This window comes from Luteolibacter sp. LG18 (assembly GCF_036322585.1).
GTDB lineage: Bacteria > Verrucomicrobiota > Verrucomicrobiia > Verrucomicrobiales > Akkermansiaceae > Luteolibacter.
In genome coordinates, this window is record NZ_AP024600.1 from 3800559 (window position 1) to 4031244 (window position 230686).

At 64.6% G+C, this 230686-nt stretch carries 160 protein-coding genes and 5 tRNA genes (2 of these 165 only partly in view); 99 read left to right on the forward strand and 66 right to left on the reverse strand.

Annotation, left to right across the window (positions count from 1 at the left end):
• Together llg_RS15220 and llg_RS15225 are read left to right on the forward strand one after the other, a co-directional pair.
• Window positions 1-6211: the 3' portion of a Calx-beta domain-containing protein gene (locus llg_RS15220; RefSeq protein WP_338285537.1), read on the forward strand. Its footprint begins 3434 nt before the window's first position; only the last 6211 of its 9645 coding nucleotides appear in the window; its start codon lies beyond the left edge, outside the window; its stop codon occupies window positions 6209-6211.
• 128 nt (window positions 6212-6339) lie between these two features.
• Window positions 6340-7062, forward strand: a complete 723-nt coding sequence (locus llg_RS15225) for a hypothetical protein (RefSeq protein WP_338285538.1) — start codon at window positions 6340-6342, stop codon at window positions 7060-7062.
• A gap of 104 nt (window positions 7063-7166) precedes the next feature.
• Here the strand turns inward: llg_RS15225 and llg_RS15230 are convergent, their stop codons facing one another.
• Together llg_RS15230 and llg_RS15235 are read right to left on the reverse strand one after the other, a co-directional pair.
• Window positions 7167-8090, reverse strand: coding sequence for a sugar phosphate isomerase/epimerase family protein (locus tag llg_RS15230; protein WP_338285539.1), 924 nt, complete (start codon window positions 8088-8090; stop codon window positions 7167-7169).
• A 138-nt stretch (window positions 8091-8228) separates the two neighbouring features.
• Window positions 8229-8777 (reverse strand): rhodanese-like domain-containing protein, encoded by a 549-nt coding sequence (locus tag llg_RS15235; RefSeq protein ID WP_338285540.1) that lies wholly within the window; start codon window positions 8775-8777, stop codon window positions 8229-8231.
• Between the two features lie 139 nt (window positions 8778-8916).
• On the opposite strand from llg_RS15235, the gene pssA reads away from it, so the two are divergent.
• Window positions 8917-9810, forward strand: a complete 894-nt coding sequence (gene pssA, locus llg_RS15240) for a CDP-diacylglycerol--serine O-phosphatidyltransferase (RefSeq protein ID WP_338285541.1) — start codon at window positions 8917-8919, stop codon at window positions 9808-9810.
• Window positions 9811-9859: 49 nt separating this feature from the next.
• Here pssA and llg_RS15245 read toward each other — a convergent pair whose 3' ends face one another.
• On the reverse strand, window positions 9860-10618 hold the full coding sequence (locus tag llg_RS15245) for a hypothetical protein (protein ID WP_338285542.1): 759 nt from the start codon (window positions 10616-10618) through the stop codon (window positions 9860-9862).
• Window positions 10619-10730: 112 nt separating this feature from the next.
• Window positions 10731-10815: transfer RNA gene (locus llg_RS15250), tRNA-Leu, on the reverse strand.
• A gap of 154 nt (window positions 10816-10969) precedes the next feature.
• On the opposite strand from llg_RS15250, the gene llg_RS15255 reads away from it, so the two are divergent.
• The gene (locus llg_RS15255) at window positions 10970-11182 is read left to right on the forward strand and encodes a hypothetical protein (RefSeq protein WP_338285543.1); all 213 of its coding nucleotides are present in this window, start codon (window positions 10970-10972) and stop codon (window positions 11180-11182) included.
• Window positions 11183-11253: 71 nt separating this feature from the next.
• On the opposite strand, the gene llg_RS15260 is transcribed toward llg_RS15255, so the two are convergent.
• The 3 genes from llg_RS15260 to llg_RS15270 form a co-directional block, all read right to left on the reverse strand.
• Window positions 11254-11329: transfer RNA gene (locus llg_RS15260), tRNA-Ala, on the reverse strand.
• A gap of 66 nt (window positions 11330-11395) precedes the next feature.
• Window positions 11396-11471: transfer RNA gene (locus llg_RS15265), tRNA-Ala, on the reverse strand.
• A 63-nt stretch (window positions 11472-11534) separates the two neighbouring features.
• Window positions 11535-12482, reverse strand: coding sequence for a hypothetical protein (locus llg_RS15270; RefSeq protein WP_338285544.1), 948 nt, complete (start codon window positions 12480-12482; stop codon window positions 11535-11537).
• A gap of 114 nt (window positions 12483-12596) precedes the next feature.
• Here llg_RS15270 and llg_RS15275 point away from each other — a divergent pair, with 114 nt between their 5' ends.
• From llg_RS15275 to llg_RS15285, 3 genes are all read left to right on the forward strand, one after another.
• Window positions 12597-13169, forward strand: a complete 573-nt coding sequence (locus tag llg_RS15275; RefSeq protein ID WP_338285546.1) for a DUF2239 family protein — start codon at window positions 12597-12599, stop codon at window positions 13167-13169.
• A gap of 11 nt (window positions 13170-13180) precedes the next feature.
• Window positions 13181-13891 (forward strand): DUF4145 domain-containing protein, encoded by a 711-nt coding sequence (locus tag llg_RS15280; protein ID WP_338285547.1) that lies wholly within the window; start codon window positions 13181-13183, stop codon window positions 13889-13891.
• Between the two features lie 132 nt (window positions 13892-14023).
• A complete protein-coding gene (locus llg_RS15285) occupies window positions 14024-14371 on the forward strand; it encodes a CopG family transcriptional regulator (RefSeq protein ID WP_338285548.1) in 348 nt (115 codons plus the stop codon).
• Between the two features lie 179 nt (window positions 14372-14550).
• Here the strand turns inward: llg_RS15285 and llg_RS15290 are convergent, their stop codons facing one another.
• Complete coding sequence (locus llg_RS15290; protein WP_338285549.1) at window positions 14551-15651, reverse strand: SAM-dependent methyltransferase; 1101 nt, start codon at window positions 15649-15651, stop codon at window positions 14551-14553.
• An 87-nt stretch (window positions 15652-15738) separates the two neighbouring features.
• On the opposite strand from llg_RS15290, the gene llg_RS15295 reads away from it, so the two are divergent.
• From llg_RS15295 to llg_RS15310, 4 genes are all read left to right on the forward strand, one after another.
• Window positions 15739-18171 (forward strand): transglycosylase domain-containing protein, encoded by a 2433-nt coding sequence (locus tag llg_RS15295; RefSeq protein ID WP_338285550.1) that lies wholly within the window; start codon window positions 15739-15741, stop codon window positions 18169-18171.
• A 205-nt stretch (window positions 18172-18376) separates the two neighbouring features.
• Window positions 18377-19408, forward strand: a complete 1032-nt coding sequence (locus tag llg_RS15300; RefSeq protein ID WP_338285551.1) for a hypothetical protein — start codon at window positions 18377-18379, stop codon at window positions 19406-19408.
• The gene (locus llg_RS15305) at window positions 19405-20805 is read left to right on the forward strand and encodes a TonB-dependent receptor (protein WP_338285552.1); all 1401 of its coding nucleotides are present in this window, start codon (window positions 19405-19407) and stop codon (window positions 20803-20805) included. Before llg_RS15300 ends, llg_RS15305 begins: the two co-directional genes overlap by 4 nt.
• Before the next feature lie 81 nt (window positions 20806-20886).
• Entirely contained in the window at window positions 20887-21801 is a 915-nt protein-coding gene (locus llg_RS15310; protein ID WP_338285553.1) for an alkaline phosphatase family protein, read from the forward strand.
• Between the two features lie 5 nt (window positions 21802-21806).
• Here llg_RS15310 and llg_RS15315 read toward each other — a convergent pair whose 3' ends face one another.
• The 3 genes from llg_RS15315 to llg_RS15325 all read right to left on the reverse strand — a co-directional run bounded on the left by llg_RS15315 (window position 21807) and on the right by llg_RS15325 (window position 27852).
• Window positions 21807-24023 (reverse strand): hypothetical protein, encoded by a 2217-nt coding sequence (locus llg_RS15315; protein WP_338285555.1) that lies wholly within the window; start codon window positions 24021-24023, stop codon window positions 21807-21809.
• 116 nt (window positions 24024-24139) lie between these two features.
• Window positions 24140-25597 carry a DUF1501 domain-containing protein gene (locus llg_RS15320; protein WP_338285556.1) on the reverse strand — a complete coding sequence of 486 codons (1458 nt, stop codon included), beginning with the start codon at window positions 25595-25597 and terminating at the stop codon, window positions 24140-24142.
• 14 nt (window positions 25598-25611) lie between these two features.
• A complete protein-coding gene (locus tag llg_RS15325; protein WP_338285557.1) occupies window positions 25612-27852 on the reverse strand; it encodes a PSD1 and planctomycete cytochrome C domain-containing protein in 2241 nt (746 codons plus the stop codon).
• 71 nt (window positions 27853-27923) lie between these two features.
• Here llg_RS15325 and llg_RS15330 point away from each other — a divergent pair, with 71 nt between their 5' ends.
• Window positions 27924-28727: an AraC family transcriptional regulator gene (locus llg_RS15330; protein WP_338285558.1), complete on the forward strand. Its 804-nt coding sequence runs from the start codon at window positions 27924-27926 to the stop codon at window positions 28725-28727.
• Here the strand turns inward: llg_RS15330 and llg_RS15335 are convergent.
• The 3 genes from llg_RS15335 to llg_RS15345 all read right to left on the reverse strand — a co-directional run bounded on the left by llg_RS15335 (window position 28716) and on the right by llg_RS15345 (window position 34749).
• Window positions 28716-30179 carry a DUF1501 domain-containing protein gene (locus llg_RS15335; RefSeq protein WP_338285559.1) on the reverse strand — a complete coding sequence of 488 codons (1464 nt, stop codon included), beginning with the start codon at window positions 30177-30179 and terminating at the stop codon, window positions 28716-28718. The two genes, llg_RS15330 and llg_RS15335, sit on opposite strands and share 12 nt — an antisense overlap.
• On the reverse strand, window positions 30176-33412 hold the full coding sequence (locus llg_RS15340; RefSeq protein WP_338285560.1) for a DUF1553 domain-containing protein: 3237 nt from the start codon (window positions 33410-33412) through the stop codon (window positions 30176-30178). The genes llg_RS15335 and llg_RS15340 overlap by 4 nt, the downstream gene beginning before the upstream one ends.
• 95 nt (window positions 33413-33507) lie before the next feature.
• Window positions 33508-34749, reverse strand: a complete 1242-nt coding sequence (locus llg_RS15345; RefSeq protein ID WP_338285561.1) for a hypothetical protein — start codon at window positions 34747-34749, stop codon at window positions 33508-33510.
• Window positions 34750-35407: 658 nt separating this feature from the next.
• On the opposite strand from llg_RS15345, the gene llg_RS15350 reads away from it, so the two are divergent.
• Window positions 35408-36310: an AraC family transcriptional regulator gene (locus tag llg_RS15350; RefSeq protein ID WP_338285562.1), complete on the forward strand. Its 903-nt coding sequence runs from the start codon at window positions 35408-35410 to the stop codon at window positions 36308-36310.
• A 65-nt stretch (window positions 36311-36375) separates the two neighbouring features.
• On the opposite strand, the gene llg_RS15355 is transcribed toward llg_RS15350, so the two are convergent.
• Window positions 36376-39963: a PVC-type heme-binding CxxCH protein gene (locus llg_RS15355; RefSeq protein ID WP_338285563.1), complete on the reverse strand. Its 3588-nt coding sequence runs from the start codon at window positions 39961-39963 to the stop codon at window positions 36376-36378.
• Between the two features lie 304 nt (window positions 39964-40267).
• Here llg_RS15355 and llg_RS15360 point away from each other — a divergent pair, with 304 nt between their 5' ends.
• On the forward strand, window positions 40268-41062 hold the full coding sequence (locus llg_RS15360) for a protein-disulfide reductase DsbD domain-containing protein (RefSeq protein ID WP_338285564.1): 795 nt from the start codon (window positions 40268-40270) through the stop codon (window positions 41060-41062).
• 77 nt (window positions 41063-41139) lie between these two features.
• Window positions 41140-41736 carry a redoxin domain-containing protein gene (locus llg_RS15365; RefSeq protein ID WP_338285565.1) on the forward strand — a complete coding sequence of 199 codons (597 nt, stop codon included), beginning with the start codon at window positions 41140-41142 and terminating at the stop codon, window positions 41734-41736.
• A gap of 77 nt (window positions 41737-41813) precedes the next feature.
• Here llg_RS15365 and llg_RS15370 read toward each other — a convergent pair whose 3' ends face one another.
• On the reverse strand, window positions 41814-43031 hold the full coding sequence (locus llg_RS15370; RefSeq protein ID WP_345789203.1) for a cysteine desulfurase: 1218 nt from the start codon (window positions 43029-43031) through the stop codon (window positions 41814-41816).
• A gap of 261 nt (window positions 43032-43292) precedes the next feature.
• Here llg_RS15370 and llg_RS15375 point away from each other — a divergent pair, with 261 nt between their 5' ends.
• The 6 genes from llg_RS15375 to llg_RS15400 all read left to right on the forward strand — a co-directional run bounded on the left by llg_RS15375 (window position 43293) and on the right by llg_RS15400 (window position 50251).
• Complete coding sequence (locus tag llg_RS15375; RefSeq protein WP_338285567.1) at window positions 43293-43535, forward strand: hypothetical protein; 243 nt, start codon at window positions 43293-43295, stop codon at window positions 43533-43535.
• A 63-nt stretch (window positions 43536-43598) separates the two neighbouring features.
• A complete protein-coding gene (gene dnaB / locus llg_RS15380; RefSeq protein ID WP_338285568.1) occupies window positions 43599-45038 on the forward strand; it encodes a replicative DNA helicase in 1440 nt (479 codons plus the stop codon).
• Between the two features lie 77 nt (window positions 45039-45115).
• Entirely contained in the window at window positions 45116-45598 is a 483-nt protein-coding gene (locus llg_RS15385) for a hypothetical protein (RefSeq protein ID WP_338285569.1), read from the forward strand.
• A gap of 56 nt (window positions 45599-45654) precedes the next feature.
• On the forward strand, window positions 45655-46431 hold the full coding sequence (gene lpxA / locus llg_RS15390; protein WP_338285570.1) for an acyl-ACP--UDP-N-acetylglucosamine O-acyltransferase: 777 nt from the start codon (window positions 45655-45657) through the stop codon (window positions 46429-46431).
• A gap of 38 nt (window positions 46432-46469) precedes the next feature.
• Window positions 46470-47090 carry an LON peptidase substrate-binding domain-containing protein gene (locus llg_RS15395; RefSeq protein ID WP_338285571.1) on the forward strand — a complete coding sequence of 207 codons (621 nt, stop codon included), beginning with the start codon at window positions 46470-46472 and terminating at the stop codon, window positions 47088-47090.
• A 98-nt stretch (window positions 47091-47188) separates the two neighbouring features.
• The gene (locus llg_RS15400; protein ID WP_338285572.1) at window positions 47189-50251 is read left to right on the forward strand and encodes an FG-GAP-like repeat-containing protein; all 3063 of its coding nucleotides are present in this window, start codon (window positions 47189-47191) and stop codon (window positions 50249-50251) included.
• A gap of 53 nt (window positions 50252-50304) precedes the next feature.
• Here the strand turns inward: llg_RS15400 and llg_RS15405 are convergent, their stop codons facing one another.
• Window positions 50305-51240 carry a LysR substrate-binding domain-containing protein gene (locus llg_RS15405; protein WP_338285573.1) on the reverse strand — a complete coding sequence of 312 codons (936 nt, stop codon included), beginning with the start codon at window positions 51238-51240 and terminating at the stop codon, window positions 50305-50307.
• A gap of 155 nt (window positions 51241-51395) precedes the next feature.
• Here llg_RS15405 and llg_RS15410 point away from each other — a divergent pair, with 155 nt between their 5' ends.
• The 6 genes from llg_RS15410 to llg_RS15435 all read left to right on the forward strand — a co-directional run bounded on the left by llg_RS15410 (window position 51396) and on the right by llg_RS15435 (window position 64072).
• Entirely contained in the window at window positions 51396-52541 is a 1146-nt protein-coding gene (locus tag llg_RS15410; RefSeq protein WP_338285574.1) for an efflux RND transporter periplasmic adaptor subunit, read from the forward strand.
• Between the two features lie 97 nt (window positions 52542-52638).
• Window positions 52639-55815 carry an efflux RND transporter permease subunit gene (locus llg_RS15415; protein WP_338285575.1) on the forward strand — a complete coding sequence of 1059 codons (3177 nt, stop codon included), beginning with the start codon at window positions 52639-52641 and terminating at the stop codon, window positions 55813-55815.
• Entirely contained in the window at window positions 55808-57160 is a 1353-nt protein-coding gene (locus llg_RS15420) for an efflux transporter outer membrane subunit (protein ID WP_338285576.1), read from the forward strand. Before llg_RS15415 ends, llg_RS15420 begins: the two co-directional genes overlap by 8 nt.
• A 358-nt stretch (window positions 57161-57518) precedes the next feature.
• Window positions 57519-61970, forward strand: coding sequence for a DUF1800 family protein (locus tag llg_RS15425; protein WP_338285577.1), 4452 nt, complete (start codon window positions 57519-57521; stop codon window positions 61968-61970).
• 27 nt (window positions 61971-61997) lie between these two features.
• The gene (locus llg_RS15430; RefSeq protein WP_338285578.1) at window positions 61998-63512 is read left to right on the forward strand and encodes a DUF1501 domain-containing protein; all 1515 of its coding nucleotides are present in this window, start codon (window positions 61998-62000) and stop codon (window positions 63510-63512) included.
• Window positions 63513-63520: 8 nt separating this feature from the next.
• A complete protein-coding gene (locus tag llg_RS15435; RefSeq protein WP_338285579.1) occupies window positions 63521-64072 on the forward strand; it encodes a hypothetical protein in 552 nt (183 codons plus the stop codon).
• Between the two features lie 17 nt (window positions 64073-64089).
• Here llg_RS15435 and llg_RS15440 read toward each other — a convergent pair whose 3' ends face one another.
• The 3 genes from llg_RS15440 to llg_RS15450 all read right to left on the reverse strand — a co-directional run bounded on the left by llg_RS15440 (window position 64090) and on the right by llg_RS15450 (window position 67033).
• Entirely contained in the window at window positions 64090-64968 is an 879-nt protein-coding gene (locus tag llg_RS15440) for a metal ABC transporter substrate-binding protein (protein ID WP_338285580.1), read from the reverse strand.
• A 565-nt stretch (window positions 64969-65533) separates the two neighbouring features.
• Window positions 65534-66196 carry a DR2241 family protein gene (locus llg_RS15445; protein WP_338285581.1) on the reverse strand — a complete coding sequence of 221 codons (663 nt, stop codon included), beginning with the start codon at window positions 66194-66196 and terminating at the stop codon, window positions 65534-65536.
• A gap of 12 nt (window positions 66197-66208) precedes the next feature.
• Window positions 66209-67033 carry a CbiX/SirB N-terminal domain-containing protein gene (locus tag llg_RS15450; RefSeq protein WP_338285582.1) on the reverse strand — a complete coding sequence of 275 codons (825 nt, stop codon included), beginning with the start codon at window positions 67031-67033 and terminating at the stop codon, window positions 66209-66211.
• 155 nt (window positions 67034-67188) lie between these two features.
• Here llg_RS15450 and llg_RS15455 point away from each other — a divergent pair, with 155 nt between their 5' ends.
• The gene (locus llg_RS15455; RefSeq protein ID WP_338285583.1) at window positions 67189-67797 is read left to right on the forward strand and encodes a hypothetical protein; all 609 of its coding nucleotides are present in this window, start codon (window positions 67189-67191) and stop codon (window positions 67795-67797) included.
• A 66-nt stretch (window positions 67798-67863) separates the two neighbouring features.
• A tRNA-Pro gene (locus llg_RS15460) sits at window positions 67864-67940 on the forward strand.
• Here llg_RS15460 and llg_RS15465 read toward each other — a convergent pair.
• The 3 genes from llg_RS15465 to llg_RS15475 all read right to left on the reverse strand — a co-directional run bounded on the left by llg_RS15465 (window position 67914) and on the right by llg_RS15475 (window position 71731).
• Complete coding sequence (locus llg_RS15465; protein WP_338285584.1) at window positions 67914-68423, reverse strand: hypothetical protein; 510 nt, start codon at window positions 68421-68423, stop codon at window positions 67914-67916. The two genes, llg_RS15460 and llg_RS15465, sit on opposite strands and share 27 nt — an antisense overlap.
• 468 nt (window positions 68424-68891) lie before the next feature.
• On the reverse strand, window positions 68892-71117 hold the full coding sequence (locus llg_RS15470; RefSeq protein ID WP_338285585.1) for a serine/threonine-protein kinase: 2226 nt from the start codon (window positions 71115-71117) through the stop codon (window positions 68892-68894).
• Between the two features lie 53 nt (window positions 71118-71170).
• Window positions 71171-71731, reverse strand: coding sequence for an ECF-type sigma factor (locus tag llg_RS15475; RefSeq protein ID WP_338285586.1), 561 nt, complete (start codon window positions 71729-71731; stop codon window positions 71171-71173).
• A gap of 228 nt (window positions 71732-71959) precedes the next feature.
• Between llg_RS15475 and llg_RS15480 the strand changes: the two genes are divergently transcribed.
• From llg_RS15480 to llg_RS15585, 22 genes are all read left to right on the forward strand, one after another.
• Window positions 71960-72868 carry a PEP-CTERM sorting domain-containing protein gene (locus llg_RS15480; RefSeq protein WP_338285588.1) on the forward strand — a complete coding sequence of 303 codons (909 nt, stop codon included), beginning with the start codon at window positions 71960-71962 and terminating at the stop codon, window positions 72866-72868.
• 30 nt (window positions 72869-72898) lie between these two features.
• Window positions 72899-76519, forward strand: coding sequence for an autotransporter-associated beta strand repeat-containing protein (locus llg_RS15485; RefSeq protein ID WP_338285589.1), 3621 nt, complete (start codon window positions 72899-72901; stop codon window positions 76517-76519).
• An 11-nt stretch (window positions 76520-76530) separates the two neighbouring features.
• A complete protein-coding gene (locus llg_RS15490; RefSeq protein WP_338285590.1) occupies window positions 76531-81234 on the forward strand; it encodes a family 78 glycoside hydrolase catalytic domain in 4704 nt (1567 codons plus the stop codon).
• Between the two features lie 56 nt (window positions 81235-81290).
• Window positions 81291-84581, forward strand: a complete 3291-nt coding sequence (locus llg_RS15495) for a family 78 glycoside hydrolase catalytic domain (RefSeq protein ID WP_338285591.1) — start codon at window positions 81291-81293, stop codon at window positions 84579-84581.
• A 155-nt stretch (window positions 84582-84736) separates the two neighbouring features.
• Window positions 84737-85495: an IS5 family transposase gene (locus tag llg_RS15500; RefSeq protein WP_338285592.1), complete on the forward strand. Its 759-nt coding sequence runs from the start codon at window positions 84737-84739 to the stop codon at window positions 85493-85495.
• 1086 nt (window positions 85496-86581) lie between these two features.
• Entirely contained in the window at window positions 86582-88045 is a 1464-nt protein-coding gene (locus llg_RS15505; RefSeq protein ID WP_338285593.1) for a hypothetical protein, read from the forward strand.
• Window positions 88046-88094: 49 nt separating this feature from the next.
• Window positions 88095-90041, forward strand: coding sequence for a peroxidase family protein (locus llg_RS15510; protein ID WP_338285594.1), 1947 nt, complete (start codon window positions 88095-88097; stop codon window positions 90039-90041).
• Window positions 90042-90063: 22 nt separating this feature from the next.
• Window positions 90064-92730: a hypothetical protein gene (locus tag llg_RS15515; protein ID WP_338285595.1), complete on the forward strand. Its 2667-nt coding sequence runs from the start codon at window positions 90064-90066 to the stop codon at window positions 92728-92730.
• 23 nt (window positions 92731-92753) lie between these two features.
• On the forward strand, window positions 92754-94568 hold the full coding sequence (locus llg_RS15520; protein WP_338285596.1) for a phospholipase D-like domain-containing protein: 1815 nt from the start codon (window positions 92754-92756) through the stop codon (window positions 94566-94568).
• 28 nt (window positions 94569-94596) lie between these two features.
• A complete protein-coding gene (locus llg_RS15525; protein WP_338285597.1) occupies window positions 94597-96891 on the forward strand; it encodes a S8/S53 family peptidase in 2295 nt (764 codons plus the stop codon).
• Entirely contained in the window at window positions 96888-97430 is a 543-nt protein-coding gene (locus llg_RS15530) for a hypothetical protein (RefSeq protein WP_338285598.1), read from the forward strand. Before llg_RS15525 ends, llg_RS15530 begins: the two co-directional genes overlap by 4 nt.
• Window positions 97431-97530: 100 nt before the next feature.
• On the forward strand, window positions 97531-98262 hold the full coding sequence (locus llg_RS15535; protein ID WP_338285599.1) for a hypothetical protein: 732 nt from the start codon (window positions 97531-97533) through the stop codon (window positions 98260-98262).
• 612 nt (window positions 98263-98874) lie between these two features.
• A complete protein-coding gene (locus tag llg_RS15540; RefSeq protein WP_338285601.1) occupies window positions 98875-100368 on the forward strand; it encodes an altronate dehydratase family protein in 1494 nt (497 codons plus the stop codon).
• 362 nt (window positions 100369-100730) lie between these two features.
• Window positions 100731-101861, forward strand: coding sequence for a tagaturonate reductase (locus llg_RS15545; protein ID WP_338285603.1), 1131 nt, complete (start codon window positions 100731-100733; stop codon window positions 101859-101861).
• Between the two features lie 148 nt (window positions 101862-102009).
• The gene (locus llg_RS15550; RefSeq protein WP_338285604.1) at window positions 102010-103404 is read left to right on the forward strand and encodes a hypothetical protein; all 1395 of its coding nucleotides are present in this window, start codon (window positions 102010-102012) and stop codon (window positions 103402-103404) included.
• A gap of 30 nt (window positions 103405-103434) precedes the next feature.
• Window positions 103435-103929 carry an AraC family transcriptional regulator gene (locus llg_RS15555; protein ID WP_338285605.1) on the forward strand — a complete coding sequence of 165 codons (495 nt, stop codon included), beginning with the start codon at window positions 103435-103437 and terminating at the stop codon, window positions 103927-103929.
• A 134-nt stretch (window positions 103930-104063) separates the two neighbouring features.
• On the forward strand, window positions 104064-107213 hold the full coding sequence (locus llg_RS15560; RefSeq protein ID WP_338285606.1) for a hypothetical protein: 3150 nt from the start codon (window positions 104064-104066) through the stop codon (window positions 107211-107213).
• Between the two features lie 260 nt (window positions 107214-107473).
• Window positions 107474-109063 (forward strand): glycoside hydrolase family 28 protein, encoded by a 1590-nt coding sequence (locus tag llg_RS15565; RefSeq protein ID WP_338285608.1) that lies wholly within the window; start codon window positions 107474-107476, stop codon window positions 109061-109063.
• Complete coding sequence (locus llg_RS15570) at window positions 109060-110412, forward strand: glycoside hydrolase family 28 protein (protein WP_338285609.1); 1353 nt, start codon at window positions 109060-109062, stop codon at window positions 110410-110412. Before llg_RS15565 ends, llg_RS15570 begins: the two co-directional genes overlap by 4 nt.
• Complete coding sequence (locus llg_RS15575; protein ID WP_338285610.1) at window positions 110409-111803, forward strand: MFS transporter; 1395 nt, start codon at window positions 110409-110411, stop codon at window positions 111801-111803. The genes llg_RS15570 and llg_RS15575 overlap by 4 nt, the downstream gene beginning before the upstream one ends.
• Before the next feature lie 13 nt (window positions 111804-111816).
• Window positions 111817-113463: a glycoside hydrolase 43 family protein gene (locus llg_RS15580; protein WP_338285611.1), complete on the forward strand. Its 1647-nt coding sequence runs from the start codon at window positions 111817-111819 to the stop codon at window positions 113461-113463.
• Between the two features lie 39 nt (window positions 113464-113502).
• On the forward strand, window positions 113503-114354 hold the full coding sequence (locus tag llg_RS15585; protein ID WP_338285612.1) for an alpha/beta hydrolase: 852 nt from the start codon (window positions 113503-113505) through the stop codon (window positions 114352-114354).
• 323 nt (window positions 114355-114677) lie between these two features.
• Here llg_RS15585 and llg_RS15590 read toward each other — a convergent pair whose 3' ends face one another.
• Window positions 114678-115364 (reverse strand): hypothetical protein, encoded by a 687-nt coding sequence (locus tag llg_RS15590; protein WP_338285613.1) that lies wholly within the window; start codon window positions 115362-115364, stop codon window positions 114678-114680.
• 24 nt (window positions 115365-115388) lie between these two features.
• Window positions 115389-119072, reverse strand: coding sequence for a hypothetical protein (locus llg_RS15595; RefSeq protein WP_338285614.1), 3684 nt, complete (start codon window positions 119070-119072; stop codon window positions 115389-115391).
• Window positions 119073-120047: 975 nt separating this feature from the next.
• On the opposite strand from llg_RS15595, the gene eda reads away from it, so the two are divergent.
• The 4 genes from eda to llg_RS15615 all read left to right on the forward strand — a co-directional run bounded on the left by eda (window position 120048) and on the right by llg_RS15615 (window position 125661).
• Complete coding sequence (gene eda / locus llg_RS15600; protein ID WP_338285615.1) at window positions 120048-120677, forward strand: bifunctional 4-hydroxy-2-oxoglutarate aldolase/2-dehydro-3-deoxy-phosphogluconate aldolase; 630 nt, start codon at window positions 120048-120050, stop codon at window positions 120675-120677.
• Window positions 120678-120855: 178 nt separating this feature from the next.
• Complete coding sequence (uxaC, locus tag llg_RS15605) at window positions 120856-122271, forward strand: glucuronate isomerase (protein WP_338285616.1); 1416 nt, start codon at window positions 120856-120858, stop codon at window positions 122269-122271.
• 30 nt (window positions 122272-122301) lie between these two features.
• A complete protein-coding gene (locus tag llg_RS15610) occupies window positions 122302-125265 on the forward strand; it encodes a glycoside hydrolase N-terminal domain-containing protein (protein ID WP_338285617.1) in 2964 nt (987 codons plus the stop codon).
• An 84-nt stretch (window positions 125266-125349) separates the two neighbouring features.
• Window positions 125350-125661: a Dabb family protein gene (locus tag llg_RS15615; RefSeq protein WP_338285618.1), complete on the forward strand. Its 312-nt coding sequence runs from the start codon at window positions 125350-125352 to the stop codon at window positions 125659-125661.
• Window positions 125662-125670: 9 nt separating this feature from the next.
• On the opposite strand, the gene llg_RS15620 is transcribed toward llg_RS15615, so the two are convergent.
• Together llg_RS15620 and llg_RS15625 are read right to left on the reverse strand one after the other, a co-directional pair.
• Entirely contained in the window at window positions 125671-126849 is a 1179-nt protein-coding gene (locus llg_RS15620) for a DNA-binding transcriptional regulator (protein ID WP_338285619.1), read from the reverse strand.
• 509 nt (window positions 126850-127358) lie between these two features.
• Window positions 127359-129026 carry a pectinesterase family protein gene (locus llg_RS15625; RefSeq protein WP_338285621.1) on the reverse strand — a complete coding sequence of 556 codons (1668 nt, stop codon included), beginning with the start codon at window positions 129024-129026 and terminating at the stop codon, window positions 127359-127361.
• Between the two features lie 435 nt (window positions 129027-129461).
• Between llg_RS15625 and llg_RS15630 the strand changes: the two genes are divergently transcribed.
• From llg_RS15630 to llg_RS15650, 5 genes are all read left to right on the forward strand, one after another.
• Window positions 129462-133556 carry a pectinesterase family protein gene (locus llg_RS15630; RefSeq protein WP_338285622.1) on the forward strand — a complete coding sequence of 1365 codons (4095 nt, stop codon included), beginning with the start codon at window positions 129462-129464 and terminating at the stop codon, window positions 133554-133556.
• A 425-nt stretch (window positions 133557-133981) separates the two neighbouring features.
• A complete protein-coding gene (locus tag llg_RS15635) occupies window positions 133982-137254 on the forward strand; it encodes an autotransporter-associated beta strand repeat-containing protein (protein ID WP_338285623.1) in 3273 nt (1090 codons plus the stop codon).
• Window positions 137191-138684 carry a hypothetical protein gene (locus llg_RS15640; protein ID WP_338285624.1) on the forward strand — a complete coding sequence of 498 codons (1494 nt, stop codon included), beginning with the start codon at window positions 137191-137193 and terminating at the stop codon, window positions 138682-138684. The genes llg_RS15635 and llg_RS15640 overlap by 64 nt, the downstream gene beginning before the upstream one ends.
• Before the next feature lie 217 nt (window positions 138685-138901).
• Window positions 138902-139639 (forward strand): PEP-CTERM sorting domain-containing protein, encoded by a 738-nt coding sequence (locus llg_RS15645; protein WP_338285625.1) that lies wholly within the window; start codon window positions 138902-138904, stop codon window positions 139637-139639.
• Window positions 139640-139820: 181 nt separating this feature from the next.
• Window positions 139821-143615 (forward strand): autotransporter-associated beta strand repeat-containing protein, encoded by a 3795-nt coding sequence (locus llg_RS15650; RefSeq protein WP_338285626.1) that lies wholly within the window; start codon window positions 139821-139823, stop codon window positions 143613-143615.
• A gap of 52 nt (window positions 143616-143667) precedes the next feature.
• Here llg_RS15650 and llg_RS15655 read toward each other — a convergent pair whose 3' ends face one another.
• From llg_RS15655 to llg_RS15665, 3 genes are all read right to left on the reverse strand, one after another.
• Window positions 143668-145077, reverse strand: coding sequence for a hypothetical protein (locus tag llg_RS15655; protein ID WP_338285627.1), 1410 nt, complete (start codon window positions 145075-145077; stop codon window positions 143668-143670).
• 63 nt (window positions 145078-145140) lie between these two features.
• On the reverse strand, window positions 145141-145989 hold the full coding sequence (locus tag llg_RS15660; RefSeq protein ID WP_338285628.1) for a hypothetical protein: 849 nt from the start codon (window positions 145987-145989) through the stop codon (window positions 145141-145143).
• Window positions 145990-146073: 84 nt separating this feature from the next.
• Entirely contained in the window at window positions 146074-148479 is a 2406-nt protein-coding gene (locus llg_RS15665; protein ID WP_338285629.1) for a DUF1349 domain-containing protein, read from the reverse strand.
• Window positions 148480-148877: 398 nt separating this feature from the next.
• Between llg_RS15665 and llg_RS15670 the strand changes: the two genes are divergently transcribed.
• The 9 genes from llg_RS15670 to llg_RS15710 all read left to right on the forward strand — a co-directional run bounded on the left by llg_RS15670 (window position 148878) and on the right by llg_RS15710 (window position 159705).
• A complete protein-coding gene (locus llg_RS15670) occupies window positions 148878-149957 on the forward strand; it encodes a substrate-binding domain-containing protein (RefSeq protein ID WP_338285630.1) in 1080 nt (359 codons plus the stop codon).
• Between the two features lie 208 nt (window positions 149958-150165).
• The gene (locus llg_RS15675) at window positions 150166-151014 is read left to right on the forward strand and encodes a PA14 domain-containing protein (RefSeq protein WP_338285631.1); all 849 of its coding nucleotides are present in this window, start codon (window positions 150166-150168) and stop codon (window positions 151012-151014) included.
• Between the two features lie 64 nt (window positions 151015-151078).
• Window positions 151079-153547, forward strand: coding sequence for a sensor histidine kinase (locus llg_RS15680; protein ID WP_338285632.1), 2469 nt, complete (start codon window positions 151079-151081; stop codon window positions 153545-153547).
• A 43-nt stretch (window positions 153548-153590) separates the two neighbouring features.
• Entirely contained in the window at window positions 153591-154250 is a 660-nt protein-coding gene (locus llg_RS15685) for a response regulator transcription factor (RefSeq protein WP_338285633.1), read from the forward strand.
• A gap of 49 nt (window positions 154251-154299) precedes the next feature.
• Window positions 154300-154923, forward strand: coding sequence for a hypothetical protein (locus llg_RS15690; protein WP_338285634.1), 624 nt, complete (start codon window positions 154300-154302; stop codon window positions 154921-154923).
• Between the two features lie 112 nt (window positions 154924-155035).
• Window positions 155036-156259, forward strand: a complete 1224-nt coding sequence (locus llg_RS15695; RefSeq protein ID WP_338285636.1) for a TCR/Tet family MFS transporter — start codon at window positions 155036-155038, stop codon at window positions 156257-156259.
• 58 nt (window positions 156260-156317) lie between these two features.
• Window positions 156318-157538, forward strand: a complete 1221-nt coding sequence (locus llg_RS15700) for a hypothetical protein (protein WP_338285637.1) — start codon at window positions 156318-156320, stop codon at window positions 157536-157538.
• A gap of 138 nt (window positions 157539-157676) precedes the next feature.
• On the forward strand, window positions 157677-158867 hold the full coding sequence (gene fabV, locus llg_RS15705) for an enoyl-ACP reductase FabV (protein WP_338285639.1): 1191 nt from the start codon (window positions 157677-157679) through the stop codon (window positions 158865-158867).
• A 280-nt stretch (window positions 158868-159147) separates the two neighbouring features.
• Complete coding sequence (locus llg_RS15710) at window positions 159148-159705, forward strand: hypothetical protein (RefSeq protein ID WP_338285640.1); 558 nt, start codon at window positions 159148-159150, stop codon at window positions 159703-159705.
• Between the two features lie 111 nt (window positions 159706-159816).
• Here llg_RS15710 and llg_RS15715 read toward each other — a convergent pair whose 3' ends face one another.
• The 11 genes from llg_RS15715 to llg_RS15765 form a co-directional block, all read right to left on the reverse strand.
• Window positions 159817-161079 carry a sigma-70 family RNA polymerase sigma factor gene (locus llg_RS15715; protein WP_338285643.1) on the reverse strand — a complete coding sequence of 421 codons (1263 nt, stop codon included), beginning with the start codon at window positions 161077-161079 and terminating at the stop codon, window positions 159817-159819.
• A gap of 197 nt (window positions 161080-161276) precedes the next feature.
• Window positions 161277-161681: a YciI family protein gene (locus llg_RS15720; protein WP_338285645.1), complete on the reverse strand. Its 405-nt coding sequence runs from the start codon at window positions 161679-161681 to the stop codon at window positions 161277-161279.
• A gap of 28 nt (window positions 161682-161709) precedes the next feature.
• Window positions 161710-162069, reverse strand: coding sequence for a DUF1428 domain-containing protein (locus tag llg_RS15725; protein ID WP_338285646.1), 360 nt, complete (start codon window positions 162067-162069; stop codon window positions 161710-161712).
• A 13-nt stretch (window positions 162070-162082) separates the two neighbouring features.
• Entirely contained in the window at window positions 162083-162991 is a 909-nt protein-coding gene (locus llg_RS15730) for an SRPBCC family protein (RefSeq protein WP_338285647.1), read from the reverse strand.
• Between the two features lie 12 nt (window positions 162992-163003).
• Complete coding sequence (locus llg_RS15735; RefSeq protein ID WP_338285649.1) at window positions 163004-163411, reverse strand: VOC family protein; 408 nt, start codon at window positions 163409-163411, stop codon at window positions 163004-163006.
• Between the two features lie 16 nt (window positions 163412-163427).
• Window positions 163428-163793, reverse strand: a complete 366-nt coding sequence (locus llg_RS15740; protein WP_338285650.1) for a YciI family protein — start codon at window positions 163791-163793, stop codon at window positions 163428-163430.
• Between the two features lie 19 nt (window positions 163794-163812).
• Window positions 163813-164196, reverse strand: a complete 384-nt coding sequence (locus llg_RS15745; protein ID WP_338285651.1) for a hypothetical protein — start codon at window positions 164194-164196, stop codon at window positions 163813-163815.
• A 28-nt stretch (window positions 164197-164224) separates the two neighbouring features.
• Window positions 164225-164755, reverse strand: coding sequence for an SRPBCC family protein (locus llg_RS15750; RefSeq protein ID WP_338285652.1), 531 nt, complete (start codon window positions 164753-164755; stop codon window positions 164225-164227).
• Window positions 164756-164814: 59 nt separating this feature from the next.
• The gene (locus llg_RS15755; RefSeq protein ID WP_338285654.1) at window positions 164815-165069 is read right to left on the reverse strand and encodes a hypothetical protein; all 255 of its coding nucleotides are present in this window, start codon (window positions 165067-165069) and stop codon (window positions 164815-164817) included.
• The gene (locus llg_RS15760; RefSeq protein WP_338285655.1) at window positions 165066-165863 is read right to left on the reverse strand and encodes a thioredoxin family protein; all 798 of its coding nucleotides are present in this window, start codon (window positions 165861-165863) and stop codon (window positions 165066-165068) included. The genes llg_RS15755 and llg_RS15760 overlap by 4 nt, the downstream gene beginning before the upstream one ends.
• Window positions 165864-165889: 26 nt before the next feature.
• Window positions 165890-166414 carry a DUF1579 domain-containing protein gene (locus llg_RS15765; protein WP_338285656.1) on the reverse strand — a complete coding sequence of 175 codons (525 nt, stop codon included), beginning with the start codon at window positions 166412-166414 and terminating at the stop codon, window positions 165890-165892.
• Window positions 166415-166611: 197 nt separating this feature from the next.
• On the opposite strand from llg_RS15765, the gene llg_RS15770 reads away from it, so the two are divergent.
• Window positions 166612-166980 carry a VOC family protein gene (locus llg_RS15770; RefSeq protein WP_338285657.1) on the forward strand — a complete coding sequence of 123 codons (369 nt, stop codon included), beginning with the start codon at window positions 166612-166614 and terminating at the stop codon, window positions 166978-166980.
• A 40-nt stretch (window positions 166981-167020) separates the two neighbouring features.
• On the opposite strand, the gene llg_RS15775 is transcribed toward llg_RS15770, so the two are convergent.
• On the reverse strand, window positions 167021-167788 hold the full coding sequence (locus llg_RS15775) for a ferritin-like domain-containing protein (protein WP_338285659.1): 768 nt from the start codon (window positions 167786-167788) through the stop codon (window positions 167021-167023).
• A 218-nt stretch (window positions 167789-168006) separates the two neighbouring features.
• On the reverse strand, window positions 168007-169593 hold the full coding sequence (locus llg_RS15780; RefSeq protein WP_338285661.1) for a glucan biosynthesis protein: 1587 nt from the start codon (window positions 169591-169593) through the stop codon (window positions 168007-168009).
• Window positions 169594-169740: 147 nt separating this feature from the next.
• On the opposite strand from llg_RS15780, the gene llg_RS15785 reads away from it, so the two are divergent.
• A complete protein-coding gene (locus llg_RS15785) occupies window positions 169741-170082 on the forward strand; it encodes a hypothetical protein (protein ID WP_338285662.1) in 342 nt (113 codons plus the stop codon).
• A gap of 289 nt (window positions 170083-170371) precedes the next feature.
• Here llg_RS15785 and llg_RS15790 read toward each other — a convergent pair whose 3' ends face one another.
• The gene (locus llg_RS15790) at window positions 170372-171706 is read right to left on the reverse strand and encodes an alginate export family protein (protein ID WP_338285663.1); all 1335 of its coding nucleotides are present in this window, start codon (window positions 171704-171706) and stop codon (window positions 170372-170374) included.
• A 364-nt stretch (window positions 171707-172070) separates the two neighbouring features.
• On the opposite strand from llg_RS15790, the gene llg_RS15795 reads away from it, so the two are divergent.
• The 6 genes from llg_RS15795 (at window position 172071) to llg_RS15820 (ending at window position 176940) form a co-directional block, all read left to right on the forward strand.
• Window positions 172071-172919 (forward strand): hypothetical protein, encoded by an 849-nt coding sequence (locus llg_RS15795; RefSeq protein WP_338285665.1) that lies wholly within the window; start codon window positions 172071-172073, stop codon window positions 172917-172919.
• Window positions 172916-173425 (forward strand): HEAT repeat domain-containing protein, encoded by a 510-nt coding sequence (locus tag llg_RS15800; protein ID WP_338285666.1) that lies wholly within the window; start codon window positions 172916-172918, stop codon window positions 173423-173425. Before llg_RS15795 ends, llg_RS15800 begins: the two co-directional genes overlap by 4 nt.
• 77 nt (window positions 173426-173502) lie before the next feature.
• Window positions 173503-174798, forward strand: coding sequence for a histidinol dehydrogenase (hisD, locus tag llg_RS15805; protein ID WP_338285667.1), 1296 nt, complete (start codon window positions 173503-173505; stop codon window positions 174796-174798).
• 5 nt (window positions 174799-174803) lie between these two features.
• Window positions 174804-175427, forward strand: coding sequence for a hypothetical protein (locus llg_RS15810; RefSeq protein ID WP_338285668.1), 624 nt, complete (start codon window positions 174804-174806; stop codon window positions 175425-175427).
• Window positions 175424-176173 (forward strand): TPM domain-containing protein, encoded by a 750-nt coding sequence (locus tag llg_RS15815; protein ID WP_338285670.1) that lies wholly within the window; start codon window positions 175424-175426, stop codon window positions 176171-176173. Before llg_RS15810 ends, llg_RS15815 begins: the two co-directional genes overlap by 4 nt.
• A 5-nt stretch (window positions 176174-176178) precedes the next feature.
• Window positions 176179-176940: a hypothetical protein gene (locus llg_RS15820; protein ID WP_338285671.1), complete on the forward strand. Its 762-nt coding sequence runs from the start codon at window positions 176179-176181 to the stop codon at window positions 176938-176940.
• 212 nt (window positions 176941-177152) lie between these two features.
• On the opposite strand, the gene llg_RS15825 is transcribed toward llg_RS15820, so the two are convergent.
• From llg_RS15825 to llg_RS15835, 3 genes are all read right to left on the reverse strand, one after another.
• Window positions 177153-177647, reverse strand: a complete 495-nt coding sequence (locus llg_RS15825) for a hypothetical protein (protein ID WP_338285672.1) — start codon at window positions 177645-177647, stop codon at window positions 177153-177155.
• Between the two features lie 297 nt (window positions 177648-177944).
• Entirely contained in the window at window positions 177945-181553 is a 3609-nt protein-coding gene (locus llg_RS15830; RefSeq protein WP_338285673.1) for a PVC-type heme-binding CxxCH protein, read from the reverse strand.
• Between the two features lie 123 nt (window positions 181554-181676).
• Window positions 181677-182537 (reverse strand): AraC family transcriptional regulator, encoded by an 861-nt coding sequence (locus tag llg_RS15835; protein WP_338285674.1) that lies wholly within the window; start codon window positions 182535-182537, stop codon window positions 181677-181679.
• Between the two features lie 94 nt (window positions 182538-182631).
• On the opposite strand from llg_RS15835, the gene llg_RS15840 reads away from it, so the two are divergent.
• Together llg_RS15840 and llg_RS15845 are read left to right on the forward strand one after the other, a co-directional pair.
• Window positions 182632-183513, forward strand: a complete 882-nt coding sequence (locus llg_RS15840; protein ID WP_338285675.1) for a phosphoenolpyruvate hydrolase family protein — start codon at window positions 182632-182634, stop codon at window positions 183511-183513.
• 22 nt (window positions 183514-183535) lie between these two features.
• Complete coding sequence (locus llg_RS15845) at window positions 183536-183982, forward strand: cupin domain-containing protein (RefSeq protein WP_338285676.1); 447 nt, start codon at window positions 183536-183538, stop codon at window positions 183980-183982.
• A 185-nt stretch (window positions 183983-184167) separates the two neighbouring features.
• Here the strand turns inward: llg_RS15845 and llg_RS15850 are convergent, their stop codons facing one another.
• Both llg_RS15850 and llg_RS15855 read right to left on the reverse strand, forming a co-directional pair.
• A complete protein-coding gene (locus llg_RS15850; RefSeq protein WP_338285678.1) occupies window positions 184168-185622 on the reverse strand; it encodes an inorganic phosphate transporter in 1455 nt (484 codons plus the stop codon).
• Between the two features lie 10 nt (window positions 185623-185632).
• The gene (locus llg_RS15855) at window positions 185633-186259 is read right to left on the reverse strand and encodes a hypothetical protein (RefSeq protein WP_338285679.1); all 627 of its coding nucleotides are present in this window, start codon (window positions 186257-186259) and stop codon (window positions 185633-185635) included.
• A gap of 178 nt (window positions 186260-186437) precedes the next feature.
• Between llg_RS15855 and pstB the strand changes: the two genes are divergently transcribed.
• Both pstB and phoU read left to right on the forward strand, forming a co-directional pair.
• Complete coding sequence (gene pstB, locus llg_RS15860) at window positions 186438-187319, forward strand: phosphate ABC transporter ATP-binding protein PstB (protein ID WP_338285680.1); 882 nt, start codon at window positions 186438-186440, stop codon at window positions 187317-187319.
• Between the two features lie 14 nt (window positions 187320-187333).
• Window positions 187334-188020, forward strand: coding sequence for a phosphate signaling complex protein PhoU (phoU, locus tag llg_RS15865; protein ID WP_338285682.1), 687 nt, complete (start codon window positions 187334-187336; stop codon window positions 188018-188020).
• A 42-nt stretch (window positions 188021-188062) separates the two neighbouring features.
• Here phoU and llg_RS15870 read toward each other — a convergent pair whose 3' ends face one another.
• The 5 genes from llg_RS15870 to llg_RS15890 form a co-directional block, all read right to left on the reverse strand.
• Entirely contained in the window at window positions 188063-188491 is a 429-nt protein-coding gene (locus llg_RS15870; protein WP_338285684.1) for a hypothetical protein, read from the reverse strand.
• Between the two features lie 9 nt (window positions 188492-188500).
• Window positions 188501-189223, reverse strand: coding sequence for a DJ-1/PfpI family protein (locus llg_RS15875; protein WP_338285685.1), 723 nt, complete (start codon window positions 189221-189223; stop codon window positions 188501-188503).
• A gap of 60 nt (window positions 189224-189283) precedes the next feature.
• Window positions 189284-190819: a tyrosinase family protein gene (locus llg_RS15880; RefSeq protein WP_338285687.1), complete on the reverse strand. Its 1536-nt coding sequence runs from the start codon at window positions 190817-190819 to the stop codon at window positions 189284-189286.
• 90 nt (window positions 190820-190909) lie between these two features.
• Complete coding sequence (locus llg_RS15885) at window positions 190910-193270, reverse strand: redoxin domain-containing protein (RefSeq protein ID WP_338285689.1); 2361 nt, start codon at window positions 193268-193270, stop codon at window positions 190910-190912.
• A 409-nt stretch (window positions 193271-193679) separates the two neighbouring features.
• Window positions 193680-194291, reverse strand: a complete 612-nt coding sequence (locus tag llg_RS15890; RefSeq protein WP_338285691.1) for an HNH endonuclease — start codon at window positions 194289-194291, stop codon at window positions 193680-193682.
• A 162-nt stretch (window positions 194292-194453) separates the two neighbouring features.
• Here llg_RS15890 and llg_RS15895 point away from each other — a divergent pair, with 162 nt between their 5' ends.
• The 13 genes from llg_RS15895 to llg_RS15955 all read left to right on the forward strand — a co-directional run bounded on the left by llg_RS15895 (window position 194454) and on the right by llg_RS15955 (window position 215933).
• Complete coding sequence (locus tag llg_RS15895) at window positions 194454-197891, forward strand: HEAT repeat domain-containing protein (protein WP_338285693.1); 3438 nt, start codon at window positions 194454-194456, stop codon at window positions 197889-197891.
• A gap of 63 nt (window positions 197892-197954) precedes the next feature.
• Window positions 197955-198034, forward strand: a tRNA-Leu gene (locus llg_RS15900).
• A 74-nt stretch (window positions 198035-198108) separates the two neighbouring features.
• Window positions 198109-198927: a UDP-2,3-diacylglucosamine diphosphatase LpxI gene (gene lpxI / locus llg_RS15905; RefSeq protein ID WP_338285694.1), complete on the forward strand. Its 819-nt coding sequence runs from the start codon at window positions 198109-198111 to the stop codon at window positions 198925-198927.
• Between the two features lie 65 nt (window positions 198928-198992).
• Window positions 198993-199337 carry a septum formation initiator family protein gene (locus llg_RS15910; protein ID WP_338285695.1) on the forward strand — a complete coding sequence of 115 codons (345 nt, stop codon included), beginning with the start codon at window positions 198993-198995 and terminating at the stop codon, window positions 199335-199337.
• Window positions 199338-199693: 356 nt separating this feature from the next.
• Window positions 199694-202504 carry a tetratricopeptide repeat protein gene (locus tag llg_RS15915; RefSeq protein WP_338285696.1) on the forward strand — a complete coding sequence of 937 codons (2811 nt, stop codon included), beginning with the start codon at window positions 199694-199696 and terminating at the stop codon, window positions 202502-202504.
• 35 nt (window positions 202505-202539) lie between these two features.
• Complete coding sequence (locus llg_RS15920; RefSeq protein WP_338285697.1) at window positions 202540-203370, forward strand: hypothetical protein; 831 nt, start codon at window positions 202540-202542, stop codon at window positions 203368-203370.
• Window positions 203371-203418: 48 nt separating this feature from the next.
• Window positions 203419-204204: a MotA/TolQ/ExbB proton channel family protein gene (locus llg_RS15925; RefSeq protein WP_338285698.1), complete on the forward strand. Its 786-nt coding sequence runs from the start codon at window positions 203419-203421 to the stop codon at window positions 204202-204204.
• 96 nt (window positions 204205-204300) lie between these two features.
• Window positions 204301-204675 carry a biopolymer transporter ExbD gene (locus tag llg_RS15930; RefSeq protein ID WP_338285700.1) on the forward strand — a complete coding sequence of 125 codons (375 nt, stop codon included), beginning with the start codon at window positions 204301-204303 and terminating at the stop codon, window positions 204673-204675.
• Between the two features lie 6 nt (window positions 204676-204681).
• Window positions 204682-205131, forward strand: a complete 450-nt coding sequence (locus tag llg_RS15935; RefSeq protein ID WP_338285701.1) for a biopolymer transporter ExbD — start codon at window positions 204682-204684, stop codon at window positions 205129-205131.
• 118 nt (window positions 205132-205249) lie between these two features.
• Complete coding sequence (locus llg_RS15940) at window positions 205250-205681, forward strand: biopolymer transporter ExbD (RefSeq protein WP_338285702.1); 432 nt, start codon at window positions 205250-205252, stop codon at window positions 205679-205681.
• A gap of 4 nt (window positions 205682-205685) precedes the next feature.
• Entirely contained in the window at window positions 205686-206195 is a 510-nt protein-coding gene (locus llg_RS15945) for a biopolymer transporter ExbD (protein ID WP_338285703.1), read from the forward strand.
• 40 nt (window positions 206196-206235) lie between these two features.
• On the forward strand, window positions 206236-206784 hold the full coding sequence (hpt, locus tag llg_RS15950) for a hypoxanthine phosphoribosyltransferase (protein ID WP_338285704.1): 549 nt from the start codon (window positions 206236-206238) through the stop codon (window positions 206782-206784).
• Between the two features lie 602 nt (window positions 206785-207386).
• Complete coding sequence (locus llg_RS15955) at window positions 207387-215933, forward strand: Calx-beta domain-containing protein (RefSeq protein WP_338285705.1); 8547 nt, start codon at window positions 207387-207389, stop codon at window positions 215931-215933.
• A gap of 64 nt (window positions 215934-215997) precedes the next feature.
• Here llg_RS15955 and llg_RS15960 read toward each other — a convergent pair whose 3' ends face one another.
• From llg_RS15960 to llg_RS15980, 5 genes are read right to left on the reverse strand one after another with little or no spacing between them, the layout of a single operon-like run.
• Window positions 215998-216285: a hypothetical protein gene (locus llg_RS15960; RefSeq protein ID WP_338285706.1), complete on the reverse strand. Its 288-nt coding sequence runs from the start codon at window positions 216283-216285 to the stop codon at window positions 215998-216000.
• Window positions 216278-217036 carry a hypothetical protein gene (locus llg_RS15965; protein ID WP_338285707.1) on the reverse strand — a complete coding sequence of 253 codons (759 nt, stop codon included), beginning with the start codon at window positions 217034-217036 and terminating at the stop codon, window positions 216278-216280. The genes llg_RS15960 and llg_RS15965 overlap by 8 nt, the downstream gene beginning before the upstream one ends.
• Window positions 217033-217716 carry a hypothetical protein gene (locus llg_RS15970; protein ID WP_338285708.1) on the reverse strand — a complete coding sequence of 228 codons (684 nt, stop codon included), beginning with the start codon at window positions 217714-217716 and terminating at the stop codon, window positions 217033-217035. The genes llg_RS15965 and llg_RS15970 overlap by 4 nt, the downstream gene beginning before the upstream one ends.
• 47 nt (window positions 217717-217763) lie before the next feature.
• Window positions 217764-218534 (reverse strand): hypothetical protein, encoded by a 771-nt coding sequence (locus tag llg_RS15975; protein ID WP_338285709.1) that lies wholly within the window; start codon window positions 218532-218534, stop codon window positions 217764-217766.
• Window positions 218531-218749, reverse strand: a complete 219-nt coding sequence (locus llg_RS15980; RefSeq protein WP_338285710.1) for a hypothetical protein — start codon at window positions 218747-218749, stop codon at window positions 218531-218533. Before llg_RS15980 ends, llg_RS15975 begins: the two co-directional genes overlap by 4 nt.
• Before the next feature lie 89 nt (window positions 218750-218838).
• Here llg_RS15980 and llg_RS15985 point away from each other — a divergent pair, with 89 nt between their 5' ends.
• Window positions 218839-219267, forward strand: a complete 429-nt coding sequence (locus tag llg_RS15985) for a hypothetical protein (protein ID WP_338285711.1) — start codon at window positions 218839-218841, stop codon at window positions 219265-219267.
• Window positions 219268-219357: 90 nt separating this feature from the next.
• On the opposite strand, the gene llg_RS15990 is transcribed toward llg_RS15985, so the two are convergent.
• Both llg_RS15990 and llg_RS15995 read right to left on the reverse strand, forming a co-directional pair.
• A complete protein-coding gene (locus llg_RS15990; RefSeq protein ID WP_338285713.1) occupies window positions 219358-220242 on the reverse strand; it encodes a sugar phosphate isomerase/epimerase in 885 nt (294 codons plus the stop codon).
• Between the two features lie 19 nt (window positions 220243-220261).
• Window positions 220262-221305 (reverse strand): Gfo/Idh/MocA family oxidoreductase, encoded by a 1044-nt coding sequence (locus llg_RS15995; RefSeq protein WP_338285714.1) that lies wholly within the window; start codon window positions 221303-221305, stop codon window positions 220262-220264.
• 280 nt (window positions 221306-221585) lie between these two features.
• Here llg_RS15995 and llg_RS16000 point away from each other — a divergent pair, with 280 nt between their 5' ends.
• The 3 genes from llg_RS16000 (at window position 221586) to llg_RS16010 (ending at window position 225327) form a co-directional block, all read left to right on the forward strand.
• The gene (locus llg_RS16000) at window positions 221586-222881 is read left to right on the forward strand and encodes an MFS transporter (protein WP_338285715.1); all 1296 of its coding nucleotides are present in this window, start codon (window positions 221586-221588) and stop codon (window positions 222879-222881) included.
• A 306-nt stretch (window positions 222882-223187) separates the two neighbouring features.
• Complete coding sequence (locus llg_RS16005; RefSeq protein ID WP_338285716.1) at window positions 223188-223568, forward strand: BlaI/MecI/CopY family transcriptional regulator; 381 nt, start codon at window positions 223188-223190, stop codon at window positions 223566-223568.
• Window positions 223569-223578: 10 nt separating this feature from the next.
• Window positions 223579-225327 (forward strand): M56 family metallopeptidase, encoded by a 1749-nt coding sequence (locus tag llg_RS16010; protein WP_338285717.1) that lies wholly within the window; start codon window positions 223579-223581, stop codon window positions 225325-225327.
• Window positions 225328-225361: 34 nt separating this feature from the next.
• On the opposite strand, the gene llg_RS16015 is transcribed toward llg_RS16010, so the two are convergent.
• Both llg_RS16015 and llg_RS16020 read right to left on the reverse strand, forming a co-directional pair.
• Window positions 225362-225853 (reverse strand): hypothetical protein, encoded by a 492-nt coding sequence (locus llg_RS16015; protein WP_338285719.1) that lies wholly within the window; start codon window positions 225851-225853, stop codon window positions 225362-225364.
• A gap of 16 nt (window positions 225854-225869) precedes the next feature.
• Window positions 225870-226694, reverse strand: coding sequence for an alpha/beta hydrolase (locus llg_RS16020; protein WP_338285720.1), 825 nt, complete (start codon window positions 226692-226694; stop codon window positions 225870-225872).
• Window positions 226695-226943: 249 nt separating this feature from the next.
• On the opposite strand from llg_RS16020, the gene llg_RS16025 reads away from it, so the two are divergent.
• Window positions 226944-227861 carry a methyltransferase gene (locus tag llg_RS16025; RefSeq protein WP_338285721.1) on the forward strand — a complete coding sequence of 306 codons (918 nt, stop codon included), beginning with the start codon at window positions 226944-226946 and terminating at the stop codon, window positions 227859-227861.
• A gap of 11 nt (window positions 227862-227872) precedes the next feature.
• Here llg_RS16025 and llg_RS16030 read toward each other — a convergent pair whose 3' ends face one another.
• From llg_RS16030 to llg_RS16040, 3 genes are all read right to left on the reverse strand, one after another.
• A complete protein-coding gene (locus tag llg_RS16030) occupies window positions 227873-228982 on the reverse strand; it encodes a hypothetical protein (protein ID WP_338285722.1) in 1110 nt (369 codons plus the stop codon).
• 313 nt (window positions 228983-229295) lie between these two features.
• The gene (locus llg_RS16035) at window positions 229296-230423 is read right to left on the reverse strand and encodes a hypothetical protein (RefSeq protein WP_338285723.1); all 1128 of its coding nucleotides are present in this window, start codon (window positions 230421-230423) and stop codon (window positions 229296-229298) included.
• Window positions 230424-230460: 37 nt separating this feature from the next.
• On the reverse strand, window positions 230461-230686 hold the 3' end of the coding sequence (locus llg_RS16040) for an aldose epimerase family protein (RefSeq protein WP_338285724.1). It continues 938 nt past the right edge of the window; 226 of the gene's 1164 nt are visible here — the last part of the coding sequence; its start codon lies off the right edge, out of view; it ends in the stop codon at window positions 230461-230463.

Below are 230686 nucleotides of genomic sequence, written 5' to 3' on the forward strand. Positions count from 1 at the left end.
TTCCGCCTATCAGGGAACGGTTACGATCACGGACAACAACGATCCGGTGCTCGTCACCGTTCGCGCGGGATCGATCGGCACGGAAGGTGGCTCGAACGCGACGCTGATCTTCCACACCATCGGCACGGGAAGCGGCAACGTCACGGTGAACTACACCGTCGGCGGCACCGCCACCGCGGGCAGCGACTACACCGCGCTTTCCGGCAGTGTCAGTGTTCCGGTGAATGGATCGAACGACACCACCGTCACGATCCCGATCACCAACGACACCACCGCCGAGCCGACTGAAACCGTGGTGGCGACGATCACCCCGGGAACCGGCTACAAGGTCTACAACGACCCGTCCGCCACCGCGCTGATCCGCGACAACGACAGCGGCAGCGAACGCGTGATGGTCTCGACCTACAACCAGACCCCGTCCGAATCCGGGCCGACCACGGCGAACTTCTACTTCTCCCGCGCGGTCGGCACCACCGGTGCGCTGACGGTGAACTACACCATGTCCGGCACCGCCACGAACGGCACCGACTACGCCACCATGAGCGGCACCTGCGTGATTGCGGATGGCGATTCAGGCGTGCTCGTCCCGGTCACCCCGGTGGATGACGCGCTGGTGGAGGGAACGGAAACCGTCACCGCGACGGTGGCCGCCGGCACCGGTTACAGCGTGGACTTCCCGGCCTCGGCCACCTTCGAGATCACGGACAACGATGCCGCCACGGTCACCGTGGGCTTCCAACAGACGGCGATTTCCACCAGCGAGCAACCCGGCGCGCTCGGTGAATACCGCGACCTGCCGGTGGTGCTCTCCGCGTCTTCCGCGAACACGATCACGGTCCGGGTCATCGCGAACGGTGGCGATGCCATGGGCGACGACGTCGACTGGGGCTTCGTGGATGCCGCCAATGGCAATGCTCCGATTCCCTACGCCACGCTGACGTTCGCCCCGGGCACAACCTCGAAGAACGTCCGCATCCGCGTGAAGAACGACGGTTATGTGGAAGGTGGCGAGACCGCGGTCCTGCAACTGACGGCGGCCACGAATGCCAGCATCACGGCGAACAAGGGCACGGAGAGCGTTTTGATCTTCGATGATCAGATTCCGGCCCTTGTCACCGAGGAACGCTGGAATACCGGTTCCGTTTACACCAACAACACCTGGAACTCGGTGACGCCGGATTACACCGGCCTGTTGGAATCGTTCACTCCGGCCCAGGATGTCGCGGACAGTTATTCGCGCCGTCTCACCGGTCTGATCACCGCTCCCACCACCGGCACCTACACCTTCTGGGTTGCTTCCGATGATGCCTCCCGTCTCTACCTGAGCACGGACGCCACCGCTGCGAACAAGGTGCAGATTGCCACCGTCAGCGGCTGGACGAATTTCCAGGACTGGGATGCGAACACCTCGCAGAAGTCTGCGAACATCACGCTGACTGCGGGCCAGAGCTACTACATGGAGGTCCAGCACCAGGAAGGTGGAGGGGGCGACCACGTCTCCGTCGCCTGGCAGGGTCCGGGCTTCAGCCGCACGCCGATCGTTTCGCCGATCGCCGATACCGCGCCGCGCACCGTCCGCATGCTCACCGCCTCGACCACGCGTGTGGAGGGCGATGGCTCCGAGCCGATGCTCCAGGTGCTGCTCGATCGCCCGGCCGGCTCCACGCCGATCACGGTGAACTACAGCTCCACCGGCACGGCGACCAATGGCAGCGACTACTCGCTGACAAACGGCACGCTGACCTTCAACAGCGGCGAGCAGATGAAGGCCCTGCCGCTGAGCATTCTCACCGATGCGATCGGTGAAGCGCCGGAAGGCATCGTGGTGTCGCTGTCGAGCCCGTCCGGTGCCTCGCTCACCGCGCCGTCCTCGACGACCATCACCCTGCTCGACGCGAACGCGCCGGTCGTGGGTGCCACCCAGGTGAACGCCACCTCCGCCATGAGTGTGGGCACGGTGCTGGGAACGGCGACCGCCACCCCGGCGTCCGGCCGCAGCATCACCGGTTGGACGATCGTTGCGGGCAATGAAAGCAACCTGTTCGCGATCAACTCCAGCGGCCAGGTGACCCTCCAGGTTCCCGGCTCGCTGCCGAATCCGGGCGTCCGCCATCTCATCGTCCGCGCGATCGACAACGCGGGCTCGACCGGTGACGGTTCGTTCAAGGTGGTGTGCAATCCGCCCGCAGTGGCGGGTGTGAGCGAGAAGCGCTTCGCGGGTGCCACGGCCTACAACACCAACACCTGGACTGGAACGACCAACTACACCGGTTCGCTGACGACGTTCACCACGCCTCAGAACGTGGCGGACAGCTACTCGCGCCAGCTCACGGGCTACATCCAGGTGCCGACCACCGGCGACTACACGTTCTGGATCGCCTCGGACGATGATTCCCGCCTCTACCTGAGCACGGATGAAACCGCGGCGAACAAGGCGCAGATCGCGAACGTCAGCGGCTACACCGGATTCCAGTCGTGGGATTCGCAGTCGTCGCAGAAGTCCGCGACCTTCACGCTCACCGCGGGCAAGGTGTATTACATGGAGGTCCAGCACTACGAGGGCGGTGGCGGTGACCATGCTTCGGTGGCCTGGCAGGGTCCCGGCATCAGCCGTGCGGCCATCCCGACCACGGCGATCTTCCCGCAGTTCCTGGCAGCTCCAGTGGTGCCGAGCGTCAATGTCGGGGCTCCGGCGGATGGCAGCAGCCTGACCTCCGGCACCAGCGTGACCGTTTCGGCGAACGTGGTGGCTGTGGGCTTGCCGGTGACGTCGGTGGAGTTCTACGTGGATGGCTCGCTTGTCGGTTCCGACGGCAGCTCCCCGTATTCCATCAACTGGACGAACAATGCCACCGTGGGCAGCCATAGCTTCACCGCGAAGGCGGTCTACAGCGGCGGCTCGGTGACATCCATCGCCTCCTCGTTCACGGTGCCGAACGCGGCTCCGACCTTCACGGCGAATCCGATCAGCGGCAGCAATGCTACTGAAGATAGCGCCTACTCCGGTTCCATCGCCTCCTACGGTGCCGACATCAACCCGGGCGACACGCTCACCTTCTCGAAGGTGTCCGGTCCGGCCTGGCTGAGCGTTGCTTCCAATGGCGGACTTTCCGGCACGCCGGGTAACAGCGACGTCGGTGCGAACGCCTTCACTGTGAAGGTGACGGATGCCGCCGGTGCGAACGTCAATGCCGCGCTGAACATCACGGTGATCAACGTGAACGATGCCCCGACCTTCACCGCGAACCCGATCACGGGTGCCGGTGCCACGGAAGACAGCGCGTATTCCGGATCGATCGCCAGCTACGGCTCCGACATCGATGCGGGCGACACGCTCACCTTCTCGAAGGTGTCCGGTCCGTCTTGGCTCAGCGTGGCCTCGAATGGCGCGCTCTCCGGCACGCCGCTCAACGGTGACGTGGGTGCGAACGCCTTCACCGTGAAGGTGACCGATGCCGCCGGTGCCAATGTCAACGCGACGCTCAACATCGCGGTGGCCAATGTGAACGATGCTCCGGTCTTCACCGCGAACCCGATCACCGGCGGCAATGCCACCGAGGACAGCGCGTATTCCGGATCGATCGCCAGCTATGGCACCGATGTGGATGCGGGCGACAGCCTCACCTTCTCGAAGGTGAGCGGTCCGGCCTGGTTGTCCGTTGCCTCGAATGGAGCGCTCTCCGGCACGCCCGGAAACTCCGATGTGGGGGCAAACGGCTTCACCGTGAAGGTGACCGATGCCGCGGGTGCCAACGTCAACGCGACGCTCAACATCACGGTGGTGAACGTGAACGATGCCCCGACCTTCGCCTCCGCCCTCACGGCTCCGGATGCGACTTCGGGCATGCCTTACACCGGCAACACGATCGCGGGCAGCGCCAGCGACATCGATGCCGGTGACACGCTCACTTACACCAAGGTGTCCGGTCCAGCGTGGCTCACGGTGGCTTCGAATGGTGCGCTCTCCGGTACTCCGGGGCTCGCCGACGGCGGCAGCGCCAACGTCTTCACGGTGCGCGCCACCGATGGAACGGGGGCCTATGCCGAGACCACGCTGACGATCAACGTGATCATCCCCGACCTCGCCGCCGATCCGGATGGCGATGGCTCGCCGACCGGCTTGGAGTTCACCGTTGGCACAGCGCCGTTCGACAACGCTTCGGTTCCGGGTTCGATCTACACCAACCTCCGCGGCTGGTGGAAACTCGACGAAACCTCCGGCACCAATGCCGATGACGCCACCGGCCGCGTGCAGGATGGCACCCTCGCCGGCAGCCCGGCATCCACCGCCGGCATCGTGGGCAATGCCCTGAACCTCGACGGCACCGATGACGGCATCACGCTCGGCAACGCCCCGTCGCTGTCCGGCACCGGTGACTTCACGGTCGGTGCCTGGGTGAAGATCGCTTCGGGCTCCGGCACGGGCGTGATCATCCAGCAGCGCGATGCGACCGGCTCCGGCTACAACGGGGAGTATGGACTCCAGGTGCTGTCCAACGGCACCGTCGAGTTCTACATCTACAACGGCGGCTACCAGTTCGACATCACCACCCCGACGACCTACGGCCTGGTGAACGACAACCAGTGGCACTACGTCGCCGCCACCCGCAGCGGCACCACCGGCACCGTCTATGTGGATGGCAACCCGCTGGCCACCGCCTCCGGCACGGCCAAGAGCCTGGTGTCCACGCTCACCATGTCGATCGGCTGGGACCAGCGTGACAACAACAAGCGATTCAAGGGCCTGCTCGATGAAGTGCGTCTCTACACCCGTGCGCTCAGCGCCAGCGAGCTCAACGGGATCCATGACGGTCTGATCGCCAACCGCGCGCCGGCCTTCACCGCTGGCTCGTATACCCTCACCAATGCCACCGTGGGTTCCACCTACGCCGGCACCCTGGTGGGCAAGGCGACCGACGCCGACACCGACGTGCTGACCTTCGCCAAGGTCTCCGGCCCGTCGTGGCTCACGGTCGCCTCGAATGGCACGCTGTCCGGCACACCGGCGGCGGGCGACGCGGGCACCGGCAGCTACTCGGTGAGCGTCACCGATCCGGATGGCCAGAGCGCCACCGCCTCGCTGAGTGTCACGGTCTACGGCGCCTTGCCCTCCGGCTGGACCGCCGGGGACATCGGCAGCACCGGTGTCGTGGGTTCCAGCGGCTACACCTCGGGCACCGGCCTCTACACGATCAGTGGAGCAGGCGCGGACATCTGGGGCACGGCCGATGCGTTCCAATACGCCTCCACCTCGATGACGGGTGACGGCGAGATCCGCGCCCGCGTGACCTCGCAGACGAATACCGGTGGCTGGGCGAAGGCCGGTGTCATGATGCGTGACACCACCGCCGCCGGATCGGCCCACGCGATGATGGTGGTGACGCCGTCCAACGGCTTCGCCAACCAGTATCGAGCGACCACGGGTGCAAGCAGCAGCCACATCGCCGGACCGGCGCTCAACGCCTACCCGAACAACTGGGTGCGCGTGACGCGCTGCGGTTCCCTGTTCACCACCTACGTGTCGTCCAACGGCACGACGTGGACGCAGGTCGGCCAGGAAACGGTGACGATGGGCAGCACGATCCGCGTGGGTCTGGCGGTGGACTCCACCTCCACCACCACGGCCAGCACGGCGACCTTCGACAACGTGACGGTCACGCCGTATCCCTCGCCATGGGTGACCGGTGACATCGGCACCACCGGTGTGGCGGGCCGCTCGGAGTTCTTCAACAACGTCCATACCTTGAACGGCGCGGGCGTGGTGGGAGGGACCGCGGACGGACTGCGCTACACCTACCAGGCGCTGACCGCGGATGGCGACATCACGGTGCGCATCCCGAGCTTCGCCAACACCGGCACCAGCTCGCGGATCGGGGTGATGATCCGCGACACGCTGTCGGCGAATTCGGCGCACGTGTTCCTCGGCACGGATGGCTCGGGTGCCTTCACCTGGACCTACCGCACCACGGCGGGCGGCAGCACGACCACCGCGAACAGCGGCACGGCGACGGCTCCGAACGTGTGGGTGCGCCTGACCCGCGTGGGCAATGTCATCACGGCCTACAGCAGCACGAATGGGACGAGCTGGACGACGGTGGGCAGCCAGACGGTGACGATGGCGAGCAACTGCTACATCGGCGTGGCCGTGGGCAGCGGCAACACGACCGGGCTGAACGCCTCGACCTTCGACAATATCACGGTGACTCCGTGACGGCCGGGTTGAGTTGAGTGAATCCAAGCGGGCGGCGGTATCGGTCGGGGAACGACTGGTCCGCCGCCCGCCCCTTTTTCGGGAAATCGATGCTGGCGGAATGCCGCGATCCGCGCTTGGATGGATCGATGCGTCCGCTCCGGTTTGTCCTGTTCGCCGCGCCCCTGCTGCTCCTCGCCGCTTGCGACGGGAAGAAGGGGAATGATGGAATCGATCCGGGCAAGCCATCGCATGCCGCCTCGGCCAGTGTGTCCGGCAGCGGCCGTCCGGACCGCCGTGCGCGCCCTGCCGCGGTGGCGACCGAAGTGGTCACGACCGCCGGCGACGATGCCGCGGCGAAACGGGCGGAAGAGGTGGCTCGTTACGCGGAGAAGGATCCGGCGGCGGGTTTGGCCTGGGCGAAGGGCCTCGAGGATGAGCGCGAACGTCTCGCCGTTTTGGAACAGCTTTCCTGGAACTGTGTCGCCACCGACCTAGCCACCGCGCTCGATGCGGCGGAGGAGTTGCCTCCCGGCGACAAGCGGAAGCAATTGATGTCCCACCTGGTGGCCGAGTGGTCCGTGCAGGATCAGGCCTCCGCCCTGGCGTGGGCGAAGGGCAGGAGCGATCCCGATGAACGGGACGAGGCGATCACCGGCTGGGTCACCGCGACCGGTGAGAAATCCCCGGCCAATGCCGCCACCCTGGCGGCCGACGAGATCCGTCCCGGTGCCGTGCAGAACCGCGCGGTGGTGTCCGTGATCCAGCGCTGGGCGCGGGCCGATTACGAGGAAGCTAGTAGATGGGTGGAGGATTTCCCGGATGGCTCGCTGAAGAACGACGCCCTCCGGGAATTACAGGCGGTGAAGTAGCGTAAGTTTGCAACTTGCGCATGGGCGAGCGGAATCCCGGGGCAGCTTGCGGGTATTTCTCCACGCTCCGCCGCCCACGCTCACAAGTTGAAAACTTGTGATACCTAGGCGAACGCCTTCCTCAGCATTTCAAGGCTCTTCGGGATCGCGGTGAGCGGGTCTTCCTTGCCCTCGAACTCCAGAGACACGTAGCCGGTGTATCCGGCGTCCTTCATGATTTTCGCGATGCGCGGGTAATCGAGTTCGAGCGTGTACCACACGCCTCCGCCGTAATACGTCTTCGCCTGCATGAGCACCGTATCCTTCGCCAGCATGGCGAGGCGGTCGTAGGGATCCTCCAGGAAATTGCCCGTATCGAGCGTGACCTTCAGCCAGGGCGAATTGACAGCATCCACCACGCGCTTCACGCCCTGCGGCGTGCGGCCGAGGCCCCAGTGGTTTTCAAGGCCCATCACCACGCCGCGTTTGCCGGCTTCCCCGGCGAGCTTGCCATAGGCCTCGATCACCCAAGGGTAGGCATCGTCTTCGGTGAAGCCTGGGAGCGGATCATCCGCGCCGCGCTTCTGCATGAGTTCGTCGAAGTCCTTGGTGGTGCCCCAGGTGCCGGAGTTCACCCGCATCGTCGGGATGCCGAGGTTGTAGGCTTGTTCCAAGCAGGCGAGGGTGTGGTCGTGGTTCTTCTGCCGCTTTTCCTTGTCCGGGGACAGGAACCCCTGGTGGGTGGAGTAGCCCATCAGGTCGAGCCCGAGCAGGAACGCGCGGCGCTTGATCTTCATCAGCTCCGCCGGTTCCCACGAAGTGAGCTGCTTCTGGAGGATCTCGAAGCCATCGAAGCCCATCCGCGCCGCGTGCTCGATGCAGACATCGATCGGGCGCAGGTCCTCGCGGTTGAATCCCCAGAACGAGTAGGACGAGATGCCGATCCGGTTCGGGCGAGATGCCGGAGCGGGGGCCGGTGTCTCATCGGCGTGGAGAACGGAAGGCAGGGCGGCGAGGGCCCCGGTGGCGAGGAAATGGCGGCGGTTCATGACAGACGTACAAAAGTGCGGTGTCGATACAGCGCGATCGTGCACCGGCTTTCAAGGAGGGAAGTCTGTTCCCATGCCGATCCACATCCGGAGCCTCCGCCTCCCGGAAGACCTTCCTCGGCTGAAGCCTCAACTCCCTCAATCCATCTCGACGCGGTAGCGCGGCAGCGATTTGTCGACCTCGCGGCTCCAGGCATCGATGCCACCGGTCACGCCGTAGGTCTCTTTCAGCCCGTGGCCGCGGAACCAGGCGACCATGTCGAGGACGTTGCGGCCGCTGTGGTCGAGCAACAGGACGACGGTGGCCGGATCGCTGGCGAAAAGCTGCTGTTGGAGTTCTTGGGTGAAGAATTCGGAGCCGGGCACGGCGACGGCTTCGAATTCCTCGCGGGTGCGGATGTCGACCAGCCGCGGCGGGGCGGGGGAGTCGAGCTTCGCTTTGGCACCGGCGGGGGACACGAGCATTTCCAGGTCGTGGGAGTGGCTGTCCAGCAGATGGGCGATTACTTCGTCCACCGGCAGGTTTTCCGCGCGGAGGCAGAGCTCGGCCAGGGTTTCGTCGTTGGAAAAGGCGCAGCTCGAGCAGCCACCGAGATGGTAGCGGGCGAAGAGGGCGCGGCGCGCTCCGGGGAGAGCGTCCATGATGTCTCCCATCTTCGTGTCGGGGGTGATCGGCGGCTGCGGCATGGACGCAGGCTAATACCCTACCGGCGAAATTGAACCGTGAATGTGAGGAAATCGGCCATATCCCGGTTACCGGGATTTCCCGGCACCGGTCCTGATTTTTCTGTCTCCCCGGGCGGTCCTGTGGGAGAAAGGCCGCACGATGCCCCGCGAGAGAGACCCGGACGAACCGAAGATCTACTTCCTGCCGAACCTGATGACGGCGGGCAATCTGGCGTGCGGGTTTTTCGCCGTGCTGATGATTTTCAAGGGCTTGCTGGAAGTCCAGCGGGCGGCGGGCGACGGGGCGCTGGTGGCGAAGGAGTACTACGAGGTCTCCCGGCAATACTATGAGTATGCCATACTGCTGATCTTCGGCTCGTGCCTGTTCGACCTGCTCGATGGTCGCCTGGCGCGGCTGGGCGGGCAGGATTCCCCCTTTGGCCGTGAGTTCGACTCGCTGGCGGACATCGTGTCCTTCGGCATGGCGCCGGCGATGCTGGTGTCGAAGGCGGTGCTGTTCCCGCTTCCAGCCAATGTCGGCTGGATCCTGGCCTTCGTGTATCTGCTCTGCGGCGCGATGCGCCTCGCGCGGTTCAACTGCCTCGCGCTGCTGCCGAAGAAACCGGGCGACAAGGCCGAGTTCCGCGGGATTCCGATCCCGATGGCCGCGGGCTTCATCGCCTCGCTGACCTTCCTGATCATCGACCTTTACCGCACCGACCGTGAACTGGGTTTCTGGAAATACGGCTTGGCCGGGGCGATGCTGGGCCTCTCCGCCCTGATGATCAGCGACGTGCGCTATCCGAGCTTCAAGAAGGTGGACTTCCGCACGCGGGGCACCCTGTGGGCCATCGTCCTCGCCGCGGTACTGATCGTGGTCACGGTGAAGTTCCGCTACGTGATGCCGGTGGTGCTGTTCAGCATGTACCTGCTGTATGGGCTGATCCGTCCGCTCATTTCGAAGCGCCTGCGCCGCGAGATCGAATCCTCGGTGGATGAGGATATCGACGACGATGACAATCCGGAGGACACGACGCCGCTGAGCCCGAGCTAGCTTTCCGTGGCGGCTTGGGTGACAACGCAGTTGCGGAAAGCGGCCTCGCTCAGAACGTCGAGGCGTTGTTCAGCGCGCCGGTGATGTCGATCCGGCTGGAGCGGTCTTCCACGAAGCGGTAGCCGGTGCCGCCGTTGCCATCCCGGACGAGCTTGTAGAGGCGCGGCTGGATGAAGACGGGCTCCTTCTGGCCCTGCCAGGAGGCTTCCTTGGCGCTGGTGAAGGTAACCTTGTAGTCCTTGCCCGCCACGCTCACCACGAGTCCGTTGTCCTTGCCCTCCGGGGTGCCGGAGGAGATGTGCACCTCGTCTGCCTTGGTGGCTCCGGCGATGAACAGGAAACGGACGCCCGGAGCGCCGGCATATTGCTGGCCCAACTCGGTGCGGTGGGTGGCGTAGTCAGCCTCGTTGAGTATGAATTCCGGATCCGAGAAGCGCGAGGACACGAACTGCTTCAGCGTCACGGAGGTCTGCTTGGCGATATTCGCCTGCACCTCGGCGGGCACTCCACCGGCGGGCACGGCGCCGCTGATGGCGAGGCCGGAGGAGGCGCTGGAGATGAGTTCCGTGCCGCCGGGGCCGGAGACCAGCGAATTGTTCGCGATGTCCGGGGACGGCAGCAGGGTGAGCTTCTTGTCATCGGCTGCCGCGGGATCGACCAGCAGCAGCGTGCCGGGGCTGATGAGCTTGGAATTCAGGTAGCCGTTCTGGAAGCGGGCGTTGTCCAGGCCCACGGTGATCGTGGAGGTGGAGCAGGAAGCGAGCGCCAGGGACAGCAGGGCGAGGGCCGCGGGACCGGAGGATTTCATCGGGACGGGATGGCAAGGGTGGAGCCGGATGACATGTCATCCGCTGTTAGGCTAGCCTCCGCTGTCATCGAAAGGCAAGACGCCAGACAGTCCTCATTCGTCACCGAGGTGATGGTGCCGGGAACAGGACTCGAACCTGCACGCCTTGCGGCTCCTGATCCTAAGTCAGGCGCGTCTACCAATTTCGCCATCCCGGCATCGCGGTGGGCAAGGTATGACAGAATCCCGCCGCGGGTCAACCGGACCGGTGCCCGCCGATGGTTTTGATGGAATCCGGATCCGCGCTGCGCTACCCAGTGGGATCGCGGGAGGCGTGACTCCCGCCCTTCATTTCCCGAACCACCCGAATCCATGAAAGAACTCGAAGACAAGCTCGCGTCCCTCGGTCTCAGCCCCGAGCAATCCCACCAGGCCATCCAGGCGGTGGTGGATTTCATCAAGTCCAAGGTGCCTTCCGAATACCAGGGCATGGTGGACGAGGTGATGGCTGGCAACATGCCGGACCTCGGTGCGCTCGGCGGCCTCATGGGCGGCCTGAAGGGGCTTTTCGGCGGCAAGGAGTAACCTTTGTTTCTCCAGCGCGGGCATCCTACCGGCGGTGCCCGCGGTTTTCCGAAATGAACGGAAGGGAAGGGTGGTGGAGCATAGCGGGTTCGAACCGCTGACCTCCTGCATGCCATGCAGGCGCTCTACCAACTGAGCTAATGCCCCATAAGATATCGGGGCCCTTCTTTCACGGGATCCACCCTGACTTCCAAAACGATCGGAAGGAAAGGATGGTGGAGCATAGCGGGTTCGAACCGCTGACCTCCTGCATGCCATGCAGGCGCTCTACCAACTGAGCTAATGCCCCGTGAGGTGCGGGCGCGTTGTAAGGCTCCCCGACCCGGCTACGCAAGACGTTTTTATGGAAATGTTACTTTTTCGACGCGAGGCGGCGGATCAGCTCCACGAGCTGGCCGCAGATCGGGGTGAGCGGATCTTCATCGGCTTCCTCCGCGGCGCTTGAAGACACACGGACGGCTGGCAGACCCGCCTGGTACAGGGCATTGACGGGCATTTCGTCGTCGTGATCGGACGACAAGGTGCCGAAGGACGAGGGCACGATGGAAAGTACGTGATTCGTCGTATCTGGCGTCGAAATGCTCACGAACTGGCCGGCGGAGAAATTCCGGAGGACGAGGATGGAAGAGGTCGGCCCGGCCTCGCGGACCAAGGTCGTGAGTTTGTCGAGGCAGGCTTTTTCGCGGTCGGAAGCGGCCTTTCGGGAAGCTTCGTCGCCTTTTGGTCGATCAAAGGGAGCACTCCCGGACCGGGTTTCATTGCCGTGGGGCAGGAAGACGAAGTGGACGGTGGCGGGAAAGGACTGGCCTGCGATGGCCTGCGTGGCGGCAATCTGGGCGACCACGGCGGTGGCATCGCGGATCTCGCCGGGGGAGGCGTCGGCCGGGGTATCGTAGGCGCACACCACCCACAGCGCGGGGGCGTTCTCGTCGGTGCCGCGCAGGTCCGCGTGGAGGATCGGCCACTGGGAGGGGCCGGGAATTTGTTTCACGGTGTAGCCGGTGTTCGAGGGGCCGATGTTGCCCTCGATCCACGAGACCGCGCGGGTGAGGCCGATGCCCTCGTTCACGGCGGGGTTCCGGGGGCCGATGACCTTGGCGAGCTTGTTGAGGTCGTCGGCGATGGACTTCGCGGACACGGCCTTGGCGAATTTCACGCTCTGCTTCCGCTCCTGATCCTTCTTCGCTTGGAAATACATCCAGATGCCGGCTCCGGCCGAAATCAACAGCCACGCCGGAACCAGCCACAGCAACACCACCACCCAACGGCTCTTCTTCACCGGTTCCTGAACGTCCTCCATGCGCGTTTCTCGCCCCGGGCCCGCGACCCGGCAAGAGTGGAGGAGTGGGCGAATAATTTACCCGGATAAAAATGCTTGCGATCGGTAAATTATCCGGGTAAAAATCCGTGCAAGATGATTGCGGAGAGTTTCACGGCGTTTTCAGGGACCCGGCGCATCGCCTCGGGGGATTTGCGGACGGTGGCCCTTGCGTTGAAGGGGCTGGACGAGCTGGCGGCACCACTGGTGTTCAACGACCGCACCGCGCGGCGGGTCGAATTGGATCTACGTGGCAGCGCGGAGGAAGTGCTGGAGCGGCTCGGGCCCATTGAACCTGTCCGCACCGGACCGGGTCGACCGAAGCTGGGAGTGGTGGCGCGGGAGGTGACCTTGCTGCCGCGTCATTGGGAATGGTTGGCGGCGCAGCCGGGCGGAGCCTCGGTGGCCCTGCGGAAACTGGTCGAGGTGGCTCGCCGGGCCAGCGCCGGTGCCGATGAACTCCGGGTCGCACGGGAGGCGGCCTACCGTTTCATGCATGAAGTGGCCGGGAACCTGCCGGGATATGAGGAGGCGACCCGGGCCTTGTTTGCCGGGGATCGGGACGCCTTTTCGGCTCACGTCTCGACCTGGCCGGAAGATGTGAGGGACTATGTCGGGAAGCTCGCGGAGGAGGGCTTTTCTCCATCGACGTCACCCATGGCTTCCTGATATGTAGCATCATGCAAAAGATCGCATTGGAGGCGGTGCGCAGGTGGACGGTGTTTGAGGAGTATCATGTGCCGCAGGTGATCCGGCAGCGGTGCTCGCATTGCCCGGAGCGCACCTCCTTCGATTGTTCTTCCTGGGCGAAGGCGGGAGACCACTCCTGTCTCGTTGGCGTGATGGCCTGCAATGCCTGCGGTCATCACGCGAAGGTATTCGTGATGGATCCCCACGACAAGGAGGCGGCTTATGCCGGGGCGGGGGAGATCCATTGCACGATGGTGCTGTCGTCGAAGGATGATCCGAAGGAGTATCCGAACGCGCCGGCGCCAGTCCAGCGGGCCTATCATGACGGTGTGGATTGCCTGAACAGCGGGCTTTATTCCCCGGGCTCGGCCTCGTTCCGGCGCTTGCTGGAAGGGATTTGCCGGATGCCTTCGAAGTCATCGGATTCCGTGCGTCATCTCGCGGCTCAGATCGAGCACCTAGCGGAGCTCGACGAGTTCCGCCAGCCTTTGAAGAACCTGGCTCATTCGTTGCGGTTCGCCGGCAGCCTGGGGCCGCATTTCGATTCGGATGGCGAGCCCACCGGGGAGGCTTGCGGGTTGATCCGCCAGCTCTCGGAGCACCTGCTCGATTACTTCTACCGCATTCCCGCGTTGTCCGCGGCGCTGCTGGAGCTCGGAAAGAAAGAGGCGGAGGAAGTGCGGACTCCGATCCGAGCGTGAGAGAGGTGGATTCCTCTATCTGCCGTGATCGTTGGTGTTTGTTCTAATGAACAGTATTTTGCTTGCCCGGAAGGAGGGGAATGGATACTTCCTCTCTTCACAAACTACACGGTTCTAAAGTATCCATCGGCCATGTCAGGGTTCTCACGGGTCTCTCTCTACATTTCGAATGATGAAAAACGCATCCTGGATGCGACGGCGTCGCGGCTGGGGATTTCGCGTTCCGAGGTGATCCGGCATCTGGCGCTGTATCACGGTCTGTGCGGGGGAGACTTTCCGCTCACTGCTCGCATCTTGGCCCTGCCGGTGAAGGATCGGGAGCGGGTCATCCAGGAGATCCGCGAGCGCGCCGAATCCGGGGACCCCGCCAAGCCGCAGTCTTTCCGCCAGTGGGTGAAGGAGACGGTCGGCAACGACGATTCCGAATCGATCGAAAAGGGCGCGGAATCGCTGCTGCGGAAGCTGCTGAATGGGGCGTGAGGGCCGGATGGGAAGAGTGGTAATCGAGGAGTGGCGGATTTCGATCCGCCATGCTGGGGAGGAGTTGCATCGCCTCGCGGCTACCGGACGCTGGAAGGCTCCGTGTGTGAGGAAGCGAAGAGGGACTTTAGGGACATGGCTCCTCGAAAGGAGCCACTCCTTGAGGCGGGAGCCCCGCGTTACTCTCCAAGGGCCAGTCTGGCGGCGGCGCGGGCACGGGCCGCTTCGTCGGCCACCTCGTTCACCGAAAGCTCCAGCACATGGAACCGCGCGCCGAGGTGGGCGGGGTGGACAAGGGTCTGGAATTGGCGGATCGCTGCCGGGTCCGGGTGTTGCTCAAGATGGCGGAGCCAGGTGCCCGCCTGCCGGGTCAGCCAGCTTCCCTGGTCACGGAAATCGGTCGGGACGATCCCAAGGGAAAGGGCGGCCTCGGCCACGGCGGTGAAGTCGACATGGGCGGTGATGTCGCGCTCGCCGGGCGAATCCAGCGGATCATCACCGGCGCGATGCCGGGTGAAGGTCCGCAGCGTGCCGGCGGTGCGCTCCGGAAGCAGATATTCCGGGCGGGCGAATCCGTAGTCGATCCACAGCATCAGGCCGCGTTCCAAGGTGGGAGCAAGGGAGGCGAGCAGGTCCCGGTAGCCGGTGCGGGTTTCGGTACGATACCCAGAGGGTAGCGGCACCGACGGCTGAGGAGATGGTCCGTCCCAGCGGATGTTGAAATTCCATTGGAAATGACCGTTTGATGCATCAATCCGGCCCTCCCACCAAAAGGCTTCCCGCCATTCCAAGACGTGGCAGGGCAGGGCATCGAGGAGTTCGTTTCCGAAAATGATGCCGGGCAGGGGGGCGAGCTCCGCGGGAGAGGCGACGGATTGAAAGCGGTCTCCGTAATCGGAAAGGCGCTCGGTCTGTGCAGCGGCGAGCGACGGCAGTTGCTCCAGAATGGCGTAGGTCAGTCCCGCGAAGGCGGTCGGGGAGGAGGCGGCGAGGGTTTCGAGGATGTCCCGTGCCAGCGTGCCATCATGAGCCCCCATTTCCAGGATCCGCCAGCGGGCGGGTTCCCCGGCTCCGGTCCACCAATCGGCGAAACGCCGGGCAAGGAGCTGGCCGAAGGCCGGGCCGACGCTCACGCTGGTGAAGAAATCCCCCTTTCGCCCCACTTGGCGGGTTCCGCGGGCGTAGTAGCCGCGGGTGGGGTCGTAGAGGGCGGCGGCCATGAAGCGGTCGAACGGCATCGGGCCGTGGCGGGCAATCTCCGCCGCGAGGTCATCCGCCAAAGTGGGGGTTGCCGAGCTTCCGGGGGCCGGGTATGGATTGGGGACGGTCACTGGCGACAGGCCCCGTTCTCACTTTCCGGAACCCGCATGGCAACACGAGACACGAATATCCGCAAGACCGGGCGCAAACGCCGTTTCTACAAGAAGAAGCGGTTTTGGTTCGGTCTGCTGCTGTTCGGGCTCTTGCTTGCCGTCGGCGGGGCCGCGGTGTTTTGGGAGTATTCCCGTCCTTACCGCGAGCACGCCGAGACGTACGATCTTTCGAAGATCAACTACATCGAGGTGCCGAGCGTGATTCTGGACCGGAATGACAAGGAGATCGGGCGCATCTTCGTCCAGAACCGCAGTGTCATCCCGTATGCGAAGATCCCGCCGAAGCTGATCAACACGCTGATCGCCGGGGAGGACTCCCGCTATTGGACCCACGATGGGGTCGACTACATCGGCATCTGCCGCGCCGCGTTTTTCAATAAAGTGACCGGCCGCGAGAGCCAGGGGGCCAGCACCCTGACCCAGCAGCTTGCGCGCAATGCCTATGATCTCAAGGACGAGGCGCTCCGGAACAAGCAGACGAAATACGAGCGCAAGCTGATCGAGGTCTTCCTCGCCCGGCGCATCAACAAGGTCTACAAGAAGGAAGAGGTGCTCGAGTTTTACCTCAACCGCATCTACTTCGGCAGCGGCTTCCACGGCATCCGCTCGGCCTCGCTCGGGTATTTCGGCAAGGAGCCCGAGGATCTCACCACGGAGGAATGCGCCTCGATCGTGGGCCTGATCAAGAACCCCACCGGCCTGTCCCCGCTGAACAACCTGGCGGAGAACACCCGTTCCCGGAACAACGTCCTGGAGCGGATGAAGGTGGAAGGCTTCATCGACGCCAACGAGCTGGCGCGCCTGAAACTCCAGCCGGTGAAGCTTAATCCGAAGCCTCTGCAGCGCGGCACCTCCCACCTCTACGAGCGGGTGGCGGACGAGATCCGCGAGGAGCTGGGGGACGATGCCCTGGCGGCGGGCGGCTACCGTATCCACACCACCATTCTCTCGGAAGCCCAGAACGCGGCCCAGGAAGCGCTGGGCAAGACGCTGGCTGCGGCCGAGGCGCGGCCGGGGTATGCGAATCCAAAGTACGTGGACTACCGTAAATCCTCCGGAAAGCCCGCGGAGTATCTCCAGGGGGCGGTGTTGATGATTGATCACCGCACCGGCGGGGTGCTCGCCCACGTGGGGGGGCGCGATTACGCGCAGGTGCCGTTCGACTTCATCGAAATGGGCCGCCGGCCGCTGGGTACGGCATTCTTCCCGTTCATCTACGCCGCCGGATTGTCGGGCGGACTGACTCCGGCGACCACCGTGGCGGACGAGGCGATGGACAATCGCTCGGTGATGGTGGGCGGTCGCGAGGGCATCCTCGGCGAGTGGGGCATGGAGATTGCCTCCCCCACCTACGAGGGTATGATCCCGGCCCGCCGCGCGTTGGAGCAGTCGAAGATCGCGGCGACGGTGCGGTTCGGCCAGCAGGCCGGCCTCCAGCGGGTGATCGACACCGCCGCGGCCATGGGCTTGCCCGCCAAGGGTGTGGAGGCCCTGCCGCGCCTGTGCGTGGGATGGGACAGCTTTTCGATGAAGGAAGCGCTCCGCGCGATCGCCACCTTTGGCCGTGGTGGCGTGCCGGGGCCGGCGTCCGTGCACTACGTGGAGAGCGTGGAATCGCTGAAGGGAGAGACCGTTTACCGCCGCTCCTCCGGGACGAAGGAAAGCGCCCCGGCGATTGACTCGGCCACGGCCTTCCAGGTGCACTCGATGCTCGCCGGATCGCTCGCCCGCGGCAGTTCGAAGGGCGCGCTCGACGGCCTGATCGAGCGTCCGTTCCTCGGTGGCGGCAAGGGCGGCACGACCGCGGATTTCCAGGACACCTGGTTCCTCGGCTACAACAGCCGGATCTCCTGCGGGGTGTGGACGGGCTTCCTTCAGAACAACGGTCGGCCGATCTATGACGGTGCCTTCAGCCGCGATCTCGCGATGCCGGTGTGGCAGGCGGTGATGAACGCGGCCGCTCCCTCCTTCGGCGGGGAAGAACTCAAGGCTCCGTCCAATGTGGTGGAGGTGCCGGTGTGCCGTGTCTCCGGCCAGCGCGCCACCGACTTCTGCTATGAAATGGCGGAGGATCCGGCCACGAAGCAGGTGCGCTCCCGCAGCGCCACCTTCTACGAGTATTTCCGAAAGGGTACCGAGAACCTGCCGTTCTGCCACGTGCATTCCGGCGCCGATGGAGCCACCTCCGGCGGCGGACTGGCGCTGAACAGCGTGCAGGCCATGGACGTGATCCCGATCCGGCCGAAGGCTCCCTCGCTGCTGGGGGATGATCCCTACCACTCCGAGCAGCCGGACACCACGCCGGTGAGTGGGGACGGGGCGTTCTTCCGCCGCCGCACCAACGTGCTCGACAGCCTGGATCTCAAGGACAACGAGGAGAAGATCAAACTCCAGCGCCCCGGCAAGCTGCCGATCCAGGGAGATTGAACGCAAATGACCTTGTGACACCGTGTATTTGGCGGTGCCGGGGCTTGCGTGGGCGGGACGCGGCGGCCATCGTTCGCGCGTGGCGGAGATTCCGGAAAGCAGCACGCGGCGGTGGAGCGGATATGTATGTCCGGACTGCCGGTTTGTGTTCCGGGTGCCTCGCGGCCACGATGGTATTGGCTTGGTGTGTCCATCCTGCCGGAGGATGTTGAAGCTTCCGGTGGCGGGTGAGGTGCTGCCTCCGCTGGTGGCGGAAACGCCGGTGATTCAGCCCTCGCCGGAGGGAGATGCTGTTCCCGTGGAAGGTGCTCCTCGCCACCACGGGCGACGCCGTCATCGTGGAGGGCATGATTCATCCCGGCCCTCTTGGGAAAAGGAACAGGGCCGTCGTTCGGCTGGCTCCGACAGACTGCTGGTCGGCGGCATCGTTGCTCTCCTGCTGGTTGTGAGCGCGGGATCCTTGTTGTTCCTGCGGACGAAACCCCAGGCAGCTCCTGTCGCTTATCTACCATCGGTGGTGCCTGGCACGGAGGCCACCCCACCGGAGGTGAAAAAAACGCCCGTGCCCCCCCAGGACCTTCCCCGGCGGGATGACCCGAAGAGCGTGCTGGAGGTCGTCGAGCCGATGGCGAAGTCATTTCTGACTGCCGTGCGGGTGGAGGACATCCTTCCGCTCATTGATCACCGTTCGGTGAGCGAGCCTCGCCTGAAACAGCGGTGGCCCTCCGGAAGGGTTGTGCCGCAGGGACTGTCGTCGTTCGCGGAGGACGGCAATGTCAACCTGACAGACAGCCAGGCGGTGATCCTCGCGGTGACCTCGGACTTCAAACCGAGGCCCATGTATTTCGTGAGGGTGGCCGGGAGCTGGAAGATCGATTGGGAAGCCTGGACGGGATGGTCCGAGATGCCATGGGGCGATTTCACGGCCCGCAAGCCGGTGGAGTCGGCCCGCTTCCGGGTGATGGCCACGGAGAGCAACTACTATAACTTTGGTTTCACCGACGAGAAGAAGTGGCGGGTGATCCGCCTGGAGTCTCCCGACGAACAATATCACCTCTACGGCTACCTCGAGCGTGGTTCCGAACTGGACCACGCCCTCGACTTCACCGACAAGCCGCGCGGCCTCCAATTGATCCTCGATCTGAGTTTCCCGCCCGGAGCGGCGGCGGACCAGGTCCTGGTCCGGAAGGTCGTCTCCACCGGCTGGGTGGACCCGGACACCAAGGGCAAACCATGAACGAATCCAACTCCGTCTCCACCTACGACAAGGTCCTCGCGCTGAACCTCGATCCCACGATCTATGGCACCTTCGCCGAGATCGGCGCGGGCCAGGAAACCGCCAACCGCTTCTTCAGCGCGTCCGGTGCCGCGGGCATGGTGGCGAAGTCGATCTCAGCGTATGACATGACGATGAGCGACGCGATCTACGGGCGCACGGACCGCTACGTGTCGCGCCAGCGTCTGACGGCGATGCTCGAACATGAATACGCCATCCTCACCGAGCGCCTCGGTCCGAAGCGCGGGGAGGAAACGACGTTCTTCTCATTTTGCAACACGGTGCGCGCCCGCGGCTGGCAGGATACCGCCGAGTGCCACGGCTGGATGGGCATCCGCTTCCAGCGCAAGCCCGGCGATCCGCCGTCCGACATCATCCTGCACATCCGCCTGCTGGATGCCGCGGCCACCGAGCAGCGCGAGGCGCTGGGTATCGTGGGCGTGAACCTGATCCACGCCACCTTCCGCGAGCGCGGTCACCTCCGGCATTTCGTCGAGTCGCTGGTGGACGATCTCGCGCCGGGGCGAGTGGAGGTGGACATGCTTTCTTTCAGCGGTCACGGCTACGGCTACTTCGACAACCGCCTGTGCGCGCTCCAGCTCGTGGAAAGCGGCCTGACGGAGGCGACCCTGTTCCTGCCGGATGGCGAGGTGGTGCAGCCCGCGGAGACCCTCTACAAGCGCCCGGTGCTGCTGCTGCGCGGCAGCTTCGATCCGGTGATGAATCTGCACCTGGAGATGATCGAGCAAGCGCGCGGCGTCTTTCACAAGGTCGTCGATCCCGCGGACCGCGGCAACGAGCTGGAGATCTGCGAGATCTCGATGTCCAACCTGCTGCGCGGTGCCGCCCTCGATCCGGTGGATTTCATCGACCGCGCGGACGCGCTCCAGGCGCTCGGCAAGACGGTGCTGGTGTCGAAGTTCGCGGAGTTTCACCGTCTTGCGGCGTTCCTGAACCGCTGCACCAACAAGCCGCTCGGCATCGTGCTGAGCATCGGCCTGCTCAACGAGCTGTTCAAGGCGAAGTGGTCGGAGAACCTCGCGGGTGGTCTGCTCGAATCGTTCGGCCGCCTCTTCAAGTCCGGCCTTTCGCTGTATGTCTTCCCATGGAGCAACCTGCGGAATGGCGAGCTGGTCACCGCGGAGACGTTCATCGCGCCGGAGGGCGAGAAGCATCTCTACCGTCACTTCCTGGAGAACGGCATGATCCGCAGCGTGCCCTGCAAGGATGAGAAGCTGCTCCAATACACCGGCCGGGATATCCAGCAGATGATCGAGACGGGCGATGAGACCTGGATCGATTACGTGCCGGAGGAGGCCCGCGCCATTGCCGCACGGCGCGGAAACATCTCCCGCTGACCGGTTTCCGGCGCGGGGCGTATGAATCGCTTGGCGGGATTCGTATCGGGTGCTTGTTTAGGGCTTTCCGTTATCGACTTTATGAAACTCCGCGCCTTCCTGTCCGCCTGTGTGGCCCTCACGGCCCTGCCTCTTTTCACCCCGCTGGCGAATGCCCAGGACGCGCAGCGCCGCGCGGAGCACGTTTTCATCATCAGCTTCGACCAGGCCTCGCCGGACGGGATCGAGCGCGCGGAGATGCCGTTGTTCAAGGAGATGGCGGGCCAGGGCGCCCACACCTGGGAGGCCTACACCATCGTGCCGAGCCTGACCCTGCCGTCCCACACCTCCATGTTGACGGGCGTGGGCATCCAGAAGCACCAGATCCTGTGGAATGACTACCAGCCCGCGAAGGGGGTGGTGAAAGTGCCGACCATTTTCAGCCTAGCGAAGGAGAAGGGGATGAAGACCGCGATGTTCGTGGCGAAGGAGAAGTTCCATCACCTCGAGCTGCCCGGCAGCGTGGACAAGTTCGTGTGCCCGCAGGACGTCACGGCGGCGGGCGTGTCGCAGGCCTTCGCGGAGAACGTGGGCGTCCTGAAGCCGGACCTGTGCTTCATCCACTTCGGTGATCCCGATGTGAAGGGGCATGAATTCGGCATCCATTCCCCGGAGAAAATGAAGGCCTTCGCCGACACCGACGTGGCCTTGAAGACCGTGCGCGATGCGATCAAGGCGGCGGGCCTGGAGGACAGCAGCGTGATCATCCTCACCGCGGACCACGGCTGCCATGACATCAAGGACAAGAACGGCATTACCCGCGGCACGCATGGCGACGCCACTCCGGACGATGTGACCATTCCATGGATCGCGTGGGGCAAGGGCGTGAAACCGAAGTTCACGATCACCGCGCCGGTGGTGCAGTACGACACCGCGGCCACCGCACTGTGGCTGCTGGGTGTGCCGGTGCCGGAAGGCTTCTGGGGTCGCCCGGTGACGAGCGCTTTCCAGCCGTGAGCCGTCTATTGATCCGCGAATGGATCGGAGGACGGGGCTGGGGAACTCTTCTCCCTGTCCAGAATCTGTAACAACGAGGCGCGCTGTTCGTTCGAGATGTCGGCCTTTTCGGCGGCGGCGCGGGCGGCGGACGGATCGGTGCTGTTCCAATTCTGGATCACATTGCTGATCGAGGCTTCTCGTTGCCGGTCATCGGCGATGCTTTCGGCCCATTGGTAGGCGGTGGCGGGATCGCGCTGGAGTTTCGTGCCCACCATGGCCCCCACGGCGTTGTCCCGCGTTTTGCCATCGGGCATGCTGTTGATCCATTTCGAGGCACCGTCGGGATCGCTGTTGCACCAGGAGTAGACCAGGGATTGAACGGTGTTGTCGCGGGTCGAGCCTTCCGGCAGTGCCGTCGCCCACTGCGCGGCGGCGTCCGGGTCCTGTTCGAACCATTGGGACGCGATTTGGCTGGCAGTGCTGGACAGGCGACCATCGGTATCCTTCTGCGCCGGGTTGGAGAGCAGGGGCATGAGAGCCTCCGCGGCGGCCGGGCTATCCGAACGGGCCATGGCGGGAAGTACGCTGAGCATCGTTTTTGAACGCTCCTCCGCCGGCAGCGACTGCACCCATGCGAGTGCGGCGGTCGGATCGGAGGCTCCCCAGCCCTGTGCGAGTGAGGTGAGGCCGGCGTCGCGAACGGGGCCGGCCGGCAGCTTGGAGAGCTCGCTGCGTGCGGCCTCGGGATCGTTCTTGGCCATCTGGCCCAGCACCCGGCCGATGGCCTTGCCCTGCTCGGCGGGGTTGGTCAGGCCCTTGGCGGCTTTCATCGCGGCCTCGGGATCGATGGGCGCGAGATGTTCGAGGATATTCTCGAAGGTATAGGAGCCCGAGGAGCCCTGCTTGCTTGTGGGGAGGGATTGATAGATCTCCAGGGCCCGGGCGGGATCGTTGTAGCTCAGATTCGAAAGCATTTGGGTCTGCATCCGCTGCCGCTCCCCCTCCGGGAACGATTGGAGGATGCGTTCGGCTTCCTCGCGGGATGCGTAACCGAGGCGGCTGCCGAGTTGGGTGATCGCCTGGTCCCGCAGGGTACCTTCGGGCAGCTTGCCGATGATGGAATGGAGTTCGGTTGCGGTCCGGCTGGAGGACTCGCTGGAGTAGGGATCGTTGTTATCGGCCCCCATCAGCACCTGGAAGGCGGCGCGCTGGTCGGTGGGGTCGGAGAGGGCGGTGGCCCGGGCGAGCGCCGAATCGAAATCCCGGTCGGCCAGGGTGCCGAAGATCGAGTTGACCCCGGAGCGCCGCGCGGTCGAGGACAAAGAGGAAAGGGACGCGAGCGCGGCATCCGGATCGGAGGCGGCGATACCGGCGGCGACCGCGACGAGGGCCTTGGTGCGCTGCGCGCCCTCGGGCAGTGAATTCGCCCACGCGGTGGCGGCGGCCCGGTCTTTCGCTCCCCAGACCTTTCCCAGCGTGGAAAGGGCGCCGAACTGCTGGCCCGCGGGGAGCTTCGCCAGCCGTGCAGCGGCCGCCGCCGGATCATCGACCGCCCATTCACCGACATATCCGGCGACGGACCATCTTTGGCCCGCGGTGGGGTCTTCCGCCATCATCGCGATCCAGGCATCCGGTTGGGAAACCGCGAGCGCGGACATCAGTTGGGAACGCGCGGCGGACTTGAGGCTCGAATCCTGGATCGCCTCCAGCTTTTGCCGGGCGAGGGCCGGATCCGTCTGCGCGATGCTGGCGAGCACGCCGCCGATGGCGGCGCTGCGGAAGGAGCTTTGTTTCGCAGACAGCACGAAACGCAGGGCTGCCTCTGGATCGATGGCGGCCCATCGCGAGCACGCGGTGCCGATTTCAAGACTGTAGCCGTAGCCAGGTGTGGAGGCCTGGGCATCGGCGAGATCCGCGACGAGTTGCGAGAGTTCGTTGGCGTTCATCTTCGACAAGGCGGCTTCCGCCATCGCCTTGCCGTTCTCATAGTTGCCGCCGCTGTGCTTGAAGAAATCGCGGAGCTGGAGCGCGGTGGTGATGGCCTCGCCGCCCGCTCCCGGCAGCACGATTTTCTGGAGACGTGTGCTGGTGGTCGAGCGGGAGGCGGAACGGGTGGCGCGCTTCTCCGGCTCCGTTTTGCCGGAGTGGAGGTCCGGCGTGCTGGCGCGTCCGGCCCAGAACGCGAGCGCCAATGCGGTGCACAGAATTCCGATCCGACCACCCGAGCTCAACTTATTCATCGCTCTCACGCTGACAGGTCGCGTGGAGAGGAAAAGAATTGTTGTGTCAAAGTTGTGTCAAAGCGGGGCGCCCGCCCATCGGTATCCGTCGTCCACTCCGGCGGAGCCCGCGCGCCTCAGGCGAGGATGTCGCGCACCACCTTGCAGGGCTCGACGCCGGTGAGCTTCATGTCCAGCCCCTGGAACCGGCTGGTGAGCCGTGTGTGGTCGATCCCCAGGCAATGGAGCATCGTCGCATGGAGGTCGTGGGCGGTCACGGGGTTGGCTTGCACGTTGTAGGAGAAGTCGTCGGTCTCCCCGTAGGTGATGCCCGGCTTGATACCGCCGCCCGCCAGCCACATGGTGAAACAGCGCGGGTGATGATCGCGTCCGTATTGGGTGGGGGTGAGCTTTCCCTGGCAATAGACGGTGCGACCGAACTCGCCGCCCCACACCACGAGCGTGTCCTCGAGCAATCCCCGCTGCTTCAAATCCTGGAGCAATCCCGCCTGGGCCTGGTCGACATCCTGGCATTGCAGCGGGAGGTCCCGCACCACGCTGCCGTGGTGGTCCCAGCCGCGGTGGTAGAGCTGGATGAAGCGCACGCCGCGTTCGGCCATCCGGCGGGCCATGAGGCAATTGTAGGCGTAGGTGCCGGGCTTCCTGACGTCCGGGCCGTAGAGGGCGAGGGTGGATTCGCGTTCGCCGCGGAGATCGCTCAGCTCCGGCACGCTGGCCTGCATGCGGTAGGCCATTTCGTATTGGGCGATGCGGGCCAGCACCTGGCTGTCGCCGTTCCTCTCCGCTTCGCGGCGGTTCATCTCGGAGAGCATGTCGAGCATCTTCCTGCGGTCCGAACGCTGCATCCCCTTGGGATCGTTCAGATAAAGCACCGGATCCGCCGAGGCTCGGAACTGCACGCCCTGGTGCTCGCCGGGCAGGAAGCCGGCGCCCCACAGGTGGGAGAACAGCGCCTGCATCTGGCCCTTTCCCTGGCTGATCATCACCACGAAGGCGGGCAGGTTCTGGTTCGCGCTGCCGAGGCCGTAGGAAAGCCACGCGCCGATCGACGGGCGGCCGGGAATCTGGTGCCCGGTCTGCATGAAGGTGACGCCCGGGCCGTGGTTGATTTGCTCGGTGGTCATCGACTTCACCACGCACATCTCGCCCGCCATCCGGCCGGTGTGCCGGAGGAGCTCGGACACCCATAGCCCGTCCTGGTGGTTCGGATACTTCTCGAACTTGAAGATCGAGGGCGCGATGGGCAGGCGGGATTGCCCGGAGGTCATGCCGGTGAGGCGCTGGCCGCCACGTATGGAATCGGGCAGTTCCTTGTCGAAGAAATCCTTCAGTCCCGGCTTGTGGTCGAAGGTGTCGAGCTGCGACGGCGCGCCTTCCTGATAGAGATAGATGACGCGTTTGGCCTTCGGCGCGAAGTTCGGAAACAGAGGTGCCGCCGCGGTCGCCCCGCGCTCGTCCGCGGCGAACAGTTGGGAAAGGGCGGTGCTGCCGAGGAAGGCGAGCCCGCCGGCCGTCATGCCCTTGAGGATCTGGCGGCGGTTGATGTTGAGGAGGTGGTCGTCGTGCGGGTTCATGGCATGGGGTGCGGTCAATCCCGCACGAGGGTTTGGTCGAGGTTGAGGATGGTCGAAGCCACTAGCATCCAGGCCGCGAGCTCCGGCTGGTCGAGGGACGCATCGGCAGGCGTGGCTCCCTGGCCCAGCAACTCCGCGGCATCGGCGGGAGCTCCGCGGTAGCGGGCCAAAAGAGTATCGAATCCCCGCGCGAGGATTTCCTGGTCCTCGGGGGAGATGGGCCGCGAAGTCACCCGTCGGTGGAGAAAATCGATTCGTCCGCGGGTGTCGCCCGGCTGCTTGAGTGCGAGCGCCGCGAGATGCTTCGCGCACTCCAGCATCTGCTCGTCATTGAGGGTGGCGAGGGCTTGCAGCGGCGTGTTCGTGGGGAGGCGCTTCACCGAACAGGACATGCGGTCGGGCGCGTCGAAGACGCTCATGAAAGGCGGCGGCGCGGTGCGTTTCCAAAAGGTGTAGAGGCTGCGGCGATACAGGTCCTTTCCCCGGCTCCGGTGATAGGCCTTGGTGTTGCTGCCTTCGTTGGACCGTTCCTCCCACAGGCCGTCGGGTTGGTAGGGGAACACCGGCGGGCCACCCATTTCATCCGTCATCAGGCCGGAGACGAACAAGGCCTGGTCCCGGATTTCCTCGGCGGTCAGCCGCCGCCGCGGGAAACTGGCAAGCAGGCGGTTCTCCGGGTCCCGGGCCGTTGCTTCCGGGCTGGTGGCCGAAGATTGGCGATAGGTGGCGCTGGTCACGATCAAGCGGATGACGTGCCGGAGACTCCAGGGCGGCGCACCATTGCTCCCGTCCCTCAGTTCCACGGCCAGCCAGTCGAGGAGCTCGGGGTGGACCGGGTATTCTCCCTGGAACCCGAAGTCGTCCACCGTCTTGACGATGCCGGTGCCGAAGAGCTGCTGCCAGAGCCGGTTGGCGGTCACGCGCGCGAGCAGCGGATCGCCAGGTGACACGAGCCAGCGCGCGAACCCGAGGCGGTTCGCGGGCTCACCCGGGAGCGCATTTCCCAGCACCAGAGGTGGACGCCGCGATACGGGGCGCGAGGTGTCCGGCTGGTCATATTGGCCCCGGCCGAGCACGTAGGTGGCCACCGGAGCCGCGGCTTCCTGCATCACCATGACCTTGGCCTTCGCCCCGTCCGGTGCGAGTGGCGACGCGATCTCGATGAGCGGTGGATAGGCGGCTGACTTGTCGTTCTCGACGTGTTTCTCGGTGATGGAATTGAAATAAGCCTCCAGGCTGTAGAAGTCCTCCTGCGTGAGCGGATCGAACTTGTGATCGTGGCAGCGGCAGCAGTTGAAGGTGAGGCCGAGGAAAGCGGTGCCGACGGTTTGGACGCGGTCCGCCGCATACTCGTTGAGATACTCCGCCGCCAGCGAGCCGCCCTCCGCCGTGATCGGATGATTCCGGCAGAACGCGGTGGCCAGCACCTGATCAGGCGTCGCACCGGGAAGGAGATCGCCTGCCACCTGTTCGGTTACGAAACGATCGAAGGGCATGTCCTCGTTGAACGCGCGGATCAGCCAGTCCCGCCACGGCCATCCGGTGCGCAGGATGTCGTGGAGGTAGCCGTTCGTGTCGCCGTAGCGCGAGAGATCCAGCCAGAACGACGTCATCCGTTCGCCATACCGCGGTGATGCCAGCAGGCGATCCACTACCCGCTCGTAAGCACCGGGCCGGTTATCGGCCAGGAAGTCATCGAGTTCCTGCTCCGTGGGCGGCAGCCCGGTGAGATCGAAGGTGACGCGCCGGATCAAGGTCTCCTTATCCGCTTCCGCCGATCGCCGGAGACCCGCCGCGGCCAGTTTCGTGGAGAGGAACGCGTCCACGGGATTCCCGGCTTCGGGAACCATCGGACGCTCCGGCGGAACGAAGGCCCAGTGCTTTTCATAACGGGCTCCGGCCCCGATCCATTTCCGGATGAGATCCTTTTCATCCTTGGTGAGTTCCTTGTGGGATTCGGGCGGAGGCATGACTTCGTCGCGGTCCGTGGAGACGATGCGCCGCCATGCCTCGCTCTCCGCGGAAGAGCCGGGCTTGATGCCGGCGAGCCCGCTGTCGGTCCGTGCGGCGGAGCCCTCCGCGGTGTCGAGGCGGAAGTCCGCCTTGCGGTGCTTCGCGTCGAAGCCGTGGCAGAAGAAGCACTTTTCCGAAAGGATCGGGCGGATGTCCCGGTTGTATGCCGGAGCCTGTTCCTCGCCTGCCGCCGTTCCATGCAGGACTCCTCCTGCCAACACGATCGCAACCCGGAAACTCATATCCGTGCATCGTGGCCGATGGGGCTTCTGATGTCTTGGAAGCGGCCCGCGAATGATTGTAAAAAAGCAGCATGAATCCTTTCGTCTCCCAGCAGGACTTTCTCGCGGCGCTGGCGCCCGGTGAACTACTGCGTCTCTACGATCTGATGCCGGACGTGTCGTTTTTCATGAAGGACACGGAAGGCCGGTTCGTGGCCCTCAACCGGTTGGGCTGCCAGTTCTGCGGCGTGCGATCAGAACAAGATGCATTCGGTTGCACCGACCGGGATTTCTTTCCCAGCCGCCGTGCCGAGGAATACATGGCGGATGACCGGGCGGTGATCGCCACGGGACATCCGATCGTCAACCGGATGGAACCGGCCCCCGAGATGGAAGGATCGCCTCATCTGGTGGTCACCCACAAGGTTCCCGTGCGGAACCGGGACGGGGCGGTCATTGGCGTGGCGGGCTTTTCCCGGAGAGTCGAGGAGATCCGCTGTGCCAGCAGCGTGATCCGGAAGCTGGCCGAGGTGGTGGACCGCCTCCACGAGCGGTTCGCGGAAACGGTCAGCACCGCGGAGCTGGCGAAGCAAGCCGGCCTTTCAGAGAGCCAGTTCGAACGGATTTTCAAGAAGGCCCTCGGCACCAGCCCGCGGCAGTATCTCCAGCGCATCCGGATCGAGCACGCTTCGCGGCTCCTGCTGGAGACCGAGGAAACGATCGCCTCGATCGCGCAACGGTGCGGCTATTACGATCACTCCCACTTTTGCAAAACCTTCGCCGCCCAGCTCGGGAGCGCTCCTTCCGAATACCGCAAGGAGCGCCAGACTTCGCCGGTGAGCGGTGGCTTGCCGGAATCCGCCGGGGATGCCCCGGCGGCCGGTTCACGCGAATAGATCTTTCACCACCTTCGCCGGTTCGGTGCCGGTGAGCTTCTGGTCGAGGCCTTGGAATTTGTAGGTCAGGCGCTCGTGGTCGAGGCCCAGCGCGTGGAGAATGGTGGCGTGGAGGTCGCGGATGTGCACCGGATCCTTGGTGATGTTGTAGGACATCTCGTCGGTGTCGCCGTAGACCTGGCCGCCCTTGATGCCGCCGCCAGCCATCCAGATGCTGAAGCAGCGCGGGTGGTGGTCCCGGCCGTAGTCGGTCTCCGTCAGGTTTCCCTGGCAGTAGATGGTGCGGCCGAACTCGCCGCCGAAGATCACCAGCGTGTCCTCCAGCATGCCGCGCTGCTTGAGATCCTGGATCAGGCCGTAGCAGCCCTGGTCCACGTCCTTGCACTGGGAGGCCAGGTCGCGCGGCAGATTGCCGTGCTGGTCCCAGCCGCGGTGGAAGATCTGCACGAAGCGCACGCCGCGCTCCATCAGACGGCGGGCCATGAGAGCCGAGTTCGCGAAGGTGCCACGCTTTTTGCTGTCCTCGCCGTAGAGCGCGTGGACCTTCTCGGATTCGCCGGAGAAGTCGGTGAGCTCCGGCACGGAGGCCTGCATGCGGAAGGCCATCTCGTATTGCTGGATGCGGGTCTGCGTTTCCGGATCGCCGACGGCCTCGTAGGATTTCCGGTTCAGGTCGTTGAGTCCGTCCAGCATCTGGCGGCGCACGTCGCGGGAAACGCCGGGCGTGTCCTCGAGGAACAGCACTGGATCCCCCAGCGAACGCAGCGCCACCCCGGCGTATTTCCCGGGGAGGTAGCCGGAACCCCACAAGCGCGAGGAAATGGCCTGCACGTTCGAGTAGGGCGAGGAATGGGTGGCGTGGAGGACGACGAAGGACGGCAGGTCCTGGTTCATCGAGCCGAGGCCGTAGGACATCCACGAGCCCATCGAGGCCTTGCCGGATTGCATCGAGCCGGTACACACGAGCTGGTTGGCCGGCTCGTGGTTGATGGCGTCGGTGTGCATCGATTTGATGATGCAGAGGTCGTCCACCATCTTGCCGGTCCACGGCAGCAACTCGCTCACCCAGGTCCCGGACTGGCCGTGCTGGTTGAACTTGAACATGGTGGGCGCGAGTGGGAATGCCTTCTGGCCGGAGGTCATGCCGGTGAGGCGCTGGCCCTGCGACTTCAGCCAGTCGTTGAGGTCCTCCTTGAAGCGCTTCCGCAGCTCCGGCTTGTAGTCGAAGGTGTCGAGCTGGGACGGCGCGCCGATCAGCGAGATGTAGATCACGCGCTTCGCCTTCGGGGCGATCTGCGGCAGGCCGGCGAGGAAACCGGCGGCATCGGCCACGCCACCCGAGGCGGTGCGGCCCATCAGCGCGGCGAGCGCCGCCACGCCGAGACCGGTGCCGGACTTCCGGAAAAACTGACGGCGTGTCAGCGCGCCGTTGTAGGTTTCGATCGGGTTCATCGGGTCACGGTTTCGTCGAGGTTCAGGATCTGGCTCGAAACGACCGTCCAGGCCGCGAGCTCGGGGGCATCAAGTTGAGTGGGCGCGGCGGTCGCGCCGGTAGCGAGGAGCTTTTTCGCTTCCTCCGGCTTGGCCTTGTAGGTGGCCAGCAGACGGTCAAGCGAGCGTTTGACGATCTGGCGTTCGTCATCCTTCAGTGTCCGGTCGAGCAGGCGGCCGGTGATGAAATCGAGGCGGGTGTCGAACGACGGCCCGGTTTCGATGGCGTGGGCGGCGAGCATCTTGGCAGCCTCCACGAACTGTGGATCGTTCAGCATCACCAGCGCCTGGAGCGGCGTGTTGGTGCGCTCGCGGCGGACGCAGAACACCTCGCGGCTCGGGGCGTTGAAGAGCTCCATGGACGGCGGGGCCGCGCTGCGTTTCCAGAAGGTGTAGAGGGAGCGCCGGTAGAGGGCGGTTCCGCTGTCCTGGCGGTAGTTCCGCGTGTTCGATTCCTTCATCGCCACCGCTTCCCAGATGCCTTCCGGCTGGTAGGGCTTCACGGATGGGCCGCCCACCTTGTCCGCGAGCAGGTCGGACGCGGAAAGGGCGAGGTCCCGAAGTTGCTCGGCCTCGAGCCGCACGCGCGGGCCGCGGGAGAGCAGGCGGTTGAGCGGATCCTTTTCCAGCTTCTCCGGAGTGATGGCGCCGGACTGGCGGTAGGTGGCGGAGGTGACGAAGAGCTTCACCATGTGGCGGTAGTTCCACTTCGACGCCACGAACTCGGTGGCCAGCCAATCGAGGAGCTGCGGGTGGCTCGGGCGGGCGCCCATGATGCCGAAGTCCTCGGTGGTCTCCACGATGCCGGTGCCGAAGAAATAGTACCACGCGCGGTTCATGGTCACGCGGGCGGGCAGGGGATTGGCGGGATCGACCAACCACCGGGCGAGGCCGAGGCGGTTGTGGGGCGCATCCGCGGGCATCGGCGGCAGGGCGGCGGGCACATTGGCGTCCACCTTCTCACCCTTGTCCGAATACACGCCGCGGGCGAGCACGTGGGCAAAGGGCATGACGTTTTTCTTCTCCTCCATCACCAGGCTGGCGGACCCGCGGGCACGCAGTGTGGCCTGCTCGGTCTTGAGCGTGTCGAGCGTGGTCCGCAGTTCGCGCGAGCGGACGTCGACATTGTTGATGAAGTGGCGGAAGAGCTGGTCGTTCTGCACCTTCGTGCGCTGGGTGGCGGGGATGGTGGCCAGACTTCGCAGCATGCTGTTGTCCGCGATGTCCTTGATCTCCTCCGGGCCGAGCAGGCGGCGGTAGAAGCGGAAGTCCTGGAGGGCGACCTTGCCATTGAGCTTCGAGTCGTTGTTGGCCCGGGAACCAAGGCGCAGCGGAACTTCGGTCTCGATCGTGCCTCCGACGGAACTCGGGCTCAGCGAGCCATTCTGCTTCTTCCCGTCCACGTAGATCGTGCAGGTCTGGTGGCTGGGGCGGCTGCCGTCATAGGTCATCATGACATGATGCCACACTCCGGGGGAGAGGGGATCGTTCGCTGTGAGCTTGTTCGCCGCCTTGTCCCACGAGTCGATCACATGGGTGGCGGGCTTCCCGCTCTGGAGGTAGATGTCCCAGCCGCGGAAGGACTGGGCGGGATTCATCCGCGCCACGATCGCGCCGGTGGGCGTGCCCTCGATGCGGACGAAACCGCCGTAGGTCACACGGTCACCGCGCGAGAACGAGCCGAGGTCGCCGAGTTCGACGGGCTTGTCGCTGACCACCACGGCTTTGCCGAGCGGGCCATCGATGCGGGCGGGCTGGTCAAGCCACACGCGTTCCTTGCCCTCCACGGAGCCCTTGATGGCGCCCTCGCTCTCATTGAGCGGAAGGTGCAGGACCAGGGTGGAATCGATGTCCTTCGAAGCGGTGATGACCGGATTGGAAACCCACTTCTGGAAATCGGGCTGGGCGGTCTTGTCCCGCTCCGCGATGTCCTTGTTGGTGCCGTCGATGGCGGAAGCCAGTTCGTCCCAGCGCGTGCGGTCATTCATCAGCGGCACGAACACGTTCGGCGGATGCTCGGCGTTGTTGCCGTCCAGCGCGGACATGGTGGTGTTCCGGAAGAACGCGGACAACGCGTAGAACTCCTTCGTCGAGACCGGGTCGAACTTGTGGTCGTGGCAGGCCGCGCAGCCGGTGGTCAGGCCGAGCCACACGGCGGAGGTGGTTTCAGTACGATCCTTGGCGTAGATCGCGTCGTATTCCTCCGCGATCGCTCCGCCCTCGCCGGTGGTGGCCAGGCAACGGTTGAAGCCGGTGGCCACCTTCTGGTCGAGCGTCGCCTCCGGCAGCAGGTCGCCGGCGATCTGCTCGGTGGTGAACTGGTCCCACGGCATGTTCGCCTGGAAGGCGCGGATCACCCAATCGCGGTACGGCCAGATGGCGCGGTAGTTGTCGATGTGGATGCCGTGGGTGTCGGCATAGCGCGCGGCGTCCAGCCACTGGCGGGTGAAATGCTCCGCGCTGGAGGACGTGGCCAGCAGCTTGTCGGCGGCCTCGTCCACCGCCTTGACCGGATCTTCCGCGGAACGCTTCACGAACGCATCCGTGTCCGCCACCGAGGGCGGCAGGCCGGTGAGATCGAACACGAGACGGCGGTAAAAGCGGCGTGGCTCCTCCGGCGGACTCGGCTTGAGGCCGTTGTCGGAAAGTTTTTGCGCGATGAAGCGGTCGATCGGGTTCGTGGCGAAACCCTCGCCGGCCTGCGGCGGTTCCGGGTGCTTCACCGGGGCGAACGACCAGTGGGGCTCGTACTTCGCGCCCTGCTTCACCCACTCCTCGATCATGGCGATGTCATGCGGCTTGAGCTCCTTGTGGCTCTCCCGCGGCGGCATGATTTCCTTCTCGTCGTGGGTCTTGAGCAGCTTCACCAGCAGCGAGGCGTCCGGATCGCCCTTCACGATCACCGGCTGGCCGTTCTCGCGTTTCACGAAGGCATCGGCCTCGCGATCAAGTCGCAGCGGCGCGTCCTTCGGCTTGCGGGTGCCGGAGTCCGGCCCGTGGCAGTGGTAGCAGTTCTCCGAGAGGATCGGCTGGATGTGCTCGTTGAAGGTGATCTCCTTCGGCAGGGCGGCTTCTGCCGCGGCGGGCGCTTCAGGCCGGGGCGCGGTGGACGCTTCCGGAGGCGCGGCCTTGCGGTCGCACGAAACCAGCGCAACGGAGATCGCGAGAAGGCTGGCGAACGGCAGCGCGTGCATTCTCAGACATCGGGATCTGAATCGGGTGAAGTCGGGCATAATCGGACAAAAACAAGCAATGATGGGGAGTAATACGAATAGGGTAGGCGGAGCTTTCAAATTCCGCCAATGGCGGTGCCGCCCTTCACTTCGAACACCGGACCTTGGAGCGCGGCGGCAGGCCACTGGTCCTTGAAGAAATTCTGCTCTTCGGCGGAGAAGTCGGAGGTGCGGAAGATCGGCAGATTGGGCAGGCCGCTGGCTCCCTTCGTAAGGTCCTGGTCCTTGGCCTGGAGCAGGACTCCGGCGGCGAAAATGCCACCCTCGTCCCCGATCAGGATGTCCACGGTGACCGTCTGTCCGGCGCGGATCTGGAACCAATCGCCGGCGAAGACGGCGGCTCCCGGTTTGCCCTTCAGGTTCGCACTGCCGAGGCTTTCCCGCTTCTCGCCGGTATAGCCGTGGTCGGAGGCGTCGAGCCGGACATTCCCGTTCACACCGACGACCAGGCAGTTGTCGCCCCAGCCGACGAAGCGGAACATGCCGCTCTGGCTCGGCGTGACATTCGCGGTGTAATGGGCGATCCACAGGCCCGGCGCGGTGTCCGGGGCTTTGAAGGCCTTTCCAGCTTCGGTGTCCGGCACCCCGGGGAAAAACGCGGCGCGGGTGCTCAGGCGGACGGGCGAGGTGTAGTGGGGAATGGTCCTTGGTTCGCGCCACGAGCGCCCTTTCGTGAACTCCTTCACGATCTTCGCGGCGGTGGCGGCATCCAGCGCTTTCACCCCGGTCGGCTTGCCGTCCTTGTCGCGCTTGAAATCATAAAACGTCCCGGTGAGCCCGGCTTTCTTCGGATCCGGCAGCATGCCGAAGGGATTGAATTTTCCGGCTCCTCCGCCGAGGCCCGGTCCCATGCCGTTGCCAAATCCCGTGCCTTGCCCGTCGCCGCGGCCCCCACCGGAGCCACTGCCGCCGAGACCGCCCGAAAGCCCACCGGAGGTGAGGGTGCCCACCGAGGACATGGAGGATGCCGCATCCGGCTCCGGAAGCGTGAAGGTGCTCGCCGTGCCCTTCGCCGCCAGTCGCGGGGCATTCGGCATCGCGATCGTGGCGCGTTGCTTCCGGTTGCTGACGTCCTTCACGCCCGGCGACCCACCACCACCGCCGCTCGGCATGAAGTCCACGTCCTGCTTCTTCTCCGGGATGATCTGGAAGATCCACACCACGCCGATGAGCAGCAGGATGGCGTGGACGATGATCGAGATCGAGAGCGAGCCGCCGCCCATCTTTTTCCATATGGAGGGGGTGGCGGATCGCTGGGAAACCGGCTCTTGCGGAGGTTGGGAAAGGGGCTGGGTCATGACGGGACAAAAGAGAATGAGCCCCTATAATCTGCGGGATTTTGCCCGACCCATCAAACCGCTTGAGTCCTTGGATTGCGCCGATCCGGCGACCATGTGATCGCCCGCATTTCCGATGGCCATGGGAGTCGACGCTACCGGAACGAGTCGCCGCAATTCGCAGGGACACCGAAGGGGGTAACCACGGAGCATGAGAAAGGTCGGAAGCATAGATGCTTGGAAACGGGAGATCCGTGGTTCGGACCGATTTTGCAAACGGGGTGAAGCGAACGGTATTCCTCTCCCTCCGCTCTCCATGAAGGCGTTCCCGGTCACAAACCAACGACTTTATAGGTACGCTCCAAAATCCGATTTATCCCATACTCGCTGCACAAATTAGCGATACTCGCTTCACGTCCCGGACTGAGCCCGCCGAACGCTGGATTCATTCGAGGGCGACCGGCAACGGCGAGGGTATCGTCAACATCGCAATGCCGAGCACGCCCGGCTCTTATGCCTTTCAATCTCCCTTGGGGGCCATGAAGGCAATTTTTCATTACCTTTCGATCATACCGGTATCGTTCCGGATGATTGCCTCGGTCCGGTGGTGGCGCTACCATCATTCTCTCCCATTCTTTGTGAAAAGATGCCGTTCCCTCGCCGGTATGGCGCAATCCTCATGAGCCTACACGAACCATTCCACCATGTGCTGCCGGTCCGCGAGGACCTGTTCAACGGTGGTCTCTACGTCACCCACGTCGGCTGGGAAAAGGTGCTGCCGGGCGAGCCGTATCCGAAACAGCGGCATCATCCGGAGTTCTATTGGCACTCCTGGGAGGAGGGCCGCGTGCTGCCGGAATTCTGTCTCGCCCACGTGATCGAAGGCCGTGGCGAATCGCAGACTCGGCAGGGACAGCGGAGGCTCGAAGCCGGGAGCACCTTCTTCATCTGCCCCGGCGAATGGCATCGGCATCGCCCGGATCCGGAGATCGGATGGTCGCTGGTGTGGATCCATTTCAATGGCGGGGTGCCGTGCCGCTGGGTCGCCGATGGTGCCTTCGGTGCGAACCACAACTTTCCCGTCATCGAGAATCCGCGATTGTTCCGTGAAGAGTTCGAGCGGCTGCTGCTCAAGGCCCACGCCGAGCCCACCCGGAACTCGATCCATCTCTCGTGGATGGCCGTCGGCCTGTTGTCCCACTTTTGCGAATCGAAACCGGAAGATCCGAAGGAACCCGAGACCACCACCGGTGACGCGCTGGTGGATGCCGCGGTCCAGCACATCTGGAATTTCAGCCACGGCATGCTCGATGTGCCGGGCGTCGTCGCCGCGGTGGGAGCGGGACGCCGCACGCTGGAGCGGCGCTTCCTCGCGGCGAAAGGCCACAGCTTGCTGGAAGAAATCCAGCACTGCCGCTTCACCCGCGCCGCGTGGCTACTGGTGGAAACGGACCTGCCGGTGAAGGTGATCGTGGGCCGCGCCGGCTTCGGCAGCCACGAGCAGATGCGCCTGGTGTTCCGGAAGCGCACCGGTGTTTCTCCCGAGGCCTACCGGGAGGCCGAGGGCAGCGCGCGGGCATGAAAAAGGCGGCCCGGACTTTCGTCCGGACCGCCTCATCTCATCGGGCTAGCAAAATCGGCTCGCGCTTACTTGCGGAGTTCCCCGGCCGTCCACATCGTCGTGCGCTTGTTGGCGGCACGGGCCTTGGTGACGGTGGCGACATCAACGGCGGCGGCGTCGTTGTCCCAGCTCTGGCGGACGTAGGTCAGCACATCGGAGATCTGCTGGTCGTTCAGGTTCGAGAGCGGGGCCATGATGTTGTTGAACTTGTGCTCGCCGACCTGGATCGGTCCCTGGAGACCGTTCAGGACGATGTTGATCGGGATGCCCGGATCGCCGGTCAGCCAATCGGAGCCATCGAGCGGCGGGAAGGTTTCCGGCACACCCTTGCCGTCCGGACCGTGGCAGGCGATGCAGATCATGCTGAACACCTCGGCGCCACGCTTGTGGACCTCGGCATCCGGCTTGAACTTCTTCACCTTCGCGACCTCGGCGACCGGAGCGGTGCCGATGGCGGCCACCAGGGCCTTGCCGGTTTCATCGCCGCGGCGGTTGAGCGCGTCCACCGCGGCCTGCTTCTGGGCGGGAGTGCCCTTCGCGGCTAGGAAGGTGGCGACCGGGGTCACCCAGCCGGTGAGATCATCCTTGGTGCCGGCGGAACCGGTTTCCACCAGGGAGACGTCATCCCAGTAGGCGGTGCCGGTGGAGCCACCGTAGCCGCCGAAGAGGCAGTGGATGAGGATCTGGCTCTGGTCGCCGGTGTCGAACTCGGACTGGACCTGGGTCCAGTCCTTGGTGCCGGTTACCGCCTGGGTGGAGGCATCCATGCCGTGGACGTTCATCATCGCGCCGCGGCCGCCCTTGTTCTCCAGGTTCTGGGTCTTGATCCAGCCGGAGAGGCGGTAGTGGGTGTTCGGCTTCACGTTGACCTCGATGCCGGCACCCACGTCGGCGCGGGCGCTGCTTTCAATCTTCAGGCAGGTGCCACCGCTGCGGCCACCATCGCTGACGGTCATCTTCACCGAATCCGGACGGTCGGTGACGTAGGAGCGGAGCGTCCAGCCGGTCGGCTGGTCACCGGCCTTCTGGGAGAAGTCGGCGTTCGAGATCAGGTTTGGAGCTGGAGCGGCTTCCTGCTTCTTCTCGCCGACCGGGAGTTCCGTGGCGGCAGCCACCAGCACACCGGAGGCCTGCAAGCGGGCACCGATCTGCCAGGCATCGCGCAGCACCGAGTCCTTGGAGAACTGATCCTGCTGGGCCTTCAGCGTGGCGAGGATCGCCTTGCCGGTTTTCTCGGACTGGGCGGAATTGCCGAGCGCGACGAGCGTTTCGGCAAGCTCGCGGCCATCCGAGGCCTTCACGAGGCCGTCCTGGATCACCACGTCGGCGACGGTGCTGTCACCGGCCGGAGCGGCTTGGAGGGCGGCACGGCGCAGGCCGCGGTCTTTCGAGGAGAGGGCGGTCTTGATCAGCTCGGCATCGACCAAGCCGAGGCCGGCGAGGGAGTTGAACGCCTGGACGGCACCGGGTTGGCCGGAGGACACGAATTCCTTCAACGAGGCAGCCATCGAGGTGAGCTTGTTCTCCACGATCAGGCGCTGAGATTGGAGACGCCAGAACAGGTTCGGGTGCTTCAGGCCGGCGGCGAGGGAGGCCGGGTTCTTGATGTCCAGCTTCGGATTCGCCTCGTTGGCGGAGCCCTTCGGGTAGACGCGGTAGATGCGGCCGGCGTGGCGGTCGCGGATCGGGGATTCGTAGGCGTTGCCGCGGCCGGTCTTCGCTTCCAGACCCGCGGACTTCACGCTCGGGGTCGGGTTGTGCTGGATGATGAGGTTGTACCAGTCGCACACCCACACGGCACCGTCCGGACCTTCCTCGGCGCAGACCGGGGAGGACCAGGCATCGGCGCTGGAGAACAGGTTGTTCGGAAGCTGCTTCGAGATGAACTTCGCGCCGTTGCGGGTCACATCGAACTCACCCACCAGCTTGCCGGTCGGCTCGCACACGAAGGCGATGCGGTCCTTGTAGGATTCCGGCATGCGGGTGGAGGTCACGAAACCGTGGCCGGCACCGGCGGTGTAACGGTCGAACTGGTCCACCTGGCGGATGTCCAGCGAGCTTGGGAAGAACATCGGGTTGTTGTCGCCCGCCGGGGTCTTCGACTGCGGCAGGTTCACGGCGGCGTACTGGGCCTTCGAGAAGGTGTAGAACCAGGAGGGGTTGCCGTTGGCGGTGGAACCGAGCACGTCGAAGTCCGAGGTGAAACCAAGACCCCAGGTGTTATTGGTGGTGCTCTGGAGCACTTCCAGCTTGGAGGCATCCGGCTTGAAGCGGAAGACCACTTGGTTGAACGAGTGGTGCTCGCCGCCCACGGTGCCGTCGAAGCCCGCGTAGCCGATGGTGGCGTAGATCCAGTTGTCCGAGCCGTAGCGGAGGTTCGAGACACCGGCGTGGGTGTCATGGACCTTGAAGCCGGAGAAGAGCACCTTGCGGACATCGGCCTTGCCGTCGCCGTTGGTGTCCTGGAGGAACAGCATCTCCGTGCCGTTGGTGCAGATCACACCGCCGTTCGCGCAGACCAGTGAGGTCGGCAGGGAGAGCTTGTCGGCGAAGACGGTGAACTTGTCCGCCTTGCCGTCGCCGTTGGTGTCCTCGCAGATCTTGATGCTGTCGTGGCCGAGGTCATTGGTCTGGATGTTGTTCGGGTAGTCCACGGTCTGGACGACGTAGGCGCGGCCCTTTTCATCCCAGGCGACATTGATTGGATTGACGATGTCCGGTTCGCTGGCGAAGAGCGAGATCTCGAAACCCTGCGGCACCTGGGCGAGCTTGATGGACTCGGCCGGCGGCAGCGGTTTCTGCGCGCGGGTGATCATCTGGTGGTTGCGGTAGCCGGGAAGCTGCACTTCCTCGGTCTCCAGGGCCGGCAGTTTCAGAGCGAGCACCTTGGCGCGCACCGAATCACCCACCGCCCACATGATGCCGCGGCGGAGCAGGTCCTCGAACGCGGGCTGGGACCAGCAGCGCATGTCGTGGCCGTAAGCGGTGTAGAACACGCGGCCCTTGCCCTGGTTGCGGGTCCAGCTCCACGGCTCTTCCTCGCGCTTCTGGAGCAGGGTGCGGTCGTTGGTGAGCTTGTCGTGGACGTAGGTTTCATCCCAGGTCTCGAAGCCCTCGAAGCCTCGCATCACCGGATGGTTCGCGTCGACGATGGTGGTCTTGAAGACCCCGGTGCCGTGGGACTTGAAGTGGCCGCCCACCAGGCCGAGGTAGGCGTCCGAGTTTTCGAAACAGGCGGAAGCGCAGTGGATCGGCAGGAAGCCGTGGCCGGCCTCGACGTATTCGACGAGCGAGGTGATGGCCTTCTGCTGATCGCCGGTGACCTTCGGCCAGTTGCCGTAGAGCAGCACTGCGTCGTAGCGGTTCAGCTCGGACGGATTCAGGTCGGCGAGGCTTTCGCTGTAGCTGAGGTTGATGCCGGAAACCCCGAGGTGCTTCTTGGCTTCACGATAGCGCTCGATCGGATCGTGGTGGGGACCATTGGCGGTGGGTGCTCCGAAGAAGAGCACCTCCAGACGGCGGGCGTTTTCCTGGGGCATGACAACACCGGCGGGGGCCGCGGAGGCCATGCGGGCGATCAGCAGGAATGAGGTGAATATGAAAGCAGCTTTCATGAATGGAATGGGGCAACGCCATGTGGCGCGATGGTTCTTTCATGCTGTACGAGGAACGCCAAAACAGCTTGTAGGAATCCGTTAATGGTGTGTATTTTTACGCCATTAGGTGAATTGAGGTGGCTGCCTGGGTTCACGGCTAATCCCTAGGATAGCCTTGGTTGAACGGATGTTCTAGCCCATTCTTGGAATGTCGTTTTTCGCCAAGGCGGGCAGGCAAAACTACCTCGTCCGGACTAGTGCCGGGGTCGTTTTTCAAGGGCGGACTTGCCCTTCCCGGGATTCGCGCAAGAGTGCGGTCCTGATGAAATTCCTTTATACCCTCGCATCCTTGGCGGTGGTGTCCGGTGCCTCCGCCGCCACCCATTCCGGGCATGCCTCGGCGGAGCTGGTCGCCGCGTCTTCTTCTTATCAGGGCGCGAAGCCGGTGGAGGCTGCGATCCGGCTGGTGGTCGATCCGGAGTGGCACACCTATTGGACGAATCCCGGCGAGGGCGGGATGAAACTCGGGATCGAGTGGAACCTTCCGGAAGGCTGGAAAGCGGGGGAGGTGGGGTGGCCCGTGCCCGGCCGCTTCATGACCGGGGAGCTGCCGGGTTTCGGCTACTTCGGCGAGATCATCCTGCCGGTGACGCTCACCCCTCCGGCGGACGCGAAAGGGGAGGTGAAGATCGGCCTGAAAGTCGATTGGCTGACCTGCAATGACTCGGCCTGCATCCCCGGGGATGCAGCGCTGGATCTCTCGCTCACCGCCGCCGATCCGGCTCCGACTCCTTCTGCGGCGCTGATCGCAAAGGCGAAGGAAAAGGTGCCGCGCCCGGTGGAGGGACTGGTGCTCGACGTGAAAGAGGACGGCAAGAATCTGGTGCTGACGCTTACGGCTCCCGCGGCCAGTGATCCGGCGGCGTTCCAAGCATTCCCCGCAACGCCCCAGGTGGTCGATGCGGCGGCGAAGATCCAGTTTGCCAAGACCGGGGACGGCTGGACCGCCACGGTGGCGAAGAGCGAGTATCTCAGCGGCGCTCCCAAAGCCCTGGAGCTGGTGTTGGACGGCGGCAAGCTGCCTCACCCGGCGAGGGTGGTGTGGGAGAAGAAATGAAATCTTCCGCGAAAGTCATTGGACAAAACCGACGTCCTTTCCACGTTACGGACGGATATTCCCATCCACCAACCTCAATGAAAACGCTCATTACCTCCGCCATCGCGGGCATCGTTGCCCTCGCCGCCGCCCATGCCGCCGACGTCGGCAAGCCCGCTCCGGACTTCTCCGCGAAGGACGCCAAGGGTGCCACCGTTTCCCTCGCCGACCTCAAGGGCAAGGTCGTCGTGCTCGAGTGGAACAACTTCGGCTGCCCCTTCGTGAAGAAGCACTACGGCAGCGGCAACATGCAGAAGCTCCAGGAAACCTACACCGGCAAGGGCGTGGTCTGGCTCACCGTGAACTCCTCCGCCACCGGCAAGGAAGGCTCCCTCGACGCCGCCGCGGCGCTGAGCAAGACCTCCGAGGAAAAGTGGAAGGGCTCCCACTACCTCATCGATGGCGATGGCAAGGTCGGCAAGGCCTACGGTGCCAAGACCACCCCGCACATGTTCGTGATCGGCAAGGACGGCACGCTGGTCTACAACGGCGCGATCGACTCCAAGCCCACCCCGAAGCCGGACGACATCGCGTCCTCCGAGAACTATGTGGCCGCCGCCGCGGATGCCGCGCTCGCCGGCAAGCCCGTCACCACTTCCAAGACCGAGCCCTACGGCTGCGGCGTGAAGTACTAATCGGATCGTAGATCATCCGGATTTTCCCAAGGGACGGCGCGAGCCGTCCCTTTTTGTAGCTGGCAGCGCCGCTAGGGCTACCCCAGCATCAGCGCCGCTTTCTTCACCGCGGAGACGAGTGCGGCCACGTCCTCCTCCGTGTTGTAGAGCGCGAACGAGGCGCGGGTGGTGCCGGTGATACCGAAGCGTGCCATCAGCGGCTGGCAGCAATGGTGGCCGGTGCGGACGGCCACGCCCATCTGGTCCAGCAGGGTGCCGAGATCGTAGTGGTGCACGCCCTTGATGGCGAAGGAGAGCGCGCCCGCGCGGTCGTCCGGGCCGTAGAAGCGGATGCCCTCGATATCCGAAAGGGCAGCGGCAGCGGCGCGGATGAGCTTCGTTTCGTGAGCCCGGATTGCATCGAGGCCGATGCCATTCACATAGTCCAGCGCGGCCGCGAGCGTGATGCCTCCCTCGATGTTCGGGGTGCCGGCCTCGAACTTGAACGGCAGGTCGTTGTAGGTGGTTTTCTCGAAGGTGACCTCCTTGATCATTTCGCCACCGCCGCGGAAGGGCGGGATCGCTTCCAGCACGGAGCGCCGTCCCCACAGCACGCCGGTGCCGGTGGGCGCGTAAACCTTGTGGCCGGAGAAGGCGAGGAAGTCGCTGCCGAGCGCCTGCACATCCATCTTCAGATGCGGTGCGGCCTGGGCGGCATCGATCAGCACCAGCGCGCCCGCGGCTTTCGCCTTGGCGGTCATCTCGACCACCGGATTGACGGTGCCGAAGGCGTTCGAGATCCAGTTGAAAGCCACGAGCTTCGGCTGTTCTTCCAGCAGCTTCGCGTAGGCGTCCTGGTCGAGCGAGCCGTCGTCGTGGCAGGGAATCACCCGCAGCGTCGCGCCGGTCTGCTCGCACAGCATCTGCCACGGCACGATGTTGGAATGGTGCTCCAGGGTGGAAATCAGCACCTTGTCGCCGGGGCCGATCAGTCCGGAGCGGGAGAGAGAGACGGAGACCAGATTGATGCCATCGGTGCAGCCGGAGGTGAAGATCACCTCGTCCGGGGATTCGGCGTTGAGGTGGGCGGCGACGGTATTCCGGGCGGCCTCGAAGCCCTCGGTGGCCAGGCGGGCCAGGAAATGAGCCCCGCGGTGGATGTTCGAATTGGTCTCCTCGTAGTAGCGCCGGGAGGCCTCCAGCACGGCCAGCGGTTTCTGGGTGGTGGCCGCGTTGTCCAGATACACGAGCGGGCGACCGTTCACGGTTTGGCTCAGAATCGGGAAATCACGGCGAAGGGAGGCGGCATCCAGCATGGCGTGCGGGGACCATGGCATGGGAGATTCCACCCGCCAAGGCTTAGGGGCGGATTTGAAAGGTATGGCGGTTTGGCCACCTGTTCACTTGGCGCTCCACCGAACCGGTCCCTAAAATCCGTCCGTTCATCCGTGAACCCGGGCACGGCGTTCCCGGATGAACGGACGGATTTTAGGTCGGTGGCCGGGGGAGGTGGGTTGGAGGAATTCCGCCCGGAGATTGTAGCGGACTCCTTCGATGGGACGCGCTATCCCTTTCCCATGGAGGGCGGGAAGAAAATCTGGTTTCCGGCGAAGCGCTACGGTTGGGGATGGGGGCCGCCGGTGTGCTGGCAGGGCTGGCTCGTGCTCGGCCTTTGGACCGCAATGGTGGCGGTCGGCGCGATCTGGCTGCGGGAAAACCTTTCTGCCTACTTTCTTTTCATGGCGATTGAAATAATCGCTTTAATCGCCATTTGCTGGTGGAAAGGCGAGACTCCGAAGTGGCGCTGGGGTGGAAAATAGATTCATAGGAGGGGTCGCTGATTGACCCGGGGGGAGGGCATCGGGCATGCTCCCGCCCCGCTGATGCCGCCCGAGATTCTGAGTTCCCCGTCCGCCGCTCCCTCCCTCCAACAGTCCTCGACCGCGGTGGAAGACGTGATGCGGTCGCTGCCTCATGCGCTGGGGCCGGAGAAGAGCATCCTCAGCTCCATGCTTCAGGACGGGCAGGAGTACATCGGCGCGGCGATCGAGGAAAAGCTCACCAAGGACCACTTCTACCTTCCGGCGCACGCCACCCTCTACGGGTTCCTCGTGGATCTCTACGAGGCCGGACAGGAGGTCGAACTCGTCTCGCTGGTCCAGAAGCTGCACGACAAGGCGCTGATCGACCACGTCGGCGGCCCGTCCTCGATCTACGATCTTTTCACCTACGCGCCGTCCGCGGGGCATTTCCGCCACCACCTCCAACTGGTGAAGGACAAGCACGTCCTGCGCGCCATCATCCAGACCGCGAACTCCGCCATCGCCCGCGCCCACGAATCCCCGGACGAGGTGAACGAGCTGCTGGATTCCGTGGAGGCCAGCGTGCTGGGCATCCGCGAGGGCTCGGAAACGAACAAGGCTCCGAGCACCAAGCAATCGGTGACGGAGGTCATCGAGCAGTTCGAGGCGCTCCTTTCCGGCGACCGCGGCGCGCAGGGCATTCCGACCGGCTACGAGATGCTGGACAAGATGTGCAGCGGCCTGAAACCCGGTGAAATGTTCGTCGTCGCGGCCCGTCCCTCGATGGGTAAGACCTCGTTCATGATGAACATCGTGGAGCACATCTGCATCGACCAGGGGAAGCCCGCGATGGTGTTCTCCTGCGAAATGAGCACGTTCCAGATCGTGCAGCGTCTGCTGTTCTCGCGTGCCCGTTTCGCCATGAGCCAGCTCAACCGCGGCTACACCCCGAGCAAGGGCGACCTGCAGCGGATCCAGCGCGCGGCCTTGGAAATTTCCGCCGCGAAGCTGTTCGTGGACGATACCGCCGGCATCACGATCAACGAGATGCGCGCCAAGGCCCGCCGCAAGAAGCGCGACGAGGACATCCAGCTCATCGCGATCGACTACCTCCAGCTCATGAAGTCCCGCACCAAGCAGGCGGAAAACTCCCGTGAGCGTGAAATCGCGGAAATCTCCGCCGGCATCAAGGGCCTGGCCAAGGAACTCGGCATCCCAATCGTCATCCTCGCCCAGCTCAACCGTGGTCCGGAAGGCCGAACCGGCAAGAACGTCGGTGTGCCCCGCATGTCCGACCTCCGTGAATCCGGCTCCATCGAGCAGGACGCCGACATGGTGGGCCTGCTCTACCGAACCGCCTACTACGCCGAGGACGCCGAGGCAAAGGCTGCCGAGGAAGGCCGTGCCGAGCTGGTGCTGGCGAAGAACCGTAACGGTGAAACCGGCCACATTCCGCTCACCTTCATCGCGGACCTGATGCGCTTCGAAACCGGTCGCCCGGCGGATGAGCCGCAGTCCTGACGTCGTTCTTGAGACAAAAAGGGGCTGTCATCCGGCACGCCATCCGCTAGAAGGGCCCTGTGTTTCAAACGCGATCCATGGTTCTGGCGGCGGTCTGCCTGATGCAGGCGAGCTGCGCCACGCACTACTACAACGTCCGGGAAGAGCGGGAGGCTCCGGTGCTGGCGAAGCGTCTGGAAAGCCCGATCAACCGCGCCCCCGCCGATCCAGCCGGTCGTGTGCTGGTCCATTCGGGCATCGCCACCTTCCGCGGCTACAGCCGCCCACCGGCGAAGGCTCATGATCTCGGGGAAACCACGCCCGCGAAACGTCCGCGGCTCGCGCTCTACACCGCCGGCCTGTGGCCCGCCAAGACACCTGCGAGCCGCACCCTGCGCCTGGTGGAGAAAACGCCCGCGCGGGACAAGGTCACCGACTATCAACTCCAGTATGTGAAGCGCGTTTCCATCTGGGAACGCTTCCGGTTCCTGCACGATGACGAGCGCGTGCTCGGCCGAGCCCTCGCCTGGTCCTACGCCAAGGACCGCCGTGCCCACACCCCGGCCCGGGATCGCGAGTAGGCAAGTTTCCGCACTTCTGCGTTTCCAGTGGCGGAGCCGGACTCCAACATCCGGGCGTGCCGCAGATCCATCCCTCCGCCCTCGTTTCCCCGGAAGCCGTGATTGCCGATGACGTGGTCGTCGGTCCCTTCACCGTCATCGAGGCCGGGGTGAAACTGGCCGCCGGTGTCCAGATCGCCGGCCATGTCTGCATCTCCGGGGACACCGAGATTGGCGAGGGCAGCGCCATCGGCTGGGGCTCCGTGGTCGGGGCCGATCCGCAGGACCTTTCATTCGATCCCGCCACGCCCTCCGGGGTCCGCATCGGCCCGCGCAACACGCTGCGCGAATACGTGACGATCCACCGCGGTTCGAAGCCCGGCGCCTACACCATCATCGGCACCGGGAATTTCCTGATGACCGGCGTGCACCTCGCCCATGACGTCCAGATGGGGGACAACAATGTGCTCGCGAACAATGTCCTGCTCGCCGGGCACATCCGCATGGGAAACCGCGTGTTTCTCGGCGGCGGGGCGGGCCTCCACCAGTTCATCCGCGTCGGGGATTTCGCGATGGTGCAGGGGAACTCCGCCATCAGCCAGGACGTGCCGCCCTATTGTGTCGGATATGGTTCGAACCAGATCGCCGGCCTGAACGTGGTGGGACTCCGCCGCGCGGGCTTCGATGCGGAAACCCGCGCTGAGATCAAGGCCGCCGCCAAGTTGCTGCTGCTCTCCCGTCTTCCGATTTCCGAGGCGCTGGCGGAAGCGGGACAGCGCGAGTGGAGCCCGGCCGCGAGGCTGTTGATCGATGCGGTGGCCTCGCCTTCGAAAAAAGGCGTGATTGTCCGCTGATCCGGTGGAAGGTGCCGCTGTTAGCCAGACGCTTCTTCATGTCAGCCCTCCATCTTCCCGAGACCTGCGGCGTGATCCTGCTGCCGGATTGCACCCTGTTCCCGCACGGCGGCCTGCCGCTCCGCATCTTCGAACCGCGCTACCGGAAGATGCTGGAGGACGCCATCGAAGGGTCCGCTTTTTTCGCCGTCGCCCGCCTCACCGGCGAGGAAACACGGAATCCCGCCGAATGCACCGACAAGATCGGCACCATCGGTCTGGTCCGTGCCTCCCACGAACTCGAGGACGGAACCTCGCAGCTCCTGCTCCACGGCGTGATCCGCGTGAAGTTCACGCACTGGCACCTGGACAAGCCCTATCCCTATGCGACGATCGAACCGCAGATCACCTTCTTCGAGCCCGAGTCCCAGGCCGAGGCGGCGGTCAAGACCCTGCGGGGCGCGGTGGAGGACGCCATCCGCGAGCTGCCGGACGATGTGAAGCAGCAGGTGATGACCCTGCTTTACCGCGCCGATGAGCCGCCGCTGCTCACCGACATCGTGGCCCAGCAGTTCATCCACGATCCGGAACTGCGCCAACGTATCTTGGAAACGGATTCCGCCGGCAAGCGCATCGGGATGATTTGCGAATACCTCCGGAAGGCGACGGCGCGGGAGTAAGTGCCGTTTTCCGGAGGACATATGTGAAAATTTGGTGAAATCGGTGAAGCGGGAGGGAATTTTCTGGAGGTGGGGATTTCCGATCTCTAACTCGCTCCATGCTTGACCGCACCGCTCTTGTTGTAGCCGCGCTCACTCTCCCCGCAGCAGCCGTCACAGCCCCCTGGAACTCGCTTTCAGGTTCGGCCGTTCGTCCGTTCTGGGATTACGCGACGTTCGCCGGCACCCCTCTGTTCACCCTCGATACCTCCGCGGGACGGTCCACCGTGGTCCAGTCCGGAAGCTCCTGGTACACCATCGCGTGGGATGCCTCGACGTCCAGTTTCCAGCAGACCCACGTGGCCCCGCCGGTGGCGGCTTCCAAGTCGATCACAAAGATCCTGGCCGCCCAAATGTCGGGAGATGCCACCCCCGAAATCGTGGTGATCTATCAGGACGGGGATGTCCTGATTTATGACGCCGTGAGCTATGAGCTCGTGAAATCCTTCGATACTTCCTCGTCGCTCGTGCGTGCGGCGACTGCCGCGGACTTGGATGGCGATGGTTTCGCGGAGATCATGGTCGGCACCTTGTCCGCCCTCTATGTTCATGATCGCAATGGAGCCTTCCTTTGGTCCGTTCCTGCGACCGGTAGCTTTACGGCGGTCGAGGTGGGCCAGCTCGATTCCGATCCAGCGAAGGAGATTGTTCTGGGCAACGGCAAGGTGATCGACAGCGCCACCCGCACCGTCCAGTGGACCCGGCCTGCGGAATGGCCTTCTTGGGGGCTTCTGGCGCTGCGGGACGTGAATGGAGATGGCCGGGACGAAATCTACGCGTCGGCCGGCACAACCGGAGGTGCCGGTTTTTCTATTGTGGACGTGCAGGAAAACAAACTGGTTCTCAATCAGCCGCGAACCTCCCAGATCAACAACCTCGTGGTGGCCGATATCGACTCCACTCCGGGATATGAACTGCTGATCTCGGATGCACGGGGGGTGACGGGTTACACCTTGGACGGCAATACCGCCACCTTCTCCTTTGGGCTGGATATGTCCGACTTCGGCGGTGGTGCCGGTATCTCCGCGGGCACCGATCTCAATGGTGACGGGGTGAAGGATCTCCTGCTCAGCCCGTACGACACGACCGCTGACATTCCGTTTCTTTTCGTTCGTTCGGACACCCTTGCTTCCCAATACCTCGCGAACGTGCGGCTCGCAGGACCTTATTTGACTCCAGTAACGGGTGATATCACCGGCGACGGGGTTCCGGAACTGGTGGGTGCTTCGGCGGATCGGTCGACCAACCGCGTGTTGGTGTTCGATACCCAGACCCTCGGAGTGCTCGGCATCTCGGACAACCTTTATCCCGGAGGCACCGTGTCGGGATTGTCCGACCTGAAACTCCGCGATGTGGATGGAGATGGCACCAAAGAAATCCTCATCGCCGGGGACAACGACGGCAGTGCCGATGTCACGGTGTTGCGTTACCAGCCTGCGACCCACACCTTCGCGACCGTCTGGTCGAACCCGGACAAGCCGGAGGGCTCGCGTTTCACCAAGGTCGAGATCCTGGATCTCAATGGCGATGGCAAATTGGAGATCATCGCCGCGAATATCGGTGGAGACGGTTGCCACCTCAACGTGATCGACTACGCGACCGGCGCCCTGCAATGGCGTTCTCCTGTGCTCGGAACGGACACGAGAGGTTTCACCTGCATGGAGATCGGTGACATCGATGGCGACGGTAACCTGGAGGCCGTGTTGAGCGGTTCGGGCAATGGCATCGTGGTGGTCGATCTCATTGGGCACGCGGTTGAATACTCCACCGCCGGTGGTTTTACCGCTGTCACACTTCGGACCGATGGTTTCACAGCGGGCAAGATCGACGGCAGCGTTCTGCGTTACACCGCGACTGGCGCGGGCACCTATACCTTGGATTCCACGGTGGCGATGTCGGACCAGAAGGTTTCCGGGCTGATGGCCGGGCCGGGGCAGGGGCTGTGGATTTCCTCCGGCAGCCGGATGCAGTACTGGCCGGATTCCTCGGCACCGGTGTGGTCGACCGAGATCCGCCTCACCGAGTCGGACGGTGCGCCCGCGTTCCTATGGACCCTTGGCGGCTATGAGCTCTTCGGCGGCTACGATTACGGCTTCTCGGCCTTCGAAACCGCTCCGGCGGAACTCGGCGTCCTGCCGTCCGTGAGCCTCGGGGTGGGAGGGACGTCGGTTTCGGAAGGTTCCGCGGCGGCGGCTTCCTTCGCGGTTTATCGCACCGGTCCGACCTCTTCGCCGCTCGACGTTCACTTCACCCTCGCGGGTTCGGCGTCCTCCGGTGATGTGGCCATCACGGGAGCGACCGATGCGGGTGACGGCACTTGGGTTGCCACCATCCCCGCGGGTTCCGCCAGCACTGCGGGCACGATCGCAGCCATCGACGACACCGAGGCGGAAGGGCCTGAGCAGCTCGTCGTGGCGCTCGCCTCCGGCAGTGGCTACAAGGTCGACCTGCCAGGCGTTTCCACCCTGGGAGTGGTGGACAACGAGACCGCGCTTTCGATCTCGCTGCTCAATGGCCTCTCCCAGTGCCCGGAAACCGCCACCGCTGGAGCCTACGGCTTCGTGATCACCCGCAGCGGTGACCTCTCGAAATCGCTGCGCGTGAACCTGGTGGCCTCAGGTTCCGCCACCGCCGCCAAGGACTACCGCAAGCTCGCCACCACGGCCACCATCGCCGCAGGGCAGGCATCCGTGACCGTGCCGTTCGTTCCCATGGCGGACAAGATCGTCGAGGGAACCGAGACGGTCATCCTCACGGTGGCTCCGGGCACGGGCTACGGTGCCATTTCGGGCCGCTCCGCCGCCACGATCAACCTGCTGGATGTCAGCTCGGTGGTTAGCCTGGCGGCGCACGCGCCGTCGGTTTCCGGAATCGATGTTCCCGTGGTCCGCTCCGGTGGTATCGAGCAGCCGCTGACCCTGACGATCGTCGAGGAAAAGGTGCCGGTGTCCGGTCGTCCGTCGTCCTCGCGGAAGCGGATCACGTTCCCGGCGCATTCCTCCTCCGCGATCTACCACGTCAAACCGGGCAAGATCGCCTTCGGTGATACCGTCTCGTTGCTCCCGGATGCCTCGTTCGTGATCGGGGGCGCGGCCTCCGCGACCTTCACGGTGCACCCGTAACGGAAAGTTTCCAGTAGGGACGCGGTGGCATTCCATCGCGTCCCTTTTTCGTGTCACGCCGCGCCTTCCATTCCGGGAGAGGGGGCCTTGAACGGCACCGGCAGGCGGTCCTTCAGGCGGCGGATGAACTCGTGGACCAGCGGCGAGGCATCCTCGCTCTTCCACACCGCCCACATGCTGAAATCGAGATCCGCCTTCGAGGTCACCAGTGGTTTCAGGACGATGCCGTGGATGCGGTTGAGATCGAGGATCCGCGGCATCAGTGCCATGCCGTGGTCCGCGGCGACCATCGTCAGCAGCGAGTCAAAGCCTTGGATGTAGCGCGTCGGGCCGTGGGTCACGCCCTCCGCCGCAAAGAAGGTCCGCACATCCTTGCAGTGTTTCGACTCCGATTCGCGGCCGAGGCACAGCAGCGTCTCGCGGGAAATGTCGCCGAGCGTGAGCGATTTCCGCTCGGCCAGGGGGTGCCCGTGGTAGAGTGCCACCGCGAACTTCGTCTGGAGAATGCGCAGGCTCTTCATCCCGCGGGGCAGGGTGGCCTTCTTGCCGTAGGCGAAGCCGATGTGGATCTGGCCCTTCGCCAGTGCTTCGAGTTGCTCCGGCGGTGTCATTTCGACGAAACCGACGTCCACGTCCGGGAACTCGTCGCCGAAGGATTTCAGTGCTTCCGGCATGAATCCGGCCGCGATTGGACCGACGCTCGCGATCAGCAGATGACCGCGGCGGCCTTCCTGCACCTCGCGCGCCAAGACCTTGGCGCGTTCCACATGCGCGAGGATGGCCCGTGCATCCACGAGATACGTATTTCCCGCATCGGTGAGTGTCACACGGACGGTGTTGCGATCCAGCAAAGTCACGCCAAGTTCCTCCTCGAGGTCCTTGACCTGCTTGCTCAAGGCGGGGCGCGTCACATTCAAGCGCTCCGCTGCACGCCGGAAGTTCAGTTCCTCCGCCACGGTGACGAAATAACGCAGGTGCCTCAGTTCCATCCGCGGCACTGGTAACCTGAAGTTTCCACCATGGAAACAACAAAGTCATTCCGAACGAGCGTTTGAGAGGTTACATAGTCTCCTGTCCGCGAGGTGTCTTCATGCCTCCGGAACGTTTCCGACCTACCCTGCTTATGAGACCGTCCTTTTATCTGATGTTGCCCCTCATCGCTGCCGGTCTCGGTAGCTGTGAGAAAAAAGTGGCCCCGCCCATGCAGATGCCACCCGCCGCGGTCTCGTTCGTCCCCGTCGCCTCGGAGAAGGTCGAGCTCACCCGTGACCTCCCCGGCCGTGTCGATGCCGTCCGCGTCGCCGAGGTCCGCGCCCGTGTCGCGGGCATCATGCTCCAGCGCACCTTCGATGAAGGCGCGAACGTGAAGGCCGGCCAGACCCTCTTCAAGATCGATCCCGCCCCGCTTGAAGCCGCGAAGGCCAGCGCCACCGCGTCCCTCGCCAAGGCGAATGCCAACCTCAAGCAGGCCCAGACGACCGCCAACCGCTACGCCGAACTGGTGAACGTGAAGGCCATCAGCCGCCAGGATTACGACGTCGCCCAGGCGGCGGTGCAGACGGCGCAGGCGGAGGTTCAGACCGCCGATGCCGCGATCAAGACCGCCGACCTCAACCTCGGCTACGCCACCGTGACCGCGCCGATCGATGGCCGCATTGGCAAGGCGCTCGTCACCGAGGGCGCGCTCGTCGGCCAGACCGATGCCACCAAGATGGCGGTGATCCAGCAGCTCGATCCGATCTACGTCGACTTCACCCAGTCCAGCACCGACCTGCTCGCGCTCCGCCGCGCGCTGAAGGAAGGCAAGCTCGACAAGGACGGAGCCTCGCCGGTGAAACTGTTGCTCGAAGACGGCACCGAGTATCCGCAGGCTGGCAAGCTGCTGTTCTCGGAAGTGTCCGTGGACGAAACCACCGGGATGGTCAGCCTCCGCGCCCAGTTCCCGAACCCCGAGCACACATTGCTGCCGGGCATGTTCGCCCGAGTCCGCCTGACCCAGGCCTTGAAGGACAATTCGATCACCGTGCCGCAGCAGGCCGTGACCCGCGGCCAGGGCGGTGCAGGCAGCGTGCTCGTCATCGATGACTCGAACCACGTCCAGGTCCGCATGATTCGCACCGATGCAGCGGTGGGCAACAAGTGGGTGGTCACCGAAGGTCTCAAGGCCGGCGAGCGGGTGGTCATGGAAGGCCACCTCAAGGCCCGCCCCGGAGCCGAGGTCAAGCCGGAGCCGTTCGTTCCCAAGACGGCCTCCAGCGACAACGGCAAGAAGGCCTCGGACAAGGGCTGAGCGCAGCCCCCAGTTCCGGTCTAACGGTACCGCGTCTTCCGAGCCGCGTTTAGGACTTCTTTATTCATTTGGATTCAGTCATTAGTCATTACTTTTTATGGCCCGTTTCTTCATCGACCGCCCCGTGTTCGCCTGGGTGGTCTCACTCCTGATCTGCCTCCTCGGGGTGCTCGCGATCACCGGCCTGCCGGTGGCCCAGTATCCGAACGTGGCGCCACCCGCCATCTCCGTGAAGGCGGTCTATTCCGGTGCTTCCTCGGAGACCCTCACCGACACGGTGACCTCGGTGATCGAGCAGCAGCTCAACGGCATCGACAACCTCCTCTACATGTCCTCCACGGCGGACGCCTCGGGGGTGACGATCATCACGCTCTACTTCAAGCCCGGCACCAACGCGGACACCGCGCAGGTGCAGGTGCAGAACAAGGTGCAGCTCGCCACGCCCAGCCTGCCGCAGGTGGTGCAGCAGACGGGGATCACGGTGGCGAAGGCGACCCGCAACTTCATGATGTTCTTCACGCTCTCGTCCGAGGACGGCAGCATGGATGAAATCGCGCTGGGCAATTACCTCGCCGCCAACGTGCTCGACCCGATCCGGCGCGTGGAAGGGGTGGGGGAGGTAAGCCAGTTCGGCACCCAGTATGCGATGCGCGTCTGGTTGAACCCGGACAAGCTGATGAGCTACAATCTCACGCCTGCCGATATTTCCGCGGCCATTCAGGCCCAGAACACGCAGGTGCCCATCGGCCAGATCGGCATGCTGCCGTCCGTCGACCAGCAGCAGCTCAACATCATCATGCAGGGCCGCGCCACGCTGCGCGACGTGCAGGAGTTCAACGGCATCGCCCTGCGCGTGAACACGGATGGCTCCCGCGTCTATCTCCGCGATGTCGCCCGGGTGGAACTCGCCGGTGAGGATTACTCCAGCCGCGCCCGCGTGAACGGCCGCCCGTCGTCCGCCGCCGCCATCAAGCTGGCCCCCGCCGCGAACGCGCTGAATACCGCCGAGGCCATCCGCTCGAAGCTCGACGAGCTTTCGAAGTTCTTCCCCGCCGGCGTGCGCGTGGACTACCCGCTGGATACCTCCGCCTTCGTGAAGATCTCCGTCGAGGAGGTGGTGAAGACCCTCATCGAGGCCATCATCCTGGTGTTCCTGGTGATGTATCTGTTCCTGCAGAACCTCCGTGCCACCCTGATTCCGACGATCGTGGTGCCGGTGGCGTTGTTGGGAACGTTCGGCTGCATGGCGGCCTTCGGCTTCTCGATCAACGTGCTCACCATGTTCGGCATGGTGCTGGCGATCGGCATCCTCGTGGACGACGCCATCGTGGTGGTGGAGAACGTGGAACGCATCATGTCCGAGGAGGGGCTGTCGCCGAAGGAAGCCACGCGGAAGGCGATGGGCCAGATCACCAGCGCACTCATCGGCATCACGCTGGTGCTCACCGCGGTGTTCATCCCGATGGCCTTCTTCGGGGGATCGGTGGGCACCATTTATCGCCAGTTCTCGATGTCGCTGGTGGCGTCGATGATCTTCTCGGTGTTCCTCGCCCTCTCGCTGACCCCGGCCCTCTGCGCCACCCTGCTCAAGCCGGTGGAAGCCGGTCACCATCATGAGAAGCGCGGCTTCTTCGGCTGGTTCAACCGGACCTTCAATGCCTTCACCAGCCACTACGCCGGTTGGGTGCGGAGCCTCGTGAAGCGCACCGTCTTCGGCATGCTGGCGCTCCTCGTCATCCTGGTCGGAGTGGGCTTCCTCTACGTGAAGCTGCCCTCCGCGTTCCTTCCGGACGAGGACCAGGGCTACTTCCTCACCAACGTGAACCTGCCCGTGGGCGCGGCGGACACCCGCACCCGCGACGTGATCCTCCAGATGGAGGACTACCTCGGCAAGCAGCCCGAGATCGAGAGCTACATCACCGTGGCCGGTTTCAGCTTCAACGGCCGCGGCCAGAACTCGGCGCTCGCCTTCGTCCGCCTCAAGCCGTGGGAGGAGCGCAAGGGCGCCGACCACAAGGTCCAGGCCGTGATCAAGCGCGCCATGATGGGCTTCGGCGGGATCAAGGACGCCATGGTGTTCCCGCTCAATCCGCCCGCCATCGCCGAGCTCGGCACCTCGACCGGTTTCGACTTCTGGTTGAAGGACGAGGCCAACGTGGGCCACGAGAAGATGATGGCTGCGCGCGACCAGCTCATGGCCGAGGCCTCGAAGAGCCACGTGCTCGCCGGTGTCCGCGTGCAGGGCCTGGAAGACGCGGCCGTGCTCAAGGTGGAGCTCGACCAGGACAAGGCGGTCGCCCTCGGCGTTTCGCTGGCGGACATCAACACCACGATGCAGACCTCCTTCGGTTCCTTCTACGTGAACAACTTCGTGAACGGCCCGCGCATCCAGCGCGTGATCGTGCAGCTCGACGCGCAGTTCCGCATGAGCCCGGACGACCTGAAGAACGTGCACGTCCGCAACAAGAACGGCCAGATGGTGCCGCTCGGAGCCTTCCTCACCACCACCTGGAGCTTCGGTTCGCCCCAGCTCCAGCGCTACAACGGCGTGCCCGCGGTGAACATCGCGGGGGCCGCCGCTCCGGGCCGCAGTTCGGGTGAAGCGATGGTGGAGATGGAACGTCTCGCCAAGGACCTGCCCGCGGGCATCGGCTACGAATGGAGCGGCCAGTCCTATGAGGAACGCCTCTCCGGTTCGCAGGCACCGATGCTCTACGGCCTGTCCCTGCTCGTCGTGTTCCTCTGCCTCGCGGCTCTCTACGAGAGCTGGTCGATCCCGTTCGCGGTGATCATGGTGGTGCCGCTGGGCATCATCGGGGCGCTGCTCGCGGTGACCATGCGGGATTTCCCGAACGACGTGTTCTTCAAGGTGGGCCTGCTCACCACCGTGGGTCTGGCGACGAAGAACGCCATCCTCATCATCGAGTATGCCGTCGAGCTGCGGAATGGAGGCAAGCGCCTGGTCGATGCCATCGTCGAGGCCGTCCACCTCCGTCTCCGCCCGATCCTGATGACGTCCATGGCCTTCATCCTCGGGGTGATGCCGCTCGCCATCAGCACCGGCGCGGGCTCCGCCAGCCAGAACGCCATCGGCACCGGCGTGGCGGGCGGGATGTTCGCCGCCACCGTCCTCGCCATTTTCCTCGTGCCGGTCTTCTATGTATTCGTCAGCCGTCTGGTTGGCGGAAAGAATGCCGACGCCGCGTCTGTTTCCGATTCACCCGCCGCACCCGCTTCTGAAACTCCCGAGAAAGGAGACACACAACATGCATAAGACACTCGCACCCCTGGTCATCGCCCCGCTCCTGTTCAGCGGCTGCTCGTTGATCCCCGACTACCAGCGCCCCGGCGCTCCGGTCGCGGACCATTGGCCGAACGGTGCCGGCTCGTCCAAGGACGGCATCGACTCCCGCGGCTTCTTCGGCGATCCGCGACTCCGCAAGCTCATCGCCGTCTCGCTGGAAAACAACCGCGATGTCCGCATCGCCGCGCTCAACGTCGAGCAGATCCGCGCCCAGTACCGCATCTCCCGCTCCGAGTTGTTCCCGACCGTCGGCGTCGGCGGTGAGGCCACCAGCGGCCGCTCCAATGGCACCACCACCCATCTCTACGGGGCTTCCGTGGGCGTGACCTCTTACGAGCTCGATCTCTTCGGCCGCGTCCGCAGCCTGAACCAGGCCGCGCTCCAGCAGTATCTCGCGTCGGATGAAGCCCGCCGCGGTGTCCAGCTCGCGCTGGCTTCCGAGGTGGCCACCCAGTACCTCACCGAGCGCGCCTTGCTCGAGCAGATCGCCCTTTCCGAGCGCACGCTCGGTGCGGTCAGCAAGACCTACGACCTCATCAACCAGCGCTTCACCGCCGGGGATGCCTCGGACCTCGATGTCCAGTCGGTCAATACCCAGGTGCAGACGGCCAAGGTTAACCTGGCGACCTACCGCCAGCAGCTCGCCCAGACCCAGAACGCGCTCCAGTTGCTCTCCGGCAATTCGCTTCCGACGAACCTGCCTGGCGGTCGCGGTCTTGGCTCCGGCATCGTCCATGACGTTTCGCCGGGCATGCCTTCACAGTTGCTCACGCGCCGCCCGGACATCCGCGAGGCCGAGCACAACCTGATCGCGGCCAATGCCAATATCGGGGCCGCCCGCGCCGCGTTCTTTCCGTCGATCACCCTGACGGCGAGCGGGGGCACGGCCAGCAGCTCGTTCTCGAACCTGTTCAAGGGCGGCACCGGCACGTGGCTGTTCTCGCCGCAGATCAACCTGCCGATCTTCACCGGCGGTCGCAACCAGGCGAACCTCGATGCCGCGGTGGTCCGCAAGAACATCCAGGTGGCGACTTATGAGAAAGCGATTCAGACCGCCTTCCGCGAAGTGGCCGACGGCCTCGCCGCGCGCAGCGGTCTGGCCAACCGGATCGCGGCCACCGAAGCCCTCGTGGCCGCGCAGGAGAAGCGTTTCTCGCTCGCCGATGCCCGCTACCAGCGCGGCGTCGACAGCTACTTCGAGGTGCTCAGCGCCCAGCAGGATCTCTACGCCGCGCAGCAGAACCTAATCCAGCTCCGCCTCTCCCGCGAGGCAAACTTGGTCTCGCTCTACAAGGCGCTCGGCGGCGGATGGTAACTGGGAGTAGGGACATTCGTCCCGTTCTTCCAATGACGATAGCTCAAAAGGCCGGTGGCATCCCCACCGGCTTTTTCGCGTCATGGGCTTTCCGTTTCCGCGTCTGTTAGTCTTTCCATTATTTTGTTGCCTAAAGTACTAAAGTTGGTAAAGATTCGCCTCGGCTAGGGCAGGTGCGGTGTAAGCCGGATCCCCCAGCCGCGACTGAGACCTCTGAAGAGGATCGTCGATTTCGCCCACCGTGCAGTCCCCACGGCGGCGGTTCCGGCCCATTCCGGCCGATCAAGCAACCGAACCGAGAAATCCTCCGCGCCCCAGGCCACGTGGTTCCTGGCGTTGGAAATCCCTTGTCTCCAACATGAATCATCCTTTGACCGGACGGCGTGGCGTCGTCCTCGTGTCCCTGTTGTCCGTCGGCCTCACGGCCAGTGCGGTTGCCGCCCCGAAATACCAGTCCGGGTCTTTGACCCTCTCCCAGCCGAACACCGGCACGTGGAAATCCGTGACTTTCACCACGGCCTTTTCCGCAGCCCCAGTGGTGGTGCTCGGCACGCCGACGAACGCGGATGCCGCGGGTTTCGCCGCCCGCGTCCGCAATGTCACCGCGACCGGTTTCGAATACCAGATCGATGAATGGGACTATCTCGATGGAGTCCACGGTCAGGAGACCCTGAACTATTTGGCAATCGAGCCGGGCACCCACACGATTGATGGCAAGACCTGGCAGGCGGGACGCACCACCGGTGTGACCCGCACCGCGCAGACGGTGACGTTGGCCAGTGGCTTCAGCGCGTCGCCCGTGGTGCTGGCCCAGGTGGAGTCCACCGCGAATGCCAAGGCGGTGACCAGCCGCGTGCAAGCGGTGACCACTTCGAACTTCCAGCTCAAGGCGATCACCCAGGAGTCCGACACCGCGGCGCTTTCGAGCGAATCGGTTGGCTGGATCGCCATCGCGGCTTCCACTGGCACGTTGGATGGCGCGGCGTTCCAAGCGGCCAAGACCGGCGCGAATGTTACGGATGCGTGGAAGGCGATCACCTTTGGCAGCACGGTGCGTCAGCCGCTGATCTTCGCCCAGGCGCAGACGGCGAACGGGGCCGATCCCTTCGTGATTCGCCAGCGGAACCTCAGCGGCACGGGCGTCGAGATCTTCCTACAGGAAGAACAGTCCGCTGGAACCGAAACCACCCACGGCAACGCGGAGGACGTCGGCTATCTGGTGCTCGGCGAAACGCAGGGCGAGCTGCGTTCGAAGTTGGAACTCGGCGAGGTCGTCCAGGACCAGGCTTCGGCGGGCACCTGGCAGACGGTGACCTTCACCGGTGGGCCTTACACGAATCCGGTGGTCGTCTTCGGCCCATCGACGCAGAACGACAGCGAGCCGGTGGGCATCCGGGTGCGGAACGTGACCGCCACCGGATTCGAGTGGCAGTTCGATGAATGGGATTACCAGGACGGTGTCCACGCCCAGGAGCAGGCCCATTACCTCGTCGCGGAGGAGGGGAGCTATGTCATCGGCGGATTGCTCTGGCAGTTCGGTCGTGCGGCAGCCGTGAACCAGGCGGCGTCCGCGCTGACCTTTCCGCAGGCATTCGCCGCGGCGCCGGTGGTGCTTACCCAGACCGCCACGCGGAATGGCGCCAGCGCGGTGAAGTCCCGCGTCAGCGGAGTCTCCGCCACGGGTTTCTCCGTGCGATTGGAGGAAGAGGCCGCGCAGGACCAGACCCACGTCAATGAGGCGGTGCACTACCTCGCCGTGCAGCAGGGCAATGGCCGTCTGGTGACGCCGCCCTTCCTCTCGGTGAACTCACTGCTCACTCCAGCGGAGGTCACGGAGTTTTTCAAGACGGAGGCCTTCACCCGCAAGGTCGCGGAGCCGTTCCTCTTCGCCGACGCCCAGACGCGCAATGACACCGATCCGGTGACACTGCGCTTCCAGGGCCTCAATGCGGCGGGTGCGGACCTGCGCTTGCAGGAGGAAACCTCGGTCGATGTGAACATCGCGCACACCGCGGAGAAGATCGGCATCCTTTCGATCGCCGGGGCTTTGGACACGGATGAGGACGGGTTGCCCGATGCCTGGGAAACCGCCAACGGCCTGAATCCGAACAATCCGGCCGATGCAACGCTTGATCCCGATGGCGATGGCCTGAACAACCTCGCCGAGCACACTTACGGCACCAATCCGAACGCGGCCAATGGCACGGGCACTTTCACGGTGGTCACCTTGGCTCCGGATGCGTTCGAGAAGGATGGGGGACGTGCCTCGTTCCAGATCACCCGCAGCGGCGGCGTGGCTCCGGCGACGGTGGCCTATGCCCTGAGCGGCACGGCGTCGGCCGGCGAATACGTGGTGAAGGACGATCGCGGGACCACGCTCAGTGGCACCGTGTCCTTTGCCGCAGGTGAAACCTCGCGCACGGTGTTCATCGTGCCGGTGCTCGATGCGCTGGACGAGTATCCGGAGACCGTCTTGCTTACGATCTCCAATGGCTCCGGCTACACCGTCGGCTTGCCGAAGGTGGCGACCGTGAAGATCAAGGACGCGACCGATATTCCGCAGAACGAGCAGCTCTTCGTGGCTTACCTGACCCGCCAGGGCACGGCCCAGACCTATGGCTCGGGTGTCGCGACGCTGTTCCTGAACGGATCGAAGACCGCAGCCCGGGTGAACCTCAGCTTCAGCGGCCTGACCTCGAACCAGGTGAACGCTTACCTCCGCTACGGGGTGACCTCGGGCGTGGGACCGGAGTTGCGCCCGACCCTGCCGATCGGCCAAGTGACGAATGAAACCTGGACCATCAATCCCGTCGGCGCGTTGGCGGGGCAGGACCTCATCGACGGGCTCTTCCAGAACTCCGGGAAATGGGTTTACGTGAACATCGGCACCGGCACCTATCCCGCCGGGGAAATCGCGGGCACCTTCACGCGGCAGACCGGCTCCAGCACCTTCACGCCGCCCGCCGATCCCTCGGCACCCGCCACGCTCACCGGCGAGGCGTTGACCCGCGATGTGTCGCGGTTCCTGACCCAGGCGACCTTCGGCCCGACCAAGGCCGAGATCGATGCCCTCGTGACCTCGATCCAGACCACCTACGGTGGCGATCGTATCGCGGCCTACGGCGCGTGGATTGACACCCAGTTCGGCTACGATCAGACGAAGCTGCTCGATTACACCGAAGCCGCGGACGCCCACGAGTGGAACCTGCGCGGTGCCTCGCCCTCGAACTTCACCAACAACGACGAGCCGGCTTATCACAACCGCCGCCGGGGCTGGTGGCTGATTTCGACCAAGGCCCGTGACCAGCTCCGCCAGCGGACCGCCTTTGCCCTTAGCGAACTGCTCGTGGTGTCGGAAGACCTCGCGCTGCTGCGGAACAAGCACTACGGCCTGGCGAACTACTACGACCAGCTCGGAGCCCGCGCCGATGGGAACTACCGCACGCTGCTCGAAGATGTGAGCAAGAGCCCGGTGATGGGGAAATACCTCAGCCACCTGCAGAACCAGAAGGAGGTGACCGATGGCAGCGGCAACGTGCTGATCAGCCCGGATGAGAACTACGCCCGCGAGATCCTCCAGTTGTTCTCGATCGGCCTCGTCCAGCTCCATCCGGATGGCTCGCTGAAGCTCGGCGGCGATGGCTTGCCCATCCCGACCTACAACAACGACGACATCACCAACCTCGCCCGCGTCTTCACCGGCTGGAGCTTCAGCAAGAAGAACGGGGCGGCGGGAACGGGTTACGCCGTGCAGGACAACACGAACTTCTTCCAGGGGAACGGCCCTGCCTACTACCAGGCGTCGTGGACCAATCCGCTGAAGAATTTCGCGGCCTACCACGACACCGGTGCGAAGACCGTGCTCGGCAGCAACATCGCGAGCGGGTTGGCCGGTCAGGCGGATCTGGATGCGGCGCTGGACATCATCTTCGCCCATCCGAATGTCGCCCCCTTCATCAGCAAGCAACTGATCCAGCGCCTGGTCACGTCGAACCCGAGCCGCGGTTACGTCTACCGCGTCGCCCAGAAGTTCGAGAACAACGGCTCCGGCACCCGCGGCAACCTGAAGGCGGTGGTCAAAGCGATTCTCCTCGATCCCGAGGCCCGCGATCTCCAACTCGTGCAGCAGGTCGGCTATGGCAAGCAGAAGGAACCCATCGTCCGCTACGTGCAGCTCCTGCGCGCGTTCGATGGCAAGTCGTCGCTGCCACTGTCGGCGCTGAGTTCCTTCGGTTACCCGGCGGGCCAGCTCGACAACTTCCCGTCCGGCACCACGCTGTATCGCTATCCGAACACGGACGACGCGCTCGGCCAGACCCCGCAGGACGCGCCCACGGTCTTCAACTGGTTCCTGCCCGGCTTCAATCCCGGCGGCCAGCTCGCCGCGGCCGGACTGGTGGCTCCCGAACTCCAGCTCAGCACGGAGACGGCGGTGATCAGCACCACCAACTACGCCAACACCGTCATCCAGAACAACGATGGCCAGAGCGTGAATCGGTTGGTCGGCTCGACCGATCCACTGGAGGAGAACGTGGCGCTCGACCGCACCGTCCACGAGCAGCTCTACGACGCGCGCATCACCGCGGGCGATACCGTGGCGCAGGCGTCCACCGCCGTGCTCGACCAGCTCGATCTGCTGCTCACGGCCGGGAACTTCAAGGCGGACTTCGCCACCGCTGCCACACCGAACCCACGCAGCATCGTGATCGATAGCGCGGCCTCGCTCGATGCCGCCACCACCACCCCGGCGCGGGTGAAGCACCTGCTCTACCTGCTCGCCACCTCTCCGGAATACGTGAACCAGAAGTAATCCCCCACCCCTCATCCATTCCTTACCATGAAATCCCAGGACAAAGATTCGCTCCAGAACCGTCGCTCGTTCCTGCGTCAGACGGCCTGCGCTTCGCTCGGATTGACGGGCGTGATCAACACGCTGGCCCATCTCCGGTTGGTGAACTCCGCGCTCGCCCAGGGGCTTCCCGGTGGTGACTACAAGGCGTTGGTCGTGCTTTTCCTCTTCGGCGGAAACGATTCGAACAACCTGCTCATCCCGCGCCAGAGCCACGGTTCCTACAACCAGTATAAGACCGCCCGCGGCGTGTTGAAGATCCTCGATGCGAACGACCCGGCCTACGTCGCGGGCGATCCAGCCTCGATTCCCTTGACCGGGGCGGGTTCGGATTACGGCGTGCATCCCGCCGCCGGTGGCATCGCGGATCTTTTCAACAGCGGCGAGCTCGCCTTCGTCGCGAACGTCGGCACGCTCGTCTATCCGACGACGCGGGCGGACTACAACGCGGGCACGGTGCCGCTGCCGCCGCAGCTCTTCTCCCATTCCGACCAACAGGTCCAGTGGCAGAGCTCGGTGCCGGACCAGCCGTTCAGCCGCGGCTGGGGTGGGCGTATCGCGGACCTCCTCGCATCGCAAGGTCATGCCCAGGGGCAGGTCTCGCTTTCCGTGAGCCTGTCGGGGATCAACAGCCTGCAAGTCGCCGACCAGGAGGTGCAGTATGCGGTCACGCCCGCGGGAGCGATTCCGCTGGCGGGCTACAGCGCCTCCGGAGCGCCCTATGGCAACGCATTGAACGGCGACGGTTCTTACAAGACCAACGTCGCCGGCAAGCGTCTCAAGGCCTTCGATGACATCACCAACTACACCTACCAGCACCTGCTCGACGACGATCACGCGAAGGTGGTGAAGCGGGCGCGGGCGAATGAGGGGCTGATCGGCGCGGCACTCACCGCCGCGGCGGCCACCGGGGTCGATTTCGACAATTACTTCGTCAATGCCCAGTCGAGTCTCGGCGACCAGTTGAAATCGATCGCCAAGCTCATCGCGGGCCGCGCCAGCCTGGGCAACAGCCGCCAGATCTTCTTCGCGAGCATCGGCGGCTTCGATACCCATCAGGACCAGCTCGATGCGCAGAACAACCTGCTCGGGGAATTGGGGAACAGCCTGAAGGCCTTCAGCGACACCCTGAAGGCCCTCGGGGTGAACGACAACGTGACGACCATCACGCACTCGGACTTCACCCGCACGCTCACGCCGAATGGCCAGGATGCCGCCACCGCGGGATCCGACCACGGCTGGGGCGGTCACCAGATCGTGCTGGGAGGCGCGGTGAACGGGGGCCAGATCTACGGTTCCTTCCCGTCGCTCGCCCTAGGCGCGGGATTGGATGCCGGGTCGAGCAACCGCGGGCGCTGGATTCCCACGACCTCCGTCGACCAATTCGCCGCCGTCTCCGCGAAGTGGCTCGGCGTTTCGCCCACCTACCTTGCGGACATCTTCCCGAATCTCTCGCGCTTCGACGATCCCTTCGGCGGCAGCGCGAACCTCGGGTTCCTCTAATTGGAGCGATGCAAACGCGAACGATCATTCTGTCAGGCATCGTCCTGACGTTGATCGCGGTCTCGATCGAATGGAGGAAGGTCCTCGGGCCTTCCTCCATTCCCGGTGGGACGACCGCGACGGTGCCCCCGTTGGAGCCGGGCAAGCGCACCCGGCAACTTCCACCTGCGGTGGCCCGGAAGGAGCCCGCGGAGATCGTGTTGCTGCCGGAGGCCGTGGAAATCGCGGCGCGGCTGAACACTTCGGAAACGACTCCAGCGGATGACTTGGAAACGGTTGAACTGTTGGTCTCGATTTTCCGCAGATCCAATGGCGGTGCGAATCCCGCGGGTGGCGAGAACGACGAAATCGTCCGCCAGCTCACCGGTCACAACGACAAGGGCTTTGCTGTTCTGCCACTCAAGCATCCGGCGATCTCACCCGGAGGCCGGTTGCTCGATCGCTGGGGCCGACCCTACTACTTCCATCCCATCTCCCGGGATGTCCTCGGCCTCCGTTCCGGCGGTCCGGACGGCAGGCTGTTTACCGCGGACGATGTCATTCTCGAACCCGCCACGTGATCCCATGATTGGACGGATCACTTCCCGGTCAGCCCCTCGACAATCGCCGTCACGTTGTGCCGGACCATCGACTCGTAGGTGGGGGAATTGGTGCCGTCCGCGATCAGGGGCTTGCCGAGGCGGATGCCGGTGTCCCGGGTGAGAACGGACAAGAGCTTCGGGTTGGTCTCCACTTCCGGGAACAAGGCGGCCACCCGGTGTTCCTTCAGCTCGCTCACCAACTTTGCCAGAGACGCCGGGCTCGGGTCCTGTTCCTGGTTCAGCCCTTGGACGGAAAACGGGGTGAAGCCATAGTCCGCGCAGAAGTAATTGAAGGCGGAATGGGTGGTCGCCAGTTGGCGGCGATCCCGCGGCACGGTCGCCACTTGGAGCCGCACCCATTGTTCAAGGGAATCAAGTTTTCCCCGGTAAGCCGCCGCATTTGCCCGATAGGTGGCTGCTCCCTGGGGATCGGCGGCCGCTAGGGCCTCCGCCACGACCGTCGTGGCCCGCCGGAAGCGGTCGATCGAATGCCACCAGTGGGGATCGGTTTCGTGATGGGAATGATCGTGACCGGGCTCATCACAGCTCCCGTGGAGGGCGGGCAGGGAGGAGCCTACCTCGATCAAATGGCTGCCGGCGGGAACGATCGTTTCAAGTGAGTGCAGGTAGGCCTCCAAGCCCATTCCTGCGACCAGATAGAGTTTCGCACCGGTGGCCTTCCGCAGGTCTTCGGGGGTGGGCTCGAAATGGTGCGGATCCCCGGAGGTGCTGATTAGATCCACCACCTCCACTCGGTCTCCGCCGACTTGCCGGACCAGATCCGAAAGCAGGGGATGAAAGGTGGCAACCTTGGTTCCCGCCATCGCCACACCGGTCCAGACGAGACTGAGCAGAACAAGCAAAAGGCGGGACATGGTCAGGGGCGGGAAGTCTGCGAGGGGTCGGAATTTTTGCAAGTATTTTGCGATTTCAGGCAAGCCCTTCGTCTTCAAGGAGAGGCCAGAAGGCTTGAAGCATCTGAATGAAATAAGAAGCGCGAATAACCCTGTGGATAATGCTCAAACGATCGTTTCTCGGAATGGAGCAGAGCTGTCTATCCGGTATTGAAACAGATGCTCTAAAATAAGGATCTCTTACGAGGCGATAAGGATATGGTTGCAAGAGATTGATTGAATCTTTTGTTTGGATGCGGTGTAATGGTCGGTTTTTTGTCCGTGCAATTGTTTCGTAGACAGAGAGTTGTGTTTCATGGGGTCGCCCTGAGATGGCTCGGGTGGATGGCGATTCGGAACCAGTTCCAGACTGGTCAAGACCGAGTTAGGCCCGTGACGGAATCGTCACTGAAACAAACGTTCGCAGGTCGAGGGAGCCTTGAAACGACGGGAAAGCCGTTGTGAATAACTTGTGGAAAGCCTGTTTTCAGACGCGATTCCCAACGACCGTTATGGCCGAAATAATGCCCTTTGGAACTTCAGCGCTTCAGCCTTTTGCCTGTCCGGCTTCCGCCTTCGAAACCTTCCGGCACTCCGCGACGAAGTGATTGCAGGCTTCGCGGCAGAGCAGGGGAAACGTCTCGCTTCGATCCAGATCGCCAGGGACGCCGTCGTAGCGGCTGGCGTCGCTGTCTTCCAGTGGAGTGCGGGCGTCCAACTGCCACAGGATGCGCTTGGCGCATTGGTGGGCGGGGCCGCAGACTTCCCGGATCAGCTGTTGGGCACCGGCATCGCTGATGTTGCGGGCGAAGCGGTACATGCCGGTCTGGCGGTTCAGTTTGTCCCGCAGGTTTTCGATCTCCAAGGTGCCTGCCTTTTCCGCCGCGAGTAGTCCGAGGGCGGCGGGGTAAAACAGATCGAGGGCCCGGCGGAGTTCTTCCAAGGAGGGAAGGATCAGCAGCCAGCCTCGGCGGAGATTCGTCTGTCCTTTGGTGAAGCGATATTCGCCGTCTTCGGCATAGGTGGAAAGATCGCGCGCCGCGTCGGCATCCCGATGGATCTCAAGGCCCCCATGGCCGGGTTGATTGGCCAGTTCCTGATCCTCGGCGTGGAAGAGGGAGAAGTTTGAATCAAGCGCTTGAATCTCGATCTGGCCGATGCGGTGAACGCCCGCGGCGAGGGATTCGGAGAGAAACTGGAGGATCGACATGGGAAGGGAAGATCAGGCGGTCGCGGGAGTGCGGCGGGCGTCAAAGTCCGCCACTTGGTCGAGGATGACGTCGGCCAGATGGCGCTCGGTGCCGATGGCGGAGGAGTAGTAGAGCGTCTTGCCTCGGAGGTGATGGGGGTTGTGGCGGAAGATTTCCCGTTGGGAAGCCGCCAGACCCACCTCGGGCTCGATGCCGAGGAGCACCGGGATGTCCTGATAGGAATGGGCTCCGTCCGCGATGAAGAAGGGGACGACCACGACGTTCTCCGTGGGGGCCAGTTCATCCCAGCGGGCGATGAACGGCTGCTCCTCCATGTAAGCATCCGACACCCGGGCGTAGCCGGCGCCGGAGGCGGCGATGAGGTCGACCTGATCGCGGATCGCCTTGGTGGAGTTCTGGTTCAATCCCGTGCCGTGGCCGGTGATGATGAGGGTGGTGGCGGCCGGGTCCACTCCCGGCGCGACTTCTTGTGCGCGCTTCAGCAGAAGGGTGGTCATGGAGGCATGCACGCCCACTGGTAGGCAGTAGTGGATGGTTTTTCCGCGGATCACCGTGGTCGGACCTGTGAGACCGAATTCCCGGGGGATGACGTCCTGGGTGAAGTAGCCCTCACTGATGAAGTCCGGCACCACGTAGATCTCCTCGCAATCCGTGAGGTACCAGGCCTCCCGGAACGAAGGTTCCTCCTTCCAGAAGCAGCAGTGGACCTCCTTGAAGAGGCCGCGACGGCGGACCTCGTCGGCGTGGTCGAAGTAGGGGGTGGAGGAATCCGGGTTTTCCGTCGAGCCATGGCCCACGATGAAGAGGGCGCTGTCGGGCTTCGGGGTGAAAGGCATGGCGGAGTGAAGCGCGAAATCCGGCCCCGGGGAAACCGGAATTGGAAATTTGCGTTTTTCTCCGCGCGGAAACGGGATAGCGGCAGGGCGTGTCCCGTGTGTTCGATGTCCTAGGCTGCTGGTGTGATCCGATCGAAAGGTCCGGTCCGGACAACATGGCGGTGGATGAGTGGCTGTTGGAAACCGCCACGGTGCCGGTGCTGCGGGTCTATCGCTGGCAACCGGGATGGGGCAGCATCGGGTATTTTGGCAATCTGGCCGATGCGGGTAGGAGCCATCCGGAGCTGAAGTGGGTCCGCCGCTGGACCGGTGGAGGCACCGTCGATCATCGCGATGACTGGACCTACACCCTGGTGATTCCCTCGGACCTGCCATTGGCCCGGGCTCGGGGAGCGGAGAGCTATCATGTGCTGCACGCGGCCCTTGCTGCAATTCTTCCGCTCGAGGGGATTGACGCGCGCCTCAGCGATGGAACGGAAGAGACCGGGGCCGCGTCATGCTTTGAGAACCCGGTCTGCCATGATCTGGTCGATCCAACCGGACGGAAGCTCGCGGGGGCCGGGCAGCGCCGGTCCCGCCAAGGGCTGCTTCACCAGGGTTCGATCGCTGGCGGGTTGGAATGGAGTCACGCAATGAGCCGGGCGAGCCGTCTGGCGGAGGAGTTGGCAGGAGAAGTGCGGCCATGGATCGAGCGGCCGGAGGAGGGGGATATTGCCCGCCGTGCCAGCCGTTACGCCGACGCCAAATGGACCGAGCGCCGATGATTCGATTTTCTGAACCGTAATTCCTTGCTTCCGGTGAAGGATTGGGAAACGTTCGCGCCCGCGTCGCGGGACGTAGCTCAGCCTGGTAGAGCGCCTGCTTTGGGAGCAGGATGTCGTCAGTTCGAATCTGGCCGTCCCGACCACTTTCCTTCCAGCAAGTTGCTGGAGTTTAGGGGTCTACACCAAAGATTGGGGAGGGGCGTGTTGTGGAGGTTGGTAGGAGGGATGGAGAAGCGGTTTTCCTGTTCCCTGGCCTCGGCGAGTTCCTCGAGCCCTTGGATCGCCCATTCGTGGATCGTGAGGGGGCCTTCTTCGGCCCCGATGGCGGCGCGGTTCCAGCGTTCGAACTGTTCCTTGGTGGGAGTGAGAACGAGCGGCTGGCGGATGTCGGTGATGGAGGGCTCGTCGCGCCAGTTGTCCATGAGTTCCTGGAGCTGCCCGACGGTGATTTCGCCGTCCTTCGCGACGGTGTCGTCGTCGGGAGCCTCCTCCTGGGTGCGCTGTTTAACGGGTTTGGCGAACTCGTGGCTGTCGAAAGCCTCCTGCCAGCCGCCGCTGAGGAGGGAGCGGTAGAACGACGAAGCCCGGCGGGCGGCCTCGGTCTTGTTGGGTGGCCGGAGTGCCACTCGCTCGCGGCGGCCACTGGATTGGATCCGGGGCTGTAGTCGGAGTCCTGCCACTTTCCCCGTTACGGGGACGGGTGCGGAGCTCGCACGGTCCAGCCAATAGTGTTGGTCGGTCTTGCCCGGACGACCGTGACGGGGGCCTTTTTCCGGGTGGCAGGGGGCGTTACGGGGCGGAGTTGGTCCTCACTTTGTCCCCACTTTTCGGGCCCGCCTTTTATCGGTTCCGGCGCGTTTCGGATGTTCGACGGGATGCGATGTGGCGTGAAATCCTGGCGGAGTTTCCGGCGGTTGTGCGCTTCTTCCCATGAAGGGCGTCTCCCCGGAGGTTTCCGTGGGGTTGACGCATCGTGTGCCGGGATCGTCCGGTGCTCCGGCGGTCGGAGACCGCGCGGGATTTCCTGGGTAACGATGCAATAGCTGGGCCGGTATCCGTTTCGTGGAGGAAACGGGTGCCGGCCGAGGCAGCGTTCAGCGGTCCTTCATGGCGTCCGCTTCCTTGAGCAGGATGCGGGCGATCATCCAGTCGAACCACCAACCCTCCTTCGGACCACCCATGCTGAACGGTTTGGTGAAGAATGAGGTGATCGCAGGCCGTGCCTCCGCCAGTTGCGCGCGTGCTTCCTCATCCTGCCCGCTTCGGCCGGCTGCCATCGCGAGCATGACATGAGCGGTTGCGGTGCACGCCGGATTGCGATTCGGGTGCGATAGGCAACGCCGGGCCCAATTCCGAGCCTGCTGGAAGTCATCCATGCGGTATTTGGCCAGCGAGAGGCTGAGCATTTGCCAGGACTCCATGGCTTCTCCGGGGGCGTTTGGTTTGTCCCAGGGGAGGACGCGCTCCAACAACTTTACCATGGGGTCGAGCCTGGCCAATAACTCGGACGGTGGCGGTTTCATGAAGCAGCACCTCACCACCTCGCTGGCGATCGTGGCGCTGACCGTCGAGGCGAATCGTTCCGACGCCATCACGCGGAGCCGTTCGTAGAGAGCCGGATCTCCGGAGTAACAAGTCGCGGCCGCTGCGGCCATAGTTCGCAACGAGATCCACTCCATGTCAGCTTGGTCGGCCTTGGTCATGGCTTGCGCCATGGCGGCGTAGCGCTGGGCGGCGTCTTCCCACCGGCCCTCCCAGAGGAGCCAATCGCCCGCTGCCCGGAACGCTTCCGCGGATTCGAGCGAGACGGGCACATCGTCCAGCGGAACCGCGGCCAAGAGCTGGTCTGCCTGCTGGACTCCGCCGTGGCTGATGAGAACCGCGGCGTGGGCGACGGCTTCCCTCGTCTGGGCTTTCTCGCGGAGCCCCACCTCGTTGGCGCGCGCGATTTCCGCGGCGTACCGGAGGCGGACCTGTTCCTCGCGGGCGCGGGCCTCGCGGATGAACAGCCAGGTCGAGGTGCCGAGGCCGGCGCAGAGGGCCAGGGCGACGAGCCCGCCCGCGGCGAAGACGAGGCGGTTCCGTCGGACGAGTTTCCCCAGCCGGTAGCGACGCCCGCCCGCGGCGACGGCCTCGACGGGTTCGTGCGCGAGGTGGCGGGACACATCGGCGGCGAGTCCGTTGGCGGTGACGTAGCGGTCCTGCCGGTCGGGTTTCATCGCCTTCATCACGATCGCGTCGAGGTCGCCGCGCAGCAGCCGGGGAAGGCGTGGCATTTCGGTGTGCCTCGCGGTGGCGATGGCTTCCTGTTCGGCGGGCGGGCACGCTTGGAGGCGTTCGGAGGGCGGCGGGACCGGCAGGGTTCGGAGCCTCTCGCGGATCTGCTCCGGGGTGGCGTGGCGGAAGGTTTCCGGATCGCGCGGCGGCTTGCCGGCCAGCAGTTCATGGAGGAGCGCGCCGAGGCTGTAGATGTCACTGCGGGAGTCGATGTCGAGGCCGTGGCCATCGACCTGCTCCGGGCTCATGTAGGCGGGCGTGCCGATGAGGAGGGGAGAGGCGGCGTGGGAGAAGAGGGTGGGATCGGCCTCGGTGGCCTTGGCGATGCCGAAGTCGATGACCTTGGGCACCGCGACGCCATCGTGCAGTGTGACCATGACGTTGGAGGGCTTGATGTCGCAGTGGATGATGCCCTTGAGATGTGCGTGCTGGATGGCGAGGCAAACGGGGATGAAGAGTCTCAGCCGCGCGGGGAGATCGAGCCGGTGCTGGTCGCAGAAGTCGGTGATGCGCTGGCCCTCCACCAGCTCCATGACGAAGAACGGCCTGCCCGAGGCGGTGGAACCCGCGTCGAGCACGCGGGCGATGTTCGGGTGATCCATCACGGCCAGGGTCTGGCGTTCCAGCTCGAAGCGCTCGATGATCTGGGCGGTGCCCATGCCCACGCGGATGATCTTCAAGGCCACGCGGCGGCGCACGGGCTCGAGCTGCTCCGCGAGGTAAACGGCACCGCAGCCGCCTTCCCCGAGACGCTCCACCAGCCGGTAGCGTCCGATGCGGGTGCCCAGGCCTTCATCGGGTTCCGCGGCGGTGGGCGCGGGATCGGCGGCGGGTGGTTGAAGCGGGGTGTCGTGCCGGGTGTTGAAGAATTTCTCCGCGTCGTCGCGCAGCGAGATGAGTTCCTCCAGGCGGGCGCGCAGCGCGGGATTGCCGCGGCAGGTTTGGTCGAGGAATTCATCCCGGGCCCGGGCATCGTCGATGCCGGTCAGCGCGTCGAAAAGGATCTCCTCGATCCGCGTGGAGTTGTCGCGGGTGCCGTTCATGGTTCCTCCCATGGAGACAAGCGGATTCGGCCGTCAGGCTGCGCCACGGGTGATCAGAGTTCGTCGCGGATGATCCGGAACAGCCGGGCTTTCGCGTGGTTCCAACGGCGGTCGATGGAACGCGGCGAGGTGCCGAGGGCTTCCGCCACTTCCTGGTTCGTGAGGCCGCCGAAGTACTTCATCGTGATGATCTGCGCGGTTTCGGGGTCTTCGGTTTCAAGGCGGCCGAGCACCTCGTTGACGAGGAGGATACGGTCGTCCGGCGAGGCATCGGCGACCTCGATGTCACCGATGTCGACGCGTTCCTCGCGGCCGCCGCGCTTGAGACTGGATTTCGCACGCGCGCGATCGACGAGGATGCGGCGCATCACCTGGGCGGCACAGCGGAAGAAGTGCGAGCGGTCGTTCCAGCGGCGGTCGTCGTTGCCGGAGAGGCGGATCCACGCCTCGTGGACGAGGGCGGTGGCCTGGAGCGTTTGGCCGGGGCCTTCGCGGATCATGTCGATGGAGGCGAGGCGGCGCAGCTCGTCGTAGACCAGCGGCAGCAGGTCCTCGGAAGGCAGGTGTCCTTCGGTGCTGGCGGACTGGAGGATTCGGGTGATGTCGCCGTCCATGGAGGTGTCGGTTGTTCCACTATGCCGCTTGGCGCGAGAGTGGCGCAAGGCCCGTCTCAGCGAAATGCGACGCGGTTTTCAAGCGGTTCCGGGTGTTTCGATTTTTTTGGCGAGGTCCGCGGAGGAATCGCGCTGGTGGTGAATGGAGGGCTGTTCCGGACGCGGTCCGGGTGGTGCCTCCGATGACCTTCCCGCCCCCGAATCCGTTTCCAACCCCACCGGTGCCCCATGGATCTCACCAAAGCCACCCTGCTGTCCGCCACGCTCGCCAGCCTGCTGCAACCGGCCTCCGCCGCGCTCGTCTTCATGGACGATTTCTCGACCACCGGACAGAGCGATGACGTGAACTTCCAATACACCGCCGGTCGCCAGACCGGTGATGTGGGCAACCTCCAGTATCGCCAGGGCAACGGCGCCTTGGCCGGCACGATCACGGGCACGATCGCCAATGAAGCGGCGAACGGGTTCAAGACCCAGATCGGCAACGCGGGTGGCCCGGGCACGCTGTGGGTGGTCGGTGGCAATCCGGCGCAGGCCGTGGGCAGCGTTTCGCCCGAGCACAATTTCACCGAGTCCGGCGGCGTGGGTGGCTACCTGTCGATCTCGTTCACGCTCGATCCGGTGACCGGGTCCGCGGGCACGTCCGGCGATTGGGGCGCGATCACGCTCGGGGCCGGGGACAATGCCAGCTTCGGCGCATCCGGTTCCGGCGCGAGAGGGCAGGGGATCATTTCGTCCGCGGCCCACTTCGGTATCCTGTTCCGGGACAACGGGCAGTTCCAGGCCTTCGATGGCAGCGCCCAGGTGGGAGGCGCGGTGTATGACGCGACGCCCGCGACGCCGACGAGCCACACCATCGAGCTGCGCATCACGGGCGTGGGCGATGGGAACCCGTGGGACGGCAGCGGCGATGCCTTGATCGATGTCTACGCGGACGGCGGCGCGAGCCCGTTCTACAGCTTCACCAAGACCGGCGGCTACACCAGCAACTACCTCACCCTGCAAGGCTTCGGCGGAGGCAGCGGCAACACCATCAGCCAGTTCGACAACCTGCGGGTGGAAACCGTGCCGGAGCCGTCCGCCGGTCTGCTGGCCGGTGTGGTCCTCGCCGGGGCGCTGGTCCGCCGCCGCCGGTAAACGGTCGTGAATCCTGCCCCCAAACGCACCATGAAATCCAAGAGACCTTTCCTCCTCGCCGCGCTCTCTCCCTGCCTCGTCGTGACCGCGCGCGCGGCCACGGAGACCTGGGTGGGAGGCACCGCCACCTGGAGCACTCCGGCCAACTGGTCCGGCACACACCAGCCGCCGATCACCGCGGACGCCCTCGTGTTCGGCGCGGCGGGAGCCGGTGGCACGACGTTGAACAACGATCTCACTTCGACCTCGTTCACGGTCGCGGGCATCACCTTCAGCTCGGGTGCAGCGGCCTACACCATCGGTGGAAATGCCTTCACCCTCAGCGGCGGCCTGACGAACAGCAGCACCTCGGCGCAGGTTCTCAACACCGCGCTGACCCTGAGTGGCAACCAGGCCGTCAGCGTGGGATCGGCCACGGGCAGCGTGACCTTCGGCGGCGCCATCTCGGGAACGGGCGTGACCTTGACCACCAATGGCGGCGCGGTGGTGGCGTCGGGCACGGTGTTCAAGAGCCCGGTGTCGCTGGCCTCGCTGGTGGCGCAGGGGAATGCCGCGGCCGGACAGGCCTATGCGAGCAACCAGACGACCAGCTTCGACAGCGGTGCCAGCCTGACGACGACCGGCAACGTGGTGGTTGGTCGTTCCAACCTCGTGTTCAAGGGCAATGCCACGGCGACGGTGGCGGGAACGATCACCAACGTCGGCGCGACGAGCCGCGACTGGGCGCGGGTGGTGATCCAGGACACCGCCAATCTCACGGCGGCGGGACTCGATCTCTTCGGCCCTGTGAACTCGGCCACCGGCCAGTTCAACCTGAACGGCGGGACGCTGCGGGTCGGCAGCATCGCCGCGTGTGACTCCACCGATGCGACCTACGCGGTGCGCAATGTTTTCAACGGCACGCAGGTCGTCGCCACGCAGGACAACACCGCCTTCCTCACCATCACCAAGAGCCAGTTCTTTGCGGGGTCCAACAAGGCCTACGTCGGGAACGGCGGGGCGTTGTTCGATTCGAACGGTCACAACATCGCCAGCGCCACCGCGCTGCAGAACGACACCGGCGCGACCGGGCCGCTGGTGAAGTCGGGCGCGGGCACGCTCACGCTCTCCGGCGCCTGCACCTACACCGGCACCACCACGGTCAATGGCGGCACGCTCAAGATCACCGGCAGCCTGGCGGCGGGCAGCGCGGTGACTGTCAATGGCGGCGCGGCCCTGGGCGGCACGGGCACCGTGAACGGAATCGTGAGCCTGGCAGCGGGCGGCACTCCGGAAACCCAGGGAGCCATCGGGCTGGCCGATGGCAGCGTGGGCACCCTTACGCTCGCCCATGCCAGCGGCCTCGCACTCGGCGGCACGGCGGGCAATGCGGCGCGGCTCACGTTCGACACCAGCTCGCTCGCATCTGACAAGATCAGCCTGGGGAGCAATCCCCTGACGGTGAGCGCGGGTGGGGCTTCCATTTATGTGTCGCCCGTCAACGTCACGGCGGGACAGACCTTCGATCTCGTCACCTTCGGCAGCGCGTCCGGCGCGGGTTTCGCCACGGGGAGTGGCACCACGGTGGGCGCACTCACGCTGGCGAATCCCAATGTGAGCTTCGGCGTGACCGGTTACCTGATGGTGTCGTCCACGGCGATCCAACTGGTGACCGATGGCACTCCCGCTCCGGCGTTCGCGTTCTGGTCTGGGGTGAAGGGCTCGTCATGGACGAGCACGAGCGATGTGCAGGGTAATTTCACGTACGACTACGGTGGCGTCAGCTTCGTGGCATCGTATCCTTCCTCCGGCACGGATGTGATCTTCGCCGCGAACGGCAATGGCGCTCCGGCCAACCTGAGCAACACGCTCGGCCAGGACTTCACGGTCAAGAGCTTGTCCTTCTTCTCCGGCACCGGCCCGGTGACGATCGCGGGGAGCAACACGCTATCGATCGGAGCCGGCGGCATTCATCTCGATGATGGCAGCGGCGGGGCCACCTTGGCGATGGCCAGCCTGGTGCCGACGGCGGCGCAGACGTGGTCGAACTCCAGCACCAGCGGCCTGACGGTGGGCGCCGTGATCGGTGGCACCAATGGCATCGTGTTCGACAGTGTCGGCACGGGGCCGATCATCCTCAGTGGCGCGAACACCTGCACGGGCGGCCTGACCGTGAACGCGGGCACGCTGCAACTCAGCGGCGCCGGCACGCTTGGGGCCACCGGTGGCATGGTGACCACCAATGGCGGCACGCTCGATTTGAACGGAACCTCGCAAGCGGTGGGCGTGCTGACCGGCAGCGGCGGCACCATCGTGAACAACAGCTCCGGCACCACCGCCACCCTCACGATCGGCAGCGGCAATGCGACCGGCAACACCTACGCGGGCGTGATCGCGGACCACAGCGCGGGATCCGGCATCGTCGCGCTGACCAAGACCGGCACCGGCATCGCGATCCTCGCTGGAGCGAACACCTACACCGGCAAGACCATGGTGAACGGCGGCACGTTGCGGATCGGCGCGAACGAGAGCATTCCCGATGCCTCGGTGGTGGAGATCGATGGCGGCGGCAAACTCGACGTCCAGGGATCGACCGAGACCATCGGTGGACTGTCGAGCACCACCGGGGACACCAATGTGGTCCAGAACAAGGAGACCGGCGGCGCGGGCGCGGGCGTGCTCGCCATCGACACGGCGGGGGCGAGCTACACCTTCACCGGCATCCTGCGGGACAATTTCCTGAGCACCGGCACGCTGGCGCTCGTCAAGAATGGCGCGGGCACCCAGACGGTGAAATGCACCAATGCGCTCGCGGCCGGAACCTCCATCGAGTTCACGGGCGGCCTCACCATCAATGGCGGGACGTTCCTGCTGAGTGACAGCGGCAATGGCAAGGTGATCGGCAGTTTCGCCAGCGCGGTGATTCTCACCGGCGGCACGGCCACGCTGGCATTCGAGAACACGCTGGCGGCGAACAGCAGGACCTTCGGCAAGGTCATCAGTGGTGCCGGTCATGTCGTCGTTACTTCGGCCAACCTCGGTACCGTGGTGCTGGGCCAAGCGAACACCTACTCCGGAAATACCACCGTCCACAAGGGCACGCTCTCCATCGCGGCGAACTCGGCGACGACCTTCGCGGACTCCTCGACGGTGACGATCGACAGCGGCGCGGTGTTGAACCTTCCGAACGCGGCGACCGATGTGGTGGCCGCGCTGGTGGTGAACGGTGTGAGCCTTCCGAGCGGCGTGTATGACGCGTCGACCGCGGCCACGTCCGGTTACCTCACCGGCTCGGGCAAGCTCCAGGTGGGAGCCACGGTCGTTGGTGGCTACTCCGCGTGGGCGACGGCGAATGCAGGCGGCCAGGGCGCGGACCAGGACTACGATCTCGATGGCGTGAAGAACGGCGTCGAGTATTTCCTCGGTGCCACGGGCTCATCGTTCACCGCGAACCCACCGGTGGTGAACGGCACGGTGACCTGGCCGAATGGCGGAAACATTCCGTCGTCCGGCTACGGCACGCAGTTTGTCGTCGAGACTTCCCCGGATCTCTCGGTGTGGACGGCGGTGGCGGACTCCGATCCCCATCTGTCGAACACCGCCAGCGGGGTGAGCTACACGTTGACCGGTCCGGCCAAGCTGTTCGTGCGTTTGCGGGTGACCCCGAACTGATCCCACCCGCCATGCTCCGCACTTTTGCCAGCTCCCTTGTCCGCGGAGGTTCGATCGTCTGGTTGGCGGGGGTGTTGGTGGTGGGAAGGGCGGGGGCCATCGAGGTGGCAAACCTCCGCTGCGAGATGCGAAGCGAGCCGCTGGGCGTGGATGTCGCGGCTCCCCGCCTGAGCTGGGAACCGGCATCCACGGTGCGGGGCGATGTCCAGTCGGCGTATCGCATCCTGGTGGCCTCCTCGGGCGAACTGCTGGCCCAGGATGCCGGTGACCTGTGGGACAGCGGGAAGGTGGCCTCTTCGCAGCAACATCTCGTTCCCTACGCGGGACAACCGCTGGCCTCCAGCCGCCGGGTGTTCTGGAAGGTGAAGGTCTGGGATGCGGGCGGCGCGGCCTCGGCGTGGAGCGCCGGAGCCACGTGGACGATGGGGCAGGTGTCCTCCGGCGATTGGCAGGCGCAGTGGATCATGGGCCTCCAGCGCAAGAGCCTCGGCTATCATGCGCAGACCACCAGCGGCCAGAACGTCACGAAGTGGGTGCAGGTGGACCTCGGTGCGGCGGTGCCGGTTTCCGGTGTCACGCTGCATCCGAAGTGGCACCAGGGCACGCCGGGGTATGGCTTTCCGCTGCGTTTCAAAATCCAGGCTTCGAACGATCCGACCTTCGCCACCGCGACGACGGTCACCGATCAGACGGCGGCCGACTACGCGAATCCCGGCTACTTGCCGGTGGCGTTTGCCGCGTCCGGGGCGGGCTTCCGCTACGTGCGCGTCACCGCCACCAAGCACTACTACAACACGCCGGACAACAACTACGCCTTCGCTCTCGGCCAACTGGAGGTGACGGGTGGCGGCAACAACGTCGCCTTGAATGCCGCGGTGTCATCTCTCGACACCATCGAAGCCTACGGATGGGGCGCGGCGGGACTCACCGATGGCGCGGGGTTCGTCGGCTGCGACTATGGCCGCCGGATGCGGCGGGAGTTCACGGTGAAGCCGGGATTGAAACGGGCCGTGGCCCACGTCTGCGGACTCGGTCAATACGAGTTGTTCGTGAACGGAAGCAAGAACGGCGACGACGTGCTCGCGCCGGGATGGTCCGCCTACACGAAGACCTGCCTTTATGAAACGCGCGATCTCACGGCGCAACTGCGGGAGGGCGCGAACGCCGTCGGGCTGATCCTCGGCAACGGGATGTACAACATCGGCGACGGCTACGGGCGGTACGTGAAGTTCAAGCAGAGCTTCGGCCCGCTGCGCGCGATCGCCCAGCTCCGCCTGGAATACGCGGATGGGTCGACCGAGGTGATCGGCAGCGACACGAATTGGAAGACCGGCCCCGGGGCGATCACCTTCGAGAATGTCTACGCGGGCGAGGACTACGATGCGCGGCTCGAGCCCGCGGGCTGGAGCGAGCCGGGGTTCGCCAGTCCACGCTGGACCGCGGCGGTGGCCACCACCGGACCGGGTGGCACGCTGAAGGGGCTTTCGTGTTCGGCTCCGGCGATCGGGAAAATCGAGACGCTGGTGCCGGTTTCGTCCCGCGTGATTTCATCCACCACCACCGTGTATGACCTGGGGCAGAATGCCTCGGTGATGCCCTCGCTGAAGGTCAGCGGCCCCGCGGGAGCGGCGGTGAGGATCATTCCCACCGAGCTGTTGAATGGCAGCGGGACGGTGGACCGCACGAGCTGTACCCAGGACGGCGTGCGCCCGGCGTGGTGGCAGTACACGCTGAAGGGCGCGGGCACGGAGACCTGGATGCCGCGGTTCTTCTACCACGGCAGCCGATACTTCCAGGTCGAGTTGATCGCGGGGGCGGGCGGCGGGTTGCCGGTGGTGCAGGAATTGAATGGCGTGGTGGTGCATTCCACTTCCCCGGCGATCGGGTCGTTCACCTGCTCCAGCGCGCTGTTCAACCGCATCCACGATCTGGTGCGGTGGTCGCAGCGGAGCAACCTGATGAGCATCACCACCGATTGCCCGCACCGCGAGCGCCAGGGGTGGCTGGAGCAGAACCAACTCAACGGGGCGGGGCTGCGCTACTGCTTCGATTTCGCGCCGCTGTTCGCCAAGATCACCAATGACATCTCGGACAGCCAGTGGTCCTCGAACGGCTTCGTGCCGAACCTGGCTCCCGAGTATTTCAGGACCAGCAACAGCCTCACCGACCCCTACTACAATTCGCCGGAATGGGGGAGCACGTTCATCCTCGGCGCGTGGCAGCAGTACCTTTACAGCGGCGATCGCTCGTTGTTCGAGCGGTTTTATCCCGCGATGAAGGCCTATGTCGGCTATCTCGGCAGCACGGCCAATGGCAACTCGATCATCCCGACGGGGCTGGGCGATTGGTACGACGTGGCGCAGATCACCGCCGGGCCGTTCTCGGGCGTGAGCTCGACCTCGAAACCGCTCACGGCCACGGCGACCTATTACGATGACGCGCGGGTGCTGGCCCAGGTGGCGGCGCTGCTGGGAAACACGGCGGACGCCGGTTATTTCACGCAGTTGGCGGCGACGATCCGGGGCGGCTTCAACACGACCTATTTCAAAGCCGCGAACACCAGCTACGACACCGGCAGCCAGACCGCCAACGCGATGCCGCTCGCGCTCGGGATGGTGGAGGCGGCGAACGTGGCCGGGGTGCGGAATGCCCTGGTCGCCGATGTCCAGTCGCGGAATGGCGCGCTGACCTGCGGCGAGGTTGGCCTCGGCCCCGTGTTCCGGGCCCTCAACGAGGCCGGGCGTGGCGATCTGGTGTATGCCATGAATGCGAAGGCGGACACGCCCGGTTATGCTTACCAACTCGCCCGCGGCGCGACCAGCCTGACGGAACGCTGGGATGCCGCGAACACGACCTTCAGCTCGCAGAACCACTTCATGCTCGGGCAGGTCATGGAATGGTTTTACCACGATGTGGCGGGCATCCAGCCCGATCCCTCCGCGCCGGGGTTCAGGAAGATCGTCATCCAGCCGGTGATCGGCGGCGACCTGACGTGGGCGGATGCCAGTTACCAGTCTGTCAGCGGGATGATCGCCAGCCACTGGACGCGCAGTGGCAATGACCTGACCTTGGACGTGACGATTCCGGTGGGTTCCGCGGCGAGGGTGCATGTGCCGGTGATGGGCGGAAAGTTCTCTGGCATCCGGATCCAGGAAAGCGGCACCACGATCTGGGAGAATGGCAGCCCCGCCGGTAACTCACCCCAAGTGACGTTCGTGGCCAACCAGACGAGCGGCGCGAACTCGACGGTGGCGTGGAACGTCGGCTCGGGAAGCTACCATTTTTCATGGAACGTGCGTCCTGCACCGGCGGGCCTCACCGCCGCGGCGTCGAACCGGAAGGTGGATCTCGCGTGGAATGCGGTGGCTGGTGGTGGCACCTACACGGTCAAGCGCGCGACCGTTTCCGGAGGTCCCTACGTGGCCATCGCCAGCAACCTCGCGGGGACGACCTTCCAGGACCAGAATGTGGTCAATGACACGGGCTACTACTATGTGGTGTCGGTTTCGACGGCGGGCTTTGAAAGCGATGACTCGCTGGAAGCGGTGGCCACCCCGCGGTTCGTGTTCAACGCGGGCTTCGAATCCCCGGCGATCACCACCTTCGCTTACAACCCCGCCGGTGCGTCGTGGACCTTCACGCCCAGCTCCGCCACCGGAGGCTCGGGTATCAGCGCCAATGGCAGCGGCTTCACGGCTGGCAATCCCGCGGCTCCGCAGGGATCGCAGGTGGCGTTCATTCAAAAAGCGGGCAGCGTTTCGCAGACGCTGGCCGGCCTGGTGCCGGGGACCGTTTACACCGTCTCCTTCGCCGCCGCGAACCGGGGCACTTCCAGCTACAATGGACCGCAATCGTGGAAGGTCACCATCGATGGCACGACGGTCGCCGACTATCCCGCGGGCTCGGTCGGGACCAGCTACGCGGATTTCTCCGCCACCTTCACCGCCACCGCGGCCAGCCAGGTGCTGGCATTCACCGGCACCCAGTCCGCCAATGACCGGACGGTGTTCATCGACCGGGTGGCGGTCACGTCCTCCACGCCGGTGGTGGGAAAAGTGGCCGATCAGACGCTGGGGACCGGCGAAACGTCGGCGAGCCTGCCCTTTTCGATCACGGATGACGACACCCCCGCCGCCGCACTGACGGTGGCGGCATCGTCTTCGAATCCATCGGTGGTGGCGGGGGGGAACCTCGCGCTGGGAGGCAGCGGGGTCGATCGGACGGTGACGTTCACCGCCGGTGGGGCCGGGACGGCCACCATCACCCTGTCGGTCAGCGATGGCACACGCACCTCGGTGTCGACGTTCGAGGTGGCAGTGCTGACTCCCGCCCAGGTGTGGCGGTGGCGGAATTTCGGTTCGCCATTGAACACCGGGATCGCGGCGGACGATGCGGATCCCGATCAGGATGGTGTCAGCAACCTTTTCGAGCGGGCCTTCGCGGGGAACCCTTACGTGAGGGAATCGGGTTTGCTGCCCGTTCTCGGTCAATCCGCTGGGCCTGCGGCGATCACCTATCGCAAGGCGAAGGCGGCGGCCGATCTGGTGTTCGCGGTTCAGGAAAGCGCCGATCTGGCGGCGGGCAATTGGATTCCGGCGAAGGGATCGAGCACCGTTCTCAGCGAGGACGGCGCGGTGCAGGTGATCCGCTTCGAGGGGTTTCCGGACGGAGCGATGAGGAGGTTCCTCCGGGTGATGGTGAAATCGTCCGAGTGAAATTCGTGGCGAAGCGAGGAACGGGAATCCGCTGTTATGGATGACACTAGGATTTCATGAGCTGTTTCCCGCGATTCGTTGCCGCGCTTTTTTCGTTTCCGACGTTCCTGTTCGGTGCCTGTTTGTTCGTCGGGGGCGTCTCCGGTGCGTCCGCCTCGCCCTTGTCCGTCGAGCGGATGACGACGAACGGCCGGACCAATCCGCTCGGGATCTCCGGCGAAAACGTTTCCTTCTCCTGGGCGAGCGCCACCGAGGAGCGCGACATGATCCAGCAGGGCTACCGATTGCGGGTGGGCACCACGGAAGGCGGTGCCGAGGTGTGGGACTCGGGGCAGGTGGTGTCGGAGCGGCAGATCGACGTGGTCCTGCCGACCTCGATCCGGATCCAGCCATCAACCCGCTATCACTGGCAGGTGAAAATCCGTGACCAACGCGGAAACGAAAGCGGGTGGAGCGCCCCGGCGTGGTTCGAGACCGGATTGTTGTCGGAGGCGGATTGGGCGGGCGCGGAGTGGATCGGCCAGGGAAAGGCGGGCGATGCGGGCTGGGGCGACTGCACCGTGGTGACCGAGTTCACCCTCCGCCGCGATGCCTTCGGCGTGTTCCTGCATGTCAGCCCCGATGGGCGGAATGGCTACATGTACCAGGTCAATGTGGCCGGGGAGCTGCCGCTGCTGAAGTCGCACAAGAGGGTGAACGGGACCTACGAGGAAATGGCGCGGATCGATCTCTCGCGGCTCGGGTTTACCAAGGCCCGGCTGCTGCAGGGGAAGCACACGCTGGTGTGCGAGGTGAGGGGAGCGGCGATGATCACGACCTTGGATGGCACGAGGATCGACACGCGCGAAGACGGAACCTTCCGCGATGGGGGATTCGGCTACCGGACCTTTGGCGTTGAAAGCGCCACGGTGCACCGGGCGATGGTGATCGATCCCGCGAACCGTCGGCGGCCTCTGGTGGTGGCCTTCGATCAAGGGCGCGCGGGATTCAGCGGTGGCACGGTTTCCGGCGGAGCCTATCACATCTCGGGAAGCACCGAGGCGGTTTACACCGGTGAGGAGGCGTCGTTGCCGATGCTGAGGGGCGGGTTCCGCGCGCGCGGCGAGGTGAAATGCGCGCGGGTCTATGCGTCCGCCCAGGGGCTCTATGAGCTGTCCCTGAATGGCAGGAAAGTGGGGGATCAATTCCTTGCCCCGGGGTGGACCGATTACCAGCGCCGCATCCAATCGCAGACCTACGACATCACCGCGCTGGTGAAACCGGGTGCCAATGTCCTCGGCGCGGTGTTGGCCGATGGCTGGTACCGGGGAAAGGTCGGGCTTGGCTGGAACCAGGTCTATGGCGGGCCGCTGGCGTTGGTGGCGAGGATCAAGCTGACCTATGCGGATGGGTCCGCCGAATGGTTCTCGACCGACGCGGGATGGAGGTGCGGTCGCGGCCCATTCGTGCGTGCGGATCTCCAGGACGGGGAAACCTACGATGCCTCGCGGGAGCAGGCCGGTTGGAATGCCCCCGGGTTCGATGACTCCGCATGGTCGCCGGTCGAGGTGCTGCCCAACGCGTCGCGGAAACTGGTCCCGCAGCCGGACGAGCCCGTGCGCGCGCTGGCGGTGTTGACGGCGAAAAGCCGGACCATGCCCGCGCCGGGACGATACGTGTACGATCTCGGGCAGAACATGGTCGGAGTCGCCCGAATCACGATGAAGGGCCGGAAGGGCCAGACCATCATCCTCCGCCATGCGGAGGAGTTGTATCGGAAGGGGAACCGAAAGGGCGAACTCTACACCGACAATTTCCGCGGCGCGCGGGTGACGGATACCTACACTTTCGCTGGGGATGGCACCGTCACCTATCAGCCGGTTTTCACCCAGCACGGGTTCCGTTACATCGAACTCAGCGGCCTGGATGCCCCGCCCGCGCCGGAGGAGGTGAAAGGGGTCGTGCTGGGATCGGATCTGCCCGACACCGGCGATCTCCAGACGTCCCATCCGATGCTCAACCAGCTCGTGAAAAACATTCGCTGGGGACAGCGCGGCAATTTCTTGTCCATCCCCACCGACACGCCCGCGCGCGACGAACGCCTCGGGTGGACCGGCGACATCAGCGTGTTCGCGCCCACGGCCGCGCGCTTCCAGGACACCCGCGCGTTCCTGTCAAAGTGGATGGCGGATCTGCGGGACGCCCAGAGGTCCGACGGCAACATCCCCGCCGTGGTGCCGCAACCGCGGCGCGAGTTCGATGCCACCGGAGTGGGCTGGTCGGACGCGTTCATCACCGTGCCCCATGCCGTGTGGCGGGCGACTGGCGACACCCGGATCGTGCGGGAGAACTGGGACGCGATGAACCGGTTTTACGGATTCGTGCGGGACAGCGCGATGAGGAACGGGAACCTGCTGGAGGAGGGCCGCAGCTCCTGGTTCTCCGGGGATTGGCTGAACCTGGAAAAGGTGGACCGGCTGGAGGAGCATCGCGTCATCGCCACCGCGTACTTCGCCGAGGACACCCGGATGATGGCGGAGATGGCGGCGGCGATCGGGGACGTGGAGAAGGCCCGTGAATGGGCGGCCGTGGTGCCGCGAATCCGTGCGGCTTTCACCGAGGCCTACCGCGGTCCCGATGGCTCGATCCGGATGGGAACGCAGACCGTCTATGCGATGGCGCTGGGGATGGACATGATCGCCGATCCGCGGCAGCGCGCGGCGACGGCGACCCGCTTCGTTGAAAAGCTGGCGCGCGACGACCACCACCTGAAGACGGGGTTCCTCGGGACACCCTGGCTGCTGCCCGCGCTCGGCGGGATCGATCGCGATGACCTGGCGATGCGGGTGCTGCTCAATGAGGATTATCCGTCGTGGGGATTCGAGGTGCGCATGGGAGCGACGACGATGTGGGAGCGGTGGAATTCGATCCGGGCCGATGGCGACTTCGGACCGGTGGGCATGAACTCCTTCAACCACTACGCCTATGGAGCGGTGGCGGATTGGATGTTCCAGCGGCTGGGCGGACTGCAAATCGTGGAGCCGGGATACAAGAAGTCCCGCATCGCACCGCTGGTCGGTGGTGGCGGTCTAACAAGCGCCCGGGCCGCCATCCGCACGCCCTATGGCCCGCTGGCCTCGGAATGGAAAATTGTGGACGGGGAGTTGACGCTCGCGGCGACCGTGCCTCCGAACACGACCGCGGAGCTGGTGTTTCCGGCCTCGGGCATCGGGGCGGTGAGAGGGGATTCCGGCGAGACCGGGAAATGGACCGGAGGAGCGTCGTTCCAGGACGGGCGGGTCTTGGTGCGGTTGGGATCCGGGAGACACGTGTTTGTCACGCGGGCTCCGGGGCTGAGGCCCGGTTGAAAGTCAGGCTCTGGAGGCTCAAGGGAAGCTTACAGTGGCAAGATGCTAGCTTTGTACCCTATCTCAGGGTCGTTTGTTTTAGAAGCCGTCTGAAAAATTACTGTGGTTGTTGAATTGGGCTGTACTGGGCAGCGTGAGGGTCGGACAACTCTCCGATGCCAGCGTATCCGGGCAGCCTGACCGACGTCGAGTGGGAGATCATCCGCCCGATCCTCCCCGATGCACCAATGGGGCTGCGTGGCAGACCGCGGGAACACTCCCGGCGCGATCTGCTCAACGGCATCTTCTACATCCTGCGCACCGGCGGAGCCTGGCGCTTCATGCCCAATGATCTTCCTCACTGGAAGACCTGCTACCACTATTTCAGGCTGTGGGCTAAGCAGGCCACTGGGAGCGTATCCACGATGCTCTCCGTGACCTCGTTCGCCTCAAGCACGGTAAAGAAAGCCCCGACCGCTGCAATCTTCGATAGTCAGAGTGTTCGCTCAGCTAGCCAATCCGGACTACGTGGCTATGATGCGGGTAAGAGAATTACAGGCCGAAAGAGACGCATCCTGGTAGACACCTTGGGCAATCCGCTGTCGGTGGAAATCACCCCTGCCAACGTGCGGGATCGGGATGGAGCACGATTGCTGCTCAAACCGCTGGCGACACGGTTTGGCTGGTTGATGAAGATCTGGGCCGATGGCGGCTATGCGGGAGCATTGGAAGGAGAGGTCGCCCGGCTGCCCCGTCACCGGCAGATCGATCAGGCGATCGCCGCGCAGCCGACCCGCGCTTCCGCGCACGTTCGAAAAGCCATCATGCTTTTCCGCCGGAACCTCATGAAGGAAGCGATTGCCCCCGTGGCTCCCGTGTCGGATGGGGACTTGTCACCTTGGACCGGTGGTATCTGGGAGACGCTTGCTGGCTGACAGGGGACAAGGAGAAGGCGGTTCGCCGCTGGACTTTGGCGGGCGGGGACGAGGGTGCCCGCGCGAGATTGGTTGGCGTGCTCGGGCTGTCGGGGAAACGCGAGCAGGCACATGTCCAGACGGCGGGAAATTTCTCCGATCAGGTTCCCGATGATCTACCCCCGGATTTACGGAATGTGTGGAAACACTAAGCGGCGGGAGCCAGTATGAATGAATAAACCGGGCAAGGGGGCTTCTGCATCATTTGAGTCCTGGTAGGTTTACTGATAGGCAATCGTATCGTGGCTGGGATAGCCGGTGAGACGTTCGATATGGGCGACGAGGCGCTTTTCAAGTGAACCCCACGCGCCAACCAATGGCATGGCGTGTGCCACCCATTTGGAAAGCGAAGCAGGAATGGCTTCTTGGGAAATGCACGGTCTCTGGCAGTGCCCCCTTTTGGGACGGATTCCGGCTTGCCGTGGCTCTTGTCGACCCTCTTCCCGGTTCGTTCCCGATCTCACCACGCCTTTGGGGACGAGCCAAGGTTCCCTATCGTCCGAACACCTCAACGCCTTGTTGCCCTCGTTCCGCTCGGACCATGCAGTCACCTCCTCCCCCGGCGGAGAATTTTAGAGGGCTTCTACAGCAGCCGGTCATTCACCTTGGAGCGCTGTCCCGGTCAACCGCGGGGAGCCCATGGTGCCTTTGGCGGCTCCCGGCTGGAACTCAGCAAGAGATGAGACATATTGTCTGCGATGTCGTTTCCATCCCGAGGCTCCTCGGCCGCGGTTCGTCCGCGCCACCGCACGACGGTCTTCGGGGCGATGTCATGGAGTGGGGTGATGTTAGGATATCTTGATTGTGTTGGGTCGCGAGGCGTGTCCGTGTGAGGTGTTGGTTTCATGATTTCCAATGGATTGAGTGATTTGTTTGTGTGTGAGTCGTCCTTGTGGGGTTGAATGATAAATATAATTCTTGAAGAGTCTTGGTATGATGTGGCATGGATTTTGGTCTATTGTTGGAGTCGTGGTATTCGTTTTGCTGGGAATGACGATGGGCCAGCGATTTCACGTCGGATTCAAGAACGGAAAGGACGGAAAGATTATGAAGAACGTAACGAAGATGTTCCATCGGGCGGCCGCCGGATTCACGGCGGGACGGGTGTCGCTATCGGTTGCCGTGGCGGCGGTCGTGTGCGGAATCACGGTCTGTCACGCCGATGAGGTGAAGCTCGATGTCAATGACGTATCGTTCCTGTGGCCGGTGGCAAAGACCGCGGCCGAGGTCGACCAGCTCATCTCGATGGATGACCCCGGCGGTGCGGCCGATGGCCCGATCTGGCCGGAGGACTTGTTTCGTGACGTGATCGACAATCAATCCGCGAAGGCAAAGGTCGGCGGGTTTCAGATCGGGTTCGCGAGCGAGCTGCGCAACGCGCACAACTGGAAAGTGGTGGGCATCCGGGTCAATCCGTGCTCGCTGGGCGGGGATGATGCGCATCTCGCCCGGGTGGGCCAGGTTCCCGGGATCCGGTTGATCGTGCAGCCGGTCACGGTGAAGGACGGAGTGGTGACGGTGCATGACTACGCCGCTCACCTCGCGTTCAACTATGTGGTGATCCCCGGAGATCTTGGGAAGCTGGTTCCGTTCGTTCCGGACAACGAGGCCTTCGGCCCGATCGTGGAGGACCTCAAGGAGATCAAGGCCCTGGCGTCGGAGACCGTTCCGACGAATGGCAAGCTGGGGGTCCATCCCGGATTCGCGATCAAAGGCCCGCGGTTCCGGGAGCGCTTGAAGACCTTCCTCCACACGCGGCTGAGCCGGGAGCGGCTCCAGGTCATTTCATTCATGGGGCTTCCGGAGGGGGATCCCGAGCCGTGGATCTTTTTCTCGGTGTTCAGGCTGCCGAAGACGCCGTTCATGCTTCGTCAGATCGGTGGATTTCCACCGGTCCCGTTTGGCGCTCCTCCGGCCGTCGGAGCCCAGATGCTGGTGTTCAAGCCGGGGGTGAAGCCTCACGTCCAGCCCGCGTTCAAGGCGGATGCCGGGCAGGGCACGGGAGTCAGCACGGCGGTTTTGTTCGAGGATGATATCGGGAAGCGTCTGAATGATCCGGCCTTCGTGGGCACCCCCGGCACCGGGCTGGCGGACATGAAGATCAAGGACATTCCCGATTTCGTGGCGAACCCCGCGAGGAGCAACACGATGTCGATGGACTGCGTGAGCTGCCATACCGACACCACCCGTAAGACGGATCTCGACATCGATCCGGAGAACAAGCCCACCGCGTTCACCTTCCGGGCCGCGGAAGGGATCTCCGGAGTGGATGAGAGCGGGGTGCCGAAGCGTGCGGAGATATTCCCGGTCTCCTGGAACGTACGGAATTTCGGATGGTTCCCCGACTTCTTCAAAGGTGGAGCCGTGTCCGCGACTGTCTCCCGGCGTGCTGCCAACGAGGCCGCGGAGTCGGCGGATTTTATCAATCGCCATCCCATTCCAATCAAGCCGGTGTCACCCGCGTCGGGCGGCTCCGGGGGCATTCCCGCGGTGGCTCCGCCGGGCAACTGACAGGGTGCCCCTCCTCCGCTTCGCCTTGCCCCATTCCTTCCCTTACCCCATGCACGATTCCCGCTATTCCAGAAAACACGGTCTGATCGAGCGGCTGTTGGACGGCCTGCTGGTCCGAACCTACCGGGCTGTCAATCGCCGCACCCCGTGGCACAAGCTGCCGTCATGGCTCGGCCTGGGAAATCTGATTGCCTTCCGGGTGGAGCTGCGGAAGCACAATCTCCACGATACCGATGGCGACCTGACCCAACCGAAGCCGGGATGTCCCTTTCATCCGGGGCCTTATCCGACATTGATGCGGACTCCTGGGGGCACCCAGAATGATCTGAACCAGCCGGCGATGGGCTGCCGGTATTCCCGGCTGGGGCGAAACATGATCCCGCTGGATCCCGTGAAGGTGGAATCCGATCTGTACAAGCCGAATCCGCTCAAGATCAGCAAGGAACTCCTCGCCCGCGACTCGGCCCTGCCGGACGGTGGCTTCCAGCCCGCCACCTCGCTGAACCTGTTGGCCGCCGCGTGGATCCAGTTCCAGGTGCACGATTGGTTCAACCACGAGAACGAACCAGCGGGCCAGGAGGGGTCGCTGACGGTGCCGAGGGACGGGGATTGGCCGGATGAAGGTGGCATGAAGATTCGCGCCACGTTGCCGGATCCGACGAATTCCGATCCGCTCAATGCGCGCTATCCGGCCTTCCGCAATGCCGATCCGCAGTGGTGGGATGGTTCCCAGATCTATGGAGAATCGGAGGACGAAACCCTGGGGCTCAGGACCGATCCCAATCCCGGCGGTAAATTGTGTCCGTCCGGAAAACTCTATCTGGACCCCTCCAACCTGCTGCCGTCCGATCCGGTGACCGGCCAGACCGTGAGTGGGTTCACCAACAACTGGTGGCTTGGCTTGGAGATCCTGCACACCCTGTTCGTGAAGGAGCACAATGCGATCTGCTCCGCGCTGGCGGCGGGTGAGCCGCAGCTCAACGACCAGCAGATCTTCGAACGCGCGCGCCTCGTCAACTGCGCGTTGATGGCGAAGATTCACACCATCGAATGGACGCCGGGCATCCTCGCGCATCCCGCGATCAAGCCCGCGCTCGATGCGAACTGGATGGGCCTCGTCGGCCACTGGTTCGGGGAAGAGCTGGCCCGGCGGATCGCGGTGTTCCTGCCGGATGGCGTGATCAAGGACATCTTCACCGGAGTCCCCGGATCGGAACCGGACCACCATGGCGCGCCGTACTGCCTCACCGAGGAGTTCGCGTCGGTCTACCGCCTGCACCCGCTGATCCCGGAGACGGTGACGGTCCGGTTGTGCGTGGATGACCACCAGGTGAAGACCTATCCGATGGAAGCGATCGCCTTCAACCGGGCCCGCGCGCCATTGGGCGAGGGGGCCACCATGACGGATGCGATCTACACTTTCGGTACCAGCCACCCGGGGGCCATCACCATCGGGAACTACCCGTCGTTCCTGCGGAACTTGAAGCTGCCGGCGGTGAAGTCCCTCGTCGCGGGCGCCCCCGACATCGAGGAGGTATTGGATCTCGCCGCGGTTGACATCCTGCGTGACCGCGAGCGTGGCGTGCCCCGCTACAATGAGTTCCGCAAGCAACTCCGGATGCCGGAGGTCACCTCCTGGCTGGAGCTTTCCGGCGGGAGGCAGGAGCTGGCGGACAAGCTGGAGCGGATCTATGGCACGCTCGACCAGGTGGACACCATGGTCGGCATGTTCTGCGAGCCGCTGCCGGAGGGTTTCGGGTTCAGTGACACCGCCTTTCGCATCTTCATCCTGATGGCCTCGCGCCGGTTGAAAAGCGACCGCTTCTTCACCACCGACTATCATGAGGAGGTTTACACCCGCACCGGGATGGAGTGGATCCGCAAGACCGGGATGAAGGAGATCATCTGCCGCCACCACCCGGAGTTGGAGCCTGCATTTGCAAATGTGAAGAACCCCTTCGCGCCATGGACGAAGGCCGCGGGTGGTGCCGCATGACCCGAACCCGGACCTCTCGACCATGAAAATCTTGGAGAGTCTCGTCAGGATGCAGGAGCGGGTGGTCGCCTGGATCGACCGAAATGGCGTGGTGGTGAAATGGATCTTCCTCCTGCGGGTGCCGGTCATGGCCTCGCTGGTGGTGTTCGGGCTGCCCTATGCCGTGTTGATGCAGTCCGGGCCGTCGGCGTTGATCGAGGGGGCCTACGAAGCCCAGGGGGCGATCGGTTTCGGGCTCCTGGTGATGGCGCTCTCGTTCCTGGTCGGGTGTTTTTTCGCGACGACGGAGGTGATCTGCGAGTGCGCGCCGGTGCGTTTCGAAATGGGGCAGGCGGACAAGGGGCCTCCGGGCTGGTTGATCCTGCTGGTCCGGATCCTTTATCTTGCCGGGCCGTGTTGCACGCTGCTGGTGTGCCTGAAGATGGCGTTTTCCGGAGGCTTGAAGGAAGTGGCCTCGACGAAGTGGGTGGGCTATGTCGCGGCGGCGGCGGTCGGGGTGGGGGTGCCGGCGTTCCTTCACCTCTGGAGCTACCGCTGGACCGCGACCGGCGGGAGCAGCCGTCCGGTGAAGTTCCTGCTCAAGGTGTTCGCCGCGATGGGAAAGGGATACCAAGGGCCGGCCAGGGTCGCGCCCCAGAGGAGGTCCATGCCGTCGAATCCGGACTTCCTCGGTCTCATGCACGTGCGCCTGATGGGGTTCGCGTTGCTGAGCATGCTGGCGTTCCTGGGACTGGCCGTCCCCGATTGCGCGAAGTGCCCCGCGGCCTTGTATGTGCTGCTCACGGTGCTGGCCGGATCGTGGATTCTCACCGGCCTTGCGTTTTTCTGGGACCGTTTCCGCATGCCCTTGTTCACCATCACGCTGGTGTGGGTGATGTGGGTTTCCAAGCTGTGGAGGAGTGACTACACGTTTCCCACCCAGTTGGTCCCGAATCAGAAGGAGGTGCCGGAAGCCTTGCCGGACGCGGGCCAGGTGCTGGGATTGCCGTCTCCCATCTTGAAGGCGGGCGATCCTCCCTATCTCGGGCTGAGGCGGGGTCCCGGCACCGCGCCGTCCCATTCACTGGGGCCGGTGGGGGTGGCGGCGGTCGGAGGAGGCATCCATTCCGGGGCGTGGGCGGTGGAGGTGCTGACCCGTATCCAGGAGCTGGACGGCTGCGCCTCGTTTCCGGATCGGATCAGCGCGCTCAGCGGCACATCCGGTGGGTCCTATGGGACGATGTTCTACGCCCATGCGATGTATCCCTACCGGCGGGACCGGGAGCTCGATCGCGAGAAGATCGGAAAGCTGCGGGAGGTGGTGCGTTCCTCCAGCCTGTCCGCCGTGGTCAGGAAACTGACCTACCATGATCTGGCGGGCTACTGGCTGCCGGTTCCCGGAACGGGTGACCGCGGCACCGAGATGGAAAACGCGTGGGTCAGGAACGCCGAACAGGTGTGGGGGCGCTTTGATTCCAACACCAATCCCGGCGGGGGGACCGACCTCGACCGGGAGATCCAAAAGCCTTTTGCCGAACAGAATCTCTGGGACTGGACGGGTGAACTGCGGGCGGGGAAGATGCCTGCGGTCTTCTTCACCTCCGGGACGGAGGAATCCGGGCGTCCGATCGTTTTTGGCACGTCCCGGGTGTTCGACTGGAATTTCAACGCGAAGCAAACGGGGGTGATGGAACGCGCCGCAAGCCCCGCTCCGGCGGGGGGATATGATTTCCACACGGTGAGGGTCGCGACCGGTGCCCGCCTTTCCGCCACCTTTCCGTGGGTCAGTCCGGCGGCCCGGCCGGAAATGACCGATGGTTCCCCGCTGCGCCGCTACGAGCACCAGCTCGATGGTGGCTATTACGACAATTTCGGGCTACTGGCGCTCAACCGCTGGATGGACGAGGGCCTGAACGCGGCGCTGCCGCCGCGGAAGCGCCCGGAGGGCTCCTCCGCCACCGTGCCGAGCGATTGCGAGCTGGCCTGGGTGGAGGATGGTGCCGTGCGCCACGTCCTGTTCATCCAGATCCGGTACCTGACACCGTTCGAGGAACCCGTGTCCTCTCCGAAAGGGTTTGCATCCCAGCTGACCGCGCCGCTCGTCGGTCTCTACCACGCCCGTGTGGCGGGCCAGCGTTTGCGCGCCGACGAGCAGTTCCAGTTGTTCGCCAACTACTGGAAGCTTCGTAACGTGATCGTGGACAATGTCGTCTTCGAATACGGCGCGGGAGCCCCGGCCCACACGCGCAAGATCAGGGAGGCGGGACCGGAGGACTATGTCGGAAAGCTCGTGGATCTGGGCCGTGATGACGGGGGCAAGGCGGTGCCGGAAGGCGATGCGAAGGCCCTGAGGAACCAGGAGGCGAAGCAGGAGGAAAAACAGGACACCAAGGTGGAGGCGAAACAGGAGCCACAGGCGGACATGCGGCAAAAGAAGGAGCCGAAGAAGCCGGAAGCGGGGGTGGAGGAGGATCCCGTTTCATCCCCGCTGTCCTGGCACCTCACCACCGGGAACAAGTTGGATATCACGTCCCAGGGGGACGAGATCCAGGCCCAGCATGATCTCTACCTGGTGCTGGAAAAGGCCATCGGCGACGACCGCCGCTTTTCCCCCGCCGGCCGTGATGCCGCCCTAGCGCGGTTGGTGGTCGACCTGCCGCTCGGGGCCGCCGCGGTCCGCGTCCAGCGTTTCATCTCAGGTCATCCGTGACCGCATTCGAACCGAACAACGACATGAAAACCGGTTTTCAATCCTCCCTGACGAAAGACGGCTTCACCCTCAAGCTGTGGCGCGGGGAAGGGGTGTGCATGCTTGCCATGAGCGTGGAGGAGCCCGAGGACGACTTCGTGGGCTTCGCCATCGAACGGAAGCCTCCCGGGTCCAAGCACTGGACGATCCTGAAAAACCGGATCGCCTTCGATTATCCCAAGGACGACAAGCAGCCGGTCGATGGGTTCCGGAACTACAGCACCTTTGAGGCACCCATCCAGAAATTCCGCTGGATGGATTTTCCCCACCTGGTGAAGCCGGGAGACTACACCTACCGGGTCACGAAGATGCACATGCCGGCGGACGGGCAACTGGTGAACGGCACCTTGATCGAACTGGCGATCGAACTGGATCCGGTGACCCACGCCGGCTTCCTCGACATCGGGTTCACGCGCAATTTCGCTTCGTCGCAGGCGTTCATCGAGAAGATGGGGAATCCAGAAGACATCGACCAGGTGGGGAAACAGGTCATCCCCGGCGATGCGAAGGACGGGCTGGATTTCGAGAAGCTGGCGAATCCCAAAGGGCTGTATTCGTGGATGGCGTTCCAGGCCTACGACCTGCTCTTCGGCTTTCTGGACGAGGCGGTGAAGGACGAGGACGTGACGGTGGACATGCTGGCCTACGATTTCAACGAACCGGACATGCTGGCGAAGCTCAAGCAGCTCGGTGGCCGCCTGCGCGCGGTGATCGACGATTCCACGGAGGACACGGATTCGGGCGAAGACAGCGGTCACGGCAGCAAGGGCAGTGCTGAATCCCGCGCCGCCCGCGAGCTGGAGGAAACCGCTGGCGACGGCAAGGTGAAACGCACTCACTTCACGAACCTCCAGCACCACAAGGTGCTGATCCAGCGGCGCGGCGGCGTTCCCTGCAAGGTGCTCTGCGGCTCCACCAATTTCAGCTTCCGCGGTCTCTACATCCAGTCGAACAACGTGCTCGTGTTCGATGATCCGGACATCGCGGGGCTCTACGGGCGGATGTTCGATTCGGTGTTCGAGGATCCCTCCGGGTTCAAGAAGACGGACCTGGCCAAGCAGTGGCACCTGGTGGCGAAGGAGGGAAAGCCTGTGGTCCGGATCTGTTTCTCCCCGCATGCCCATCACGAATTGTCGCTGGAGCCGGTGAAGGGCGCGATCGAGGGGGCCACCTCGTCGGTGTTCTATGCCGTCGCGTTCCTGAGCCTGATCCGGAAGGGCGGCCTCACCCGGGACGCGTTCGACCGGCTGATGGACCGCCCTGTGTTCAGCTATGGCATCGCGGACAAGGGCGCGAAAACCGGGAAGGGCAAGGGCACCCTGGAGATCCACAAACCGGATGGTTCGGTGGGGTTCGTCGATTTCAAGTATCTGGCGAAGAACGCGCCCGAGCCCTTCCGGAGGGAATGGAGCGGAGGGAAGGGGATCAACGTCCATCACAAGTTCGTGGTCACCGATTTCACCCTTCCGACGGCGAAAGTGATCACCGGCTCCTCGAACCTCGCGCCGTCCGGTGAGAAGAACAACGGCGACCACCTGATCGTGATCGAGGACCAGCGGGTGGCCACCGCCTACGTGATCGAGGCCCTGCGTGTGTTCGACCACCTGCATTTCCGCTCCGTGATGCAGGAGGCGGAGGAAAATGCCCCGAAGGGGGAAAAGAAATCCGCCGCCCGCAACCGCGTCCTCAAGCTCCAGAAACCGAAGGCCATCAGCGGCAAGTCCGCGAATTGGTTCGAAAGCCACTACCAGCCGGACTCCCAAAAGGAGAAGGACCGCCGCTTGTTCTCGGGTACCTGACGGTTTCCATCGCCCGACCCCCATCGATATGAAACGCCCCCGCAAATGGAGCCGGAAGCACACCGGCAGGAATTCCCTCGTAACTCCGGCGCTGCTCTCCCTTGCCCTCGCTGGCACGTCATGCAGCGCCTACAGGATGGCCGATGAGGTCCTTTCGGTCCAACACCGGATGTTCGTTCGCGTGCCGGGGCCGCTGCCGCCCGTGGGCCGGGATTTGCGGGCGGAAAATGGATGGTGCTTCCGGCATGTCATCCAGGTGCCCGCCGTGAAGAAGAAGGACCGCCACGGGGACTACAGCACCCCGGAAGCCCAGTGGTACCTCGCGTATCAGCCGGGGAAGCCGGAGACCTACCAGCGCCACTGGATCACCCCTTGGCGGAACGCCCGCAAGTATGCTCCCGAAATCGCGGAAGCCGTCTTCGAGCGTTTCCGGGTCTGGCCCCAGCTTGTGGAGCCCTCGCCGGTGTTCGTGGATAAGTCCGATTCCACGCAATGGATCGAGGAAAGGCTCACTCCGGATTCCGGGCGCCTTCCGGTCGTCACCGTTGGGAACCACCCGTCCATGAAATGGCCTGCGGGTTCACGCAAGGCGGGCTTCTACGATCCCGTCTGGTATCAGGACGACCAGCACACGCAGCTCATCGCCGCGCGGAAGGAGATGCGGGAGCGCCTGCGCGGCGAGGGCCGGGAGGGCATCACCATCGGCGTGCTGGACACCGGTTTCGACATCCGTCATGCCGCGATGCCGACCCACCTCAGGATGACGCCTGGCTCGGACAGCCTCCGGGTGCTGAGCCCGTATGGAGATGACCCGCGGCACTCCAGCAGCGGCGAGCTTTCCGCCGGGCAAAAGCCGGACTTCGGCCACGGCAGCGGCACCATCGGCATTCTCGCGGGCAGGCGGGTGAGGATGGTGGACGGGGTGGACAAACAGGGTCGCCCGAAGCCGCCCTTCGTCGGAGACCAGACCATCGAGCTCGGTGGAGCGCCGGATGCGACCATCGTGCCCGTGCGGGTCGCCACCACCCCCGCCTCCCTCTCTACCGCGAACCTCGCTTACGCCATCGACTATGCCAGCCGTGTGCAGGGCTGCGATGTGCTCTCCATCAGCCACGGCGGCAGTCCCTCGATGATGTGGACGGACGCGGTCAACGCCGCCTACAGCCGAGGCACCGCGATGTTCGCCGCCACCGGGGATTTCCTTCCGCTGCCGCTGGTGCCCGGTCGTATCAACCGGCTCGGCCTGCTGGTGCCTTCCTCCACGGTGTATCCCGCGGCCTTCCGGCGGGTTATGTCGGTGGGCGGCATCACCGCGGGCGAGAAGACCTACGCGATGAACGACCTGCGGTATCCGCTGGGTTTCCTGATTCCTGGCATCCACGGCAGTTATGGTGCGGATGGGGTGCGGCGTTCGATTCTGACACTGCCGTTCCGGGATGAATCGAAGCAAACCGATCCCGTGCAGGTCGCGCGGAACAATGCCCTGAAGGCCAATCCGATCATGGCCTACACGCCATCGACACCATGGCTGCTGGCGAAGGGCGGCCGGGAGCAGCAGCGAAACATTGTGGATCTCGATGGGGGCGGCACCTCGTCCGCCGCACCCCAGGCCGCCGCGGCCGCCGCCCATTGGCTGGCGTGCAATCGGAGGGCGATCCAAGCGGACGGTGGTTGGAATGACTGGCGTAAGGCCGAGTCCGTCTACCTCGCCATGGCCTTGACCGCCCGCAGGCCGTGGGCGACCGGCGGCCGAAGGGAGGACCAGCTCCCGGATCCGAAAGGATTCCTAGGCTCCGGCATCCTCCGGGCCAGGGACATGCTGGATGTCTCCTACAAGCAGGCGCTCGACCTGGAGGGGAAAACCCTCCGCTCGCCGTACCACGTGAAGGGCCATCCGGTGCTCAATCCGGACATCTACCCCGGCACCGGCGGAGCCCCGCGGGACTTCTTCGATTCCCGTCACAGTTTCTTTGACGCCGTCTTCGCTACGAACCGGAGCAACGCTTCCAGGGAGGCGATCTCAAGACAGGCCGACTTCCGCAATCACCAGAGCGAAGTCCGCACGCTGGACACCCAGCGTCAGGAGGCCCTTCAGATCCTCTATTTCAACATGATGCTCGTGGAGCAGTTCCAATGGGGGCACCAACCGATCGGCGCGGGGAACGAGGATGACATGGCCCGCAACATGAGGACCGCCGGTGTCAGCCAGACGCTCCTGGGGCCAAACGAAAGCGCGCTCGATCGCCGTGCCGGAGTCCTCTCCACCGGTGGCAGTTGGGCCGCCGGGGCGATGACGAAACCGAAAACCTCCCACGCCCGATGAGCCTTCCTTTCCATAAACTGGATGTGATCGGGTGGCTGGGCGCGGGTGCCTGTTTCTCCCTGGCGTCCTGCTGCTTCCGGGCTCCCGATGTCGTGAGGCCGCCGGTGACGAAGAGCGGCGGCGTCTACCGCACCCGCATCGAAGCGAAGGCGAGGTGGAACGACACCGGCATCACTCTCGAGAAAGGCCGGACCTATCACTTTCACGTCGAAGGCACCTGGACGGACTGGATCGTGAAGTGTGATGCCAACGGGGCGGTTTCACCCTTCATCCGTTGGCTCTACCGGCCGCTCCGGCCAGGATTGCGCCTGCCACCACGCAAGGATCCCGACGCCGGATTCTTCATGCCGATCGCCACCCTCGGGCGCGGCAGCGGCGATGAACTGCCCGAGCATGCGATTGTCATCCGGGATGGCATGCGGTGGACGGTGCCCGAGAGCGGCATCCTGCACACCTTTGCCAATGATTGGCCCAGGGCGTATGGAAACAACCACGGAAGTCTCCTTCTGGAAGTCCGGGAGGAACCGCATGCGGAGTGAGGGCGGAGCATCGGAAAGCGACCATTTTGTCATGAGTGCGAAAGAAAAGCCCCCGGCCAAAAAGACGCCTTCACGTCCTCTCCCCGACCTCCCGCCCGGCATGAGCAGGGCGGGATCGGACAACCCCATCCCCGTCGCGCCCTGGCAGGTCGCGGCTCCACCGAAGGCGGTGGCCTCGGAGGATATGCTGCTGGTCTGCCTGCAGGACCCCTTCGAGGGCATCGGCGCATCCTCCTCGAAGATCGTGGACGCCACCGTGCCGGCCTCGGATCACGATCCCCGGCACCTTTGGCGGCTGGAGTCGGTGCTCGAGATGAACCTTCCACGCTTCTTCGAAAGCTGGGCCACCCGCGGCAGTTTCACGCTCGATCTTACCGTGGCCGCCAGCGTGAGGGAATCCGCCGGCCATTGGGGCGGCAACGCCCGGACCACTTCCGCCACGGGCAACTGTCGTGTCATGGTCATGCGGGACGGGGACAACAAGATCCGCTTCTCTCTCGGGTCCGGTGCCCGGCAGGCGACCGAGACATCCATGCCGCGGCCCGATGTCCAGCGTTTCCTCAATGCCGACGTGGCCTTCGAGGCGAACGGCGCGAACGGCCTGACCGCCGCCGCGGTCGCGGTGATCTCAAACAAAAGCTGGTCACGGTTGATCGCTGGTTCCGCGGTCCTTACCAAGGGGTTGGCATTCGACGGTAAGTGGCGCACGAACCTGGAATCCGGCGACGGGGATTCCGCCGCGCAGGGCACCTGGGCGTTCGCTGTCATGTCTTCTGCGGACTATTCCGCCCTCTGTTTGAACCACGGTTGGCCGGAGCACGTGGACGGGTAATGGCACCTCCGTGTCGCCCCGTGGTGAGCTCCACCTGCGTGGGGATGTTCCGGTGGTAGATCCGATGTTTTGGGTGGGGTGGTCCGACGAATCCGCGCTTTTATTTGGAGCGTTGTGATGCCAAGTGGATCTTCTCCTTGAGGCAATGCTTTCTCGGCGACATGGGAAACTCCCAGCTCAGCGCCGATTTTGCGAAGCGAGGTGGACTGCACCCACTTGGCGAGTACAGCATTGCTTGGCCATTCGAGCGTGGATGACTTGGAAAGTTCAACCGATGTTCTGACCTGTGAAACGATTGAGGGTACTAAGATGTTCAGTCCCGGAGAGAGGTGGAGCGGGTTTGGGTGGAAATGAGGCGGGAGTGGAGTGGGATTCCGAAGGGGATCGCGAACCCCCGTTTTGCGATGGTACCTTGGTTTCGGAAACCAGGGATCGTGATTTGGTGGGCGGTGCCCACCGTCCCGAGTGGGAGAATTTTTCAATTTGAAATGCAAAATAGTGCAATGTCCCAAGTCGATTTTTGGGATTAGGTATCGGGTGGCCAGTGTCGACGGATTGATTCTTTTGGGGAGCCGCGGACGATCTGGTTGAAGATCCATTGCCAAGCTGAACATGAAACGTCTGGTCCAGGTCCATCCCGATGACAACGTGGCCGTCGCGCCGGAGGCCATTCCCGCGGGGACGGTGGAGGGCACGCTGGTGCTTGAGGAGATCCCCGCCGGTCACAAGGCCGCGCTGCGCGATCTCGCTACGGGCGAGCGCGTGATCAAGTATGGCTTTCCCATCGGCATCGTGACCGAGCCGGTGAAGGCGGGCGGCCATGTCCATTCGCAGAACCTGAAGACCGGGCTCGGCGAGGACACCGCGCTGGAGTGGCAGCCCGGGGTTTCCGCGCCCTCCGCGAAGGTCGGCGAGGTGCCGGTGTTCATGGGTTACCGCCGTCCCGATGGCCGTGCGGCCACCCGCAACGAGATCTGGATCATCAACACGGTGGCGTGCGTGAACGTGCCGAGCCAGCGCATCGCCGAGGCCGCGGCCCGCGAGCTGGTGGTGCCCGGCGGCGCGATCGATGGCATCCACGCCTTCACCCATCCCTACGGTTGCTCGCAGCTTGGCGACGACCTCGGGTTCACGCGGAAGATTTTATCGGGCCTGGTGCGCCACCCGAACGCCGCGGCGGTGTTGATCCTCGGCCTCGGCTGCGAGAACAACACGCTGAAGAGTTTCCTCGGTGAGGTCGGCACGCTCGATCCCGAGCGAATCCGTTGGTTCAACGCCCAGGAGGTGCTCGATGAGGTCGAGGCCGGTGTCGAGGCGGTGCGCGAGCTGGCGGCGATCGTTTCAAAGGCGAAGCGCGAACCGCTCCCGGCCTCCGAGCTGGTGCTGGCGATGAAGTGCGGCGGCAGCGATGGCTTCAGCGGGATCACCGCGAACCCGCTGGTGGGCCGCATCGCCGACCGGCTCACCGGCTGGGGCGGCACGGCGGTGCTCACCGAGGTGCCGGAGATGTTCGGCGCGGAGGCACCGTTGTTCTCGCGCTGCGACACCGGCGAGACCTTCGACCAGGCGGTGGCGATGGTGAACGAGTTCAAGGACTACTTCCGCCGCCACGATGAGCCGATCTACGAGAACCCGTCGCCCGGCAACAAGGACGGCGGCATCACCACGCTGGAGGAGAAGTCGCTGGGCTGCATCCAGAAGGGCGGTCGCGCGCCGGTGAAGCAGGTGGTCGGCTACGGCGAGCAGGCGCGGCAGGGCCTTGGCGGGTTGTGCCTGGTGCAGGCGCCGGGCAACGACGGGGTCTCGGCCACGGCGCTGTCGGCGTCGGGCGCGCACTGCGTGTTGTTCACCACCGGCCGAGGTACGCCACTCGGCGTACCGGTGCCGACGTTGAAGATCGCGTCGAACCACGCGCTGGCGGAGCGCAAGCCGGGATGGATCGATTTCGACGCCGGCCAGCTCCTCGATCCGGGCGCGGATCCGGATGAAGTCACCGGTGAACTAATGAAGGTGATCCTCGATGTGGCCAGCGGGAGACGCCAGGCGCGGAACGAGGTGAACGGCTTCCGCGAGATCACGATCTGGAAACAGGGTGTGACGTTGTGATGGGTCTCTTCGTACGTAGTTCCTCCTTGCCTCCGGGCCATGCCAGTAAGCGGCTTCGCCGGGATTGGCAGGGCGCTATCGCTTCCGCCGCATTCAGGAGGGTGGGGTGGAGATCGTTGTCATCGTAAAAGCCGCCAGACCTTGAGGGCTTCGTTCCCACGTTCCACATCGCTGCACCAGTTTTGCCGCTTGAAGAAAAAACCGACGTTTACCCCACCCTCCTGAAGGAGGAACTACATACGAAGAACCCGCGAACCACGCTCTTCCCTTTTGCGCTTTCTGCGCCTCTTTGCGGCTAAAAACTCCCTAGCCTCCGCCTCCCTCTGAAGACCCTCCTCGGCTAAAGCCTCAACTCCTTTCGCATGTCACTTCCTGAAACCATCCTTCAATTCGGCGCGGGGAATTTCCTGCGCGCCTTCGCCGACCTGTTCATCGCGGAGGCGAACCGTGGTGATGATCCTCCAGGCAAGATCGTCGTCGTACAGTCCACCGGCATCGAACGCGCCGAGGCGATCAATCGCGCGGGCGGGCGCTACCACGTGGCCGTGCGCGGCGTGCAGGATGGTGAGGTGGTCGATGAAACGGTGGTGGTCGATTCCATCTCACGTGCCCTCCACGCGGGCACGCAGTGGGACGAGGTGCTGGCCTTTGCCTCGACCTTGGAACTGAGGTGGATCCTTTCGAATACCACCGAGGCGGGTTTCACGCTCGACGACGCGGATGCGGTGCGCGGCGACGATGCGCCGGTGTCGTTTCCGGCGAAGCTGCTGGCGGTGCTGCTGGCGCGCTACGAGGCCGGGCAGGCGGGTGTGATCGTGCTGCCGTGCGAGCTGATCGAGAACAACGCCGCACGCTTGCTGGAGCTGGTGAAGCAGCAGGCGGCGCGGTGGTCGGTGGAGGACGCCGCGCTGGCATGGATCACGGACGAGTGCCGCTGGCTGAACAACCTGGTGGACCGCATCGTGCCGGGGACACCGCGGTTGCACTACTTGTTGGCCGAGGATCCGCTTCTGATCGCGGCGGAGCCGTTCGCGTTCTGGGCGATCGAGGACCCGCGCGGTTGCGGGTTCGAGCATCCGGCGATCACCGCCACCGATGACATCTCGTCCTATTACCTGCGGAAGGTGCGCATCCTGAATGGAGCGCACAGCGCGCTGGTGTGCCGTGCCTTGCCGCTGGGCATCGAAACGGTGCGCGAGGCGGTGGAGCACCCCGAGGTCGGACCCTGGCTGGAGAAGCTCCTGTTCACCGAGATCGTGCCGGTGCTGGAAGGCCGCTGCGAGGACCCCGCGGGTTTCGCTCGGGCGACGCTGGACCGTTTCCGCAATCCGTTTTTCGAGCACCGCCTGTCGGCGATCGCTCTCAACCACGACGCGAAGGTGGCGGTGCGGCTGCAGCCGACGCTGGCCGATTACCGCGAACGCTTCGGCCGCGAACCTGAACTCCTTTCCGATGTGCTGTCGGGTGTTGCCGTGGTGGCGGGCGGGTCTTGATACTGGATTTTTGGTAGAAAAATCCGGAGCAGGAAATTCAACATCTTCTGCAGGAAGGCCGGATTTACGGAGGTCGGGGAGGGGGTAGGGTTCGTGACAGTCGACCGTGTGGCGGTCGTCCTCCGCCGGTGCGCGCGAGGTGCCATCCATGGCCAACCGTTCCGAACCCCAGTTCCTCATGACTCCCGATACCGATGCCATTCCCAGCCAGCCGATCGATCGGGAAACACAAACCAACCGGGCGAGTCTTTCGGTGTGGCGGAAGATCGGCGGCGGCTCGTTGTCCATTTCGCTGCTGGTGCACGCGGTGCTGCTGGCGATCGGCGTGGTGTGGATTTTCCAGATCATCCCGGACAAGAAACGCGACGATGTGAATTTCATGCCGAAGGGCGGAGGCGGAGGAAGTCCCGCGGCGAATCAAGTCAGCCAGCAGAAGAAGCGCGCGACCATGACCTCGCCGAATGCCCCGCGGCTCGCGGCGAAGGGTTCCACCAGCAGCTTCACGCTTCCTGATCCGGAACCGGCTTCGGCGATGAGTTCGGTGGGGTCGCTCGGCGCCGGTGGTCTGTCGGGCGGTCTGGGTGGCTCGGGATCGGGCGGGGGGCGCGGCGATGGCAAGGGCCCCGGCTTTGGTTCCGGCATGGGACCGGGCCTCGGCGGCGGGACCGGCACGATGAGCCCTTTCGGCATGATCGCTCCGGGAGCGGCGGGATTGGTCGGCACCTTCTACGATCTCAAGCAGGACCCGAAGCGGAACCCCACCGCGTTGGGCAAGATGACCGAGTGGGGCGAACTCATTCCGGCCACCCGGGACATCATCCATGGCTTTGTCTCGCGGGGTTGGAACGAGCGGTCCTTCGAGTCGAGCTACTACAGATCCCCGCAGAAGCTCTATCAGACCAAGATCTACATGCCGCACATGAGCGCGGACGACGCGCCGAAGGCCTTCCAGTGCGAGAAGGAAGTGAGCGGCTCGCGGTGGGTGGCGATCTACCGCGGCACCGTGCGGCCGCCGCATTCCGGGAAGTTCCGGTTCGTCGGCGCGGGCGACGACGTCGTGGTGGTGCGCTTCAACAACCGCAATGTCTTCGACTACGGCTACGAGTCCGCCACCGCGAACGTGCGGCTGGCCTGGCACATCGACCAGTTGACCGGCAAGGTCGAGGACCGGGAGTTCGAGAAGGCCCGCCGCGATCTCGCGATGCCGAAACCGGTGACGATCTATTCATATGATGCCATGCCCGGTGGCGGGAAAAACGCGCTTGGCGGACTGGGCGTGGGCATCGAGTTCGAGGCGCGGGATTCCACGGACTATCCGATCGAGATCCTGGTCAGCGAGGTGCCGGGCGGATCGTTCTTCGCCTACCTCATGATCGAGGAGATCGGGGTGAAGTATGCCAAGGATGCCACGGGCTCGCCGATTTTGCCGGTGTTCCGGATCGATGCCGGCGCTCCGGCCGCGGGGGCGGGGCCGCCGTATGACGTGACCTCGCCGGCATCCGCGCCGTGGAAGCTGGTCCAGGGGACCCGCCCGGGCATCTGACGGCCACGTCTCCCCACCGCACTTCCCGCGATGAAGCTTTCCGAGGTCGCCCAGGCGCGCGGTCTGTTCCGCGATGGCGACGAGACTTTCCAGGGTAATGCAATAGAACGTGGTGGCCGGGAGTGCCTGCTCCCGGTCACCAGGTCCGGGGAGAACCTGATGGCGGAAGGCGCGGCGTTTCCTGCCTTGCGCGGGGCGCTCGAGTTCCTGCTCGAACACCATCGGCAGCCCCTCGATGTGTCATCGTTGGCAATCCGCTGCGGTGTCCCGGTGCGGTGCCTGCGGAGCCAGTTCAAGCGGGTGCTGGGCATCACCCCGATGGAATGCCTGATCCGCATCCGCGTGGAGCGGGCGATGCGGTTGCTGGTGGAGTCCGACCGGCAGATCCAGGACATCGCCGTGGAGGTCGGCTTCTACGATCACAGCAGCCTGAACCGTCATTTCGTGCGGATGGTCGGGGTCGCTCCCTCCTTGTGCCGGATCCGGAAGCACGCCCGGATTTTCTCCCGCCTGTTGCGGCCCTGACGCGCGGCCCGCGTTCACAAATATCAACCACGTTTGCAGAAACGACCCGTAGAAGTGAACGCCGTTCATTCCTAATGTCGAAAGCATGTGGGGCCTCTCCACTCATTGCCAAAACCCCTCGAATCGAACTCACCATGAAGCCACGAGTCCTGAGCTTTCTTTCCTCCCCCCAACGTCGCGACGGCCGTCGTCTGACCGCGCATCTCACTCTCGCCTTGGGTGGAATCCTCACCTTGCTCGCCGCATCGGAAGTCGCTGCGGCCACCGCCACCTGGAGCGGGATCTCCAGCGCGAACTGGAGCGATGCCGGGAACTGGGACGTCCTGCCGAACGCCACCGGTGACACGCTGGTGTTCGCGGGCAGCAGCAACCTTTCGACCTCGAACGACCTTGTCACCGGCGTGGCCGGGCTGACCTTCGATGCGAGCGCCGGTGCCTTCACGCTGGCGGGCAACGCGCTGAGCGTTTCCTCCGGCGGGAGCATCGTGAACAACTCGAGCGCCGCGCAGTCCATCGGCCTCGCGATCACCAATGCGGGTGTCACCAGCGTGAACGCGGCCAGCGGCGCGATTGGGTTCACCGGTTCGGTTTCGGGAAATTCCCTGGCCGTCAGCGGCGGTTCGGTGGTGACGCTCGGCGGCGCGACGGACAACGTGGGCCTCGGCGCGAACGTCACCAACGGCACGCTGGTGCTGGCCAAGACCAGCAGCGGGACGGTGCATGCGCTGGGCGCGGACCTCACGATCGGAGCGGGCGGCACCCTGCGCCTCGCGGGCACCGGCGGTGACCAGATCTTCTACAACCAGACCGTGAACCTGACGGATGCCAGCGCCGTGTTCGACCTGAACGGTGTGAGCGAGGCGGTCGGCAAATTGCAGGGCGCTGGCGGCACGGTGCTCAACAACGCCGCGAGCACCACCGGCACCCTGACCATTGGCACCGGCACAAACGCCAGCAACCTGAGCAACATCTTGCTCGCGAATGGCGCGGGCACCACCGCCCTCACCACCAACGCGGGCGGAACCTTCACCCTCGGCAGCGCGAACACCTACACCGGCATCACCACCATCGGCGGGGTCGTCACCGCGCCGGTGCTCGCGAGCGGCGGCGTGGCCAGCTCGATCGGGGCCTCCACCAGCGCCGCGGCGAACCTGGTGATCTCCGGCGGCGGCACGCTGAAATACACCGGTGCCTCGGTGACCATCGACCGCAGCGTGACGATTGGCAGCAGCGGCGGCCTCATCGAGGTGACCTCGGGTGCCACGGCGCTGGTCATGGCGGGAGTGACCACCGGCGGCAACACGCTCACCAAATCCGGCGCGGGTTCGCTCGAGTTCACCGCCCTGGTGGGTGGGGCCGGTGGCGCGAAGGTCGCGGTCACCGGTGGCAGCGCGACCTTGTCCGGTTCGACGGACAACTCGTTCCTGGGAGCGAATGTCACCGGCGGCACGCTGGTGCTCAACAAGGCCAGCACCGGCAGCATCCACGCGCTGGGAAGCGATGCCACCATCGCCAGCGGCGGCACGCTGAAGCTTTCGGGATCCGGCAACGACCAGATCTACTTCAACTCGGCGGTGAACATGACCGGCGCGGGCGCGGTGTTCGATCTCAATGGCAAGAACGAGGAAATCGGCAAGCTCCAGGGAGCGGGCGGCACGGTGCTCAACAACGCCACCAGCACCACCTCCGTCCTGACGATCGGTGGCGGCACGAACGCCTGCGACTTCAGTAACATCGTGCTCGCCAATGGCACCGGCACCCTGGCGGTCACGGCGCGCAACGTCTCCGGAGTGAGCTACGTCTTCGGCAGCGCGAACACCTACACCGGTGTCACCACCATCGGCGGCATCTCCACCGTGCCGGTGCTGGCGAACGGCGGGGTGGCGAGTTCGATCGGGGCCTCCGGCAGCGCCGCGGCGAACCTCGTGGTCACCGGAGGCGGCACGCTGAAATACACCGGCGGCTCGGCGACCATCGACCGCAGCATGACCATCGGCAGCAGCGGCGGCATCCTTGAAGTGACCTCCGGCACCACGGCGCTGGTCGTGGGCGGAGCGAGCGTGGGAGGCAACACGCTGACGAAGTCGGGAGCGGGCTCGCTTGAGTTCACCGCCGCCGTCGGCGGCACGGCCGGGGCCAAGCTCACGGTGACCGGCGGCACCGCCACCTTGTCGGGAGCCGCGGATGATTCCTTTCTCGCCGCGGATGTCTCGAATGGAACCCTTGTGCTCAACAAGGCCAGCACCGGCAGCATCCATGCCCTGGGCGGCAGTGTCACCGTGGGCACCGGTGGTTTGCTGAAGCTGGCCGGCACCGGCGGCGACCAGATGTTCTACCAGTCGTCGGTCACCTTGAGCGCCACGGGCGCGACCTTCGACCTCAACGGCCGCTCGGAAGGGCTCAACGGCCTGACCGGCGTGGCGGGCGCGATCGTGACGAACAACGGCACCGGTGCGAGCACGCTGAACCTCGGCAACAACGGTCCGACCACCACCTTCGCGGGCACCATCCAGAACGGGGCCACCGGTTCCATCGCGGTGTCCATCAGTGGCCTCGGCAGCCCGAACATCACCTTCTCCGGCGCGAACACCTACAGCGGCGACACCACCCTCGGCGGATCGTCCGTCACCTTCAACCTGACCTCCACCGGCAGCCTGACGTTCTACCCCGGCGCGAGCAACGTTACCAACTCGCTGAAGGGAACCGGCACGGCCTCGCTGGACGGCACCTTCAACTTCAACCTCACGGGCGCGGCGATCGCGGATGGAAACGCCTGGCAGATCATCGCGCCGGGCCTTCTGTCCACCACCACCATCGGCGCCAACTTCCAGGTGCCGGGATTCACCAAGACCGGTTCGGATTGGATCAAGGTGGATGGCTCGAAGACCTGGACCTTCACGCCCTCCACCGGCGTGCTGTGGGTGGCGGTGACGACCGCCGCGGGGTATGACACGTGGGCCAGCACCCACGGCATCGCGGGCGAACCGGCCACCGGCGACTTCGATCACGACGGGGTCAGCAACCTGATGGAATACGCGCTGGGCACCAGCCCCACCGCCTCCACCACCGCCGGGTCCTTCAGCGGGGGCACGGTGTCCTTCAGCAAGGGCAGCGAGGCGGTGGCCGCTGGCGATGTGACCTGGACGCTCCAGAAGTCCACCGACCTCGGAGCGACCGATCCCTGGACCACCGTGACGCCGACGGTCAACAACTCGACCACGATCTCCTACGCATTGCCCACCGGCCTGCCGAAGGTCTTCGTGCGGTTGATCGTGACCAAATGATCCCCCTTGGCCTCCGCCGAGTGCGGAGGCGGGCCGGACCGCGGGTGCACCCATCTCAATCCAGATTGCAGAAAGTCGCCCTAGGCGCGCTCCGGCGAGTGACCTTATAGTGTTTCCTCATGAAACCTCGGCCCGCCTTCCATCGGTCTCCGGTGGAAGGCGGTGTCTGACCCGGGTTTCGATCCCTTTGAATGATTGCCGTGACCACCGCGTTTTCACCCAACCCAGCCCCAGATCATGCCACCCGGGAGATCTCCCCGGTGGAACCCGGAACATCGAATGCCCGTGGCTGGATCGGCTGGCGGATTTTTTCCAAAGGCCTCCTCGCGCTCGCGGTGGTGGCGGGCAGCGTGACCAGCGGCTTCGCGGACACGGCGCTCTCTTCCGATCCCGAGGCGGCGAAGGCTTGGGCGGAGGTGCCGAAGATCCTGGCGCGGATCGTGCCGCCGGTGTTCCCGAAACGGGACTTTGTCATCACGACCTATGGCGCGGAGGAAGGCGGCAAGGCGGATTGCACCAAGGCCTTCGCGGCCGCGATCGCCGAGTGCCATGGTGCGGGCGGGGGACGGGTGGTGGTGCCGAAGGGACAATTCCTGAGCGGGCCGATCCATCTCCGGAGCAAGGTCGAGCTGCACCTGAGCGAAGGTTCGGAAGTGATCTTCAGCGACCGCTTCGAGGACTACCTGCCGGTGGTGCCGGTGCGCGTGGGCGGCATCGATCTTCTGAACTACTCGCCGCTGGTCTATGCGCGGGATTGCCAGGATGTGGCGGTCACCGGCAAGGGGCGGCTGAATGGCAACGCCGGCAAGTGGTGGGCCTGGAAGGGAAAGGAGGGCTCGGGCCACATCAAGATGTCGGCGGACGGGGTGCCGGTCGAGAAGCGCGTGTTCGGCACGCCCGAGGCCGGGATCCGGCCGAACTTCCTGGTGCTGCTGAATTGCCGGAACGTGTTGCTGGAGGACTTCACCATCGGCAGCGGGCCGAACTGGACGATCCATCCGGTGTATAGCGAGAACATCACCATCCGCCGCGTGACCGTGGACACGGATGGGCCGAACAACGACGGCGTCGATCCTGATTCGTGCCGGGACGTGCTGATCGAGCACTGCGTTTTCGGCACCGGTGACGACTGCGTGGTGCTGAAGTCCGGCTACAACGAGGACGGCTGGCGGGTGGCCAGGCCGACGGAGAACGTGATCATGCGCCATTGCTCCAGCAAGCATGGCCACGGCGGGCTGGTCATCGGCAGCGAGATGTCCGGCGACGTCCGCAATGTGTTCATGCACGATTGCGAGTTCGAGGGCACCGACCGCGCCATCCGCATCAAGTCCCGCTCCGGCCGCGGCGGGGTGGTCGAGAAGATCTACGCCCGCGACATCAAGGTGAAGGATATGAAGGAGGAGTTCATCATCCTCAACATGGACTACTCCGCCGACAAGAACGCGGCGGCGTCCGACAAACTGCCGGTGTTCCGGGACATGTGCTTCGAGCGCATCACCGGCGAGGGCGCTCCCGTCGCCATCCGCTTGAGCGGTGAAGCGGGTTCGCCCCTTCGCAACATCCGCTTCCGGGACCTGCGGTTGTCCGCGACCGAGGGCGTGGTCGGCAAGAACGCCACCGGCCTATTGTTCGAGAACGTCGGAATCACCGCCGCCAAGGGACCGCTTTTCAACCTGACCGACGCCTCCGACATCCACCTGAAGGGCATCGCCACCGAGGGCACGCCCGAGATCTTCCTCGATCTGAAGGGCGCGGGTTCCACGGGGATCCGGATCGAAGCGAGTCCCGCGGCGGTCGGACCGATCAAGCTGGCGGACGAGGTGCAGGGCACTCCGGTCAGCGTCGAATGAAACACCTTTCAATGATGATGCACGCGAATCGCATGAAATGGATGGCCGGCATGGCGGCTGTCGTGGTGCTCGGTGGGACGCCGGGCTTGAGGGCGGAGGGGATCAAGGTCCCGGACGCCGCGGTCATTGGCACGAAGGTGGTGGATGTCACCCGCCATGGGGCGGTGGCGGATGGCCTCACGAACTGCGCGGCCGCGATCCAGAAGGCGATCGACGAGACCGCCGCGGCCGGTGGTGGCCGGGTGGTGGTGCCGAAGGGCCGCTTCCTTTCCGGGCCGCTGGTGTTGAAGAGCGGCATCGAGCTGCATCTCGCGGAAGGCGCGGTGCTGCTGATGGGCAGCGATCCCGCGCTCTTTCCGGTGACGGACAACAACCGCGCGCCGTTCCTCTACGCGGAGAACGGCCATGACATCCGCCTGAGCGGAAAGGGCGTGGTCGATGGCCAGGGTGCGCCGTGGTGGAAGGCCTTCCGGGCGGAAAAGGAAGGCGGCGTGAAGGGCCCGAGGCGGCCGCAGTTGATCGCGATCAAGAACTGCGAGCGGGTGGAGGTGCAGGGCATCACCACGCTCAATCCGCCGAACACCCACTACTCGTTCCGCCAGTGCCGGGAACTTTCGATCCGCGGGATCAAGGCGGTGGCCCCGGATGAATCGCCGAACACCGACGCGCTCAACCTTTCCAGCGTGCGGAACGTCCTCATCGAGGGCAGCGAGATCAGCACCGGCGATGACAACATCGTGCTGCTGTGCGGGGCCGCGCGGCAGAAGGGCGTGCCCGAGGTGGAGAACGTGGCGATCCGCGATTGCAAACTGGGCTGCGGCCACGGCCTGTCCATCGGCAGCTACACCTCCGGCGGCGTCCGCAATGTCACGGTGGAGCGCGTGGCCTTCGAGGGCACCACCTCCGGCATCCGCCTGAAGGCGGACCGCGACCGCGGCGGCGTGGTCGAGGGCATCCGCTACAAGGACATCACGATGACGAAGGTGCGCCATCCGATCTTCATCACCAGCTACTATCCCAAGCCACCGCCCACTCCGGAAACGGCGGCTCCTGCCGGAGCCAAGGGCCTGCTGCCGGTGTGGCGGAACATTTCGCTGGAGAATATCCAGGTCACCGATGCGGCGAACGCGATCACCCTGTGGGGGCTCCCCGAACAGAAGATCGAGAACGTCTCGCTGCGCCACGTGGCGATCTCCGCCAAGGCGGGCGCACTGGTGATCCAGGCGAAGGGCGTGGAGTTCTCCGATGTGAAGATTACTTCACAAGGGCCCCCGCTCCGGACCTTCGACGCGGAGGTCCAGGGGCTTCCCGCGGTTCCGCTCACCTCCGAACCGGTGAAATTCCAATGAGCCGCGACACCACGACCTCCCCGGACCAGGCCAAGCCAGGCAACATGCGCTGGGTCATCTGCGCGCTGTTGTTCTTCTCGGTGGCGGTCAACTACATCGACCGCCTCGTCATCGGCATCCTCAAGAAGCCGTTGAGCGCCGAGCTCGGTTGGAGCGATGCGGACTACGGCCACATCGCCGCGGCGTTCTCCTTCGCCTATGCCTTCGGCTACCTGCTAGGCGGCCGCATGATCGACCGCTTCGGTGTGAAGCGCGGGCTGCCGGTGTTCGTGTTGCTGTGGAGCCTGTCCGCTGGAGCGCACGGCCTGTGCGGGCTGATCGATGTGAAGGAGCAGTTCCGCATGAGCTACCCGTGGTTCTCGGTGACGGAGGGCGGATTCGCGATGGCCACGCTGGTGATCCCGATGACCGCCGCGGGCTTCATGCTCGCCCGCATCGCGCTGGGCCTCACCGAGGGCGGGAACTTTCCCGGCGCGGTCAAGACGGTGGCCGAGTGGTTTCCGGTGAAGGAGCGCGCGCTCGCGACCGGGCTTTTCAACGCGGGCACGAACGTCGGCGCGATCCTGTGCCCGGTGCTGGTGCCGTGGATGTACTCGCACATCGGCTGGGAATCGACCTTCTACGCCACCGGCGGCACCGGCTTCCTCTGGCTGGTCCTGTGGAAATTCTTCTACGACGAGCCGGAGGACCACCGGCGCTTGTCGAAGGCGGAGCTCGCCTACATCCGTGGCGGCCAGCCGGCGGTCACGGCGGCGGCGGCGGCGGTGAAGGTGCCGTGGCTTTCGCTGTGCCGCTACCGCGCGGTGTGGGCCTACGTGCTGGCGAGCATCTTCGCCGGGCCGGCATGGGGTTTCTACCAGTTCTTCCTGCCCGATTTCCTCGACAAGAAGTTCCACCTCAGTCTCCAGGAAACGGGCTGGTGGACCGGGGCCTTCTTCGCGATCGCCGCCGTGGGCGGGGTCGCCGGCGGTTGGCTGGTCGCCCGCTTCCTCGGCCGCGGGTGGTCGCTCAACCGCGCGCGGAAGGTCACCCTGCTGGTGTGCGCGCTGGCGGTGGTGCCGGTCTTCCTCGCGCCCTTCGCGGACAGCACCTGGCTGGCGGTCGTCATCGTCGGCCTGGCGGGGTCCGCGCACCAGGGTTGGTCCGCGAACTTGTTCAGCGTGGTGTCCGACACAATGCCGAAGAGCGCGATCAGCTCGGTCATCGGGCTCGGCGGGTTCCTGGCCTATTTCACCGGCGGTTTCGTCAACGAGTTCACCGGCATCATCATCCAGAAGACCGGCAGCTACCTGTGGGTGTTCGCCTACTTCTCGACGATGTACCTGCTCTCGCTGCTCCTGATCCAATTGCTCGTCCCGAAGATCCCGGACACCGCCTCGCATGGCAGCTAATCGACATTTTCCCATGAACGCACATCGCCACGACTTTCCATGGATTTCCGACCAAGGGGATGGCACCTACCGGAATCCGGTCCTGCACGCGGACTACTCCGATCCGGATGTGATCCGGGTGGGCGAGGACTTCTACCTCACGTCGTCCAGTTTCAACTGTGTGCCGGGGCTGCCGATCCTGCATTCCCGGGACCTGGTGAATTGGACGCTGGTGAACCACGCGCTGCGGGAGCTGCCGCATCCGCGCTACGCCGAGGTGCAGCCCGGGCAGGGCGTGTGGGCGCCCTCGATCCGCCACCACGACGGGCGTTTCTGGATCTTCTTCCCGACTCCCGATGAGGGGATCTACGTCACCACCGCGGTCGACCCGGCGGGCGAATGGAGCAAGCCGCACCTCCTGCTGCGCGGGAAGGGGCTGATCGATCCGTGCCCGCTGTGGGACGATGATGGCAAGGCCTATGTGATCTACGCCTACGCGGGCTCGCGCTCGGGCATCCGCAACAAGCTGCACCTTCGGCCGATGAGTCCCTGTGGAACGAAGATCCTGGGCGAAGGCAAGATCGTCGCGGAAATCCATCCGGGCCTGCCCGCGCTGGAGGGGCCGAAGCTGCACAAGCTCGATGGATGGTACTACATCTCCGCGCCGTCCGGCGGCGTGGCCAGTGGTTGGCAGGTCATCTTCCGGTCGAGGGACATCCAGGGTCCCTACGAGGAGAAGATCGTGCTGAGCCAGCGCGGCAGCGAGGTGAATGGACCGCACCAGGGCGCGCTGGTCGATACGCCGAAGGGCGAGTGGTGGTTCCTGCATTTCCAAGACAAGGGGCTCTATGGCCGCATCGTCCATCTCCAGCCGGTGCGGTGGGTGGATGGTTGGCCGTTGATCGGCGAAGCTCAGGATCGCGACGGGGTCGGCCGTCCCGTGATGCGGCATGCCAAGCCCGACGTCGGCGACGCGGGACTGGTGGCGGTGCCGCAGACGAGCGATGACTTCAAGCGGCGGGCGTTGGGATTGCAATGGCAGTGGCAGGGCAATCCGGAGTCCGACTGGTACTCGCTGGCCGAACGCCCCGATCACCTGACGCTGAAGCCACGCTTCGTGCTGGGGGGTGATTTGCGGTTGGCTCCGAATCTCCTGCTTCAGAAATTCCCGGCGGAGGAGTTCACCGTCGAGACCTGCGTGGATCTCTCTCCGGCCTCGCGTTGCCTGCATGCGGGCCTGCTGGTGGCGGGGGTGGAGTACGCGGCGCTGGATGTGGTGCGCGGCGCGGAGGGCTACGAGGTAAGGCAGATGAATGCCTGTGAGGGCGGGGAGGTGGTCCGGGTGAACGGGCCCACCGTCACCTTGCAGGTGAAGGTTGGCGTGGGTGGCGTTTGCCGTTTCGGCATCGTCCAGGCGGGCGGGGACTTCTATCAGATCGGGCCCGCGTTCCACGCGAAGGCGGGCAAGTGGATCGGCGCGAAGGTGGGGCTCTATTGCATCACCACCGATGTGCTGGATGCATCCGGCTCGGCGGCTTTCCCGTATTTCCGCTTCCTTTCCTCCACCGTGAAGAACGGCCACGAGACTCCGGCGATCCTCGCCACGATGAACGGCAACGGCGCGGGTCGTCCTGCTTCACGCGAGGTCGAAAAATCGAAGCCGGAGTGGATTCCCAGTTGAGACTGACGTGGTTCACCGGGCATGATACGAATGGATTCCGTGATCCGATCCTTGCTGCTCCTCGTCGGTTTCCTGTCGCTGGCCAGTGGCGAGCCCGCGGTTTCCCCGGGTCTCCACGCCGACATCGAGTATCGAAACGTGGACGGTGAGAGCCTGTGCCTCGATGCCTCGGTGCCGCTCGGTGACGGGCCTTTCCCCGCGGCCATCCTGATCCACGGCGGCGGGTGGGGGAGCGGCGACAAGGCGCAGGATTTCGGCGCGCTGGCGAAGCCGCTCAACGAAGCGGGCATCGCCTGGTTCTCGATCAACTATCGCCTCGCGCCGCGGCATCCGTGGCCCGCGGGATTCGAGGACGTGCAGGCCGCCATCCGCTGGGTGAAGGCGAACGCCGCGGCCTACCGGATCGATCCGAGGCGCCTCGCGTTGGTCGGATACTCGGCCGGTGGCCAGCTTGCCACGCTCGCGGCGATCCGGGCGGATGAGTCCCTGCGCGTGCAGGCGGTGGTCGGCCTGGCTCCCGCGGTCGATCTGGTGGCGGATTCCCGGCGACGGGGCGAGGTCAGCGTGGCACTGCGGAATCTGCTTGGGTTGCCTCCGGAGCTGGATGACGCGGCGCTCGCGAAGATCGCGGCGATTTCCCCGGCCGAGGAGGTCAAGGCGGGCATGCCTCCGTTCCTGATCGTCCAGGGCACGGCGGACAAATCCGTGCGCCATGAGGACGCCGTGGCCTTCGTCAAGCGATTGGAGGGCGTGAAGGTGCCGTGTGTCTTCTCGGAGATGAGAGGAGCGCCGCACCGGATCGCGGACTGGGAGAAATTCGCGCCGGATTACCCGGCGACGGTGGCCGGGTGGTTGAAGGCGACCTTGAAGGAAACGCCCGCGGCGAAGTGAGAGGTCGTAGCGCGAAGCTGGGACCCTCTCTACTAGGTTGAATCGACATGCATTTTGCTTTGCATGGAAAGCATCCCGAAGGGGCTCTGGATTTGGAGTGCGGCGAGCCATCGCCGCTTTGGGTGCCGGAGAGAATCGACGGGATTTGCAGCGGAGCGGTGGAAAAGGAGTGCGAACCAGAGGGGGGTGATTCTGGAACGTGGGAGCGGGTTGGCGAATGCAGGTGTTGCCCCCGGCGATATCTCGCCTCCGCTCAAAGCGGCGATGCCTCGCCGCACTCCAAAACAGAGGCACCCGGCCTCCTCTTTGAATGTCGATTCACCCTACCGGTTCACGGTATCGGGGGCCGGTTGCTCGACCTGGTCCTGGTAGGTGCTGATCTTCGGGCGGCCCGAGACCGGATCGACGTAGGCGAAGATCAGGTAGCGGGTGCCCGGCAGGAAACGCAGCGCGCTTTCGTTGGCGGTCCGCCACTTCTCGCCGTTGGCGAACTGGAAGATCACCGGCGACATGTTGAAGTCATCGCGCTCCTTCGGCATCGGGTAACCGCCGGAGGCCGCGGAATGCAGCATCACCTTGTGCTCGCCGATGATGAAACGGATGTCGTTGCCGTAGAAGTTCGCCACGTAGGCACCGCCATCGGGAAAGTTCTTCGGCGAGTCCTCGATGACAAAGATCCGCCACTGCGGCGTATCGGCCTGGCCGGGCATCCGCACGAACACCAGCAGCGCGGACCGGACTCCGGCGGGGATCGCGGCGACGGCCAGCGGCTTGCGGTCGCTGGAAAGGAACGGGATCTTGTCGCCCTTCGCGTAGCAGGTAACCTTCGGGGACAACTGCGTGGTCGGCAGCGGACAGGTGATGTCCGCGCCATTGTCCGCGACGGTGAGGGCGGAGGTGGTGCTTTCGTTCGTCCCGAAGCCGAGGAAGCGGCACTCCACGGTGCGCGCCTCCTGGGAGAAGCCGGCGGAATGGAGGGCGAACAGGACGAGTGGCAGTACGAAGCGCATGGGTTCGAGGGGATGGGTTGAGGATCAGATTTCCGACGCGATCAGCCAGCGGAACGACACCATCGCGAAGGCGCGGCCGAAGGTCTTGTTGACCGGCGATTTCAAGGAGGCGGGCACCGTGTCGGCACGGTCGGTGGGATCGAGGTAATCGGGAACGCGCTGGACCACGGTCTCGCACACGGCGGTGGCGGTGGTCTTGCCCGTGGCATCGCGGGCCTCGCCGTAGCCGCGGATCGTGAAGGTGTCCGAGCGCGGCGTGGCCGCGTTGCCGAGGACATTCAGGACGTCCGCCTGGCTGAGATAACCGGGAGCCCCCTGGTAGCTGCTGCCCGCTCCGGCCGGTGGGTTCGCGTATTTGTAACCCGCCAGCTTGGTCTCGGCGATGTCGTAGCCCGCGCTCGAGGTCGTTGCCAGCGCGTCGTTGATCTTGGTGTTGTCGATCGCCTGCTGGAGCGCGCCGCGCTGGGCCGTTTCATTGGCCCCGAGGCGGCGGTTCACGAACTCCGCCATCGACAGGAACGGGCCGCGGGCGCGCACCTGTTTCACGATCTCGCGGGCCAGCGCGTCGAGCTGGGCATCGCTGTATTCGCGGGCACCGAGCCAGTAGGACTCCATTGGATCGCCGCCGTCTTCCTCGGACAAGGAAGCGGGAAGTCGGAAGCGGCTGATGCGGGACTGGCCCTTCGCGGAATCGACCGGCGGCAATGAGGTGAGCGCGGAGGTCTTCGCGGTCTTGTTGAGGCTGTTGTAGAGCGCCTTGCCATCGTGGATCGAACCGAGCATCGCCTTCCACGCGGTCACGGAGGTGGAGTTGATGTTGAAGGGACCGTTGATCACCTGCCAGCCGGCGATTTTCGCGTAGGCATCGGCGAGCTGGGCGTCCTTGGTGAACTCGGTCCGTGGGCGGCCGTCCGGCGCGCGCAGTTCCAGGCGCGGGTCGGACAGCGGCTTGCCGTTCGCGAATTGTTCGGCGAGGCGCGGCGCGGCGGTGTTGCTGCCGTAGGGACCGGTCTGATCGGCGAGGCCGGAGAAGTAGAAGTGATCGTAGAGCGCGAGGTTGAGCAGGAACGAATGGTCGAGGCGGTCGCCGTTGCCGTCCTTGGTGACGATGCGGGAGGGATCGAGCATCGGGTGCGCCCACGAGTTGCCGATCGGCTGGGCGAAGCGCGGCAGGTAGCCGGAGGAGCCGCCGGGGTTCGCGGCGTTCAGTTGGGCGAGGTTCTGCAGCGGCGCGACGGGAATGTCATAGAGCGCGCCGAACTTGATGCCGGTGTTGCCGGTTTGGCCGGTGATGGCGTTGCCGCGCCCGGTGGCGGGATCGAACTGCAGGAGGTTGTTGGTGCCGGCGTCCAGGCGCTGAAGGCTGATCTCGTGGGACAGGTTCGCGGGATGCTCGCTGACGACCTTGCCGGACGACGCGGCGACGACCTCGTGGCCGAAGGCCCAGGGCTTCGCGGCGAGCTTGCCGTCCTCGCCATCCGGGTTGAAACCGCCCATGGTGGTCTTGGCCTGGGCGCTGATGATCGCGAACGGCTTGGCGTTGCTGATGTCCTTGATCGGAGTCACGGAGTGCGAGTGCATCGCCATCGTGTTGATGGTGCCCTGCTTCGGATAGGTGATGGTGCCGCCCGCGCCGAGGAGGTAGTCCTGCAGGCCGGTGGGCTTCTCGTAGTCCATCTCGATCACGCTGGCGGCCACCTGGCTGGAGGCACCGACCGGCTTGGCGAAAAGGGTGATCGTGAATTTGTTCTGGCTGAGGGTATCCACGCTCAACGGAGCGAACTTCAGCGAGAACTCGTCGGTGGACTTCGCCGCGATGCAGCCACCGCGGTCCATGTTGGTCCCGTTCTCGGTTTCATTGGAGGTGATCCGGTAACTCTTGTAGCTGGGGCAGAACCAATCGAGGTCGAAGCCGATGCCGTCGCCGCGCCAGCCGGGAAGTCCGTCGATGGTCAGCGTGCGGTTGGAACCGCTGCCGCTGTCCCAGTCGGAGAAGGTCCGGCTGGTGTACTCGTCCTTCCAGGTGCGGTTGGGATCGATGTAGGGGGAGAACATCATGACCTCACCCGGCAGGAGGCGGAACGTCGAGGAGCCGGCCGAAGGCGAGGTGGAGGAACCGCCATTGGTCTTCAGGGTCATGCCGAAGCGCTTCGGACGGCTGCCGGTTTCCCCGGCGCTGTAGTACATCGTGTCGAGCGGGGCCGGAGCGGTGGTCTGGGCGACGCCGTTCCGGAACACCTGGAGGGCGAAGGGGACGTTGCCGAACATCACCTTCAACTCGCTGAACTCGAGCGCGACGTTGTAGGGGTTATGAAGCGTCACGACGGGCGTGTAGAGCAGGTGTAGCAGGTAGTCGTAGGAGGAGCCCGCCAGGTTTTTGCCCCAAGGGCCATGAAGCTGTGCGGCGGTTTCCTCATCCTTGGTGCCGGGCTGCTTCGGACGGGTGTCGCTGATCTTCGGGTAATTGTAGATGTCGCGGGTGAGCAGGCTGAAGACGACCTGGACCTTGGCGATCGAGGGCATGAGCACCAGGCCCGCGGGCGCGGCGCGCTGGGTGGTGCCGACATCGCCGGTGGCGGGATCCGAACCGGTCGACGCCAGCCAGCCCTGCGGGGTGGAGGCCTTCACCAGCGGAACGCCACCGGAATCGGAAAAGCGGCTGCTGTCCTTGTAGAGTCCGGCGAGCTGCTGGAGCGATTCCCAGCGCGGATCGGACACGGCGGTGAGGCCCAGACGGGAGGCATACACGCCCTTGCCGGCATAGTTGGCGGGAAGGGTGGTGGCATTGGCCAGCAGGTTGAAGTCTTCCTTGAGACCACCCGCCGCGGTGTCCGTGAACATGCCGACCGACTGCGTGGTGATGTCGTGGGCGAGCGGCTTCAGGGCTGCCCCGGCGCCTTTCGAAACGGTGTCGGCGGCGTAGCCGAAGTTCGACCGCGTGATGCCCTTTTCCATCGTGGCGAACTGGCTGGTGCCGTATTGGAAATTCGAGCGGTCGATGGCGCTCATGGCGCTGATGGAGGCCGTGTTCGGGCGGACTCCCGATCCCAGTTGGGCGATCTGGCTCCCCTTGGCGGTGGCGTTGTCGACGTAGGGGGTGTTGACGCGGGCTTTCACGCCCTCGTCCATCACGGCCCAGGCGAAGGCCCCGTGTTGGGAAGTCACCTCGACCTTGGTGGCGGTGACCAGATCGCGCGGATCGGCGTTCTGGCCGAGCGTGCCCTTGCCCCAGAGGGTTGCCGGGGTTTGGGGCGCGGCGCTGGCGAAGGCCACTTGGTTCTGGGCGATACCGTCGGCGCTCGAAGTGAGCCAGCCGAGGAATTTCTTGTCCCGTTCGTTACGGTCGTATTCGGCGGGAGCAGGCGGCTGGGCGGCCTTGATCTCCCAGGATTTCCAAACGCCGGTGAGCCGGGGATTGGAAATTTTCTCGTCGAGGATGTCGGCGCGCGCGGTGACGCGCTGGTCGGGCCCGGCATTTTTCTGAAGCTCACCCAGGGCGAGTATCAGCGCCATCCGAGCATTGGAGCGTGCGATCGCGGCGGCGGTCCCGCGCTCGGAGGCACGCAGCGTGATGCTGGACATGGACAGCAGGCCGAGCGCGAGGGTGGCCAGCAACACCATGATCGACAAGACCACGACGAGGGCGAATCCTCGTTGCGGATGACGCCGCATGGCGCGTGCCGTGAGACTGGAAAATGGGGCTTTCATGGGAGTGGTGAGTGTTCAATCCGGCGGCCAGCGGATGGGTTTTGGCTGCAATGCCGTTTGTAACTCTAAGGACCATACATTGTGATCGTGGCTCGGGAATTGCGTGATTCTGCAATTCGAATTGAAACGCGTGATTCGCATGAAACGGGATCATGGAGGATGCCACAGGCCGCCCCGGTGCTTCCAGCGCAAACCATTTGGATCTGCGTGGATTGCGGGGCACGGGGCTGCAGCCGGGGTGGATGCGTGGAGAGCCCGCTCCTATGAATGGGATTGGGCTGTTAGGCTGAATCGACATTCAAAGAGGAGGCCGGGTGCCTCTGATTTGGAGTGCGGCGAGGCATCCTGCCCTTTACCCACATCGACGATGCGGAACGTAGCCGCGCTCGGGAGAGCGTGGGCAGGGAGGATTCACCCGCCTCGTTGCACCCGCCGCGCTTCTCAAGGCTCCTTCCTCTGAGCCCGGCAGGGCGACGCTCTGCTAGCCGGGGTGCGCAAGCCCCCGGGGAATCGGCCGCGAAGCATGTCCAAGTCCCGCTAGGGACGACGCTGCCTGCGCTCTTTCAGCGGATCCACCATTCAGATCTTACTGGATGATTCGGCGCTCTTTGAACATCGGGCGCGGGATTCCATCTGGAGGGTCATTCGGCCTGCGTTGCGTCGCCCCTTGCCGGGGCTTGGAACTCCACCACCGCCCGTCACCGGTGGCTTGCGCCACCGGCTAGCAGAGCGTCGCCCTGCCGGGCTTGGAAAATAGGCGTCGATCGGGTGAGAACTGGACCTGCGAGGGAGATCGTGAACCCTCCCCACCCACGCTCTCCCGAGCGCGGCTACGATTCTACGATTCGGAGCCCCCGCCGCGGCGGAGGATTTTCAATCCGGAATGCAAATTCCGATCGTATCCAAGGTGCGGGCCTTGGCCTACACGTGGAAGCTTGCGGGGTGAGGAAACCCGCTTCTCTTTTTCCAACCACCATGATCGACCGCATTCTCGCCAAGCGCATCGTCCCCGTCATCGTGCTCGATGACGCCGCCTCCGCCGAACCACTCGCCGAAGCCCTGCTCGCGGGCGGGCTGGACATCATGGAGATCACGTTCCGCACCGCCGCCGCGGAGGAAAGCATCCGCCGCATCGCGAACCGTTTCCCGGAAATCCTGGTGGGCGCGGGCACGCTGCTCGATGCCGACCAGGTGAAGCGAGCGAAGGACGCGGGCGCCCAGTTCGGTCTCGCGCCGGGCCTCAACCCGAAAACCATCGAGGTGGCCCGCGAAGTGGGGCTCCCGTTTTCGCCGGGCGTGATGACGCCGAGCGACGTCGAGCGCGCGCTTTCCGAAGGCTGCAAGCTTCTCAAATTTTTCCCCGCGGAAACGGCGGGTGGGGTGCCGATGTTGAAAGCCTTGGCCGGTCCGTATGGCCACACCGGCGTGAAGTTCATTCCCACCGGCGGAATCACCTCCGCCAATCTCGCAAGTTACCTGAAGGTGCCGGTGGTGGCCGCGATCGGTGGTTCGTGGTTCGTCGACAAAGCCTTGGTGGCTGCCGGAAACTGGAGCGAGATCACCCGGCTCACCCGGGAGGCGCTTGCCGCCGCGCAGGACGCCTGAGCGAAATCCTTGTCGATGGTGTAGTCGATGAGGCGAAGAACAGCCGCTGTCGTTTTACGGCAGCGGCTGTTTATACGGTCGGCTTGTGCCGGTTTTGGGATAGCGAATGCAGAAAGTGGCATTGAGGGCTGAATCGCGGGTCGGCACGGTGGAGGGAACGCCTGATTCCGCCGCCACCATGTCGAGCCGCCCATTCATCCACGAAGACTTTCTCCTCAACACCGCGGCCGCACGCCGCCTCTACCACGGGTTCGCGAAACCGGAGCCGATCCTGGACTACCATTGCCATCTCTCGCCGAAGGACATCGCGGAGAACCGGCAGTTCAAGAACCTGTTCGAGATCTGGTTGGAAGGGGACCACTACAAGTGGCGGGCGATGCGTTCCAACGGGGTCTCCGAACGTTTCTGCACCGGGGATGCGACGCCGCGGGAAAAGTTCAAGGCCTGGGCCTCCACGGTGCCGCACACGGTGCGGAATCCGCTCTACCACTGGACCCATCTCGAGCTCTCGCGCTACTTAGGCATCACCGAGCTGCTCGATGAGACCACCGCGGACCGCATCTGGGATCAGGCGAATGAGCGGCTCGCTTCGCCGGAATTCTCGACCCAGGGCATCCTGAAGCAATTCCGCGTGACCACGCTCTGCACCACCGATGATCCGGCGGATGACCTGGCGCACCATGAGGCGATCGCGGCGGGTGGATCGGACACACGGGTGTTGCCGACCTTCCGGCCGGATGCCGCGCTGGCAGTGAACCGAGCGGGGCTTTTCAAGGCGTGGATCGGCCGTCTGGAGGAGGCCAGCGGGCTTGCAATCGAGTCGCTGGCGGGACTGCAGGAAGCCCTGCGGAAACGTGGTGAATTTTTCCACGAGCGGGGTTGCCGCCTTTCCGACCATGGGCTGGAGCGCTGTTACGCGGACGCGTGCAGCGAGTCCGAGGTCGAAGCGATCTTCCGCGCGGCTTTGTCCGGGAAGGACGCGTCGCCGGAGGAGCATGCCAAGTATGCCTCGCATGTGATGGCGTTCCTCGGCCGCCTGTATGCGGAGAAGGGCTGGACGATGCAGCTCCACCTCGGCGCGCTGCGGAACAACAACACGCGCCTGATGCGCCAGCTCGGACCGGACACCGGCTTCGACTCCATCGGCGACTTTCCCCAGACCCGGGCGCTGGCCGCTTTCCTCGACCGTCTCGATTCCGAAAACGCGCTGCCGAAGACGATCCTCTACAACCTCAATCCGGCGGACAACTACGCCTTCGCCACGATGCTGGGGAACTTCCAGGACGGCAGCATCGCGGGAAAACTCCAGCTCGGCAGCGGCTGGTGGTTCCTGGACCAGAAGGAGGCGATGGAGTGGCAGTTCAACGCGCTGTCCAACCTCGGGTTGCTGTCGCGGTTCGTGGGCATGGTGACGGATTCGCGTTCGTTCATGAGCTATCCCCGCCACGAGTATTTCCGCCGCACGCTGTGCAACCTGATCGGCCGTGAGGTGGAAAGCGGCGAGGTGCCCGACGACGACGCGCTGCTCGGTCCGCTGGTCCGCAACATCTGCCACGAGAACGCGCGGACGTATTTCGGCTTCGCGGGGAAGTGACCTTGGATTTGGATACCTGACAAAACCCCGATGATCGACATCTGCCGCGCATCCCTTCTGACGCTGGCGCTGCTGGCTTTCCAGCCTTGCCTTTCCCAGACAGCGTCTTCCGGGCATTTCGATGGAACCACGCCGGGCTTCGAAACCCGCACCGGTCCGCTCTTCATCTCCCGGGCCTGCACGGTCGACGTGCGGTTGAAACCCGCCATCGATTGTCCGGAGGGCTCCGTGATCCTCGACGCGACCGGCCCGGGCAGCCAATTGGGCATTCAGCTCCGGATCGGCAAGGGGGGCGTCCTTGAGTTCATCACCACGGCCCCTGACGTGGTGGCCAGCCCCCAAGCCCTTTCCACCGACCGCAGTTCCCATGTGACGGCGGTCTTCGATGCCTCGACCAAAACCGCCGACCTTTACCTCGATGGAGCCAAGGTGGCCGCGATCACCGCTCCGGCCCGGGACCGCTGGATGAATCCAGCCGAGGGTCTCCCGGTTAAAATCGGGACGGATGTCCGTGATGCGCACCCCTTCCACGGCGACATCGAATCGCTGGCCATGTACCGCCGGGCCCTCACTCCGGATGAGGTCGCCGGTCTGCAGGCGAGCAATCAGAGGGCGGGTGGGCTCTCCGGCGAGTGGTCGTTCTCGAAGGTGGAGGGGCGCACCATCCAGCCGACGGCGGGCAATGTCCCGCTGATCGCGTCCATCAAGATCGCCGGAAGCGCCAAAGGCCCGGAGACTCCGCTCCACCTGTGGTACCGGCAGCCGGCCCGTGAGTGGGTGGAGGCCCTGCCCTTTGGCAACGGACGCCTGGGAGGCATGTACTTCGGTGGAGTCGAGCGCGACCGCATCCAGCTCAACGAGGACACCATCTGGTCAGGAGGCCCCTACGATCCGGCCAATCCCAAAGCCCCCGATGCCATCCGCAAGTCGCGGGAGCTGATCTTCGCCGGCAAGCGGGCAGAGGCCGAGGCGCTCCTTGCCGGGAACGCGCTCGGTGTGCCGCCCCGCATGGTGCAATACCAAACGCTGGGCAGCGTGGTTCTGGACTTTGGCACCCGGAGTTCGGAGCCCGTCACGGAATACCGCCGCTCGCTGGATCTCGACACCGCGGTGGCGACGACCACCTTCAAGCGGGGCGGCGTGACCTACACCCGCGAGGTCTTCTCCAGTGCCCCGGACCAGGTCGTGGCGATCCGCCTCAGCGCGGACAAGCCAGGTGCGCTGGACTTCCGGGCATCGTGGGAAACTCCTTTCACGGACGCGACCTCCTCGTTCGAAAACGGTGTCCTCACGCTCAGCGGAAAAGGCAGCGACGAGGCCGACACGCCGGGCGCGATCCGATTCAAGGGCATGCTCAAGGCCAAGACGGACGGTGGTCAGGTGACCGCGGAAGGCAACGCGATCCACGTTTCCCAATCGGACTCTGTCACGCTGGTCGCCAGTTGCGGCACGAACTTCGTCAACTACCAGAACCTCGGGGCCGATCCCGCCGCCCGCGCGATCAAGGATCTCACCGAGGCGTCCGGCAAATCCTACCAGGATCTCCGGGATCGCCATGTGAAGGAGCACCAATCGTGGTTCCGCAGGGTGTCCCTCGATCTCCCCCGGACCCCCGACTCCGATCTCCCCACGGACGAGCGGATCGCGAGGTTCACCGGAGGAAATGATCCGGCGTTGCCCGCGCTCCATTTCCAATACGGCCGCTATCTCCTGATCGCCTGCTCCCGTCCCGGCAGCCAGCCCGCCAACCTGCAGGGCATGTGGAACGATGCCCGCAGCGCGGCGTGGGGCGGCAAGTACACCATCAACATCAACACCGAGATGAACTACTGGCCGGCCGAAACCGCCAACCTCTCGGAATGCGCCCAGCCGCTGTTCGACCTCGTCCGCGACATCTCCCGGACCGGCAGCCGCACCGCCAAGGTGATGTACGGTGCGCGGGGCTGGGTCTGCCATCACAACACCGACCTCTGGCGTGCGACGGCTCCGGTCGATTCCGCCGGTACCGGCATGTGGCCCACGGGGGGCGCATGGCTCACCACCCATCTCTGGGAGCATTACCTTTTCACCGGTGACAGGAAGTTTCTTGAGGAGGTTTACCCCATCTTGAAAGGCTCGGCCGAGTTCTTCCTCGACACCCTGGTCCCGGAACCCACGCACGGATGGCTGGTCACCTGTCCATCCCACTCCCCCGAGCACGAGGGAAGCGTGGCGGGCCCGACCATGGATCTCGGGATCGTCCGCGATGTCTTCAACCAAGTCTCCAAGGCATCCGAAATCCTGGGCAGGGACGAGGCTTTCCGAAGCCAGGTCATGGCGGCCAGTGGAAAACTGGCCCCGTTCCAGATCGGCAGGTTTGGACAACTCCAGGAATGGCTCGAGGACCGGGACCGGGAGAAGGATTTCCACCGCCATGCCTCCCACCTCTATCCGCTGTTTCCCAGCGCTCTCATCACGCCCGAGGACCCGGAACTTTTCGCCGCCGCCATCAAATCGCTCGAAGGCCGCGGCATGCAGACCACGGGCTGGGGAATGGCTTGGAAGGTCAACTTGTGGGCCCGCGCGTTGAATGGCGACAACGCCCACCAGCTTCTCGTGCTTCTCCTCACGCCGCCCAAGGGGGGATCGCAGGGCGGGGGAGCCTATCCGAACCTGTTCGATGCCCATCCGCCGTTCCAGATCGATGGCAACTTCGGGGCGACCTCCGGCATCGCCGAGATGCTGCTCCAGTCCCACCGCGGTTCCATCGATCTTCTTCCCGCCCTGCCCAAGGCTTGGCCCGATGGCAGGGTCAGCGGCCTCCGCGCCCGCGGTGGCTTCGAGATTGATGAGGTCTGGAAGAACGGAGCGCTGGTGTCCGCCACCATCCACTCCATTTCCGGAGCCGCGGCCAAGATTCGCTATCGCGACCGGATCATCGAACCGAAGCTCGCGAAGGGAGCCTCGATCACCCTGACGCCCGCCTCCTGGCAAGGCCAAGGCACCTCGAAGTAAGAACGCGGGATACTGGCGGGTGCGCGCAAGATCGCCTGGCTTTCTTCCGTTTCACTGCGACTCCCACCCACCACCCGCCACCGCATGTTCATCCACAGCGCCATTTTCTGGCTCCGCAAGGACCTCACTCCCTCCGAGATTGCCACGTTCGACGAGGAGATCCGACGCCTTGCCAGCCTTCCTTATCTGGAACGGGGCCATGTGGGAACCCCGGCGGCCACCGAGGTGCGCGCCGTCACCGATCATTCCTTCAGCTACGCGACCTCGCTGCATTTCAAATCCCTCGAGGATCACGATTTCTATCAGAAGGAATGTCCGGATCACGCCCGCTTCGTGGCCACCTGCCGGACATTCTGGGAGCGCGTCGTCATTTACGATCTCGCTCCTTTGGCGTGAGAAGATCGTTCACCGGCCGCGCCGGGCGAGCTTCCGGTATTCCGCGGGGGTGGTGCCGGCGGCCTGGCGGAAGGCGATGAAGAAACTGTTCACGCTGGGGTAGCCGCTGCCGGCGGCGACGGATTCCACTTTCTGGTCGGTTTCACAAAGCAGCCGCTTCGCGTTCTCGATGCGGGTCGAGCGCAGGTGTTCGCCGGGCGTCATGCCGAGGTGGTCGACGAAGGCCTGGTGTAGCCCGCGGCGTGACATGCCCGAGTGCCGCGCCACCTGGTCGATGTCGATGGAGTCGTGGAACTGTCCGGCGATGAAACGCAGGGCCTTGGCCAGGCCTTCGTGGCTCACGGCGGTGATGTCCGTGCTCTGCCGGGAGATGATCCGGGAGGGGGCCACTCTCACCGGGGCGGCGGGCAGTGCTCCGCCACGCATCAGGCGGTCCAGCCAGGCCGAGCCTTGGTAGCCCAGTTCCTCGAAGTTCGGTTCGACGGAGGTGATCGGGCGCTGGGTGGACTGGGGGAGGAGCAGATCGTCCTCGATGCCGATCAGGGCCACATCCCGGGGGATCTGGATCTCGGCGTGCTCGCAGACCTCCAGTACCTCGACCGCGAGGGTGCCATTGGCGGTGAACACGGCCAGCGGCTTCTCCGCCTTGCGGAGCTGGGTGGTGAGCCACGCCCGGCGGCTGCTCCATTCGCCGCGGCCCTGGCGGTAGTGCTTGTGGCGGTGCCACTTCAGCCATTCGCAGCCGTAGCCCTCGGCGGCGAGCGCCTTCACGAAACCGGTGCCGCGTTCCTCGAACGTCCAGTTGTCCGAGTCGCTGTAGAACATGAAATTCCGGAAGCCGCGGCGAAGGAAATGTTCGGCGGCCATGGTGGCACAGGCGAGGTGGTCCTGGGCCACGTGGGCGAAGGGGAGATTGGCGCGGCGGAGGCTGAAATCGACGGTGGGCTTCTTCAGGGACCGCACGAACTCGCAGAGTTCGTCGCTGCCGGCCAGCCAGGCCAGGACGCCATCGCCTTCCCAGCCCCAGGGAATGGTCAGCTCCTTGGTGATGCTCGCGGCGGAGATGTGCCAGTTGTGCTCGGTGGCGTAGGAGGCGATGCCGTTGAGCAGCCGGTGATCGTGCCAGCCCAGGGCAAGGAGCACGTTCTTCTGTTTCGGCTTCCCGTGGTCCGACGCTTTTCCTCGCATGGTCTGGTTTTTCTAGAGGAATCGGGAATGCCTGTAAATGCAGGATTCGGAATGTCGTATTGGGTTTTATGCAAGGATGCGCCGGGTGACGATGCCACCCGGCGCTGTGCATTGGTACCCGGTGAAAGGGGAGGGTGACAGGAAGACGGCCAGACGGGTTATCCGTCCGGCCGTGCAATCGCATCGTACCCTACAAAAGGGATGGCCCCCGCAGGCGCCAGGTTGAATCGGCATTCAATTTGCTTTGGCTGGAAAGCATCCTGAGGCGGCTCTGAATTTGGAGTGCGGCGAGGCATCGCCGCTTTGGGTGCCGGAGAGAATCGACGGGAGTTGCAGCGGGGCTGTGGAAGACGAGCTGGAACCAGAGAGGAGGTGATTCTGGAACGAGGGGGCGGGTTGGCGAATGCAGGTGTGGCCCCCGGCGATGTCTCGCCTCCGCTCAAAGCGGCGATGCCTCGCCGCACTCCAAATCAGAGGCACCCGGCCTCCTCTTTGATTGTTGATTCAGCCTAGCGGAGGCTGCCGCCCGCGCTGTCCTGCGGAGCCCAGGCATCGGTACCAGCCAGGATCTTGGCCACGGTCAGGTTGGCGATCTCGGAATCGGTGAGCTTCTTGACCCAGGCGACCCGGGCGGCGGTGCTGGCCCCCGGGCCGGTGCAGTCGACCTCCGAGTAGCGGGCGGTGGCCTCGTTGGCGGCGTTGCCCCAGTTGTTCCAGCCCTCCGGCTGGATGTGGTCGCCCATCTCGCAGCGGACGTAGATCACGCTGGCATTGGGGCGCCACGGGCGGCCCAGCGCCGCATTGGGCTTTTTCATGGAGCGCGGCGTTTCACCCGGGTTGCCGGAGTTCCACGGAATGTCATCGCCGGTCAGCTTGCAATCGAAGAAGACGAAGCCGTAGGCCTGCTGGGCGGGCGTGCTCGCCGCGGTGACGTAGCCGCCGTTCTTGCTGTGGATCGTGCAGTGGTCGAAGACGGCGGTGGCATCGCCATAGATGAAATCGACGCGGCCCTCGATGGTGCAGTTCTGGTAATACTGGCGGCCCTTGTTCGCCATCAGGGTGTCCTGCCAGCCGAGCATGCGGCAGTTGCGGAAGGTGGCGCGGTCGGCATCCACGCGGAGGGCGAGTGCCTGGCCGTGGTCTCCCGAGGTGTTTTCGAAGGTGATGCGCTCGGCGGTGAAATCGGGGGCCTGGATGACCACGCCGATGCCGGCGAACATCGGGGTGCCACCGGGTTCCGGTTCCTTCACGTTCTTCGCGTAGGTGAGCACGGTGTTCTCCAGCTCCTCGCCGATGAACTGGAGGGAACGCTTGGCCGATGGGATCAGCAGCGGGCCTTCATAGCGGCCGGGCTTGATCAGGATGCGGAAGGGCTTGGAGCCATTGTCCGGCGCGGAGTTCACGGCATCCCGCACCGTGGTGTGGGTGCCGGAGCCATCGGCGGACACCACCGCATCGTAGGTGGACTCCGCCGTCTTCGGCAGGTCGTTCACCGGGGTGGCCCGCAGGAGCGGCGTGAGCGCGGGGACGGTCTTGCGGAGTTCCTCGGCGACGAGGCGGCCGAACAGCACGTGACCCTTTTCATTCAGATGGGTGCCATCGTAGGCGGGGGCACCGTCGGTGCCTGATTTCGTCGGGCTGAACTCCAGGCACTTGTCCGGCCCGAGGGATTCGCACAACGCCAGGCTGCGGGCATGGAGGTCGACCAGTGGTACGCGCTTGTCCCTCGCGATTTTGCGCACCTCGGCGGCGTAGGGTTCCAGGCTCGACTTGATCTTCCCCGGATGCTCGCGATCCCACTGGCGGCGGACGAGGGGAGTGACGAGCACGGGGATCGCCCCGGCGGCCCGCGCTTCATCGACGTAGGCGGCCATGTCGCTGACGAAGGTCGGCATGTCCGTGGAGCGTCCCGGCTTCCCGGGCTCGTTGTTGTGTCCGAACTGGATGAGGTAGTAGTTTCCCTTCAGTTCGAGCGCCTTGGTCCAGCGGCCTTCGTCGCGGAAGCTCTTCGAACTGCGGCCGCCCTGGGCCGTGTTCGCGCACCCGGCCTTGTCGGTGAGGAATTGCTTGAAGCCGAGACCCCAGCCGGCGTTGTCGGTGACGGTGGAGTCCCCGACGAGGACGATCCGGACCGGCTTTGCCACCGGCTCCGGTGCGGCTTGGGAACTGGGAAGCATGCCCAGAATGGATGCGAGGAGAATACAGGGTTTCAGGAGTTTCATAAATGGGGCATGCGGGAATTATCCGGGGATGGCGGATGAAAGGGTTGTCCACTCTAGGATGCTCTCCGCGATCGGTAAACGTCGTCCCGTTGCAATAGATATTGAAAATTGGGTGGGCGTGGGAATGACCCGCACATTTTTCAACGCATCTTGCAGAAGATGCCGATGACGCGGTGGGGAATCTTTCTAACATAAGCTACCAAACCCGGCCTGTTGTTCCACCCGGTCCATTCACGAAAGACCGGGGCATGCCCCGCCGCCCGGACGGCGGGAGTTCCGCGCGCGTCCGATTCCGCCGCCGCGTTTGTGAAAATTTCCCCACGCCGCCCGTGGGCCGCCCCGTCGCGCCCGGGTCCGGCGTTTCTCCAAAACCCAAGCCCAAATCCATCCATGATTCGTTCATTCCTTCACCGCTGTCTTGCAGCGATCGCGGTGCTCGTGCCCACCCTAGGCCAGGCGGCCGTCCTTCAGGCGGTCAATTCCGGAGGCGGCGCGGTCGCCCCGTTTTCGGCGGACGCCTCCTTTTCCGGAGGCGGCACCTACAGCAGCGCGTCCACGATCGCCACCAGCGGCGTGGTGAACCCCGCTCCGCAGTCGGTCTACCAATCGGAGCGAAATGGCAATTTTACTTACACCTTCGGCAGCCTCGCTCCGGGCGTGCTTCACACGGTGCGGCTGCATTTCGCGGAGCTGTACCACTCCGCGGCGGGTAGCCGTCGGTTCCATGTCTCGATCAATGGCGCACAGGTGCTGACGAACTTCGACATCTTCGCCGAGGCCGGCGGCAAGAACATCGCCATCGTCCGGGAGTTCGCCGCGGTGGCGAACGCGTCCGGGCAGATCGTGGTCCAGTTCGCGAACGGCGCGGCTGACCTGGCGAAATCGAGCGGGATCGAGATCCTCGAGGGGGTTCTCTACCAGGTCAATTCCGGTGGCACGGCAGTGGCTCCGTTCACGGCGGATGCATCCTTCTCCGGAGGATCGACCTACAGCACCGCGGCCGCGATCAACACCGGCGGTGTGGCGGGAGCCGCACCGCAGGCGGTTTACCAGACCGAACGTTTCGGCAATTTCACCTACACCCTTGGGAGCCTGGGCGCGGGCACCACCTGTACGGTGCGGTTGCACTTCGCGGAGATCTACCACTCCGCCGTCGGCAGTCGCCGTTTCAACGTCTCGATCAACGGCACACAGGTGCTGGCAAATTTCGACATCTTCGCGGCCGCGGGCGGCAAGAACATTGCCATTGTCCGGGAGTTCGCCGCGGTGGCGAACGCGTCCGGGCAGATCGTCATCCAGTTCGCGAATGGAGCGGCGGACCAGGCGAAATCGAGTGCGTTCGAGGTCCTCTCCACGCCCATCGGCACGGCACCGGTGATCCTTGCGCAACCGCAGTCGGTCATCGCCAATGCGGGCGCTTCCGCCACCCTGGCCGCCACCTTCGGATCGACGTCCTCCGCGCCGACCTACCAGTGGAGCCGTAGCGCGGATGGCCTCACCTTCACCGATGTGGCGGGGGCCACCGGTCCCTCGCTGACGCTGACGGCTTCGGCCGCGAACTCGGGGTTCTACCGCGTGACCGCAACCAATGCTGGCGGCAGCGTGGTCAGCCGTGCGGCGCATTTTGGCATCCCCACCACGCAGGGGGTCACCTTCGCCCCGGCGAACAACGCCACCAACCTCAGTATCGACCAGCCGCTGCGCCTGACGTTTCCCTCGCCGCCGAAGCTGGGGCCCTCCGGCGTGCTCAGGATCCACGATGCGGCGACCGGCGCGGTCGTGGTATCCATCGATCGTTCGCAGTTCATCGGCTACACGCTCTTCGGCGGCACGCTGGTGAATGCCGCGCGGCAGACGGTGCAGGGCAAGCAGATGTATTACCTGCCGATGGCGGTCTATGGCAACGAGGTGTGGGTCAACCTCGGCGTTACCCAGCGGCTGGCCTACGGGAAGAGCTACTATGTGACCATGGACCCCGGCCTGCTGGTCGATTCCTCCAATGCCGCCTATCCCGGCATCACCGACACCACGGCGTGGCGGTTCTCGACCCGGTCGGCGGGTCCGGCGGCGGCCACCGCCACCACTGGACCGGCCGAGATCACCGTGGGGACGGACGGCGCCGGGGACTTCGCCACGCTCCAGGGCGCGGTGGATTGGATTCCGCAGAACAACGCGTTGCAGCGCACCATCCGCGTGAAGCCTGGTGTCTACCGGGAGCCCGTCTACATCGGCCAGAACCGCGGCTTCGTCTCGCTGGCGGGGGATGGGGTGGACCGCCAGGCGGTGCAGCTCATCCAGCACTATGCGGCGGAAGTGTATGGCGATGGCGCGCGCGGAGCGGGCACGCTGAACATCGGCTGCGATGATGTGACGGTGCGGGACATGACCATCGACAACCTCGCCTACATCGCCCAGCCCAACCTGGCCGGGGCCTTCGCTCCGCCCGCGGCGGCCTTCGCCGGGCCCATCAACACGCTGCTCACCACCGGCAAGCGCCTGGTGTTCGACAACGTGCTCATCAAGGGCGGACAGGACACGCTCTACTCCGTCTCCGGCGTCGCCTATTTCAGCCGCTGTGAGATCTGGGGCAGCGTGGACTTCATCTATGGGGACGCACTGGCCGTGTTCGACAACTGCGACATCGTGCAGATCCGGAGCACCGGCGGCCCCATCACCGCGCCGAGCACCCCCTACGCGCAGCCTTATGGCATGGTGTTCCTGAACAGCCGCTTCCCGCGCGCGCTCATCGCCAATGGCTATCCCTACGATGTCGGCGTGAATACGACGAACTTCATGCGGCCATGGCGCCAGGACGGGGCCACCGCGATCGTCAACTGTCAGCTCGGCACGCACCTCACCACGAAGGGGTGGTCGGAATGGGGTGGCCGCGAGGTTACCTGCCGAGCCCGTGAATACGGCAACACGCTGATCGGCGGCGGTGCCGCGCCGACTCCCGCCCAGCGCCAAGCCGCGGGTGCTTACTGGACCAACACCCTGGATCCCGACTACACCGGACCGCCGATGACGGAAACCGCCGCGCTGGTTTCGTCCGGCAGTGGCACCGCCAACCGCCAGGCCGTGATAGTGGACCCCGCCGCCTACACACTCGATGCAATTTTCGGCAACGCCTACTTCAACCTCGGCGGCTGGCTGCCCGAAGCCGCGCCCTCGAAACTATCGGACGGCTACGGTTCGGCGGCCACCGGCGGCCAGGGAGGCACGGCCGTGACGGTCACCACTACGGCCCAGCTGCTGTCCTACGCGACCTCCGCGCTGCCCTACATCATCAATGTCTCCGGCACCATCCAGGTGACCGGCGGCGCGGGCAGCGGTGGCAACCGCGTGGACATCAAATCGAACAAGACGATCCAGGGTGTGGACGGAGCCTCGACGGTGATCGGCACCCTCAACATCTCGACCAACAACGTCATCATCCGCAACCTCAACATCACGAACCCCGGCACCACGGTCGGCAGCGATGGCAAATACACCGATGGCGGCGATGGCATCCAGATCTGGGGTGGGACGAATGTCCACGTTTCCCACTGCACGCTCTACGACTGCGCCGACGGCTGCTGTGACATCACCCAGGGCGCGGACTACATCACCGTGGCCTGGTGCAAGTTCCACTACACCGCGGCGGCGTTGGTGCACCGGTTCCCGATGATCTCGGGGAATACCAGCACCTCCCGCTACCGCATCACGCTCCACCACAACTGGTTCGCGGAGGGTTGCCACGAGCGTATGCCGTCCGGAAGCCACAATACCGTCCACCTCTACAATAATTACTTCTCCTGCGCGGGGAACTACTATGCCTCCGATGTCCGCCTGGACGGGCGGATGGTGGTGCAGAACAACCACTACCAGGGCGTCAACAACCCGTGCACCAGGAATGGCGGCAAGGCCTTCCTGTCCGGGAACCTTTTCGCCTCCTGCACCGGGAATCCCGGTGGCTACGACACCACGGCGGGCACGGTCACGCCGAACGATCCGGTATTCATGCCGCCGTATTTCCACCTGCTCGATGACACCGCCAACATCGCGGCGCTGGTGACGGCGGGCGCGGGAAATCCCCAGGCGGCCGCAGTGATCCCGCCCGCCGATTCCCTCACGGCGTGGCGGTCCGCGAACTTCACTTCGGGACAGATCTCCGCCGGGCTGGCAAACCTCGTGGCCGATCCGGATGGCGATGGCCTGTCCAATCTCGCCGAATACGCGCTGGGCGCGGACCCGGGACAGAAGACACCGCTCCCCGCGGCAGTACGTGATGGCTCCGGCCTCACGCTGACCTTCACCCGTCCGAAGGGGCTGCCAGGCGTGACTTATATCGGTGAGTCGACGGAGGACTTCACGGCCTGGACCACGCTGCCGTTGGAGATTCTCCAGTCCGGTGATCCGGAAACCATCCGGGTGCGAGATCCATTGGCGGGCGGCAATCCCAAGCGGCGCTTCCTGCGGCTCCGTTTCCAGTTCACGGCGCCTTAGTGGATCCGGTCGGTTCTGGGGTTCCATCGCCTTTACCAGAGCTTTTCCGCGCCGCCGGCGTCGGCTGTTGCCAATCAGGGTTTTCGACTCTGGTTGGCGATCGTCGCGAACGCGGCCAATGTGGCCAAGCCGACGTGTGGGTTCCAAAGGACTCACAATCGTTCGCTTCTTGTCGAGGATGGAGGGAAGGCGGAGTTGGTCGGGGGATACGCCAGTTTGTGCGTATTGTGGGTAAAGTGGAAGAGGGGACATAGTGCACGGCAGCCTTCAAGGCGTTCCACTTGATGACGCATCCCCTCATCGCCGGGTTCTGGTTTAGCCCGGCTACCGGCCGCATGCGCGGTACGGGCCGATTCGGTCCAGGTCTTGATGCGTTGTCGTTTTGGAGCCGCTTGGGAGCGCCATCCCGACAACCCACCTCATCCATGAAACCCAGATTCGCCTCCGCTTCCTGCTGTTCCGCTCGTCATCGCGGATGTCCGCGCCTGATTGTTGTTTCCCTTGCTTGTCTCCTTGCTTCCACGTCGGTCCATGCCGCGGACAGCGCGTGGATCCTCAACAACAACGGCAACTGGAGCACCGCTGGCAACTGGCTGGGCAGCACTGTGGCCGATGGCGCGGGCTCCACCGCCACGTTCAACATCGACATCTCCGCGGACCGCACCATCTCGCTCGATTCCGCCCGCACGATTGGCAACCTGTCCTTCCGCGACACCGCCGCGGGCTCGAACTGCTACATTATCGGTGGCAACAGCACGCTGACCCTGGACAACGGGGCGAACAAACCGACGATCAGCATCTACCCGCGCACGGGAGCGATCGTGGCTCGCATCGACCGTCCCATCGCCGGCACCAATGGCTTCCAGGTGCTGGCCCCCGGCGGGGCCGCCTCGATGGGGCTTGGCACCGCGAACACGTTTTCGGGCAAGGTGATCATTGGGGCCGGCGCCTCGCTGCGCACGGACAACGGTAGCTCGCTGGGGGTGAGGGATCCGCTGACGACACTGACCAGCGGCACCGGGGACCCCACCGTGGTGAACTACACCGAGGTAATTTCCGGAGGCACTCTCAACATCAGCAGTCTCAACCATGGCACTGAATACATCAAGGCGGCGGGCACGGGATGGGATGGCAATGGCGCGGTGGTGAATCTCAATGCCACCCAGACCAACTCGCTGCAGCAGATGGAGCTGACCGGTGACGCGACCTTCGGGGGGAGCAGCCGCTGGGACATCCGCCATGCCACCGCGGCCTCCGCGCGCCTGTTCCAGAACGGATACACCCTCACCAAGACCGGCAGCAACCAGATCAGCCTGGTGAATGTCCGCGTGATCGGGGGGGGCAACATCATCGTGAACCAGGGCACGCTGGGAGTGGAGTCCGGCACCATCCTCGATGGGGCAGGGACGGTGACGGTGAACACGGGCGGCAGTTTCAACCTGTACGAGAACACCGGCGTCACCACGCGGGCGGTCCTCATGAACGGTGGATCGATGAACCACACCAGCGGCAACGCGAACGCGACCTACGGTGGAAACATCACCCTCAACGCCGCCACGACCATGAGCCAGTCCGGGGCCACCGGCAGCATGACCCTCGCCGGAGCGATCGACGGCACCGGGGCGCTGCTCAAGACCGGGCCGGGCACGCTTCATCTCAACGGGGCGAACACCTTCACCGGTTCCACCACGGTCTCCACCGGCACCCTCCAGCTCGCGACCTCTTCGCTGGCATCCGCGGACATCGCCATCACCGGCGGCGCGGTGCTCGACAACGCGGCGACCGGCGTGGCGCAGACCATCACGGGCAAGCTGACGGTGGGCCGAAGCGGCGCGGCGGCGACGGACATCACCGGCGCGGTGACCTTCGGCGCGGGGGGCAACCTGGAGATCGGACCTTCTGCACGGAACGGCGGCACCTCCGCCGAATGCACCGCCACGATCGCGAAGGATCTGGAGTTCACCGGCGGCGGCAGCGTGTTTTTCGACCTCGGCTCCACGACCGCCGATCTTTCCGACAAGGTCGTGGTGGGAGAGGATCTGACGCTGAACGGCACCACCGACATCCACGTGTCGGCGCTGGATGGCGCGCTGGGCGAGGGCAGCTATGTCCTGGCCTCCTACGTGGGAACGCTCACCGGTTCCGCGGCCAATCTTTCGTTGTCCGGCTTGCCGCCGTCCACCCGCCAGACGTTCACCCTCAGCACCACCAGCGTGGCCAACGCGGTGACGCTGGATGTGGCCGGAACCGCCGCCAATCTCGTATGGATCGGCGATGGCGCGGCCAACGCCTGGGACCTCAATGCCACGGCGAATTTCAACAACGGCGGTCAACTCGGGAAGTTCCTCAACTTCGACACCGTGGTGTTCGACGACACGGGAATCTCCAGCCCGCCGGTCCAGCTCTCCGGCACGTTGGTTCCTGGCTCGCTCATCGTGAACGCCAGCGCGGACTACACCTTCACCGGCGGCGGGGTGATCAGCGGCATCACCTCTCTGCGGAAGCAGGGCTCGGGCACGCTCACTGTAACGGGGGGGAGCCACGACTTCAGCGGCGGCGCGATCGTCGCCGGCGGCACCTTGTCCGTGGCCTCCCTCGGGAATTCCGGCGCGGTCTCGCCGATCGGATCCTCGGCCACCATCACGCTGCAAGGCGGCGCGATCGCGTTCACCGGCGGCAGCGCGTCTTCCAACAAGACCCTCGACCTGGGCGCCGTGGGCGGTGGCATCGCGGTGCCGGGAGCCGGATCGGTGCTGACCCTTTCCGGCGCCACACCGGTCACCGGCACCGGCACGCTCACCGTGAGCGGCGCGGGCGCGCTGCGTTTCGCGCAGGACAACGCGGCATTCACGCTGGCGACGAAGGTGGCCGGTGGCGGCAACGTGCGGCTGAACCCGCGGGTGGTGGCGGGTGCCACGACTTCCCTGGAGGTCGGGTTGACGGGGGCGAACAGCGGCTTCAGCGGAAACTGGATCCTGGAGGGGCCGGCGTCCGGGAGCTGGCGCTTGTCCTCGGCGAGCGTGACCGCCGCGAATCTGGGTGCGGTTGGGATTGCGGTGGGGGCGGGCGCGCAACTCTTTGCCAGCGGCGTGACGATCACGAACCCGCTGACGCTCACCGGAAAGGGCTACGTGGAAACCGATGGTACCAACAGCGGGGCCCTGCGCCTGGATAACTCAACCTATAGCGGTAGCTCGATCATCATCGCCGGATCCGCGAAGGTCGGCTGCCTGTCCACCGGCAATGGCATCATTTCCGGCGCGGTGCTCCGCGGAGCCACCATCGGCGGAAACGATGACATCCTCACCATCGGTGGCTCAAACGGGAGTTCGACCGGAGTGATCGTTTTCACCGGGACGGTGGAGGACACCACGCTGGACAAGATCATCGTGGGCGGAGGCGGCTCCTCGACCAGCCCGCAGGTGCTTCAGGTTGGAAGCGGGACGGTGTCCGGCAGCCTGGGCAATGTTCCGATCCAGCTCGGCAGCGATGCCCAGCCGGTCCAACTGCGTTTCCACCAGGCGGACGATGCGGTGGCGCCGGCGACGATTACCTCCACCGGCACCAACACCGAAGTGCACGCCAATACCCCGGGGGGGGAACCAATGGCAAGGGGCTCACGCTCATCGGTTCATTGGCTGCCGGGTACCTCGGCGTGGGCACCGGTGCCGCGGCGACTCCCAGCACGTCGAATTTGACCATTGAAAGTGGGGCGAACGTGGCCGTCACCACCTTCTATGTGGGGGATGCGAGCGGGCGCTCAGGCATGGTGATCCAGACGGGAGGTTCCGTCGCCGTGGCCGGCGGTTGCCGCATTGGCCACTACGCCACCGAGAGCAGCGCTTACACGATGACGGGAGGATCGCTCACCCTGACCGGGAATCCGACCGCGAATCCCTCGACCTCCGGCGTGGGGGAACAGGTGGGAGGCATCTACCTCGGCGTCGATGGCACCGGCTCGCTGGTCCAGACCGGAGGCTCGATCTCGACCCGCTTCGTGGTTCTGGACAATCGCGGCGACAGCGCGGGTACCGATACGCTGACCTTGAGCGGCGGAACGCTCACCCTCACCTCGATCTGGGGACTCACCCAGCGCAATGCCTCCACGTTGGTGAACTTCGGAGGTGGCACGATCGTCGCGGGCGCGAACCTGCCAATCGATGCCACACCCGTGCTTGCCGATGGCACCACCACCACCATCAACACCGGTGGATTCACCGTGACGGCACCGAAGGCCTTCAGTGGAACCGGTGGCCTCGCGATCACCGGCGGCGGCACGTTCCAGGTCACCGGGACTTCGACGGCGATCGGCACGGCCACCGTGAGCGGCAGCGGCACCACCTTGACGGGAACCGCGACGATGGCGGGATCCGACGTGACGATCCAGGCCGGGGCCAAGGTGAAGCCGACCTCCACGCTCCAGTTCCTCGGCAACCTGAACGTGAATGCCGGTGCATCGCTGGAAGCGGCCATCACGTCCCCCACCGCCGTGACCAAGGTGGTGTCAGCGGGGCAATTGACCGCGAACGGCACCGTGAAAGTGACCCTCTCCGGGTTCACGCCCACGCTTGGCCAGGTGTTCGACATCGCGGACTTCACCTCCTTCTCCGGGACGCCTTCCTTCGATTTCTCCGGAGCGGTTTTGCCCGGCGGTCTGACGTGGAGCACCACCTCCTTCAGCACCGATGGGAGGATCTCCATCGTGGCGGGCAATGCCTATCAGGCCTTCGAGGCGAGCCATGGCATCTCCGGCGCCGGAGCCACGGTGGACTCGGACGGGGATGGCATCGTCAATGGAATCGAGTTCGTGCTCGGCGGGAATCCGTCCGGCCCGGGATCCGATTCCTCCGCATTGAGTCCCACGTTCACGGTGGACGAATCCTACTTCCGTTTCATGTTCCGGCGTGCCGATGCGTCGGTGTCGTTCAATCCGCATGTGAAATACGGGAGTGACCTGGCGGGATGGACGGACGCGGTGGACGGGCTGCCGGTGGAGAATCCGGTGATCGTGGCGGTGGAGGGAAGCTTCTACGGGCCCGGCGTGGCCCGCGTTTCGGTGCTGATCCCGCGTTCGCTGGCCGCTCCGGGAGGCAAGTTGTTCGGACGCCTCGCGGTGCAGATTCCCTGAAGCCGACAAGGCGCCTGGGTTGCTGGCACCCGGTCCATCGCATGGGCCGGGTGTTCCGCGTTCGGGATGGAAAATCCGGACGGCTTCATGCCGGGACACGCAACTTTGTGCGTATTGTCTCTTTGGAAAGAGTGCTGCGAGGATGGTGGCCCATGGAGTGGAGAGGCGCCTTGTTGGCCGTCGCTTTCCCTCCCAATGGAACCCCCAAACGACCCCAATGAAATCCACCTTGCCCTTCCTCCTCGGCACCTCGCTCCTGGCCTCCCAGGCGCAGGCCGCGGTCATAGTGAACTACATTCCTCCCGGTTCTTCGGGATCGAGTCCCAGCAACGCCCCGATCAACGCGTCGACGGTCGATCCCCTCGTTACGGCGAGCGCGATCGGTGACATCGGGACCGGTAGCGCGCAGCTCCTTTCCGGGTCGGCTGGACCGATCCGCACGACCCTCGGCACGTGGACCTTCGGCACCGATGGCTGGCTGTTCGCGAACGCCTCCAACGACGGCACCAATGGCACGGCTTCATCCACGGCGGACTACTTCAGCTTTTCGCTGGCCACTCCGGGTACCGAGACCTTGACGCTGGCCAACCTGACCTTCGATTACGGCGTGGGCACCAACTCCACTGCCCAGAGCGGGACCTTCTACTATGCCGTTTTCGCGAGCGTGAATGGAGGCGCTTACAGCCAGGTCGGCTCGACCTTCAGCACGGGGAACCTGAATCTCACGCAGAACACGACGAACTCGATCGGCAACCAGTCGGTGAACCTCTCGTCGATCAGCGGCGCGGACAGTGTCGACTTCCGGATATGGGTCGGCAGCACCAATGCCAGTTCCGCCACCGGATCGATTTTCCGGAACATTGTGGTGAACGGCACCGTGGTGCCGGAGCCCTCCGCCGCTCTGCTCGGCTGCCTGGGATCCCTCGCGGTCCTGCTCCGCCGCCGGACCTCCTGATTTCCTAGCCCCACATGCACCCGGCCACCCGGCGCGCGAGAGCGTGTCCGGGTGGCTTTTGTACGGCGTTGGTCGTGATGGAACCTGCCACGCCCGTTTGTGCGTATTGTCCGGAGCGGAGGAGGAGCGATAGGTTCAAAAATCCGGTGATGCTTCTCAGAGTCATCGGAAACCCAAACCCATGAACCTTCCGAAAACCCTCGCTGGCGTGCTCGCCGGCCTGCCTTGGCTCGTGGCCACGGCCGAACCCGTCGTCTCCGTCTATCCCTACGATCACCGGCATGTCTATGAAACCGGAGCCACCGGCTTCACCTGGTATGCGGGGCATTTGTCCGCCGCGGACAATCGCGACGAGGTGTTGCGATGGCTCTTCCAAGATCTGAACATCGACTACATCCGCAACGGCTTCGACGAGGCGGAAGCGGCGAATGACAACGGCAATCCGCTCTCCATCGATTGGAGCAAATTCAATTTTGCCGAGCGCAACACCGGAAACGATTGGGTCTATGCCAAGGCCAAGCCGCTGAACCCGCGCCTCAAGACGATGACCTACGCCCACCAGTTCCCGGACTGGCTGAGGAAGTCCGATGGCACGCCGAATTTTTCCGTTCCGAATTTCTACGCTGAATACGCGGAGTGGTTGTTTGCCCAACTTGTCGAAAAGAAGGCGGCTGGAGTCCCCTGCGACGTGATCGACATGACCAACGAGCCGGACTACCACAAGCTCGGCGAGGACAACATCGCGAAGATCATCAAGGGCGCAGTCCCCTTGTTGCGGGAATGGGTGAACGATCCCGTGCGCAACACCTACGGCGTCACCATGCCGAGGATCATGGCCCCGAGCTGCCTCTCGACCTCGCAGTCGAAGGATTGGATCACGGACTGGGCGGCCAACGATGCGGACGCGTGGGACCAGATCGACATCGTCGCGACCCACCAGTACAGCAATGGCTTCGATCCCACCGCCTATTCGGCGGTGAACGACGTGCGGGGCGGCCGGCCCTTTTTCCAAAGCGAGATGAACTGCGGCCACAGCAGCGTCCTCAACAAGTCCACCCAACTGCCGGAGGACTGGGTGGAGGATGAACTGGAAGCCGCGCTGCTGCTCGGGAGGCTGTATTCGAAATCGGTCAACAATGGCGTCAGCGTGTACGACTACTACATGGGGAACTCGCCGCAGGATTCGCCGACCTCGCTGGTTTACAGCCCCTATGGTGCCACCGCCACCCGCCGGAAGGTGTACTTCTCCTTCAAGCAGCTCTCCTCGATGCAGACGCGCGGCTCGAACGTGGTGAGGACCCAGATCGCCGGTGGCGTGGCCGGCTATGACGCCATCGCCTACCATAGCTGGGGCGAGCAGAAGACCTGGCTGACGGTCACCTGCTCGGAGAACACCAGCCAGGACATCCTGCTGGAGGTGTTTGACCAGACCGGTACCCGCCTTCCGATCCGCAGGGTGAAGACCTACGAGACCAGCGCGACGCGGGACGCGGAGATGGTGACCGATGACGTGCTGGCGACCTCCGTCACCCAGTACCGGGTGGCCTTGCCGAAGCACTGCGTGCGCACGTTCGAGATCTCCTGGACCGGTGCGAACCGGCTGGTGGCGGCGGACGATTGGGAAGATCCCGCCTTTATGGCCGGGGGCACGGGGTGGAGCGGCGGCTGGGGACGGTCCGGCACGCCGCTGCCGATCGCCCGCAGCTACAACAAGAACCTGACGCCGCGGTTCCAAGGGAACGGCAGCGGCGAGGCCAGCATGCGCCGCACCCTGGCGTCCCCGCTAGTGGGTTCCGGCATCCTGCGGTTCAAGCGCGACGTGGACAGCCTGGAGGCCGGGGATTCGGCCGTGGCGGAGGTCTATGACGGCACGTGGCACCAGGTGTGGCAGGCGACGGATTACAGCAACGGCACGGATGCCACCGGTGATCCGGACAAGCTGGATCAGATCAACGTGAGCCTGGCGGGCTTCGCGCCCATCACCCAGATCCGGTTCCGGCTGCTGGGCGATGGCGCGGGCGACTACTTCCACTTGGACGACCTCGAGGTCATTGAAACCTCGGAGATCCCGGACCTCGCGTGGAAGGGCGATGATGCCGCGAACGGCTGGGCGGCCGATGGCACGCTCAACTGGTTGGCGGGCACGACCGCTTCGGCATTCACCAATGGCAAGGCGGTCCTGTTCACAGACTCCGGGAGCAACGCCCCGGCCATCGCCTTGAACGGCACGCTAACGCCCACCTCCGTGAATGTCGATGCCTCGGAGGACTACACCATCGGGGGCAGCGGCTCGATCGGCGGGACCGGTACTCTGGACAAGCGCGGCACCGGAAAGCTCACGCTGACCTCGGCCAACACGTTCACCGGCGGCACCGCCGTGCGGCAGGGCGTGCTCCAGGTCAATGCGGGCGGAGCCCTCGGTAGCGGACCGCTTTCGATCAGTGCGGTCGATCCGCAACTGGGGCTCACCACCCGCGTGCTGCTCAATGGCGGTGTGACGCTGCCGAACCCGGTGATCGTGAACACCGCGGGCCCGGGCACCGGCCAGGGCGTGCTCGGGCTCGTCAGCGGCAGCGCGACGTACTCCGGGGCCGTGACCATCGCGGGTGACACCACCAGCGGTGGCCACATCCGCGGGCCCGGCTCGGGTGGCGTGCTGTCCTTCACCGGTCCGCTCACGCTGGGGGACGCCGCTTCCTCGATCGTGATCCGGGATGGCCTCGTCCGGCTTTCGGGCGGTGGCAGCTACGCGGTGCTGGCCGTGGGCGCGGGCACCACCAGCCTCGGCGCGGTCAACGGGGTGGCCACTGTGGCCACGCTGCGTCTCGGAGGTTCGGGCAACGCCACCTTTGATCTGAACGGGTGGAACCAGACGCTCGCCGGATTGGAGCGGACGTCCAACGTGGCCACCGTCACCAACTCCTCGGCCACGGTGGCCACGCTGACCTTGAACGCCGGGTCCACGACCCAGACCTTCACCGGATCGATCAACGGCAACCTCAAGCTCGCGGTGTCCAGCGGCACCGTGGTGCTGGGCGGCACGAATGGTTTCACCGGCGGCGTGGACGTGAACGGCGGCACGCTGCGGGTGGACGGCCAGCTTTCCAGCAGCGGCGTGAACGCGAAGAGCGGGACCTGGCTGGGCGGCACCGGCACGATCACCGGTGGCACCAGCCTGGCGTCCGGGGCTTCATTGTCGATCGGCCAGACCTCGACCGGCACCCTCCGGTTCGGTGGCGCGCTGACCTTGTCCGGGGCGACCTACAAGGCGGGGATCCGCAGCGGCAACCATGCCTGCGACCTCGCCATCGTGAATGGCGCGGTGACCCTTTCCGGGGGCGCGTCGCTTTCGGTGGCGGATCTGGATTCGACTCCGGCGGCCCTCGCAGCGGGCACGAAGCTCGCGATCCTCGATTACACGAACGGCTCGCTCACGGGCACGTTCAACGGCTTGCCGGCGGGATCGATCCTCACCGTCGGTTCGAACCAGTTCTACCTCGATTATGCGGACACCACCAACGGACTCGGGGCCACGGGACGTTTCGTGACGCTCACCGCGTTTTCCCAAAACGTGGGATATGGCGGCTGGAGCGTGGCCAAGGGGATCAGCGGACAATCCTTCGGCGATGATCCGGATCGCGACGGTTTGGCCAATGGGCTCGAATGGCTCTTGGGTGGATCGCCGTCGTCAGCGGATGCGGGTGGCCGGATCAGCGCCATGGCGTCATCCGCGGATGGATTGACCTTCTCCTTTGATCGTGATGCCTCCGCCGCGGGCCAGGGCGCGTTGATCCTGGAATGGACTTTGGATCTCTCCACCGGCTGGCCGCATGGCGTGGCCATTGGCACCGCCTCGTCCACCACGGCGGAAGGGGTGGTGGTGACGATCTCGGGCAACCATGTCAGTGTGAGGATTCCGGCGAACCAGACCACAGGGGGCAAGGTCTTCGCGAGGCTGCGCGCCACCTCGCCATGAGGTGACCGTCGCGCGAAGCCACGCTTCGCGCGACCGTCCGCCGGGGGTGGTTTTACCAGGTCACCTCGTAGGTCCGCAGGCACTGGGCGGGCAGGTCCGTCTTGTAATCGGCGGACCGCGGCGGGGCCTCGGTGGCCACGCGCTCGGCATTGCGGGAAGCGCTGGTCTCGTAGATGTTCACCGTCTGGATGGGCAGTGCGGAGCCGTTCTTGTCGAGCAGACGCAGGGTCATGCCCTGGCCGCTGTTGTCGGAACTGGTCACGGTGATCCACGCCTTCCGTTCGATACCGGAATGATAGGCGATCACGTCGCAGCCGGGGGAGGCGTCGGTGATCCGGGTGGCGACCACGTTCGAGCCGCGCGTTTGCATCGAGGAGAGCTGTTTGAAGGCGAAGTAGACCTTCCGCCGGGTGGCGGGTTTTCCGTGGGGCGAATGGACCAGCGATGTCGGAGACTCCTGTGGCGAGACGCCCATGTAGTAGTCGTAGACGCTGACCCCGTTGCCCACGGCCACCGAGAACAGGCGGCCCAGCGTGAGGGCGGCTTCCAACTGGTCCTCGACCTTGTCATCGGGGAGCTGGTGGGGATTGTTCAGCACGGTCGAATGGCCGCAGTGCATCTCGCTCTGGAAGAAGGGCCGGTCGCCGCGCAGGGCGTTCACCTCCGCGTAGTTCCGGGCCTCGAATCCGCCGCCGTATTGATGGGTGGAGACGATGTCGATGTTGCTCCAGATGGAACGCTTGCCCTTCCAATCGGAGAGCCACTCGCGTGTGACGGTGGCGGAGAGGCAGCTCGGGGCCATGATCTTCGGCATGGTGACGCCCCAGGGATTGCGGGTCCGGTCGTTCACCCAGGCGCGGAGCAACGGCACCACGTTTTCGAAGATCCCGGCGGCCTGGTCCTTTCCAATGCCCTTGTAGTCGGGTTCGTTGCAGAGGTCGAGGATGTCGCAGTTCATGCCCTCGGCCCGCTTGAGGTTGACCAGGTTGGCGAAGATCCACTCGGCGTACTCCGCGTGGAAGTTCCGGTTGGAGAAATCCGGTTCCTTGCCGTTCACGCGCAGCCATGTGGGAAACGCGTGGCCGTAGGCGATGACCTTCAGGCGCGGGTTGAGCGGCTTCGCCTGGTGGCAGACCCACTCGTTGGATTCGTTCGGTGGGTTGAACTTCAGCTTGCTCCAATCGATCGAGCGCGGATCGTCATTGTCGTTCGCTGGTTCGCAGGGTTCAAGACCGATCCGAACGTAGTCGATATTGAGGTCCTGGAACAGCCAGTGCAGCACTTCGTCCCGGTTTGGCGCGCTTCTCAAGTGTCCCCAGTACCAGGTGAAGCCGGTGGCACCGGACTCATAGACTTGGAGATGCTTGTAGGGACTGATCGTGACAACGGGATCGGCCGCGGCGACGAGTGGAAGGAATGCGGGGAGAAAAGGGGCGAGCCGGAAAGTGTCCTGGATGGGCATGGCGTTCCGGACAGGGTAAGGCCACCGGTCATGCCGACAATACACACATCGGGGTGGGCCGGGTCACGGAGCTTCCGAGGATGGGGTGTCTTCGCAGGATTCGCTCACCACGGTGTTGTCGGGCGGATAGACGGGTTCGATATCGGGCGAGGAGTCGTCGGTTGCCGCGATGGTCCGGCTCGGACCGGCGCGGATGAGGTCCTCCACGTTCGGCAGGTCGGGATGGGCGGAAAGCCAGGTGTCGGACTCCGCCGGGCTTCGATGGTTCCATATCGCCATGAGCGCTGAGGCGGCATTGGCCCGCAGGGAAGGCTCCTCGATGGAGGTGACCCAAACGGCCGCCGCCGCGGGATCTTGCTGGGCCCAGCGCTGCACGGTGGTGGCCACGAAAGCGGGGAAATGATCGGCATGATCCATGGTGCCGGTGGCGAGCCATTGCACGGCGTCCTCGGCAAGGGTCTCCGCGAGCGCGGGGAGGAGACGTCTTTCCATGGCATCCCGGACCGCGGGATCGGCTTCCGATGCCAAACGATCCAGGGCGGCGCGGGGATCCCGGGCATGAAGATAGGCGATGGCGAGCCCTGCGCATTCCGCGCGCAGGGTGGAGGAGTGGATTCGCAGCGCGTGGTCGAGCGCGCGCCAGGGATTGGCTTGTCCGCTTTCCGCCACGAGGATGGAAAGCGCCTTGTCCTGCTCGGCGGCACTCAAGGTGCCAAGCCAGGCGTTGGTTTCGCGAGTGGAGAGGGAGGTCATCCGCCGAGCGGTGTCGGCGAGGGAGGGGATAGGCTGTCTTGGTTCCTGTCGGCCGACTGGCGGCTGCGCGTGATCAATGCCGGTCCGGTCATGCATGGCGGCGACCACCAAAGCGATCGCCAGGGCGGAGAGCGCGGGGGCCAGCGGATGGATCTTCATGGGCGTGGAAGGGTGATGGGAAAGAAGCTCCGGCCCCGCGTGGCGGGGCAGGGCCGGAGCAGTTGGTGTGGTGTCAGGGCAACATCATGGCGTCACCGTTACATCGGTGATGGTGGCGGCGCAGCCTTGGGTGTTGTCATGCGAGGTCACCGCCAGGCCCACATAGATCCCGGAGGCCATGCTGATGGTGGCGGTTCCGACCTGGGTCCAGGTCACGCCGTCATCGGAGATGGATCCGGTCAGGACGTCACCGGTGCGGTTCAATTTCACCCAGCCGGGCACCTCGTGGTCCAGACCCGTGCTCGAGCTGGTGCCGTTGGTGGAGCCGCGGTATTGGAACGCCGCGCCGGAGCCGGAAGACATGATCATCATCGCGTGCTTCGAGCCCGGAGCGAGGCTCTCGCGGATCATCACACCGGCCTTGGCCCAGCCGTTGGTGTCGGCGATGTCATCGACCTGCGAGATGACTTCCCCATCGCCGCTCAGCGGCTGGTAGACATAGCGGAAGGCATCGGCGGTGCCCCAGATGTCCGCGCCCGAGCCGGTGATCGAGAACGTGTTGTCCGACCAGGCGGACGAGCCCGCCACGCCCACACTGCCGACATCCGCGCTGGTCCATGGGGGCGGAGGCGTGAGCGAGACGTTGTCGAACTTCGCGGTGCAGAGCGTGCTCCCGGCATGCGAGCACACGGCAAGACCGACGTAGGTGTTCGCTCCCATGGTGATCGTCTGGGTGCCGACCTGGGTCCAAGTGGTGCCATCGGAGGAGGTCAGGGCCGTGATGGTGCCACCGGCCCGGACGAGCCGTACCCAGCGCGGAGCGGAGCCGGAGGTCGTGGTGCTTACATCGGCGGGCTGGCCTGCGGTGGTGCGTCCCTGGAGAGCGATTCCCGATCCCGGCGTGACACACAGCAGCGAGAACGCGGAGTCAGCCGACAGCGTTTCCCGTATCATCACTCCGGCTTTCGCCCAGGCGTTGGTGTTCTGCACGCTGGCGATGCGGGCGGTGATGGCACCGTCCCCATTCATCGGCAGGTATAGGAAACGGAATGCATCCGCAGTGCCCCAGATATCCGCGCCTGCTCCCTTGATGGAATAGGTGCCGGCTCCGGAGTAAACCACGCTGCCGGTTGCTCCGGTGCTGCCGATGTCCGAGGTGACCCATGGGGCCGGAGCGGGGAGGCTTTCCACCTGGAGGGCGACCAAGCCGACGGCCTGCTGGCCCGAAGAATCCTGGATGCGGTACTTGAACCAATCCAGCGTGTCGACCAGCGAGGCGGGCGGCGTGTAGATCAGCCGGTCACGGCCTCCCGGGCCGGTGCCGACCGAGCGGGTGATCGTGCCGCCCCGTTTCGAGGTGCCATCGAAGGACGCGATCGTGAGTGCCTGGCCGTTTACGTCCGAGTCGTTCGCCAGCACGTCGAGCGTGAGGGGATCGCGGGCGGCATTGATGGTGCCGCGGTCGCCGTTGGCCCGCGGCGGGATCGGGATGGTGTAGGGGCCGAGGTTGGTGAAGGTGCTGATGATCGAGTTCCGCCGGCCGACGATCCGGTTCACCTCCGGGCTGGAGTAGCGCTGGAGCTGGTTGCCGGACATCGGCGTGGGGCCTTCAGGGCCATCGCCCGGGTAGTGGGGGGAGCTCAGCGCGTGGCCGAGTTCATGGCGCCACGGCTGGGTGAAGATGCCGGGGCCGGCCTGGGTCAGGGAACGGCAGGCGGCGTACTTCCCCGGGATGTAGGCGACACCGCCGCCGAGGTTCGGCTTCACGCACACGGCGTGGTCGTTGTTCGCGGCGGGAAGGACCTTCCACAGTTCGTTGTCCCAGAGGTCCCTCAAGGTTGCCAGCGGCGTCGAGCCATAGGGGTCGTTCGATGCGTTGAGTCGGGCGATGACCCGGGAGGTCCGCAGCTTGATGCCGGTATCGCGGAGCAGGAACGCGCCGGTTTCATTGATGGTGAACTCGACGGTTTCCGCCATGTTCGCGACATTGCCGCTGAACTGGGAGCAGAATTCGTGGGTGAGGTCGACTCCTACATCCATGGCGTAGGCGTTGGAACCGGTCTCACCGGCGCTGACCACCTCGGTGGGATACTTGGGCGTCCAGCTCGCGGCGGATGGCATGGACATCGAGAGTCCGTTGCCTTTCCAAACGGTGCCGTCCTCGAACATGAGGCTCGAGCGAATGTTGCCGTCGTCATAAAGCTGGGCGGCGGCGATGGCTCCCGGGCGCTCGGTGATGCGGCCGAGATAGGTGCGGCTCGGGCGGGTGATGGCCACTTCGGTGAAGGAGCCGTCGGCATTGTACGCGAAGACGCGGTAGTTCGGACCGCGGACGTCGTGAAGCGTGTAGTCCACGGTGAGACTGCCGCCAGAGTAGGTGTAGACCTTCGTCATGGTGGCCGGAGGTGCCTGCGCCCGGGCTGCGTGGATGGAGGCGAGCAAAACCGCCGCAAAGGCGGAAAAGACGAGTCGTGTGGGATGTTTCATCATGGGTTGGTTTGCGGATTCAAACCGGAGGATATTCCGTTTCAGGAACCTCCCAGCCGGTTGCCATCGGCCGTGAGCAATGCACGAAAATGGCCGTGATCTGATGGCGCAACCCGTGGCGGTGGTAACGGTGAATCCAGAGAAGGGTCTATGCCGGGCCCGACATAGATGAGCGTGGGATCATGGCCATGAGCCACTGTCGGCGGGTGGCCGGAGAAGGACGCCGCTGGGATGACAATCCGTTGCAGGCCAGCGGCGCGCCCTCTCCGGCCGTTTTTTTTCAGGCGGGGCCCGCGTCCATCGTTTCCGGTGGCCGCCGCGAGCTTTCCCTACCGGCTGGCGTCGCGGCGGTAACGGCAATTTCTTGTGGCATCCTATGCCGGGGGAAACACAGATGAGGCATGGAGACATTCAGATTCCTGTCCCCTTCGGAGCAACTGGCGAACGAGATGCGGCGGCGGATCGGAAGGCGGGAATGGACGGGCAGGCTGCCCGGAGTCGCGCGGCTGATGTCGGAGTTCGGCGCCACCCGCAAGACCGTCGAGGCCGCGGTGGGCATGCTTCTGGATGAACAATGGGTTTCCGGTCGTGGCCGGCGGTCGGCCCTGCGAATCCACGGCCCGCGGGCCGACCTGGCCCCGCATGGCTCGGTGCTGATCTACGACACGCCTCCCACGGAACGCTCCAGTGATCATCTTGCGCTGTTCCTGGCGCTGGAGCGCCGTCTTCCCGGACCGGTGCAGCGTCTTCATCTCCCGCGTGGCATGAAGCCTTCGCAGCAGCTCAAGCTGATCGGGGCGCTCGAGGTTTCATGCGCCGTGGTGCTTGATGTGGAAGGCCCGCTGGCGGATGCCGTCAAGGCCCGCGGCATCCGCACCGTGGCGTTGGGAGTGGCATCATTGCCGGAAACCGTGGCCTCCTTCGGGGTGAGCTACCGGGAGCTGGTGGTCTCGTCGCTGGAGCGGCTGTTTGAACACGGGCACACCCGCATCACGATGCCGATGTTCCAACGGAAGCCCGAGGTGATGGTGAAGGTGCGGGAGGCCGTGCGCGGGGAATTCGAGGCCAGAGGCATTCCCTATTCCGATCTCTTCAATGTTCCGGATGTCACGGGGGATAGCCCGCGTGATCTTCACGGGCTGATCCGCCGCTTGTGGAAATTCACTCCACCCACGGCGGTCATCGTGAACAACCTGCGGCCGTATCTCACCGTGTTCTCGACCTGCGCGGCGCTGGGGCTGCGGGTGCCGGACCACGTGTCGCTGCTCTGCCTTTCCCACTCCGCTGAGATGGACGCGCTGGAACCAACCCCGGCGCACTTCTGCTATCCGGTGGAAAGCCTGGCCCGGGCCGTCCTTCGCGCCTTGGAGAATGCATCGGCCCATGCTGCGGACTCGCATCTCTTTCCGCCGGCGTGGTGTCCCGGGGGCTCGATCGGGCCGCCTCCATCCGGTTTCCGCGCGACGTTGGCGAGGCCATGAGGAGCGGGGATGCCCTTTTGTGTGTATTGTTCCCGCCGGTGAACCGGGTGAGGGTACCCACGCCTGCCCGGAAAAACCGAGGCCTGCGATGATCCCGGTCCGTCCGGAATCATCCGGGCGGCTTTTTGTCGTGCGAACCCCCGCTCTTGTCCGCGATAATGAACGACCGCTGCTCCTGTTCGTGAGCTTCGTGGGAACCCCGCTCCCGATGACGATCCTTTCGCGCCTCCGTGATTCGTTGCTCCGCCACGCCGTGGTTCTGGTCGGCTGCCTGGCATCCGCTGCGGGACAGGAACGTGCCAGGGACGAGGCTGCAGGGGTGCGCGGGCTGCTCAAGGAGAACGGGGGAGTGTCCCGGGGGATCGATCTCAGGGGGGATCTGACCTGGGTGTCTCCGGCCGGGGATGCGGTGGTCCTGCAGGACGATTCCGGCGCGGTCCGTTTGGAACTGGACAGGGCCCAGCCCGGGCTGGTCGCGGGGGGGCGGGTATCGATCGCGGGGATCGTGCGGGTAGCGCAGGGTGCCTTGCGTTGCGGGCCAGTGCCCCTGGTGGATGTGGACGGTGCCCATGGCTTGCTGGAGCGGGCCGGGGCGATCCACCTCGATGCGGGCCGGCATCCACTACGGGTGGAGTACTTCCAGCGGGACCGCGGCAAGCAGCTGGCCGTGGGCTACGAGGGGCCGGACCTGCCGCGCCAGCCGGTCCCGGCTGGAGCATTGTCCCATCCAGGGGCCCCGGGCCGGGAGGAGGGGCTCCGCTATGCCATCTACGAGGGTTCTTGGGACAGGTTGCCCGTGTTCGGTGGACTTGTGCCGAAGGCTGGAGGGGTGGTGAGGGATTTCGACCTATCGGTGGCGGGAAGGGACGAGAACTTCGGCATTGTGTTCACCGGCGAACTGGAGATACCGCGCACCGGGGACTACCGTTTCCATCTCGCCTCGAACGATGGTGGCCGGCTTTTCGTCGGCGAAGCCCCACCGGTGGTCACGGCCCTCGGGTCGGGGGGGGGGCCGGGTTCCGCTGCCGGTGGTCGCAGGCCAGGCATGGACGGGTGAGGATGATTTCCGCCTCGCGGTGGCGTCTGGCACAGTGGGGGTGGTGGGGCGGGACGCAGGCCTCATGCGGTTCGAACTCGTTTCCAGCAGCGGCAGCCTTGTTGTGGAGGTGCCGGAAAACGGATTGTCCCCGCTGCTGCAACCGGGCTGCAAGGTGCAGGTGCGCGGGGCCTGCTTCGGCGCGCGGGGCACGGGCGGGATGAGGATCGCCTCCGGATTGCTGGCGTCCGGTCCATCGTCCGTGGAGGTGGAGGATTTGCCTGCCGTCCTGTGGAGGCAGATGCCGGTGGTGCCGCTCGCATCGCTGAACCCTGCGACGAACCCCGAGGGATGCTTGGTCCATCTTCGTGGTGTCGCGGCCTCGGGAGCGGAGGTGGGTTCGTTCCGGTTGTTGGAGGATTCCAAGGAAATTGCCGTGAGTGATCGTAGGAGTCCGGCCCCGGGAACGGCCGTGGAGGTACTCGGGCTGGTGGTCTGGCTGGACGGGCGGCCCAGGGTGACGGAGGCGGCGCATCGCGTGTGGCAACCGGGAGAGAGCGGCCGGCAGGCGCGCCCGCTGGTTTCCACCATTCGTGAGGTGCGGGCCTTGCCGGACGACGATCTGCCGATGAAGGTTCGAATCCGAGGCGTGGTCACCTGTGACCAGGACAGCCATTCGGTGACGGTGCAGGAGGCGGGTGCGGGCGTTACCTGTTGGTTGGCTTCCGATCAATCGCCAGCGCTGAAAATGGGAGATGAAGTGGAGCTGGAGGGGCGGGTGATCCGTGGGGCTTTCGCGCCAAACTTGATGGACGCATCGGTACGGTGGCTGGGGAAGGGAACGTTGCCGGAGCCGGCGCGGCCACCCTATGACCGCCTGTGGAATGGCAGTCTCAATGCCCAGTGGGTGGAAGTGGAAGGCGTGGTCCGGAAGGTGGAGGACGGGCTGCTCACGCTCGGCCTTCCGGAGGGCACGATGGGCGTGTGGGTGCTGCACGGGGATTTGCCCGCGATGGCGTCGTTGCACGGAGCCGTGGTGCGGGCGCGGGGGATTGTCGCGCCCTTCGCGAACGAGGCCCGCCAAATCCGCGGCACCTACCTTCGGGTCAGTTCACCGCTTTTCATCACCGTGGTTTCGGCCGCCGGTGCCGATCCCTTTGCCGTGCCCGCGAAACGCTTGCCGGAGCTGCGCAAGTTCGATCCCGCGGGAGCCTCGGCCTTCCACCGCGTGAGGGTCTCAGGCCTGGTCATCCATACGTCCGCCCGCGAGTGCTTCCTGTGGGATGGAGACCAGGGTGCGGTGTTCACGACCCGCGAACCAGTGGCGTTGGTGCCGGGCACGACGGTGGAAGTGTCCGGCATGCCGGAACTGGAAGGACCCGCGCCGGTGCTGCTGGATGCCGTGGTGCGAGCCACCGGAAGCGCGCCGCTGCCCGAGCCGGTGGCCATTACTCCGGCGGAGCTGCTCGATCGTTCGCGCGAGGCGAGCCGCGTCCGCATCCGCGCCACGCTGGTGGAGATCGTGTCCCGCGATTTTGGACAACTGCTGGAGTTGCAGGGCGATCATTGGAAGTTCTCCGCTCGTCTTCCGACCGGAGTCATCTGGAACCGTCCGCCCGCGCCAGGCAGCGTGCTGGAGCTCACCGGCATCTGCTCCTCCCACAGAAACAACGACGATGGCGGCACGAGGACCAGTGCGATCCTGCTTCTCAACCAGCCTTCCGATGTCGTGATCCTGTCCAGCCCGCCGTGGTGGACCGTGAGGCGGATACTGGGACTCGCCGCCACCCTGTCCCTCGTGCTGGTGATGGCCGCGGCGTGGATCGTCCAACTGCGGCGCAAGGTCGAGGAACGCACCGCCCAGTTGGTGGTGGAGATCCACCAGCGTGAGATCGCCGAGCAGCGCCGGTTGATCGAGGAGGAACGCTCCCGCATCGCCCGCGATCTGCACGACGATCTTGGCGCGCGGGTTACGAAGATCGCCATGCTCGCCGAACGGGAGGGCCAGGGACCCCACGGCATGGAGCCCGGGGTGCGCCACATCCTCGATACCTCGCACGAACTGACCCGGGCGATGGACGAGGTGGTGTGGACAGTCAATCCTCGCAACGACGCCCTGCCAATGCTGGGCGATTACCTGCTCCACTACGCCGAGAAATATTTTGAAGGCACCGGAGTCCGCGTGCGCTTGAGGTCCCACGGTGGCCTGCCGGACCTCACCGTGACCGCCAGCATGCGCCACCACCTGTTCCTCGCCGTAAAGGAGGCGCTCCGCAACGTGATGAAACATTCCGCGGCCACCGAGTGCCGGGTGGAGGTGGACACCGTCGACGGGATGTTTCATATTCAGGTTGCGGACAACGGGCGCGGCTTCTCCGGCGATCCGACCGCCGGTCCTCGCAACGGCCTGCGTAACATGGTCCATCGTCTGGAACAGCTCGGAGGCAGGTGCTCCTTCATCAGCGCGGAAGGGCAGGGGACCATCGTGATCTTTGAGATCGCACTCGATCGACTCGTCTCGCCGAAGGACGCCGCCCGGGTCCCCACCCATTGATGTGTATTGCAGCGATGCTTCTCGTGGAGTACGATTCCCCCCTATGCAGCGCAGTGCCGTCCCGCCGGAAAACGGCCAGGATACCATCCGGGTGGCGATCGTCGAGGACAACGATTGGATCAGGGAGAACCTCGCGGACCAGATCGGCGGTGCCCGTGGATTCGAATGCAGCGGCGTGTTCCGATCCGCCGAAGATGCCTTGAAAGCGTTGTCGCACGATGCTCCGGACGTGGTGCTCATGGACATCAATCTTCCCGGCATGACCGGCATCGAGTGCGTCCGGCTGCTGAAAGCCCAGCTTCCGGAGATCGATGTTCTCATGCTGACGGTGTGCGATGACCACGAACGGATCTTCGAGTCACTCAAGGCCGGGGCCAGCGGCTATCTTTTGAAACGAACGGCCTCCTCCGCGCTTCTGCAGTCGATCTCGGACGTCCACCGCGGCGGGGGTCCGATGAGCGGCTCCATCGCGCGCAAGGTCATCGAATTCTTCAACAAGAAGGGCATACCCTCCCCGGAGATTGCGAGACTCTCGCCGCGTGAACGCGAGATCCTAGACCATCTGGCCGATGGCGCCGCCTACAAGGAGATTGCGGACCTCGTTGGTCTGGCCTTCGACACCGTGCGAATGCACGTGAAGAGCATCTACCGGAAGCTCCACGTCCATTCGCGCGGAGAAGCCGTGGCGAAGTATCTCAAATGAGCCACCAGGCCCGGACAGACTTCTTCGTGGGACTGAACAGGCTACCGGGATGATCGCCTACCGGACCTCGATGGCGGGCCCGCGGGAGGGATCGCTGGACCTCGCCGGGGTGAAGGACCGGGTGTATGTGCTCCTCGATGGCCGCCTGCAGGGCGTGTCCGGACGCTCGAGGTCCCCGGCCGGAGCGCTGCCGCTGAATGTACCGGCCGGAAAGCACGCGCTGGACCTGGTGGTGGAAAACATGGGACGGATCAACTACGGCCCGTGGGTGAACGACGAGCGCAAGGGGGGGGCCGCGCCGGTGACCTTCGGCGAGAAGGAATTGTCCGGATTCTCGATGGTGAACCTGCCACTGCAGGCCCCCTGGGCCACGAAGTTCGAGGAGATCCAGGATGGCAAGGCTCGCGGGGCCGGAACGCTTTACCGCGGTGTGATCCACGTCGGCGCGCCCGCCGATACCTGGCTGGACATGCGAGGGTTCGGCCGCGGCATGGTCTGGCTCAACGGCCACAACCTCGGGCGCTACTGGAAGGTTGGTCCCGTGCAATCCATCTTCGTGCCCGGCTGCTGGCTGAACGCGGAGAAGGACAACGAGGTGATCGTGCTCGAACTGGAATCCGAGAATCCGCCGCTGCAGGTGGCCACCAGCAAGGACGCGATCTGGGGGAATTGATCTGTTACGGGCCAACCGATGGTTGGGCGCTGGATGGGTTTCATCTGCCTGTCCAATCTCAAAGGGCGCACTACATTCTTCCTCTGGCGGGCTTGCTGGCTATGGTCCGCCCATGGCCCGCCCGAAGCCCGCGATCATTTTCATCTTCATCACCCTGTTCCTCGATATCTTCGGGATCGGGGTGATCGTGCCCGTGCTGCCGAAACTGGTGGAGCAGCTCCAGGGAGGGGACTTGCAGGCGGCCTCTCATTCGGTCGGCTGGCTGGGAGCGCTCTATGCACTGATGCAATTCCTGTTTTCGCCGGTGCTGGGAAGCCTTTCGGACCGGTTCGGTCGGCGGCCGGTGATCTTGTTCTCGCTGCTGGGGTCCGGCATCGACTATCTGGTGCTGGCGTGGGCGCCGACCATCGGCTGGCTCTATCTGGCGCGGGTGGTATCCGGGATCACGGCGGCGAATTTCTCGGCGGCCAGTGCCTACATCGCGGATGTGACGCCACCGGAGAAACGGGCGGCCGGGTTTGGCATGATCGGCGCGGCGTTCGGGCTGGGATTCATCGCCGGTCCGGCGATCGGTGGACTGCTGGGTGCGCATGGACTGCGCACGCCATTTTTGGTGGCGGCCGGGATCACGCTGCTCAACTGGCTCTATGGGGCGCTGGTGCTGCCGGAGTCGCTGGCACCGGAAAACCGCCGCCCGTTTCACTGGGAGAGCGCCCACCCGCTCAAGGCGCTCAAGGCATTGGGCCGGTGGCCGCTGGTGTCGGCGTTGGCGGGCACGCATTTCCTCACGATGCTGGCAGGCAACATTTACCCCTCCCTGTGGGTGCTCTACACCGGCCATCGCTACGGGTGGCAAAGCCGTCAGGTGGGGATCTCACTGGCGCTGGTGGGGGTGTTGGCGGCGATCGTGCAGGGCGGGCTGGCGTCGCGGATTCTGAAGGTGATCGGCGAGCGCCGTGGGGTGTTCGTCGGTCTCGTGGCGATGGCGGTGGCGATGACCTGCTACGGCGCGGCTCCGGTGGGCTGGATGGTTTACGGGATCATCTTCATCGGGTCGCTGGCCGGGGTGGGATCACCCGCTACGCAATCGATCATTTCCCAAGCCGTGCCCGCCGATGAGCAGGGCGCGGTGCAAGGCGCACTCAACAGCATCACCAGTGTTTCAGGCATCCTCGCGCCGCTGGTGTGGACCTCGTTGTTCTCCGTGGCGATCGATTGGAAGCGCCCGTTTGATCTGTCCGGTCTGCCGTTTTTCGTGGCAGGGGTCGTTTCGCTGGCTGCGGCATTTCTGGCTTGGCGGGCCTTCCGGCGCTCGCCGGAGGTGGTCGCGGGGTGAAAGGGCGGGGGACGAAAGACCGTATCGGGCGGTCGTAAGCATGAGGGGATTTGGGTTCATGGGCTTCGCGTGTATCGCGGCAGGCGGGGCGCTGGCCCAGGACGCGTGGGAGCAGCCACCGATTGGGTATTCGAAGGCGGTGGCGAAAGACCCGGCGGGGATGCTCGTGGACGGATCCCTGAAACTTACCGCTACCACGCCGCTGGAGAGGCTGAAGGAGGTGCTCGCGCGGCTGAATGTTCCGGTAGAATCGCAGGTGCTGGTGTTTTCAAAGACCAGCAAGCAGAACCCGCTGATCGATCCGGGAAATCCGCGGGCGCTCTATTTCTCCGAGAGCACCTACGTCGGCTACGTTCCGGGCGGACAGATCGAGATCATTTCCCACGATCCGGTGCTGGGACCGGTGTTCCGGACCCTGGATGCGGGCGGGCCCGCGGCACCGGTGGCGCAGCGTCAGACGGCGGATTGCCTGTCCTGCCACGGCACCGCGCGGACGCTGGATGTGCCGGGCGTGCTGGTGCGTTCGGTGTTCGCGGATGCGGACGGGCGGCCCTTGCTGGAATTTGGCAGCGTGGATGTGAATGCCACCACGCCTCTGGAACAACGTTGGGGTGGGTATTACGTGACGGGACGGAGTTCGCTGCCGCATTTGGGCAACCGGTTTTTCCGCAACGGCGAACAGCCGGACACCTCTACCGCGGCGGTGCAGCTGGATCAGGTGGGCGACCGCGTCGACCCCGCGAAATACCCGCGTGCGACCAGCGACATCGTGGCGCTGCTGGTGCTGGAGCACCAATGCCAAGTCTACAACCTGATGACGTCCGCCTCCTACCGCTACCGACGGATGAGCTGGATGTCCCGAGCGTTCGATGCCAAGGCTGACCCGGACCACGGCACGGCGGGCAAGCTGGCGGATGACGACGCCCTGAAGATCGTGGACGCCCTGCTTTTCAAGGATGCCGCGCCGATGGGCGATGGTGTGGAGGGGGATGAGGCGTTCCAAACTGCCTTCGCGAAACGGTTTCCGGTCACCGGCGAGGGCGACTCGCTGACGGAGTTTCACCTTGGCGCGAAGCTCTTCAAGAACCGCTGTTCCTACATGGTCTACTCCGAGGTCTTCCAGTCCCTGCCCATGCGGGTGAAGACCGCGGTGGTGAAGCGGCTGGGAGCGATCCTGGAGGCTCCGGAGGAAATGGAGGGCTACGGTTACCTGAAAAAGCCCGAGCGGGAGCGCATCGTTGATATTTTAAGAGAAACGCTTCCCATTTACTCTCAATAGGATGTGCGGCGGATGGGGCGGGAAAACGGTTCGGCTTGTTCAAAGCTTGCACACCGTCCAAGGTTCCGGTTCACGATTTGCCCAGCCGGACGGCAGCGGGGTTCCCGCGTCCGGTTTCCGAACACACGACCCACCACCATGATTATCTCTCCCAAGGTCCGCGGTTTCATCTGCACCACCGCCCATCCAGAAGGCTGCGCCAAGCACGTGGCCGACCAGATCGCCGTGGTCAAATCCCGCGGCCCGATCGCCAACGGCCCGAAGAAGGTGCTCGTGATCGGTTCTTCCACCGGCTACGGCCTGTCTTCCCGCATCGCTGCCGCCTTCGGCTCCGATGCCGCCACCATCGGCGTGTTCTTCGAACGTCCGGGTGAGGAAAGCCGCCCCGCCACCGCCGGTTGGTACAATTCCGCCGCCTTCGAAAAGGAAGCCGCCGCCGCTGGTCTCTACGCCCGCTCGTTCAATGGCGACGCCTTCTCCGATGCGATGAAGGCCGAGGTGATCGCCGCCATCAAGGCCGACCTCGGCCAGGTCGATTGCGTGGTCTACAGCCTCGCCTCCCCGCGCCGCACCGATCCGAAGACCGGTGAAGTCTACTCCTCCGTCCTCAAGCCGATCGGCCAGAGCTACTCCGCCAAGAACCTCAACACCAACAGCGGCGTGGTCAACGAGGTGTCCATCGAACCGGCCCAGGGTGACGACATTCCCCAGACCGTGGCCGTGATGGGCGGCGAGGACTGGATGTTCTGGATGGACGCCCTGCTCGAAGCCGGCGTGCTGGCCGAAGGCGTGCAGACCGTCGCCTACTCATACATCGGGCCGGAAGTCACCTGGCCGATCTACAAGCAGGGCACCATCGGCAAGGCCAAGGAAGACCTCGAGCGCGTTCAGCGCGAACTCGACGCCAAGCTCGCTCCGCTTCAGGGTAAGGCTTGGGTGTCCGTGAACAAGGCGCTGGTCACTCAGGCCAGCTCCGCCATCCCGGTGGTGCCGCTCTACATCTCCCTCCTCTACAAGGTGATGAAGGACGAAGGCACCCACGAGGACACCATCGAGCAGATGGACCGCCTCTTCCGCGAGCGGATGTACAACGGCAACCCGCAGCCCGACGAAGCCGGCCGCATCCGTGTGGACGACTGGGAAATGGCCCCGGCCGTTCAGGCCCTCGTCGGCGAGCGCTGGAAGGAAGTGAACACCGAGAACCTCTCCGAGCTCGGTGACTTCGCCGGTTACCAGTCGAGCTTCCTGCGCCTCTTCGGCTTCGGCCTTGAAGGCGTGGATTACGCCGCTGACACCGATCCGTCCATCGGCGTGCCGTCGATCAAGTAAGCGGCATCTGATACTGGTTTTTCAAAAAGCGCCCCGGTTCACGCCGGGGCGCTTTTTGTTTCCTGATGTAGTCGAAAGCTCCGCTTTCGAATCGTCTCCGCCAGCTCCAGTTGGCGGGGGCTCACCGGCCAAACGACCTCCACCCCGAAGAGGGAAAGCGGAGCCTCCCCCTACATTCTGAAAGCAGAGCTTTCAGCTACATCGTGGAGAGGCCGTGCGACCTTTCCACTCGCGGAGGAGGTGAAACCTGATATGTCTGAGTCTATCGGATTCTTCCGCCATGAGCGTTCCTCTCGTTCCCCCGCGTGTTCAGGAACTCCTCGTTCCCGGGGAGGAGGTGCTGTGGGTGGGGAAGCCGGCGATCCGGCCCATTGTTGGGAAAGCATTGTTCGTCCCGATTGTGTTGGCCGGAACTCTGATCCTGCAAGGGATTGGTCGTCCCGATGGATCGCCGCTCAACTCTACGCTCTGGATTTTCGCTGTCGCGGTGGCGTTGGCGATCGCGAAGCTTGGGTTCGACCTCTTCCGTCGCGGAAACGCATGGCAGGCATTCACCAATATGCGGGTGTTGCTTCCCTCGGGCTGGGATCATGCCGGGATCAAGCCGGTGAACTACGGTGACATCCGGGAGATCAAGGAGGAGGCAATCGGATTCGGACAAGGAAACCAGGGGATTGGAATCTGGACCCACGGTCATGATCTGCGCCGCATTTTCCCCCGCATCGTCATTCCGGGACGTGATGAACACCAAACCGTCTTCCGCGTCCTCCGCCGCACCTGGCTGATCGCAACGGGCGAGCTTCCTCCGTCGGCGATGGAGTGGGAGCCGCGGTTGTGATCCAAGGAGCAAGGACATTCCTGTCCTTGTTGGGAAGAGTCATTGCGCTGAACGACTCCAACCATCGGAGTCTCTTCAGGCAAGGACAGGAATGTCCTTGCGCCCTGATGGTCATTTCACCAGACAGGCTCTCAGACGGTCGGTTAGAAACAGCTGCTCGGCTTTTACAGCAGTAAGCTGGAGGGCTCGGGTGAAGGAGGCGGCGGCGGCCTCGGAGTCGCCGAGGCGTTCCTGAAGATCACCGAGCACGGCGTGCAGCAGGTAGTAACGCTCGAGTTGCCCGCTCTTCCAGATCGGTTCCAGTGCCGTGATTCCCGCCTCCGGACCGTGAACCTCGGCACACGCGACGGCGCGGTTCAGCGCCACCACCGGGGAATCGCTGATCGTGAGCCAGCGGTCGTAGTGGGCGAGGATGCCGGGCCAATGGGTGGAGACGGCATCGGGTGCGGTGCTGTGGTGGGCGGCGATTCCGGCCTGGAGATGATACTCGGTGAGGTCATCGCCACGGGCGGAGAGCGCGAGGTGGCGCAGCCCGCGGCCGATCATGGCGTGATCCCACAAGCCGCGGTCCTGATCTTTGAGAAGCAGGATATTGCCCTGCAAATCCTCGCGTGCGGGGAGCCGGGAGGCATTGAGCAGCATCAACGCCAGCAAGGCATGCATGCGCGGATGGTTCGCGGCGGGATGCTGGACCAGGGCATCCGCCAGGCGGATCGCCTCATGGCAAAGCTCGGCGCGGATCACGCTGTCGCCGCTGGAAGCGCTGTAGCCCTCGTTGAAGAGCAGGTAGAGAATGCGGAGCACGCCATCGAGACGCGGGGCGAGTTCTTCTCCGGCGGGGATTTCAAACGGAATGCCCGCCTCGGCGATGCGCTGGCGGGCGCGGGTGAGACGCTTGGCGATGGCGGCCTCGGTGGTGAGGAAGGCGCTGGCGATCTCCGCCGGGCTGAAGGCGCAGAGTGTTTTCAAGGCGAGCGCCGTCTGGGCATCCTGGGGGATGTCCGGGTGGCAGCACGCGAACATCAGCCGCAGGCGACCGTCCTTGATCTCGTCCTCGAACCGCGGCGCGTGTTCATCGCTTTCCGGCCACTGCTCCAGCGAGGCGGTGATCTCGGGCAGCTTGTCGTGGAAGACCTTCTCGCGGCGGATCAAATCGAGCGCGCGGCGTTTCGCCGTCTGCATGAGCCAAGCGGCGGGGTTGTCGGGGATGCCGTGGTAGGGCCACGTTTGCAGCGCCCGCACCATGGCTTCCTGGACAACGTCCTCCGCGAGCTGGAGCCGGTGGATGCCGAAGATCCCCGTCAATGCGGACACCAGTTTTCCCGCCTCATGACGGAAGAGATGGTCGGTGAGGCGCGGGATCTCAGTACTCATGCTGCGGGTAGGATGACTCGCTGAGGCGTCGGGCCGGGTTTGGACAGAATTAACAGAATTTTTCAGAATTTACAAAATAGAGGAAGGAGACCTCTACAAGTGAAGGCGATTTCCCATGGTTCCTGTTAATTCTGTCTGAATTGGCCCGATCTACCGGGAGCGAGGCCCGGCACTCTCGGTGGGAACGTCCTACCTTGTTAGCCCTGCGCGGCTGCGGCGGCCTCCAGGTTCATGCGCTCGATCGGGCACGATGGCGCGACCGGGCGGACCTCGACGATGATGCCGTGGGGCAGGCCGGGGCACTGCTTCGCGATTTCCACGGCTTCGTCAATGCTCTCGACGTTCACGTAGAAATAGCCGCCGACGGCTTCCTTCGATTCGGCGAAGGGACCGTCCGCCACGTTGGCGTTCTTGCCGGTGATGACGCGGCCTTCGTTCTCGAGCGGGCTGGCGGCGATGAGACGGCCATCGCTCTTGAGGCCTTCGACCCAATCGTTCCAGCGGGACATGACGTTCTGGATCTCGTCCATCGAGAGCTCCTTGCACCAATCGGTGCCGCGGAAGAGGATCAGGTGGCCGGTGCTGTGGGTGGGGATGATCATGGTTTCGTGGTGGTGGGAGTTTGGAAAATCAGGAGACGAGGGTAGTGAAGCCGCCGTAGATCATGCGGTTGCAATCGAAAGGCATGGTGGTCGAGGTCATCATGGGTGCCATCCGGGGATCGTTCATCACGGCCGTATTGATGGCGTCACGGCGTTCGCGGGATTCATAGGTGATCCAGGCGAAGACCACGGTTTCGTCAGGATTGGCCCCGGCGGCTTTCTGGAAGGTCACGGTCTTTTCCTGGTCGAGATCGTCGCCGACGCACTCGCGGTAATCCAGTGCTCCGTGGTCCAGCCAGATCTGGCGGGCCAATTCGGCAAGCTTGCGGTAGTCCTCGATATTGGCCTTCGGGACGGGGATGACAAATCCATCGACGTATTGGCTCATGGCGGTGGGCGGTTCAGGTGGTTTCGAGATAGGTTTGGAGCCGGTCGAGCGATTGCGACCAGCCGGTTTGCATGCCGGCGAGGTAGGGCAGGGATTCCGGGGTGGGACCACCGTTCAGGCGGGCATGGAGTTTGAGCCGGGTTTTGCCTTCCTCCGGTGTGAAGGTGACGGTGTTGTGGACTTCGAAGAGCGGCTTTTCGTCGGGGCCGAGCGCGGCACTGAGAAACTCCAGCCGCTCCGGCGGAGCCACGTCCTGCACCACGCCAGACATCGGATAAACGGTGCCATCCGGCGCGCGCATGTGGATGTGGATGAGGCCGCCCGGCCGGGGCTCGAATTGGCAAAGTGGATTGGTGAAGCCCTCCGGTCCCCACCATTCAGCGAGGCGGCCGGCATCGATCCAGGCATCGAAGGCGTCCTCCACGTGGGTGTCGAGCAGGCGGGATTGGACGACCTCGCGCAGCTTCGCATCCTCCAGATAGGATGCGAGCCGGTCGAAGCATTCGCTCCAGCCGCCGCGGTGGCCTTCCAGCGATTGCTGGGTGGCGAAGACTCCGTGGGTGAACTCCATCCGTGTGCCGCCATCGGCATCATCGGAAAGCAGGACCGTTACCAGCGTTTCGGGGCCGGGGCCGTAGTCCTCCTCCCACACGTGGGTGAAGACGATCTTCCGGTCCTCGATCAGCTCCTGATAGACGCCGCCGAGCCGGAACTGGGTGCCCTCACCGGAGAGCATGCAGGTTCGCCACGCGCCGCCGACGCGGAGATCGCCCTCCGAGAACGGGATGGTGAATCCATGCGGCGCGCACCAGTGGTCGAGGTGGGCCTTCTCCGTCCACGCCCGATAGACCAGCGGCCGCGGGGCATCGAAGACGCGGGTGACGACCAGGATCGGATCGGACGGGGCGGAGGTGACGTTCATGGCGCGGTGGGGTCAGGCTTTCTGGACGGCGGCCGGGTCCATCCACATGTATTCCCAGACGTGGCCATCCGGGTCCTGGAATCCATGGCCATACATGAAACCGTGGTCCTGAGGTTCCTTGTAGGTGCTGCCCCCGGCGGCGACGGCCTTGGCGATGGTGGCGTCCACTTCCTCGCGGCTTTCACAGGAAAGGCAGACGAGAACTTCGGCGGTTTGTTTCGCGTCGCTCACCGGCTTCGGCGAGTACAGGGCGAAATGGCGGTGCGTGAGCAGCATCACGTGGATGGTGTCGCTCACGATCATGCAGGCGGCGTTGTCGTCGGTGAACTGGGCGTTGAAGCTGTAACCGAGCGCGGAGAAGAATTCCTTGGAGCGTGGCAGGTCGGCCACGGGCAGGTTGATGAAGACGAGTTTGTTCATGGGTAGGGTGGGTGGATCAATCACGGCACGGGCCGGTGACGGCGGGACGGACTTCGATGATGGCTCCGGCGTCGAGCGCGGGGAAACGCTTCGCGATGGCGATGGCCTCCTCCTTGCTGGCGCAGTCGATGATTTCGAAGCCACCGATGACTTCCTTCGATTCGGAGAAGGGGCCGTCGGTCACGAAAACCGAGCCGTCTTTCCGCCGGACCACGGCGGTGGTGTCCGGCGGCTGGAGGCCGACGGCGTGCACGGCCACGCCCTTGTCGACGAGTTCCTGGTGCCAGACGCCGCAGGCCTCGTGGACCGCGTTGCGCTGGTCGGTGGTCAGACTGTTCCAACGCTCGGGATCGGCGTGGATGATGAGAAGGACGAATTGCATGATGGCGGGAGGTAGTGGATCAGCGGAGAAGCCCGGCGAAGGCCTTGCGGGCATCCCACAGCAGGTAGAGGGCGGCCACGCAGATAAGGATCAGCATGGGATTGTAGAGCCCTTCGCCATTCGCGATGAAGACGGTGAAGGCGAGGATGTTGACGATGATCGGACCGAGCACGAGCAGGCCGATATTGCGGGTCTTCGGAATCATCACGAGGACGGCGCCGACGAGCTCGAACACCTTCACGAAGGCGAGGTAGCCGGTCGGGCCGAAGGCACCGGTGAACATCGCCTTGGGCGTGCCTGGCTCCAGCGTCTCCGCGGGCATCATCCCGAGGAAGAACGTAACGCTGGCCATCAGGAACAACAGGCCGAGCAGGACGCTGGCGACGGTGGGAATGTATTTCATAAAATGGATGGTATGATTGAACGGTAGGTCACTTCTTCTCCACGATCTCCTTGAGATTGCTCAGCCCCTTTTCGAAGTCCTTGCCCACGAGCTTGTCCATGTTCATGACCAGCCCGAAGGCCTTTGCCATGAAGTTGTTCTTGCCGGTCATGGTCCACGTCACCGTGGTGCCGCTGCCTTCGGGGGCGAGGGTGAACTCGGCGGTGTTCGTGGCGGCGAAGGGCTTGAGGAATTCGAGCTTCATCGTCACGCGCTTGGCGGGGTCGCTGTCGGTGATGGACATGCGGCCTTCGCCGACCTTGCTGTTGCCAACCCAGGCGTAGGACGCCCCCTTGCCGGAAGCGGGGCCTTCGTAGGTGACCTTCATGGCTGGATCCATTTTCGCCCACGGCGACCAGTCCTGCCACTTGTGGTAATCGTTGACGTGCTCGAACACCGCGGCGGGCGGCGCGGCGACGGTGGCGCTGCGGGTGATCTTGAAGTCCGCCGGTTGCAGGGCTGCGACAACGAGGAAGACGATCACGGCGAGGCCGAGGGCGAGGAGGATCTTTTTCAACATGGGGAAAGTTCGCTAGGGATGGACTAACAGGAAAGCGGGCGAAGGGGCGGGGTTCAAGCTCACAGCGGCCTCCTCGCGCGCAAGCGACGGAACCGTTGCACGGCGAGGAAGAGCAGCGAGAGCACGCACAGGCCGAGCAGCGCGTGGCGGAGGAAGGCCGCCGCCGGGATCGAGAGACCGATGCCGCTGGCCAGCGCGACATAAGCCGCGAGGCAGGCCGGGCATTTCGGCATCAAGACCAGCACCGAGCCGGGGAGCGCCCACCGGATGAACCCGAGGACGCCCCGGCCGCGGCACGCGCAGCCCGCCTTCATGCGATGGCCTCCGTTTCCTTCTTCGAGCCGCAGCAGCACGAGGAGCTTTCCGCGGACTCGTATTTGTCGTGGTGGCGCAGCCAGTTCGGGGCCGGCGGCGGGGCGGTTTCGCAACGGCCCTTCGGCGTGAGGTCCAGGAAATGGTGGGTGCCGAGCAGCGCGTCCAGCCCGCGGGCGTAGGCGGAGTAGGTGTGGAAGACGTTCCCGTCCTCATCCTTGTAGAAGACGCTGATGCCCGGCAACTCGTCGAAGGGGTAGGGGGAGGTGCCGTAGTTGTATTCCTTGCAGCCCTCTGCGACTTGCTCCGGCGTGAAGGACACCTTGTAGTCGTAGTTGAAGTCCGAGCCGTTGGAGGAAACCCACTTGAATTTCCAGCCCATGCGGGCGCGGTATTTCTCGATCTCCGCCAGCGGCGCGCGGGAGACGCAGAGGAAATTGACGTCCGCCTGCTCGAAGTGCTGCTGGGGTCCCTCCACCTGGTCGGCGAAATGGGAGCAGCCCACGCAGCCTTCTTCCCAGCCCGGGGCGAGCATGAAGTGGTAGAGGATGATCTGGCGCTTCGACCCGAAGAGATCGGCGAGCGTCTGTTTCCCGTCCAAGGTGTCGAAGGCGTAGTCCTTCTCGACCTTCTCCCATGGCAGGGCGCGGCGGGCGGCGTTCACTTCATCGCTCAGGGCGGTGAGTTCCTTTTCCTTCCGCAGCAGTTCCTTGCGGGCGGTGATCCATTGGTCGTGCGGGAGCACCGGATGGCCGGTGATGGCGTCTTCCACGCCGAGAGTTCCTTGGTGTTTCATGACGGTGGGTGGCTGGGGTTCGGAAATCACTTCACGCGGTGGGCGTGGACGGTGACGCAGGTGCGCCACTCGCCATCATCGTTCTGGATCGCGCTGGTGAAGAGCTTGTGGTCCGGCGTGAGGAGTTGGATGCGTTCGCGGAAGCGCATCAGCTTGCCCGGCTCCAGCGGGCAGGAGCCCTCGGTATGGAAGGTCAGCACGGTGCCGTTGTCCGTGACCTCGCCCTCGTAGGTCCAGAGGCGGCTGGTCATGGTGTCCACCCAGGTGGCGAGGTACTTCTGTTTCTCCGGCGAGTAGCCGATGGTGAAAATCGCGCCGAAGGGCATCTCGGGCGATTCGCTCTTCGTCTCGCTGATGAGCCAGAAACCGCCGAGCATGCGGCTGCTGTCGTGGCCCACGGTTTTCATCGGCGGCTGGTCCGGCATGCACTGGAGTTCGGCGGAAGTCTTCCATTCGCCGGCGAGGCGCTCGAGCCAGGCGTGTTCGGCGACGGGAGACGGCATCTGAGGCATGCCGGTGGCGGGGGCTTCGGGAGTTTGGGTGGTGCTCATGGTGATGGTGGTTTTGGAGTTCGATGAGGTGGTGAAGTTTCGATCTTCACCCTATCGACGAACGGCGGACGCGGTTCTGGACAGGCGCGGACATTTTTTCGGAAAAAATTCCCGCGGGTTGAAACGGTCGTTCGAATTATATCTCCGCATTCGGACACTCCTTCCACAGGAACGGCGGACGTGCTAGGGCTTTTGGGATGCGCGTGTCCAATGTCCTCGCGGTGGTGTTGGTGGCCGATTTCGAAACCTCCCGGGCGTGGTATGCGCGGCTGCTGGGGAGGGCGCCGGACCGCGTGCCGATGGACGGCTGCGCGGAATGGCAGCTCACGCGCGATGGCGGGCTGCAGGTGGTGCGGGATGGCGCGAAGGCCGGTTCATGCCACGCCACCTTCGGCGTGGAGGACCTGGAGCTCCAGGTGGCGTTCCTCGAAAAGGCCGGCCTCGTGGCGGGTCCCATCGAGACCGGCCACATGAGCACCGGGGAAACCATCCGCATCGCCCGCCTCCGCGATCCTGATGGCAATACGATCATCTTCGGCGAGGAGCCGGAGACGCGGCCGGGGTGAAAACCGGAGATCCGGTGTTCTGCTCACCCGTCGTGGGCTCTCACGTGGCCTCCTGCATCAGCGAACCGGTTTCGGCGAGCCGATCCGCGCGGGCCTTCTCCAGATCGCCGCGCAGCCCGATGATGAACTTGCCCATGTCCCGCCAGATCGTTTCGTAGAACGCGCGGTCGGTGGCTCCGAGCGCGCGCAGGGCCCCTCGGTGGTTCACCCACAGCACCGTGCCCGCCGCCAGCCCGCGCAGCAGGAACAATCCCTCCCACAACTTGCCGTAGTTCCGCCCATGTTGCAGCGCCTCGCTGGTGAGTCGGGCGCGGTGGAAGGCGATGTGGCCCGCCTCGTCACGGATGATCAGGCGGCACATCCCGCGCAACGCTTCATCGCCGCCGTGGCGATGCAGCATCTTGTAGTAAACATGGCTGACGATCTCGGTGAGCAGCAGCGCGTAGAGCTCGAAACTCACACCGAGCCACCGCCGCAGGCCGCAGAAGAGCCCGAAGCTCCAGTGCGATTCGATCGGCTTGCCGCCGAGGCGGGCCAGCATCACACCGAGCAGCCGGGAATGCTCGACCTCCTCCTTGAACCACAGGTCGACCAGCGTGCGGATGCCGGGATCGGAAGCCAGCAGGCTCTCCCGGTTCCACGCGATCAGATAGGCCGGGCCGCCGCCGTCACCGAGTTGGAATTGTTGGATCGAGCGCGTGAGTTTCGCGAGGCGCTTCCCTTGGAGATCGAGCGGCGCTTCCCAGTCGGGTTCCGGGCGCTCAATTCCATTGCGGCGGAAGTGGGAGATCCAGTGGTCGATGTTCATGACGGCCGGACGTTCCCATGGAATTGGGAAGATCCGGCGCGCGGGTCATGAAAAGCGGATGAAGATTGGGGGAACGATGGTGGCCGAAAGCTCTGCTTTCGGATGGTCCTGGATGGCTCCAGTCATCCAGACGGGGCGGCTTGTCAGGCCTCCCCGCCTGCCGCCACCTGGAGCTGGAGGATACATTCTGAAAGCGGAGCTTTCAGCTACACTGAGGCTCACTTGCTCCACAGATATACCCAGCGCTCGGACACGACCTTGCCGGTCTCGTCCTGGAGCTCGCAGGTCATGTCGATGTCCTTTTCCTCGCCGGGCTGGAAGACGAAGAAGGCGCGCAGCACCTGCGGCATGTGCATCGCGGGATTGCGACCGTCGGCCACGGCGATGTCATCGACGTTCGGCATGCTGAGGTCGGTGAGGCCCACGTGGACGAGCTTCACGCCTTCCTTGTTGAGGGTCACCACCGGCTTGATCTTGGTGGCATCGTCCCACTTCGGATCGCCCACCTTTTTCTCGGGATACAGCGGCTTGGCGAAGTCGACGGACACCAGCATCTGGCCCGGCTGCTTCACCGGCACGCCCGGGCGGGTGGCCTTCACCTGGAACAGACCGGACGGCGCGGGATCGCGCATCCAGCGCAGGCGGTAGTGGAAGCGGTAGGACTTCCCGACCTCCAGCGTCGGCTCCGGTTCCCACAGCAGGATGACGTTGTCGTCGGTCTCGTCGTGGGTCGGCATCTCGATGAGGTGGAGCTTGCCGAGGTCGAAGCCTTCCACCGGCTCGACCTTCACGCTCGGGCGGTTGTGGTAGCCGGCCTCCGGATCCTGGTAGGACGAGAACGAGCGGTCGCGCTGGAGCAGCGACCACGAGCGCGGCTTTTCCAAGCGGAAGACACAGTGGCGGAAGCGGTCGCTGGCGTGCTCCAGCGGGCGGTAGTGAAGGTTGCCGCTGCCGAGTTCCATCAGCACGCCATCGCTGTCATGCACTTCCGGACGGTGATCGTAGGGCCGCGGCTGGGTGCCTTCGCCGAACCAGAACATGCTGGAGAACGGGGCGAGCCCGATTTGTTGGACCGGCTTGCGGAAGGTCAGCTCGGCTTCCACGTCCATCACGGTTTCCGTTCCCGGGGTGACGGTGAATTGATACGCGCCCGCCACGCTCGGGCCGTTGAGCAGGGCCCAGGCCTTGAGCGATTTGTCTTCCTTCGTGGGGCGCTGGAGGTGGAACTCGGTGAAGTCCGGGAACTCCTCCGGCACGCCGGGCAGGCCGCTGTTCAGCGAAAGGCCGCGGGCGGAAAGGCCATAGACCGTCTTCTGCGGGATCGCGCGGAAGTAGCTCGCGCCCTGGAACACGAGGAATTCGTCCATGTAGTCCTCGGAGTTGAGGTGCGTGCGGGCGCGCCAGCCGGAGTATCCCTGCGGGGCAGGGGTGCCCTTCGGGATCACATTCTTGCCGTAGTTGAAAAGGCTCTGATTGAAATCGAGGTGCGTCGATTTTCCGCCCACCACCTCGGAGACGGAGACGGTGCGCTTCGTCGTCCAGCCGGGGTGGAAGAAGTCCACGGAGAAGTTCGTCTTCTGGTCCCACCACAGGCCGGACTCCATCTTGAAGCGGATGTCGCGGTGCTGGTCGTAGGTCAGGTTCTTCCAGTAGTCGGCCAGCGTATCCTTCGGGGCCTCGTAGGGCGCGGCGGCCAGCGTGCGGGCCTCGGCGCGGAGGGTGTCGTAGGAGAACTCCTCCGCCATGCCGGTGGCGGAAAGCGCGAGCAGGAGGAAGGCGGGGAGGGGCTTCGGAGCGTGGGTCACGGGACCGCGATTTTCTCCACGGCCCGCGCGAAATGCAAGGACGGGAGAGGGACGTCCCCGGTTTCCGCGGATGCGGCTGGAACCTTTGTGCCGCCTTGGTTCCAGCGCCTTCTTGACGTTCCGTCGATGTACGGCGAATATGACAGTATGGCCCAGCAAAGAGGAACCGAACCGTGGCATCACTACAAGGTTTTCACCCACCTGTGGCAACCGCCGCACATGGAGGAGGCGCGTTTGATCGTCATTTCCCGCACGGAAATGACCCCGCCGGAATTGCGGGACGTGCTGGTCCGCTCCGGGCGCGCCGTGGCCGGTGCCACCTGGGTGGAGGCGGTCGAGCCGGGTAGCTATGAGGCACCGGTGGAGTTGGAGACCCCGGAGGACTACATCCTCGTCGGCGAGCTTCCGTCTTCCACTCCGGGCACCATGCCGGCCCGTCCCACCGAGCGTGATCCCACGCTGGACTACCCGTTCGAGCAACGGGCTTGAGAGATTTTTGGGGGCGGATTCTGGCCAATCCGTCACGCGACAGAGCCGTGAATCGGGTGTATGAAGGGGTATGACCGGAATATCTTACCACGGGTGGTCGGAAACCCCTCCGCTGGACATGCCGCCGCCGGAGTTCATCGAAAGCGGGGAATGGCCGGAGGTCGTGGGAGCGGGACATTCCCCTCCATGGTCCAACGACGTCCAGCCCGCCACCGATGAAAGTGACGGGCTGGAGCCTGATCCGCGGAGAGACGAGCGCCTGATGCGAGCGCTGCTCTAGGATTCCGAATCAATACTTGTAGGTCAGCTGGAGGTAGGCGGTCTTCGCCGTGTCATCCGTGCCGGTGTTGTCCAGGTATTCCCCGGCGAAGAGCGCGCCGACACCGGCGAGCAGCTCGAGGTTCTTGGTCAGGTTCGACTGCACGTAGAGGTCCAGTTCGGTGCCCACGAAGGTGTCGCCATTGTAGCCGGCGGGCATGCGGATCGGCGTGGAGCCGTTCGCACGGTAGACGAAGTCACCCGTTTCGGCGCGGAAGAAGGCGTGCGCCTGGACACCCACCTTCCAGTCCTTCACCGGCACCACGGTCAGCTCCAGATAGGGATCATGGATGTTCGCCCAGCCGACGGAGTCGAGCAGGCCGTTCATGGTGTGGGTGGACGGATAGACCGGCTGCAGGCGGTGTTGGTCACCGTCGGTGCGGTCGTCGTCACCGCTGGCGTAGCTGTAGTTCGCGCTGATGCGCGGGGTCCACGGCGTGTGCTGGAAGGTGTAGCCGAGGGTGGCCTGGCCACCGAAGGCGAGCAGGTCGAGGTCCTTCTTGCCCGAGTAGACATTGCCGGTCTGGACCATGGCTTCCAGTTCCCAATCCCACGGCGAGTCCTTGCCGGCCTTCTTGAAGAGGCGGGAACCGATGGTCCAGAAGTCACCCTTCACCGCGGCCATCTTCGATTCCTCGCTGTCCAGGTGGACGGCGTAGAAATCGAGGGTCTGGCCACAGGGGATCTTGCCGGAGGCATAGAGGCCGACCAGATCGGCACCGTGGTCGCCGTCGTTGAAAGCGTCTTCCTCGATGGTCACGACGTTTCCGGCGAAGGCGTCGACGGTCCAGTCCTTGTTCACCTGCCAGGTGAGCTTCGCGGCATCGAAGGTGCGGCCGTAGTTGCCCCAGACCGGATCGGCGAGGACGCGCTTGGAACCGTAGTCTAGCGGTTGGCGGCCCAGCGTGAGCTGGAGCGGGAATTGCTTGAGGTCGCCGAGCTGGAGGTAGGCCTGGCGGAGGTCGAAGGAGTCATCGCCGTTCGCCCCACCGAGCGTATCGTGCGGGCGGCCCGAGAAGAACTCGCGGCTGTCCTGGCCCTGGACATACACCTTCAGCCATTTCTCCGGCGTCCAGCCGAGGCCGAGGCGGGCACGGGTGGCGAGCCAGCCGTCGTCGTCGCTGGCGTTCTTGTCATCGTTGAAATCGCGGAGGTTGTCGGTCCACTCGGCACGGGTGCGGATCTCGGCGTCGATCTTGAAGTCATCGAGCCAGCTTCCCGAGGAAGCGGGGGCATCGATCTGGGGGGCGGGGGCGCCTGCAAAGACAGGAGCCGCGGTGAGCATCAGCAGTGTGGTTGCTTTCATGATGTGGTGGTCGCTTTCAACTAAGCGCGACGTTTGCCAACCTGCCCTCCCGGGGCCACTCCGGCGGTGAATCATCATCCCGGCCGAAATGCGCTACCCTCATTGCAAACGGGGCGGTTTCCGGGCGGAAATGAAAACCAGTGAGGGTAAAATGTCTGTTAGGATGAGGTTTCCTCATGAGTGCCTCCGTAGGCACCTTTCCGGCCGGAAAAACGGTTCCGGGCATTTTGCATTTCGATTTCCGGTTGGCACGGGCTTTGGCACGGATTTTTCCGTGGCAATCCACCGATAAATCTTCAGAGATGTGGCGTTTCCTACGTGCACGGCGGGATTCAGGTTCCCGCCCATCCAGATTTTCGATCCCATGAAATCCATCACCCTCGTGACCGCCGGGCTGCTTGGCGCGGCTTCCCTTTCTTCCGCCGCGGACGAGCCCACCGTGAAGGTCGGCGTGCGCACGCCTGTGGCCCTCCAAGCAGCGGTCAACGAAGATGCCAAGGCGGTGTCCCGTTTCACCAATAAGGAGATTCTGATCGCAATGAACGAGGACGGCCTTCTGGACGGTTCCGTACAGGGTTGGTCGCTGTCCCGCTTCACTGATGACGCGGATGCCGGTGACCTCTATGCCTTCAAGCCGGGCAAGCCCGCCATTTCCGTGCCGGATGACCTCCTGACCCAACCTGCGGTCCAAGGCCGCGCTACCAAACCCGCCACCACGACTAGCACTGGTTCTGGAGGGACTGGCGGCACCGGCGGCACCGGCGGCACCGGCGGGACAGGGGGCACCACCACGACGACCAGCAACGTGGTGAACAGCTTCACCTATGGAACGATTTCCGTGAAGGATGGGGATGGCACGTTCTCCGGCACCGAGTCGAAAAAGACCACCGGCACCAAGATCGCGAACACCCCCTATCCGATCGTCACCCGAGCGGAGACCTACAACATCATCGGCGTCATCGGCTACGTCGCTCCGGTGGCGGCCATTCCTGCGAAACCAGCGAACGCCGGGCCGACCAACGCGACCACTGACGATGTGGCGGCGGTTCCTGAAGTTCCCGCAGTTCCAGCCACCTTGGGCAAAACCACCTACACCGGTACCTATAAGACCACCGGTGGCGTGGGGCTGCGTTTGGAAACCTACTTCCCGGATACCAATGCCACTCCGGCCGCGCCGGGAACGAAAAACCAGGACGCCTCTCCTGCTCCATGAAGCGCGCGGGTGCCGCCATCGCCGCAGTGGCGGTTTTGGGCATCGGCTTCGGGATTCTCGCCTTGCGGCATGAGCCCGATATGGTCGAGCCAATGGCGGGTCTCGCTCCGCCATCCAGGACGGGGCGCGCCAAGGACACGGCACCGGCGTCCGATGCGATGATCGGTGCGAAGGCGGCTCCGGTTGCCTCTTCGGAGCAACGCGCCGCCATGCGGCAGAGCATCGAGGAAGCCGTCACCACTTACGAACCGGCGGCGGTGAAAACCATCGCGGTCTTTCTAACCGATCCAGACCGCGAGATCCGGGAGGCCGCCCGGGACGGCCTGATCCAGCTCGGCGAGCAGGATGCGATCCCTGTCCTGCGCATGGCCGCCACGCGGATGGCAGATCCGGCCGAGGCCACCGCTTGCCGGGAGGCCGCGGACTATCTGGAACTGCCCTCGTGGACGGAGACCCCGCAGGGGAAGGAAACGCTGGAGCGGCTCCGCTCCCGGCATGGGAAGTGAGCGGGAAGGACGGCAAGGAACGCGCGTGAAACAAGCTTGGCTTGCCGGGCTTTCACCAACAGACTGCCGCCGCCTGAATGAAGATTCTCCGCCATAGCGATCCCGGATATCCGTCCTTCGTCAAACGTCTCAACCGCCGTGCGATTCCCGATCCGGGCGTGCGGGATCTGGTGGGGGAAATCATTTCCGAGGTCGCCGCGAAGGGCGACGCCGCGCTGCTGGCCTTCACGAAGCGTTTCGATGGCGCCACACTGACCGCGAAGCAGCTTTTCGTGAGCGAGGAGGAGTTCGCCGCGGCTGAGAAGGCCGTGACGCCCGCCACCCGCCGCGCCGTGGCCCGCACGTTGAAGAACATCAAGGCCTTCGCCAAACACAGCCTGCGCAAGGACTGGTCTTTCAAGAACGCCGAGGGCGCGACCGTGGGTGAGCGTTTCACCCCCTTCGACCGCGTGGGCGTCTACGTTCCCGGCGGAAAGGCTCCGCTCGTTTCCACCGCGCTGATGACCGCGGGCTTCGCGCTCGCCGCCGGTGTGCCGGAAATCGTGGGAGCCACCCCGTGCGGTCCCGATGGCACGGTGAACCCGGCGGTGCTCTACGCGCTGCGGAAGGCCGGTGCCACCGAGGTGATCAAGGTTGGCGGGGCCCAGGCCATCGCCGGGCTCGCGCTCGGCACCAAGTCGATCCGTCCGGTCGACATGATCGTCGGCCCCGGCAACCGGTTCGTCGTCGAGGCCAAGCGCCAGCTCGTCGGCGCGGTTGCGATCGACCTGCTGCCCGGCCCGAGCGAGGTGCTCATCCTCGCGGACAAGACCGGCAATCCCGATTTCATCGCCGCCGATTTGCTCGCGCAGGCGGAGCACGCGGGCGACAGCGTGGTCGGTTTCCTCACCGATTCGAAGAGCCTGCTCGACAAGGTCCTCAAGGCGGTCGACCGCCAGATCCTCACGCTTTCCCGCAGCAAGTACATCCGGGACGTGCTGAAGGGCGGCACCTTCGTGTTGCACGTGAAGTCGATCGACGAGGGTATCGACATCGTCAATGACTTCGCCCCCGAGCACCTTTCGCTGATCTGCGCCGATGAGAAGAAGCGCCTCGCCCAGGTGAAAACCGCGGGCGCGATCTACGTCGGCAACGACTCGCCGGTGGCGGTGGGCGACTTCCTCGCCGGCCCGAGCCACACGCTGCCGACAGGCGGTGCGGGGCGCTCGTTCTCCGGCCTGCGCGCGGATCATTTCCAGCGCCGCACCAGCATCGTGAAGCTCGACAAGGCCGCCGTGCGCAAGTCGCTGGACGTGGTCAACGAGTTCTCCCGGATCGAAGGTCTGGACGCCCACGGCCGGTCGACGGCCATCCGGGTGGAGAACGTCGGCTGATAGCCATGAGCGCGCCCCCGGACGAACGCCGACGCTATTCCGCCCAACGGCTCACGGCGGGCGTGGCGGTGTGTCCGGCCTGTCTGGTGCACCTGCCGGTGCAGAGCGCGTTCTGCCCGTCTTGCCGGTTCACCGGTGAGGACTCGATGCGGATGTTCCCGCATGGCCTGCCGCCGCTCCAGCCGATGCTGGACGCGGCGAACCTGTGGACCCCGGCGGATCAGGCGGCCATCGCACGCCGGGTGCGGAAGACGACCCACCGCTTCCCGCAGATCCGCTGGAGCCTGTGTTCGGTGGACGCGGCCGCCATCGACAACCTGCGGGTGTTCGGCTTCTGGATGCTCAATGCCAGCCCGCTCGCGGAAGGGGAGACCGCCGAGCAGCGGGCGTGGACGGCGCTGCTGGTGTTCAATGGTGCGACCGGCAAAGCGGCGTTGGTTCCAGGCTACGGCGTGGAGCCGTGGCTCGGGGACGATGCTTGGGAACGGATTCTGTTGGAGATGGCCGTGGCCTGGGGCCGTGGGAAGCGCCGGGTGGCGGTGACGAGGTTTTTCGACGCGGCGGAGAAGTCGCTGCGCAAAGCCTGCCGCAAGGTGTGGAAGCAACTCCGCCGCCAGGAAAGCGAATGATGAGACGCGCCGTCATCCTCTTGCTGCTCTTGTTTGCCGCCTGGCTCCCGGCGCGGGCGGACCTGACTTTCGAATACGGGCCGCGCCCGGAAAACTCGATCTACGATCCGGAGGCGACCTTGTCCCCGGAACTGGCGAAGCGCCTTTCCGCCGAGCTTTCGACGATCCGCAACCGGGACCATGCGGACGTGATGCTGGTGCTGCTACCTGGCATTGGAGAGCTGCCGCCGGAGCACGTCGCCCGTCGCTTCGGGGAAGCCTGGGGGGCCGATCTCCTCTATGCCGTGGTGTTGGACGTGGCCGGGCGCAATGACGGGCCGTGGATCTACGTCGGTGGTGACATCACCCACAGCGACCGCAAGGAGGTGATCCCGCGCATGACCAAGGATGCCCTGCGGCTGGCCCGCCAGGAGCCGGACCGCGAGTCCTGCCTGCGGTCCGCGGCGAACCAGACCTCCGACATTCTCCGCTACCTGCTCGGCAAGGTGAAGAGCCAGGCGCAGACCTATCAGACCGAGCGTGTGCGCATCCGCCTGGAGGTGGAGCAGCAGGCGGAGCGGAAGCGCATCATTCTCATCGCGGTGGCCGCGGGGCTGCTGCCGGCCGCCGGCGTGCTGTTCTTGATTGGATCGTTCTTCTGGCGCCGCCACTCACGGCGGTTCCCGGATGTCATCTGGACCCGCCGTCTCGGTGCTCCGCATGCCGGAGGAAACAACGCCACAGCGGATCTGGGCCGCCCCACGTGATCGCCATGAAAATCTCGTCCAGCCTCGCCCTTTCGTCGGTCCTGCTCGGTTGCCTGCTGGTGTCCTGCAAGAAGGAGGAACAGCCCGGCGTGCAGGTGGTGTCCGCCCCGTCCGCGCTGGACATTCCCATTCTCAAGGTCGAGCCGGGTGACTTCTGGACCTATCAGGTCCGGATTGAGATCCCGGCCGGGGTGACCGGCGAGCAGGCGGCCGCCGTCGACACCACGCACGAGCGGACCCGGACCTATTTGGGAAAGGTTCCCTTCGTGAAGGGTGCTCCGGAGGTGGAGTGCTTCGAGGTGGTGGCTCCCAATTCTCCGCCGACCCGCGAGTATGTGAACATCCTGGACGACCGGATCGAATTGCGGGGCGAACTCCTGTTGAAGGACGCGGACAGCCGCCCGATCGTGTTTCCTTCGCCGGTGGTCTTTGTGAAAGCGGGTTTGCAAGCGGGGGACTCGATCCAACTGCCCTCCATCGCCGTGCCCGGCACCGGAGCCATGGCCCCGCGCTCCTGCGCCATCATCGGCCGCGAGGACTGCGTGGTGCCTGCGGGAAGCTTCCCCTCCGTCCGCATGCTCATGCATGGCGTGGACGGGAAGATCGAAAGCCGCCGCACGATCTGGTTTTCGCCGGGCAACGGCATTGTGAAGGAAGAGCGCGTCCGCTACGCCGAGGGCAAGGTGATCGTGAAGGAATCCCACGAGCTGGCGAAGAAGGGGCATCGTGCGCTCACCGAGCGCCCGGCTGTTCCGGAGCCGAAGTGAAGTAACGCGAGTTTCCAACTTGCGAGTGGGAGGATTCACCCTCACCAGATGGTGAACAACAATGGGGCGGCTTTCTGAAATGGCGAGCCGTGGGGGACTCCGTGGCCGTTCTCGGCCGCAAGTTGAAAACTTGTGCTACACCGAAAAAACAAAGGGCGCGGCCCGTGCGCACAGGCCACGCCCCGTTTGGGGGGAGAAATTGTCGTTGCCGGTCAGCGGCGGCGGCGCAGGACGAGCACCATGGAGCCGATCACGCCGAGCATGGCGGAGGTCGGTTCTGGCACCTGGGTCCAACTGATCGCGTAGAGACCGGCTCCATCACCGCTGCCTTGCAGGTTGATGATATAGGATTGGCTGACGAAAAGGTCCGGCTGGACGGTGAAACTCTCACCGGAAGAAACACCAACGAAGTCGAAGTCCACGTTCAGCGGCTGGGCACCGAGGAAGGTGACCTGGAGTGCTTCGCCCTGGTCGAAACTCAGGGACGGAGCGGCCGAGCCGTTGTCGTTCTGATAAGCGTTGTTCACGACCAGCGACGATCCGTTGGCCGCATCGAAGCGAACATCGCCGTAACCCGGGACATTGATCACCAGGGGATTCGGGGGGAGCGTGCTACCTTCATACCCGACGAAGTCGAGCGTGAAAGCCTGTGACACGGCCATGGAGCCGCACAGGCACGCGATCGCATACGCAATCGTGGTTTTCATTGGGTGGGGGGAATTTGGGGGGAACGGTCCGGGGGGGGCTGGACCGCCGTTAGACAAACGTATTCCGTCAAAGAAATCAATGAAAATGTGTTATCTTTCTGTTGGAGTGAAAGATGTGTAAATATAACATAAAAAATGGTAATCAACTTTTGACGAATTTCGGTTTTTGCTGAAATACCGGCTGATCGCGGGCAATTGGAGCCCGCCGGGCGTACATGAAACTGCCCGTCGCGCTGCAACTCGACGGGCAGTTCACTCCGAGGGGCATGCTCAGCCCTCGAAAGCAGGAAATGGAAATCAGCGCGCCTTCTTCAGGTCGTCCACGGTCCAGGGAACCATCTTGCGGGCGTCGATGGCGGGGCGCTGGGCGGCGATGGCTTCCGGCTTCACCGGATCCTCGCGGAGGCCGCCGAACTGGTAGCGCACGTAGTTCACCACGGAGGCGAGTTCGGCATCGGTGTGCGGGAAGTGTCCGGGCATCACGCTGTCATAGCTGGTGCCGGCCACGCTGACCTTGCCGGTGAGTCCGCCGAGAACGATACGGAGCATGGTGTCGCGGTCACCCTTCACCCATTCCGATCCGGCGAGCGGCGGGAAGGTGGCGGGCACGCCCTGGCCTTCCGGCTGGTGGCACTCCACGCAGATCTTCATGTAGAGCGCCTGGCCGGCCTCGAGGTGGGCGGGAAGCTTCACAGTTTCCTTCGGTCCCGCGGCGGGGCGGCTCAGGGCGGTGGCGAGCAGGCGTTTTGCGGCCGGGGCGTTCGAGCTTTCCAGCAAGGTGCGCAGACGCTCGCGTTCCGGGCTGTTTGCGGCGGAGGCGGCGATGTCGGTGGCTTCCTGGGCGAGGTCGTAACCCGCCTTGCCCTGGCGCTCGATCCGCACTTCGTCGAACCACACGCTGCCGCTGGCTTTGCCAAAGGCACCGATGGTGCAGTTGATCTGGCAGTTGCCATCCTTCGGCGAGGTGAACTCGAAGGACACCGGCGTCCAGTCGCGGGTGCCATCGACCGGCTTGGTGCTCGATTGGCTGCCATGGAGATTGATGATGGCTCCCTGGCCGCCTTCGCTCTTGAGCTCGGTCTTGATGAAGGCGGTTAGGCGGTAGCGGCGTTCCGGCTCCAGTTTCACCACGATGCCGACGGACGAATCGGTGGGTTCGGTGGACGTCAGCTTGAGAGCCTTGCCGGTCTTGCCTTCCGCGACGATGGCGCTGGAGAAACGCGGCGCGCCACCGGGAGACCATTGGAACGGCTTCCAGCCACCGGCAGGAAGATCGCCCGCGGCGTCCTCGAAGGAGCCGTTCGGCAGCAGCGAGGTGGTGACGGGTTCATCCTTGAATTCAATCTGCGGCAGCACCGCGGCCAGGAACGGCACGGCATGGCGGCGCGAGGCGAAGCGCCAGGCATCGAGCAGCGAGGGATCCGCCTTCGGGGCCTCCACCGGCATGGCCTTGGCGATGGCCGTGCCGGTGGCGTCGTCCGGCGTGGCATCGGCCGCGGCGAGCAGGGTGAAAAGGCGTTCGCGCGGGGACTGCGGGGAGGAGATCAAACGCGGCAGCTCCTTGGCGACGGCGGCATCCTTCGCGCCGAGGGCGAGCAGGGCATGGCGGACGATGATCGGGTCAGCGTCGGCGAGGCACTTGCGGGCGGTTTCCAGCGCGGGGCCATCCTTCTTCAGCAGGCCGAGACCCTCCAGCGTGTGGAGGATGGCGATCTTCGCGGCGGTGGGCTGGGATGCCAGACCGGCGACGAGGGCCGCGGCGACGTCCGGATTGCCGCGCTCCACCAGCAGGCGCTGGGCGGTCAGGCGGTCGGCTCGGGACGGGGAGGCGAGGGTGCGGAGGAGATCATCCGGCTTGGTGGGATCGAGGGTGACGATCTTGCGCGCGCCGCCATCCGGCACCACGCGCCAGATGCGGCCGTGCTGGCGGTCGCGCAGCGGGGTCACGTAGGCATTGCCCTTGCCCGGACCGGGAGCACCGGTTTGGAACGGGCTGTGCGGCTGGTCGTAGCCGCGGCCGGGATTGTAGAAGCGGAAAACGACGTTGTGCTGGATGATCGGGTTGTACCAATCGGCGATCCACACCGCGCCATCCGGACCGGGACGGGCCTCGACGGGCGCGGACCAAGCGTCGGCGTTGGCATAGAGGTTGTTGCCGCGGAAATCGGTGGAGAAGATCGAACCCTCCGGCTTGATGCGGCCGAGGCCCACCACGTGGCCGGTCGGCTCGCAGACCATCGCGTCGCGCCCGTCGATCGGGAAACCGGGCAGGCGGTCGGTGTAGAAATCGTGGCCGGCCCCGGCGGTGTAGCGATCGATTTGATCGACCTGGGTGTAGTCCGCGGTGATCGGGAAGATGGTGGTGGAGGTGTCCGCGCGCGGGGTCTGCGGCGGCTTGATACCATGGGCCTCGTAGTAACGGTTCGGAATGGCGAGGTTCCAGCTCGGGTTGTTGTTCGCGGTGGAACCCATCACGTCGCCATCGCCGGTGAAACCGAGACCCCAGGTGTTGTTGGTGGTGCCTTGAAGGACTTCGAGGTCGGAGAGATCCGGCTTGAAGCGGAAGACGCAGGAGCCGTTCTTGTGGACCTTGCCATCCGTGGTCTTCACGTTGATGCCGCTGTATCCGACGGTGGCGTAGATCCAATTGTCATCGCCGTAGCGGAAGTGGGAGGTGCAGGCGTGGGTGTCCGAGATGCCGAGGCCGGTGGCCAGCGTCTTGCGGGTGTCCGCCACGTCGTCGCCATTGTCATCCTTGAGGAACACGACCTCCTCGCCATCGGTGGCGATCACCCCGCCATTGGCGAAGGTGAAGGCGGTGCCGAGCTTGAGGCCATCGGCGAAGACGGTGCGCTTGTCCGCCTTGCCGTCGCCGTTGGTGTCCGTGAGAATCACCAGTCGGTCCTGGCCCTTGCCGTCCTTGGGCGCGTCGTTCGGGTAATCCATCGCCTCCATCACCCAGCAGCGGCCCCGGGTGTCCCAATCGAGCGCGATCGGGTTGATGACGAGCGGTTCGGCGGCGAAAAGCTCCAGGTGGGTGCCCACGGGAACCTGCGCGTGCTTCGCGCTGTCGGAGGGCGAGAGCGGCTTCTGGAGCTCCATCATCGGGATCTCCGGATGGGCGCGGTTCTGGATGTCCGGGGTGTAGGAGGTCAGCGGCGGGAGTTTCAGTTTCCGCCAGGCATCGGCGCGGTCATTCGCGGCCCACAGGATGCCGCGGTAAACGAGTTCCTGCCACTCCGGCTGGCTCCAGCAGCGCATGTCGTGGCCGCTGGCGGTGTAGAACACGCGGCCCTTGCCCTGGGTACGGGTCCACGTCCACGGTTCGGGCTGGGTCTCGCCCTTGTTCATCGGCTCGCGGACCTGGAGGATGTGGCGGTCGTTGGTGGTGTTCTTGTGGACGTAGGTTTCGTCCCAGCACTTCAAGGCCGGCAGTCCTTTCACGATCGGGTCGTTCGGTTCGATCGTCTTCGGCGAGAACACGCCGGTCTCGTGGCTGGCGAATTGGCCGCCGACGAGCGAGAACCAGTCCTGCGAGGGATGGAAGCAACCCACCGCCGAGTGCAGGGCGACGAGCGCGCCACCGTTCTCGACCCACGGACGGATCGCGGGCGGCACCGGGACCTCCTCGTGGTTCGCGTAGACGATGAGGACGTCGTACTGGTTGAGCTTCTCGGTGGTGATCTGTTTTAGGTCCTCCACGAAGGTCAGGTCGATGCCTTTCGGTCCATAGACCTGCTTCAGGACGCGGTAGCAGCCGATCGGCTTGTGGTGCCCGTCGTCACCCAGAAAGAGGATTTCCATCCGCCGGCCTTCCTGCGGCGCGGCGTGGGCAGGGGAAGCACCGGCGGCGAGCACGATCACGAGCACGGCGGCGGATTTCCTGAACAAGGATCTGAGATTCATGGGATGTCGGGTAGGGCGGTACGTTGCGATGTCCTCCATAAGCGCTCCCGGTGGCCGATCCTACATCAGGCAGCACTCCCGATAGTCCTTTGTGGCTTTTGACTATCGAGGGTGTGTCCGGGATCACCGCCGGTGCTCGGAAGGCCGCCAGCCGACCCATTTCTTGAACGTGTTCGAGAACGTGTTCGGATTCTGGTAGCCCACCTCGCGGGTGATGGATTCGACCTTGAGGTCGGTGGTGGAAAGCAGGTCGCGGGCACGCTGCATGCGCAGGAAAGTAACGTGCTGCATCGGGCTGCGGCCGAGTTCCTCCTGGCACAGGCGGCGCAGGTGTTCGCGGCAGACGCAGGCGCGGGCGGCGAGCTCGTCCACCGTCCAGTTGTGGGCCAGCGAATCCTCGACCTGCCGCCACAGTTTCCAAAGGCGGGGGTCGGCTTGGTGAGGCTGGGCGAAACGCAGCACGTGCGAATGGATCAACTCGGTCCAGAGATGGAGGTGGGCGGGCAGGCCCTCGCCGGTGCACTCGGCATGCAGGCCTTGGATCGCGCGGTATACCGGCCAGGGATCGTAGGCGCCGAGGACGGGGGAGGCCGATGACACGATCGGATTCGACTCCCGGGATTCATGGTAACGCACCCAGCAGATCCGCCACGGCTCGTTGCCGGAAAACTTCATCGCGTTGGTGACGAAGGGCGGTAGCAGACAGGCCTGCGAGGCCTCGATTTTCCGCCACTGTCCGTCCGCCTTCACGAAGCCGCTGCCGGAGAGGCAGGCCATCAGGAAGGTGCCGGATTGGTCGGGGCGGGACAGCTCGAAGGGGCCGCGCGATTCCCAAACCCCCACGTGGGCGATGTGGTGTTTTTCCAAGGCGGGGCAGACCGGCGCTTCCCGCAGCCAATCGCGGTGGTCGGCCTGGTCGGCACGGACCACGTGGGTGCGGATCGGGACGTGTCCGGTGAGGGGGTAGGGGTTTGCGGCGGGCATGGGTTGATTGAATAGACGAACGTGTCAGGCCTGTTCTTGCAGGACACCATAACCGGAGGCAAAGGTGCTTTCCAGATAGAAACACCTGAATTTTATGCCCAACCCCTGGACCGGAATCGGAAACCCCTACACGCGCCAAGAAGTGCGCGACCGTCTCACCCGCACCCTCGACTCCGGCAAGGCGATCATCGCCGCCGGTGCCGGCACCGGGATCAGCGCCAAGTTCATCGAAAAAGGCGGCGCCGACCTGATCATCGTCTACAACAGCGGCCGCTTCCGCATGATGGGCCATGGCTCGACCGCCGGCCTGATGGCCTACGGAGATGCCAACGCGATAGCCATGGAGATCGGCGAGTATGAGGTGCTGCCGGTGGTCGATGAAATTCCCGTGATCTGCGGCGTGCACGCCACCGACCCGCGCCGCCGGATGTGGCACTGGCTCGGCAAGGTGAAGGACGTCGGCTTCAGCGGCGTGAACAATTTCCCGACCCACTGCATCGTGGACGGCCACTTCCGCCGCGTGCTGGAGGAGACCGGCATGAGCGCGAAGAAGGAGGTCGAAATGGTGGCCCTGGCCCACCGCATGGATCTCTTCACCATCGTCTACGTGGACTCGCCGGAGGAAGCCGCGGCGATGGCCCGGGCCGGGGCGGATTCGATCATCGCCCACGTCGGCACCACGGTCGGTGGTTCGATCGGCGTGACCGGCGCGGTGGTGTCGTGGGACGATACCCTGAAGCGCACCCAGGCGATCATCGAGGCCGCGCGCGCGGAGCGGGACGACATCTTCTTCCTGTGCCACGGCGGCCCGATCAACACGCCAGACGACGCCGCGAGGGTGCTGGAAGCCACCGATTGCGTCGGCTTCGTCGGTGCCAGCTCGCTGGAGCGCATGGGCGTGGAGGAATCCCTCACGAACCTGACCCGCACCTTCAAATCCATCCCGGTGCCTGCCGCCGCGAGATTCAATGGCTGAGCCGCGTATCGTTGGGACACCCATGGACCCGAGCCAACGACGATTCGTTCAGGACGCCGACGCCCAGCGCGAGACCAATGCCTGGACCCACAATGCCTGGTTGTGCCGCCCTGGCCTGGTGGCGGCGGAGAAGCTGTTGATGGTGCGGGCGTCCATGCCGCCGCACCATTGCCATCCGTTTCACGTCCACCCGCACCGCGAGGAGATCATCCACGTGGTATCCGGGCGCGCGGAGCAGTGGGTGGGAAATGAGTTCCGCATCCTCGGTCCCGGCGAGATCGCGCACATCCCGCCTGGGATTCCGCACGGCACCTTCAATCCCTTCGACGAAACGCTCGTCTTCAACGCCATTCTCTCCCCAGCGGTGTTGCCGGATGACCGGGCCGCGGACGAGGACCCGCGGGAAGTGGCCGCGGAGGAGCCGTGGATGTCGATGCGCGAGGGCCGCCCGGAATGCCGGGTGCTGTGAGGGTGCGCCTTGTGTCGGGCATCCTCAAGGAGTGGCGGATTTCGATCCGCCATGCTGGGTAAGCGCGTGCAATCGCTCCGCGACCATCGGTTCCTAACAACAACCGGAGGTGGCGGAGCCATGGGCATCCCTGGGGAAATGGCGGATCGAAATCCGCCACTCCCAGTGGAAAAGGCACATCGGGATCACCCCGCGATCTTCAGCCACAGCCACATCATTCCATAAGCGACGCCGCCGGCCGCGGGCAGGGTGAGCACCCAGGCACCGAGGATCTTCTTCACGATGCCGCCATCGATGGCGCTGAAGCGTTTGGTCGCGCCGACGCCCATGATGGCGGTGGTGATGGCGTGGGTGGTGGAAACGGTCATGCCCATCTGGCCGGTCACGGCGAGCAGGGTGGCGGCGGTGGTTTCCGCGGCGAAGCCGTGGACCGGCTGGAGCTTCACCATCTTGTGGCCCATCGTCTTGATGATGCGCCAGCCGCCGGAGGCGGTGCCGGCGGCCATCACCAGCGCGCAGACCACCTTGATCCAGGCGGGGACGTCCGGGGAAAGGTCGCGGACCTTGCCTGCGGCCGCGGCGAGAGGATCCTTGCCGTCCTTGGTGGCCTTCGCCATTTCACCGTCGAGGGTCTTCAGCCAGTCGGTCGGCTTGCCCGCCACCATCGGGCCGAGGATCGGGACCTTCGGCATGAAACGCGCCGCTTCCTTGTCGAGCGCCTGCTGGTGGGCGGTCTTCGCGCTCGCCCGCTCGCGTTCAGCGGAGGCGGCATCGCCATCCGCCTGGTAGGCGATCGCGGCCAGCGCGTGGAAGGATTCCTTGAATTCGCCGGTCTGGAGCTTGTCCGCCTCGGTCGCTAGGATGGCGGCCACCTGGGGATCCTTCGAGCCCTTCAGGATCGCCTGGATCTGGTGCTCGGCCACGGGGGACTTGTCCATTTTCAAGAAGCCCAACCACGACGGCAGTTGGTCGAACGACCCGGCGGTGGTGGCGGTCACCAGCGCCAGCGTGATGATGCCCATCGTCTTCTGGGCGTCCGCCAAGCCGTGGGCGAAGCCCATGTAGCTGGCGCTGAAAATCTGGGCGCGTCCGAAGAAGCGGTTCACCCACATCGGCTTCGCGTTCCGGAGGAGCGCGTAGAGGATCGTCATGATGATGAAGCCGCCGACGAGGCCGACCACCGGCGAGGTCAGCATCGGCCAGATCACCTTGTGGAGCACACCTTCGTAAACGACCTTGCCGTCCTTGATCTTCTCGGCGGTCCAGATGATCGCCTTCCAGTTGCCGTGGGAATTGGCCAGCGTGGCGCCGCAGAGACCGCCCACCAGCGCGTGGGTGGAGCTGGAGGGGAGACCCAGCCACCAGGTCAGGAGGTTCCACGTGATACCGCCGATCAGCGCGCAGATGATGGTGCTGGTGGTCACGAACTTCGCGTCCACGAGGCCGGACGACACCGTTTTGGCGACGGCGTGGCCGATGAGCGCGCCCACCAGGTTGGTGATGGCGGCGAGCATGATGGCCTGGCGCGGGGTCAGGACCTTGGTCGAGACGACGGTCGCGATCGAGTTCGCGGTGTCGTGGAAACCATTGATGAACTCGAAGGCCAGGGCCACGAGGATCACGACGATGATCAGCGTCATGGCGGGCGCGTCAGGAGTTCTTGTAAGCGATTTGCTTGGCGATGTTGCCGACGTCGCGGCAGCGGTCGAAAACCTTTTCCAACAGATCGTAGAGGTTGGAAACGATCACGACCACCAGGGTGTCGTATTTGCCGCTGTAGAGGTCCTTCAGGCACTCCAGCATCAGCTTGTCGGCGTCGCCCTCGATGGTCTGCATGCGGTCGTTGAGCTCCTTCATGCGGACGATGTCCATGCCCTTGCGGAGGGCGTGGATCATGTCGACCACCAGGCCGGTGGCCTCGTCCAGCATCTCGGCGTGGCGGGTGAAATCGACCGCGGCGGCCTTGTCCGGGCAGATCATGGCGCGTTCCACGAACTTTTCGACCGTCTTTGGGATCTTGTAGAGGGCCGTGGAAAGGGCCTCGATGTCCTCCCGCTCCAGGGCGGTGACGAAGGTTTTCACCAGCAACTCGCTGATTTCCTGGGTGATGGCCTTGTCCTTCTTCCGCATGCCGGCGAACTCGTCGAGCGACGGCGCAGGCTGCTGGCGCAGGATGCGGGTGAGGCCGCCGATGCTTTGCCGCGCTTGCTCGGCGCTGGCGATGAGCAGGTCGAAAAAGCGGTCTTCTTTGCCGAAGAGGCGTTGGATCGAGATCATGGGCGGGCGTGATTGTGTCGAAATGGTCACACGTGGCAAGCCGCACAACGGGGAAAGTCTGTCACATTCCCGCAGCCCACCGCCGGAAGGCCGCCGCGGGCCTCCCTTTACAAGGGAAAGCCGCGCTGCTAACCGGAGGCCGGTCCGGGTGGTTTCAAACGCTCATCCCCGATCGCCCATGATTCTCGCCATGCCAGAAGCCTCGAAAAAGACGCCGGTTGCCTCCCCAGCGCCAGCTCCCGCCGTGCCGACCGCCCAGCCGGTGGCCGCCGTGCCGGCCGCGAAACCGGAAACGGTGCCCTCGGTCCCCGCCATCCAGGTCCAGGGAGTGGATTTCTGCTACGGTTCCAACAAGGTGCTCAAGGACGTCTCGCTCGATATCCCGACCAACGAGGTGATCGCCTTCATCGGGCCGTCCGGTTGCGGCAAGACCACGCTGCTGCGCTGTTTCAACCGCATGAACGACCTGGTCCCGGGGGCCCGCGTCACCAAGGGCTCGATCATCATCGAGGGCGCGAACATCGCGGACTCCGCGATCGATCCGGTCCAGCTCCGCCGCCATGTCGGCATGGTGTTCCAGAAATCGAACCCGTTTCCCCGCAGCATCTACGACAATATCGCCTACGGTCCGCGGACGCTCGGCGAGAAGAACAAGAAGGTGCTCGACGATCTCGTGGAGAAGTCCCTGCGCCGCGCCGCGCTGTGGGACGAGGTGAAGGATCGCCTCGACGACATCGCCACCGGCCTCTCCGGCGGCCAGCAGCAGCGCCTGTGCATCGCCCGCACGATGGCGGTGGACCCGGAAATCATTCTCATGGACGAGCCCTGCTCCGCGCTCGACCCCATCGCCACGGCCCACGTCGAGGACCTGATCCTCGACCTCAAGGAGCACTACACGATCGTCATCGTGACCCACAACATGCAGCAGGCGACCCGCGTTTCCGACCGCACCGCCTTCTTCTACCTAGGTGAACTCATCGAATACGGCAATACCCGCCAGATGTTCGAGAACCCTTCCCAAAAGCGCACGGAGGACTATATTTCCGGTCGCTTCGGTTGATACTTCCCCAAAAAATGCAACAGCACATCCTCAAGGACTTCGATCACGCCATGACCACCCTCCGCGGCGAGGTGCTGACCATGGCCGGACTTGCCCGCCTGAATCTGGAACGCGCCATCCAGGCCCTGCTCGAACGCAACCAGGACCTCGCCAACGCGGTTATCGCCGATGACAACGAGGTCGACGAGCTCGAGCGCAAGGTCGATCAGCTCGGCATGGATGTGCTGGTCCGTTTCCACCCGGTGGCCAGCGACCTGCGGCTGGTGGTGACCGCGATGAAGATCTCGATGAACCTCGAGCGCATTTCCGACCACGCGGTGAGCATCTCCAAACGCGCCCGCAAGCTCGCGGTCGGCCCGGAACTGCCGGACATCAACCTGATCGAGCCGCTCTACACGCTGGCCGACCACCTGTTGCGCGACGCGATCTCCGCCTTCAGCGATCGCAACGCCAAGCTCGGGGAATCCCTCCACGCGCGCGACAAGGAGCTGGACCGCCTGCACCGCGATGCCACCGCGACCTTCGGTTCCCGCATCGAGGAAACCGGCCGCAGCGAGGAATACCTGCACTTGATCCTGATCGTCCGCTCGCTGGAGCGGGTGGGGGACATGGCCGCGAACATCGGCGAGAACGCCGTGTTCCTCGATGTCGCGAAGGACATCCGCCATGAAGCCGGCCGCAAGGTCGCCGACATGGGTTGAGGGTTCTTCAAGGAGTGGCGGATTTCGATCCGCCACTCCTCGTCAGCGGCACAGGCGGCGCATCGCGAGGCTGTTCCAGACCGAGCCTCCGACGATCAGCAAGATGCCGCTGTTGAGCGCCCAAGTCAGCGACGGGGCGTAACGGCGGACCAGAAACAGTGTGGCGGCACCCGTCACGCTGAGCAGAACCGGACCGTAGCCGACTTTGCCGATCTGCTTGCCGAGGGAAACGAGGTGCAGGACCAGCATGGCCACCAGCACCGGCAGCAGGGCCTCCATGTAGGGTGATCCCGAGATGCCCGCCAGACCCAGCGCGCTGCAATAGGCGGCCCAGCACATCGGGCACTTCGGGAAGAACGCGACCAGCACGCTCAGGGCGAAAGCCCCGGCGGTGCGTGCGGACGGGCGGCCGTGGGTCGGAGCGCCCGCCGGTTCACCAGCCACGGGGGATTTGCACGAACAGGCGGGCATGGGGTGCCGTCAGGCGGAGTGCTTTTCCCCCGCCAGGAAGGCGGTGACGGTCTTCTCCAACGAGGTCGCCCCTTCTCCGAAGTGTTGGAAGAACGAGGCCAGCACATCCGGCGGAGCCGTCAGCGGGGTTCCGGCATTGTAGGGCGGATCGGGCGCATACTGGTTGAGAAGCTGCGCTTGCATCGCGCTGGTGCTGTCCGAGATCGCCGCGATGACCGCCAGCGAGGCATCCAGGCCCGAACTGATGCCGCCGCCGGTGATCCGGTTCCGGTCCATCCAGTAGCGCGGGTAGCCGGAGGCCAGGAGGACGTTCGGGAAAAGGGTGAGCGATTGCTGGAACTGCCAGTGGGTGGTGGCGGTGTATCCGTCCAGCAGCCCGGCGGCCGCGAGAAGGATCGCCCCGGTGCAGACGGAGCACACATAGCCGGCCTTCGGGCCCTCGCGTTTCAGCCACGCGAGCGTGTCCGATGACGCGGAGATCTGTGCATCGTAGCCGGAACCGAAGCCGCCCGGCACCCAGATGGCATCGGTTTCGGATAGTTCGGGCAGCGCGTGCTGCGCCTGGAGGCCCACGCCTTGCAGGCTTTTCACGAGTCCGGGTTCGGCCGCGGCGACCACGGAGACGATGCTGGTGGTGCCGGCGATGCTGCTGAACATCGCGAGCGGGCCGCAGACATCGAGGATGTCGAAGTCCGGATACAGCGGGATGACAATGCGGGTGATCTTGGCCATGGGAGGGGTCGGTTTGGAAAAAGGGCGCTCCGCGGAGTGAAGGTGGAGCGCCCGGTGGGATCATTCGTTGCTCAGCAGCAGGCGCACCTCGACGGTTGGGTTGCCCATCAGCTTGTTCGGGAACCGGTCGCCGACGAAGCTCTTGTCGATCGGTTCGACCCAGACTCCCAGCTTGCCGCCGGTGACTTCCGCGAGCGGCAGTTCGAAGTCGAAATGGACCACGGCGTTCTCGACGCAGTTCTCGCACTTCTCGGCCTCGTTCGGCTGGAAGAACGCCTTCGAGGCGATTGTCTGTCCGTCCTTCTGGAGGTGGACGGAGAAGCTGCCCGGGATCTTGAGCCGGTTGAGCCCCTGCACCCGGACGTTGACGAGATCCGGCTGCACCTCGAATTTCTGGGAAGTGAGGCTGCTCCGGAGGGTCTTGGTCTGGAAGGCCATGAGGGTCGGGGTACGGGGTTCCTCGTAGTCGACGTCGAGGCTCGTCACCGAGTTGATGATCGAGAGCGTGTTGAGGTTCAGCGGGGCCGTGGAGAAGGGGTCCAGCTTCTGCAGGATCGGCAGGGTGAAGATCTGGTAGCTGAGCGGATCCTTGGTCTTGTTGATGGTGCTGAGCAGGCCGTTGAGGTCGGTGGCCTGCATGCTCTTCTGCCACTTCCAGAACAGGCGGTCCCAGTTGCAGTGGAAGAAGAAGAACACCGGATCGAACGCGGCGACGTTCTGGTCGGCCATGGTGTTGCCGATGGAGACATGGCCGCCGTCGTGGGCGGCGATGATGGTGTTGTAGGGCGCGCCGGCGAAGTAGCCGTGGAAGTCTTCCCAGTCGGTCTTGGTGAGGGCGCGCTGGATGTCGGCGGTGACGTCGTACTGCACCAGCTTGGCGGCGATGGTGGCATCGTCGAAGCGCTCGGTGACGTAGCCCTTGTTGTAGCCGCCGCCGATGTCGCGGGGCAGGGTGTATTGGTCGAACGGCGGCAGTTTGAGCACCTCCGGCAGCGGGGTGGTGATGTCCCAGTAGGGCAGGGTTACCTTGTCGCAACCGGGCACCGAGCGCATGGCGTTCTCGAAGCCCACCAGGTAGGCGCGGTGCCACGGGTTGTAGCCCGGCGCGTGGTGCTGGCAGAAGAAGCGCGGCGGGGTGCCGGTGCCGGGGAGCCAGTGGATGCCGGCCTGTTTGAAGAAGCTGTTCGGATCATCGGGATCCTTCGCGATCATGCCTTCGAAGGCCTTCTTCACGAGCGCCAGTTCACCGTCGGAAAGCGTGGTGATGTCCCTGCGGATGCGGGAGGCCACCGGTGCGGCGGCGGCCTTGAAGAGGCGGGCTTGCTGGAGGGACGGAGCGTTGGTGCCCTTGGGGCAATCGTTCGTCATCCAGTTCAGGAAGGTCTCGACCCAGTCGGAGGGCCAGGGATTGCCGGGTGGCATGCTGCCGCTGGCGACTTGGCCGTAGATGATGCTCGAGTTGTCCTTGACCACGTCATAGATCGAGAGGTCGAGGCCTTGGCTGCGCATGTGGTCGATATCGTCCTGGGTGAACAGGTGGCGGATATCGGAGTACCAGGTGGGATTGGCGACTGGGGTGCTGGGATTCGAAGGCATGTGGGTTGCGGAAAAGCGGATATGAAAATCCCGCCGCCACGGAGGAACCGGGTCTCCGTGGCGGGGGAAAGGAGTGGTGTCCGGCGCGGATCAGTTGCCGGTGGCGGCCAGCGGCTTGACGGCGGTGTCCACGGCGGCGGTGGACTTCGCGGGTATCTGGTCGAGCAGCCCGGCGATGTTCATGTAGGGATTGGAACCGGTGGTGCCCCACACGACGTTGCCCTTCTCATCGATCACGAACGTCCCGTGGGCGAGGTCGTTGCCGCGGGAGCAGCCGTAGGCGCTGAAGGCCTTGCCATCCGGATCGGCGAGGATCGGGAACGGGCTGGGCGTGCCAGCCAGCGCGGTCTTCAGGGAGGCGGTGTCATCCGACGAGATGCCGACCACGCGGATGCCCTTTTCCTTGAAGCGGTCGTAGAGGGCGGTGAATTCCGCGACCTGGCGGGAGCAGTGCGAGCAGCCGTGGCCCTTGAACAGGAACACCACGTGGCGCTGGCCCGCGAAGTCCTTCTCGCTGACGAGGCGACCCTCGCCATCCGGGCGGCTGAACGCCGGAGCCGCCGTGCCGGGCTGCGGCACCGGAGTGGAGTTGCTGGCGGTGGTGGGGGCCTTCGGGTCCTTGATGTCCACGAGCTGCATCATGCCCTGGTCCTCATGGTCGAGGATGTGGCAGTGCTGCACGAAGGTGCCGACGAAGTCGGTGTATTTGGTGCGGAACTTCACGGTGCCGTTGTTCGGCACCCAGATGGTGTCCCGCCAAATCGGGCCACCGGTGAGCTGTTCGACCTGCGGGCTCTTCGGATCGTTCGGGTCCTTCGGTCCCATGATCGAGAAGACCTCGAAGGGGTTCACATGGATGTGGAACGGATGGCCGGTGTTGATGGTGCCGCCATTCTTGACGCTCACGGTCCACTCGTCGGTGTTGCCGAGCGAGAGTTCCTTGGCCTGGTCCATGTCGAAGGCCTTGCCATCGATGGTGAAGATCACGCCGCCGGTGGTCGGCAGGATGCCGTAGACGGCGCTCTGCGGCGAATCGATCTTCGCGTCCTTGAGCGTGGGCAGGCGGAACTGCGCCAGTTGGTTGTCCACGGGCAGCTTCATGGAGGCCGGGGTGCCTTCCACCACGATGCGGGCGATGTATTTCAGCGGCTCGCCCTGGCCGTCGATGCCGCTGGCGGTGGCCTGGTCCACGAGCACGTATTCGCCGGGTTTTTCCGGGGCCTTCACCAGCACGTCGGAACGGTAGCCGGGGAGCAGGTTGATGACGTCCTTCTGGACCGACTTGCCGAGAGCGAGGCCGTCCACGGCGATCTCATGGAAGGGGATGCCCGGGGTGGTGCCGTCGGGAGTGGTGATCTGGAGGTCGATTTGCTCGCGCTGGCCGCTGTCCACGATGCGCCAGCGCTCGACCTGGCCGGGAGCCATGCGGATCACCGGGAGCTGGACGCCATTGACGGTGGTGTAGCGGCCGAGGGTTTCCCAATCGCCGGGGCCGAAGATGTATCCGGCGAGCTTTTCCTCGATGATGCCCTCGGGGAAATCGAAGGTGATGGTGCCGCCATTGCCATCATCCAGCGTGTTCTTGTAGATATAGGGGATCTGGTTGAGCACCATCACGCGCTCCTTCGCCGCCTTGACTTCCGGGACCTCGTCGAGGTCGCCCTCGATGATAAGGGCACCGGACATGCCGCTCGCCACGTTGCCGGCCGTCGAGCCATGGCGGTGGGCGTGGTACCAGTAGGTGCCGCAGGTGTGGTCCTTCGGGATCTTGATCTCGTATTCCTGGGTGGCACCCGGGTCGATTTCGAGCAGCACGTTGTCACTGACGCCGTTCGGTGAAACGTGCAGGCCGTGGGTGTGGAGGTTGGTGGTGTTGAAGTCGTGGAGCGTGTTCATCGAGTCCTTCTGCCACGGCTGCGGCGGAAGGTTGTTCTTCACGGTGATCCGCAGGGTGTCGCCGGGCTTGGCGCGGAGGGTGGGGCCCACGAGGTGGCCGTTATAGGAACGGAGGTAGACCGGATCGTTGCCGATGAAATTGCGGGCGTAGGTGGCCACCAGTTCGGCGGTGAGCACGCCGTGGTGCGAGCGGATTTCTTCGGGATCCGTGTATCCGTTGAGCGTCTGGCGTGCGAGCGAGCCGCGCTGTGGAGCGGGGAGCTTGGCGTCCAGTTCCAGCTTCTCAAGCTGGGGCAGGCTCATTTCATTGGTGAACTTCGGGCTGCCCTTGAGGGTGGGTTTCGGGGCCACGGGTGCCTCGGCGAGCTTCTGCCACTTGTTGGCGAGGAGCTTCCAGGCGTTGTCGACCTCGGCGCGTTCCTTCACGAAGTTCGGCCTGCCGTTCGGATCGTCCTTCGGCGGATTGTCGGACTGGGCGCTGGCGGAGAAAACCGGCAGCAGCGCGGCTGCCATCAGCAGGTGCCCGCGGTGGCGGGGAAGGGAGGTGGGATTCATGGATTTCGATGGGTCGGGGTGAGGGAATCAGCGGTGGATGGAGAGCGTCGATGACTGGACCGGGTTGTGGCCGGTTTTGGGTCGGCGTTATGCGTGTTGGCCGATTTTGATGATATGAAAAAGATTGATGAAGGTGATGATGGATCGCTTGTGGCGCGAATAGTAACGCCTGATAGATTTGTCGAATCAAATTGAGTCGATGGATTAAACTTATGTTTTATGGGATTTATTGTGGCCGGTTTTGTTTCTGTTAGAGTGTCTGGGAAGTTGTGTGCATCGAGAGTGCGCGAGGGGACGCAGGGTGGGGCGATGTGTCCTGCGCGCCGTCAACGGGGCGCGCCTCCTCACATCGAGGAGATCCGGCTTGGTGGAAGATCGGGAGGGTTTGTCCCGATCCGTTCCTCCGGGATCAGGCCGAAAGGCGGATCGAACCGGAATCCGGGTCGATGAAATGAGCCCACTTGGCGTCCGCGAGGCCGTTTTCCCGCAGGCCGAACAGCGGCTTCCAGCGGGGGGCCACCGGCTTTTTCAGCGGGTGCATATCCGCTTCCGCCGGTAATTTGTTCGCTTTCCGCGTGTTGCAGCGGATGCAGGAGGTCACGATGTTCTCCCAGGTGGTCCGGCCGCCTTTCTGGCGGGGAATCACGTGGTCGAGGTTCAATTGCACCTCCGGTAGCGCGCGGGCGCAATACTGGCAGGTGAACTGGTCCCGCAGGAAGACGTTCCGGCGGGTGAACTTCACCTCCAGTCGGGGGATTTTCTCGTAGAGGCCCAGCACCATGATGGACGGGACGAGCATCGCAAGGCGCACGGTGTGAATGAATTCCGGGCCATCGGAGCGGCCGGAGTGCTCGATCCAGGACTCCAGGTCGTGGGTCTGGAACTTCTCGTCCCCTTCGGTTTGGACGACGCGGGCGTGCCCCACGCAGAGCAGGTGCAGGGCCCGGCGGACGCTACAGGTCTGGACCGGTTGCCAGAACCGGTTCAGGACCAACACAGGATGATCGAGCAAGGCATTCATGCATCCTTTCCGAACAATCGCCCGGAAGCTAACAAAGTCATCAGGCTCGGCAACTGAAAAGGTTGCGAATCACCGTAACCCCGGTTTGAGCCCTTTGCAGCGATTGTTGGTTGAAATAGATCCGGGGAAATCCCGTAATCCCCCGCCAATATGCATCAGTCCGTGAAGCGTTCGTTGGCGTTGCTGGCCCTTTTGACCCCCGTGGCGGTGGCGCAGGAGGAAAAGGATTCGTTGGCCCCGGTCCAGGGGGATTCCGCGCTGACGGCTCCGGCCGGGGTGTCCTACCACCTGGCGGGGGATGCGAAGACGAACAAGATCGTCTCTCCGACCGCGATCACCTTCGACGAGGCGGGGGCGCTGTACGTGGCGGAGACCCACCGTTTCCGCTTCGGCGTGGAGGACAACCGCGAGCACCTCTACTGGTATCTGGACGACATCGCTTCCCAGACGAACGCCGACCGTCTGGCGATGCACGAGAAGTGGAAGGGCAAGAAGTCGATCGAGAAAATGACCGAGAAGTCCGAGGAAATCCGGAAGCTGGAGGACCTGGACCACGATGGCGTTTACGAAAAGGCGGGGACCTACGCCGATAAGTTCAATGACGTGCTTGATGGCACCGCCGCAGGCGTGATGGCGCTGGATGGCACGGTTTACTTCGCCTGCATCCCGAAGGTATGGGCTCTGCGCGATACGAAGGGCACGGGCCAGGCGGATGTGCGGGATGTGATCCAGGACGGGTTCGGCGTCCGCGTGTCCTTTTCCGGGCACGACCTGAACGGCTTTGCATTGGGGCCGGATGGTCGCATCTACGGCACCGTGGGCGACCGTGGATTCCACGTCGAGACGAAGGAAGGGAAGAAGTATCCGTCCCCGGACCGGGGCGCTATCTTCCGGTTCGATCCGGATGGCACCAATTTCGAGGTCATCCACACCGGCTTGCGGAATCCGAAGGAGATCGCCTTCGATGACCACGGCAATGCCATCTCGGTGGACAACAACTCCGACCAAGGCGACAAGGCCCGTGTGGTCTACGTCGTGGAGGGCGCGGACTCCGGGTGGACGATGGAGCACCAGGCGCTGCACTCCTTCCACCGCCAGATCGGACTGAAGGATCATCCGGACAACCGCTGGATGGTGGAGAAAATGTGGCAGCCGCAGAACGATGCCCAGCCGGCCTACATTCTCCCGCCGGTGGCGAACCTGACCTCCGGCCCCAGCGGTTTGGCCTACTATCCGGGCACCGGGTATCTGGAGAGCGAGGCGGGGCGTTTCGTGGTGTGCGATTACAAGGCGGCGCCGCCAACTTCCGGCGTCTGGTCGTTCAAGGTTGAGCCCTCCGGTGCGGGGATGACGATGACGGGCGCGCGCAAGGCGGTGTGGGGGGTGACCGCCACCGACGTCGAGTATTCCTGGGACGGGAAGCTCTACGTGGCTGACTTCAAGGGCGGCTGGGAAGCCCACGACGATGGCCGGGTGCTGTATCTCGATGCGGGCCCGAACACCGCCAAGGCCAAGGAGGCCGCGGAGGTGGCGAAGCTGGTCAAGGAGGGCTTTGACCAGCGTTCGTCCGCGGAGCTGGCGGCGCTGCTGCGTCATCCGGACATGCGGGTGCGCTTGCGGGCGGAGCTGGCGCTTTCCCGGAAGCCGGACGCGCTTGCCCAGTTCAAGAAGGCGGCTGTGTCCGCGGAAACCCTCGAGCGCCTGCACGGGGTGTGGGGGCTGGGGATTCTCGCCCGTCGCGGTGGACCTGCCGTGCACCCGGTCAGTGCACCCGCCACTCCGAACGCGGAGCTGCGGAAGGCGGCCTCGGCCGAGCTGGTGGCGCTGCTGAAGCACGCCGATCCCGAGACGCGGGCGCAGGCGGTGAAGGCGCTGGAGGAAGGTTCGCTCGATGGCAAGAGTCTGCCGCTTGCGGCGTTGGTGCTCGATGCCTCGCCGCGGGTGCGGATGTTCGCGGCCATCGCGGCCGGCAAGCTGGGAGCCACGCAAGTGATGCCGCAGGTTTTGAAGCTGATCGAGGAGAATGCGGACAAGGATCCCTATCTGCGTCACGCCGGTGCGTATGCGCTGCAATTGCTGGCGAAGGACGGGGCCGAGGTGGCCGCGCTGAAGGCGAATGGCAACCCGCACGTGCGCCTTGCCGCGGTGGTGACCCTGCGCCGGATGAAGGATGCCGGGGTGGCTTCGTTCGTGAAGGATTCCGAGCCGGTGGTGGCGATCGAGGCGATCCGGGCGATCCATGACGAGGGGATTGAAGCGGCCCGCCCCGCCGTAGCGGCGCTGCTCGATGAGGCTTCCTCAGCGAAGCTTGCGCCCTTCATGCAGCGCCGTCTGATCCACAGCGCCTTCCGGGTGGGTGGAGTGGAGAATGCGAAGCGTCTGCTCACGGTGGCTTGCACCCCGTCCTTGCCGGAGGCGACCCGACGCGAGGCGCTGCGCTTGCTTTCCCTTTGGCCGGAGCCGCCGTTGGTCGATCAATCGCTGGGGCGGATCGCTCCCTTGCCGAAGCGGGACGCCGGGGAAATCAAGCCGCTGCTGGCGGCCGGCATGCCCGTGTTGATGAAGGTGGGCGACACGCTTGATGACGCGCTGGATCTCGTGGCCCGGTTCAAGTTGTCCGTTGAGGGGCTCGATGATGCCACGCTCCGCGGGATCACCGAGCAGGAATCGGTGTCCGGCTCCGCCCGTGCGGGTGCCCTCGCACTTTATGCGGCGCGCAAGCCCGCGGACCTCTCCGCTCAGCTCGCGAAGCTGATGGGTCAGAAGAACGATGATCTCGCGCTGGAGGCGATGAAGCTGCTGGTGACCCAGTTCCCGAAGGAGGCGCTGGAGCCGCTGCTCAAGGCTACCGAGTCCACGAGCGGTGCCCGTTCCCAGGCGGCTTGGAAGGACTTGGCCAACGTGGGGGATCCTGCGGTCGCAAAGGGCATCGTGACCCAGCTTGGTGTGCTGCGCGAGAAGGGAGGGGCTTCTCCCTGCGCGCTGGAGTTGCTCGCCGCGGCCCGTGGCCGATCGGAGCCGGAGGTGAAGCAGGCGCTGGAGGCCTACGAGGCGGATCTCAAGGTGAAGTCCGCCAGCGATCCGCTCGCGGCATGGATGACTTCCTTGGAGGGGGGCGATGCCGACCGCGGAGCTTCGATCTTCCAGAGCCATCCCGCGTCCGAGTGCCTGCGTTGCCATCGCGCGGAAGTGGGCGGGGACCATGGTGGTGAGGCCGGACCGAACCTCGCCGGGGTGGCCTCGCGCGGCGACCGGAAGTATCTCCTTCAATCGCTGGTCGAGCCGTCCGCGAAAGTGGTGGCCGGCTACGGTGTGGTCAGCATGACCTTCGCCAATGGCGAAAGCCTTGGTGGCATCCTGCTGGCGGAGGCTCCCGATTATGTCGAGGTCAACGCGAACGGCAAACGCTGGCGGGTGAACCGCAAGGACATCACCAGTCTGACTCCCGCCGTTTCGGCCATGCCGCCGATGGGGCTGCTGCTGAAACCGGAGGAGGTCCGCGACCTCGTGGCCTGGCTGGCGACCCTGCAAAAGGGTGAGAAGCCCGGGAAACCGCTGCCGACTCCGCCGGTCCTCGATCCGGCGACCTTGAAACATTGATCGACTTTTCTCGATCTTCCGCTTGCACCGGGCCGGGTGTCTCCCCAACATCCGGCCCGTAACGGCGGCTTGGCGGAATTGGTAGACGCGCTCGACTCAAAATCGAGTTCTTCGGAGTGTGGGTTCGAGTCCCACAGCCGCTACGTTCATTGACCGCCGGGATCGCGGGACGCCGGACGGTGCCTTGTGCGACTGGCACGAGACCTTTCCTCCTGGCATGTCCACCTCCCGCACCATTGGCATCATCGCTGGCAACGGCGTGTATCCGGCCACCTTCATCGAAGCCGCGCGCCGCAAGAGCCCGGGGGTGAAACTGGTGGTGGCGGCGTTCGAGAACGAGACGAATCCGGAGCTCCAAAAGACGGTCGATGCCTGGGAATGGCTGCGCGTCGGCCAGCTCGGCAAGCTGATCAAGCACTTCAAGCGCGAGGGGGCCACCGAGGCGATCATGGTCGGCCAGATCGCGCCGAAGAACCTCTTCGACCTGCGTCCCGACCTGCGGACGCTGATGTTGCTGGCGCGGGTGAAGGAGCGGAACGCCGAGACCTTGTTCGGGGCGATCGGCGATGAACTGGCGAAGGATGGTATCACGCTGCTGCCGGCCACCACCTTCCTGGAGGATCTTTTGCCGGAGCCTGGACCGGTCTGCGGACCGGTGCTGAAGAAGCGCCAGCTCGAGGACGCGGCCTTCGGTTTCCGGATGGCGAAGGAAAGCAGCCGCCTGGACATCGGTCAGACGGTGGTGGTGCGTCATGGCACGGTGCTGGCGGTGGAGGCCTTCGAAGGGACGAACGCGTGCATCCGCCGCGGTGGTGAACTGGGGCGGGGGAGGGAAGTGCTGCTGGCGAAGGTTTCGAAGCCGAACCAGGATTTCCGCTTCGATGTGCCGGTCGTCGGGCCGCACACCATCGAGACCTGCGTGGAAGCCGGGGTGAAGGCGATTGTGATCGAGGCGCGCCGGACCCTGCTGCTTGAGCGCGCGACCGTCGAGCGCCTGTGCAAGGAGCGCGAGGTTTCGATTCACGCGATGGAATGAGCGCGTCAATTCCTTGACGTTCCTTGACATTTCACGGTTTTTCGGGACTAGTGGGGCTCTACCCGATGGCCCGGAAACGCAAACCGATCTCCCCGAAGGTCACGCGCTTGGAAGCGCGGACGCGGGCGATTGGCGTGGTGAACCGGTTTTTGTTTTTTACCCTGTGCCTCTCCGTGGGCTTCGTGGTGGTCGCTGCCGCGGTGCCGCAGAAGCACAAGCTGGACGAGATGGAATCCCATGTGGCGGAGGCCCGGCAGCGTCAGGCGGCCGTGGTGGCCGAGCGGGATGACAGCCTTGCCCTGTATCGGGCGTTGCGGGAAGATCCGGCCTGCCTCGAGCAGTACGCGCGGGATCGTCTCGACTACTATCGCGAAGGCGAGCGGGTGCTGCGCATCAAGCGCGGGCAGTGAGGTTGGTGGGCTGTTGCATGCGTCGTGCTTGGCCGCAATTTAATGTGGCATCGCCCCTTTCGTGGGACACCCGTTTGTGGTATGGATGATCTTGCAAAAATCCATATGGGTTGTTTTGCCGACTTGCCATGGGCAGGAAGGTTGCACAACCTCCGGAAACCCTCCGTTCCTCAACCCTAAGACGGGATTCTCTTCCGCTTGACAATACGGAACGTCATGGAAGAACCCTCGTGCCGATTTCCAGTATGGCTTCAATGAAACCCAGCCGCCTTCAAATTTCCGCCCTGTGTGCAGCGTTTGCCGTGATGGCACCGTGCGCGACGACGTTCGCCCAGACGCCGGCAGCGGCTCCCGCCATGGACCCTGCCGTTCTGAACAAGCTGTGGGACGAGGCGGCGAAGGCGCTTTCGGACAAGAACTTCGACGAGGGTGCGAAGAAGATCGAGGAGATCCTCGCCACGCCGGTCGGCAAGAACCCGGGTGCGGCCGCGGCCGCGATCGAACAGCTTCGCTTCAACCTCGGTCTGGCCTATCTCAGCCTCGGCAAATACCCCGAGGCGGAAAAGGCGTTCAAGGATTGCTACGCCCAGTTTCCCCGCGGCGAATACGCCAGCCGTTGCCAGCTCGGCATCGGCCGTGCCCGCATCGCGGTCGGCACCAACGAGAGCAAGACCGCGGCGATCGAGCCGCTCAAGATCGCGGCTTCCGATCCGAAGTTCCGCTCGGAAGCCGGCCAGAGCCTCGCGCAGGTTTACGTCGATCTCGGCAAGCAGGATGAGGCGCTGAAGGTGTTCCGCAGCCTGATGGGATCGGACATCCGCACCCCGCAGCAGACCATCGCGGCCGTGGAGGTGATCGGCCTGCTGGCTGAATCCAAGAAGCTGGACGATCTCACCGCCTACCTCGACCGTCTGATCCGCCAGCCGGGTGTCCGTGATGCGATCGCGTGGTACACCAACCAGGTGATCGTGGCCGCCGACGAGCAGGTGGCGAAGGGCAACTACGATGCGGCGCTGATCATTTACCGCTCGGTGCTGCCGCGCGCCCAGATCCTCCAGATCCAGCGCGACGCGCTCGAAACGCTGCGCAAGGACGTGACCCGCCTTACGGGGATCGCCGCCGCGGATGAAAAGCGTCCGCCGACCCAGCGTTCCAATGCCAACGAGGTGCTCGCCAGTCTCAAGACCGCGGTGGAGACCACCGACAAGGCGTTGACCGCCGTCGAGGAGAAGAAGGATCTCGATGCCGCGCTGCTGATGCGCCGTGGCCGCTGCCTCTACTATCTGGATCGTAACGAGGAGGCGCTGGTGTGCTTCCGCACGATCCGCCTGAAGTATACCACCGCCGGTGACGTGAAGGCCGCGGCCTATGCGGAGATCGCCCTCCTCCAGCGCCTCAAGCGCACCAACGACATCGTGAAGCTGGTGAAGGAGTACATGGCGAAGTACCCGGATGCCGACAACATCGAGCCGATGATCGGGATCGCGGGCGAATCGCTCATCGAGCAGGCGGATTGGAAGGTCGTTCACGAATGGTTCCGCGACGCCGAGGAAAAGTTCCCGAACTCGAAGGATCTCGAGCGCTACCAGTTCTTCCAGGGCATGGCCTTGATGAACGACGGACAGTTCTCCGATGCCTCGCAGAAGTTCGCCCAGCAGCTTCAGAAGTTCCCGACCGGCGAGCTGATGGAAGACGCGCAGTATCGCATCGCGATGTGCTACTTCCTCACCAACGACTACAAGAACACGTTGGCCGCCTGTAAGGCATACCTCGACAAGTATGCGGGGAAGCCGGATGCCAAATACACCGGTGACATCCTGTATCGCCTGTGCTTCATCGACTTCCAGGACACGAAGAACGACAATTCGGACAAGATCCTCGAAACGCTGGGTGGCTACGCCGAGAACCACAAGGACGACGCGGCGGCCGGTTCGATGTTCAGCCTGATCGGAGACGTCTGGTATCAGAAGAAGACCAAGGTGGACGGTTACCAAGACCGCGCCCTAGAGTATTACCTCAAGGCGGTCGAGTATGAGAAGTACTCCAATGAAGTGATCGGATACGCGCTGGATCAGGCGACTCAGATCCTCCGGGACAAGAAGGATTTCAAGCGGGTGGCTGAGATCCATGCCGATTTCATCCAGAAGCATCCGGACAGCCCGCTCGCCATGAAGTCCGCCAGCGTCGTGGCGGAAATGATGATTCGTGACAAGAATCCGGAGAAGGCGGCCGAATACATCGGTGCCGTGCTCAAGTCCCGGATCTCCGATCCCGCCAACGAGCAAGCCGAACTTCTGATCGAAACCCTTCTCAAGGCGATCGTTCCCCGCCTGAAGCAGCCGAAGCCGGAAGAGATCGACGCCGTCGAGCAGAAGGTGGTCGATGCCCTGAAGAGCATCATCGGCGAGCACGAGAATCCGACGACCAACGCCCGCGTGTATTACGCCCGCGCCAAGGTCCGTGTGCAGTTCAAGGACTACGCGAAGGCCGATCTCTACATCAGCGGCATCGCGACCGGCAGCAAGCCGGAGGATCTCAGCCCGCAGTTGCTGGCCGTCTGCGCCGGGGTGCTGATGAAGACCGGTGAACTGGACAAGGCTGAGGAGATGTTCAAGCGCCTCCGCGACCGTTACCAGAATTCCTACTTCTCCGATTCCGGCCCGGTTGGCCTCGGTGAGGTGGCCCTGGCCCGCAAACAGTGGGACGAGGCATCGAAGTTGTTTGACGTCGCCTTGGAGAACAAGGGCAGCTCCCGCGTCTATGACGCGATGGGCGGCAAGGCCCAGGCGCTGATGAACCTCGACAAGCTGGACGATGCCGAGAAGCTCGGCCTGGACATCATCAAGGACAAGGCGGCCGGCAAGGAACGCATCGCCTACACCTACCTCGATCTCGCCCAGATCGCCCGCAAGCGTGCCGCCAAGGCGGCGACGGCCGATGCGAAGACGGACGCGCTTGTCTCGGCGAACAGCCGCTACCAGCGGGTAATGACCGCCTACAAGTCGGTGCCCGAAGCCTGCGCTCTGGCCTACATCGGTTCCTATGAAGTGGTGAAGGAGAAGGACGATATCACGACGGCGAACCAGATCCTCGACCAGTTGCTTGAGCAGCCCAAGTTCGAGAAAACCGAAGGCTTCAAGAAGGCCAAGCAGCTCCGCGGCAAATGAAGCCCATGATGCCATTCCATCCGACTTCCCGTTCCATGAAACGCTTTACCGCCGTCCTCGCGACCGCCGCCCTCGCTTCCGCCGCGACCGTCCGCGCCGATGAACCCCTCAAGGTCGTCTTCCAAGGCGGTCGCACCGTGCCGATCGAGGCGCTTGAATTCAAAGGTGGCCAGTTCGTGGTGACCGTGGCCCAGGAAGGCCTGACCGTGGGTCAGGCGGTTCCCGCCGCGAGCGCCGACCACATTTTCGGCGACAAGCCGGAAGCCGTGAACAAGGGCGTGGGCCTGATGTTGCTGGACGATCCGGTGAAGGCGCTCGGTGCGCTGGAGCCGCAGCTCGTTTCGCAGAAGGTGACGGCCGCCGTCCCAGGCAATTTCTGGGTGGAGACCGCCCGCGCGGCGATCCTCGCCTACGCCAACATGGGCAACTCCTCGAAGGTGGAGGCTCTCGGCAAGGAGCTGTCCGACGCCACCCCGGAAGCCGGTCAGGATCCGGTGGTGGGACTGGCCAAGGTACTGTTGATGCCGGCGGCCACCAAGGTGGATGCCAAGGTGGCGGCGTTCAACGAGTTCATCAATGACTCCACTCCGACGGATGTGGCGGCCTACGCTTCCTACTTCAAGGGCGCCGCGCTCCTGAAAGGGAAGAAGGATGCGGAAGCGCTCGAGGCCTACTCGGTGGTGACCTGCCTTTATCCTACCGGAAACAGCATCCTCAATGGTGCCGCCGAAATGGCTTCGGCCCAATTCCTCTCGAATCAGAAGCGCCGGGACGAGGCGGTCACGCTGTTGAACGCGGCGATCCGCGACGCGCACAACTCCCCGGTGGCCGACGAGGCCAAGAAGCGTTTGGAAAGTCTCAAATAAGCCGGATTGATTCCCACTCCGCATTTTTGTATCACACGAACCCACGAAATGAAAAAGACCATCAAGGTTGTGGCTCTCGCCACGCTCCTCCTCAGCCCGTTCACGGCCTTTGCGGCTGAAGACGCCAAAGCCACCACCCACGCACAGAACAAGAGCTTCATCGATGTGCTCAAGGACGGCGGCTGGTGCATGTATCCGATCGGCCTCTGCTCGGTTGCCACGGTCTGGCTCATCATCGACGTCTGGATGCGCACGAACAAGACGAAGCTCGTCCCCGAGCAGGATCTGGCCGTGGCGCAGCAGAGCTTCCGCGCCGGTGACTACGTGGGTGCCTATCAGGCGATGAAGGCGAGCAACAGCTCGTTCGCAGCGGTGGTCCGCGCTGGTCTGTCCTCGATCGGCTACGGCAAGGATGCCACCGAAGAGGCGATCGTTGCCGCGGTGGACAAGGTCAACTCCACCCTTCAGACCCGCATCAACTATCTCTCCGTGATCGGTGTCTGCACCCCGATGATTGGTCTGCTCGGCACGGTGTCCGGTATGCGTGGTGCCTTCGCCACCCTCGGTTCCTCCGGTATCGGTGACCCGAGCGCTCTCTCCGCCCACATCGGTGAGGTGCTTATCGCCACGGCATCCGGCCTGTTCATCGCCATTCCGGCGTTCATGGGCTTCTACTTCCTGAAGAACAAGCTCCAGTCCGGTGTCCACGGCCTCGAAGAGGAAGCCGAACGCCTGTTCCGCAACGCTCCTTACGAATACCTCCAGAGCGCCGACGTGGGTCAGGAAGAGACCTTCGCCGCGCTGCCTAACTGGATTGAAGCCCCCGCCGGTTGATCCGGACGGGATTTCCCGAAAACCCCTTAACGACCTAATACCATGGGCGGCGGCGGTGGAGGTGGAGATGGCGAACCGGAGTTCCAGATTGCTCCGATGATCGACGTGTTGCTGGTGTTGCTCATTTTCTTCATGAGCATCACCTCGGCCCAGGTGTTGAAGGTGGACAAGAAGCTCACGCTTCCGGTCTCCCCGCATGCCAAAGCCTTGGATCCGGAGATGTCCAAGCACGACCTTCCGGTCAACGTGCGCTGGATCAGCAACAAAGCGACGATCGTAGTCGACGAGAAGGAATACGACGACAACGCCGCGTTGGTGGAATACATCCAGAAGAAGAAGGAGGTGGACCCCAAGCTCCGCGTCCTGATCCGTGGCGACCACGGCCTTCCGGCCAGCGAGGTCCAGAAGGCCATGGGCATTCTGGGTGAAGCGGGAATTTCCGATATCGCCTTCGCGGCGTCCAACAAGTAACGACCGATGAAGAGGCGCAAACACAAGGCATCCGGCGAGACGAACCTGGGTTTCCAGATCGCTCCGATGATCGACGTCGTGTTCGTCATCATGCTTTACTTCATGGTGATGGCGGGCGCGGTGCAGAAGGAGAATTCCCACAACACCAAGCTTCCGGGTACGGAAACCCGGGACGACGTGGCGGAGGAGACTCCGGATGAGATCGCGGTCCGCATCGAGGAGGACGGTCAGGTTTACCTGAACGACGACCCGCTGGATGCCCCGGGCAATGCCCCGCTCAAGGAGTTGCTCTTCAACCTAGCGCAGCTCAAGTCGAGCAGCGACGCCGCCAAGTCGAAGGTGCTCGTCACCATCTACGCGGCGGACTCGGCACAGTACCAGCGCGTGATCGACGTGCTGGACGTGCTTGGCCAGGTCAGCATTGAGAACGTGACGTTCCAGGCGGGCGCGGAATAAGCATCCAGCCAACCAGTTCAAACAAAGGTCCTTCCGGAAACGGAAGGACCTTTTTTATTTCCGCGGCCGGAGGGGAATGATAAGGTGGCGGTTGCTTGGTTTTCCTTTTCATTCCGCTATGAAAGCTTCCCTCCGACGTGTTGCGGCCGCCCAATCCGGTCCGGGTTTCCAGATCGCCCCGATGATCGATGTGGTGTTCGTCATCATGCTTTACTTCATGGTGATGGCGGGGGCTGTTCCCAAGGAGGGGGCGCACCGGACGCTGCTTCCAGCACTCGGTGAGCCATCGGATGATCCTCCGTTGGAACTCACGGTTCGGATCGACGAGGATGGACAGGTGGCCTTGAATGACGATCTTCTGGATTCCCCGGAGTCCACGTCGTTGCCGGAGTTGGCGGGCCAGTTGCAGGACGCCAAGGCGGTAGGTGGCGAGGTGCTGGTGACGATCAACGCCGCGGAGGACGCCCGCTATCAACGGATCATCGACGTGCTGGATGCCGTCGGCTTGGCGGAAATCCGGAACGTGACTTTCACGAGTGGAGGGGAATGATGGCATGGTGAAGCGACGAGTTCGATTGAAACGGAGCGGCGGCATGTCGATGTGGCCTCACGCGATGTTCGGTGGAGGCTTGATCGGGCTGGTGGCTTGGGCGCAAGCGATGTCGTTCGTCGCGGAGACAATGCCGGTGCTGCCCCAAGAGTATGCCCTGACCGTGCGTTTGCCTTGTGCTTGTTGTCCCGGGCATGAGGAGCCGGATGTTGAGTTCGATATCAGGGTCGAGGAGGATGGCTCCATCTGCGTCGCGGATGAACCCGTCGAGCGGGAGGGATCCGAGTTGCTCGATACCTTGCGGGGGATCGGAGAGACCTTCGAACGGCCTGCGTGCTTGGTAATGATGTCTGACAGTGTCAGCTACCAGCGGATGATCGATGTTCTCGATGCGCTCAAGGCGGCGGGGATCACGGATGTAGCCCTGATTTCGCTGGATGCTGCGGAAGTGGTTTCCCGCAGGCGGTTTGAGCCGCCGGTGGCGCTGCTGCCGATGGCTCCATTCCCGAGGTGAAAGGCTTGGCATCGGGGGCGGGGCGTCGTTCCATGATCCCATGCGCGGAGACATCGAACGGATTCTGATCGACGAGGAGATCATCGAGAAACGGCTCGATGTGATGGCGGCGGAGATCGAGCGGGATTTTCCGCAGGGGAACCTGCTGGTGATCATCCTGCTGAAGGGCGCGCTGGTGTTCGCGGCGGATCTGCTGCGGCGGGTGCCGCGCCAGCTTGAGCTTGAGTGCCTCAATGTCTCCAGCTACCACGGGGGCACGGAGAGTTCCGGCGTGGTGAACTTCCTAGACCGTTCGTTTCCGGAGGTCAGGGGGCGGCACGTGTTGCTGCTGGATGACATCCTGGACACGGGCCGCACGCTTCATGCGGTGGCGGAACGTCTTAGGACTGAAGGTGCGGAGGCGGTTCACACCTGTGTGCTGCTGGCGAAGGAGCGCCCGCGTGAAGAGGAGGTGAACGCCGATTACACGGGCTTCGTGATCGGGGACGAGTTCGTGGTCGGCTACGGGCTGGATTACCAGGGACGCTACCGGAACCTCCCGTTCGTGGGGGTCCTCACGCTTGACGCTATCGAGCGGGGTGGTGCGTGATTGGGTTATTGAGTGGGTGAAACTGGTGGTGATGGTTGCTGGTGAGGAAGTTGGCTGTATTCCAAAAAGATTGGGTCATTCGCCGATTTGCGCTGGGTTTTTTGGCGGATATTTCCCGTGCTTATTGGGTTTTAGGGCTGTGTCCGAAAATGTGCATTCAACTTTTTTGTTGCATGAATCCGGAGGTTTCTGTTAGGCGACGTATTGATCGTTTGTCTCTGATTTTTGCATAATCCGGATCGCCATTTTTCGGTCGAACAACCCAACCGGGCTCTGAGAAGTCCGGGTTCGAGTGAGGATCGCTGCTTCGGTGTTGTGGACGGAAGGGGCCCGGTCGTTGTCCGCGTCCCGGGTTTCCGGGGCGCGAGCTGCCTCGCTCAAAACCCATCAAATACCCAATGAAAGCCAGTCGCTCCCTTGCGGTGTGCTTGTGCCTTGCGTCCGCCGCTGTGACAGCGGTGCTGTGGTGGCCTTCCAGCCATCCGGACGCATCTTTCCGTTCCGCGGCGACGCGGAGCGGTAGTCGGGAACCCTCCAATGGGGTTCGTTCCAATGGAGTCATTGCCGAAGCCTCGCCGGACAGCGGCAAGGTGACACCGGCGATGGCCGAGGAGTTCGGAGCCTGGGCGCTGGCGAAGGCGCGCCAGCCGGACATGCAGCCGATCGCGGCCTTCGGTGGCTGGATCGAGCGTTGGCAGGCGGCCTCGCCTGATGAGCGAAAGGCGCTCGTGGCGGAAGGTGCCCGGCTTGCTGCGGAACGCCGCGAGGAGTTCAAGGCGCTGATCGCCACCGACCCGCGGCGCGCGCTGGAGGAAGCCGTGCCGCGTGTGGTGCGGCAGGAGTTGCCGAAGGCGATCGTGGATTCGCTGGAGACGCCGGTTTCCGCGAAGGGGGACTACAACGTTTACATGGGGACTCCGGCACCGGGCCTGGAGGCTCCGGCGGAGCCGCTGACGCTGCGGTATTTCGAGTCGGATGGCGTGAGCTACAAGGCGCGCGTGTTCGGCCAGATGGACACGGTGATGTCGAAGCCGAAGATCCCGCTGCACGGGGTGGCGGTGGACCGGGAGTTCGCGGTGGCGGAAAGCCCGCTGCGCCAGCTCGAGGTCGGCGAGATCGTGCCCGCGGGGACAACGGTGCAATCGACCTGCCCGGTGTCCGGAAAGACCACGACCGCCGTATCCAGCGGCGAGAAGGTGGACTCGGACACGCCGACGGTGGAAGTCGGCGGGGACTACATCACGTTGTGCAACGGTTCGCACGTCACGGTGCTGGACGACGCCTACCGCACGGCGGTGCAGGCGAGCGGTCCGGGCGGTGCGTCGTCGTTTGTGGCGGCGTATCCGGGTGCGTCCGCGAAATCGATCGGTGACTTTCACTGCCTCTACATCCGGGTGACCTATCCGGACCAGATGGTGGCGCCGAACACGGAGGACACCGCGTATGCGGACATGGCGAACAACGCCCGCTATTATCTGGAGAGCTCGTATGGGAAAATGACCCAGACCAGCGTGTTCACACCGGTGATCGTGATGCCGCACACCATGCGCTGGTATCTCGACAAGGACGGCGAGGTGGACGGGCTGGGGCTGGTGCACAGCGACGCGCGGGCGGAGGCGAAGAAACTCGGCTACGACTCGGCGCAGTTCACCTGCACGATCGTGCGAGTGAACGGCGGGCCGAAGCTTTCCGGCACCTCCTGGGGTGGCGGCAACAGCGTGTGGATCACCTGGAACGGCATGGATGTGCTGAACCACGAGTGCGGCCACTCGCTCGGTCGCAACCACGCGAACTTCTGGAGCACCAGCGATGGCACGGCCTACGGCAATGGCAGCAACTCGGAGTATGGCAACAGCTTCGACGTGATGGGCGGTGCCTATGGTTTCAGCGCGCACTACAACGCCTATAGCAAGCGGGCTCTCTCCTGGCTGCCGGACAGCTACGTGAACCTGCCGAAGGGCAACGGGGTTTACCGCATTTACGCCTACGACCAACCGCAGCTTGAGGAAGGGAAACGCTACGGGCTTGCCGTGGCGAAGGACAGCATCCGCGGCTACAATCTCGAGTTTCACCCCGCGCGTGGCGGCCTGCTGGCGGAGAGCGCGCTGGTGCTCTACAATGGCATGGGCAGCAACGCCGGCCACCTGCTCGACACCACGCCGGGTTCGCCGGGTGGAAAGGGCGATGGCGGCATTGCCGTGGGACGCACCTATTCGGATTTCGAGTCCGACCAGCACTTCACCGTGCTCTCGAAGAACGCGACCACGCCGGTCTCGCTCGACATCGCCTACAACCGCGGACCGTTCCCGGGCAACGTGGCCCCGACCGCGACGCTGGCCACCTCCGGCACCACGATCTCGGTGGGCGGCAGCGTGACCTTCACCGCGACGGCTTCCGATGCGAACGGCGACGCGCTGGCCTACCAGTGGGACTTCAGCGATGGCGTGGGCGGCACGAACAGCGCCAGCTTCACCCGCACCTTCAGCGCGGCGGCACAGATCACCGCGCAGCTCACGGTTTCCGATATGAAGGGCGGCACCGTCCGCCGTTCGGTGGTGGTGAATGTCGGCTCGCACGGCAAGCAAGCCATCACCGGCACGGTCACCGCCGGTGGCAGCCCGTTGGCGGGGGTGCTCATCACTGGCAATGGCAAGTACTGCTACACGGATGCGGACGGCACCTATACCCTCGCGGGCGTGGCGACCGGATCGCAGACGCTCGCGGCGAGCCTGCCGGGCTACACCTTCACGCCTTCCACCGCGAATCCCTACACGGTGGTCGCGGGCACCAATACGGTTGATTGGACGGCCGCGGCCTCGGCGTTCGTGACGCTCGCGAAGGTGGCGGATGCCACCGAGGGCGGATCGAGCGGGACCTTCCGCTTCACCCGCACGGGGGATACCTCGGCGGACATGGTGGTGCGCGTGTCGCCGGTCGGTGGCACGGCGGTGAAGACCACCGACTACACGTTTTCGCCGGATTACGTGGCGGACGGTTCCTACAAGTCCTTCACGATCCCCGCGGGATCGGCCACGCTGGATGTCACGGTGGCCGCGGTGAACGACACCGCTGCGGAAGGCCCGGAAACGATCACGCTGCAGCTGGCCTCGAACGGCAACTATATCTCGAACACCGGCAACGCGGTGGTGATGACGGTGGTGGACAACGATACCTCGCTGCCGCAGGTGGCGGTGACCGCACCGGATCCGTTTGCCACGGAGGACTCCGGCGGCACGGACACCGGCTCCTTCACATTCACCCGCACGGGCGCCACGACCTCGGCGCTGAACCTCACGGTCGCATGGAGCGGCGGAGCCACCAATGGCACCGACTACAGCACGCTGTCGACGACGGTGACGATTCCCTCGGGCCAGAGCTCGGTGAATGTTACGGTGACCCCCACCAATGACAGCGCGATCGAGGGGCCGGAGGATGTGATCGCGACGATCAGCGCGAACGCGGCCTACGTGCTCGATGCTTCGGCGACCACTTCGACGGTGACGATCACGGACGACGACACGCCGGTGGTCACGGTGACCGTGCCGGATGCGAACGCGTCGGAGAGCGGTCCGGATTCCGGGATGTTCCTGATTACCCGCACCGGCAGTACGGCCGCGGATCTGAAGGTGTACTACGGCCTTTCCGGAGGCGCGCTGCAGGGCGTGGATTACGCGCCGCTTTCCGGCGAGGTGGTCATTCCGGCCGGCTCGTCCACGGCGGCGGTGGTGGTGACGCCGTACAACGATGCCAATGGCGAGCAGTCGGAAACCGTCACGCTGGCGGTGACCACGTTCGACAATGACTACAGCGTGGGATCGCCCTTCCAGGGAACCGTGACGATCACCGACAACAACGATCCGCCGCTGGTGACGGTGCGCTCCACTTCCGCGGGCACCGAGGGCGGTTCGGATACCTCGGTGGTGTTCCGTGCGATCGGCAGTGGCACGGGCAACATCACGGTGAACTACACCGTTTCGGGCACCGCCACCGCGGGAAGCGATTACACCGCGCTTTCCGGTTCGGTGTCCGTTCCCGCGAACGGCGCGAACGAGGTGAGCGTGCCGATCGACATCATCGACGATGGCAGCGCTGAGCCCACGGAAACGGTGGTGGTGACCATCACGCCGAACACGGCCTACACCGTTTACAACGAAAGCACCGCCACGGCGCTGATCCGCGACAACGACAGCGGCGGCGAACGGGTGATGGTTTCGAACTACAACACCTCCGCGGCGGAGGGCGGCAGCACCGGGACGTTCTACTTCTCGCGGGCCGGCACCACCGGCGCGCTGACGGTGAACTACACGCTGTCCGGATCGGCGACCAACGGCACGGACTACACCAGCCTGTCCGGCAGTGTCGTGATTCCGGATGGCGAGCAGGGCGTGAACGTGGTGGTGACTCCCACCGATGACGCGACCGCGGAGGGCACGGAGACGGTGATCGCCACCGTGGCCTCCGGCACCGGTTACAGCGTCGACGTTCCGGCTTCGGCGACGATCGAGATCGCGGACAACGACACGTCGGCTGTGACGGTTGGTTTCCAGACCGCGACGATGCAGACGAGCGAGCAACCGGGCGGCCTCGGCGAATACCGGGACATTCCGGTGACGCTCTCGGCCTCTTCGGCCGGCACCATCACGGTCAACTACATTGCGTCCGGCGGAACGGCTTCCGGGGATGATGTGGACTGGTCCTTCGCCGATGCGGCGAATGGCAACGCGTTCCTGCCCACGGGCACGCTGACGTTTGCTCCCGGCGTCACCAGCCAGAATATCCGTATCCGCGTGAAGAACGACGGCGTGACGGAAGTTCCGGAAACGGCGGTCATCGAACTGCGTGCACCGAACGGTGCCTCGCTCACTACGAACCTCAACAAGATAGCCGTGCTCATCTACGACGACACGGCTCCTCCGGTCGTGCTGGAAGAACGCTGGTCCGGCAGCACTGCCTACAACACGAACACGTGGACCGCGGCTCCCTCCTACAGCGGATTCCTTTACGGATTTACGCCCGCACAGGGAGTCGGTGATAGCTACTCGCGGCGTCTGGTTGGTCAGATCGTGGCTCCGGCGACGGGCACCTACAATTTCTGGATCGCGTCGGACGATGGCAGCCGTCTCTACCTGAGCACGGATTCCACGGCGGCGAACAAGAGCCAGATCGCGTCGCTTTCCACCTACACCTCGTTCCAGAACTGGGATGCGAACACCTCGCAGAAGTCGGCGAACATCACGCTGACGGCGGGGCAGTCCTACTACATGGAGGTGCAGCACCTGGAAGGCAGCGGCGGCGACCACGTCTCGGTGGCGTGGCAGGGGCCGGGTTTCAGCCGGGTCCCGATCGCGTTCACGCTGCCGGACACCGCGCCGCCCACGGTGCGCCTCGCGCTGGCGTCCAGCACCCGCCTGGAAACCGATGGCTCGGAGCCGATGCTCTTCGCCTCGCTCGACCGGCCCGCCGGATCGACGGCGGTGACGGTGAACTACGCGGCCTCCGGCACGGCGACGAATGGCAGCGACTACTTGCTCACCTCGGGCACGCTGACGTTCAACGCGGGCGAGCAGACGAAGGCGATCCCGCTGACGTTGCTCACCGACGCGGTGAATGAAGCGCCGGAAACGATCGTGGTCACGCTGTCGAGCCCGTCGGGCGCGTCGCTGGCCACGCCGTCCTCGCACACGATCACGCTGCTCGATGCGAACGCACCGGTGGTGACGGCGGCCTCGTTCAATGCGAACGCTTCGCAACCGGCCGCGACGGTGATCGGCACGGTGACCGCGACTCCGGCCTCGGGCCGTAGCATTGCGAGCTGGTCGATCCAATCCGGCAACACGAGCAGCGTGTTCGCGATCAACTCGAGCGGCCAGATGAGCCTGGCGGCACCGGGATCGCTGACGGTTCCGGGTACGGCCTACACCCTGGTGGTCCGTGCGACGGACAACCTCGGAGCGGCGTCCGATGGCACGGTGACGGTGACCGTGCAGCCGGGCAATGGCACGTGGACGAACCTCTCCGGCGGCTCGTGGTCGACCACGGGGAACTGGAGCGGCGGCCTCGTCGCGACGGGTGTGGGCGGCACGGCGGACTTCAGTACGCTGAACATCACCGCCGATGCGACCGTGACCCTTGATGGCGCACGCACGATCGGAAACCTGGTGTTCAACGACACGACGGCGAGCCACAACTGGGTGCTAAACACCGGATCGGGCGGGCCTCTCACGCTCGATGTGACCAGCGGCACTCCGACGATCACGGTGACCAACCAGACGGCCACCCTGGGCGTGGCGCTGGCGGGCTCGGAAGGATGGGCGAAGGTGGGAGCGGGCAAGCTCACGCTCACCGGCACCAACACGGTGACCGGCGGCGTGAACCTGAACGGCTCCGGCCTGGTTACGCTCGGCGGCACCAACGCGGCGAACACCTGGACCGTGACGAACGGGCAGTACACCGCGGGCGTGCTGCTCAACAGCAACAGCACCCTCGCTTCGGGATCGACACTCAACACCTCCTCCAACACCAGTTTCCCCGTGGGACTCGGCGTGGCGAACGGGGTGACGGCGGGTGGTGGTTCGACCATCAACTTCAACGGCGCGAGCGGCCGGGCGGTGTATAACCTCGGCACCAGTTCGGTGCTGGCGGCGAACACGGTCAACACCGGCACCAACCCGTTGCAGATCGTGGTTGGAAGCGGATCGCAGATCACCGGGAACATCGATCTCGGTGGGGGGCAGTTGAACATCCGCAACGACTTCACGCCCATCACCGGAGTGACGAAGAACAACACCGGGGTGTTCACCATCTCCGGGAACATCAGCGGCACCAACGCGTCCGGCATCAACACGCCGAACACGTTCACCGGCACCTACGTGCTGAGCGGTGCCAATGACTTCACCGGCACCACCGCGGTCTCGGGTTACACGCTGTCGTTCAACTCCGTGAAGAACGTCGGCGGCGGCGCGAGCGCGCTCGGCGCCCCCACCACGGTGGCGGCGGGTACGATCGCGATCGGCAGCTCCACGACGGGTGGCACGATCGTTTACACCGGAACGGGCCACACCTCGGACCGGGTGATCAATCTCGCGGGCACCACCGGTGGGGCGATTGTCGATCAATCCGGCACCGGCCTGCTGAAGTTCAGCGGCGGCGTGACGGCCACCGGCGCGGGCGTGAAGACGCTCACGCTGCGTGGTTCGACCGCGGGGACGGGTGAGATCGGCGGCACGATCGCGGACAGCACCAGTGCGACGGCCGTGACGAAGAGCGGCACCGGCGCATGGACGCTTTCCGGGGCGAACACCTACACGGGTGCGACCACCGTTTCGGCGGGCACCTTGTTCGTGACGGGCAGCGTGGCGGGCAGCACCTCGGTAGCCAGCGGGGCAACCCTCGGTGGCACGGGCACACTGAACGGCGCGGTTTCGGTGGCTTCCGGTGGTACGCTTGCACCGGGTGTCGGAACCACGGGCACGCTGACCGTGAACAACACGCTGTCGCTCGCGGGCGGCACCCTGATGGAAGTCTCGAAATCGGGCGCGACGCTGGCCAACGACAAAGTGACGGGCGTGAGCACGCTCACCTGCGGCGGCACGCTGACGGTGACGAACGTGGGGCCGGACGCGCTGGCGGCGGGCAACACGTTCCAGCTCTTCAGCGCCACCACGTATTCGGGAACGTTCACCACGGTGACGCTGCCGACCTTGACCGGTGGCCTGCTGTGGAACACCTCGAAGCTGTATGTCACCGGCACGATCTCGGTGAACACACCGCCGACCTTCACCAGCGATCCGATCAATGGTGGCAGCGTCGCGCAATCGGACGCCTACACCGGCACGCTCGCCACGGTGGCGAACGATCCGGACGCGGGCGACACGCTGACATTCACGAAAGTCAGCGGTCCGGGCTGGCTCAGCGTGGCGTCGAACGGCGCGCTCAGCGGCACGCCCGCGAGCGGGGACGTGGGCTCCAACGCCTTCTCGGTGAAGGTCTCGGACGCGCTCGGAACCTATGCGACGGCGACGTTGAACATCACGGTGACTTCGCTGCTGCCGGGCTACACCGCGGCGGACATTGGAACCACCGGCATCACCGGTAGCAGCAGTTACTCCGGCGGCGTCCACACCATCTCGGGTGGCGGCGCGGACATCTGGGGCACGGCGGATGCCTTCCAGTTCGCCTACCAGTCCTACACCGGGGACTTCGACATCCGCGCGCGGGTGGCCTCGCAGACCGCGACACACACGTCGTGCAAGGCGGGGGTGATGATCCGTGACAGCCTCGCGGCGAATGCGGTCAACGCGATGATGGAGATCACGCCGTCCAACGACGCGATCTTCCAATACCGCTCGTCGACCGGGGGCAGCAGTTCGTCGGTGCATGGACCGGCCACGAACACGGCACCGAACAACTGGGTGCGCCTGGTGCGAATCGGCTCGTCGTTCACGGCCTTCTATTCCACGGATGGCACGGCCTGGACGCCGGTTGGAACGACGACGTTGACGATGGGCAGCACGGTTTACACCGGGCTGGCGGTGAGCAGCCATGTGAGTGGCACGCTCAGCACCGCGACCTTCGACAACTACGCGACGACGGCGGTGGATCTGCCGAGCCCGTGGGTGACCGCGGACATCGGGACGACGGGCCTGACCGGCAGCGCGTTCCGGTTGAACGGCGTGTTCCAGAACACCGGCGCGGGTGTGACCGGCGGCACGGCGGACGGGCTGCGCTTCACCTATCAAGCGCTCACCGCGGACGGCGACATCACGGTGCGGATGCCGGCGTTCACGAACAGCGGCAGTTCCTCGCGCCTCGGCGTGATGATCCGCGATACGCTGTCCGCGAACTCGCCGCACATGTTCCTGGGAACGGATGCCTCGGGCGCGTTCACGTGGAGCTACCGGACGACCTCCGGCGGATCGACCACGACGGCGAACAGCGGCACGGCGACGGCCCCGAACGTGTGGGTGCGGTTGTCGCGGAGCGGCAGCACCATCACCGCGCATTCGAGCACGGATGGCAGCACGTGGACCAATGTCGGCTCGGTGAGCATCACCATGTCCACCAATTGCTACATCGGCCTCGCCACCGGTAGCGGCACGACCACCACGTTGACGACGTCCTCGTTCGACAACGTGACGGTGAATCCGTGATCCGGTGATCGTTTGAATTCCAGCGCCCCTTCCTTCACTGGGAGGGGCGCTTTTTGGTGGAGGCTCAATGACCGCTGGCCAGCAATTGGAGCTGGAGGATGATGCCCGGTATGAGAAAGGCCGTGGCGAAGAGAACGGGCAATAGCAGGATGAATGAGAGAGCCGCGGAGAAGGGATGAGGGACGCGTATGCGGCGGGCGGTGAGGAAGAGCGCGACGAGACAGAGGAGGAGTGCGGCGACCGTCGGAATCCACAGATCCGGATCGGGACGGAGCGGCACGATGTGGTGCTGAAGGAAGGACCACCAGCCGGTGAGCAGCCGCACGATCACTTCCATGGCGGTGCTATTCATGGGCACGGGCCTCGCGAAGGATTTGGTCGGTCTTCTCCACGGGAAGAATCTGGGTCTCGCCCGACTCCCGGAGCACGAGAAGTTGATTGCCCTTTTCGTCGGAGATCGCGGCGATCACGAGCGGCCGATTGGACGATTCGCCTGGTTCCTGGCCCGGCAGCAGAAGCACGAACGAATCGGTCGGACCACTCCGGGATCGAGTGGCCTGGAGGATCGAGGCCGGGAGCTTTTGCTCCCGCACGAGGTCCTTCAGGGTTTCCGGGTAGCGATTGTGTTCCTCCGCATACTCCACGAGCGGAAACCAGAGCTGGCGGGCGTTGAAGCTGGCCCTCGAGGCCTCGGAGGCTCTGCTGCGATCGACGATCATGGGGGCACTGCGAAGCCAGGCGAGCTGGTGGGCCACTCCGCTGAGGCTGATCGCCGCCGCCGCTCCGAGCAGGAGGAGGGTGGTGGCGATCACGGTGTGAACGGGCTTCCAGTGGCTTTCGATGCCACGGGCTCGACGGAACCAGTTCGTCAACCGGTGTCCGAGCAGGATCGCGACCAAGAGGCAGCCGATGGACAGCAAGGGTGTGCTGCCATGCGGTGCGATTTCGGAAAGGAGCTTCATCGCGTGGACGGCCCAACCGATCAGGATGCGAAAGGGTATTTCGTAAAGGTAGGGGGAGACAATCGCTGGCAGGAGCACGACGACGGCGATCGCCCAACCGAGGGCGAGATAGGGGTTTCGCTTCTCGTCGTCTTCGCTCATCGCTTGTCGCGTTGGTCGAGCTCGTCCTTCAGCTTGCCTTCGGTCCAGTCCTCGATGGTGCCATCGAGCATCAGGACGAAACGGCGGGGGCCTGCCAAGGAGGGCTCGTAGGCGAGGATGCCGCGTCCGTTGCCGAGGGTTTCGGCAGGCAGGTAGGCATAGAAGCCGCCGCCGGGGTATTTCCACGCGCTATCCGGGATGCCGGGTTGGAAGAGTCCGGTGGGGGGCTTGCCGCCGTGGGCTGCGGCGTATTTCCAGATCTCGGTCTGGAGATCGCGGAGGGCGGCGCGGCGTTGCTCCGGATCGATCTCGACGCCTCCCTTTTCGCGCAAGCGGTAGCCGGTGCCTTGCTTTTCCCATGCGCCGGGCGTGAGCAACTCGCGGGCCCCGGAGATCATGGTGAGCACGACGTAGAAGAGCAGGCCGGTGACCATCAGCAGGCACAGCGCGCGGAGGTAAGTGAGGCGCGGGAGGGATGGGAAGCTGCGGGCGAGGTTGTTCCAGAGGAGCTTCACGAACCAGCCGATCAGGAGGTAGCCGGCGAGGAAGAACGAGAGGGCGTCGATGCGCGCGCGCGCGACATCGGTGAGGGTGTAGACTGTCATGCCCGCGTGGGCGGGCAGCAGGCCCCCGAGCCAGAGGAAAGGAAGCAGGCGGGCGCAGGAGCGGGATGGATGCACCCGACCAGCATGGGCCGGGATGGGGCATGGAGACAATCTCGGAATGATCAGGGCGAGGGCTTGCGGAATTCCCTGAGGATGTTCGCCAGTTCGGTGGCGGGAAGTTGCTGGGTGGTGTGGTCCGCGCGCAGCACTTGGATTTTCAATTGGTCCTGCCAGTAGTAAACGGGAGACACCGCCACCGGTTGTGATTGATCCTTGCCCGGAGTTTTTCCCGGACACAGCAGAACGAAAGGCTCGGCCAGACTTTTGTAGCGGCTGGGAAGGAGCTTCTGGAAATCGGGGAGATCGTCCAGGGTGGTGGGGTATGATCCGTGTTTGGCGAGGTAGTCGGTGAGCGCGTCGTCCAGGTAATGGCAGACGATCATCGTCCGGGTGACATCGGGGAGGCCGCGAGGATCTCGGATGACGGTGACCTTGCTCAGTTGCGAGAAATGGCGGCCGACTCCGGTGACGGCAATGCTCCCGGCTGTCATGAGCACCGCCAACAAGCCGAAGGCGGCAGAGTCACGGAGGCGCAGCGAGGGCTGCCGAGGTTTCGCGATCAGGTGGCCGATGAGGATGACGGCGGCCAGCGCGGCCACGGTCCAGAGGAGAGTCTCAAGGCTGGGACTCCGAGGCAGGGGTGGAAGATCGGGGAGTTCGAAGAGCCAGCCGATCAGGAGACGGACCGGGGCTTCGATGAGGAAGGGTTTCGGCGGAAAGATGAGAAGCGCGAACGCCACGTACAAGACCGCTCCGATGACGATGCGACGCCATTTTTGGAACCGTCTCCGGGGGAGGCGTTCCATCCGGGCGGTGACCGGGTCCTCGCTCATGGGCGGTGCTTGCGGAGAGGATACACCCGGACGTCGACGGTGTCCGCCCCGAGGATGGAGGCGGGCGGGGTGTCGGGAAGAGGGAGGCCGTCGAGGCGGGCGGGTTCGGTGGACCAGAGGTCGCAAGCGACGGGGGCGAGGCGGTAGGGTGAATGGTGGACCTGGCCGGTGAAGAGGGTGCCATCGGCGGTGGCGGAGAAGAGGAGGTAACGCAACGCTCCGCGAGGAAGAACTCCAGGCTGCCGGGTTCGGCGGGGGAGCCATTACGGCAGATGCCGTAGGAATACTCCGCGATGGAACCGGCGTGCTCGCGTTCGCAGCGGTAGCGGACGTGGGTTTCATCCTCCTCCGCGGACATCAGGGCGTGCTGGTAGGGGAGGTGGAAGAAGCGGCGGGCGACCTCGACGGCGAGCGGCTGGTTGCAATCGAGCGAATGGAACCAGATGCCGGGCGTGCCGTGGTCGTCGTGGACGTAGGTGCGGACGTTCAGCTCCAGGAACCACGAGACGCCGGGCATGGGCGGGAGGCCGGAGGGGCGGATGCGCTCCATGTAGAAGGGCACGATGCCAAGCCAAGCGGTGCCCGCGTGGGTATCGACGTGCAGGCCGGGCGGGAGCTTTGCCTGGAGCATGGCCACCGGCACGGGCCAATGGAGGAAGAGGAGGCGGGACCACCGCTGCCGCATCGCGGGGAGGCCGGGCGGCCGTTCACGGACGGCCAGGCGGTCGGATAAAAGCGGGGTACGCACGGAAGCCACGGTAGCGGGTACCGTGGCTCCTTGGGAAGATGGAAGAACGGGACAAGAATGTCCCTGCTCCTTGGTTCAGACCGCGGCGCCGTAGCCGACGGATTCGAGGAGGGCCTCGAACTTGTGGCCGTATTCGACGTAGGAGTCGTAGCACTGCTGCCAATCGACCTGCGATTGGTCCTTCACGTGGAAGACGGTGGCGACGTGGGGTTCGATGGCGATGTAGCCGTCGTAGCCGCGTGCCTTCGCATCGAGGAGGATCTCGCGGATCTTCGCATCGCCTTCACCGGGCATGGTGTAAACCGGCTCCACGCCATCGGCCACCGGGTTGCGGCAGTCCTTGATGTGGATGTGCACGACGTGGTCGCGGACGGCCTTCCAGAAGGCGAGGGGATCTTGCCATGGGAAGGGCTCGGCCTTGGAGCGGTCGCGCTGGAAGACGGGGTTGCCGGTGTCGAAGACGAGCTTGAGGCCCGGGACTTCCTCGACGAGGCGGAGGGTGTGCTTCGCGGAGAAGCCGCCCCAGTTCATGCAGTTCTCGTGGGCGGCGATGAGGCCGACATCGGAGAAGCGTGCGACGATTTCGCGGAGGCGGCGGAAGCGCTCGGCCTCGTGCTGGTCCTCGCCCCAGGGTTCCTGGGCGTAGGACATGACGCGCACGATCTCGGTGCCGAGACGCTTCATGCGGGGAATGGCGCGCTCCACCTCGGCGAGGGTGATGTCGAAATCACCGCCGATCTTCTTCGACCAGTTTCCGATCAGCGAGCCGAACTCCGGCACGCGGATGCCCACCTCATCGAGGCGGTCGGCCACGCGGTTGAACTCGTCATCGGAGAGTTCGTGGATGTTCGCCCCACCAATCATGCGCGCCGAGATGCAGGACCAGCCAAGTGCCTTGGTGGCCTGGATCTGCTTTTCGAGGTCGCGCGAGGCTTCGTCGGAGAATCCGGTCAGTTGCATAGAGGTGTGGGTTTTCAGATCAAAGGGTGACGCGCTTGCCGCCTTCGCGGGCGGACTGGTAGATGGCGCAGATCACGGCGACGGCCTTGCGGGCTTCCGCGGCGCTCACGGTCGGCACGCGGCCTTCCTGGATGGCGTTCACGGTTTCCTCGAAATTGCGGATGTGGCCGGTGACGTTGATGGCGCTCGGGTCGTTCGCACCCAGGCCGGCGGCGGAGGTGGTCATGAGGTTGGCGCGGACGAAGTCGTCCTCGGCGGTGGCGTCGGCGAAGTCCCAGATCTTGAAGGATTCGTCGGCCAGGAAGACGGAGCCCTTGGTGCCGCAGACCTGCACCTCGGCCGGGTGGCCGGTGGAGGACCAGCAGGCGGTGGAGCCTTCGATCACGCCGAGGGCACCGCTTTCAAATTCGACGAGGGCCACGGCGGCGTCCTCGACCTCGATGCGCTCGTGGGCGATGAGCTCGGCGCGGGCAGTGACGGCCTTGATCGGACCGGCGACGTGGATGAGGGTGTCGATGGTGTGGATCGACTGGTTCATCAGCGCGCCGCCGCCATCGAGGGCCCAGGTGCCGCGCCAACCGGCGGAGTCGTAGTACTCCTGGCTGCGCCACCATTTCACATAGCAGGAGGCGGAGGTGATTTTACCGAAACGGCCAGCTTCGGCAGCGGCCTTGAAGTGTTCCAGGGCGGGGTGGAAGCGGCGGTTGAGGACGGCGGCGAGCGTGACGCCGTTCTTTTCGGCGGCGGCCATCATCAGGTCGATGCGCTCGGGGGTGACTTCGAGAGGCTTCTCGCAGATCACGTGCTTGCCGGCATTGAGCGAGGCGAGGGCGGGATCGAGGTGGGCGCCGGACGGGGTGCCGATGGTGACGATCTCCAGTTCGGGATCGGCGAGGAAGGCATCGATGTCGCTGTAGGGCTTCGCACCGAACTCGGAGGCCAGTTTCTCGGCGCCTTCCGCGCGGAGGTCGAACACCGAGTGGAGTTCGCCACCGGTCATTTGTTGGATGGCCGTGGCGTGGAAGCGGCCGATCATACCGGCACCGATGATTCCGAATTTCATGTAAGATTAAGGCAGTAGGGAGGTAGGGAAACTAAGGAATTGCGTGCGAATCGCAATTCAGAACGAAGCGGCCGACCGAAAGTTTACAGATTGGCGGCGGGCAAACCTTGTGTTTGCTTGGGGTGATCCTACCTCGGTTTCTTGCTTGCAACAAATGAAATCGTTCGGTGGAGTCCGAACGTTAAGAAAATCACTCATGACGAACTCGCCTTCTCATTCCCCGGACTCATCGCGCTCTTGGTGGTCGCAACTATCTGGTTACCATTGGTTTGTGTTTGTGGTGGCCTCCCTCGCCTGGTTCTTCGACTGCCTCGATCAGCGGCTGTTTTCGCTGGCGCGAATTCCGGCCCTGACCGGGTTGATGAAGGGATCGACCCCCGACGAGGTGGGGGTGATGGGCAAGGAAGTGACCGCCCTGTTCCTGGTCGGCTGGGGCATCGGGGGCCTGATTTTCGGTGCGCTGGGTGACCGTTACGGCCGTGCGCGCATGCTGACCCTGACGGTGCTCATCTACTCGATGTTCACGGGCCTGAGCTTTTTCAGCCACTACTACTGGGACTTCGCGCTGTTCCGTTTTCTGACCGGCGTGGGTGTCGGCGGGGTGTTCGGCCTAGCGGTGTCGCTGATCGCGGAAACGGTCCCGGCGGGCGCGCGCGTGGGCGCGCTGGGCACGCTGCAGGTGCTTTCGACGATCGGCAACATCTCCGCGAGCTTCATCAAGATGGGCGTGGATTCGCTGGAAAAGGGCGGCACGATCGCGGCGGGTGAAGGCTGGCGCTGGCTGTTCCTGGTGGGCGCGATTCCGGCGTTCCTGGTGTTCTTCATCCGCGGGTATCTCCGCGAGCCTGAGTCCTGGCTGAAGCTGAAGGAGGAGGGCCGCTTGCCCGCGGGTGGGATTTTCGGTCCGTACCTCGGGCTGCTGAAGGAGGCTCGGTGGCGGAAGAATCTGATCGTGGGCGCGGTGATCGCCTCCACGGGCGTGGTGGGGCTGTGGGCGATCGGCGAGTATGCGGTCGACCTCCAGAACGTGGTGTTCAAGAACCATTACAAGGCCCAGGGGCTGGGAGACGCGGAGGTGACCGCGGCGATGAAGTCGGCGATCAACCGCGTGTACCTGATGAACATGATCGGTGCGGCGCTGGGGATGTCCGGGTTCACGTGGCTGTGTGGCAGGCTCGGCCGCCGCACGTCGTTCGTGATCGGTTTCGCCTCGGCGCTGGTGGTGACCGCGCTGGTGTATTGGAAGCTGGAGACGCCGGAGCAGGCGATGTGGATGATGCCGCTGATGGGCGCGGTGCAACTCGGCACCTTCGCGGGCTTCTCGATCTATCTGCCGGAGCTGTTCCCGAGCCGCCTGCGCAGCACGGGGGTTTCGTTCTGCTACAATCTCGGTCGCTTCGCGGCGGCGGGTGGCAGTTTCTTCTCCGCGGCGCTGGCCAAGAGCGTGTTCGGGCATTTCGGCTCGCCGCTCATGCAGCGCTATTCGGCGATGGCGATGTGCGCGATCTTCCTGATCGGAATTATCGCGGTGATCTGGGCGCCGGAGACGAAGAACAAGCCACTGCCGGAAGAGTAATCGCGGCCGGACCGGCCGGCCCTTCTCCGGAGCGAGCGGAGAAGGAGCTGGTGGTCTGTCGCAAGGAGTGGCTGCTTTTGAGCAACCATGATGGAAAGGATGGCCATTTGCTTCGCCACAACCGGAACCATGAAAGGACCGGACGTCGGTGAGCGATGGTCATCACCCGGGAAATGGCGGATCGAAATCCGCCACTCCTTGAGGCGAGGGCGGTGATTGTTAGGTTGGGCGAGGGATGGTTTGGATGAGTTCACTACATATGTAGTTGACGATTCACTACGTTTGTGGTGGATTCGGTTCCATCTGATGAACCCATCCAAAATCAGCGAATCGGAGTGGAGCGTGATGGAGGCCCTGTGGGAGCGTGCGCCGCTCACGGCCTCCGAGGTGGCGAAGGCCCTGCACGAGCGCACCGGCTGGGCGGAGAACACCGTCCGCACCCTGCTGACGCGCCTGGTGGAGAAGAACGTCATCCACGCCAGCGATGGCTCCCCGCGCCTGTTTTCCCCCGCCGTGTCCCGCGCCGAGTGTGTGCAGGCGGAGGGCTCCTCGTTCATGGCCCGCTTCTTCCAAGGGGCGGCCCAGCCTTTGTTGGTCCACTTCGCCCGCAACGCCCACCTCACTCCGGAAGAGGTGCAGGAGCTGAAGCGGGTGCTGGACGAATCCATCGAATCCCAATCCCACTGAAACCCATCCCATGAATGCTCTCGATACGTTGTTTCAATGGCTCCTCGCCGCCAGCCTCCGGGCCTCGGTGGTGGCGGCCGGTGTCCTGGCGCTTCAAGTGGTGCTCCGCGCCTGGTTGCCCCCGCGGTGGCGGCACGCGCTGTGGTTGCCGGTCGTGCTGGTGATGGTGTTGCCGGTGCTTCCAGTGATCCCGTGGAGCCCGCTGCCTGCCACGAAGGCTCCGGTTCCCGTGGCGATGGAACCCTCTGCCATGCCACCGATGGATGCCGCGCAGGTGCCGGTGGCCACGGCTCCCGTGGCTCCGCCTGCTTCGAAGTTCACGCTCATGAACGCGCTCGCGGTGACCTGGCTGCTGGGGGCCTGTGCGTTCGCGGTGGTGGGCGTGGCGGGCTATCGGAAGAGCCTGGCTGGCATGGAACGGAGTGCCATTGCGCCGGAGCCGGAACTCATGGCGATGATCGACGGGGTCGCGGCGGAGGTCGGATTGAAATGGCGGCCGTGGGTATTGATGTCGCCCCAGGTGGAGAGTCCGGCGGTGACGGGATTGCTGCGTCCGTTGCTGTTGCTTCCGGCGGGATTTCCCGCGGGCCTCACCGGCAGTGAAGCGCGTTTGGTGGTGGTCCACGAACTGACGCATCTGAAGCGCGGCGACCTGCCCGCCAACTGGCTGTTGTGCCTGCTCCAGGTGGCGCATTGGTTCAATCCGGTCATCTGGTTCGCCTTCGCCCGTTTGCGCGCCGACCGCGAGACGGTTTGCGACGCGCAGGTTCTCTCCTCGGCAGAGACCGACCACCGCGCCGACTACGGCCATGCGCTGCTGAAGCTCCAGAGCGCCGCGCCGCCGTTCAGCCATGGGCTGGCCTTCGTGGGATTGTTCAAGCGCGGGGCCGGTCTCCATTCCCGCATCCGCGAGATCTCCCGCTATCGCCGCACCGGTGTGGCGTGGAACGTGGCCGCCGTGGGCTTGGTGGGGATCTGCACCTTGCTGGGAATCACCCGTGCGGAACCTCCCGCCGCGGGGGCAGGCGATTCCGCGAAGCCCTCCGCTGCCAGCACGACGCCCGCCTCTCCGGCCCAGCAGGCGATCTCCAACAAACTGCGGGAGATCATCGTGCCCGTGATCTCGTTCGAGGATACGAGCGTGCAGGAGGCGGTGGAGTTCTTCCGCCTGCGCAGCGTCGATCTCGACACCAAGGAGCCGGACGTCACCAGAAGGGGGCTCAACCTGATCGTGAAGACGAAGGACGGCCAGCAACAGCCCGTCATCAAGAGCTTGAAGTTGAGGAACGTTCCGCTCTCGACCGCGTTCGATTACGTGGCGGACCTCACCGGGATGACCTACCGGATCGATGACGCGGGCATCGTGATCTTTTCGCCGGTGACGGCAGGGGATGCCGCAGCCAAGCCGATGGCGGTCGCGGCTCCTACCGCTGCCGCCGCGGGAAAGGCTGCTCTCGATGAGAAGCTGAACCGGATCGTGGTGCCGATCATCCACATCGAGGACGCCAAACTGGATGAAGCCATCGAGTACCTGCGCCAGCGCAGCGCCCAGCTCGATCCGGAAACCGATCCCGCGAAGAAGGGCGTGAACTTCGTGATCCGCTCCGCACCCGGGGAGGAATCACCGCAGGTGAAACCGCTGCAACTCCGGAACGTCTCGCTGGCGGTCATTCTCAAGCACCTTGCCGAAGCCACCGGCATGGAGGTGAGGACGGACGAGCACGCCGTCTACCTGGTGCCGAAGGCGGCCGGGAAGTAACGCGGGCAGGTAAAGCCGCTCCGCCCGTCACTGGTCACACGGTCGACGGGCGTTTTTTCAGGGCCCGCACCTGGAAGAACGCGCCGATGAGGAAGAGCAGGAACCAGACGCCGATGGCGGCCTGGAGCTCGGGGCCCTCGCGGTCCGCGACGAGGGGCTTGCCCACCGGCAGGCGGGTGGTGGTTTCGACGGTGCCGGGGATGAGGTGGAAGAGGAAGGTGAGGGTGTAGCCAAGCGTCTCGACGTAGGGCGAGAGCTTGCCGAAGAGGCGCTTCCTGCCCGCCAGCGCGGCCGCGGCGAGCGCCAGCAGGGTGAGGATGCCGAGCACGTGCGGCTTGCCGAAGCCGCCGTGCTCGAAGATGCCGAAGCCGGTGGCGGCGGTCACGAAGGTGGTCCAGATGTACACCTTCCCCAGCGGGTTGCCGGGGTCGATGCGCTGGTCCCGGATGAAGGCGGCGATGCCCGCGATGAGCGCGACGACGCCGATGGCGGTGTGGGCGATGCCGAGTGGTGTGAGCGCGAGCATGGCGGGTGGAATCGGGTCAGGCTTGGATGAAGGTGAGCAGGTCGGCGTTGAGCTGCTGCTTGTGGGTATCGGTGATGCCGTGCGGGGCTCCGGGATAAACGATGAGTTTCGCACCGGGGACGAGCGCGGCGGAGGCGCGGCCGGCGGCATCGATGGGCACGACCTGGTCATCATCGCCGTGGATGACGAGGGTGGGGACGTCGAACTTCTTCAGGTCTCCGGTGAAGTCGGTTTCGGAGAAGGCCTTGATGCAATCGTGGGTGCCCTTGTGGCCGCCCATCATGCCCTGCATCCAGAAGGAATCGATCATGCCCTGGGAGGGCGTGGCACCGGGGCGGTTGAAGCCGAAGAAGGGACCGGCGGCGAGGTCCTTGTAGAGCTGCGAGCGGTCCTTGATCTGTCCGGCGCGGATGCCATCGAAGACCTCGATGGGCAGGCCGCCGGGGTTGGCGTCGGTCTTGAGCATCAGCGGCGGCACGGCGGAAACGAGGATGGCCTTCGCGACGCGGGCGGTGCCGTGGCGGCCGATGTAGCGGGTGACCTCGCCGCCGCCGGTGGAGAAACCGATGAGGATGGCGTCCTTCAGGTCGAGCGCCTCGATCAGTTCGGCGAGGTCGTCGGCGTAGGTGTCCATCTCATTGCCATGCCATGGCTGGCTGGAGCGCCCGTGGCCGCGGCGGTCGTGGGCGATGCAGCGGTAGCCGTGATCGGCGAGGAAGAGCATCTGGGATTCCCAACTGTCCGCGGTGAGCGGCCAGCCGTGGCTGAAGACGATGGGCTGCCCGCTGCCCCAGTCCTTGTAGTAGATCGAGGTGCCGTCCTTGATGGTGATCGTGCTCATGATGATGGGGTGCGGAACCATCCGTGGATCGCATGAAGCAGCATGAGATGTGCCGGAGACAAGGTTTCTGTTAGATGGCGCGTGCGGGGAATTACTTAGGGGCGTTTGGGGTGATGGTGGCCGGTCTCTCGGGCAGCGGGTGGAGGGCTCCATGGTGGGATGACGGGATCCGGTCCGGCGAGGGGATGGGGCGCGGCTTCGATTTCGGGCTTTCCGACGCGGGCGTCTCCCGGAAGGATGCCGCCTCCCATGGCTCCGCTTTCCGATTCCTCCCCGTCGTCGCCGTCCCTGCAACAGTGGCAGGAGGAACGCGCCCGCTTGGAAGAGGAGCTGGGAGAACGGATCACGCTGGACGCGCTGGCGGGGCCGAACGGGCCGTGCGCGGTGGGGGGCCTGCAGGACGATGGCGGCCATGCGGCGGGGTGGTTGATCGCCCAGCGTCTCAAGGGGCACCGGCATTCGGCGGATGACGTGCTCACGGCGTGGTATGCGGTGCAGTGTTCGCCGCGGGTGACGGAGCACCTCGACCTGGGCACCGGCATCGGGACGGTGGGGCTGCTGACGCTGTGGGGCATGGGCCCGGAGGCGCGGCTGACGTGCGTGGAGGCGCAGGAGATCAGCTACCGGCTGCTGCAATCGAACCTCGACCGGAACGGCCTGCGCGCGCGGGTGGAGTGTTCGCACGGCGACCTGCGGGAGCTGGCGCTGGAGAAGAAATTTCCGCTGGTGACGGGCAGCCCGCCGTATTTCCCGGTGACGGCGGGTGTGGTGCCGCAGGACTCTCAGAAGGCGCACGCGCGGTTCGAGCTGCGCGGCGATGTGTCCGATTACGCGCGGGCGGCGGTGAAGCATCTCACGGCCGATGGATGGTTCGTGCTGTGTTTTCCCTCACGCCAGAAACAGCGGGCGGTGGAGGGGATCACGGCGGCGGGATTCAAGATCGTGCGGATGCGTGACGTGGTGCCGCGCGAGACGCTGCCGGCGTTGTTCACGCTGTTCGCATGCCGGTTTCCGGAGGCGGCGACGACGGAGACGATCGAAGAGGAACCGCTGATCGTGCGACACGAGAATGGTCGGCTCAGCGCGGAGATGGCTGCGGTGCGGCGCGGATTCGGTTTTGAGGACGGCGAGGCCCACGGCGGGCATGGGGTGGTTCCGGCTGCTTGAACGACGACCGGTCAATTCCTACGCGCTGCCCTGAGTTCGGCGAGGTTCCGGCTGATTTCGACTTCGATCTCGCCGAGCGTGACTCCGGGATTCGTGCCGGGATCAGAGGAGACGTTCGCCCAGCCGGCCAGAGCCACGAGTGCCTGCTCTTCATCGGGAGACCGGGCGTGGTTGATCCTGGCGCGGGTGCTCTCCATTTCGGCAAGGATCGTCTGGATGGCGTCGAAAGCCTTGAGCACGCTCTCGCGTTGCCTTGGGTTTTCCCGGGAGATTCTGCTGAGATCGGCAATGAGGTCGATGCTCTCGATGTTCCCGCACAGGGAAGCGTAGGTGGAGTCCCCCGGAGCCCGGTGGCGGATCGCGTGGATGGATTGCCGGATCTGCTCCCTCCGGAATGGCGATGCCAGCGTGTCGCGCGCTGAGATCACCCGTGTGAGTTTCGTGTGGAAGGCCATCGGCATCAAGATGGCCATGGAGCCAAGGTGGCCCCATGTTTCGAGGATTGCCCATGTGTCGGGCTCCCTGGGTTGAGGATGGATGTCCAGACGGGTGGACTGAAGGTCTGAACGACTGGCCGTGGTCCAAAGCTCAAGAGCTTCACGCTTTTCCAATCTGAAGCGGGTGATGCCGTTCCGGTCGCTGGTTTGTTCCAGACGACCTGCGACGAGTCCATCACGGGAACGAAGGCCCTCGATCTCGATACCGGGCAGCGGGCGGCCTTCGGCGTCGACCCATTGGATATCGAAGTTCGTGCCCCTCTGCAGATGGACGAAGAAAAGCAGCGTGGCCCCGAGGGGTAGGGATGCAAGGACGGGCTTCCATTTCCAAGCCGGTGCCGCGGGCCGGGCCAGCAGGTAAAGCACCACGCCCACGAGGAATAGGAGCAGCCGGGCGAGCTTGAGGGGCCAGGCCATCTGGCTCCAGCCGCTGTCCGGGCCAGTGAGATGATGGGGCGAGCTGAGTTCCTGATACGTCTGGACGGCGGAGACGAAGACGGCGAGGACGAGTGGAAGCCACAGGAACATCGCCCAAGGTTTTCTACGGAACACGCAACATGCGGCTAGGCCGATCGCACCGAGGACGAACATCCAGCCGGAGCTGAGGTGAGGAAAGGCGGACATGGTGGAAAAGATGGCGGGGTATGCCTGTCATCGTTCCAGCAGTCTAACAGGGAGGTGCTTTTTGACGAATCGATACCCTTGTTGCCATCATCGATATGATCGATGATGGTCGCGGAGCGGATTCGGTTTTGAAGATGGCAAGGCCCACGGTGGGCATGGGATCCAGGAGGGTTTCCGGTGGAGGCGGCATCTTTGTGTGGTCTCCCCGAATGGCGGAAGCATCGACCGGAAAATCCAATCCCCTGGACGTGGGACGGCCCCGGAGTAACCACTCTCCGGGGCCGCCATTATCCGGCTATCTATTGCAATGAGATCATTTCTTCTTCGTCACCGAGCGGATGTAATCCACTTCGGGCTGACGATACGGGGTGCCGTCGGTGCGGAAGATGTCGTGGAACCAGAGCGGCGGCTCGCCGTTGTAATCCTTCTCCCAGGAATCCCACGGGTAGATGGTCTGTGACTTCCCGGAGACGAAGCCCCAGCAGTAGGCACCGACATCCTCCTTCTTCAGCACACCGAGGTTCGGATCGAAGGTGCTGCCTTCCGGGCGGGCCATGAATTCCGTGCAGAGCATCGGGCGGTTGTAGCGGCGGAGCTGGCCGATGAGTTTCGCGAGGTGATCGGGCTTGCCGTAGCAGTGGAACGAGATGACGTCGCTCTGCTCCAACTGGATGCGCTGGATGAGATACATCTTGTTGGGGTCGCTCCAGTCGCCGAGCCAGATGCCGGAGGTCAGCGGCTGGGTCGGATTGCCCTCGCGGGCCCATGCGAAGACCTGGGGCAGCAGCTTCTCCACATATTGCGACTTGATCTTCTGGTCCGGTTCCAGGCCGGGGCGCTTCGATTTGCCGCCGTCGTTGTTGTCCGGTTCGTTCCAGACGTCCCAGCCGTGGATGCGGCGGTCGTTGGCGAACTGCTTCACCACGCCGGTGACATACTCGTGAAGGCGCGGGATCTGGCTCTCATCCATCAGCGCGTCGATGCCCGGGCTCTGGACCCAGCCGGAATTGTGGCGGTGGGGCAGCGGCTCGGGCTGCTTGCCGAGCTTCGGCTTCGGATACCAGCAACTGTCGAAGAGCACGAACAGCACGCCAATGTGGTGCTTTTCCGCGAGGCCGAGGAAGGTATCGATGCGCTTCGAGAAGCCCTTGCTGTCCTGCTGCCACAACAGGTCGTGGAGGAACACGCGCACGCTGGTGAACCCGAGCGATTCGGCGAGGCCCAGTTCACGGTCGATGGTAGCGGTGTCGAAGGTATCGGCCTGCCACATCTCGAGCTGGTTGATCGCCGTGCTCGGGATGAAGTTGCAGCCGACGAACCAGCCGGACTTCTCGTGCCAGGCCTTGGCCTGCTCCGGGGTCCATTGCTTCGCGGCTTCCGCATGCACGGCGGAGGAGCCGAGCGCGCATGCCACAAAAAGGTGAAGGAGGTTTTTCAACATGGTGAATGCGATGGCGTGTTTGTCATACGTCCGTGGATCACGGCTTTCCACCCTTCAGGCTGAACCGATAGACGGTCGTGCTTTTCATCGTCTTGCCCGGCTTGAGGATGATGCTGGGGAAGGACGGCTGGTTCGGGGAATCCGGGTAGTGCTGGGTTTCGAAGACGAGGGCGTTGCGGTAGTTGTAGGGCTTGCCGCTCTTGCCGGTGAGTTTGCCATCGAGGAAATTGCCGCAGTAGAACTGGAGGCCCGGCTCGGTGGTG

Excerpts from the sequence above, each read along its gene's own strand:
- llg_RS15225 (WP_338285538.1), top strand. The coding sequence starts at position 6,340 with ATGCGTCCGCTCCGGTTTGTCCTGTTCGCCGCGCCCCTGCTGCTCCTC.
- llg_RS15230 (WP_338285539.1), bottom strand. The coding sequence starts at position 8,090 with ATGAACCGCCGCCATTTCCTCGCCACCGGGGCCCTCGCCGCCCTGCCT.
- llg_RS15235 (WP_338285540.1), bottom strand. The coding sequence starts at position 8,777 with ATGCCGCAGCCGCCGATCACCCCCGACACGAAGATGGGAGACATCATG.
- pssA (WP_338285541.1), top strand. The coding sequence starts at position 8,917 with ATGCCCCGCGAGAGAGACCCGGACGAACCGAAGATCTACTTCCTGCCG.
- llg_RS15245 (WP_338285542.1), bottom strand. The coding sequence starts at position 10,618 with ATGAAATCCTCCGGTCCCGCGGCCCTCGCCCTGCTGTCCCTGGCGCTC.
- llg_RS15255 (WP_338285543.1), top strand. The coding sequence starts at position 10,970 with ATGAAAGAACTCGAAGACAAGCTCGCGTCCCTCGGTCTCAGCCCCGAG.
- llg_RS15270 (WP_338285544.1), bottom strand. The coding sequence starts at position 12,482 with ATGGAGGACGTTCAGGAACCGGTGAAGAAGAGCCGTTGGGTGGTGGTG.
- llg_RS15275 (WP_338285546.1), top strand. The coding sequence starts at position 12,597 with ATGATTGCGGAGAGTTTCACGGCGTTTTCAGGGACCCGGCGCATCGCC.
- llg_RS15280 (WP_338285547.1), top strand. The coding sequence starts at position 13,181 with ATGCAAAAGATCGCATTGGAGGCGGTGCGCAGGTGGACGGTGTTTGAG.
- llg_RS15285 (WP_338285548.1), top strand. The coding sequence starts at position 14,024 with ATGTCAGGGTTCTCACGGGTCTCTCTCTACATTTCGAATGATGAAAAA.
- llg_RS15295 (WP_338285550.1), top strand. The coding sequence starts at position 15,739 with ATGGCAACACGAGACACGAATATCCGCAAGACCGGGCGCAAACGCCGT.
- llg_RS15300 (WP_338285551.1), top strand. The coding sequence starts at position 18,377 with ATGTTGAAGCTTCCGGTGGCGGGTGAGGTGCTGCCTCCGCTGGTGGCG.
- llg_RS15305 (WP_338285552.1), top strand. The coding sequence starts at position 19,405 with ATGAACGAATCCAACTCCGTCTCCACCTACGACAAGGTCCTCGCGCTG.
- llg_RS15310 (WP_338285553.1), top strand. The coding sequence starts at position 20,887 with ATGAAACTCCGCGCCTTCCTGTCCGCCTGTGTGGCCCTCACGGCCCTG.
- llg_RS15315 (WP_338285555.1), bottom strand. The coding sequence starts at position 24,023 with ATGAATAAGTTGAGCTCGGGTGGTCGGATCGGAATTCTGTGCACCGCA.
- llg_RS15320 (WP_338285556.1), bottom strand. The coding sequence starts at position 25,597 with ATGAACCCGCACGACGACCACCTCCTCAACATCAACCGCCGCCAGATC.
- llg_RS15325 (WP_338285557.1), bottom strand. The coding sequence starts at position 27,852 with ATGAGTTTCCGGGTTGCGATCGTGTTGGCAGGAGGAGTCCTGCATGGA.
- llg_RS15330 (WP_338285558.1), top strand. The coding sequence starts at position 27,924 with ATGAATCCTTTCGTCTCCCAGCAGGACTTTCTCGCGGCGCTGGCGCCC.
- llg_RS15335 (WP_338285559.1), bottom strand. The coding sequence starts at position 30,179 with ATGAACCCGATCGAAACCTACAACGGCGCGCTGACACGCCGTCAGTTT.
- llg_RS15340 (WP_338285560.1), bottom strand. The coding sequence starts at position 33,412 with ATGCACGCGCTGCCGTTCGCCAGCCTTCTCGCGATCTCCGTTGCGCTG.
- llg_RS15345 (WP_338285561.1), bottom strand. The coding sequence starts at position 34,749 with ATGACCCAGCCCCTTTCCCAACCTCCGCAAGAGCCGGTTTCCCAGCGA.
- llg_RS15350 (WP_338285562.1), top strand. The coding sequence starts at position 35,408 with ATGAGCCTACACGAACCATTCCACCATGTGCTGCCGGTCCGCGAGGAC.
- llg_RS15355 (WP_338285563.1), bottom strand. The coding sequence starts at position 39,963 with ATGAAAGCTGCTTTCATATTCACCTCATTCCTGCTGATCGCCCGCATG.
- llg_RS15360 (WP_338285564.1), top strand. The coding sequence starts at position 40,268 with ATGAAATTCCTTTATACCCTCGCATCCTTGGCGGTGGTGTCCGGTGCC.
- llg_RS15365 (WP_338285565.1), top strand. The coding sequence starts at position 41,140 with ATGAAAACGCTCATTACCTCCGCCATCGCGGGCATCGTTGCCCTCGCC.
- llg_RS15370 (WP_345789203.1), bottom strand. The coding sequence starts at position 43,031 with ATGCTGGATGCCGCCTCCCTTCGCCGTGATTTCCCGATTCTGAGCCAA.
- llg_RS15375 (WP_338285567.1), top strand. The coding sequence starts at position 43,293 with ATGGAGGGCGGGAAGAAAATCTGGTTTCCGGCGAAGCGCTACGGTTGG.
- dnaB (WP_338285568.1), top strand. The coding sequence starts at position 43,599 with ATGCCGCCCGAGATTCTGAGTTCCCCGTCCGCCGCTCCCTCCCTCCAA.
- llg_RS15385 (WP_338285569.1), top strand. The coding sequence starts at position 45,116 with ATGGTTCTGGCGGCGGTCTGCCTGATGCAGGCGAGCTGCGCCACGCAC.
- llg_RS15395 (WP_338285571.1), top strand. The coding sequence starts at position 46,470 with ATGTCAGCCCTCCATCTTCCCGAGACCTGCGGCGTGATCCTGCTGCCG.
- llg_RS15400 (WP_338285572.1), top strand. The coding sequence starts at position 47,189 with ATGCTTGACCGCACCGCTCTTGTTGTAGCCGCGCTCACTCTCCCCGCA.
- llg_RS15405 (WP_338285573.1), bottom strand. The coding sequence starts at position 51,240 with ATGGAACTGAGGCACCTGCGTTATTTCGTCACCGTGGCGGAGGAACTG.
- llg_RS15410 (WP_338285574.1), top strand. The coding sequence starts at position 51,396 with ATGTTGCCCCTCATCGCTGCCGGTCTCGGTAGCTGTGAGAAAAAAGTG.
- llg_RS15415 (WP_338285575.1), top strand. The coding sequence starts at position 52,639 with ATGGCCCGTTTCTTCATCGACCGCCCCGTGTTCGCCTGGGTGGTCTCA.
- llg_RS15420 (WP_338285576.1), top strand. The coding sequence starts at position 55,808 with ATGCATAAGACACTCGCACCCCTGGTCATCGCCCCGCTCCTGTTCAGC.
- llg_RS15425 (WP_338285577.1), top strand. The coding sequence starts at position 57,519 with ATGAATCATCCTTTGACCGGACGGCGTGGCGTCGTCCTCGTGTCCCTG.
- llg_RS15430 (WP_338285578.1), top strand. The coding sequence starts at position 61,998 with ATGAAATCCCAGGACAAAGATTCGCTCCAGAACCGTCGCTCGTTCCTG.
- llg_RS15435 (WP_338285579.1), top strand. The coding sequence starts at position 63,521 with ATGCAAACGCGAACGATCATTCTGTCAGGCATCGTCCTGACGTTGATC.
- llg_RS15440 (WP_338285580.1), bottom strand. The coding sequence starts at position 64,968 with ATGTCCCGCCTTTTGCTTGTTCTGCTCAGTCTCGTCTGGACCGGTGTG.
- llg_RS15445 (WP_338285581.1), bottom strand. The coding sequence starts at position 66,196 with ATGTCGATCCTCCAGTTTCTCTCCGAATCCCTCGCCGCGGGCGTTCAC.
- llg_RS15450 (WP_338285582.1), bottom strand. The coding sequence starts at position 67,033 with ATGCCTTTCACCCCGAAGCCCGACAGCGCCCTCTTCATCGTGGGCCAT.
- llg_RS15455 (WP_338285583.1), top strand. The coding sequence starts at position 67,189 with ATGGCGGTGGATGAGTGGCTGTTGGAAACCGCCACGGTGCCGGTGCTG.
- llg_RS15470 (WP_338285585.1), bottom strand. The coding sequence starts at position 71,117 with ATGAACGGCACCCGCGACAACTCCACGCGGATCGAGGAGATCCTTTTC.
- llg_RS15475 (WP_338285586.1), bottom strand. The coding sequence starts at position 71,731 with ATGGACGGCGACATCACCCGAATCCTCCAGTCCGCCAGCACCGAAGGA.
- llg_RS15480 (WP_338285588.1), top strand. The coding sequence starts at position 71,960 with ATGGATCTCACCAAAGCCACCCTGCTGTCCGCCACGCTCGCCAGCCTG.
- llg_RS15485 (WP_338285589.1), top strand. The coding sequence starts at position 72,899 with ATGAAATCCAAGAGACCTTTCCTCCTCGCCGCGCTCTCTCCCTGCCTC.
- llg_RS15490 (WP_338285590.1), top strand. The coding sequence starts at position 76,531 with ATGCTCCGCACTTTTGCCAGCTCCCTTGTCCGCGGAGGTTCGATCGTC.
- llg_RS15495 (WP_338285591.1), top strand. The coding sequence starts at position 81,291 with ATGAGCTGTTTCCCGCGATTCGTTGCCGCGCTTTTTTCGTTTCCGACG.
- llg_RS15500 (WP_338285592.1), top strand. The coding sequence starts at position 84,737 with ATGCCAGCGTATCCGGGCAGCCTGACCGACGTCGAGTGGGAGATCATC.
- llg_RS15505 (WP_338285593.1), top strand. The coding sequence starts at position 86,582 with ATGAAGAACGTAACGAAGATGTTCCATCGGGCGGCCGCCGGATTCACG.
- llg_RS15510 (WP_338285594.1), top strand. The coding sequence starts at position 88,095 with ATGCACGATTCCCGCTATTCCAGAAAACACGGTCTGATCGAGCGGCTG.
- llg_RS15515 (WP_338285595.1), top strand. The coding sequence starts at position 90,064 with ATGAAAATCTTGGAGAGTCTCGTCAGGATGCAGGAGCGGGTGGTCGCC.
- llg_RS15520 (WP_338285596.1), top strand. The coding sequence starts at position 92,754 with ATGAAAACCGGTTTTCAATCCTCCCTGACGAAAGACGGCTTCACCCTC.
- llg_RS15525 (WP_338285597.1), top strand. The coding sequence starts at position 94,597 with ATGAAACGCCCCCGCAAATGGAGCCGGAAGCACACCGGCAGGAATTCC.
- llg_RS15530 (WP_338285598.1), top strand. The coding sequence starts at position 96,888 with ATGAGCCTTCCTTTCCATAAACTGGATGTGATCGGGTGGCTGGGCGCG.
- llg_RS15535 (WP_338285599.1), top strand. The coding sequence starts at position 97,531 with ATGAGCAGGGCGGGATCGGACAACCCCATCCCCGTCGCGCCCTGGCAG.
- llg_RS15540 (WP_338285601.1), top strand. The coding sequence starts at position 98,875 with ATGAAACGTCTGGTCCAGGTCCATCCCGATGACAACGTGGCCGTCGCG.
- llg_RS15545 (WP_338285603.1), top strand. The coding sequence starts at position 100,731 with ATGTCACTTCCTGAAACCATCCTTCAATTCGGCGCGGGGAATTTCCTG.
- llg_RS15550 (WP_338285604.1), top strand. The coding sequence starts at position 102,010 with ATGGCCAACCGTTCCGAACCCCAGTTCCTCATGACTCCCGATACCGAT.
- llg_RS15555 (WP_338285605.1), top strand. The coding sequence starts at position 103,435 with ATGAAGCTTTCCGAGGTCGCCCAGGCGCGCGGTCTGTTCCGCGATGGC.
- llg_RS15560 (WP_338285606.1), top strand. The coding sequence starts at position 104,064 with ATGAAGCCACGAGTCCTGAGCTTTCTTTCCTCCCCCCAACGTCGCGAC.
- llg_RS15570 (WP_338285609.1), top strand. The coding sequence starts at position 109,060 with ATGAAACACCTTTCAATGATGATGCACGCGAATCGCATGAAATGGATG.
- llg_RS15575 (WP_338285610.1), top strand. The coding sequence starts at position 110,409 with ATGAGCCGCGACACCACGACCTCCCCGGACCAGGCCAAGCCAGGCAAC.
- llg_RS15580 (WP_338285611.1), top strand. The coding sequence starts at position 111,817 with ATGAACGCACATCGCCACGACTTTCCATGGATTTCCGACCAAGGGGAT.
- llg_RS15590 (WP_338285613.1), bottom strand. The coding sequence starts at position 115,364 with ATGCGCTTCGTACTGCCACTCGTCCTGTTCGCCCTCCATTCCGCCGGC.
- llg_RS15595 (WP_338285614.1), bottom strand. The coding sequence starts at position 119,072 with ATGAAAGCCCCATTTTCCAGTCTCACGGCACGCGCCATGCGGCGTCAT.
- eda (WP_338285615.1), top strand. The coding sequence starts at position 120,048 with ATGATCGACCGCATTCTCGCCAAGCGCATCGTCCCCGTCATCGTGCTC.
- uxaC (WP_338285616.1), top strand. The coding sequence starts at position 120,856 with ATGTCGAGCCGCCCATTCATCCACGAAGACTTTCTCCTCAACACCGCG.
- llg_RS15610 (WP_338285617.1), top strand. The coding sequence starts at position 122,302 with ATGATCGACATCTGCCGCGCATCCCTTCTGACGCTGGCGCTGCTGGCT.
- llg_RS15615 (WP_338285618.1), top strand. The coding sequence starts at position 125,350 with ATGTTCATCCACAGCGCCATTTTCTGGCTCCGCAAGGACCTCACTCCC.
- llg_RS15620 (WP_338285619.1), bottom strand. The coding sequence starts at position 126,849 with ATGCGAGGAAAAGCGTCGGACCACGGGAAGCCGAAACAGAAGAACGTG.
- llg_RS15625 (WP_338285621.1), bottom strand. The coding sequence starts at position 129,026 with ATGCTTCCCAGTTCCCAAGCCGCACCGGAGCCGGTGGCAAAGCCGGTC.
- llg_RS15630 (WP_338285622.1), top strand. The coding sequence starts at position 129,462 with ATGATTCGTTCATTCCTTCACCGCTGTCTTGCAGCGATCGCGGTGCTC.
- llg_RS15635 (WP_338285623.1), top strand. The coding sequence starts at position 133,982 with ATGAAACCCAGATTCGCCTCCGCTTCCTGCTGTTCCGCTCGTCATCGC.
- llg_RS15645 (WP_338285625.1), top strand. The coding sequence starts at position 138,902 with ATGAAATCCACCTTGCCCTTCCTCCTCGGCACCTCGCTCCTGGCCTCC.
- llg_RS15650 (WP_338285626.1), top strand. The coding sequence starts at position 139,821 with ATGAACCTTCCGAAAACCCTCGCTGGCGTGCTCGCCGGCCTGCCTTGG.
- llg_RS15655 (WP_338285627.1), bottom strand. The coding sequence starts at position 145,077 with ATGCCCATCCAGGACACTTTCCGGCTCGCCCCTTTTCTCCCCGCATTC.
- llg_RS15660 (WP_338285628.1), bottom strand. The coding sequence starts at position 145,989 with ATGAAGATCCATCCGCTGGCCCCCGCGCTCTCCGCCCTGGCGATCGCT.
- llg_RS15665 (WP_338285629.1), bottom strand. The coding sequence starts at position 148,479 with ATGATGAAACATCCCACACGACTCGTCTTTTCCGCCTTTGCGGCGGTT.
- llg_RS15670 (WP_338285630.1), top strand. The coding sequence starts at position 148,878 with ATGGAGACATTCAGATTCCTGTCCCCTTCGGAGCAACTGGCGAACGAG.
- llg_RS15675 (WP_338285631.1), top strand. The coding sequence starts at position 150,166 with ATGACGATCCTTTCGCGCCTCCGTGATTCGTTGCTCCGCCACGCCGTG.
- llg_RS15680 (WP_338285632.1), top strand. The coding sequence starts at position 151,079 with ATGCGGTTCGAACTCGTTTCCAGCAGCGGCAGCCTTGTTGTGGAGGTG.
- llg_RS15685 (WP_338285633.1), top strand. The coding sequence starts at position 153,591 with ATGCAGCGCAGTGCCGTCCCGCCGGAAAACGGCCAGGATACCATCCGG.
- llg_RS15690 (WP_338285634.1), top strand. The coding sequence starts at position 154,300 with ATGATCGCCTACCGGACCTCGATGGCGGGCCCGCGGGAGGGATCGCTG.
- llg_RS15695 (WP_338285636.1), top strand. The coding sequence starts at position 155,036 with ATGGCCCGCCCGAAGCCCGCGATCATTTTCATCTTCATCACCCTGTTC.
- llg_RS15700 (WP_338285637.1), top strand. The coding sequence starts at position 156,318 with ATGGGCTTCGCGTGTATCGCGGCAGGCGGGGCGCTGGCCCAGGACGCG.
- fabV (WP_338285639.1), top strand. The coding sequence starts at position 157,677 with ATGATTATCTCTCCCAAGGTCCGCGGTTTCATCTGCACCACCGCCCAT.
- llg_RS15710 (WP_338285640.1), top strand. The coding sequence starts at position 159,148 with ATGAGCGTTCCTCTCGTTCCCCCGCGTGTTCAGGAACTCCTCGTTCCC.
- llg_RS15715 (WP_338285643.1), bottom strand. The coding sequence starts at position 161,079 with ATGAGTACTGAGATCCCGCGCCTCACCGACCATCTCTTCCGTCATGAG.
- llg_RS15720 (WP_338285645.1), bottom strand. The coding sequence starts at position 161,681 with ATGATCATCCCCACCCACAGCACCGGCCACCTGATCCTCTTCCGCGGC.
- llg_RS15725 (WP_338285646.1), bottom strand. The coding sequence starts at position 162,069 with ATGAGCCAATACGTCGATGGATTTGTCATCCCCGTCCCGAAGGCCAAT.
- llg_RS15730 (WP_338285647.1), bottom strand. The coding sequence starts at position 162,991 with ATGAACGTCACCTCCGCCCCGTCCGATCCGATCCTGGTCGTCACCCGC.
- llg_RS15735 (WP_338285649.1), bottom strand. The coding sequence starts at position 163,411 with ATGAACAAACTCGTCTTCATCAACCTGCCCGTGGCCGACCTGCCACGC.
- llg_RS15740 (WP_338285650.1), bottom strand. The coding sequence starts at position 163,793 with ATGCAATTCGTCCTTCTCATCATCCACGCCGATCCCGAGCGTTGGAAC.
- llg_RS15745 (WP_338285651.1), bottom strand. The coding sequence starts at position 164,196 with ATGAAATACATTCCCACCGTCGCCAGCGTCCTGCTCGGCCTGTTGTTC.
- llg_RS15750 (WP_338285652.1), bottom strand. The coding sequence starts at position 164,755 with ATGTTGAAAAAGATCCTCCTCGCCCTCGGCCTCGCCGTGATCGTCTTC.
- llg_RS15755 (WP_338285654.1), bottom strand. The coding sequence starts at position 165,069 with ATGAAGGCGGGCTGCGCGTGCCGCGGCCGGGGCGTCCTCGGGTTCATC.
- llg_RS15760 (WP_338285655.1), bottom strand. The coding sequence starts at position 165,863 with ATGAAACACCAAGGAACTCTCGGCGTGGAAGACGCCATCACCGGCCAT.
- llg_RS15765 (WP_338285656.1), bottom strand. The coding sequence starts at position 166,414 with ATGAGCACCACCCAAACTCCCGAAGCCCCCGCCACCGGCATGCCTCAG.
- llg_RS15770 (WP_338285657.1), top strand. The coding sequence starts at position 166,612 with ATGCGCGTGTCCAATGTCCTCGCGGTGGTGTTGGTGGCCGATTTCGAA.
- llg_RS15775 (WP_338285659.1), bottom strand. The coding sequence starts at position 167,788 with ATGAACATCGACCACTGGATCTCCCACTTCCGCCGCAATGGAATTGAG.
- llg_RS15785 (WP_338285662.1), top strand. The coding sequence starts at position 169,741 with ATGGCCCAGCAAAGAGGAACCGAACCGTGGCATCACTACAAGGTTTTC.
- llg_RS15790 (WP_338285663.1), bottom strand. The coding sequence starts at position 171,706 with ATGAAAGCAACCACACTGCTGATGCTCACCGCGGCTCCTGTCTTTGCA.
- llg_RS15795 (WP_338285665.1), top strand. The coding sequence starts at position 172,071 with ATGAAATCCATCACCCTCGTGACCGCCGGGCTGCTTGGCGCGGCTTCC.
- llg_RS15800 (WP_338285666.1), top strand. The coding sequence starts at position 172,916 with ATGAAGCGCGCGGGTGCCGCCATCGCCGCAGTGGCGGTTTTGGGCATC.
- hisD (WP_338285667.1), top strand. The coding sequence starts at position 173,503 with ATGAAGATTCTCCGCCATAGCGATCCCGGATATCCGTCCTTCGTCAAA.
- llg_RS15810 (WP_338285668.1), top strand. The coding sequence starts at position 174,804 with ATGAGCGCGCCCCCGGACGAACGCCGACGCTATTCCGCCCAACGGCTC.
- llg_RS15815 (WP_338285670.1), top strand. The coding sequence starts at position 175,424 with ATGATGAGACGCGCCGTCATCCTCTTGCTGCTCTTGTTTGCCGCCTGG.
- llg_RS15820 (WP_338285671.1), top strand. The coding sequence starts at position 176,179 with ATGAAAATCTCGTCCAGCCTCGCCCTTTCGTCGGTCCTGCTCGGTTGC.
- llg_RS15825 (WP_338285672.1), bottom strand. The coding sequence starts at position 177,647 with ATGAAAACCACGATTGCGTATGCGATCGCGTGCCTGTGCGGCTCCATG.
- llg_RS15830 (WP_338285673.1), bottom strand. The coding sequence starts at position 181,553 with ATGAATCTCAGATCCTTGTTCAGGAAATCCGCCGCCGTGCTCGTGATC.
- llg_RS15835 (WP_338285674.1), bottom strand. The coding sequence starts at position 182,537 with ATGCCCGCCGCAAACCCCTACCCCCTCACCGGACACGTCCCGATCCGC.
- llg_RS15840 (WP_338285675.1), top strand. The coding sequence starts at position 182,632 with ATGCCCAACCCCTGGACCGGAATCGGAAACCCCTACACGCGCCAAGAA.
- llg_RS15845 (WP_338285676.1), top strand. The coding sequence starts at position 183,536 with ATGGACCCGAGCCAACGACGATTCGTTCAGGACGCCGACGCCCAGCGC.
- llg_RS15850 (WP_338285678.1), bottom strand. The coding sequence starts at position 185,622 with ATGACGCTGATCATCGTCGTGATCCTCGTGGCCCTGGCCTTCGAGTTC.
- llg_RS15855 (WP_338285679.1), bottom strand. The coding sequence starts at position 186,259 with ATGATCTCGATCCAACGCCTCTTCGGCAAAGAAGACCGCTTTTTCGAC.
- pstB (WP_338285680.1), top strand. The coding sequence starts at position 186,438 with ATGATTCTCGCCATGCCAGAAGCCTCGAAAAAGACGCCGGTTGCCTCC.
- phoU (WP_338285682.1), top strand. The coding sequence starts at position 187,334 with ATGCAACAGCACATCCTCAAGGACTTCGATCACGCCATGACCACCCTC.
- llg_RS15870 (WP_338285684.1), bottom strand. The coding sequence starts at position 188,491 with ATGCCCGCCTGTTCGTGCAAATCCCCCGTGGCTGGTGAACCGGCGGGC.
- llg_RS15875 (WP_338285685.1), bottom strand. The coding sequence starts at position 189,223 with ATGGCCAAGATCACCCGCATTGTCATCCCGCTGTATCCGGACTTCGAC.
- llg_RS15880 (WP_338285687.1), bottom strand. The coding sequence starts at position 190,819 with ATGCCTTCGAATCCCAGCACCCCAGTCGCCAATCCCACCTGGTACTCC.
- llg_RS15885 (WP_338285689.1), bottom strand. The coding sequence starts at position 193,270 with ATGAATCCCACCTCCCTTCCCCGCCACCGCGGGCACCTGCTGATGGCA.
- llg_RS15890 (WP_338285691.1), bottom strand. The coding sequence starts at position 194,291 with ATGAATGCCTTGCTCGATCATCCTGTGTTGGTCCTGAACCGGTTCTGG.
- lpxI (WP_338285694.1), top strand. The coding sequence starts at position 198,109 with ATGTCCACCTCCCGCACCATTGGCATCATCGCTGGCAACGGCGTGTAT.
- llg_RS15910 (WP_338285695.1), top strand. The coding sequence starts at position 198,993 with ATGGCCCGGAAACGCAAACCGATCTCCCCGAAGGTCACGCGCTTGGAA.
- llg_RS15915 (WP_338285696.1), top strand. The coding sequence starts at position 199,694 with ATGGACCCTGCCGTTCTGAACAAGCTGTGGGACGAGGCGGCGAAGGCG.
- llg_RS15920 (WP_338285697.1), top strand. The coding sequence starts at position 202,540 with ATGAAACGCTTTACCGCCGTCCTCGCGACCGCCGCCCTCGCTTCCGCC.
- llg_RS15925 (WP_338285698.1), top strand. The coding sequence starts at position 203,419 with ATGAAAAAGACCATCAAGGTTGTGGCTCTCGCCACGCTCCTCCTCAGC.
- llg_RS15930 (WP_338285700.1), top strand. The coding sequence starts at position 204,301 with ATGATCGACGTGTTGCTGGTGTTGCTCATTTTCTTCATGAGCATCACC.
- llg_RS15935 (WP_338285701.1), top strand. The coding sequence starts at position 204,682 with ATGAAGAGGCGCAAACACAAGGCATCCGGCGAGACGAACCTGGGTTTC.
- llg_RS15940 (WP_338285702.1), top strand. The coding sequence starts at position 205,250 with ATGAAAGCTTCCCTCCGACGTGTTGCGGCCGCCCAATCCGGTCCGGGT.
- llg_RS15945 (WP_338285703.1), top strand. The coding sequence starts at position 205,686 with ATGGTGAAGCGACGAGTTCGATTGAAACGGAGCGGCGGCATGTCGATG.
- hpt (WP_338285704.1), top strand. The coding sequence starts at position 206,236 with ATGCGCGGAGACATCGAACGGATTCTGATCGACGAGGAGATCATCGAG.
- llg_RS15955 (WP_338285705.1), top strand. The coding sequence starts at position 207,387 with ATGGCCGAGGAGTTCGGAGCCTGGGCGCTGGCGAAGGCGCGCCAGCCG.
- llg_RS15960 (WP_338285706.1), bottom strand. The coding sequence starts at position 216,285 with ATGAATAGCACCGCCATGGAAGTGATCGTGCGGCTGCTCACCGGCTGG.
- llg_RS15965 (WP_338285707.1), bottom strand. The coding sequence starts at position 217,036 with ATGAGCGAAGACGACGAGAAGCGAAACCCCTATCTCGCCCTCGGTTGG.
- llg_RS15975 (WP_338285709.1), bottom strand. The coding sequence starts at position 218,534 with ATGAGCGAGGACCCGGTCACCGCCCGGATGGAACGCCTCCCCCGGAGA.
- llg_RS15990 (WP_338285713.1), bottom strand. The coding sequence starts at position 220,242 with ATGCAACTGACCGGATTCTCCGACGAAGCCTCGCGCGACCTCGAAAAG.
- llg_RS15995 (WP_338285714.1), bottom strand. The coding sequence starts at position 221,305 with ATGAAATTCGGAATCATCGGTGCCGGTATGATCGGCCGCTTCCACGCC.
- llg_RS16005 (WP_338285716.1), top strand. The coding sequence starts at position 223,188 with ATGAACCCATCCAAAATCAGCGAATCGGAGTGGAGCGTGATGGAGGCC.
- llg_RS16010 (WP_338285717.1), top strand. The coding sequence starts at position 223,579 with ATGAATGCTCTCGATACGTTGTTTCAATGGCTCCTCGCCGCCAGCCTC.
- llg_RS16015 (WP_338285719.1), bottom strand. The coding sequence starts at position 225,853 with ATGCTCGCGCTCACACCACTCGGCATCGCCCACACCGCCATCGGCGTC.
- llg_RS16020 (WP_338285720.1), bottom strand. The coding sequence starts at position 226,694 with ATGAGCACGATCACCATCAAGGACGGCACCTCGATCTACTACAAGGAC.
- llg_RS16025 (WP_338285721.1), top strand. The coding sequence starts at position 226,944 with ATGGCTCCGCTTTCCGATTCCTCCCCGTCGTCGCCGTCCCTGCAACAG.
- llg_RS16030 (WP_338285722.1), bottom strand. The coding sequence starts at position 228,982 with ATGTCCGCCTTTCCTCACCTCAGCTCCGGCTGGATGTTCGTCCTCGGT.
- llg_RS16035 (WP_338285723.1), bottom strand. The coding sequence starts at position 230,423 with ATGTTGAAAAACCTCCTTCACCTTTTTGTGGCATGCGCGCTCGGCTCC.